The sequence below is a fragment of the Amycolatopsis sp. NPDC114478 genome (assembly GCF_055633805.1).
This window is the reverse complement of sequence record NZ_JBVKDO010000020.1, coordinates 1,771-207,999: the sequence shown is the minus strand read 5'-3', so window position 1 is coordinate 207,999 and position 206,229 is coordinate 1,771. Positions and strand designations below refer to the sequence as shown.

The window sequence follows — 206,229 nt, the reverse complement described above, 5'->3', positions numbered from 1 at the left end:
GTCCGGCATCGCGCACCTGCACAACATCCTCCTCGCCAACTGACCGGCAACACCAGCCCCACCAACCACAACACGAGTTACGAGACATCCCTTAGAGGACGACCGCAAGGTTGACACGCTAGCTATATAGGATGCTAGCATCCTGTCATGACGGACAAGGACGTCAAGCAGTTCAACGTGTACCTCCCCGTGGACCTGATCCGGGAGGTCAAGCACCACGCCGTCGACCACGGACAGTCCCTCTCGGCCCTCGTGACCGAAGCCCTGCGCCAGTACCTGGCCAACACCGAAGGAGACCCGCGATGACCATCGAAGCCGTGTACCTCGAGACCCACAACTGGGGCAAAGCCGCCAAGTTCTTCCAGGCCCTCGGGTTCGAGCTCGACTTCGCCACCGACCACAACTCGGGGCTCCTGCGCAACGGCGACGGGCCCTACGTCTTCGTCGCCGAGGTGCCCGAAAGCCGGCCGACCGGGATGAAGATCGTCGTCAAGAGCGAAGAAGTCACGCCCGACGTCGAAGTCGTCTCTCCCTTCGAGGACACCCACTTCGGGACCCGCGAGATGACCGTCCGCGACCCCGACGGGCGGGAGTGGATCCTGCAGGCCGGGAGCTGACGTGCGGCGCACGCTGGGGATGCTCGTCGTCATGACCGGCGTGCTGGTCGCCGCCGTCGACGGGACCGTCGTGGTGCTCGCCCTGCCCGCCATCCAAGCCGACCTCGGGGTCGGCCTGGACGCGCTCACCTGGGTGGTCGTCGGCTACCTGCTGGTCGTCACGGTGCTCGCGACGCAGCTGGGCCGGCTCGGCGACCTCTTCGGCCGGGTGCGGATGTACCGGGCCGGGTTCGCGGTGTTCGTCGCCGGCTCGGTGCTGTGCGCCCTCGCCTGGGACGCCGGGTCGATCATCGGGTTCCGCGTCGTGCAGGGGCTCGGCGCGGCACTGATCGCCGCCAACAGCGGTGCGATCATCTCCGAGCTGTACCCACCGGCCGAGCGCGGACGCGCCTACGGGTTCAACGCCCTCGGCTACTCGGTCGGCTCGGTCGTCGGCGTGCTGCTCGGCGGCGTCATCGTGACGTCGGTGTCGTGGCGGTGGATCTTCTGGATCAACCTGCCGATCGGCGCGGCGGCACTGGTGCTGGCCCTGCGCGTCCTGCACGACCGCGGCGAGCGGACCCGGCCGCGGCTCGACCCCGCCGGCATGGTCACCCTCGGCCTCGGCCTGTCCGGGGTGGCGTGGGCGATGACGTCGCTCGCCGCGCAACCGCCGCGGTGGACGCACTTCGCCTTCCTGGCCGGCGGTCTGGTGCTGCTCGCGGTTTTCGTGGTCATCGAACTGCGGCACCCGGCGCCCACCGTGGACCTGTCGCTGTTCCGGATCCCCGCCGTGGCGCCGTCCCTGCTGGCGGCCCTGCTCCAGGGGCTCGGCAGTTTCGCGGTGCTGTTCCTGGTGATCATGTACCTGCAGGGGCCGCGCGGGCTGAGCCCGATCGACGCGTCGCTCCTGCTGCTGCCGGGCTACGTGCTCGGCGCCGCGGCCGGCCCGTACGCGGGACGGCTCGTGGACCGCTTCGGGCCGGTGCTCCCCGCGACCGGCGGGCTCGCCCTCTCCGTCGTCGCGCTCGTGGTCTTCGCGCGGATGACGACGACCAGCGGCCTGTGGCTGCCGGCGCTCGGCAACGTCGTGCTCATGATCGGCGGTAGCTTCTTCTACCCCGCCAACAGCGCGGCGGTGATGAAGGCCTGCCCGCCCGAGCGGCTGGGGATCGCCTCGGGCGTGCTGCGCACGTTCGCGAGCATCGGCATGGTGCTGTCCTTCACCACGGCGATCCTCGTCGCGGCCCAGGCGGTTCCGCGTGGCACGGCGTTCGCGATCTTCGTCGGCACGGCCGGTTTGGACGGTCCACTCGCGACGGTGTTCACCGACGGACTGAGCACGGCGTTCGCCACCCTGACGACGGTCATGGCCGCCGCCGCACTGCTGTCCGCGGTCCGCGGCCGCCGGATCGAACCGACTTCCGGTTAAACCCGGGACTACCTGCGCGTGTGATTTCGCGCGATTCACACCGCCATCATTTCCGCGTCCGGCCTACGCCGTCTTCAGTGCCGCGGCGCGCGGGCCGCGATGCCGTCGAGCACGACGGCCAGGCCGAACGCGAAGACCTCCTCGGCAGTCCGGTCCTCCCCCTCGATCACCCGGCGCGAGAACTGCGGGTACTCGCCGCTTTCGATGACTTCGCGGATGTACGGGCCGACGCTCGCCTGCCACTGCTCCCTCGTCAGCCCCGACCGGCGCTGGGCCTGCAGCTCGGCCAACTCCTGCGTCACCGTGCCGAAGACGTACGCGAGCACCACGTCCACCGCCCCCGCCGCGAACGTGATGTCGCCGGTCAGCGGCGCCGCCGCGAGGAGAGCGGCTTCGTGCCGGCGCAGCGAGTTCGTCCCCAGCGCCGGACGGCCGGGGATCTCGCCGCTCAGCCACGGGTGCCGCAGCAGCGTCGCGCGGACCTGGTGGGCGACGCTCTCGAGGTCGGCGCGCCAGTCGCCGGTCAGCTCGGTGTGTTCGGCGCCCTTGACCTCGTCGATCATCAGGTCGAGCAGCTCGTCGCGGCTCGCGACGTAGCGGTAGAGCGACGCCGTCCCCGAGCCGAGGTCCGCCGCGACCCGGCGCATCGACAGCGCGGGCAGGCCTTCGGCGTCGGCGATCGCGATCGCCGTCCGCACGATCTGCTCGACGCTCGGGGCCTGGCGCCGCGGGCTCCGCCGTTCCTTGGCCCAGACCAGCGCCGGCTCGTCGGCCATGTCGTCCTCCCGTTCCTCCGTTGCGAACAGCGTACCTGAATGGCTACGGTGTAGCCGTAGTGAGAACACTGTAGCCACAACACTGGGGGTCACCATGTCTCGCGTCCTCGTCGCCGGCGGCGGCACCGTCGGCCTGTCCACCGCGCTCTTCCTGGCCTGCCACGGCGTCGACGCGCTCGTCGTCGAACGCGCCGACGGCCCGTCCGCGCACCCCCGCGCCACCGGTCTCGGCTTCCGGACCTTGGAGCTCTTCCGCCAGGCGGGCATCGCCGACGCCGTCGAAGCGGTCGCCGTCCGGCGCACCGCCAGTCTCGGCAAGATCTACGCGCCCACGCTCGCCACCGCCGCCCTGCCCGACACGCCACCCGCCGCGCCGAACAGCCCGAACGTCGCCGCGTCCCGGCACAGCCCGAGCGTGCTGCGCGGCACCTGCCCGCAGGACCGGCTCGACAAGGTGCTCCTCGCCGCGGCCCGTGAACGCGGCGCGACGGTCGAGTACTCGACGACGCTCGTCTCCTTCGAGCAGGACGACACCGGCGTCACCGCCGTCCTCGACACCCCCGAAGGGCGGCGGACCGAGCGCGCCGGCTACCTGGTCGCGGCCGACGGGGGCCGCAGCGACGTCCGGACGTCGCTCGGCATCGGCACGACGGGCCCCGGCGCGCTCGGGCAGCCGCTGCTGAACATCCTGTTCCGCGCCGATCTGACGCCGTACACGAAGGGCCACCACTTCGCGAACTGCACGATCACGACGCCCGAGGCGCCCGGGATGCTGGTGACCGTCGACGCCGAAAAGGACTGGATCTTCCACACCGACCTCGGCGACGAGCCGGTCGAGGCCTTCCCGCCGGAACGCTGCGCCGCGCTGATCCGGGCCGCGGTCGGCGTCCCGGACCTCGCCGTGGAGGTGCTGAGCGTGCTGCCGTGGCGGGTGCGCGGGCTGCTGGCGGACCTGTTCCGCGCCGGCCGGGTGTTCCTCGCCGGCGACGCGGCGCACGCGGTGCCGCCGCTCGGGGCGTTCGGCGCGAACACCGGCATCGCCGACGCGCACAATCTGGCGTGGAAGCTGGCCGCGGTCCTCGACGGCACCGCGGGCCCGGCGCTGCTGGACACCTACGAAGCCGAACGCCGTCCGGTGGCGGCGCTCGCGCTCGATCAGGCGCTGCGGCGGCTGAAGGATCCGCGGCTGCACTGGGAGCCGGGTCCGGCCGCCGCCGCGGCCCGCGCGGCCGCGGGCGTGGTCAACGCGCCGGTCGTCCACCTCGGTTACCGCTACGACTCCGCGGCGGTGCTCGGCGCGCGGCCCGGACTGCCGTCCACAGAGGACGTCGTGCTCGACGGGACGCCCGGGTCCCGGCTCCCCCACGCCTGGCTCGCCGCCGGCTTGTCCACTTTGGACCTGGTCGGCCGGCGGCTCACCCTGGTCACCGGGCCCGGCCGCGACTGGCCACGGGCGGGTGACTTCGACGTCCGCGTCGTCGAGGACGAAGACTGGCTGCGCGCCACGGGCATCGCGGACGGGGGCGCGGTGCTGGTGCGGCCGGACCACTTCATCGCCTGGCGCGGGCAGCCGGCGGACCTCGCGGAGGCGGTGGCGCGCGTCCTGGCCCGCTGAGCGACGCCGTTGTCCGGCGGCCGTCGCGGGAGGAAGCTGAACGCATGACGACCGCCGACGACTTCCGGGCCCTGCACGAACGGCCCGAGCCCCTCCTGCTGCCGAACCCGTGGGACGCCGGGACGGCCCGGCTGCTCGCCGGGCTCGGTTTCGACGCGCTGGCCACGACGAGCCTCGGCGTGGCCAACGTGGTGGGCCGGACCCGCGCGACCCGCGCGGAGATCCTGGCCAACGTCCGGGAGATCGCCGACGCGACGCCGTTGCCGGTGAACGCGGACCTCGAGAACGGGTTCGCCGACGACCCGGCCGAGGCGGCGAAGATGATCGACGCGGCCGCCGACGCCGGCGCGGTGGGCGCGTCGATCGAGGACCAGTCGAGCGACCCGGACAGCCCGATCTACGACTTCGGCTTGGCGGTCGACCGGGTCCGCGCCGCGGTGGAGACGGCACGGGCTCGCTCGGTGGTGCTCACGGCCCGCACCGAAAACCAGCTGTGGGGCGCGAACGACTTCGCAGACACGATCAAGCGCCTGCAGGCGTTCGGGGAAGCGGGCGCGGACGTGCTGTACGCGCCGGGCCTGCGGACGCTCGACGAGATCCGCGCGGTGGTGTCGTCGGTGGGCAAGCCGGTCAACGTGGTGATGGGCTTCGCGGACCCGTCGATCACGCTGGAGCAGCTGGCGGAGGCGGGAGTGCGCCGGATCAGCATCGGCGCGGCGTTGTCCCGGCTGGCGTTGAAGTCCTTCATGGACGGTGCCCGGGAGATGAAGGCGGGCCGGTTCGGGTTCGTGGCCGACCTGCCGCCGATTTCGGAACTGCAGCGGGCGTTCCGCTGACCCGGGTGGCACCCACCCGGGTCAGCGGAGACCGTCAGCTACAGCCGGACGTCGCGCCGCAGCCTTCGCACGCGTAGCACGAGCCTGCCGGGCGCATCTTCGTTCCGCACGTCATGCACAGCGGGGCGTCCGCCGCCTTGCCGAGGCGCAGCTCCATCAGCTCCGTCGTCGTCTGGGCCTCGCGGTGCGGGTGCTCCGGCTCCTCCGCGTGCGGCTCCGGCGAGGAGTCCACTGTGGTGCTCAGCGCCTCGAGGTCGACGTTCGACCCGCCGCCGTAGGTCGCTTCGACCTCCGCCGACCGCTCGTCCGCCGACAGGATGCCCAGCTGCGAACGCTTCTCGTACGGCAGGTAGTCCAGCGCCAAGCGGCGGAACAGGTAGTCCATCACGCTCGTCGCGATCCGGATGTCCGGGTCGTCGGTCATGCCCGCCGGCTCGAAGCGCAGGTTCGAGAACTTCGAGACGTAGAACTCGAGCGGGATGCCGTGCTGCAGACCGACCGAGATGGACATCGAGAACGCGTCCATCACGCCGGCCAGCGTCGAGCCCTGCTTGCCGAGCTTGACGAAGATCTCGCCGAGGCCGTCGTCCGGGTACGAACCCGCCGTCAGGTAGCCCTCCGCGCCGCCGACGGTGAACGACACCGTCTGGCTCGGGCGCTTCTTCGGCAGGCGCTTGCGGACCGGGCGGTACTCGACGACCTTCTCCGGTTCGGCGACCGCCTTTTCCTTCTTGGCCGTGGACAGCGGCTGGCCGACCTTGCAGTTGTCGCGGTAGATCGCGAGCGCCTTGAGGCCGAGCTTCCAGCCCTGGAAGTAGATCTCCTCGACCTCTTCGACCGTCGCCGACTCCGGCATGTTGACCGTCTTCGAGATCGCGCCGGAGAGGAACGGCTGCACCGCCGCCATCATCCGCACGTGGCCCATCGGCGCGATCGAGCGCTCGCCGACCGCGCAGTCGAACACCTCGTAGTGCTCCGGGCGCAGCCCCGGCGCGTCGACGACGTGGCCGTGCTGCGCCACGTACTCGACGATCGCCTCGACCTGCTCGGCCGGGTAGCCCAGCGCCTCGAGCGCGCGCGGCACCGTCTGGTTGACGATCTGCATCGAGCCGCCGCCGACGAGCTTCTTGAACTTGACCAGCGAGAAGTCCGGCTCGATGCCGGTCGTGTCGCAGTCCATCATGAAGCCGATGGTGCCGGTCGGCGCGAGCACCGACGCCTGCGCGTTGCGCCAGCCGTGCTTCGTGCCGATGTCGATGCCCTTCTTCCACTCCTCCGTCGCCAGTGCGCGGACCGCGGCGTCGTTCGAGTGGTAGGTGCGGACGAGCTCGTTGGCCGCCGCGTGCTTGCGCATCACGCGCTGGTGCGACTCGGCGTTGCGGGCGTAGCCCTCGTACGCGCCGACGACCTGGGCCATCTCGGCCGAGCGGCGGTACGAGACACCGGTCATCAGCGACGTGATCGCCGCCGCGAGCGCGCGGCCGCCTTCGGAGTCGTACGCGTGACCCAGCGCCATCAGCAGCGCGCCGAGGTTCGCGTACCCGATGCCGAGCTGGCGGAACTTGCGCGTGGTGTCGGCGATCGGCTCGGTCGGGAAGTCCGCGAAGCAGATCGAGACGTCCATCGCCGTGATGACGAATTCGACGGCGCGCGCGAACAGCGGCGCGTCGAAGGTGCCTTCGGGCGTGACGAACTTGAGCAGGTTCAGCGACGCGAGGTTGCAGCTCGAGTTGTCGAGGTGCATGTACTCGCTGCACGGGTTCGACGCGGTGATCCGGCCCGACTCGGGGCAGGTGTGCCAGTCGTTGATCGTGCCGTCGTACTGGATGCCCGGGTCGGCGCACTCCCACGCGGCCTGGGCGACGCTGCGGAACAGCTTCTTCGCGTCGGTCCGTTCGATGACCTCGCCGGTGAGCCGGGCGCGCAGGCCGAACTCGGTGCCGTTCTCGACCGCCTGCATGAACTCGTCCGACACGCGGACCGAGTTGTTCGCGTTCTGGTACTGCACGGAGGAGATGTCCGCGCCGGAGAGGTCCATGTCGAACCCGGCGTCGCGGAGGACCTTGATCTTCTCCTCTTCGCGCGCCTTCGTCTGGACGAACTCCTCGATGTCCGGGTGGTCAATGTCGAGCACGACCATCTTCGCCGCGCGCCGGGTGGCGCCGCCGGACTTGATGGTGCCCGCGGACGCGTCGGCGCCGCGCATGAATGAGACCGGGCCGGACGCGGTGCCGCCGGAGGTCAGCAGCTCCTTGGAGGAGCGGATGCGGGAGAGGTTGAGGCCGGCGCCGGAGCCGCCCTTGAAGATCAGGCCCTCCTCGCGGTACCAGTTGAGGATCGACTCCATGGTGTCGTCGACCGCGAGGATGAAGCAGGCGCTGACCTGCTGCTTCGACGCCGTGCCGACGTTGAACCAGACCGGGGAGTTGAAGCTGAAGACCTGGTGCAGCAGCATCCAGGTGAGCTCGTGCTCGAAGATCTCGAGGTCCTGCGGCGAGGCGAAGTAGCCGTGGTCGCGCGCGGCCTTGACGTAGGTCTTCACGACCCGGTCGATGAGCTGCTTGAGGCTGCGCTCGCGCTGCGGGCTGCCGACGGCGCCGCGGAAGTACTTGCTGGTGACGATGTTGGTGGCGTTGACCGACCAGAAGTCGGGGAACTCCACGCCGCGCTGCTCGAAGTTGACCGAGCCGTCGCGCCAGTTCGTCATCACGACGTCGCGCTGTTCCCAGGTCACCTGGTCGTAGGGGTGCTTCCCCTCGGTGGTGAAGACGCGCTTCACGCTCAGCCCGCCGGCCGGCTTGCTCTTCTTGCCGGCGGCCGTGCCGGCCCCGGTTCCCACGGTTTCGGTCATCGGTCGAACCCTCACTCCCGCAGCGGGACGGTCAATCGCCGTCTTCGCGCTGATCGCTCTCCTCCGGCGCAGCAGAACCCGCCATGGCCTCACGAAGATCGGCTATCTCCTTCTCGAAGTCCTCGACCGAGGAGAAGGAGCGGTAGACGCTGGCGAACCGGAGGTAGGCGACCCCGTCGAGCTCACGCAGCGGGCCCAGGATGGCCAGGCCGACCTCGTGACTCGGGATCTCCGCCAGACCGGCGGAGCGGATCGACTCCTCCACGCGCTGCGCGAGCTGCTGCAACGCGTCGTCGTCGACCGGCCTGCCCTGGCAGGCGCGGCGGACGCCGCTCACCACCTTGTCCCGGCTGAACTGTTCGGTGACCCCGGACCGCTTGACGACGGCGAGCACCATCGTCTCCGAAGTCGTGAACCGCCGCCCGCACGACGCACACGAGCGCCGCCGGCGGATCGCCTGGCCTTCATCCACCTCTCGGGAGTCGACGACCCGGGAGTCCGCATGCCGGCAGAACGGGCACCTCATCCGCCGATCACCTTCCCCTCCTCGCCGGCCGCCCCGGTCGACGCCCTCCGGCCACCATGCACCCCTGCACCTGGTGATCGTTTTGTGGACATCCGGTGGGTAAACGCCGACCAGCTGTGGACAACTGCTGCCCAGTCTACCCCAACCTGTGGACCAACTACAGCGGTGTAACTACTACATATAGCGGGCGAGCGTAGAACTCGGCGGGGGTGTGCGCAAGCGACGCGGCCGGTGCCGGACCCGCCCGGGTGAGGGTGGGGTGGCGCTCCCGACGGGAGTGGAGCGGTCGCCGGGAGAGGGTTGAGAGGCAGTCGCCCTGGTGGAGGCGGGGTTGCTCTGTTCGGGTGGCGCGACGGGGCGCTTCGGCGGGTGGTCCGGATCGAGCGCGAGGGCGCTTTCGAGGGTCGGCGGTTTCACCGGGCCGGGTGATTTCGGGACGGGCGCCTCAGCGCTCGGCGCGGGTCGGCCGGGTCAGGCGCGGCGGGCGCTCGGAGACACCGCCCGTCGCCGGCGGCGGCGCGGACGCGAGGCTCGATCGGCCCACGAGGGCCGGCGCGACCGCAGCTCCCGAGCGAAGCGCGGCTCGGACAGGAGGCTCGACCGGCACACAACGGCCAACGCGACCGCAGCTCAGCGCGGCTCGGACGCGAGGCTCGATTCCGCACACGAGGGCCGGCGCGATCCGCGGCCGTACCGCCAGCGCGAAGCGCGGCCTGCACACGAACCTCGGCACGCTCGTCACCGGCAGCGGCCCAGCGCTCGAGCGCCACGGGAACCGGCGCCCTGCCCCAGTCCAGCCTCGACCGCACCCGCTCGTCCCGGCCGCGCGGCCGGCGAGCGATCACGGCGCGGGAACGTCGGCGACCGGGACCGTCAGCGGCAAGCCCGGAACCAACACGGCGCCGTCCAGCCGGTTCAGCTGCTTGATCCGGGCCACGACCGCGCCCGTGTCGCTGTCCGGCGCGAACCTCGCCGCGATCGACGAAAGCGTGTCGCCCTGGCCCACCGATACCGTCGCCGTCTGCGCCGGGACCGGGGCTTGCGCCGCGGCTCCGCCGAACAAGCCCAGGCCCGTGACCACCAGGCAGCTCGCCACCGCCAGCGCCGCCAGCCACGGCCAGCGCACCGGGACCCGGCGGGGCGCCGCGCACGGCGCGCCGGCCGGACGGCGGCCCGCCACGACCCTCGCGCGTGTCGGCGGGCGCTGGACCTCGCCGCGGCGGCCGCGCAGGACGCGGACGGGACGGGGCTGTGCCGGGACCGGGGTCGCCGGGCGGGCGTGCCCGCGTTCGGCCAGAATGGACATCCGAACCTCCTCGAAACCCTGTGTCCGCCCGTTTCCGGGGCCGGTGCCGGCCCGTGGATCAAGGTCGAACAGGCGTTCTATCGAACGCCCGTGCGAAGGTCTACCACCTACCACCGACAAAATCGAGCGGACACGGCGTGTCGATCGAACAGATGTTTGAAATCGTCGTGCCCGGGGGCTAACGTCGGTGACCAGGGCATCTGCCGGGCAGATGCCGCCGGCGAGGCTGCCCGCACCCGGCGGGCGGCGGCCGGCGCGCGATACGTGCAGCGAACGTCTGGGAGGCGACGCAGTGGCGAAGGAGAACAAGGCGGGCAGGACCAGTGGGTCCCCCGGGGGCAGTGTGCACTCCATGCCCGAGGTGTACGACGTGGACGAGACCCTCACCGTCCGCCAGCAGCAGGTCCTCGACGTGATCCGCTCGTGGGTGAGCCGGTTCGGCTACCCGCCGAGCGTCCGCGAGATCGGCGAGGCGGTGGGCCTGACGTCGACTTCGTCGGTCTCGCACCAGCTGCGTGCGCTGCAGCGAAAGGGGTACCTGCGCCGGGACGCGAACCGTCCCCGAGCGGTCGGCGTGCTTTCGGCGACCGACGACAACCCCATGGGCATCGAGATGGACCAGCAGCCGGTCATGCCGAAGGCGGCGTACGTGCCGCTGGTCGGCCGGATCGCCGCCGGTGGCCCGGTGCTGGCCGAGCAGGCCATCGAGGACGTCTTCCCGCTGCCGCGGGAGATCGTCGGCGAGGGCGAGCTGTTCCTGCTGAAGGTCACCGGTGACTCGATGATCGACGCGGCCATCACCGACGGCGACTGGGTCGTGGTCCGCCAGCAGCCGGACGCGGACAACGGCGAGATCGTCGCGGCGATGATCGACGGCGAGGCCACGGTCAAGACGTTCAAGCGCAAGGGCGGCCACATCTGGCTGATGCCGCACAACGAGGCGTACGAACCGATCCCCGGCGACGACGCCACGGTGCTCGGCAAGGTCGTGGCGGTCCTCCGGCGGCTCTAGAAGAGGTATCCCGGGCTTTCGCACGGCCCGGGAGGTTCACCGGATCGGATGATCTTCGGCCGTGGGGAGCCGAGATCCGGGAGCAAGCCCGGCCGCGGTGCGGCGGGTGGACGGGAAGCCCGGCCCTGTCCGCCGCTGCACCGGTCGAGGTTTCCTTCGTGCGGTGCGCAGGACTGCGCGGCCCGAGCGGCCGCGCCCCGCACCGCACGAAGGGCGATCCTTTGTGGACGGCAACAGGGCGCCGGCGGACCGCTCACGCCACGCAGGCGGAACGGCGGCGCCACGCGGACGGAACGCTCACGGCACGCGGGCGACCGTCAGCCGCCCCTTCTGGTTGTCGCCCGTGTCCGACAGCCACAGCGTTCCGTCCGGGGTCCGGGCCAGGTCCTCGACGTCGAACGGGTCCGTGCGATCCGTCAGGACCTTCTGGACCTTGCAGTCCCGCCCGAGCACGAACACCTGGACCTTGGTGCCGCCGTCGTTGATCGCGTACATCCGCGAACCGTCGGACACGAGGTCGGACAGCTCGCCGATCCGCGAGTCCTTCACCGTGCACAACGGCTCCGGAGCGGCCGGAGCCGCCGAAGCCGGGACAGGGCCGCCGAGCACGCCCGAAGAAACTGCCGCAAGAGCGACCACCCAGCGCACCCACCCACCTCCGTAGTGTGCTTTCCCCTCGGAAAGCACACTACGGAGACGTGTCAGGCCCGGGTCGAGTTGGTCTCGTAGTCGCGCAAGGCCGCCGCGAGGTCCGGGCGGACCCGCACCAGCAGGCGCGTGCCGTCCGCGACGTGCTCCTCTTCGAGCACCTCGCCGTCCGCGTGCGCCCGCGCGACCAGCTCGCCGCGCGTGTACGGCACCAGGACGTCGACCGTGACCTCCGGCCGCGGCAGGCGGTCGGCGATCACCTCGACGAGCTCCGCGATGCCCGCCCCGGTCCGCGCCGACACCGGCACCGAGCCGGCCAGCGCATGCCGCAGCCGGGCGAGACTGACCTCGTCGGACGCGTCGATCTTGTTGATCACCAGCAGCTCCGGCGGGAGCGGCTCCTTGCGCTTGCGGGTGATCTCGCCGAGCACCTCGCGCACGGCGCTGACCTGCTCTTCGGGCGCCGGGTCGGACCCGTCCACCACGTGCAGCAGCAGGTCCGCGTCCGCGGCCTCCTCCAGCGTCGAGCGGAACGCGTCGACCAGCTGGTGCGGCAGGTGCCGCACGAACCCGACGGTGTCGGTCAGCGTGTAGCCGCGCCCGTCCGCGGTCTGCGCGCGCCGCGTGGTCGGGTCGAGGGTGGCGAACAGCGCGTCCTCCACCAGCACCCCGGCCCCGGTCAGCGCGTTGAGCAGGCTCGACTTGCCGGCGTTGGTGTAGCCGACGATCGCCACGCTGGGCACCTCGTTGGCCAGCCGCCGCCCGCGCTTGGTCTCGCGGATGGTGTCCATGGCCGCGATCTCGCGACGCAGCTTCGCCACGCGCTTGTTGATCCGCCGCCGGTCGGTCTCGAGCTTGGTTTCACCGGGACCACGCAGGCCCACGCCGCCGTTCGCGCCGCCGGCGCGCCCACCGGCCTGCCGGGACAGCGACGCACCCCACCCGCGCAGCCGCGGGATCAGGTACTGCAGCTGGGCCAGCTCGACCTGCGCCTTGCCCTCCTTGGACCGGGCGTGCTGGGCGAAGATGTCCAGGATCAGCGCGGTCCGGTCGATGACCTTGACCTTCACCTTCTCCTCGAGCTGCCGCAGCTGGCCCGGCGAGAGCTCGCCGTCGCAGATCACCGTGTCGGCGCCGGTGGAGGAGACGATGTCCCGCAGCTCCTTCACCTTGCCCGAACCGATGTAGGTGGCCGGGTCCGGCTTGGGCCGCCGCTGGATGAGGCCTTCGAGGACCTCCGAGCCCGCCGTCTCGGCCAGGCGCGCCAGCTCGGCCAGCGACGCCTCGGACTGCAGGGCCGTGCCCTCGGTCCACACGCCGACCAGCACGACGCGTTCCAGCCGCAGTTGCCGGTACTCGACCTCGGTGACGTCCTCGAGCTCCGTGGACAGTCCCCTGACCCGGCGCAGCGACGCCCGGTCCTCGAGCTCCATCTCACCCGTCGACGGGTCGCCGTCGTACAGGTCGTCGTCGTGGTCTTCGGTGTGTGTCAGTTCTGTCATCGTGCCTCCATGTTCCCACGTTTCGCCGCGGGAACCGAACTTTTACGTGCTGGGATAGGTGGCGAGGTAGATCGCGGTGCGCTCGGCGCCGGGACGGCGGGGGCGCGCGCGGAACTCCTCGAGCAGGGCGTTGAGCCGCGTCTGCAGCTCGGCCCGCTCCTCGGGGGCCACCTGGACGACCAGGCGCGACTGGTGCACGCCGTCGAATCCGGTCTCGGCGATCTCGGCCAGATAGGCCTCGAGAACCGCCTGTTCCACGCCCTTGTCACCGCATGAGTCGAGTGTCCACGAAAGCCCCGTCGAAAGATACGGGATTTCCTTGGCCCCCCGGGTCCCGCGGCGCGGTGGCTGCGCGGCCAGGAAGCCGGTCTCGACGAGCCGGCGGACGTGGTGCAGCGTCGTCGCCGGATCCCGGCCCAGCCGCTGCGCGAGCTCCTTGTTCGTCAACGCCTCCGAGAAGGTCAACCGGATGATGCGCAGCCGTATTCCGGAGGCCAGCGCGGCGGCCTCAGCTTCGGTCGCGGCACGTCGTTTCGCGGGGAGCACGCGGGACAGCTTAGAGCGAACAGTGATTGACACTTTCCAATCGCTCGGGCCAGACTCGGGAACCATGCACCGGGGGTCACTCTTCCGTCACGCCGACTTCAGGCGGCTCTTCGCCGGCGACACGGCCAGCCAGCTCGGCGTGTTCGTCGGGAACACCGCCGTCCCGCTGCTCGCGGCGGTCACGCTCGCGGCGACGCCGTTCCAGATGGGCCTGCTCACCGCGGCCGAGACGCTCGCCTTCCTGCTCATCGGGCTGCCCGCGGGCGTCTGGGTCGACCGAATGCGCCGCCGCCGGGTCATGCTCACCGCCGACTTCACGCGGGCGGCGCTGCTGCTGAGCGTGCCGGTCGCCTGGTGGGCGGGGGTGCTGACGCTCGCCCAGCTGCTGGTCGTCGTGTTGTTCGTCGGCATCGCGACGGTGTTCTTCGACATCGCGTACCAGTCGTACCTGCCCTCCCTCGTCGGGCGGGAGCACCTCATGGAAGGCAACGCGAAGCTGCAGGCCGTCCAGTCGACCGCGCAGATCGCCGGGCCGAGCGCGGCCGGTGTGCTGGTCCAGCTGGTGACCGCGGCGAACACCGTGCTGGTCACCGGCCTCGGCTTCTTCACCTCGGCGCTATGCCTGCTGCGGATCCGCGCGGAGGAACCCGCGCCGCAGCGCGACGGCCACGCCCGGCTGCTCCCGCAGATCGCCGAGGGCCTGCGGTTCGTCTTCTCCGACAAGCCGTTGCGGGCGATCGTGGGCACCACGGCGACGGCGAACTTCTTCAACGGCGCGTTCATGGCCGTGTACGTGCTGTTCCTGACCCGGACCGTCGGGCTGCCGCCGGCCGCGGTGGGCGCGCTCATGGCGGTCGGCGGCGCCGGCGGCATCCTCGGCGCGGTCTGCTCGGGCGCGGTCACCCGCCGGGTCGGCCAGTCCCGCGCGATCTGGCTGGTCCCGCTGGTCACCGCGCCCGGCTACCTGCTGGTCCCGCTCGCCGCGCCGGACTGGCGGCTCGGGCTCTCCGGGTTAGGGCTCGTCGTCAGCGGGTTCGGGATCATCATCTACAACATCGCGCAGGTTTCGTACCGGCAGGCGATCTGCCCGGACCGGCTGCTCGGCCGGATGAACGCGAGCGTGCGGTTCGTCGTCTGGGGCACCATCCCGCTCGGCGGCCTGCTCGGTGGCGCGCTCGGCGAAGGCCTCGGGCTGCGCGGCGCGATGTGGGTCGCCGTCACCGGCGAGGCCGCCGCGGTCCTGTGGGTCGTGTGCTCGCCCTTGCGGCACCTGCGCGACCTGCCGACCGAGGCGAAAAGCGATTCCGCGGCCGCCTAGAGTTGCTTCATGAGTACCCCGTACGAGCGCCCGAGAGTCCCGGACAAGGTCGGTGTCGACGGTCTGGAGGCCAAGTGGGTACCCGTATGGGAATCCACCGGCGCCTACCGCTTCGACCGCACCAAGACGCGTGAAGAGATCTACTCGATCGACACTCCCCCGCCGACGGTCAGCGGGTCGCTGCACATCGGGCACGTCTTCTCCTACACCCACACCGACGTCCTCGCGCGGTTCAAGCGGATGCGCGGGCTCGAGGTGTTCTACCCGATGGGGTGGGACGACAACGGCCTGCCGACCGAACGCCGCGTGCAGAACCACTTCGGCGTCCGCTGCGATCCCTCGCTGCCCTACGACCCGGACTTCCGCGCCCCGGAGAAGCCGGGCAAGAACGTGGTCTCGATCTCGCGCCGCAACTTCGTCGAGCTGTGCGAAACCCTGACCGAGACCGACGAAAAGGTCTTCGAGGAGCTGTGGCGGCGGCTCGGGCTGTCGGTCGACTGGACGATGACCTACCAGACGATCGGGCACGACTCGCGGCTGATCTCGCAGCGCGCGTTCCTGCGCAACCTCGAGCGCGGCGAGGCGTACCAGGCCGAAGCGCCGACGCTGTGGGATGTGTCGTTCCGGACCGCCGTCGCCCAGGCCGAACTCGAGGACCGCGAACGCCCGGGCGCCTTCCACGACCTGGCGTTCACCGGCCCCGACGGCGCCGACGTCGTGATCGCGACGACCCGGCCGGAACTGCTGCCCGCGTGCGTCGCGCTGGTCGCGCACCCCGACGACGAGCGGTTCAAGCCGCTGTTCGGGAAGACCGTGCGGACGCCGGTGTTCGGCGTCGAGGTGCCCGTGGTGGCGCACCACCTGGCGGATCCGGAGAAGGGCCGCGGGATCGCGATGGTGTGCACCTTCGGCGACACCACCGACGTCACGTGGTGGCGGGAGCTGCGCCTGGCGACGCGGGTGGTGCTGGGCCGCGACGGCCGGTTCCTGCCCGACGCGCCCCACGACGTGCCCGCGGAGGCGTACGCGCCGCTGGTGGGCAAGACCGTCCACACGGGACGCGAGATCATGGTGCGCCTGCTGCGCGAAGCCGGTGCGCTGCACGGTGAACCACGGCCGATCACGCATTCGGTGAAGTTCTACGAAAAGGGCGACAAGCCCTTGGAGATCGTCGCCAGCCGGCAGTGGTACCTGCGAAACGGCGGCAACGACGAGGAGTTCCGCGCGCGCATGCTGGCCCGCGGCGAGGAACTGAACTGGGTGCCGAAGCACATGAAGGTGCGCTACTCGTCGTGGGTGGAGAACCTGGCCGGCGACTGGCTGGTCAGCCGCCAGCGGTTCTTCGGCGTGCCGATCCCGTTGTGGTACCGCCTCGACGCGCACGGCGAGCCGGACTACGACGCCCGCCTGCTGCCGGACACGCTGCCGGTCGACCCGAGCAGCGACGTCCCGCCGGGCTTCACCGAGGACCAGCGCGGCGTCCCGGGCGGGTTCGCCGCCGAAGCCGACGTGATGGACACGTGGGCGACGTCGTCGCTGACGCCGCAGATCGTCGGCCGGTGGAGCCTCGACGACGACCTGTTCGCGCGCGTGTTCCCGATGGACCTGCGGCCCCAGGCGCACGAGATCATCCGCACCTGGCTGTTCTCGACGGCGGTGCGCGCGGAGCTCGAGCACGGCGTGCTGCCGTGGCGGGCGGCGTCGATCGCGGGCTGGGTGCTCGACCCGGACCGCAAGAAGATGTCGAAGTCGATCGGCAACGTGATAACCCCGGTGGACCTGCTGGAGCGCTTCGGCTCGGACGCGGTGCGGTACTGGGCGGCGAGCGCGCGCCCGGGCGTCGACACGGCGGTGGACGAAGGCCAGATGAAGGTCGGCCGGCGCCTGGCGACGAAGCTGCTCAACGCGAGCCGGTTCGTGCTGGGTCTGGGCGTGCCTTCTCCTTCCGCGGTGGCGGTGGAGCCGCTGGACCGGGCGCTGCTGGCGTCGCTTTCGGCCGTCGTTTCCTCGGCGACGACGGCGTTGGAGGCGTTGGACTACGCGCGGGCGTTGCAGGTGACGGAGACGTTCTTCTGGACGTTCTGCGACGACTACGTGGAGCTGGTGAAGGGCCGCGCGTACGGCGACAGCGGTCCCGAGGGAGCTTCGTCGGCCCAGGCGGCGCTGGTGACGGCGTTGTCGGCGGTGCTGCGGCTGTTCGCGCCGTTCCTGCCGTTCGCGACCGAGGAGGTCTGGTCGTGGTGGCAGGAGGGCTCGGTGCACCGGGCCGATTGGCCTTCGGTGGCTCCTGTCGAGGGTGACCCGGAGCTGCTCGCGCTGGCGGGTCAGGTGATCGCGGCGGTGCGCCGGGCGAAGACGGACGCGAAGGTGTCGATGCGCACGGCGGTGGAGACGCTGACGGTGACCGGACCGGCCGAGGTGCTGGTTCGGTTCGCGGCGATCGAGCCGGACATCCGTACCGCGGGCGCGATCGGGAACGTGGAGACGCGCGAAGGCGACTTCGGGGTCGAAGCGAAGATCTGACGCGGGCGGTCCCGGCGGAATTCCTGCCGCGGAAACGGGAATTCCGCCGGGGCGGACCGTTAATCTCTCGCCATGAGTACGGATGCGCCGGGCGGGGAGCGTCCCGCGGCGAGCGGAGACGAGTTCGTGTTCGCCGCCGCTGACCTGCTACGACCGTTCCGGCCCTTGGTCCAGCCGGCTGCGGCCGAGCTGTCCCCCGAGCCCACGCAGCAGCTGGCGGACTCCATCGGACGCGCGATCGACGGGTTCTGGCCCTGGGTCGAACGAACGGCCAGGGCCTCGGGCAAGAGGGTCGACGAGCTCCATCGGCGGGCCGCGCCGCCGAACTGGGTCTCCGATGGCAAGGCGGACGTCGACTACTTCGCGGCCGTCCGGCTCTCGTTGGCGCACGGCGTTCCCCTGGCCTGGGTGCCCGACCCGGAAACCGTCAAGCTGCTCCTGGCCGCCGACGACGACGAAACGGTCTCGGTCCACGCCGTTCTCGACGACCGCCGCGAGCCGATCCTCGACCACTGCGACAGCCGCCTGGACGAGGTGGGCCGGGCCCCCGCGGCGGCACCGTCGGTCCGCGTCGCCCGGGAAGCGGTCCAGGCACTTCGTCTCGATCTTCCGGCACCGGCTCAGTCGGCGGCCGCGAACCTCATCGACGAGCTTGCCCGCACCGCGTTCACGATCGTCTACGGCGATCGGCACAGCCACGCCCCGACGCCGAGCCGCGTCCAGACGTTGTCGGAACGCGCCCGCAGCGCGGGGTTGTCCTTCTTCGCTTCGCTCGGCATCTTGCGCGAACTGGCCACCGTGATGCCCTTGCTGAACGCCATGACACCGTGGTCGCCGGGCAGCGGCGCGCCCGCCCCGACGAGTTTCAGCCGGCAGGTGACCACCCACCACATCACCGCGCCGGGCCAGGTCACGCGCACCAACGCGCTCGTGGCGGTGCTGACGGCCGTTTCCTTGCTCTGCCAGGAGCACGACTCGCACTGGCACACCTGGAAGATCCTGAACGCCCTCGAAACCGGCTGACGCCGTCAGGAGCCGGCGGCGGCCCACCAGGCTTCGTCGATCTCGCCGCGCGCCACGATCTCCGCGGGGCCCGACAGCGTCGACGCGCCGCGGGACACCGTCACCGACACCCGGCCGCCCGGGATGTCCACTGTGGACGCTCCCGTGTCCGTGCCCGCCAAGTGGAACGCCGCCGCGACCGCGGCGACCGTGCCCGTTCCGCACGCCCGGGTCTCCCCCACCCCGCGCTCGTGGACGCGCATCCGCAGCGCGCCCTCGCCGAGGCGGTTGACGAACTCGAGGTTGACCCCGTGCGGGAAGACGTCGTGGTCGAAGTCGGGCTGGTCGCGCAGGTCCAGGTCGGCCACGTCCTCGTCGATCAGCGACACCAGGTGCGGGTTGCCGACGTTCACCGCGACGCCCGAGAACGGCCGGCCGGCCACCACGGTCACCGACGTGCCGGTGATCGTCGCCGGCCCCATCTGGACGGTCACCGAGCGGTCCGGGTGCACCACCAGCGGGCGGTCGCCCGCGCGGGTGCCGATGACGAACTCGCCCTCGCGCTCCAGCCCGGAGTCGACGAGGTAGCGCGCGAAGACGCGGGTGCCGTTGCCGCACATCTCGGCGATCGACCCGTCGGCGTTGCGGTAGTCCATGAACCACTCGCCCGCGGAGGGCTCGTCGATCGCCGCGGCGCGGACGACGCGCAGCACGCCGTCGGCGCCGAGACCGCGGTGGCGGTCGCACAGCGCGGCGACCCGGGCTTCGGTCAGCTCGAGCCGGCCCGCCGGGTCGGGGAGCAGCACGAAGTCGTTCTGTGTGCCGTGCCCCTTGAGGAACTCGATTCCGCCCATAGGGGCAAGATTACCGGGCCAGGGTATCCAGGACGCGCGCGGCCAGCCCCGGATCGGCGCCGTCGAACCAGTGGATCCGCTGGTCGCGCCGGAACCAGGAGCGTTGCTTCCGGACGAAGCGCCGCGTCGCCTGCGCCGTCGCCGCGGCGGCCGCCTCGAAGTCGCCGTCGCCGTCCAGCTCGGCGAGCACCTGCTGGTAGCCGAGCGCCCGCGACGCCGTCTTCCCGTCGCGCAGGCCGCGCTTCTCGAGCTCGCGCACCTCGTCGACCAGACCGGCCTCGAACATCCGCCGGACGCGTTCGTTCACGCGCTCGTCGAGCTCCTCGGGCGCCCGGTCGACGCCGATCACGACCGTGCCGTAGCGGGCCGGCCCCGGCTTGGGCAGGTTCGCCGAGAACGGCTCGCCGGTGATCTCGATGACCTCGAGGGCGCGCACGATCCGGCGCGTGTTGGTCGGCAGGATCGCCGCCGCGGCTGCGGGATCGCGTTCACCCAGCCGGGTGTACAACGCGGGGGTGCCGAGCTGCTCGGCCTCCGCGTCGAGCCGGGCCCGGATCGCCGGGTCGGTGCCGGGGAACCGCAGGTCGTCGAGCACCGCCTGGACGTAGAGGCCGGACCCGCCGGCCAGCACCGGCACCTTGCCCCCGGCCAGGAGCCGCTCGATCTCGGCCCGCGCGTGCCGCTGGTAGGCCGCGACGGACGCCGTCTCGGTGACGTCCAGGACGTCGAGCAGGTGGTGCGGGACGCCGCGGCGCTCGGCCTCGGTGGCCTTCGCGGTACCGATGTCCATGCCCCGGTAGAGCTGCAGGGCGTCGGCGTTGACGACTTCGCCGCCGAGTTCTAGGGCCAGCTCCACGGCGAGCGCGGTCTTGCCGGTGGCCGTCGGCCCGACCACGGCGATCGGGGCGACGAGGCTGTTCACGGCGGCTGACGATACCGGCGGGCCGACACGGAGCGTCCACCGGAAGTAGGATCACGTGCTTCTAGTGGCTCATCCGGTACCACGGTGCGCGCTGAGCTGCTTGAATGCCGCCTAGGGGCCGTAGCATCCGAGCACGGCCCGTGACGACCGCATTACCCGGCCCCGCTTCCGCGGCGGGGCGCCCGCGCGAGCGGGCGTACAGGCGATAAGGAGCCTGCGATGGCCCAGGAGAACACTTCCACCGGTACCCCGGCCCCGCACCCGGTGCCACACGCGCTGCACACCGGGCACGCCGCCCCGCCCGTGCCGCCCGCCGAACCCACCCCGTCGACCTGGGGCCGGATCGACGACGAGGGCACCGTCTACGTCATCACCGCCGAGGGTGAACGCACCGTCGGCGTCTGGCAGGCAGGCAGCCCCGACGAGGGCCTCGTGCACTACGCCCGCCGCTTCGACGACGTGCGCACCGAGGTCGAGCTGCTGGAGACGCGGCTGGTCTCCGGCGCCGGTGACCCGAAGCACGCGCTCTCGAGCGCCACCCAGATCCGGGACAGCCTCGCCGAGGCCGCCCTGGTCGGCGACCTGGCCGCGCTCGCCGCCCGGCTGGAGTACGTCATCGGGCACGCCGAGAAGGCGCTGGCCAGCGCGAAGGCGGAGCGCGAGGAGGCCCGCGCGGCCGCCGTCGCCCGCAAGCAGGAGCTGGCCGAAGAGGCCGAGAAGATCGCCGCCGAGTCCACCCAGTGGAAGGCGGCGGGCGACCGGCTGCGCGCGATCCTCGACGAGTGGAAGACGGTCAAGGGCGTCGACCGCAAGACCGACGACGAGCTGTGGAAGCGGTTCTCCAAGGCCCGCGAGGCGTTCAACCGCCGCCGCGGGTCGCACTTCGCCGAGCTGGACAAGCAGCGCGCGTCGGCCAAGCAGCGCAAGGAAGAGCTCATCGCCGAGGCCGAGGCCATCAGCGAGTCCGAGGACTGGGGCGAGACGGCGGGTCGCTACAAGGACCTGATGACCGAGTGGAAGGCCGCCGGCCGCGCGCCGAAGGACAGCGACGAGGCGCTGTGGCAGCGGTTCCGCGCGGCGCAGGACAAGTTCTTCGCCCGCCGTTCGGCGGTGTTCTCCGAGCGCGACGCGGAGTTCGCGACGAACGCCTCGCGCAAGGAAGAGCTGCTGATCGAGGCGGAGAAGATCGACGCGTCGGCGAACCTGGAGGCGGCGAAGGGCGCGCTGCGGCGCATCCAGGAGCAGTGGGACGAGATCGGCAAGGTCCCCCGCGAGCGCATCCGCGAGCTGGACGGCCGGCTGAAGGCGGTCCAGGACGCGGTGAAGTCGGCGGAGGACTCCCGCTGGCGGAAGACGGACCCGGAGGCCCAGGCGCGGGCGGCACAGTTCCGCGAGCGGGTGGAGCAGTTCGAGTCGCAGGCGGCGAAGGCGCGGGCGGCCGGGGATGAGCGGCGGGCCAAGAAGGCCGAGGAGCAGGCTGCTCAGTGGCGTGAGTGGCTGCAGGCTGCGGAGGCGGCGGTTGCGGACCGCTGAGGTTTGGGGCCGGCTGGCCCTTTCGGGCCGCTGAGGTCTCGTGGCACTGAGGTCTCGGACCGGCTTGTCCACATCACGGCGTCGCTGTGGACAAGCCGGCCGCCCGGCCTGCTTTTCCGGTGTTTCGTCGGCGGGCGCCGATACGCTGGACAAGGGCACGCCCCAGGGAAGGCGGGGGTGTTGTGACGGCCCTCCGGCAAGCGGACGGTTAACGCGTCACCCGAACCGGTCCCACACCCTCCCCGGCCGGGGGTTTCCGGGCGCTTTCCCACCCCACCGGTGCTCCACTTCGATCATGAGCAAGACATCGAACCTCGTGTCCGCACTGGTCGTCGCCTGCACCGTCGCGCTCGCCGCTCCGGCCGTTGCGCTGGCGGCCACGGGGCCGGCTCCGGCCGCCGTTCAAGGGCACAAGCACAAAGCCAAGCTCGAAGCCAAGGCCGACAAGTCGCGCGTCAAGGTCGGCGAAGAAACGAAGATCAAGGGCTCGTTCGCCGACCTCGGGGGGCAGGAGAGCGTCGCCGGTGGGGAACCCGTGATCGTGCAGCAGCTGCAGGCCGGCGTCTGGGTCAACCTCAGCACCGGCACCTGCCGGCCGAACGGGAACTTCGTGTTCAGCCTCAGCTTCAGCCTGCGCACCACCCTGACCCTGCGCGTCTACCACCCGGAGACCGACCTCTACGTCAGCGCCGTCTCCAGCGTCTTCGGCGTCGTGGTGATCTAGGAACGCGAGAACGCGGTCCGCATCCACGACGCCGCGAGGCAGATCATCGCGATCCACGCGATGATCAGGCCGAACCCGGGTCCGCCGCCCGCGGCTCCGCTGGCGTGCGACGACTGCTGCGACCAGATCGCCAGCAGCCCGTCCACCGAGGCGAACCAGCCGCCGGCGGCGCACACCCAGGCCAGCCACCACCGGCGCGTCACCAGCGCCAGCGCCGACGCGAAGATGCCGACGCCGGTCGACGTCGCCGCGAACAGCTGCGGGATGCCGCCACCCTCGCCGGCCAGCACCTGCCAGCCCGCCTTGTCACCGACCCACGGCAGGATCAGGCAGATCAGCAGCACGAACGTGAACACCGCGATGGTGAACCCGCGCCGGCCCAGCTCCACCGTGCGCGACGCGTGGTCGCCGACCTCGTCGATCTCGGCGGCCAGCTCGGCCAGCTCGCCGTTGCCCTTGGACTCCGTCACAGCGCACACCCGCTCACCGGCTCCGGCTGGGCGGCCGGGGCACCGAAGCCCGGCAGTCCCAGCGTGACGCCGCTCGTCTTCGGCTTCCGCCCGGCCTCCGCGTTGTCGCCGGCCCGTGTCCGCCGGTGGGACAGCAGGTCGCCGTCGGCCACCAGGTGGTGCGGCGCGCCGTAGGTGACGACCGTCTCGACGACGTCGCCCGGGCGCACCGAGCCGTCGACCGCCGCGCCGGTCGGCGTGAAGTGCACGAGGCGGCCGTCGCGAGCGCGGCCGCTCATCCGGTTCGTCTCGGCGTCCTTGCGGCCCTCGCCCTCGGCGACGAGCAGCTCGACCCGCCGGCCGACGATCTTCTTGTTCTCTTCCCAGGAGATGGCGTTCTGCAGCTCGACCAGGCGCTCGTAGCGCTCCTGCACGACGGCCTTGGGCAGCTGGTCCGGCATCGTCGCGGCCGGCGTGCCGGGGCGGATCGAGTACTGGAACGTGAAGGCGCTGGAGAACCGCGCCTGCTCGACGACGTCCAGCGTGGCCTGGAAGTCTTCCTCGGTCTCGCCGGGGAAGCCGACGATGATGTCGGTGGTGATGGCCGCGTCCGGCATCGCCGCGCGCACCTCGTCGAGGATCTTCAGGAAGCGCGCGGAGCGGTACGACCGCTTCATCTCGCGCAGCACCCGGTCGGACCCGGACTGCAGCGGCATGTGCAGCTGGTGGCAGACGTTCGGCGTCTCCGCCATCGCCTCGATGACGTCGGTGGTGAAGGACGCCGGGTGCGGCGAGGTGAAGCGGACGCGCTCCAGGCCGTCGATGGCGCCGGTCGCGCGCAGCAGCTTGCCGAAGGCGAGCCGGTCGCCGAACTCGACGCCGTAGGAGTTCACGTTCTGGCCGAGCAGCGTGACTTCGAGCACGCCCTCGGCGACGAGCGCCTCGACCTCGGCGAGGATCTCGCCGGGCCGCCGGTCGCGCTCCTTGCCGCGCAGGGCCGGGACGATGCAGAAGGTGCAGGTGTTGTTGCACCCGACCGAAACGGACACCCAGCTCGCGTAGGACGACTCGCGCTTCGCGGGCAGCGTCGAGGGGAAGGTCTCGAGCGACTCGAGGATCTCGACCTCGGCCTCGGCGTTGTGCCGCGCGCGTTCGAGCAGCGTCGGCAGCGACCCGATGTTGTGCGTCCCGAAGACGACGTCGACCCAGGGAGCGCGCTTGACGATCTCCCCGCGGTCCTTCTGCGCGAGACACCCGCCGACGGCGATCTGCAGGCCGGGGTTGGCGACCTTGTCCGGGCGCAGGTGGCCCAGGGTGCCGTAGAGCTTGTTGTCGGCGTTCTCCCGCACGGCGCAGGTGTTGAACACGATGAGGTCGGGCTTGCCCCCGTGGTCGACGGGGACGTACCCGGCGTCCTCGAGCTGCCCGGCGAGGCGCTCGGAGTCGTGCACGTTCATCTGGCAGCCGAAGGTGCGGATCTGGTACGCCCTGGGTGCCTGTGTCTCGGTCATCGTCTCCCAGGGTAGACCCGCCCCCACCTGCGCCTCGGCGTCCCCTCCCGGGGGCTGTCCGTGGCAGAGTGATCGGGTGGACTGGGGACCTTGGCTGCGCCGGTGGAGCGCGGAATGGATCAGCACCGCGGAGCCCGGCGAACTCGATCCCGCCGTCGCGCGCGACGGGTGGCTCGGGTTCGCCGCGGCGACCGAGGCCGAAGTCGCCGGCGCCGAGGGGCGGCTCGGGGTGCGGCTGCCGCCGTCCTACCGGCAGTTCCTCCTCTGCACCAACGGCTGGCGGGACGCGGGCGGCTTCGTCTACCGGATGCGCGACACCACGACGGTCGGCTGGCTGCGCGACCTCGAGCCGTTCTGGGAGGAGTGGGACGACCTCGACGAGCAGGAGACCGACGGCAACCGCTTCACGCGTGGCCTCCTGCTGTCCGAGGAGACCGACTCCGGCATCCTGTTCCTCGACCCCGCCGACGTCGACGAGTCCGGCGAGTGGGCCGCCTACAGCCTCTTCTCCTGGCGCGCCGCGCCACCCACCCGGTTCGCTTCCTTCGCCGCGCTGATGGAGGACCTCTACGCCGAGTTCCACCAGATGCGCAAACCCGCCGGCGAGACGCGTGATTCGTGGGACGCCGAGGTCGAACGGGCCCGGCTGGCCGCGCTCGCCGGGGACGTCGATGCCGCCGCCGGGGTGCTCGCGCGAGCCGAAGACTTCGGCCGTGAACGGGCCACCGTGCTGCGTGCGCAGATCCTGCTGCTGTCCGGCCAGTCGTACGAGGCCGGAATGCTGCTCGGCCGGCTGCTGCACCCGTCCTTCCTGCCCGAGGGGTTCCTCACCGACCCGCTGTTCACCGAGGAACTGCTGCCGTACCTCTTCGACGACCACCTCCGCCGCGCGCGGCCGGGGCGGCAATCCGTGCTCCGAAGCGCGATGATCGGCGAGCGGCCGGCGATCATGGCCGTGGTCGCCGAGCACGAACCCCGGTTCGCGCGGCCCGGCGAAGGCTTCGGTTACGGCAACCCGGAGTTCGACCAGCCGGTGCGCCAGGCCCGGGCCGCGCACGCGGACGACCCCGACGCCCTGTGGACCGCCATCCGGGCCGCGATGCCGCATTGGCGGCCGCGCACGCCGGACCACATCGCCCCGGTCGCCCTGCTCGCCGACCCCGTCCTGGCCACGGCGATCACGCCCGAGCGCGGCCGCGAACTCCTCACGACGCCCCGGCTCCCGTGAACATCGCCACCATGCTGTGGGGCGCCTCGGCGCCGAGCATGACCTCGTAGATGTCCTCCTCCCCCGCTTCGGCGGCCACGCGGGGGAACATCTGCTCCTCGTACTCCGCCAGCGCCCGCTCCGGGTCCTCCGGGTGCGAGGCGATCGCCTGTGCCAGGGCGGCGCCGTCCTGCATGGCCAGGTTGGCTCCCTCGCCGTTCGGCGGCATCAGGTGGGCCGCGTCGCCGATCAACGTCACCCCCGACACCCGGTCCCAGCGGTGGCCCGCCGGCAGGGTGAACAGGCGGCGCAGCACCGGCGGCACGTCGCTGTCGGTGAGCAACGCCGTCAGCTCCGGGGCCCAGCCGTCGAACTCCTCGGCGACGTCGCCGAGGAGCCAGTCCTCGGGCTTCCGCAGCTGGGCGTAGGTGTGCAGCGTGCCGCCGCTTTCGCGGTGCGCCAGGATTCCCTTGCCCGGCGCCAGCGCGAACATCGAGCCCGCGCCGACCGCCTTCGCGGCGCCGGGGTGACGCGTGTCGGCGTCGAGCAGGAACGTCTCGACCACCGAAACGCCGACGTACGAAGGAACTGCGTCCGACAGCAGCGGCCGCACCCGCGACCACGCGCCGTCCGCGCCCACCAGCAGGCTCGAAACCACGGTGGCGCCGTCGGCGAAGCTCACCTCGTGACGGCCTTCACCGAGGGCGCGGACATCGGTGACCTTCCGTCCCCAGTGGACGGCCCCGGGCGGCAGGGAGTCGAGCAGCAGCTGCCGCAGTTCGCCGCGCTGGACCTCCGGGCGCTCGCCCGTTCCGTCGTCGGGGCGGTCCAGCAGCACCGTCCCGTGCCGGTCGAGGACGCGGTAGGACTCGCGGCCGGCCAGGACCAGTTCGCGGAACTCCGCCGTCAGGCCCGCCGCTTCGAGCGCCGGCTGGCCGTTCCACGGGTGGATGTCGAGCATTCCGCCCTGGCGGCGGGCGGCCGGCGACGCCTCCGCTTCGTAGACCGTCGCCGGGACGCCGTGGACGTGCAGGACGCGGGCCAGGACCAGGCCGCCGAGGCCGCCACCGATGATCGTCACAGGGTTTTGGATCGTCATTCCAACGACGCTACCACGACTTTGGATCGGCGATCCAAACATGGCATGATGGGCGCATGGCGAAACGACGCACGGACGGGCTGTCCCAGGAGGTCATCGTCCGGGCGGCGACCGAGCTCCTCGACGACGGCGGCGAGGCCGCGCTGACCTTCCGCGCGCTCACGACGCGCCTGAGCACCGGCTACGGCGCGATCTACCACCACGTGGCGAACAAGAGCGACCTCTTGGCGGCCGCCACAGACGACGTCATCGCGGGCGTCCTGACCGGCGTGGTCCTCGACGCGGACCCGCGGGAAGCCTTGCGCACGGTCGCGCTGGGCCTGTTCGACACGATCGACGCCCACCCTTGGGTCGGCGCCCAGCTCTCGCGAGAGCCGTGGCGCCCCGCGCTCCTGGAGATCTACGAGAGCACCGGCCGGCTGCTCGACGCGCTCGGCGTCCCGGAGCACGCGCTGTTCGACGCCGCGGGCGCGCTCGTCAACTACGTCCTCGGCGTCGCCGGGCAAAACGCCGCGAACGCCCGGGTCCTCGCCTTCGGCGAAGCGGACCGGACGGCTCTCCTGGCCAAGGTCGCCGCGCAGTGGGCGGAGCTCGACCCGGAGAGGTACCCGTTCGTGCACCGGGTTTCCGCGCAGCTGCGCGAGCACGACGACCGCGAACAGTTCCTCGCGGGCGTCGACATCTTCCTGGCCGGGATCGCCGCCCTGCACTGAGCGACGACGTACTGCCAGCGGCACCGCAAGGCATGACCGACTCCCGGGAATGGGCCCCTGGGCGGGTGGCGGCGCCACGCAGAGGTTCGAGGTGGAACCGGTTCCGAGGATCGCTCCGCGGCGCCGAACTGTCAAGGCTTGACAGGCCGGGGCCGGTGGTATGAACCTTTTTACCGATCGTTCCCCGCCGGCCCTCGAGGGCATCCGCCCGGCACTCAGGGGACGAGCCGGGCCGCGCCGTCCCCTGACCGGCGGCGGGTCCGCCCCACTTCCCCGGCCAGGGAGGAACCATGCCCTCGAACGTCCTGCCGCGGCGCCGTCGCCGCGGCCCCGGTACCCGCTTGGCGACGCTGGCGGCGGCCCTCGCCGTCGCCGTCCTCGGCTTCGCCGCACCGTCCGCGACCGCCGCGGACACCTTGATCTCCCAAGGCAAACCCGCCACGGCCTCGTCGGTGGAGAACGCCGGCACCCCGGCGAGCGCCGCGGTGGACGGCAACACGGCCACCCGCTGGTCGTCGCAGTTCAGCGATCCACAGTGGATCCAGGTCGACCTCGGCGGCGCGGCGACGGTCAGCCAGGTCGTCCTCCGCTGGGAAGCCGCTTACGCAACCGCGTACCAGATCCAGCTGTCCGACAACGGTTCCACGTGGTCCACTGTGTACCAGACGACCACCGGCACCGGCGGCACGCAGACGCTGAACGTGTCCGGCTCCGGCCGTTACGTCCGGCTCGCCACGACCGCGCGCGCCACCCCGTACGGCGTCTCGCTGTGGGAGTTCCAGGTGTTCGGCACCGGCGGCGGGACCACGCCGCCCGGCGCGGGCACGCCGCCGGACTCGTTCTGGGGTGACACCGCGAGCATCCCGGCCGCGCGCAACGTGCTCACCGTGAAGGTGCTCAACCGCACCAACGGCAAGTACCCGGACAGCCAGGTGTACTGGAACTTCGGCGGTCAGACGCACTCGATCGCCGAGCAGCCCTACCTCGACATGCCGGCCAACTCCGCCGGGCGGATGTACTTCTACCTGGGCACCCCGAACGGCCAGTACGCCGACTTCATCGAGTTCACCGTCGGACCGGACGTGTTCAACGGCAACACGACCCGGGTCGACGCGTTCGCGCTGAAGCTCGCCATGCGGCTGCACGCGCACGACGGCTACGACGTCCAGGTCGGCGACGACTACCCGACGTTCCAGGAGGACCGGTCGGCCACCTTCGCCAAGTTCCAGTCCGAGGTGCCGGCGGAGTTCAAGGGCCTGGCGACGGTGAACGCGCCGTACCGCATCCCGGCACCGGGCAGCGCGCCGGACTTCCGCGCCGGCGGCAAGTACGCGAACTACTTCACCGCCTACGCGCAGTCGGTGGGCGTCAACGAGCCGACGTCGAACATCACCGGGTGCGCCGGTTCGCTGGCCGGCAACCCGGACATGTGCGCGGCGCTGAACCGCCACACCGCGCACCTGCCGCAGTCGCAGTGGCAGGACCCGGCGCGGTACTACCAGGCGGCTCCTGCGAACTACTACGCGAAGTTCTGGCACGACCACGGGATCAACCACCTCGCGTACGGCTTCCCGTACGACGACGTGGCGGCCCAGTCGTCGTTCGTCTCCCACGGCAACCCGCAGTGGCTGGTGGTCGCCGTCGGCTGGTGACCCGATCCCCGGTGCGGCGGCTTCCGGGCCGCCGCACCGGGCCGCGGTCAGGCCGCGCGCTCGTCCGGTTCCGCGGGCTTCGCGGGCGGGACGACGACCGGCGGCGCCGGAACGCGGTCGCGGCCGAGGCGCTGGGCCAGCGCGTTGGCCGGCCGCTCGACCAGCACGTAGCTGATCGTCGCCGCCACGATGCTGCCGCCCAGCACGAAGGCCAGCAGGGGCCAGAAACCCGCCTGGCCGCGCAGGCCGAGCAGCGGGTCGGGGGCCTTGCCGAACACGCTGCCGTTGCGGAACCAGAGGTAGATCATCAGCAGGTGCCAGAGGTAGATCCCGTACGAGATCCGGCCGAGGAACCGGACCGGCCGGTTGGTGAGCACGCCGTCCATCAGCCGGGACCGCACGCCCGGCACCGTGAGCGGCGCGACGATCAGCACCGCGAACACCGTGATGAAGACCAGCGCCAGCATCTCCTGGGCGAGGGCGCCGTAGTCGCCCATGCCCGGGTGCCCGAAGAACTCCGGCAGGTTGACCACGTACACCCCGAGCGCCAGCAGCCAGCACAGGTTGGGGTGGCGGACGATCAGCCGGTACACCGCCGGCGGCCGGTCGACGGCCTGCGAGTACGCCGACAGCGTGCCGAGGAACATCCCGGCGGCGAACAGCGAGAAGTACCCGAACGGCCAGAACGACAGGTAGAACACGTCCGTACCGAGGGCCGGCAGGTACGCCATCGCCGTCCAGGCGAAGCCGATCAGGGTGAAGACCGCCAGCGGCAGCACCAGCCGGCGGGCGCGGGCGCCCGGCGTCGACGCCTTGCGCGCGTGCCGGGCGCCGATCCAGGCCACGACCGGGATCAGCAGGTAGAACGTCATCTCGGCGGGCACCGTCCACGTCGGCTCCATGCCGGCCATGGAGATGCCGTCGGGCCAGAAGAAGTGGAAGAGCAGGAACGGGCGCAGCACGTACCAGACGCCGTCGATGCTGCGCAGGTTCAGCAGCAGCAGATCGGCGACCACGAGCAGGAAGTAGGCGGGCAGGATCCGCAGCGCCCGCCGGGTCAGGAACGAGCCGACGGCCGGCTTGGGCGCGCCCGTGATGACCGACCGGGCGAAGCCGCGGAAGAGCAACATTCCGGAAAGGACGAACAACGGTCCCAGGCAGACGGCGAGGCCGTTGCTGACCAGGCCCCAGATCCCGGCGCCGGGTTGCCCCATCCACGCGCTCACGCCGCTGATGAAGGCGACGTGGTAGACGAGCACGCCGACCGCGGCGAGGCCGCGGACGCCGTCGAGCGTCGGGACGCGGACTTTCGTCCCTGGTGCCGGTAGTGCCCCGGCGGGCTTGACTGCGTTCCCCATGATGAACCCCTTCGAAGTCCAGAGAAGCCCATCGTTTACTTCCGACGCCGGGCCGCTCATCTTCATTGGTGCGGTCCACATGGGAAAACCACAGCTCAGAACCTTATCCACTGACCACAGAGGACGGTGGATAATTTCCGGCGCCGTCCTTTCCGGACAAAAGACGTCCCCGGTGCGAGCGCACCGGGGACGTCAGGGGGAAATGGGTGGTCAGCCGGCGAAGAACTCGGCGAGCACCGGCGCCAGCACGTCCGGCGCCACGTCGTGGCCCTGTCCTTCGAGGGTCCGCTCGCGGGCGTCGGCCAGCACGCCGGCCAGCGCCTTGGCCGCGTTGTGCATGACCGGGCCGCTGGCCCCGCCGTCGGCGACGAGCACCGGGACGCGCACCGCGGCCCAGCGGTCGGCGGACACCGAGCCGTCGCCCATCAGCGCCGAGTCGTACACCAGCGTGTGCGCCACCGACTCGAAGCCCGGCCACATCGGCGCGCCGCGCATCTGCGAGACGAACTCCGGCGGCACGGCCGCGCCGTGCACGAGGAAGTGCTCGACGGCGTCGCCCGGGCGGCCCGCCTCGACCAGTTCGACCAGCTTCTCGTGGTAGCCCTCGGGAAGCGGCGGGCGCAGGTTGTCGACGATGAAGGGCGCTTCGTAGACCGCGACCTTGGACACCGGCAGCTTCGCCGCCGCGTCGAGCGCGAGCACCGCGCCCGAAGACATGCCGAACACCGACGCGGTCCCGCCGACGGCGTCGATCAGCGCCGCGATGTCCTCGATCTCGCGGTCGATCGCGTACGGCTTGGTGTCGCCGCTCTCACCGCGGCCGCGGCGGTCGTAGTGGACCGCGCCGAACCGCTCGCCGAGCAGCTGGGCCAGCTGCGCGGTGCTCGGGTCGAAGGCGCGGTACTGGAAGGCGCCGCCGACCAGGATCACCGGGGGCCCGTCGCCGTAGCGGTCGTAGGCGATCTTGGTCCCATCCCGGGACGTTACCTCACTCATGGAACTTCCTCTCGTTGCTACAGGACACTGAGCACCCCGCCGTCGACGCGCAGTGCCACACCGTTCACATAGGACGCTTCGGCCGACACCAGGTAGCCGACCGCGTGCGCGATGTCCGCCGGCGTGCCGAGCCGCCGGGCGGGGATCCGCTTCACCATGGCCGCTTCCAGCACCGCCGGGTCGCGGCCGAGCGCCCGGCCGCGGTCCGCGGCGACGGTCCGGTACATCGTGGAGTCGACCGGCCCGGCGAGGATTTCGTTGGCGGTGACGCCGGACCCGGCGTAGTCGGCGACGACGCTCTGGCACAGGCCGCGCAGCGCGCTCTTCGTCAAGTTGTAGGGCGCGTTCCCGGGTGCGGCCACCTGCCCGAAGATCGAGCTGAGGTAGACGATCCGGCCGTAACCCGCCGCCGTCATCCCGGGCAGGCAGGCCTGCGTCAGCCGGACGGCGCTCAGCACGTTGACGGCGAGCGTGCGGCGCAGGGTGTCGGCCGGCACGTCCGCGAGCTTCTCGCGGCCGAGGTTCACCCCGGCGCAGCAGACGAGGACGTCGAACCCGCCCGGGGGCAGCACTTCGGCGTCGGTCAGCTTGTCGATGCGGGTGTAGTCCGCGTGGAACGGCTTCGCGCCGGTCTCGTCCGCGAGCGCCGTCGCCGCTTCGGCGCCCGAGCGGTACTGGAACCAGACCTCGTGGCCCGAGCCGGCCAGGGTGCGCACGACCTGGGCCCCGAGATCTCCTGTGCCGCCGGACACGAAAGCCCGGAATCCACGCTCTGCCACGGCGTACCACGCTGCCAGCGGACCGGCGGCCGCCGCATCTCCGAACGTGCTGCGCGGGCGGTTCTCCTCGATTGCGGGACGCCGGAACGGCAGCCGGGAATGCCGCGATCGCGCCTACTCTGGCGGAAACGGCTTTCGCACGAACTGGGGAAAGATCGGCCATGCTCGAAAATGATTTCGCACCCGCGCCACCGAACTATTCGACGTACCTCGTCCTGGACGAAATGCTCGCCACCCAGCGCCCGGTTTCCGGGGAGCACGACGAGCTGCTGTTCATCGTCGTGCACCAGGTCTACGAGCTGTGGTTCAAGCAGCTGCTGCACGAGCTCGCGAAGCTGCAGTCCGATCTGGCCGGTGGCCGCGCCGCGCAGGCGCTGCACACCCTGCACCGCTGCCTGACCGTGCTGCGGCTGGCGGTGTCGCAAGTGGACGTCGTGGAGACCATGACGGCCCGGGACTTCGCCCGCTTCCGCGACGAGCTCGGCACCGGCAGCGGCCTGCAGTCGGCCCAGTTCCGCGAGCTGGAGGCCGTGCTGGGCCGCCGTGACGGCCGGATCACCGACGGTCACCCCGCCGGGAGCGCGGACCGGTCGCGCATCGAAGCCGCCCTCGCCCGACCGTCCCTTTTCGACTCCTTCGTCGAGTTCCTCGGCACCCAGGGCTACCCCGTGCCGGTGCGCCGCGACCCGGCGGCGCCCGCCGAGCCGTCGGCCGCGGTGCAGCGGGTGCTGCTGCGCGTCTACGACGACGACGGCGTTCCGGCGCAGCTCTGCGAACGCCTCACCGACTTCGACCGCACCTGGCAGGAATGGCGGTACCGGCACGTGCGGCTCGTCGAGCGGATGATCGGCGCCCTGCCCGGCACCGGCGGCTCGAGTGGGGCGTCCTATCTGTACACAACATTGTTCAAGCCGGTTTTTCCCGATCTGTGGATTATCCGCGGTAATTTCTGACCACGCCCGGAGCGCACGCGCGAAGATGCCCGCCGCCCCGCGCCCCTCGCATACTCGAATTCGATCACCGCGGCTTCCGCGTGCGCGGGTGAGCTCCTGGAGGACGTTCGTGCAGCCCGACATTCCCGGTGTCCCGGTCCCGCCCGGGATGGCCGCGCTCGCCGCGACCGTGCGCACGGCGGAAGAAGAGCTTTCGCGGAGTCGCGCGGCCCGGCCGCCGGCCCGGCACGAGGCCGACTTCGCCGCGCTGATCGCCGCCGACCTGAAGATCGAGCCCCGGGACTGGATGCCGGCGGGCTACCGCGCGGCGCTGGTCCGCCAGCTCGCGCAGCACGCGCACTCCGAGGTCGTCGGGATGCAGCCCGAGGCCAACTGGATCACCCGCGCGCCGGACCTGGCGCGCAAGGCCATCCTGATCGCGAAGGTCCAGGACGAGGCCGGGCACGGGCTCTACCTCTACTCCGCCGCGGAGACGCTGGGCGTGTCCCGCGCGGAGCTGCTCGACGCGCTCCACAACGGACAGCAGAAGTACCTGTCGTTCATCAACTACCCGACGCTCACCTGGGCCGACACCGGCGCCCTCGCCTGGCTCACCGACGGCGCGGCCGTCGTCAACCAGGTCACCCTCTGCCGGACGTCCTACGGCCCGTACGCGCGGGCGATGGTCCGCGTCTGCCGCGAGGAGTCGTTCCACCACCGGCAGGGCTTCGACTCGCTGCGCGCGCTCACCCACGGCACGCCGGCCCAGCGGAAGCTGGCCCAGGACGCCGTGAACCGCTGGTGGTACCCGGCGCTGGCGATGTTCGGCCCGCCCGACGAGCACTCGACGCACTCGGCGCGGTCGATGGCCTGGCGGATCAAGCGCTGCGGCAACGACGAGCTGCGGCAGCGGTTCGTCGACCTCTGCGTGCCGCAGGCGGCCGCGCTCGGCGTCGAGCTGCCCGACCCCGCCCTGCGCTGGGACGCCGAAACCGGCCACCACGTCTTCACCCCACCCGACTTCGCCGAGCTCAAGCGGGTCGTCGCCGGGCACGGGCCGTGCAACCGGCAGCGGCTGCGGCACCGGCTGGCCGCCCACGAGGACGGCGCGTGGGTCCGGGCGGCCGCGACGGCCTACGCCGCGAAGCGCCGGGACGCCGTGGCGGTGGCGGCATGACCGGCGCGACGGGCGACTGGCCGCTGTGGGAGGTCTTCGTCCGGGCCCGGCGCGGGGTCACCCACGCCCACGTCGGCAGCCTGCACGCGGCCGACGCGACGCTGGCCCTGCAGCACGCCCGCGACCTCTACACCCGCCGCGGCGAAGGCGTCTCGATCTGGGTGGTGCCGACGGAGGCGATCACCGCGAGCAGCCCGGACGAGAAGGACGCCTACTTCGACCCCGCCGCCGACAAGGCCTACCGCCACCCGTCGTTCTTCACCCTGCCGGCGGGGGTGGAGAACCTGTGACCGGGATCGTGCTCGAGCTGGCCGACGACGCGCTGATCGCCGCCCAGCGGCTTTCGCAGTGGTGCGCGCGGGCACCCCAGCTGGAGGAGGACGTCGCGCTCGCCAACATCACGCTGGACCTGCTCGGCCAGGCCCGGGCGCTGCTTTCGCACGCCGGGGACCTCGAAGGCGCGGGCCGCGGCGAAACCGAGCTGGCCTTCCTGCGTGAGCCCGAGGAGTTCCGCAACGCGCAGCTGGTGGAGCTGCCCGACGACGACTTCGCGACGGCCATCGCGAAGCTCCTCTTCTTCGCGGTCTTCCAGTCGCTGCGCTACACCGCGCTGCGCGGCGCGGACGATCCGGTGCTGGCCGCGATCGCCGGCAAGGCCGCCGTCGAGACGCGCTACCACGTCGAGCACGCGCACGCCTGGACCGTCCGGCTCGGCGACGGCACGCCTGAGTCGAAGCGCCGGATGCAGGCCGCGGTCGACGACGTCTGGCCGTTCACGCACGGGCTCTTCGAACCGGGCGCGCCGGGCTTCGACCCGGAGTCGCTGCGGGCGGCGTGGACCGGCCGCGTCGAGAGCGTGCTGCGCGAGGCGACGCTGGAGCGCCCGGCCGACGGCTGGACGCCGACCGGCGGCCGGCGCGGCGAGCACACCGAAGCGTTTTCCTACCTCGTCCAGGAGATGCAGGGCCTGCACCGCGCGCACCCGGGGGCCCGGTGGTGACCGCGGCGGTGCGGGCCGCCATCGCCGCCGTCGCCGATCCCGAGCTGCCCGTGCTCACCATCGAGGAGCTGGGCATCCTGCGGGACGTCACCGCCGAGGCGGACGGCCGCCTGGTCGTCACGGTCACCCCGACCTACCTCGGCTGCCCGGCCCTCGACACGATCCGCGCGGACATCCGGGCCGCCGCCCGCGCCGCCGGCTGGCCACGGGTCGACGTCGTGACCGCGTGGGACCCGCCGTGGACCACCGACCGGATCACCGAGTCCGCCCGCGTCAAGCTCGCCGCCGCCGGGATCGCCCCGCCGCGCCCGCTGCTCACGCTGCACGTCGAGGCGCCGCCGTGCCCGCGGTGCGCCGCTCCGGGGTCGGAAGAGATCGCCCGGTCCGGCGCCACGGCCTGCACGGCGATCCGCCGGTGCACCGCCTGCCTCGAGCCGTTCGACCACCTGAAGGAGCTGCCATGACCGCCGTCGCGGACGCACGCGCGCACTCGGAAGCCGACGGGACCGCGGTCGAAGCGTTCCTGCGCCGGCTCGGTGTCGACCACCCGGGCCGCCCCACCCTGGCCGCCCTGCGCCGGATCCACGAGCGGCACGTGCTCACCGTGCCCTTCGAGAACCTCGACTTCCTGCTGCGCAAGCCGATCGCCCTCGGCGCCGCGGCCCTGCCGAAGATCGTGGAGCAACGCCGTGGCGGCGGCTGCTACGAGCTCAACGGCTGCCTGGCCGAAGTGCTGCGCGCGCTCGGCTACGACGTGACCGTGTACGGCGCCCGCGTCTACATCGACGACGTCCCCGGTCCCCTGCTCGGCCACCTCGTGCTGCGGGTCCTCGCCGAGGACTCCGCCGAGCCGTGGCTGGTCGACGTCGGGTACGGCCGCAGCTTCCGGTTCCCGCTGCGGCTCGACGACCGCGAGCCGCAGCCGGACCCGCAGGGCGTCTACCGGATCGCCGAAGCCGCCGACGGCGACCTCGACGTCCTGCGCGGCGACGTGCCGCAGTACCGGCTCGAGCCGCACCCGCGCACGATCGCGGACTTCGAGCCGACGCTCTACTGGTTCCAGACGGCGCCCGAGTCGCCGTTCCTCACCGGCCTGTTCTGCTCGCTGCACACCGAAACCGGGAAGATCACGATCAGCGGCGACACGCTGGTGCGGCTGCACGAGGGGCAGCGCACCAAGACCGTGCTCGGCAGCGAAGCCGCCCGCCGGGACGCCTACCGCACCTGGTTCGGCTTCGACCTCGCCGCAGTGCCGGAGCCACCGCGATGACCCGGACCCGGTTCCACCGCCTGGCCGTCCTCGGCGCCGACCGCGTCGCGGCCGACGGCAGCGCGGTCGCGCTCACCTGCGCCGTGCCGCCGTCGCTGCGGGAGGCGTTCGCCTTCCGGCCGGGGCAGCACGTCACCGTGCGCGCCACCGGCGACGACGGCGGCGAGCTGCGCCGGTCCTATTCGGTCTGTTCCACTCCCGCGGACCTGGCCGGGCGCGGGCACCTGCGCCTGGGGGTCCGGATCGTGCCCGGCGGCGCCGTGTCCGGCAGCCTGGCCGACGCGGACGCGCTGGACGTCCTCCCGCCCGTGGGCGCGTTCGGCACGACACCCGACCCCGACCGCCGTCGCCGCTACGGCGCCGTCGCGGCCGGCTCGGGGATCACGCCGATCCTGTCCATTGTGGACTCGGTGCTGCGGACCGAGCCGTTCAGCACGTTCACCGTCTACTACGCCAACCGCACCACCGACTCGGCGATGTTCACCGAGGAGCTGGCCGACCTCAAGAACGCCCACGCCCGGCGGCTGCACCTGGTGCACGTGTTCTCCCGCGAGGAGCGGCCGGCCGGCCTGGCTCCCGGCCGGCTGGACGCGGCCACGTTGCCCCGGCTGCTGGCCGGCCTCGGCACGCCGGCCCCCGGCCGCGAGTGGTTCGTGTGCGGCCCCGACGGTCTCGCGACGGCGGCCCGGCGGACCCTGCTCGACCTGGGCGTCCCCGCCCGCGCGGTCCACACGGAGCTCTTCGGGCTTGCCGTCCGGCCGGTGCCGCCGGCCGCGGACGGCGGGCGCGTCCGGATCGTGCACGACAGCCGTACGTCCACTGTGGACATGACCGCCGCCGGGTCCATCCTGGACGCCGCGCTCGCCGTCCGGCCGGAGCTGCCCTACTCGTGCCGGACCGGGGTGTGCGGCACGTGCCGGGCGCGGGTGCTGAGCGGCACGGTCCGGATGAGCGGCGGCTTCGCCCTCGGCGCCGACGAGGAAGCCGCGGGGTTCGTGCTGACCTGCCGGGCGCAGCCGGTCGGCGACGACGTCACCGTCGAGTTCGACGCGGCGTGAGGAGACGGGGATGACCGGGCACCAGTGGCCGCCGTACCGGCTGGAGGGCGAGCTCGCCGAGCGCGTCGAAAGCGTGCGGGCGGTGCTCGCGGAGACCGAAGCCGACGCGGAACAGCGGCGCATGCTGCCCGAGGAGGCGTTCGGCACGCTCGCCGACGCGGGCCTGTTCCGGCTGGCGCTGCCCACCGAGCTCGGCGGCCTGGAAGTGCTGCCGCTGGTGGAGATGGAGGTCTACGAAGCGGTCAGCCGGGTGAGCACGGCGGCGTGCTGGAACCTCTCGGCCGGCTGCCTCTACTCGTCGTGGGCCGCCGCGTACCTCTCCGACGACGCCGTCCGCGAGATCTTCGGCTCCGGCGGCCCCGCCGTGGTCGCCGGGCAGGGACCGCCCCGCGGGACGGCCGTCGCCGCCGAGGGCGGGGTCCGGGTGACCGGCCGCTACGGCTTCGGCAGCGGGATGAGCCACGCGACCTGGGTGCTCGGCGGGTTCACCGCCCCGCCGCCGGACGACGAGTGGCGGGCGTTCGTCGTCCCGAAGGAGCGCGTCGACGTCCTGGACAACTGGCACGCCGTCGGGCTCGCCGGCTCCGGCAGCGTCGACTACGCGGTCCGGGACCTCTTCGTCCCCGACGGGTACTGGTTCCCCCTCGGCCGGCCGCGGCCCCTGCGGGGTGGGCCGCGGTTCGCCGCGCCGATCGCGGCCCAGGTGGCCGCGGCGCACTGCGGGGTGGCGCTCGGCGCGGGCGAACGCGCCCTCGACGCCGTCGTGTCCGCCGCCCGGTCCGCGGGCTCGCCGCTGGCCGCGCGCGGCGCGTTCCACCGCGACCTCGGCGAAGCCCACACCCGGCTGAGCGCCGCCCGCGACCACGCCGCGCGGCTGCTCGGCGCGCTCGGCGACCGGCTGCGCCACGGCCCGCGCCCGGACCGCCTGTTCGTGCAGCAGCTGGTCGCCGCCGAAACGTACGTGACCGAGGTGGCCACCGACGTCACGACGATGGCCTACCGGTACGCCGGCACCGCGGCGATCCGGCTGGACCACCCGCTGCAGCGGATCCTGCGCGACCTGCTCGTCGCGCTGCAGCACAAGTTCATCGCCGACACCAGCTACGACGTGCTCGGCACGACGCTGCTCGACGACGTCCGGCGCACCGCCTGACGCACCGAAAGGAAAGGGAGATCATGGGCAAGCCCCAGAACACCGACGAGTACCTGGCGAGCCTGGCCGAGCCGTTGCGGGAGATCGCGAACCGGCTGGCCAAGGTGATCGACGCGAACCTGCCCGACGCCCACGGGCTGCTCTACTACGGCCACCCGTGGTGGGGCCACAGCGAGACCCCGGGCAAGCAGCTCGTCACCTACCTGAAGGCGTACAAGGCGTACGTCACCTTCGGGTTCTGGCGCGGGCAGGCGATTTCGGACTCCTCCGGTCGCCTCGAAGCCGGCTCGGGCGGCATGGGCCAGGTCAAGATCCGCTCGGTGGACGAGATCGACGAAGAGCTCTTCGGCGACTGGCTGCGCCAGGCGGCCGCGCTGGAGCGGGCCGGGAAGTAAGACACCCGGGCCGATGGGGATCGGCCCGCTGGGGGAAGGACAACGAGATGGCACACCTGCGCGCCGCCGACGTGCCGGCCGAGTTCAACCTCGCCGCGCACTTCCTCGACCGCAACGAAGACGGGCGGACCGCGCTGCACACCGCGGCCGGCCCGGTCACCTACGGCGAGGTGAAGGCGCTGGCCAACCGGACCGGCCACGCGCTGCGGGCGCTCGGCGTCCGGCGGGGCGACCGCGTCCTGCTGGCGCTGGGCGACGGCACCGAGTTCGTCGCGACCTGGTTCGGGGTGCAGAAGATCGGCGCCGTGACGGCCGAGGTGTACACGTTCCTCAAGCCGGCCGACTACCGCTACTACCTGGACTACAGCCGGCCGGCGGTGGTCGTCGCGGACACGACGACGCTGGGTCCGCTGCGCGCGGCCGGCGCCCGCAACCTGCTGGTGGTCGGCGCGGACCCGGAGTCGCTGCGCCCGGGCGAGCACGACTACGCGGCGGTCACGGCGGAGCAGCCGACGGCACTGGAGGCCGCGCCGACGCGCAGCGACGACATCGCGCTGTGGCGGTTCACCACCGGCAGCACCGGCTCCCCCAAGGCGTGCCTGATCCACGCGCGCAGCCCGCTGCTCAGCTTCGAGTGGTACGCCCGCGCCGTCATGGACATCCGGCCGGACGACGTCGTGCTGCCGGTGCCGAAGCTGTTCTTCGGCTACGCCAACAACATGGCGGTGACGTTCCCGTTCGGCATCGGCGCGGCCGGGGTCGTGTTCCCGGAACGCAGCACGGTGGACCGGATGTTCGCGCTGATCGCCCGGCACCGCCCGACCGTGCTGGTCAACGTCCCGACGATGATGAACGCGATGCTGGAGCACCCGGCCGCGGCCGAGCAGGACTTCGGCTCGCTGCGCCTGTGCGTCTCCGGCGGCGAGCTGCTGCCGCCGGACCTGCACCGCCGGTTCGCGGACACGTTCGGCGTGGACACGATCGACGGGATCGGCGCGTCCGAGTCCTACCACGGCTACATCTCCAACTCCCCCGGCCGCTCCCGGCCCGGCACCCTCGGCCGCGTGATCCCCGGCTACCGCGTCCGGGTGGTGGACGACGAAGGCACCGAAGTCCCGCGCGGGGCGACGGGCCGCTTGGAGGTGACCGGCGGGACCGTGGCGGCGGGCTACTGGCAGGCCCCGGACAAGACCGCCGAAGCGTTCCCGGCCCCGGGCACGGTCCGCACGAGTGACCTGGTGTCCCAGGACGCGGACGGCTTCTTCCGCTACGAAGGCCGCGCCGACGATCTGCTGAAGGTGGGCGGCCTGTGGGTCTCCCCGACCGAGATCGAGAAGTGCCTGGCGACGCACCCCGCGGTCGCGGAGTGCGCGGTGGTCGGGTTCCAGCGGGACGGCCTGACCCGCACGCGGGCGTTCGTCGTCGCGCGGGACGACGTGTCCGGCGAAGCGTTGCAGCAGTACGTGAAGGCGCGGTTGTCGCCGCACAAGTACCCGAGGGAGGTGTGGTTCGTGCCCCGGCTGCCCCGGACCGCCTCGGGGAAGGTGGACCGGATCGCCTTGCGGGCCGAGGAGCTCCCGGAAGCGGCGTGAGTCAGGCCACGAGGTCGGCCAGCGCCGCGGCGGCCGCCCGCTGGCCGGACACGAGCGCGCCCTGCACCGACGGCGTGTCCCGGTGGTCTCCGCAGACGTACCGGCCCGGGCCGATCCGCACCGGGCGGCGCAGCGGAGCACCGGGACCGAACACCGGCAACGCGTTCGGGATCGCGTACGTCTCGAGCAGGTCCCACCCGCGCGTGTCCGTGTCGTAGATCCGGGCCAGCCGCTGCCGGACCCGCGGTTCCAGGCCCGGGTCGGCGCGGTCGGGCACCGACGCCGCGATCAGCGCCGAGCCGGCCGGGGCGTAGGCCGGGGAGACCTCGCTGAGCACCGCCGTGTTCAGCAGCAGGTCGTCGAGGCCGTCGACCAGCAGCGTGGGCGAGCGCAGCGGGGAGGCGTCCGCGCGGTAGTAGAACGTCGTGACCGCGTGCCAGCCCGGCGCTTCGACCCCCGGCAGCAGCCGCGCCGCCGTGTCCCCGTCGGTCGCCACCACCACCGCACGCGCGCGGATGTCTTCGCCGTCCCGCGTGCGGACGCCGTCCTCGGTGACCGCGTCGACTTCGACGCCGGTGCGGACCGTCAGCCCGGTCGCCAGCTGCCGCGGCAGGGCTTGCATCCCCTCGGCGGGCAACGCGCCCCCACCGCGCAGGAAGCTCCGCCAGAGCAGGTGGAACAGGCGGCTCGACGTCGCCAGGGCCGGGTCGAGGAACACCCCGGCCAGGAACGGCCGCAGCACCTCCTCGACCGTGGCCCGGGTCAGCCCCCAGCGGCGCAGCTCCTCGGCGGTGCTGCGCCCGGTGTCCGTCCGATCGGCCGCCAGCACGTCCTTGGCCGCCAGCGCCGCCATCCGCGCGCCGTCGAGGGGCCGGCTCGCCGCGAACGCCGCGGCCCCGCGCACCGCGGGCAGGCCGTGCCACGGCCCGGCGAGCCACCGGCGTCCGGAGCCGGTCATCGCGATCGTGCCGCGCGTGAACGGCCGCGGCCGCAACGCCGGCACGTCGGTCAGCCGCCGCAGCGCCGGGTACGCGGGCAGCAGCACCTGGAACCCGCGGTCGAGCCGGAACCCGCCGACGACGTCGGTGCGCACCCGGCCGCCGATGTCGTCCCCCGCCTCCAGCACCGTGACCTCGGCGCCGGCCCGGCGCAGCCGCCGCGCCGCGCTCAGCCCCGCCAGCCCGCCACCCACGACGACGACGTCCATGCCGCACTCCCTCCGTCTGCACCGAGGGTGCCCTGATCGCCGGGGGCCAACCACTCGGGCGCCGGATCTGGCACGATCGGGCCGTGGCCACGACGCGGCGGAGGCAGGCGCTCGCGATGGCGGCCGCCCTGGTCCTGGTGCTCTCGGCGTGTAGCTCCGGGTTCGGCGACCTCAAGCTGCGGATCGCCGCGGGCAACCCGGGCGGCGTCTACGACAAGCTCGCGCAGACCCTCGCCACGGCCTGGGCCGCGGGCCTGGACATCGACCGGCCCACCGTGCTGCAGACCCAGGGCTCACCCGACAACATCGACAAGGTGCTCGCCGGGACCGCCGACGTCGCGTTCGTCGCCGCCGACGTCGCCGCCGACCGGTACAAGACCGACCCGCGGCTGACCACCCTCGCCCGGATCCACGACGACTACCTGCACATCGTCGTCCGCACCGACTCCGACATCCAGAACGTCCGGCAGCTGCGCGGCCACCGGATCGCGACGGGCGCGCCGTCCTCGGGCGTCGAGTACATCGCCCGCCGGCTGCTGCAGGCGACCGACCTCACCGGGGCGGTCACCACCAGCGCCCGCGGGCTCGACGACTCCGTCAAGGCCCTGCTCAACGGCGACATCGACGCCTTCTTCTGGTCCGGCGGCCTGCCGACCCCGGTGCTGGCCGGCTACAACGGCAAGCAGTCGCTGCGCCTGCTCGACATCGCCGACGTGATGCCGAAGATGCAGGAGATCAACCAGGTCTACGGCACCGCGTCCATCCCGGCGAGCACCTACAACCAGCCGGGCCCGGTGACGACGCTGCTGGTGCCGAACTTCCTGATCGTCCCGAAGTCGATGAGCGACGACGTCGCCGAGGCGCTGGTCCGCGGCCTGTTCGACGCGCGCCAGCAGCTGGCGCTGGCGAACCCGGCGGCGCTGTCGATCGACGTCCACCCGGGCATCGAGACCCAGCCGATCCCGCTGCACCCCGGCGCGCTGCGGTACTACCGCGACAAGAAGACCTAGGCGGCCGGGAACGTCATCGTGATCCGCAGGCCGCCGCCGTCGGGCAGGTCGAGCGCCAGCTCGCCGTCGGAGTGCGCGGTCAGCTCGCTGACGATCGCCAGGCCCAGCCCCGATCCCGGCACGTTCTGGTGCGCCGGGCTGCGCCAGAACCGGTCCAGCGCGCGGTCGAGCTCCTCGGGCGGCAGGCCGGGGCCGTGGTCGCGGACGGACAGGCGCACCCGGTCGCCGTCGCGTTCGACGGCGACCCGGATCTCGGTGCCGGAGGCGGTGAACTTCAGCGCGTTGTCGAGCAGCGCGTCCAGGATCGTCTCGGCGCCGCGCGGCGGCATCCGGACGCGGGCGCCGTCGCCCGCAGCGTCGACGACCAGCCGCACGTCCCGGGCCTCGCCGACCACCGACCAGTCGGCGACGCGCTCGGCGACGGCTTCGTCGAGCACCACCGGGTCCAGCTCGCCGCCGGAGGCTTCGGCGCGGGCCATCGAGAGGAGGCCGTCGAGGATCTGGTGCAGCCGTCCGGCGTCGACCCGCGCGGCCTCCAGGTCGGCGGCGGACTGGTCGTCGACGACGTGGCCGTCGAGGTTCCCGAGCCGGATCTTCAGCGCGGTCAGCGGGTTGCGCAGCTGGTGGGAGGCGTCCGCGACGAACGCGCGCTGCGCGGCCAGGGCGCCCGACACGCTCTCGGCCATCCGGTCGAAGGAGCGGCCGAGCTGCCGCAGCTCCGGCGGTCCGCCGCCCTCCCCCACCGGTTCGGCTTCGCGTCCGCTGACCACGGACGCCACCAGCGCGCCGGTCGCGTCGTCGAGCCGCTTGACCGGCTTGAGGATCCACCGCACGACCGGGATCGCCACGGCCAGCGCCAGCACGAAGGCGAGGATGCCGCCCGCGGCGAGCAGCAGCCACCACCACAGCACGGCGGCGCGTTCGGAGTCGGTGGTGGACACGGTGAGCACCGCCCCGCGCACCTCGCCGTCGGCGAGCACCGGCTCGGCGAGCACCAGCGGCGTCGAGTCCCACGGCATCAGCACGCCGGCGGGCTGCGACCGGCGCCCGGCCAGCGCCTCGTGGACCGGGTCGCTGATCCGCTCGTCCTTGAGGTCGATCCGCGCGGCGGCCGGGCCGAGCGCCGAGACGACCGGGCGGCCGTCCTGGTCGACGACCACCACCTGGACGCCGTACACCTCGGCGTAGCGGCGCACGTCGGGCTCGATCAGGTACGGCTTGTTGTCCAGCAGCGGCCGCTGCGCCAGCGACGCGAAGCGGGCGGTGTCGGTGAGCCGGTCGAGGAAGAGGTCCTGCTGCGCGCCCGCGGCGATCGAGATGGCCAGCGGGATGCCGAGGCCGAACACCAGCAGCGCCACCAGCGTCAGCACGATGCCCTGCAGCCGGACGCGCACGCCCCTCAGCTCCGGGCGGCCGCGCCGCCGAGCCGGTAGCCGACCCCGCGGACCGTTTCGATCAGCGCGGGGCGGCCCAGCTTCGTCCGCAGCGTCGCGACGTGGACGTCCAGTGACCGGCTCTCCGCGGCACCCCGGTGACCCCACACCTCGGTGAGCACGTGCTCGCGCGAGCACACCGCGCCGCGCGCGCCGGCGACCAGGGCGAGCACCTGGAACTCCTTGCGGGACAACGCGATCGCGCGTCCGTCGACCAGCACCTCGTGCCGGGCGAGGTCGACGCTTACGTCGCCCACCTCGATGACCACCGGCTCGGTGACCGTGTGCTCCGGACGGCGGCGGCGCACCGCTTCGACGCGGGCGAGCAGCTCCTCGACGTCGTAGGGCTTGACTAGATAGTCGTCGGCGCCCGCGCGCAGGCCCCGGATCCGGTCGTCGACCTCGCCGCGGGCCGACACGACGATGATCGCGACGTCGCTGACCGCGCGGATCTGGGTGCACAGGGTGACGCCGTCGATGTCCGGCAGGCCCAGGTCGAGCAGGATGACGTCGACCTCGTGGACGCGTTCGAGCACGCCGGCGCCGGTCGCCAGCCGGGCGATCGCCAGGCCGCGGCGGGTCAGCGCCGGGATGAGCGCGCCCGCGACCCGGTCGTCGTCCTCCACCAGCAGCACCCGCACCCGTCCGCCTCCCATGGTGACCCCGCTCCACCGGCCGGTAGCGCCGAACTCTAGGACGTCCCGGCTCACCGCGCACGGGCCACCCGGACGGTGACTGTGGGTTACGCTGATGCCGATACCCCCAAAAGGGACATCGATACGCAGTTGAAACCCTAAGTATTGCTCAACTCGGCTTGCCAGCCGGGGAAGCAACGGTAGGTTCTCGCCATCGCGTGGTGACCCACGCCGCATTCGAACGACCCTGGAGGCCAGATGACCGCGGAGGTGGCGGCGCCGATGATCAAGGCGTCCGCCGTGAACAAGTACTTCGGCGACCTGCACGTACTCAGGGAAATCACGCTCGAGGTGCCTCGCGGCCAGGTCGTCGTGGTGCTGGGTCCGTCGGGGTCGGGCAAGTCGACCCTGTGCCGGGCGATCAACCGGCTCGAGCCGATCAACTCGGGCGAGATCGCCGTGGACGGTGTCCCCCTGCCCGCCGAAGGCAAGGCCCTCGCGGCCCTGCGCGCCGACGTCGGCATGGTGTTCCAGTCGTTCAACCTGTTCGCGCACAAGACCATCCTCGAAAACGTGATGCTGGCGCCGACGAAGGTCCGCAAGGCCTCGAAGGACGAAGCGCGCAAGACGGCGATGGAGCTGCTGGAGCGCGTCGGCATCGCCAACCAGGCCGACAAGTACCCGGCGCAGCTGTCCGGCGGCCAGCAGCAGCGCGTGGCGATCGCGCGGGCGCTGGCGATGCGGCCCAAGGTCATGCTGTTCGACGAGCCGACCTCGGCGCTGGACCCGGAGATGGTCCAGGAGGTCCTCGACGTCATGACCGGCCTGGCCAAGGACGGCATGACGATGCTGGTCGTCACCCACGAGATGGGCTTCGCCCGCCGGGCAGCCGATCGGGTGATCTTCATGGCCGACGGCGAGATCGTCGAGGACACGACGCCGGAAGCGTTCTTCACCGCGCCCAAGAGCGAGCGCGCGAAGGACTTCCTCGGCAAGATCCTGACCCACTGAGCATTTTCCCCGGCCCGAGGCCGGACGAGATTCGGAAGGAACACCTGAAACGATGCGGTTGAACCGAGTTCTGCAGGTCGGCGCGGTCGTGATGGCCGCCGGGCTGGCCCTGACGGCCTGCGGCGGCGGGTCCGGCAGCGGTGCGAGCGGCGACAAGAACCTGGTCCAGCGGGCCAAGGACAGCAAGAAGCTGACCATCGGCATCAAGTTCGACCAGCCGGGCCTCGGCCTGAAGAAGCCGGACGGCACCTACGCCGGCTTCGACGTCGACGTCGCGAAGTACATCGCGAAGCAGCTCGGTGTCGAAGAGTCGGGGATCACCTGGAAGGAAGCGCAGTCGGCGCAGCGCGAGGACCTGATCAAGAAGGGTGAGGTCGACTTCATCGTCGCCACCTACTCGATCACCGACAAGCGCAAGAACGACGTCTCCTTCGGCGGCCCGTACTTCGTCGCGCACCAGGACCTGCTGGTGCGGTCGGACACCACCGACATCACCGGCCCCGAGTCGCTGACCGGCAACAAGAAGCTGTGCTCGGTCAAGGGCTCGACCCCGGCGCAGAACGTGAAGTCGAAGTACGCCAAGGACGTGCAGCTGCAGGAGGTCGGCAAGTACACCGACTGCGTGACCGCGCTCCTGAACGGCACCGTCGACGCGATGACCACCGACGACGTCATCCTGGCCGGCTACGCCGCGCAGCAGCCCGGCAAGCTGAAGCTGGTCGGCAAGGGCTTCTCCGACGAGAACTACGGCGTCGGCCTGAAGAAGGACGACGCGGACGGCAAGGCCGCGATCAACAAGGCGATCCAGGCCATGGAGCAGGACGGCTCCTGGGAGAAGGCGCTGCAGACCAACGTCGGCCCGTCGGGCTACAAGATCCCGGCCGCCCCGGCGATCGCGCCCTGATATCCGGTTTGTGAAGACGAACGGTGCGCCGTGAAAGCGGCGCACCGTTCCCATACCGAGGCCAGGTTGGACAACCGTGTTCGATTTCCTCAAAAACCCTGACTACGACCTCGTCGGCGCGTTCTGGACGACGCTCCAGCTGACGTTCTTCTCGGCGATCGGGGCGCTCGTCTGGGGCACGATCCTCGTCGCGATGCGGGTCAGTCCGGTGCCGATCATGCGCGGCTTCGCGACGGCGTACGTGAACATCTTCCGGAACACCCCGCTGACCGTGATCATCATCTTCACGTCGCTGGGTCTTTCGTCCACGCTGGGCATCAACCTGGCCGCCGCGAACTCGCCGACGTCGCTGGCCGACAACGCGTTCCGGCTGGCCGTGCTGGGCTTCGTCGTCTACACGGCGACGTTCGTGTGCGAGTCGCTGCGGTCGGGCATCAACACCGTCCCGGTCGGGCAGGCGGAGGCGGCGCGGGCCCTCGGGCTCAGCTTCGTGCAGGTGCTGGGCCTGATCGTCCTGCCGCAGGCGTTCCGCTCGGTGATCGCGCCGCTGGCGAACGTCCTGATCGCGCTGCTCAAGAACACCACGGTCGCCTCGGTGATCGGCGTCGCGGAGGCGTCGCTGCTGATGTCGACGATGGTCGAGAACGAGTCCGACTCGCTGTTCCTGGTCTTCATCCTCTTCGCCCTGGTGTTCGTCGCGCTGGTGCTGCCGCTCGGCCTGCTGCTCGGCTGGGTCGCCAAGAAAGCCGAGGTCAAGCGATGAGCACGCAGTCCGTCCTCTACGACGTCCCGGGCCCGAAGGCTCGCGCGCGCAACTGGCTCTACACGGTCCTGTTCGTGCTGGTGCTGCTCCTGGTGGCCTGGTTCGTCTACACCGGCTTCGACGAGAAGGGCCAATGGGCGGGCGCGCTCTGGAAGCCGTTCATCGAGGGCTCGACCTGGACGCAGTTCCTGCTGCCCGGCCTGCTGAAGACGCTCGAAGCGGCCGCGCTGTCCATCGTGATCGCGCTGCCGATCGGTGCCCTGCTCGGCATCGGCCGGCTGTCCCAGCACAAGTGGGTCCGGATCCCGGTCGGCGCGGTGGTCGAGTTCTTCCGCGCCATCCCGGTGCTGCTGCTGATGGTGTTCGGCGCGGCGCTGTACGCGTACTACACCCCGATCGCGGCGGACACCCGTCCGCTGTTCGCCGCCGTGACGGGCCTGGTGCTCTACAACGGCTCGGTGCTGGCCGAGGTGTTCCGCGCGGGCATCCTGTCGCTCCCGAAGGGACAGACCGAAGCGGCCTCGGCGCTGGGCCTGCGCAAGACACAGCTGATGACCAACGTGCTGCTCCCCCAGGCCATCACGCTGATGCTGCCGGCCCTGGTGAGCCAGCTGGTGGTCATCCTGAAGGACACGGCGCTCGCCGGTCAGCTGACCATCGGCTACGACGAGCTGATCCGCGGGTCCGGGCCGATCACCGGCAACTTCAACAACACGATCCCGACGCTGATCGTCATCGCGATCATCTTCATCACGCTCAACCTGCTCCTGTCGTGGTTCGCCTCCTGGCTGGAGCGCAAGCTCTCGCGGCGGAAGAAGGCACCGCGGGGCGCGAAGCCGATGGAAGCCGCCCCGGCGGCGGTGACCGCGTCGACCGATTTCGCCACCGGGAACAGCTCGGGCGGACTCTGAGCTCCACCGGAAGCGGGTGGGTGCGCGCGTCGCACTCACCCGCTTTTTCTTTGCCCTGGGTTGTCGTACTCGGGGGTCTCCCCTAGCGTCGGGCGCATGGGTGTCGCACTGGTGACCGGCAGCTCCCGCGGACTCGGCCGGGTGATCGCGCGCAGACTGGCGCGCGACGGGCTCGCCGTCGCGGTCAACGGCCACCACGACGACGCCGACCTCAAGACGGCGGCGGAGGGCATCCTCGCGGAGGGTGGCAAGGCGGCGGCGTTCGCCGCGGACGTGACGGACCGCCGTCAGGTCGGCGAGCTCGTCGACGGCGTCACGGCGCTGCTGGGCCCGATCACGGTGCTGGTGCTGAACGCGACCGGCCCCCAGCCGGAGGCCCCGGTGTCCCAAGTGGACTGGCCGGAGCACCTGGCGCAGCTGGACTTCTTCGTGCGGTCCCCGGTGCTGCTGGGCCACGCGGCGCTGCCGGGCATGCGCGCCCGCGGCTTCGGGCGCATCGTGCACATCGACTCGGAGGTGGCGGACCGCCCCCCACCCGGCCGTTCGGCGTACGCGACGGCGAAGAGCGCCCAGATCGGCCTGACCCGCGCGTGGGCGCGCGAGCTGGCCCCGGACGGCATCACGGTGAACACGGTGGCCCCGGGTTTCGTCCCGGTGGAGCGCCACGCAGAGGTCGACGAGGAGGAGCGCGAGGCATACCGCGCGACGGTCCCGGCGGGCCGCCTCGGAACCCCGGAGGACGTGGCGGCGGCGGTGAGCTTCTTCGCGTCGGAGGAGGCGGGGTTCATCACGGGCCAGCGCCTACTGGTGGACGGCGGCCGAGCCCTCGGCTGAACTGCAGCACCGCCAGCACGCCGAGGATCAGCACCAGGGCCAGCGTCAGCGCCGTCCACATGGCGACGTGCAGCTGCAACAACCCCCCGGCCAGCGCACCCACCAGCATCGCCCCCACGGCCGCCACCTTCCGCAGCGGGTGCGACCCCGGTCCCCCAGCCGCCTTCGAATCGGCCGCGAAACCCGTCAACGTCATGGTCAACACCGTCGTCGTCAGGTCGGGCGCGCCGATGCGGCGGACCGCCGCGTTCTGCAGGCCCATCGCCACGCCCAGCACGACGATCAGCAGCTCGCTGCCCACCCGCGTCCCGCTGCCGAGCGTTGCCGACAGCACCACGGCCACCGCCACCAGCGCCGCTTGGACCGCGGTCGCCTGCCGGAGGGCGTCGTAGTCGTCGTCACGGCGGGCCAGCCGGCCGCCGGCGAGCGCGCCCGCCAGGAACGCCAGCACCGCGGTCAGCGACGCGAGCACCGACAGCGTCGCCTCGCCCGCCGCCGCGAAGCCGAGGAACACCACGTTGCCGGTCATGTTGGCCACGAACACCCGGCCCAGCCCGAGGAAGCTGACCGCGTCGACGACCCCGGTCACGACGGTCAGCGTCAGCAGCAGCGCGGCCAGGTCGCGCGGTTTCGGTTCAGCCATGCGCGCAGTCAACCACCGCGCGGGTCAGCTCGCGGTGCCCGAGCGCGTCGGTGCTGTCGACGAACTGGTCGATCGCCCCGATCACCGGCGTGTCACCGACCAGGGCCCGGACGAACCGTTCGGCGTGGATCACCTGGAACGGGCGGTCGAAGAAGCAGCTCACACGCGGCTCGACGGGGTCGGTGAGGCCGAGGGCGTTGTGCTGCCCGGCGACGTTTTCGCAGGCCGCGACGAAGTGTCGTTCGCGCTCCCGCCAGTCCGTCGCGGCGAGGGCGCCGGTGAGGTGCGGGGTCAACGCCTTGGCCGCGGGCAGCCGCGCGAAGGCGCTCCCGAGGTCGTCGTGCACAGCCCCGCCGGTGAACTCGGCGAAGACCTGGGTCGGGGTGGCGAGCCAGTCGCGGCGGCCGGCGTGCCGCGGGTCGAAGCCGAGGAAACCGCGCACCCATTCGTCGAGCGTCGCGACTTCGAGTTTCGTCGGGTGCCCCAGGAAAGGTCGAGCGCGGTGTCGACGCCGAGGACCTCCGAGCCGGGCCCGACGAGCGCGGCGGTGTGCGGCCCGCCGACGACCGGCGCGACGGCTTCAGCGTAGAACCGGCGGCTCAGGTCGATTCCGGAAAGCGACGTCATGAATGCCAGTGTGGCTTACTAACGGGCGAAGCGCGCTTCATTATGCGAAGCTGCTTCGCAGGCGCTTCGCGGGCGGAATCCGTTGTCGCACAGGCAGAACAGCAACATCCGTTCCGGTGAACCCCTGCGCGGCAGGGGCCGTTTTGTCGGTGGTTGCCTTTAGCGTGCGGGCATGACCGAAAAGAGCACGGTGCGCACGCGGGAGATGGGCGTCGAGTTGAAGGCCCAGCGCGAGGCGAAACAGATGTCCCTGCGCGAGGTGGCCCGGCGCGCCCACTGGTCGGCGTCGAAGGTGTCCGGCTGGGAGAACGGCAGGCGCATCTCCCCGATCGACCTGGCGATCTACCTCGCGCACTGCGGCACCGAGGCACCCGAGCGCGAGCGGCTGCTGCACCTGACCCGGCCACCGAGTGAGCTGTACTGGGTGCGGCCGTACTTCGACGAGCTCGTCGACCCGATGAAATCCCTGATCATCCAGGAAAACCTGGCGACGGCGGTGATCTCGAACAGCCCGGCGGCCCTGCCGGGCATGCTCCAGACCGAGGACTACGTGCGCAGCGTCTACGAGCTGTCCGGCCGCTACACGACGGACCGCCTGAAGACGCTGGTCCGCGCGAGGATCGACCGGCAACGGCTGCTGCAGCGCCGAAACCCGCCCCACTGCGTCTACTTCCTGTACGAGCACACGCTGCGTTCGATCCTGCGCGACCCGGCGTTGATGCACGAACAGCTGCAGTCGTTGGTACTGGCCACGAACCTCCCCCACTGCACGATCCGAGTCGTGCCAGCATCCGCACCGCCGTACCACCTGGTCGGCAGCCGGTTCACCATCTTGGAGTTCGCGGAGCACCCACCGGTGGCGTACGAGGAGACGTTCGCCGCGGGGCTGTTCGTCGACGACCGCGTGGCGGTCGAGGCGTTCTACGTCCTGCGCACGCGCCTGGAACAGGCGGCGTTGTCCGAACGCGAGTCGCGGGAGTTCCTGGTCCGCCTGACGGAGGAGTTCGACCTCATGGCGAAGTGAGCAACACCCCGGCTCACGCGACCACGGTCACCGGCGAGCAGCACCCCCGAGCCCCGCCACAGACACCACGCTCAGCTGACCCGTTCCCCGTCGTGCCAGACCGCGCGGACCCGGCCCGGCAGGTCCGTCACGTCCAAGTCCGTGCCGTCGAGGAGCACCACGTCCGCCCGCAGCCCCGCCTCGACGCGCCCCCTGTCGTCCTCCAGCCTGAGCAGACGCGCCGCCTCGGACGTGGCCGCCCTCAACGCCGCCGCGTCTCCCAAAACCTTGGCTAACAACCTCAACTCGGTCGTCAAGTCGACATGGGGACGCGGCGCCAGGTCCGAGCCCGCGGCGATCCGGACGCCCGCCTCCACCGCGAGGCGCAGCGAACGCCGGTGCGTCTCGGCGAACTCCGTCTCGCTCATCGGCGACAACGTCGGCACGTACCAAGCGTCCGCCAGCGCCGCGACGGCGGAATCGTCGAGGAACGTGCCGTGCTCGATGCTGCGCGCCCCCGCGCGGGCCGCCGACACCACTGCCGCCGCGGTGTGCGCGTGTGCCAGGACGTCGCGGCCGCAGCGGACGGCCTCGTCGACCACCGCGGCGAGCTCCTCGTCGGTCGGGCGGACGTCCACGCCCGCGCGGACCGCCCGCATCGAGCCACTCGCGCCGACCTTGATCCAGTCGGCGCCCGCGCGCATCATCCGGCGGACGGCCGCGCGGGCGGCGTCCGGCCCGTCGAACAACGGGTCCGGCAGCGACGGGTCACCGTAGTTGTCGACAGCGCCCGCGGCCGGGTCCCACGCGTCGCCGAGCCCGCCGGTCGGCCCCAGCTGACGCAGGCTGACCAGCAGGTCCGGCCCGGAAATCCACCCCTGGGCCAGCGCGTGCTTGAACCCGGCGTCGGCGCCCCACGCGTCCCGCACGGTCGTGATCCCGCGCGCCAGCAACCGCCGCAACACCGGCACCGCCTCGAGAATCCGGGCGCTGCGCGGCAACGGCTCGGGCCGCCGGAACGCGACGTGCACGTGGCAGTCGATGAGCCCCGGGATCAGCAGCCCACCGGAACAGTCGACGGGCGAGCCGTCGAGACCGAGCCCGACTTCGGCGATCCGCGCGCCGTCGAGCCGGACGTCGGCGCGGGTCGTCTCGCCGGTCTCGGGGTCGAACACGCGCGCCCCGGCGAGCACCGTCACGCGAAAGCCTTGCGGTAGACGAGGAAATCGCACGGCGTGGCCAGCGACGGCGCCAGGTGCGGGTAGTCCACGGCGAGGTCGGCGCGGTGCGTGACGCGGTAGCCGAGCCGGTCGTACCACTCGGCGAGGAACTGCTTGGCCGGGTGCGTCCACTCGCGCGGCACCAGCAGTTCGAGCTGCATCTCGCGGCAGCCCGCGTCCCGGCTCACCCGCTCGGCGAACGCCACCAGCTCACGCCCGATACCGAGGCCGCGCCGCGCGGGGTCGGCCGCGAGCATGCCGAACTCGCCGGTCGCCTCGTCGAGCCGCTGGACGCGCACCGACCCGGCGAGGTCACCGTCCACGAAGGCGACGGCGATCTCGCCGGCCCGCACGAGCCCGGCCACCTCGTCGGCGGACGTCCGGTCGGCGTTCCCCTGCCAAAGGCCCTTCTCGGACTCGGCGTAGACCTGGTTCACCAAGGCAGCGATCCGGGCGATCAAGGCGAGGTCGGCGGACGGCGGCAGCAGTTCGATCTCCAGCACCCCACCATCCTGCCGGGATCACGGCTTCAGCGCTCGCACGCAGTGCAGGAACCCGCCAGCCCGGCTTTCCGACTCCACCTCGAAGCCGGCCTCCGCGAGCATCGGCGAAATCCGTTCGACCGGGTTGTCCCGCATCCCCGGCCCGGCGATCGCGCCCACGAGGTGCCGGCCCAGGCGTCCGCGGGGCGGGCGGAAGTCCGCCAGCAGGATCCGGCCGGCGGGACGCGGACCCGGAACATCTCGCGGAACGCCCTGCCCCGCACCGGTTCCGGGATGTGGTGCACGGCGAGGCTGGACACCACGACGTCGAACGAGCCGTCCGGCTCCTCGGCCCGGCCCACTGCGAACGCCAAGGCGTGCTGGATCGCTCCTGTGCGCCTGCGCGTCCGGCTGTCCGTGCAGCAGCTGGCCGGCTGAGGCCGTGACCGAGTCAGCCCGCAAGGTCCGGATGAGCGCCCCGGACCGCCGCGAATCGATCCTCGCCGCCGCCATCGAGGTCTGCGCCGAGGTCGGCTACCTGCGGGGCGAGACCTCCGCCGTGGCGCGCCGGGTCGGCGTCAGCGAGCCCGCCGTGGTCGACCGCGCCGCGGACCACGTCTGCCGGCTGATCGACCGCACGACCGACAGCGCGGCGCCGGTCGCCGGACTGCTCGAGACGATGCTGGACCCCGGCCGCGGTCGAAGCCAAGCTCGCCGCCGGCACGCTCGGCTTCCTGCTGGCGCCGCGGAAAATGAAGACGCTCGCGAACCGGCTTGGTCGCACGGTTCGCGAGCGTCGGGAGGGAAGCGTTACTTGTCGCGGCGGAAGAGCTTGTTGCCCAGCCACACGATCGGGTCGTACTTGCGGTCGGCGACGCGCTCCTTCATCGGGATGAGCGCGTTGTCGGTGATGTGGATGCCTTCCGGGCAGACCTCGCTGCAGCACTTGGTGATGTTGCAGTAGCCGAGGCCGTGCTCCTCCTGAGCCGCGTCACGCCGGTCCGCGACGTCGAGCGGGTGCATCTCCAGCTCGGCGATGCGCATCAGGTACCGCGGGCCGGCGAAGGCTTCCTTGTTCTCCTCGTGGTCGCGCACCACGTGGCAGGTGTTCTGGCACAGGAAGCACTCGATGCACTTCCGGAACTCCTGCGAACGCTCGACGTCGACCTGGTGCATCCGGTACTCACCGGGCTTGAGGTCCGCGGGCGGGGTGAACGACGGGATCTCCCGGGCCTTCGTGTAGTTGAACGACACGTCGGTGACGAGGTCGCGGATCACCGGGAACGTCCGCATCGGCGTCACCGTGATCACCTCCTCCTCGGTGAACGTCGACATCCGCGTCATGCACAGCAGGCGCGGCTTGCCGTTGATCTCCGCCGAGCACGAGCCGCACTTGCCCGCCTTACAGTTCCAGCGCACCGCGAGGTCCGACGCCTGGGTGGCCTGCAGCCGGTGGATGATGTCGAGGACGACCTCGCCCTCGTTCACCTCCACCGTGAAGTCCTGCAGCTCGCCGCCCGTGTCGTCGCCGCGCCAGACCCGGAAACTTCCCTTGTAGCTCATGCCTTGCTCCCGGGGTGCGCTTCGAGCTCGTCGTCGGTGTAGTACTTCCCGAGTTCGCCGAATTCGAACAGCTCCAGCAGGTCCTGCCGCAGCGGCACCTGCTCCTTCACCTCGACGTCGATGTCCGGGACGACCGGGTTCTCCCCGTCCGAAGCCGAGCACACCAGCAGCTTGTGCCGCCACTCGGCGTCCATGCCCGGGAAGTCGTCGCGCGTGTGCCCGCCACGGCTCTCCGTACGCGTCAACGCGGCCTTCGCGACGCACTCGCTGACCATCAGCATGTTGCGCAGGTCGATCGCGAGGTGCCAGCCCGGGTTGAACTGCCGGTGCCCTTCCACCGTGACGCGCTTGATCCGCTGCCGCAGTTCGGCGAGCTTCGTCAGCGCCTGCTCGATCTCGCCGGCCTTGCGGATGATGCCGACCAGGTCGTTCATCGACTGCTGCAGCTCGGTGTGCAGGGTGTAGGGGTTCTCGGCCGTGGTGCCCTCGGCCGGGTCGAACGGCGCGAGCGCCATCGTCGCCGCGGCGTCCACATCGGACTGCTCGACCGCGGGCCGCTCGGTCAGGCCGAGCACGTACTCGGCCGCGCCGAGGCCCGCGCGGCGACCGAACACCAGCAGGTCGGACAGCGAGTTGCCGCCGAGCCGGTTGGACCCGTGCATGCCGCCCGAGCACTCGCCGGCGGCGAACAGGCCGGGCACGCTCGCCGCGGCCGTGTCCGGGTCGACCTCGATGCCGCCCATGACGTAGTGGCAGGTCGGGCCGACCTCCATCGGCTCCGCCGTGATGTCGACGTCCGCCAGCTCCTTGAACTGGTGGTACATCGACGGCAGCCGCTTCTTGATCTCCTCGGCCGGCAGCCGGCTGGCGATGTCGAGGAAGACGCCGCCGTGCGGGGAGCCGCGGCCCTCCTTGACCTCGGAGTTGATCGCGCGGGCCACCTCGTCGCGGGGCAGCAGGTCCGGCGTGCGCCGGTTGTTGTCCGCGTCGGCGTACCAGCGGTCGGCTTCCTCTTCGCTTTCGGCGTACTGGCCCTTGAACACGTCGGGCACGTACTCGAACATGAACCGCTTGCCGTCGGAGTTCTTGAGCACGCCGCCGTCGCCGCGCACGCCCTCGGTGACGAGGATGCCCTTGACGCTGGGCGGCCAGACCATCCCGGTCGGGTGGAACTGGACGAACTCCATGTTGATGAGCTTCGCGCCCGCCCGCAGGGCCAGCGCGTGGCCGTCGCCGGTGTACTCCCAGGAGTTCGACGTCACCTTGAACGACTTGCCGATACCGCCGGTGGCGAGCACGACCGCGGGCGCCTCGAAGAGGATGAACCGGCCGCTCTCGCGCCAGTAGCCGAACGCGCCGGCGATCTTCCCGTCGGTGGTGAGCAGCTCGGTGACCGTGCACTCGGCGAAGACCTTGATCTTCGCTTCGTAGTCACCGGTCTCGGCGAAGTCCTCCTGCTGCAGCGAAACGATCTTCTGCTGCATCGTGCGGATCAGCTCGAGGCCGGTGCGGTCACCGACGTGCGCCAGCCGCGGGTAGGTGTGCCCGCCGAAGTTGCGCTGGCTGATCCGGCCGTCGGCGGTGCGGTCGAAGAGCGCGCCGTAGGTCTCGAGCTCCCAGACGCGGTCCGGCGCCTCCTTGGCGTGCAGCTCGGCCATCCGCCAGTTGTTGAGGAACTTCCCGCCGCGCATGGTGTCGCGGAAGTGGACCTGCCAGTTGTCGTTCGAGTTCGCGTTGCCCATCGACGCCGCGCACCCGCCCTCGGCCATCACCGTGTGCGCCTTGCCGAACAGGGACTTGCAGACGACGGCGACGCGGAAACCGCGTTCGCGCGCCTCGATCACAGCTCGGAGACCGGCGCCACCGGCACCGATCACCACCACGTCGTAGCTGTGCCGTTCGACCTCGGTCATAGAAGAATTCCACCTCGGAACTGGGGACGTCGTTGTCGGGAGGGGCAGGGCGTCAGTTCACGAATCTCAGGTCCGTGATCGCCCCGCTGGCCACGAGCATGACGTAGAAGTCGGTCAGCACCAGCGTGCCGAGCGTCGTCCAGGCCAGCGCCATGTGGCGGGTGTTGAGCTTCGAGACCTTGGTCCAGATCCAGTAGCGCACCGGATGCTTGGAGAAGTGCTTCAGCCTGCCACCGGTCACGTGCCGGCACGAGTGGCAGGAAAGCGTGTACGCCCACAGCAGGACCACGTTGCCGAGCAGGACGATATTGCCCAGCCCGAACCCGAAACCGCCGGTCTTCCCGTGGAACGCCGTGATCGCGTCGTAGGTGTTGATCAGCGAGACGATCAGCGCGACGTAGAAGAAGTAGCGGTGGACGTTCTGGATGATGAGCGGCAGCCGCGTCTCGCCGGTGTACTTCGCGTGCGGTTCCGCGACGGCGCAGGCGGGCGGGGAGAACCACACGGCCCGGTAGTAGGCCTTGCGGTAGTAGTAGCACGTCAGGCGGAACCCGAGCAGGAACGGCAGCACGACGAACCCGAGCGGGATGAACCCGGGCAGGTCGCCGAACCAGTGGCCGAAGTGGCTCGAGCCCTCGACGCAGGAAGTGGACAGGCAGGGCGAGTAGAACGGCGTCAGGTAGTGGTAGTCGGGCACCCAGTACGCGGTGCGCACGAACGACCGGACCGTCGCGTAGATGATGAACGCCGACAGTCCGAGCACGGTCAGCAGCGGCTGGAGCCACCACCGGTCCGTGCGGAGGGTGCGCTCGGCGATCCGGGCCCGCTTGGGGGCCCGGACGCCGGTGCCGACGCCGTTGTCAGCGGGAGCGCTCACCGCTGGTCGCGCTGGTAGCCGCCGACGCCTTCGTCATCGGCGCCGTGCCACAGCGACGGGTCGTACGGCGTGTCGGGTACGGGGACGCGTTCGGCCGCCTTCGCCTGGGCGGGCACCGCGAGCGGCGTGCCGTCGAGGTCCGCGGTGTCGATGTCGAGGCGCTCCACGTCGTTCGCGAGCCGGCGGACCGCCGACGCGTCGCCGTAACGAGAGCGCAGTGCGCCGACGCACTGCCGGAGCTGGCCGATGGTTCGCCGCAGCTCGGCGATCTCGGAGGTGGACATCAATCCTCCCGGTGTGGTGGGGCCGGCGAAGCCGGGCGATCACTCGCCCTACGGCTTTACCGCGCGTCGTGCAGTGTGACAACTAGCACACTAACGGTTCCGGGGGTGATCGGGGTCACGCGGGTCGATCTTCTGAATCGATTTTGATTCGGCGTTTTCGCGAGGTACTGTGGCCAGTGTCACGACCCAGAGGCGCCAGCGCTGCCGTCCCGCGGACCACCCCACACCAGTGATCCGGAGCCGGACATGAGCCCCACCCCCGCCACGAAGCTGCACCGAGTCGTCGCCGACGTCACCGAGCGCATCGCCGCGCGCAGTGCCGCGACCCGCGCCGCCTACCTCGGCCGCACGGCCGCCGCGTACGAAGAAGGCCCGGTCCGCCGCGGTCTCGCGTGCAGCAACCTCGCCCACGGCTTCGCCGCCATGGACGGCGTCGACAAGGAAGCCCTGCGGGCCGCGCGCGCCCCGGGCGTCGCGATCGTCTCGTCCTACAACGACATGCTGTCGGCGCACCAGCCGATGCAGGAGTACCCGGCCTGGCTGAAGAAGTCCGTCCGTTCCGCGGGCGGGGTCGCCCAGTTCGCCGGCGGCGTGCCCGCGATGTGCGACGGCATCACCCAGGGCCGCGCCGGCATGGAGCTGTCCCTGTTCAGCCGCGAGGTCATCGCGATGTCGACGGCCATCGCGCTCTCCCACGACATGTTCGACGCGGCGCTGCTGCTGGGCGTCTGCGACAAGATCGTGCCCGGCCTGCTGATCGGCGCCCTGTCGTTCGGGCACCTGCCCGCTCTGCTGGTCCCGGCCGGCCCGATGAACTCCGGGCTGCCGAACAAGGAGAAGGCGCGCGTCCGGCAGCTGTACGCCGAAGGCCTCGCGACGCGCGAAGACCTCCTGGACGCCGAAGCGGCGTCGTACCACTCGGCCGGCACCTGCACGTTCTACGGCACGGCCAACTCCAACCAGATGGTCGTCGAGGTGATGGGCCTGCACCTGCCCGGCGCCAGTTTCGTCCAGCCCGGCTCGGCGCTGCGTCAGGCGCTCACCGAAGAAGCCGGACGCCGGATCGTCGCCATCTCGCGCGGCGAGGAGTACACGCCGGTCTCGCGGATCCTCGACGAGAAGGCGTTCGTCAACGGTGTCATCGCGCTGCTCGCCACCGGCGGCTCGACCAACCACACGATGCACCTGGTCGCGATCGCCGCGGCCGCGGGCATCCAGCTGACCTGGGACGACTTCTCCGACCTCTCGGCCGTCGTGCCGCTGCTGGCGCGGGTCTACCCGAACGGCAGCGCCGACATCAACCACTTCCACGCCGCCGGCGGCATCCAGTTCCTGGTCGGCACGCTGCTCGACGCCGGGCTGCTGCACGAGGACGTGCACACGGTCGCCGGGTTCGGGCTGCACCGCTACCGCGCCGAGCCGATCCTGTCCGACGGCGAGCTGGTCTGGCGCGACGTGCCGACCCGCAGCCTCGACGAGGACGTGCTGCGCCCGGCGTGGCGCCCGTTCGCCGCGGACGGCGGGCTGCGGATGGTCGAGGGCAACCTCGGCCGCGGGGTGGTCAAGGTGTCGGCGGTCGCGCCCGAGCACCGGGTCGTCCAGGCGCCGGCGCGGGTGTTCACCACCCAGGAGGCGTTCAAGACCGCGTTCGAGGCCGGCGAGCTGGACCGCGACGTCGTCGTGGTGCTCCGGCAGCAGGGGCCGCGGGCCAACGGCATGCCGGAGCTGCACGGCCTCACGCCGGCGCTCGGCGTGCTGATGGACCGCGGGCACGCCGTGGCGTTGCTCACCGACGGCCGCATGTCGGGCGCGTCGGGCAAGATCCCGGCCGCCATCCAGGTGACGCCGGAAGCCGCGGCGGGCGGCCCGATCGCGCGCATCGCCGACGGCGACGTCGTGCGGCTCGACGCGGCCACGGGCAGCCTCGACGTGCTCGTCGGTGACGAAGAACTCGCCCGCCGTGAGCTTGTGGACTCGCCGCCGTCCGAAGCATCCTGGACCGGCACCGGCCGAGAGCTGTTCGCCGCGTTGCGCCGTGCCGTCGGCCCCGCTGACCAGGGCGCTTCGGTGTTCGGCGGCTTGATGCCGGAGCACTTCGGAACGCCCGCTTTCACAACCCAGGAGGTCGGTCAGTGACCACCGGTCAGGACCTGCTCGAGCTGTCCCCCGTGATGCCCGTCGTGGTGATCGACGACGCCGACGACGCGGTGCCGACGGCCCGGGCCCTGCTCGCCGGCGGGATCGGGGTCATCGAGCTGACCCTGCGCACCCCGGCGGCGTTGCCGGCGATCGAGCGCGTCGCCACCGAGGTACCGGAGATCGTCATCGGCGCCGGCACCGTCACGGCGGCTGACCACGCGAAGCAGGCGGCGGACGCGGGGGCGAAGTTCCTCGTGACGCCGGGTTGCACCGACGCGGTCGTCGACGCGTGCTTCGAGACCGGGCTGCCGTTCCTGCCCGGCGCGAGCACCGTGTCCGAGGCGATGCGGCTGGCCGAGCGCGGGCTCACGGCGTTGAAGTTCTTCCCGGCCGAGGCGTCCGGCGGGGTTGCGTACCTGAAGTCGATCGCGGGCCCGTTGCCGTCGTTGAAGTTCTGCCCGACCGGCGGGATCACGGTCGCGTCGGCGCCTTCGTACCTGGCGTTGCCGAACGTCGGCTGCATCGGCGGTTCATGGCTGACGGCCTCGCTCGACCCTGCCACGATCGAGAAGCTGGCCGCGGAAGCCGCGCAGCTGTAGCGGAGATCACCCCGTGTCGTAGCGACGCCCCGAACGGCGGAATACGCGTCCGCATCGCGGGAGCACCGTTCCAGTTCCCTGGAACGGTGCTCCGAGCGGGTGTGGCGGCAGTCATGAATCCCGCTGAATATCGACCGCGAAAACGCGGTGATCCACTTCCTGAACGACGCCCGCCATTCCTTTCACGCAATCTATAGCGGAGAAGAGATCCTCGGCGTCCCCGAAGAACGGGTGCGCGCGGAGATCGACTCCTACAACCAGGACTTCTGCCACGCATCGGACCGCCGGTTCCTGTTCGGCATTCTCGCCCGCCACCCGCAGCTGCTTTCCCTGGAGAAGGTCGAAGTCGACACGATGCCGGCCGCGCTGATCCGCGAGTTCCACACGTGCGTCGCGCGGTACGTCGACCCGGCGCTGCCGCTGGTGTTCAAGCCGGCCAACCAGCTGCAGGAGCGGATCGTCCGGGAGATCCCGCCGAGCGAGCTGCCGCGGGTGTTCGCGCACGAGCTGTTCTCGACGGCACCGTTCGTCCCGCTGAACCCCGGCACGGCCACGGGCCGGCTGCGCGCGTTCCGCACGGAAGCCGAGTACCGCGCCGCGACGCTGGACTGGTCGGACATCATCGTGATGGACCGCGTCCCCGACGACATCCCCCGGCTGTCGGGCATCGTCAACGCCGCCACACGACACCGTTGTCGCACACCAACGTCCTTGCCACCGGCTGGCAGATCCCGAACGCCGTCCAGGTCGGCGCCCTGGCCGTCGCGGTGGCTGATGCTGTTGATGGTGCAGGGCATCGCAATGTTCACGCTGGTCCGGATCTGCCAGGTGAACCTGTTCCAGCCGATCCTGGAGTCGAAGTCGCTCTCGGTGAACTGGTACGGCGCGGTACTGGCCGCCATGACGGTCTTCGAAGCCTTGGGCGCGGCTCGTCCGCACCGCCTCCGCCGCGCGATCGGCCCGGTGGGCTCGGTGTTCGCGCTGACGATCGTGATGGCGTTGTGTCTCGGTGTGGTCGTGTTCGCGGGTTCCTTGCGACGGTGGTCCTGTTGTGCGTCTTCGCAGTGGCGACGGGGGATTTCGTTCCCGGTGCGGAAGCAGCTGCTGAACGACTCGATCCCGGACCCCCGCTACCGCGCGACGCTCCTGTCGATGGAGTCCATTGTGGACCGAGCGGTGTGCGCCCTGGTGGCGGTGGCGCTGGGCGCGTACCTGGCGGCCGGGCAGCTCGACGAGTTCCTGGTGCTCTCGGCGGTGGTGACGTGCGCGGTGATGGGGTTGCTGGCGGTGTTGCTGCTGGCGGTCCGCAAGCACCGCTCGGACCGGCGGCGGCCGGCCCGGCGGGAGACGGTGTCCGCCACCTCCCCATGAGGGAGGCACCGCCGGCCGTCAGTCGATGACGGCGTCGTCCAGGAGGGTGGACTCCGCGCCGTACTCGCGGAGCTCCTCCCTGATCACCGTGTACGCCAGCCCCTGCGGGTAGCCCTTGCGGGCGAGGAAGCCGAGCAGCCGGCGCAGCGCCGTCTGCTCGTCGACGTTGCCCAGGGACCCGAGGCGCTTGCGGACCAGTTCCCTGGCCATCTGCTCCTCGGACTCGCGGTCGACCTCGCCCGCCGCCTGCGCGGCGACCTCACCGTCGACGCCCTTGCGCCGCAGCTCGGCCACCAGCGCGGTGCGGGACAGCCCCTGGTTCGCGTGGCGGGACTTCACCCACAGCTGGGCGAACTCCTCGTCGTTGACCAGCCCCGCCTGATCGAGCTTGCCGAGCAGGGTTTGGCTGGTTTCCTCGTCGAATCCCTTGCGGTGCAACGCCTGCCGGAGCTCTTCCTGAGTCCGCGGCCGCGCGGCCAGGAGATCGAAGCAGATCTCCTTGGCCTTCTTGTACCGCTCCTCGGGAGGAAGCTCGGCGGGCGGCACCTTGGGCGCCCTCGCCACCTGAGTCACTCCTTCGTCACGCCCCACCGCGAACCACGGCCACGGCGGGGCTCATCCGCACCGGACCTCAGAAGTCGACCGGCGCCGGAACAGCTTCGACGGCTTCCGCGTCGAGCTGCGGGCCGATGCCGAGCTTCTCCTTGATCCGCTTCTCGATCTCGTTGGCGATGTCCGGGTTGTCGCGCAGGAACCGGCGCGCGTTCTCCTTGCCCTGGCCGAGCTGGTCGCCTTCGTAGGTGTACCAGGCGCCGGACTTGCGCACGATGGACTGGTCGACACCCATGTCGATCAGCGAGCCCTCGCGGGAGATGCCCTGGCCGTACAGGATGTCGAACTCGGCCTGCTTGAAGGGCGGGGCCACCTTGTTCTTGACGACCTTGACGCGGGTCCGGTTGCCGACCGCCTCGCCGCCGTCCTTCATCGTCTCGATGCGGCGCACGTCCAGGCGGACCGACGCGTAGAACTTCAGCGCCTTACCACCGGTGGTCGTCTCCGGGGAGCCGAACATGACGCCGACCTTCTCGCGGAGCTGGTTGATGAAGATCGCCGTGGTGCCCGAGTTGGACAGCGCACCGGTGATCTTCCGCAGCGCCTGGCTCATCAGGCGGGCCTGGAGACCGACGTGCGAGTCACCCATCTCGCCCTCGATCTCGGCGCGCGGCACGAGCGCGGCCACGGAGTCGATGACCAGGATGTCGAGCGCGCCGGAGCGGATCAGCATGTCCGCGATCTCCAGCGCCTGCTCACCGGTGTCCGGCTGGGAGACGAGCAGCGCGTCGGTGTCGACGCCGAGGGCCTTGGCGTACTCCGGGTCGAGCGCGTGCTCCGCGTCGATGAACGCCGCGATGCCGCCGGCGCGCTGCGCGTTCGCCACCGCGTGCAGGGCGACCGTCGTCTTACCGGAGGACTCCGGGCCGTAGATCTCGACGACCCGGCCGCGGGGCAGCCCGCCGATGCCGAGCGCGACGTCGAGGGCGATCGAGCCGGTGGGAATCACGGCGATGGGCGGCCGGGTGTCCTCGCCGAGGCGCATCACCGAGCCCTTGCCGTACTGCTTGTCGATCTGCGCGAGCGCGAGCTCGAGCGCCTTGTCCTTGTCGGGTGCTGCAGGCATGGAAGTCCACCTCGCTGGTCGAAGCCCCGGCTCTCCGGGGGCTCTGTGTCGGTTCTTCAGCTGTCCGGTCCGACGCTAGCGGCGGGGACCGACAATTCCAGGCGCGGCGCCCAATCTGTGGATCGCTGGACCCGATGTGGACAACACCATAGACGAACACCTGTTCGAGGTCCGCAGCGACACACCCTTGCGCTAGGATTTTCGCCCACCCGGGTCGCGTGCCCGGGGATCCGCCCAGGTCAGCGCCGTTCGCGGGGGACGTCGAAGGCGTCGCAGACCTCTCGCCAGACCTCTTTGGCCGGGATTCCCGCGGTCAGCGCCTGGTCGACGGTGCGGCCGCCGAGCCCGCTGAGCACGTGGTCCCGGGCCAGCACCTGGGCCCGTCCGGGGCCGAACTCCTCGGCCATCAGCCGCCGGAAAACCGTGATCCGCATCGGACCCACTCTAACCGGCGGGCGCGAACGGTCCGTTCGCGCCGTCTACTCCCCCGGCTGGACGCTCGCCTCGAAGTAGTCGGCCAGCGTGCCCGGCGTGGTCGCCACGGCCTGGTCGGCCGAATTCAGCTGGTAGATGAACCCGGCGAGCGGCCGGTCCGACACCGTGAACACGAGCACCGCCGACGTCCGGCCCGCGGCCGACGAGTAGTGCCCCTTGAGCCCGTTGCCACCCCAGTCGGCCTCGGTGCGGTCGCCGCCCGCGGAGGCGAGCAGGCCGTCGGTGTACTGCTTGAGCGTGTCGGCGTTGTCGCCCTGGACGTAGGTCACCTGCGTGCCCGCCCGGCCCGGCGCGGAGCAGGTCGAGGACACGCCGAGGCTCGCCGCCGGCGCCGCCGGGCCGTTGCCCATGCCCGGCTTGCAGTCGCCGGTGTCGGCGATCTTCCCGGCGAGCTGGCGCAGGCAGCCGGTGAGGCCCTTGGCGTCGGCCTGTCCCGGCGTCTTGCACTGGTCGGCGGTGTAGGTCGTCGCCGAGGACGACGCCGTCAGGAAGTACGTCAGCCCCGCAGCGAGCACCACGACGACCGCAGCCGCGATCCCGATGAGCAGCTTCTTCTTCCCGCCGGACTTCGGTTCTGCCTTCTCCGGGGGTGAGTACGCGGGGAAGTTCGACGGCACCGGCTGCGGCCCGCTCGGCGGGAAGTTCGACGGCGCGTACCCGGGGTACTGCGGCGGCGGAGGCGCGTACTGCGGGCGGTGCGGAACGGCACCGGCGGCCACGGCTCCTTCGACGTTCTGCGTCCGCGCGCCCAAGCCGTCGCGGGCGACGTGCTGGGCACCGAGCGCGACGGCGGTTTCCGGCTGGTCGAGGCTGCCCGGCACGACGCCGAGCTTCTCCGCGATCATCGCGGCGACCAGCGGCAGCCGGCTCGATCCGCCGACGAGGTAGATGCCGGCCAGCCGGTCCGGGGTCAGCCCGGACGAGCGCAGCGTCCGCGACAGCAGTTCGACGCTGCGCAGCATCGCCGGCCGGACCAGGCCTTCCAGCTCACCGCGCGTGACGAGGACGTCCTTGAACGGCTCGGGCATCGGTACCTCGGTCTGCGGGTGCCGCGACAGCGCCTCCTTGGCCGCCTTGACGTCTTCCTGCAGCGCGCGCCGGGTGCGGCGGTCGCCGGTGGACTCGGGACGCAGGAGCCGCTGCCAGCGCTGCGGGTCCGAGTGCGAGACCTCGCGCCCGACGTGCACCATCAGCGCCTGGTCGACGTCGAGGCCGCCGAGGTCGGGCAGGCCGTCCTCGGCGAGCACCGTGAAGCCGTTCTGCGTGGCGCCGACGACGGCGACGTCGAAGGTGCCCGCTCCGAGGTCGTAGACGGCGAGCGCCTGGCCGGGCGCCAGCGACTTGCCGGGGAACGACGCGAAGTGCGCGGCCGCGGCGACGGGTTCGGGCACCAGCAGGACGTTCTGGCCCATCCCGGCGAGCCGGGCGGCGGACATCAGGACGTTGCGGCGGGTCTGGCCCCACTGCGCGGGGTGGGTCAGCCGGACCTCGTCGGGCTGCTCGCCACCGAGCTGGCGGGAGGTTTCTTCGAGGACGCGGCGCAGGATGGCGGCCAGCGCGTCGGTCACCGGGACGACATCGGTGCCCAGCAGCAGGGTCTGCTCGTCGATGCGGCGCTTGGGGTTCGGCTCGAAGCGCGTCGGGTCGAGGCGGGCGCGGCGCTCGGCGTCGCGGCCGACCATGATCGTGCCCTCTTCGGTGGCGAACACCGCCGACGGCATGTTGGCCGAGCCGTCGACCTCGACGACCCGGGGCGGCATGCCGTGCGCCGAAAGGACGGCGACGGTGTTGGACGTCCCGAGGTCCACCGACAGGATCCGCACAGCACTCCCCTTCGCGAAACACGCCGTACACGGCGTTCGCGGTGATGCTGCCATGCGCGCGGTCACCGTGCGTGCGGACCCGGGAAAGTCGCCGGCGCTTGACGGAGAGGTGGATCACGGTGCACGATAGTTGCGCAGTTCGGTCAGCCGAGTTGCACGAACCGCGCAAAGGAGCGGGTGATGCCGAAACTGCTCGTCCTCGGGGACGACCTGACCGGCAGCAACGCGACCGGAGCGCTGTACGCCCGCTTCGGGCTGCGCGCGGTTTCCGTCAACGCGCCGCTCGAACCGGACGCACCCTGCTTCCGCGCGGGAAGCGGGATCGACGCACTGGTGGTCAACCTGGGTACCCGGCACGCTCCGCCGTCACACGCCGCGCGGGCGGTGCGGGACGCGGTCGGGCTGGCCGGACCCGTCGAACTCACGGTGAAGCGCGTGGACACGACGCTGCGCGGCAACGTCGGCGTGGAGACCGAGGCCGTCCTGGCGTCGGCGCCGGAGGCCCGCGCCCTGGTGGTCCCCGCGTTCCCGGACGCCGGCCGGGTCACCCTCGGCGGCCTGCACCTGGTCGACGGCGTGCCGCTGGCCGAAAGCCCGGCCGCCCGCGATCCCCTCGCCCCGGTCAGGACTTCGCGGATCCGCACGCTCCTGCGGCCCACCGACCGGGAGATCGCCGAGCTGCCGCTGGACGTCGTCGAGGAGGGCGTGGACGCGGTCGAGGCCGCCTTGCGCGGCCCGGCGGGGATCGTCGTCTGCGACGCCACGACGAACCGGCACCTCACCACCGTCGCCAAGGCCGCCGCCCGGCTGGCGGCCGAAGGCACGCGCTGGATCTCCGTGGACTCCGGGCCGTTCGGGGTCCGGCTGGCGGCCGCGCTGGGCCTCGCGCCCGGCCACGGCACCGTCCCGCCGGTCCTCGCCGTGGTCGGCAGCATCACCGGGCAAACCCGCGACCAGGTACTGGAAACCGAGCTGGTGCTGGACGTGCGCTACGTCGACGTCGACGCGGAGCGGCCCGATCCCCCGGCGATCGCCGCCGCGGCCGGGAAGCTGCTCGGCTCCGGGCACCGCGTGGTCGGCATCCGGACCCGGGCCCCCACGCCGGGCGTCCCGATCGACCCGGACGTCGCGGCGCGGATCCCGCCCGCGCTCGGCGAAGCGACCCGGCTGGTGCTCGGCGCGCACCGGATCGGCGGGCTCTACGCCACCGGCGGCGACATCGCCGTCGAGGTCACGAAAGCGCTCGGCGCCGACGGCTTCGAGATCGACACCGAAGTGCTGCCCCTGGCGGTCGCCGGGCGGCTCTCCGGCGGCCCGCACAGCGGGCTGCCCTTCGCCACCAAGGGCGGGCTGATCGGCGGGCGCGATGCCGCCGTCGCCTGCCTGGAACACCTGAACCACGTGCTGGCCACCGGAAGGAACAACCCGTGAGCGACCTCCCCATCCTCGCCGTCACCCTCGGCGACCCCGTCGGCATCGGCCCCGAGATCACCCTCAAGACCCTCGCCGAGCCCGAGTCCCTGCAGATGGCCCGCGGGGTGGCGGTCGGCGACGCGATCGTGCTGGAACGCCTGGTCCGGCACCTCGGCCTGCACCTGGAGATCAACCCGATCGCCACGGTCGCCGACGCGCGCTTCACCACCGGCGTGATCGACATCCTCAACCTCGGCGTGGTCCGGGAAGACCTGCCGTGGGGCGAAGTCAACGCGACCGCGGGCGCCGCCGCCGTCGGCGCGATCGAAGTGGCCACCCGGCTCGCGCTGGCCGGCGAGGTCGACGCGGTCGTGACCGCGCCGATCAACAAGGAGGCGATCTGGGCCGCCGGTTCCCAGCACCTCGGGCACACCGAGATGCTCGGCGAGCTGACCGGCTCGACCCGGTACAACACGATGTTCTGGGTGTCCGGGCTGAAGATCTTCTTCGCCACCCGGCACCTTTCGCTGCGCGAAGCGATCGACCAGATCACGCGGGAGAACATCGAGCACGCGATCCGCGAGGCCTACACCGCGCTCGAAGTGTTCGGCACCGAGAAACCGAGACTCGCCGTGGCGGCGCTTAACCCGCACGGCGGCGAGAACGGCAAGTTCGGCAACGAGGAGATCGTCGCGATCGCGCCCGCGGTGGCCGCCGCGCGCGTCGCGGGACTCGACGTCGTCGGCCCCATCCCGGCGGATTCCGTGTTCCACCAAGGGATCCAGGGCCGGTTCGACGGCGTGCTCTCGCTCTACCACGACCAGGGGCACATCGCGTCGAAGACGTACGACTTCGACGGCACGGTGTCGGTGACCGTCGGCCTGCCGATCCTGCGCACGTCGGTCGACCACGGCACGGCGTTCGACATCGCCGGCACCGGCCGGGCCTCGCACGGCACGATGATCGCGGCGTTCAAGGCCGCGGCGACGCTGGCGCCGTACGCGCGGAAGCTGCCGTCGATCTACCCGCCGGGCGTCCGGTGATCCCCCGCAAGCGCTGGGCGTACGTCATCCCGGTCGCGGTGGTCATGTACATGCTGGCCTACCTCGACCGCACGAACGTCGCGGTGATCCTGCCCTACATCGGCGACGACTTCCCGCTGTCGGCCAGTGCGAAGGGCCTGGCGAGCGGCATCTTCTTCGTCGGCTACCTCGTGCTGCAGATCCCGGCCGCGGTGCTGGCGGTGAAGTGGAGCGCCCGCAAGACGGTGCTGATCCTGATGGTCGCGTGGGCATTCGCGGCGGTGCTCTGCGGGTTGGTGCAGAACGAAACCCAGCTGTACCTGGCGCGGCTGCTGCTCGGGCTGTTCGAAGGCGGGGTGTGGCCGGCGGTGCTGATCCTGCTGGCGTCCTGGTTCCCGCAGGCCGAACGTGCCCGCGCGAACGCGCTGTGGATGACGTGCCTGCCGATCTCCGCGATCGTCATGTCCCCACTGTCCGGGCTGATGCTCGACCACGTGTCGTGGCGCTGGGTGTTCGTCATCCAGGGCCTGCCGCCGCTGCTGTGGGCGGTCGTCTGGTGGTTCGCGGTGGCCGACCGCCCGGCGAAGGCCCGCTGGATCTCCGCGGAGGAACGCGAGTACCTCGAAACCACCTTGCGGGCCGAGGAAGAGGCGAAGCCGGCGTTCGTTAAGCAGGGCTACCGGCAGGCACTGGCGAACCGGCAGGTGCTGCTGCTGATCGGCGTCTACTTCTTCTGGATCACCGGCTTCTACGGCTTCAGCCTGTGGTTGCCGTCGGTCGTGAAGACGATGACCGGCGGCTCGGCCACCGCGGTCGGGTTCCTGTCGGCCGTGCCGTACGTCCTCGCGCTGGCCGGGATGGTCGCGTGCGCGCACTGGTCGGACCGCACCGGCAACCGGCGGCTCGCCGTCGCGGTGCCGCTGCTCGTGGCCATCGCCGGGCTGCTGCTCGGCAACCTCGTGCACTGGCCCGCGGCGGTGCAGCTGGTGCTGCTCTGCGTCGTCGCGACCGGTGTCTACATGCCGTACGGGCCGTTCTGGGCCATCCCCAGCCGGATCCTCGGGATCGAGGTCGTCGCCGTGGCGATGGGCCTGATCAACGCACTGGGCAACCTCGGCGGGTTCGCCGGGCCCTACCTGGTCGGCTGGCTCACCGACGTCACCGGCACCGCGACGACCGGGTTCGTCGTGCTGGCCGCGTTCCTCGCCGTGGCCGCCGGCCTGGCGTTCTTCGGGCTGAAATCCGCGACTGTGGAAGAGTCGGCGCATGTCCCAGCCGCGACCAGGCACCCGTGACCGGCGCGCGATGCTGCTCGAAGCCGTCCGCGACGGCTCGGGCGGCATCGCGGAGCTGGCCGAGGAGTTCGGCGTCTCGGAGTCGACGATCCGCCGCGACCTCGCCTCCCTCGCCGGAGCCGGGCACGTCGTCCGCACCTACGGCGGCGCGCTCGACACCGAACGCAGTCCCCGCGAGAAGGACCGCGAGAACGCGACGGCGAAGGAGGCCATCGCCCGGCAAGCGGCCGCGCTGGTGCGCGACGGCGAGGTCGTACTGCTCGACGCCGGCGCGACCACCGGCAGGCTCGCCCGCCACCTCGCCCACCGCGAGGGGCTGACCGTGGTCACGAACGGCGTCACCGCCATCCGCGAGCTGGCCGGCTTCGCCGGGATCGACCTGATCGTCCTTGGCGGCCGGCTGCGGCACCCCAACGAGGCCATCCTCGGCGAGAGCGTGCTCGCCCAGCTGAGGCACATCTCACCCGATCGGGTGTTCCTGGGCGCGGACGGCGTGGTGCCCGGCCGTGGGCTGTGCTGCCCGTCACTGGAGCAGTCCGTGGTCAAGCACGCGATGCTGCACGCGGGCGCCGAGGCCTACGTGCTGGCCGACCACTCCAAGCTGGACCAGGCCCCTTTTTCCTACTGGACGCCGCTCGACCGCGAGTACCGGCTGATCACCGACGAACCGACGATCGACGCCGTGTACCCGCCGTTCGCCGAGAGCGTGATCGTGGGCGACGAGCACGAAACTGTCGGTGGTGCCGCGCATCATGGACGACGTGGCAGTTGACGTGCTCGACCTCTTCTCCCCCGCGACCCGGGATTGGTTCGCGGGAGCCTTCGCCGCGCCCACCGCGGCCCAGGACGGCGCCTGGCGGGCGGCGCACGCGGGTGAGCACGCCCTCGTCGTCGCGCCGACCGGGTCCGGCAAGACCCTGTCCGCCTTCCTCTGGGCGCTGGACCGGCTTTCGGTGGAACCACCGCCGGCGGAGGCCACCAAGCGCTGCCGGATCCTCTACGTCTCCCCGCTGAAAGCCCTCGCGGTCGACGTCCAGCGGAACCTGCGCGCCCCGCTCGCCGGCATCTCGCAGGCCGCGCGGCGGCTCGGGCTCCCGGTACCGGAGATCGAAGTCGGCATGCGCACCGGCGACACCACCGCCGCCGAGCGCCGTTCGTTCGGCAAGACCCCGCCGGACGTGCTGGTGACCACGCCGGAGTCGCTGTTCCTGATCCTCACGTCGTCGGCGCGGGAGTCGCTGCGCGGCGTCGAGACCGTGATCGTCGACGAGGTGCACGCGGTTGCGGGCGGCAAGCGCGGCGCGCACCTCGCGCTGTCGCTGGAGCGGCTGGACTCGCTGCTCCCGAAGCCGGCGCAGCGGATCGGCCTGTCGGCGACGGTCCGCCCGGTCGACGAGGTGAGCGCGTTCCTGGCCGGCGGCCGCCCGGTGCGCGTGGTCCAGCCGAAACTGGCGAAGACCATCGAGGTGCGCGTCGAGGTCCCCGTCGAGGACATGAGCAACCTCGACGCACCGCGCAGCGGCCCGGCGCCGAGCCCGCTCGACGAGCTGGAGTCGCTGACCGACGCGTTCCCGCCCGGCGACATCGCGCCGGGCGGCCTGGGCACGCTGGAGGAGATCGCCGGCACCCCCGTGCAGCGGCCGTCGATCTGGCCGGCGGTCGAAGAGCGGGTACTGAGCCTGATCCAGGCCCACCGCTCGACCATCGTGTTCGCCAACTCGCGCCGGCTCACCGAGCGGATGACGGCCCGGCTCAACGAGCTGGCGGCGGAGCGGACGGAGCTGACGCCGGAGGACTCGTTCCCGGCCGAGGCGGTCGGGCAGTCCGGGGTGAGCACCGGCGCGCCGCCGGTGATCGCCCGGGCGCACCACGGTTCGATGTCCCGGGAGCAGCGCACGCGCGTCGAGGAGGACCTCAAGTCCGGGCGGCTGCCGTGCGTCGTGGCGACGTCGTCGCTGGAGCTGGGCATCGACATGGGCGCGGTCGACCTCGTGGTGCAGATCGAGGCGCCGCCGACGGTGGCGTCCGGCCTGCAGCGCGTCGGCCGCGCCGGGCACCAGGTCGGCGCGGTCTCCTCCGGCGTGATGTTCCCCAAGTTCCGCGGCGACCTCGTCTCCTGCGCGGTGGTCGCCGAGCGGATGGCGAGTGGCGCGATCGAGGCGGTCCGCTACCCGCGCAACCCGCTGGACGTGCTGGCGCAGCACATCGTCGCGATGGTGGCGCTGGAGCCGTGGACGGTGCCGGACCTCGCCTCGCTGGTGCGGCGAGCAGCGCCGTTCGCGTCGCTGCCGGACGACGCGCTGCACGCGGTGCTCGACATGCTCTCGGGGCGCTACCCCAGCGAGGAGTTCGGCGAGCTGCGGGCCCGGATCACGTGGGACCGCATCGGCGGCGAGCTGCGCGGACGGCCTGGCTCGCAGCGGCTGGCCGTGACCTCCGGCGGCACGATCCCGGACCGGGGCCTGTTCACCGTGATGACGCCGGGCGGGGACGACAAGCCCGGTTCGCGCGTCGGCGAGTTCGACGAGGAAATGGTGTACGAGTCGCGCGTCGGCGACACCATCCTGCTCGGCACGTCGTCGTGGCGGATCACCGACATCACGCACGACCGGGTCATCGTGGTGCCCGCGCCGGGCGAACCGGCGCGGATGCCGTTCTGGAAGGGCGACGCGCCGGGCCGTCCGCTGGAACTCGGCCGGGCGCTGGGGAAGTTCGTCCGCGAACTGTCCACATCGGACGAAGAGAAGGCTCGTGAGCGGGCCGCCGCGGCGGGGCTGGACGAGCGGGCGTGCGACAACCTGCTGAACTACCTGGCCGAGCAGAAGTCCGCCACCCGGCACGTCCCGAACGACCGGACGATCCTCCTCGAGCGCTACCGCGACGAGCTGGGCGACTGGCGGATCGTCGTGCACTCGCCGTTCGGCGCTCAGGTGAACGCGCCGTGGGCGCTCGCGATCGCCGCGCGGCTGCGGGAAAACCGCGGGGTCGACGCGCAGGTGGCGCACTCCGACGACGGCATCGTCCTGCGCCTGCCCGACGCGCTCGACGCCGACGGCGGTGACGTCACGATCGGCGCGGACGACGTCCTCCTCGACCCCGAAGAGGTGGAGCAGCTGATCGTCGCCGAGGTCGGCGGTTCGGCGGTGTTCGCGGCGCGGTTCCGGGAGTGCGCCGCGCGGTCGCTGCTGCTCCCGCGCCGGGACCCACGGCGGCGCACTCCCCTGTGGCAGCAACGGCAACGGGCGTCGCAGCTGCTGTCGGTCGCGTCGAAGTACGAACGGTTCCCGGTCGTGCTGGAGGCGATGCGCGAGGTCCTGCAGGACGTCTACGACGTGGGCGGCCTGCGGGAGCTGATGGCCGACGTCCGGGCCCGCAAGGTCCGGCTGGTGGAGGTCGAGACACCGGCCGCGTCGCCGTTCGCGCGCAGCCTGCTCTTCGGCTACGTCGGGATGTTCCTCTACGAGACCGACGCTCCGCTGGCCGAGCGGCGGGCGGCGGCGCTGTCACTGGATTCGGCGCTGCTGGCCGAGCTCCTGGGCACCGAGGCGATCCGCGAGCTGCTGGATCCCGAAGCGGTCGCCGAGGTGACCCGGTCGCTGCAGCGGCTCGACCCCGACCGGCACGCCCGCTCGGCGGAGGACGCCGCCGACCTGCTGCGCTTCCTAGGCGACCTGACCGTCGAGGAAGCCGCGGAGCGCGGGATCCAGGCGGAGTGGCTCACCCAGCTGGAGAGCGCGCGGCGGGCGATCCGGGTGCGAATCGGCGGCACCGAACGGTTCCTGGCGATCGAAGACTCCGGCAAGGTGCGGGACGCCCTCGGCACCGCGCTGCCGGTGGGGGTGCCCGAGGCGTTCACCGAACCGGTCGCGGACCCGCTCGGTGACCTGCTGTTCCGCTACGCCCGCAGCCGGGGGCCGTTCGCCGCGGCGGACGTGGCCAAGCGGTTCGGGCTCGGACTGGCCGTCGTCACCGGGGTCCTCGACCGGATGACCGGCGAAGGCCGCCTGGTCCGCGGCGAGCTGAGCCCGGTCGGACACCCGGACACGCACGGCGTGGGTGTCGAGTACTGCGATTCCGCGGTGCTGCGGCGGCTGCGGCGGGCGTCGCTGGCGAAGCTGCGGGCCGAGGTGGAGCCGGTCGAACCGGCGGCGCTGGGCCGGTTCCTGCCGTCGTGGCACGGGTTCGGCGGCCGCGTCCGGGCGGCGCCGACGGCGGACGACGTGCTGTCGGTGGTCGAGCAGCTGGCCGGGGCGCCGTTGCCGGCGAGCGCGGTGGAGTCGCTGATCCTGCCCGGACGGCTGCCGGGCTACTCCCCCGCGTTGCTGGACGAGCTGACGACCGCGGGCGAGGTCACGTGGGCCGGCTGCGGCGCGTTGTCCGGCGGGGACGGCTGGATCGCCCTCGCACCGACGGACGTCGCCGACCTGCTGCTGCCGGAAGTCGTCGAAGACATCCCGACCGGCCCGCTGCACGACGCTCTTCTGTCCACTTTGGAGGGTGGCGCGCTGTTCTTCCGCCAGCTGGTGGACCGCGCGACCGTCCTGGTGGACAAGGCGCCGAACGACGCCGAAGTCGTGGCCGCGCTGTGGGACCTGGTGTGGGCCGGGCTGGTCACCGGCGACACGCTGGGGCCACTGCGGGCCCAGGTGGCCGGGCACGGCGCGCACAAGCCACGGCGTCAGGCACCGCGCGGCCGCTACGCGCGGCTGCGGGCGGGGCGGCCGCAGATGCCGTCGCGGTCGGGTCCGCCGACGGTCGCCGGCCGCTGGGCGCTGACGCCGAACCGCGAGACCGACGCGACTCGGCGCGCCCACGCGCGGACGGAGGCGTTCCTGGAACGCCACGGCGTCCTGACCCGCGGGGCGCTCGACACTGAACGCGTCACCGGCGGGTTCTCCGGGATCTACAAGGTGCTGCGCGGCATGGAGGACACCGGCCAGGTGATCCGCGGCTACGTCGTGGAAGGGCTGGGCGCGGCCCAGTTCGCGGCGAAGGGCGCGGTGGACCGCCTGCGCGCGCTGTCAGGGCCGGGGCGCCCGGCGCCCGGCCGCGCGGTGGTGCTGGCGGCGGCGGACCCGGCCCAGCCGTACGGCGCGGCGCTCCCCTGGCCGGCCGCGACGGGCGACACGAAACACCGTCCGGCCCGCAAGGCCGGCGCGCTGGCGGTGCTGGTGGACGGCGTGCCGGCGCTGTACGTCGAGAGAGGAGGCCGGTCGCTGCTGAGCTTCACGGAGGAGCGGCAACCGTTGTCGGACGCGGCGCAGGCGCTGTCGGCGGCGGTCCGGGAGGGCTGGCTGGGTCAGCTGGCGGTCCAGCGCGCCGACGGCGAGCAGGCCTTGACGTCGGAGCTGGCGGAGGTGCTGAGGGAGGCGGGTTTCCGGGCCACACCGTCCGGTCTGCGGCTGCGGGCCTAAGCTGCCAGTTCGACACCGCACGAAGGATGTTCTGCTCATGGCGATGCGCGAACTGCGCTATTTCGGCGACCCGATCCTCAAGTCCGTCTGCGACCCGGTCACCGTGTTCGACGAAAAGCTAGAGGCGCTCGTGCGCGACCTGGTCGACTCGGTGAAGCCGGCGGGCCGCGCCGGGCTGGCGGCCCCGCAGATCGGCGTCGGGCTGCGCATCTTCAGCTACGACGTCGCCGGCCTCACGGGTTACGTCATCAACCCGGAGATCGCCGAGCTCTCCGAGGAGACGCACGAGATCAACGAGGGCTGCCTGTCGGTTCCGGAGCTGTGGTTCCCCACGAAGAGGGCAAAGCACGCGAAGGTCCGTGGCGTCGACATCCACAACGAGCCGATCGAGGTCGAGGGCGAAGACGTGCTGGCCCAGTGCCTCCAGCACGAAACCGACCACCTCGACGGAATCTTGTACCTGGACCGCCTCACGGCCGAACGCAAGAAGACGGCCCTACGCGAAGCGCGCGACAAGGACTGGTTCTGGAAGCGCTGACCAGCTGAGCAAGCCGCCCCCGCCGGACGCGAATCGCTCGGGCCGCCGCTCCCCCGCCGGCCGGCTAGCGCGGCCACCGCGAGGCAGCTCGGCCGGCTCACCACGCCTCCGGAGCCACACGGCTCACCCGGCCACCGCCAGGTTGCTCGACTGACCCACCGCGCCTCTGCAGCCACGCAGCTCACCCGGCCACCGCCGGGCGATTCGACTGACCCACCACACTTCCGCAGCCAACCCCGCTCATCCGGCCACCGCCGGGCGGCTCTACCGGCACACCGCGCCTCCGCAGCTAACCCAGCCACCGCGAGGCGGCTCGACCGGCCCACCCCCTCCGCAGCCACCCCAGGTCGCGGCCCGCCAACCCATGCGGCCGAGCCGGTCAGTCGCGCAGGAACATTCGCAGCTGGGTGCTCTCCTCCGCCGAGCGTTCCGCGCGCAGGCCCGCCCGGACCGCCGTGCGCGGGAGTACGTCGTCCCCGGACAGGCAGTCCGCTCGCAGCTCCGTGATCCCCTGCGCCTCCGCCAGCACCGCCACGCGGGACAGCAACGCCGTGCCGATGCCCTGGCGCTGCCAGTCGTCCTCCACCAGCAACGAGATCTCGGCGCCCCCCGAAGCCGACGGGATCAGCTGGGCCAGCCCGATCACCTCGCGGCCGAAGACCGCCAGCACGCTCGTCCCGCGCGGCGGCACCAGCAGCCGGTGCAGCCAGCGGCGCGGGACCGTGCGGACTCCCGTGTGGTAGCGGCGGAAGAGCGTCGCCGTCGAGCAGCGGCGGTGCAGTTCGGCCACCGCTTCGGCGTCCGCGGGGAGGCCCTTGCGCAGGACGATCGCCGCGCCGTCGGGGCGGTTCAGCACCACCGGGCCCGCGACGTTGCTGGCCGCCGCGCCCAGCAGCGTGACCAGCGCGTCGGCGCGGGTCAGCTCCAGCTGCACGAACGGCGCCCACTGGCGCCGCGCCACCAGCGCTTCCCCGCCGCCCAGCTCGAACACCGCGCGGTGCCCGCTCTCGGTGCGGCCCGGGTTCGCCTCGGCCGCGGGGACGCGCGTGACCACGTCCGCGGCCAGCACGTCCTTCAGCACCTCGGCGAGCCGGGCCGGGTCGTCGATCGCGCGACGGGCCGCGAGCAGCGTCGACGACGAAGGGTCGACCAGCTCGTGGACGTCGGCGTCGATGATCGCCGTGCACTCACAGCCCTCGGCGCGAATCGCGTCGACGAGGTGCCGCCGCGGCAAGCCGGTCGCCGGGCGCAGGACGATCTCGTCGAGGACGCCGCCGGGAACCGGCAGCACCGCCAAGCCGAGGATGTTGCACTCGAGATCGGCGAGCCGGATCGCGATGCGGGCCAGGGTGCCGGGGTGGTCGTGCATCCGGACCCGCACCCGCCACGCCGTCGGGGCGCCCGGCACGTCGACCGCGGCCGCCGGACCGAGCTGGGGCAACGCTCTGGAGGTCTTCATGCCCCCCACGGTCCCGCGCGGTTGTTGCCGCCCCGGGACGCGGGTGTTTCGCGCAGATCAGCGTTCGGGACGGCTCGGCAACCCGGCCGAAACGCTCAACGCGGGGTCAGCACGCAGAACTCGTTGCCTTCCGGGTCCATCAGCACGCGCCACGGCAGGTCCGGGCCGCCGAGGTCGGCCGGCGCCGCGCCCGCGGCCACCACCTCGGCCACCGACTCGCCGTGGTCGGCACCCGCGGGAGGCGCCACATCGAGGTGGACGCGGTTTTTAACGCTCTTCACGTCCTCGTTGCGGAGGAACTCCAGCCACGGCCCGCGGCCCGACGGCGCGCGCAGCCCGACCAGGACGTCCTCCTCGCGGGCGCTGATCGGCCAGCCGGTCAGCCGCGTCCAGAAGCCCGCCATGCGCTCCGGGTCGTGGGCGTCGACCAGGATCGATGCCACCGCGCCCGCCGCGGCGTACCGCTCGCGGGGCTCGAGGACGCAGAACTCGTTGCCCTCCGGGTCGGCCAGCACGACCCACGGCACGGCGCCCTGCCCGAGGTCGACGCGGCTGCCGCCCAGCTCCAGGGCGCGCGACACCAGCTCCTCCTGGTGCGCGGGCGTCGTGCTCGCCAGGTCCAGGTGGATCCGGTTCTTCACCTCCTTGGGCTCGGGCACCGGGACGAACACCAGGTCCAGGTCCCAGCCGTCGGTCTCCGGGGCGCGCACGTCGACCTCGTCCGGCTCGTCGACGGCGACGCGCCAGCCGAGCAGCGCGGCCCAGAAGTCCGCCAGGACCCTCGGCCGCGCCGCGTCGATCACCAGGTTCACCAGGCGCGTGTTCATGGGCCGCAGGCTAACCGCCACCCCCGACAGTTCCGGTTCGGCTTCCCCACCTACCGGAGTCATCGGGTCGCGAGCCGCAGCAGCGCCCAGAGCTGGGCCGCCTGGTCGTGCACCCCGCGCACGGTCACCGAGGTCAGGGACGACCGGCCCCACAACCAGAGGTAGATCCGCTCGGGCTCGGCTGCGGTGACGACGTCGTCCGCGGCCTCGGCTTCCTCGGCCGAACAGCGCCAGGCCTCCGTCACGTCGGGTCCGGCGCGCGCGATCCAGCTGTGCGCGCCGGCGCGCACGCCGACCGAGCCCGCCTTCGTGCCGGTCAGGCCCAGCATCGGCAGCTTGTGCCCGAACCAGAGGGTCAGGGCCTCGTCGATGCCGTCGATCGCCAGGTCTTCGTCGATGCCACGCGCCTCGGCGCCCGCGGCTTGTTCGACGTCGACGCGGTGGACGAGGGTCTCGTGCAGCATCCGCCGTCGCCAGAAGCCGTAGGTCGGGTCGGCCGGCCACCACGTGTCGGCGTGGTCCTCCGAGTCGTGGGCGGCGAGCTCGTCGAGCAGCTCGGTCAGGCCGGTTTCGAGGTACCCGGCCAGGCTCTGACCCGGTTCGGGGTCGCGCAGCCAGTCGTCGGGGCTGCGGCCTTCGACGAGCCGGCGCCGGACCATCCGGTAGAGGCTCCCGACGTGCCGGGCCACCTCGGCGAGCGACCAGCCGGGGCAGGCGGGCACCGGCGCCTCGAGCGGCGCTGCCTGGACGGCTTCGGCCAGCACACGGCCTTCGATCCCCAACGCCGTGAGCAGCCGCCCCTGGTCGACCGGGCCGTGCTCACGCGACATGGGCTTCCCCGGTGATCGGGAGGCCGTGCACCAGCCGGCGGACGAGCTCGAGGAACGACGTGGCGGCGCGCACCAGCTCCGCGGCCGACTCGGCGGTGACCTTCCCGGTGATCCCGGCCTGCGCGGCGGCGCGCGCGGCGGAGTTGCCGGCGAAGAAGGCGGACCATTCGCGCAGTTCGGGGGCGACGGAGTCGAGCAGCACCCAGGAGCTGGCCGGCCGGGCGCGCCCCCGGTGCGGACGACCCCGAGCGGCAAGCACGGCGGCGGCCCCGCGCAGGGCGGCGAGGTAGGCGCCGATGAACCGTTCGACGGGATCGGTCTCCCGCTCGGCCTCGGCGAGCCCGCGCCGAGCTTGGGCAAGCAGGCCGGCGGCCACGGGCGGAGCGGGCGGGCGAAGGGACATGGGCAGTTCAGGCTCGGCGGCGGCCCGGGACTCCGCACCGGCGGGCGGACGAAGAGACATCGGCAACGCAGGCTCGGCGACCGGCCTCTGCTCCGCGGCGTCGGCAACCGGCGGGCGCGATCCGCTCGGCCGAGGCCGCTCAGGCACCGAACCCGCCGCAGCGGGCACCTGCGGCCGGGACTCCGCACCGGCGGTGGGCGGGCGAAAGGACATGGGCAGTTCAGGCTCGGCGGCGGGCCGGGCTTCCGCACCGGCGGCGGCCGGGCGCAGGGCCATGGGCAGCTCAGGCTCGGCGACCGGCGGGCGCGATTCGGTCGGCTGAGGCCGCTCGGGCACCGAACCCGCTACCGCGGGCAGGTGCGGCCGGGGTTCCGCACCGGCGGCGGCCGGGCGCAGGGCCATGGGCAGGGCCATGGGCAGCTCAGGCTCGGCAACCGGCCGCTGCACCGCAGCGTCGGCAACCGGCGGGCGCGATCCGCTCGGCCGAGGCCGCTCAGGCACCGAACCCGCCACAGCGGGCAACTGCGGCCGGGACACCGCACCAGCGGCAGGCGGCTTCGGCAGCTCAGGTTCGGCAGCCGGACCCGGGGTCATCGGCAACTCAGGCTGGCCGGCGTCCACCGGGCGGCGCCGGGGCTTGCGGGGCTCCACGCAACCCGGGACCGGCGGGGCCGACGACACCGACGGGCGCAGCGGGGACCGCCCGGTGTGCGGGCGCAGCGACATGGGCAGCTGCGGCTGCCCGGACTCCGTGGGGGACACGACCTTGACGGACATGACGACCCTCCTCCTGCGCTGGATGAGCCCGATCATGTGCCCGGCGCCGAGACGCTTCCCCCGCCCCGGAGCCGGGCACCTGACCGGTGCGCGCTCACCGATGTCGAACGTCTGTTCGAACAAAATCCAGAGTAACCCTCCACCCGGCGTCCGCTCAACCCCAGGGGTGGATTCCCGCGGGACAGCAGGTCGGCGGCGTGATCTCATAGGCTCATGAGTTCGCTGGACCACCCCGCCGTCGCCAAGGTGGCGGCCGCGCTCGCCGAAGCCGGGCAGCACGCGGCCGCCGAGGGCATCCGCGTGCTGCCCGCCGAAGTCCGGACCGCCGCCCAAGCGGCCGACGCACTCGGCGTGCCCGTGGGTGCCATCGCCAACAGCCTCATCTTCCGCCTGGGGTCCGACAAAAAAGCGCTCCTCGCGCTGACCTCCGGCGCCCACCGGGCGGATCCGGCCACCCTCGAGCGCCTGGCCGGCGGCGAAATCGGCAAGGCCGACGCCGATTTCGTGCGGGCGCACACCGGGCAGCCGATCGGTGGCGTCGCGCCCACCGGGCACCCCACCGAGCTGCCGACGCTCGTCGACACCGCGCTGCGCGCCCACGACGTCGTGTGGGCCGCCGCCGGGCACCCGAAGACCGTCTACCCGACCACCTTCGCCGAGCTGGTGGCCTTGACCGGGGGCACCCCGGGCGCGCTCGACGGCGCGGAGGAAGATGGGCAGCCGTGACCGCGATGCCCGCCGGCTGCTCCCGCTACGTCCAGCTCTCGACGGACGAGTTCCGCGCGCGCCTGCCCGAAGCCCTGGACATCTACGTCCGGGCGATGCGGTACCCGACGGGCACCGCCGAGCAGCGCGCGCCGATGTGGCTCACCCACGCGCTGCGTGAGGGCTGGCGCTGCATGGCCGCCCTCGACGCCGACGACGTCCTGCTCGGGCTCGCCTACGGCTACCGCGGCCGGGCCGGCCAGTGGTGGCACGAGCAGGTCCGTCACGGCCTGAGCCGCCGGTTCGGACCCGAGGAGGCCGAGCGCTGGCTGTCGGACTACTTCGAGCTGACCGAGATCCACGTCAAGCCGGAGAACCAGGGCCACCAGATCGGCGAGGACCTGCTGCGCGGCCTGCTCGACGGCGTGCCGAGCGCGAACGTCCTGCTGTCGACGCCCGAGGGCACCAGCCGGGCGTGGAAGCTCTACCGCCGCACCGGGTTCGTCGACGTCCTGCGCGACTACCACTTCGCCGGCGACCCGCGGCCGTTCGCGATCCTCGGGCGGACGCTGCCCCTCGACGCGCGCTGAACCTCAGCGTCGTTCGGGCCGCCAGTAGCCGATCGCCAGCGCCACGACCAGTATGGCGGCGCCGCACCAGGCCGTGAGGCCCAGCCGTTCGCCGAACAGCAGAGCGGCCAGGATCGTCGCGGTCAACGGCTCGAGCACGGCCGACAGCGCGCCGAGGACGGGGTGCGCTGTCGCGAGGCCGCGCAGGTAAGCGGCATAGGCGAGCGCCGTCGGCACGGCGCCGAGGTAGCAGACGATCGCGAGGACGTCGGCGTGCAGCGGCAGTGCCATGCCGGTCCAGCCAGCCACGGGGGCGAGCAGGAGGCCGCCGATCAGGCAGCCGAACGCGGTCGTGGCCAGCGGGTCCATGACCGGTTTCGCCGTGAGCAGCGTCAGCGTCGCGAAGCCCGCGGCCGCGAGCAGCGCGAAGCCGAGGCCGCCGAGGAGGTGGGCGGGTTCCTCCGGCGACCAGCGGAGCAGGACGAGCCCGGCGAGGGTGCCGGCGACCGAGACGAGCGTCCAGCGGCCGGGTTTCCGCACCGCGGCGAGGGTGACGAAGACCGGGGCCGCGCCGATGGTGGTCATCGTGGCGACGCTGACCGAGCTGAGCGCGACGGCGGCGAAGTAGCTGGCTTGGAAGAGCGCGAACAGCCCGCCGACGGCGAGGAGCCGTTTGCCGGCTTCGGCCGTGCGCGGGAAGGTGCCGCCTTTGAGGAGAACCGCCAGGGTGGCGACCCCGCCGCCGACGAGCAGCCGGTAGGCGGCGACGGCGAGCGGATGGAGGCCGGCGCGCTGGGCGAGCAGCGAGCCGGCGAGGCCACCGGTGCCCCAGAGGACCCCGGCGAGAACGAGCGCAGCCGACGAACGGGCGCGCGTGGGCATGTCAACGGACATGGGAATGCTCCTGCGTCGAAGGAAAAGGGAGTTCGACGCGGGGCGGTTTGTGCACGACAGATCAGCCGCGGGCGCTGGAGGCCACGCGGCGGAGAACCACCCCGCTCAGACGCGGGGCGGTGGGGTGACGAAGAGAATTCGGCGCACGAAAGGGGAATCTAGCGGCGGGTCCGGCGCAGCGCGACGGGTTTTCCACAGGGCGGCGCGGTTGTGGACAGTCGAGCCGTGAGCTGGCTTTCCGGGCGGTTTTGTCGGGCCGGGCCGATAAACTGGACGTGGGACGCCCCCCAGGGAAGGGCGGGGGCCGCCCGTTGTCGGACGGCCCCGCACACCTCAGTCCAGCTGGGCCAGCTGCTCCCGCAGCGTGTCCAGCCCCATCCCGCCCATCTGCAAAGCCTGAGTGTGGAACCGCTTGATGTCGAACCCGGCACCCGCCCGGCCCTGCGCCTCGGCCCGCGCAGCCAGCCACAGCCGCTCGCCGATCTTGTACGCCGGCGCCTGCCCGGGCCAGCCCAGATACCGGTCGATCTCGTCCCGGACATGGGCCTGGTCCGTGATCGTTCGCGTCAGCATGAACTCCAGACCCAGCTCCGGCGTCCACCGCGAACCCTCGTGGAACCCCGTGCCCGACGGGATCACCAGCTCCAGGTGCATGCCCAGGTCCACCACGACCCGCGCCGCGCGGAACAGTTGCTCCGACAGCATCCCCAGCAAATCTCCGTCGTCCGCCAGGTAGCCCAGTTCCTCCATCAAGCGCTCCGCGTACAGCGCCCAGCCCTCCGCGTGGCCCGACGTGAACGCCATCAGGCGCTGGTACTTGTTCAGCCGCTCGGACTGGTCCACCGCCGTCGCGATCTGGAGGTGGTGGCCCGGCGCTCCCTCGTGGTACACCGTGCTCGTTTCGCGCCACGTCGAGAACTCGTCGCGGCCGGCCGGGAGGGACCACCACATGCGGCCCGGGCGGTCGAAGTCCTCGCTCGGCCCTGTGTAGTACGCGCCGACGCCGCCGCCCGGTGGGGCGATCTTGCACTCCAGCGCCATCACGCGGTCGGAGATGTCGAAGTGCTTGCCGCGCAACGACTTCAGTGCCTCGTCCGACAGGTGCTGCATCCACGCCTCGAACTCGGCGCGGCCGCGGACGCGGTAACGCGGGTCGGCGTCCAGGGCCGCCGCGGCCTCCGCCAGCGACGCGCCCGGCTTGATGCGGTTCGCGACCGCGCGCATCTCGGACTCGATGCGCGCGAACTCCGCCCAGCCCCACTCGTACGCCTCGCGCAGGTCCAGCGCCGCGCCGACGAAGTAGCGCGACCACAGGCGGTAGACGTCCTCGCCGACCGCGTCCTTCACCGGGGCCTTCGGGGCCAGCTCGGCGCGCAGGAACCCGGCGAACTCCGCGAACGCCTCGTCAGCCGCCCGCGCGCCGTGCGTGAGGTCCGCCGCCAGCGCCGGGGAAGGCGCGCCGCTGACCAGCTGGGTGAAGTAGCCCGTCTCCTCCTTCAGCCCCGCCCACGTCTCGCACTGCTCCGCGACCTTGGCGACCTGGCGCAGCGCCGCGACGTGCCCCGCGTCGGCCGCCGTGAGCAGGCCGTTGCGGACGTTCGCCAGCGCCCGCGGGACCTCGCCGAGGCGGGCCGAGACGACCGACCAGTCGTGCTCGGTCTCCAGCGGCATCAGGTCGAACGCCATCCGCAGCTCTTGAACGGGGCTGGAGATGACGTTCAGGCTCGCCACGTCGAGGCCGGCCTCGTGGATCTCCAGCTCCAGCCCGACGCGCTCGGTGAACACGGCCTTGGCGGCGCGCTCGGCGGCGTCGCGCGGCTCGGCGGCGGTGACGGCGGCGTGCGCCCGCGCGGCCAGCCCGGCGCGCTCGGCGAACCCGTCCGCCGAGTAGTCGGTCAGCCGGTCGTCGTGACCCTTGACGCCGTAGGCGGTCGCGGCGACCGGGTCCACGGCCGAGTAGTCGTCGACGTAGCGGTCACAGATGCCGTGCACGCCGTCGGAAGCAGTAGAAGCCATGCGCCGCACGCTACCGGGCCACCGGGACCCGGTGGTACGTACTTAAGCACGGGCCGGGACGAGCCCCAGCCGCGCGATCACCTCGCGCGTCGCCTTCGACCGGTTGAACGTGTAGAAGTGCAGGTTCGGCACGCCTTCGGCGATCAGCTTCTCGCACAGTTCCGTGGTCACGTCGATGCCCGCCGCGCGGAACGCCTTGGGGTCCTCGGCCAGCGGTTCGAGCCGGTCCAGGAGCTTCCGGGGCGCCGGCGCGCCGGACAGCTTGATCGTCGTCTGCAGCGTCCGCCACGTCGTCAGCGGCATCACGCCGGGCAGCACCGGCACGTCACAGCCGGTCGCGGCGACCCGGTCGCGCAGCCGCAAGAAGTCCTCGGCGCCGTGGAACAGCTGCGCGATCGCGAAGTCCGCGCCCGCCCGCAGCTTGCGGACCAGGTACTTCGTGTCCGTTTCGAGGTCGGGCGAGCGCGGGTGTCCGTAGGTGTAGGCCGACACGCCGACGCAGAAGTCGCCCAGCTCGCGGACCAGCTGGACCAGCTCTTCGGCGTAGGTCAGCCCCTCCGGGTGCGGGATCCAGTCGCCGTAGACGTCGCCCGGCGGGTCGCCGCGCAGCGCGAGGACGTTGCGCACGCCGACCGAGGCGTACCAGCCGATCACGTTCCGCAGCTCGGCGACGGAGTGGTTGACCGCGGTCAGGTGCGCCATCGGCACCAGCGTCGTCTCGGTCGCGACGCGGGCGATGCTGCGGATCGTGCCGTCGCGGCTGGAGCCGCCGGCGCCGTAGGTGATCGACATGTAGGCCGGGTCGTACGGCTCGAGCTCCCGGATCGCCTTCCACAGGACGCCCTCGTCCGCCGCGTCCCGGGGTGGGAAGAACTCGATGGAGAACTTCGGCCCGTCTCCTCGCAACCGCTCGATCACCGACGTCATGCCTCGAATGTTAAGGGGCCCGGCTCTAGACTCGATACAGGAGTGAGCGATGAGGGATGACGACGCCAGCTGGGACGAGGACGTGCGCCTCGCCGTGTACCACGCCTTCGCCGACCGCGGCCGCGCGCCGAGCGGGCCGGAGCTGGCCGACGCGGCGGGCGGATCCCTCGCCGTGGCCAAGCAGGCGCTGCACCGGCTCGCCGACGCCCACCACCTGGTGCTCGACGAGTGCGAGCACGTCGTGCTGGCCCACCCCTTCGCCGCGAAGTCCCTCGGCTTCTCCGTGATGGGCTCGCACACGCTCTGGTGGGGCGGCTGCGCCTGGGACTCGTTCGCCATCCCGCACCTGGTCGACGACGAGCCCGAGGTGCTCGTCGCGACCCGCTGCCCCGGCTGCACCCAGCCGCACGCCCTGGTCGTGGACCGGGCGAAACCGCCGGAGGGCGCGCAGGTGGCGCACTTCCTCGTGCCCGCCGCGCGGATGTGGGACGACGTGCTGCACACCTGCGGCAACCAGCGGCTGTTCTGCTGCGAGTCCTGTGTGGACGCGTGGCTCGCGGCGACCGGGCAGGCCAAGGGATACGTGATGGACCTCGTCACGCTCTGGCGGCTCGCCCGCGGCTGGTACGCGGGCCGGCTCGAGCGCGGCTACCGGCGGCGCGAGCCGGACAGCGCGGTCGCCTACTTCGCCGAAGCGGGCCTCACCGGGCCGTTCTGGGCACCGGCCACGGCCGGAGTCTGATTCGCCACATCCAGGTGCCCCGGCGGCCCGCGGCCCCGCCGGTTCCGCGAGGATGGCGGGATGAACGCGCCCGTCTCCGACGCCGACCTGCCCGCCCACGTCGAGCGCGCGCTGGCCGGGTTCCTCGAGCGGGCGGGCACCGCGATCCTGGACACCGAACCGACCGTGGCCGCCGGGATCGACGCGCTGCGCGGGTTCGTGCTGAACGGCGGCAAGCGGCTGCGCCCGACGTTCGCCTGGTGGGGCTGGCGCGGCGCGGGCGGCGACCCGGCGGGCCCGGACGCCGAGGGCGTGCTGCAGGCGGTGGCCAGCCTCGAGCTGATCCAGGCGTGCGCGCTGATCCACGACGACCTCATCGACTCCTCCGACTCCCGCCGCGGCTTCCCGACCGTGCACATCGCGGGCGCGAAGCTGCACGCCGACCGCGGCTGGCTCGGCTCCCCCGCGACGTTCGGCCTGGCCACCGCGGTGCTCGTCGGCGACCTGGCGCTGGCCTGGGCGGACGACATGTTCGCCGACGCGCCGCTGCCGGCTGAGACGCTCGCCGCGGCGCGCCCGGCTTGGCGCGCGATGCGCACCGAGGTCCTCGCCGGGCAGTACCTCGACGTCCGCACGCAGGCCACCGGCGACGCCTCCGTCGAGGCCGCGCTGAAGATCGACCGGCTGAAGACCGCCGCCTACACCGTGCAGCGGCCCCTGCACCTGGGCGCGGCGCTCGGCGGCGCCTCCCCCGAACTGATCGGCACGCTGCTGGAGTTCGGCGGCGAGGTCGGCGTCGCCTTCCAGCTGCGTGACGACCTGCTCGGCGTGTTCGGCGACCCGTCGGTCACCGGCAAACCCGCCGGCGACGACCTGCGCGAGGGCAAGCGCACGCTGCTCGTCGCGCTCGGCCTGCAGCTCGCAGCGGAGAAGGGCGAGACGGCCGCAGCCACGGTCATCGCCGACGCGATCGGCGACGCGGACCTCTCCGACGAGGGCGTGGAGACCGTCCGGATGGCGTTGCGGCAGGTCGGCGCGGTCGACGCCGTCGAGCGCCGGATCGACGAGCTGACGACGGCGGCGATGGCCGCGCTGGACCGCGCGCACCTGGCCGAGCCCGCGCCCGAGGCGCTGACCGGGCTGGTCGTCAAGGCCACCCAGCGGACGTACTGACGTGCGGACGATCGACGGTCCGGCCGACCACGTCGTCGTCATCGGGGCCGGGCTGGCCGGGCTTTCGGCGACCCTGCACCTGCTCGGCGCCGGACGGCGCGTCACGCTGCTCGAACAGGCCGCCACCCCGGGCGGCCGCGCCGGGCAGGAGAACTTCGACGGCAACGCCGTGGACACCGGCGCGAGCGTGCTGACCATGCCGGAGCTCCTCGAAGAGGCGTTCGCCGCGGTCGGCGAGCCGCTGGCCAAGAACCTGCGCCTGACCAGGCTGGACCCGGCGTACCGGGCGCGGTTCGCCGACGGCCGCTCTCTCGCGTTGCACACCGACGGCGACGCCATGGAGGCCGAGATCCGCGCCTTCGCCGGCGCCCGCGAGGCGGCCGGCTACCGGGCGCTGCGGCGCTGGCTCACCGAGCTGTACGCCGTGCAGAAGGACCGCTTCCTCGCGGCGAACTTCGACTCGCCGTTCGACCTCGCCCGTCCCGAGCTGGCGAAGCTCGCCGCGCTGGGCGGGTTCGGGCGGCTCGGCCCGCGCGTCGGCCGCTACCTGCTCGACGAGCGCGTCCGGCGGCTCTTCACGTTCCAGGCGCTCTACGCCGGTCTCGATCCGGCGAGCGCGATCGGCGCGTACGGCGTCATCGCCTACATGGACACCGTCGGCGGCGTCTACTACCCCGAAGGCGGGATGGGCGAGATCGGCCGGGCGATGACCGGCGCCGCCGCGCGAGCGGGCGCCGACGTCCGGTTCAGCACCGAAGCCGCCTGGCTCGAACGGGTGAACGCGCGGGTGCGCGCGGTCCGGACGCGCTCGGGCGAGCGGATCGCGTGCGACGCCGTCGTCCTCGCCACCGAGCTGACCGCCGCGTACCGGCTCATCGGCGCGCGGCCGCGGCGGCCGGTGCCGCTGCGCTACTCGCCGTCCGCCGTCGTCCTGCACGGGCGGACGAGCGCGAAGTGGGACCTCGGGCACCACACGATCTTCTTCGGCGACGCCTGGGAGCGGACGTTCGCGGAGATCATCCGCGAGGGGAAGCTGATGAGCGACCCGTCGCTGCTGGTGACGCGGCCGACGGCGACCGATCCGGGGCTGGCCGGCCGCGGCGGCGAGATCGTCTCGGTGCTCGCGCCCGCGCCGAACCTGCGGCGCGGGCCGATCGACTGGGACCGCGTCCGCGGGCCGTACCGCGAAGAGCTCCTCCGCACGCTCGAAGCGCGCGGGCTGACCGGGTTCGGCGACGAGTTCACCGTCGACGAGACGATCACCCCGGCCGACTGGGCAGCGCGTGGGCTCGCCGCCGGGACGCCGTTCTCGCTGGCGCACACGTTCGCGCAGACCGGCCCGTTCCGGCCGGCGAACCTGGTGCGCGCGGCGGGCAACGTCGTGCTGGCCGGCTGCGGTACCACGCCCGGCGTCGGCATCCCGCCCGTGCTCATCTCCGGACGACTGGCAGCGGAAAGGATCACCGGCCGGTGAACGAACTCGACGCCGCGGGCATCCTCTCGCCGGACCTGCGGGCCGCGTACACGGAGTGCCGCCGCATCAACGCCCACCACGGGCGCACGTTCTTCCTGGCCACCCGGTTGCTGCCGGCGCGGGCCCGGCCGGCCGCGCACACGCTGTACGGCTTCGCGCGGATGGCCGACGAACTGGTCGACAACCCGGAGCCGGGCAGCGATCCGGCGGCGTCCCTCGATCGTGTCGGCGACCTGGTCGACGTCGTCTACGACGGCGGCACCCCGGACGACCCGGTGCTCGTGGCGCTGGCCGACACCGTGCGGCGCTACGGCATCGCGCGGGACCTGTTCGACGCGTTCCTGAAGTCGATGCGGATGGACCTTTCGCCGGTCGAGTACCGGACGTTCGCCGAGCTGGGCGAGTACATGTACGGCTCGGCCGCGGTGATCGGGCTGCAGATGCTGCCGGTGTTCGGCACGGTCGGCCCGCTGGCCGACGCCGAGCCGGGGGCCATCGCGCTGGGTGAGGCGTTCCAGCTGACGAACTTCCTGCGCGACGTCGGCGAGGACCTCGCCCGCGGCCGGCTTTACCTGCCGTCGTCGGAATTGGCGGCGTTCGGTGTCACGCGCGCGTTGCTGGAGGAGAGGCGGCCGGACCCGCGGATCCGGGCGGCGCTGGCGTACTTCGTCGCGCGGACGCGGGCGGTGTACCGGCGGGCCGAAGCGGGGGTCGCGCAGCTGCGCCCGGAATCACGGCCCTGTGTGCAGACGGCGTTGACGTTGTACGAGGGGATCTTGGACGAGATCGTGGCGCTGGACTACGACATCCTCACGCGGCGCGCGGTGGTCCCGAAGTCGCGCCGGCTGGCGGTGGCGGGCTCCGCGCTGGCGCGCGAGAGGTTCCGGAGCGGTCGTAGGCTGCGATCATGACCGAACGACGCATCCGGATCGGCCTGCAGCTCCAGCCGCAGCACGCCGACTACGACAGCATCCGGCGCACCGCGTCGGCCGCCGAGGACCTCGGGGCCGACATCGTCTTCAACTGGGACCACTTCTACCCGCTGTACGGCGATCCCGAGGGCAAGCACTTCGAGTGCTGGACCATGCTCGGCGCGTGGGCGGAGTCGACGTCCCGGGTGGAGATCGGCGCCCTGGTGACCTGCAACAGCTACCGCAACCCCGAACTGCTGGCCGACATGGCGCGCACGGTGGACCACATCTCCGGCGGCCGGCTCATCCTCGGCATCGGCTCGGGCTGGTTCGAGAAGGACTACGACGAGTACGGCTACGAGTTCGGCACCGCGGGCGGGCGTCTCGACGACCTGGCGGAGTCGCTCCCCCGCATCGAGTCGCGCTTCGGCAAGCTGAACCCGCCGCCGACGCGCAAGATCCCGGTCCTCATCGGCGGCGGCGGCGAGAAGAAGACCCTCAAGCTGGTGGCCAAGCACGCCGACATCTGGCACGGCTTCGGCGACCCGGAGGTCGTCGAGCGCAAGGTGAAGATCCTCGACCAGCACTGCGTGGACGTCGGCCGCGACCCGGCCGAGATCGAGCGCTCGTGCGGCGTCCAGGGCGAGCCGGACGAGCTGGGCCCGAAGCTGCTGAACCTGGGCGTCACGACGTTCACGGTCGGGGTCGGCGGCCCGGACTACGACCTCGGCGCGCTCGGGAAGTGGATCGCCTGGCGAGACAAGACCAACAGCTGATCACGCTCGCGCCCGGTGCGCGGCGACTCGCTCCCGCGTCGCGCACCGGGTTGAGCAGAACCTCCGCGGGCTTCCTCCGCCCGTGTGGGCGAACGGCTTCCCGCACGACACCGACGCGCACAACCCTCCCGGCACGTCCTGGCGCTCTGCCAGCAGCGAAGCCAGCCCCAGCGCCGACGACGTCACCAGCCACGCTCCCCACGGCCCGTCGTCCGCCGCGTCCACGTGCAAGTGCCAGCCGTAGCCCTCTTCGTGGTCCGTCAAGCGCGGTGGACGCGCGTACGCCGCGAACAACGCGTTGAGCACCGAGGCCGCCGAAACCACGTCCGGCGCCGCGAACACCTCGCGCAGTTCAAACGCAGCCCTCTGCAGCTCCGAGACGTCCGCGGCCGACAGCCGGACGTCCGGTTCGCCGTGGGACCGCAAAACCTGCGCGACAGCCGGCGGCGAAGGGTCCGAAACCAGCAGCACGCCCAGCAGGTCGACCGCGCGCTGCACGGAATCCCGGTGCGGAAAGGCCATGCCCCACTGTAACGTCTTGCTGATGATAAGGCGTTACCTGACCGGGGCGACGCTCGCGCGGACCGGGGACGAGCTGTCCGGCCCCGCCCTGCTCCTGCTCGGCCTCCAGCACGGCGCGCACGCCGGCTCGGCGCTGCTCGCCGGGCTGACCGCGGCCGCCGCCGTGGGCGGCCCTGTCTTCGGCGCCCTCCTGGACCGCAGTCCGGCGCCCGGGCGGCTGCTCGCCACCGCCCTCGCCGGGTACGCCGGCGGCCTCGCGGTCATCGCCACGGCGTTCGGGCACCTGCCGCTGGTCAGCGTGGTCGCCATCGCGGTCGTGACCGGCCTGCTCAACCCGGCCATCGCCGGCGGCTGGACGGCCCAGCTGCCCGCCGTCGCCAAGCAAGAACTCCCCAAAGCCAGCCGCCTCGACGCCCTGACCTTCACCGCCGCCGCGCTGGCCGGGCCCGGCCTCGCCGGACTCCTCGGCGGCACGAGCGGCCTCGGACTGGCGGTGGTCCTGGTCGCGGCGGCCACGCCGATCGCCTGGCACCTCCCCACGAAACGCCCCCAGAAGAAGACCCGCCTCCGGGACGGCTTCACGGTCCTCGTGCGCAACGCCCCGCTGAGACGGGCGACCACGGCGTCGACGATCTCCTGCGCCGGCATCGGCATGATCACCGTCTGTTACCCGCTCCTGGGCGCGGCTCACCTACGCGGCCCAGAGGACGGCGCCCTCCTGCTGACCGTCCTCGCGGTCACGTCCCTCCTGGCCAACGCGGTCTTCACACGAAAGCCGCTGCCCTGGTCGCCGGACCGGACCGTCCGGCTGAGCACGCTGGTCCTGGCCGCGAGCGCCGCGCTGGCGGCTGTCGGCACGGACACCGTCTCGCTGGCGGCAGCCGCCGCGATCGCCGGGATCGCCGAAGGACCGCAGCTCACGGCCTTGTTCGCGATCCGCCACCGGGAAGCCCCGGAGCACGTACGGGCTCAGGTGCTCACGACGGCGGCGAGCGTGAAGATCACCGGCCTGGCGGCGGGAGCGGCCCTGGCCGGCCCCCTCGCGGCGTGGTCGCTCCCGGCGTGCCTGCTCACCGCCGCGGCCGTCCAGCTGGGCGCCGCGGCGGCCTGTTCACACAGGTCAGAACGCCATCGCCTGCGCGCGCCGCTTCACCTCGGTGCCGTGGCTGGTGCGCAGGGCGTTGATCGGCGTGTTGCCCGGCAGGCTCTCGTCGGTCTCGAAGAGCCAGCGCAGCATCTCGGTCCGCGAGAACCCGGAGTCGGCGAGCACCGTGATCGTGCCGGCCAGGCCCTTGACGATCCCGTCCTTGACGAAGAAGTCGCCGGGAACGCACAGGTCACCGCCGCGCTTGAAGGCGATCAGCTGCCCGTCGCGCAGCATCTGGCGGACCTTGTTGGCGGAGGTCCCGAGGACGTTCGCCACCTCCGCCAGCGGGAGAACCGCGATGGCGGTGTCGAGGACGTCGTCGGCGACAGGAATCCCACTCACGCGTGACACTCTGCCACATTCCGCACCCACTCCCGCTAGTACGCGCGGGTGACCCGCCAGGTCTCCTCCACGAACCGTGTGCGGTTCCGTACGATCCATACTCGTGACTCGCACCCACCCCAGCCTGGTCGGCACGCTCCTCGAGCGGCGCTACCGGGTGGACCGGCTGCTCGCGCACGGGGGGATGTCTTCCGTCTACCGGGGGACGGACACCCGGCTGGACCGTCCGGTCGCGATCAAGATCATGGACCCGCGGTTCGCCGACGACCGGTCGTTCGTGGACCGCTTCGTCCGGGAGGCGCAGTCGGCGGCGCAGCTGCACCACCCGCACGTGGTGGCGGTGCACGACCAGGGCTTCGACCTGCCCCAGGGCGCCGAGTCGGGCCTCGCCTTCCTGGTGATGGAGCTGGTGGACGGCGGAACCCTGCGGGACCTGCTGGACGAGAAGGGCCCGCTGGACGTCGCGCTGGCGCTGAGCGTGGCCGAGCCGGTGCTTTCGGCGCTGGCCGCCGCGCACCGGTCCGGGCTGGTGCACCGGGACGTCAAGCCGGAGAACGTGCTGATCGGCCGGACCGGGCCGCACACCGGCGGCGCGGTGAAGGTCGCCGACTTCGGCCTGGTGCGGGCCGTGGCGAGCGCGGGCACGACCAGCTCGAGCGTCATCCTCGGCACGGTCGCCTACCTGTCGCCGGAGCAGGTCGAGACCGGCGCGGCGACCGCGCGCGGCGACGTCTACTCGGCCGGCATCCTGCTCTACGAAATGCTGACCGGGCAGGTGCCCTACACCGGCGACACCGCGATCTCGGTGGCCTACCGGCACGTGAACGACGACGTCCCGCGGCCGAGCGCGCTGCGCCCGGACCTGCCGCCGGAGCTCGACGAGCTGATCACCCGCGCGACCCGGCGGGACCCCGGGCTGCGTCCCGCCGACGCCGGGGAGTTCCTGACCGAGCTGACCGCGGTGCGCGCGCAGCTGGGCCTGCTACCGGTGACCGTCCCGGTTCCGGTGTCGCACGGCCAGGGCGGCCTCGCCGACACCGAGCGCACGCTGCCGCGGATCCCGCAGGTGGCGCCGGACAGCGAGAAGACGATGCCGGTGCACCGCCCGAACGCGACGCGGGCGCTGAGCCACCCCGGCACCCCGCCCCCGGGCTTCACCCAGCAGATCCCGCCCGTGCGGCCGCCCGCCGGGCGGCGCCGGAGCGAGCCGGAGCCGGAGAAGCCGGCGGACAACCGGAAGCGGATCGCCATCATCGCCGGCGCGGTGCTGCTGTTCGGCGGGCTGATCACGGCGTTCGTCTTCATGCTCACCGACACCGGCGGCGAGAAGACCTCGACCGTGCCGCACCTCGCGGGGCTGAACCAGGCCGCGGCGGGTGACGCGCTGCGCGCGGTGAAGCTGACCCCGAAGTTCAGCCAGGAGTACGACAACACGGTCCCGTCGAACACCGTGCTGCGCGCCGAGCCCGCCGAGGGCACGACGCTGGCGCCGAACTCGACGGTCTCGGTCGTGCTGTCGAAGGGCCGCCCGGTCGTGCCGGACATCCGGCCCGGCACCGCGCTGCCCGACGCGGAGCAGGCGATCAAGACCGCGCAGCTGACCCCGACGCGCGGCACCGACGACTACGACGCCGAGGTCCCGCAGGGCGCGGTGATCCGCACCGAGCCGTCGTCGGGCAGCCAGCTGAACATCGGCGGCCAGGTCACGATCATCGTGTCGAAGGGCCCGCTCCCGCTGCCGCCGGTCCCGGACGTCACCGGGCGGAGCAAGGACGAGGCGTTCCAGCTGCTGCAGCAGGCCGGGTTCGAGCCGTTCCAGGCGGGTGAGGAGTTCAAGCAGGAGGTCCCGGGCGGCGCCGTCACCCGGACCGACCCGCCGGCGAACTCCCAGGCCAGGGACAAGCGGATCGGCGTGTTCGTCAACAACGCCGTCCAGGTGCCGGACGTCCGGTTCCGCTCGTTCGACGACGCCCAGAAGATCCTCGAGCAGGCCGGGCTGAAGGCCGACCGCGACGGCAAGGGCGGCGGCCGCGGCGGAGGCGGCGGCGGGTTCGACTTCGTCTTCCAGCAGGACCCGCAGCCGGGCACGTTCGTGCAGAAGGGCTCGAAGGTCAAGCTGAAGGGCTTCGGGGGATGATCGGCAGCCGAGGCCGCGTCACCGGCACGATCGGCCCCGGCCTCATCGGCGAAGTCCTGCTGAACGTCCGGGGCGGCACGGAGGCGTTCTACGCCTACCCGGCCGACCCGGACGCGACCTTCTCCTCCGGCACCCAGGTGCTCGTCGTGGACTTCGAACCCCCGCGCACGGTTTATGTCGAGCGGTGGCAACCGCTGGGCCGCTGACGGCGTCGTAGAGGCACCAACGCACCCACAACAGAAAAGAGCGAGGGGGTCGGTGCCATGAGTCTCGTGGAAATCCTGCTGCTTTCCGCCGGTGGACTCGTCGTCGTGCTGTTCGTGATCTTCGGGATCCTGCGGCTGCTGTACAAGGTCGCCGAGCCGAACGAAGCCCTGATCATCTCCGGGCTCGGGGTCCGGGTCGACCGCGCGGACACCGCGGACAGCCTGGGCTTCAAGATCATCACCGGCCGCGGCGTGAACGTCCTGCCCGGCTTCCAGACCGCGCGCCGGCTGTCGCTGGACACCCGCGGCGTCAACCTGCAGGTCTCCTGCGTCACCAAGCAGGGGCTGCCGGTCACCGTGCGGGCGGTCGTCATCTACAAGGTCGGCGACGACTTCGCGTCGATCGCCAACGCCGCCCGCCGGTTCCTGGACCAGCAGAAGGGCATGAACGACACGATCCACGAATTGTTCTCCGGGCACCTGCGCTCGATCGTGGGCGGGCTGACCATCGAGGAGATGATCCACAACCGGGACGCGCTGACCGGCGAGGTCCGCCAGTCCTCGGCCACGGAGATGATCAAGCTGGGGCTGATCGTCGACTCGCTGCAGATCCAGGAGATCGACGACGAGTCGGGCTACATCACCAACCTCGGCAAGCCGCACGCCGCCGCGATCGCCGCGTCGGCCCGCATCGCCGAGGCGCGCAGCGACCAGGAGGCCGCCGAGGTCGAGCAGGTCTCCGCGGCCAAGAAGGCCGCCGCGGTCCGCGAGAGCCAGATCCAGCAGGCCGGCTACCAGGCCGAGGTCGACCAGGCGCGGGCGAAGGCGTCGCAGTCCGGCCCGCTGGCCGAGGCGACCGCGCGCCAGGAGGTCGTCGTCCAGGAGACGCGGGCGGCCGAGCTGGAAGCGGCGCTGGCCGAGCAGCGGCTGCAGTCGCAGGTACGCAAGCCGGCCGACGCGAAGGCGTACGACACGCGCACGACGGCCGACGCGGCCCGTGACGCGTCGATCGCCAAGGCCCAGGCCGAGGCGAAGGAGACCGAGCTGCGCGCCGCGGCGGACGCGACCCGCGTGAAGACGGCGGCCGAGGCGGAAGCGCAGGCCATGAAGGCCCGCGCGGAGGCGTCGGCCGGGGCGACGCGGGCGACCGGTGAGGCCGAGGCGGCCGCGGCCAAGGCGCGCGGTCTCGCCGAGGCGGAGGCCGCGAAGGCGAAGGGGCTTGCCGAAGCCGAGTCGGCCCGGGCAAAGGGCCTGGCCGAAGCGGACGCGATCAAGGCACGTGCGGCGGCGCTGGCGGAGAACCAGGAAGCCGTCGTCGCGCAGCAGCTGGCCGAGCGCTGGCCGGAGATCGTCGAAGCGGGCGCGAGCGCGTTCGGCAACGTCGACCACATGGTCGTGCTCAACGGCGCCGACGGTATGTCCGACATGTTCGCCAAGGCGCTCTCGCTCGGCGGAACCGGTCTCGGCCTGGCCCGTCAGCTGATGGACGCCATGGGCAAGCCGCCCGAGAAGGAGCTGGACGAGCCCGCGCGGAAGAACGGCGAGCTCAAGCTGACCGACTAGCTGACCGACTAGCTGAGCGACCACCGCGTCACGCTGCGTACGGCCCTTGTGTCCCGGATCACGGGAGGCAGGGGCCGTACGCCCGTTCGGGGGCGGCAATTCCCGGGCCGTTGTCCTACCGTGGGCGCATGGTGCCGGACAGCGTGTCGCGGGCCGCCCGATGAGCAGCTTCTTCACCGGCGGTCCCCGCGAGCGTCCCCTGTTCCCCGTCCCGGAACAGGAGCTGTACGCGTTCAACGGCCGGCACTGGACCGATCCCCCGCGCGAGCACATCGTCCCGGCCGTGCTGCCGCTGGCGCAGCCGCTGGGCCGGTCCGAGCGCACCATCGTGGCGCTGCGCTCGGTCGAGGTGTGGCCGCAGGCGTTCACGCTGCGCATCACGGTCTACTCCCGGGACAGCCTGGTCGACGACCCCGCCGAGGGCCTGATCGACCACCGCCGCAAGCCTGACTACAACGGGCTGCTCATCGGCGTCCTCTACGCCGACGGCAGCCGGGCGAGCTCCGAGGCGGTCTCGGTGCCGTCGGCTTCCGAACCGGAGGAACCGGTCCTGCGGGCGCACCCCGTCGGCGGCACGCGCTTCGCCGTCGAGCACGAAGTGTTCCTGTGGCCGCTCCCGCCGGCCGGCCCGCTGAAGCTGGTCGTCCAGTGGACCGACCGCGAGATCCCCGAGACGCGCACGACGCTCGACGGCGGCGCGATCCGGGCCGCGGCGAAGGACGCCGCGGAGATCTGGCCGGGGCTCGGCAAGCGCCAGGTGAACGGGCTGCCCGTGCGCCGCGTCGGCAAGCAGGTGGCGCTCACCCCCGAATGGGGGACTTCGGTGGTCCGGGCGGAAGAAACCCCGCCTACGCCGGAAAGCTGAACGTTTTTCTTGATCTGTGACCCCGGGCACCGGCGGCCGGGGTATCTCGAATGGATGAACGGGGTGGGTAGTTAGCGTCGTGGAAACACTTCGACCACCCGGCCGTCACGTCGGGCTGGTGTTGTGGGTTCACCTCACCTTCCGACGCACGTGGCCGTGCACACCCGCGAACCCGGAAAGGTCGCCCATGGCAGGCTCGCCGCTCAGCGCACTCGACGTCGCTTTTCTGTGCCTGGAAAGCGAAAACTCCCCGATGCACATGGGCGCGGTGGTCACCTTCACCGCTCGCGGCCCGGTGGACCCCGCGGCGCTGACCGCGGTGCTGGCCGAGCGCGCCGCGCGACTGCCGAAGCTGCGCCAGCGCGCCCGCGCGGAGCTGTTCCCGCCCGGCTCGGCCAGCTGGGCCGACGACCCGGACTTCCGTGCCGCGGACCACATCCACCACGCGGAGCTCAGCTCACTGTACGAACCGGACCCCTTGGCCGCGTACGCGTCTCGGTGGATCGCCGAGCCGCTCGACACGTCCCGGCCGCTGTGGCACCTCACCCTCGTCACCGGGCTGCCGGACGGGAAGTTCGCGCTGCTGCTGAAGCTCCACCACGCGCTCACCGACGGCGCCGGCGCGTACGCGGTCGCGGCCGGCCTGCTCGACGGCGTCAAGCTGCCGGAGCGGATCTCTTCGCCGGCCCGGCCGATCCCGGCGCCGCGGTCCACTTTGGACACGGTGAAGGACGCGCTGGGCACGGTCTGGGGCCAGGCGAACGAGACGGCCGGGATCGCCTCGTCGCTCGTGCGGGCCGCGCGGCCGCCGCTGTCGCCGGTGTCGGCGCCGCAGTCGGCCGAGCGCCGGCTCGGGTTCGTCCGGCTGCCGCTGAGCGAGCTGCGCCGCGTGCGCAAGGCCCACGGCGGCACGACCAACGACGTCGTGCTCGCGGTGCTTTCCGGCGCACTGCGCGAATGGCTGGTGAACCGCGGCCACCGCGCCGACGGCCGCACGCTGCGCGCGCTGATCCCGGTGAGCGTGCGCGGCCGGACGGGCGACCAGCTCGGCGGCAACAAGCTGTCGGGGTACCTCTGCGACCTGCCGGTCGGCGAGGACGACCCGGTCGAGCGGCTGCGCGTGGTCCGCCGCGCGATGACCCGCAACAAGGCGGCGGGCCCGAGCCGCGGCGCGGGGGCGCTCCCGCTGCTGGCCGGCCGCGTCCCGCCGCTGCTGCACCGCCTGGGCACGCGCACCGCGGGCCTGGCCGCGCCGATGCTGTTCGACCTGGTGATCACGACGGTCCCGGTGCCCCCGGCCCGCCTGTCCCTCGGCGGCGCCCGGCTGGCGGAGATGTACCCGTTCGTCCCGCTGGCCCCGCGGCACGCGGTCGGCATCGCGGTGGCGACCTACCGCGACTCGGTCCACATCGGACTGCAGGTCAACGGCGAGGCGGTCCCGGACGTGGGTTCCCTGCGGGACGCGGTCCTGAAGTCCGCGGCCCGGCTGGTCGACGCCTCCTGACTCAGGGGGCCACGCCCACCACTTCCAGGAACGCGAGCGCCTCGGCGCCGCGGGAGCCGGGCGGTGCGGTGTAGAGCACCAGGTGCTGGTCGGAGTCGGGCAGGACGAGCGAGTCGCAGTCGACCGTCACCTCGCCCACCTCCGGGTGCCGGAAGGTCTTGGTGAGCACCGGCGTCGCCTGCACGTCGTGGCGCTCCCACAGCCGGGCGAAGTCGGCACTGCCCGCCCGCAGCTCCTCGACGAGCCCACGCACCGCCGGGTCGGCGGGGTAGCGGGCCAGGGTGGCGCGCAGCTCCATGACGACGGTGAGCCGGAACTCGGCGGCGTCGGAGATCCCGTACGGCGGCTCAGCCGGCCCGAGGAACGCCTTGCGGGCGAGGTTGCGCCGCTCGGGCGGCACGGCGGCGAAGTCCTCCATGAGCGCCGCCGCGAGGTCGTTCCAGGCCAGTACCTCGAACGTGGCGGAGATGACGATGGCGGCCGTCTGCGGCAGCCGCCGCAGCAGCGCGAGGATGCTGGGCCGCACGTCCCGGCGGTGCACGGCGTTCCGGATCGGCGCGGTGCCCGCCACGACGTGCAGGTGCTCGGTTTCGGCGTCGGTCAGCCGCAGCGCACCGGCGATCCCGGCCAGGACCTCGCCCGACGGCCGCGGCGCCCGGCCCTGCTCGAGGCGGACGTAGTACTCGGTGGAGATGTGCGCGAGCACCGCGACCTCCTCGCGGCGCAGGCCAGGGGTTCTCCGGCGCGGCCCGGCGGGCAGGCCGACGTCCTGCGGCCGCAGCCGCTCACGCCGGCTGCGGAGGAACGCCCCGAGCTCTTGCTTGTCCACGTCTCCAGTATGCGGACGCACCGGCGCCGGATCCTGGTACGGCTTGTGCCTGCCTCCGCGTCGCGGACCGGGGCACCGTCGGAACCATGACGAATTCCCCTTCGATCGGCCTGCTCACCGGCAAGGTCGTGCTCATCACCGGAGCCAGCCGCGGCATCGGCGCGGCCGCGGCCCGCCTCTTCGCCCGGGAGGGCGCCGCCGTCGTGCTGGCCTCGCGCGGCACCGAGGCCCTCGACCGCGTCGCCGGCGAGATCCGCGCGGCGGGCGGCACCGCCGACACCGTCGCGCTGGACCTGGCCGATCCCGCGAGCATCCGGGCCGCCGTCGACCGCGTGGAGCAGCTCCACGGCCGCCTCGACGGCGCGTTCAACAACGGCGCGGCCATCCAGCGGCCCGGTCCGCTCGAGACGACCGCTGAGGAGGACATCGACGAGCAGTTCGCGGTGAACTTCCGCGCGCACTGGACCGCCATGACCGCCGAGGCCGCGCTCATGCGCCGCAGTGGCGGCGGGGCGATCGTGAACACGTCGAGCATCGGCAGCCGCCGCGCCAACCCCGCCCTGCCCGCCTACGGCGCCATGAAGCGGGCGCTGAACAGCCTCACCGAGACCGCGGCCGTGACCTGGGGCCCGCAGGGCATCCGGGTCAACGGCCTCACCCCCGGCGGCACCGCCACGGACATGATCGACGCGTGGGAAGCGGCCTCACCCGGGGTCGTCGAGCAGATCACCGCGTCGGTCCCGCTCGGGCGCATGGCCGAACCCCGCGAGGTCGCCGAGGCGGCCGCGTGGCTGCTCAGCGACCGCGCGGCCATGGTGACCGGGGCGATCGTCCCGGTCGACGGCGGCGCCGGGGCCTAGCTAGCCGCGCAGCATCTCCGCGACCAGGAAGGCCAGCTCCAGCGACTGCTGCGTGTTCAGGCGCGGGTCGCAGGCGGTCTCGTAGCGGCCCGACAGGTCGATGTCCGAGATCTCCTGGGCCCCGCCCAGGCACTCCGTGACGTCCTCGCCGGTCAGCTCCACGTGGATGCCGCCCGGGTAGGTGCCCAGCTGGTTGTGGACCTCGAAGAAGCCCTGGACCTCGTCGACGATGCGGTCGAAGTGGCGGGTCTTGTACCCGGTGGACGACTCGTGCGTGTTGCCGTGCATCGGGTCGCACTGCCAGATGATCTTGTGGCCGGAGGCTTCGACCTTCTCGACGATCGCCGGCAGGACGTCGCGGACCTTGCCGTTGCCCATGCGGGAGATGAGCGTCAGGCGGCCCGGCTCGAAGCGCGGGTCGAGCCGCTCGACGTACTCCAGCGCCTGCTCGGGCGTGGTCGTCGGGCCGATCTTCAACCCGATCGGGTTGGCCAGCAGCTCGGCGAACGCGATGTGCGCGCCGTCCAGCTGGCGGGTCCGCTCGCCGATCCACAGGAAGTGCGACGAGAGGTTGTACAGCTTCGGGTTCGCCGCGTCGGCCTTGTCGAGCCGCAGCATCGACCGCTCGTAGTCGAGCAGCAGCGCCTCGTGGCTGGCGAAGATCTCGGTGGACTGCAGCGAGGTGTCCGTGACGCCGCAGGCCGACATGAACCGCAGGCCGCGGTCGATCTCGTTGGCCAGCGCCTCGAAGCGCTGCGCCGCCGGCGACGCCGAGACGAAGTCCTTGTTCCAGTCGTGCACCTGGTGCAGGTCGGCCATGCCGGCGCCGGTGAGGGCGCGGACCAGGTTCATCGCCGCGCCCGCGTTCGCGTAGGCGCGGATCATCCGGCCGGGGTCGGGCACGCGCAACTCGGGCTTCGCGACGAGGGAGTTGATGATGTCGCCGCGGTAGACCGGCAGGCCCAGCGCGTCCGTTCCCGCCGACCGCGGCTTCGCGTACTGGCCGGCGATGCGGCCGACCTTGACCACCGGCAGGCTCGCGCCGTAGGTCAGCACGACCGCCATCTGCAGCAGCGTGCGCAGGTTGGCGCGGATGTGCGGCTCGGTGTTGGACTCGAACGTCTCCGCGCAGTCACCACCCTGCAGCAGGAACGCCTCGCCGCGGGCGACCATCGCCAGCCGGTCCTTCAGGCGGTCGATCTCGGCCGGGACCGTGATCGGCGGCACGCTCTCCAGCACGCCGCGGACCCGCCGGGTCGCGTCCGGGTCGGGCCACTCCGGCTGTTGCGCCGCGGGCAGGGCCAGCGCCTTGTCGAGCCGCGCGCGCAGCTCCGGCGGCAGCGGCGGCAGTTCGGGCAGGGTGTCGACGGGGACGTCCACAGTCCAGTTCACGAACACCAGGATAGGGTTTCCGCCCTTCCGCGCTTCGCCCGGTTCGCCGTCCCCAGGTCGCGGGCGGGAAACCGGTTTCCCGGCCGCGACCTCCGGGGTCGGCCGCGCGGGACGAGCCGGACGACCGCGCCCGTGCCCTGCGACGTGCCGTTGGTGGTGACGAACACCTCCTCACCGCGCACGGCCGGGCCGGTCCGGGTGCCGTTCTTCTCCACCCGGGTCAGCACGCCGGGAGAGGGCGGCGCCGCGATCCCGTCACGAGCGAACGTCAAGGCCGGCAGTCGGACGCGAGGCCGGTCAGCGCCGTGAAGCCGTCGGCGTGGATCTTCGGCCGCTGCCCCGGCACCACGCGATGCTGTCCGAGCCGACGTCGGCGCGCTCTGCACCGGGATGCGCATCCCCGGCGGCAGGCCGAGCGCGGGCGGCGCGGTGACGAGCCGCGTCGGCGACCGCGAAGCCGTCGCGGTAGCGCGTCATCCCGAACGGGTTCGAGTCGATCACCGGCGTGGCCGGATCCGCTCCGGCGCCGCGGTCCGGGTTGTTCTTCGCCTCGAACGCGGCCGAGTCTGGCCGAACGGGCCGGCGCCGGTGGCCGAGTCGGCCCCATCGGGCAGCGGAGATTTTCCCACCCGCGGGTGCGCCGGTGGTTACGCGACTTGCGCGCGGTTGTACAGGTTCTGCGCGTCGGTGCCGAAGTACGGCCCGAACATGTACCCGGGCAGGAACGTGTAGCCGAAGCTGTTCACCGAGGCCTGGACGCCTCCCCCGGTGCTCTCGTTGAAGGACAGGAACCACGGGCCGCCGCTGGAGCCGCCGGTCATGTCGCACTTCATTCCGTGGTCCTGCGTCAGCAGGAAGTCGGTGAAGGTGCTGCCGCTGCAGTAGATCAGCTTCGTGCCGTCGTACGGCGAAGCGGCCGGGTAGCCGAAGGTGTACATGCCCTGGTTCTTCGGCTGGTTGAAGGCGATCCCCTGCGCGCCGACGACGTCGGTGAGCTTCTGCCCGTTCAGCGGGTTCACGACGGCCATGCCGACGTCGTAGTTCATGTCCTCACTGGCTTCCCACTGCGGTGTGGTCAGCGTGGTCTTCGCCGCCCACTGGCCGTACGGCGCGTTGCCGTTGTTGTAGCCCGGCACGAATACCCACTCGGTGTGCCAGGTGCCCTGGTACTTGACGCAGTGCCCGGCGGTGACGACGACGCTGCCGTTGGTGCTGGTCACGGCGTCACCGGAGCACGAGGCTTTCTGGCCGTTGAAGAGGAAGAACACGCGGCCGGCGGTCTGGGTGACCTTGCCGCCGCCGGTCCAGGCGCCCCCGCCGTTGGGGATGCTCCGGATGATCGCGCTTCGGCCGCGCGCCACGTCTTTCGGCGTGAAAGCCGGCGCTTTCACGAGGTTTTCCATGGGCACGGCCGCCCGCATCGCATCGGGCGTCCAGAAGGGTTTCGGCGCGGCCTGAACGGGCGGCCCGGCCAGGGCGAACGCGAGGGAGAGGACCGCGGTGACGACCGCTGCCCGGAAAGTCGTGTGCTTCAAGACGCCCCACCCTCCGCGGAAGTGAATTGTCGCAAAGCGGCATAGCTACTCGAAAGTAGTTGGCCGTGTACGGAGTGCGCAGCCGCCATCCGGAGTAATGGGTCGAAACGGTCGAAAGCCCCCTCGCCAGCGGCGAGGGGGCTTTCGCGAACCGAGAAATCAGACGACCGCGAGTGGCAACGCCGTCGGGTGGACCGGGGCCGGGAGGTCCGACGCCCCCGTCAGGAACGCGTCGACCGCGTTGGCCACCGAGCGGCCCTCCGCGATCGCCCACACCACCAGCGATGCGCCGCGGTGGGCATCGCCGCAGACGAAGACCCCGGGGGTCTCCGTCTGCCAGTCCGCGCCGCACGACAGCGTGCCGCGCTTCGTCAGCGACAGGCCCAGCCCGTCCAGCAGCGGCATCTCCTCGACGCCCTCGAAGCCGATCGCCAGCAGGACCAGGTCGGCCGGCAGCGTCTCGATCTCGTCGTTGACCGGGATGACCTCGCGGCGGCCCGTCGCGGGGTCCTTCTGGACGCGGACCTGCTGCAGCTCGACCGCCGTCACGCGACCGTCGGAGTCGCCGACGAACCGCTTGACCGCCACCGCGAACTTCCGCTCGCCCGCTTCCTCGTGCGCCGGGTAGGTGCGCAGGATGTACGGCCACGTCGGCCACGGCGACCGCTCGTCGTCCCTTGTGGACGGTGGCATCGGGTACTGGTCCAGCTGCGTCACCGAAAGCGCGCCCTGGCGGGTGGCCGTGCCGTAGGAGTCGGCGCCGGTGTCGCCGCCGCCGATGATCAGCACGTGCTTGCCGCGCGCGTCGACCGACGGCGGGCCGTCGCCCTCGACGAACTTGTTGGCCGGCACCAGGTGCTCCATCGCCAGGTGGACGCCGGCCAGCTCGCGGCCCGGCGTCGTCGTGTCGTCGCGGCCGCGCAGCGCGCCGACCGCGAGCACGACGGCGTCGTACTGCGCGCGCAGGTCCTCCACCGACAAGTCGACACCGACCTCGCAGCCGGTGACGAACCGGGTGCCTTCCTTGCGCAGCTGCGCGAGGCGGCGGTCGAGGACCTTCTTCTCCATCTTGAACTCGGGGATGCCGTAACGCAGCAGGCCGCCGAGGCGGTCGTCGCGCTCGAACACCGTGACCTCGTGCCCGGCGCGGGTCAGCTGCTGGGCGGCGGCGAGCCCGGCCGGGCCGGAGCCGACGACCGCGACGCGCTGCCCACTGGCCACTTCGGACACCTGCGGCTGGACGTAGCCCGCTTCCCACGACTGGTCGGCGATCGTCTGCTCGACGCGCTTGATCGCCACCGGCCCGCCCGACAGCGGCGAGATGGACAGGACGCAGCCCGCCTCGCACGGCGCCGGGCACAGCTTCCCGGTGAACTCGGGGAAGTTGTTGGTGGCGTGCAGCCGGTCGCTCGCCGCGGCCCAGTCGCCGCGGCGGACCAGGTCGTTCCACTCGGGAATCAGGTTGCCGAGCGGGCAGCCCGAACCGCCGGAGTGGCAGAACGGGATGCCGCAGTCCATGCAGCGGGACGCCTGCTTGCGCACCTTTTCGTTGCGCTCGCCCGGGTCGACGTCCGCGTAGACCTCACCCCACGATTCCAAGCGGTCCTTTTTGGACTTCTTGGGCGGCTCTTCACGGTCGTACTTCAGGAAACCGGTCGGGTCAGCCACGAGCGGCCTCCATGATCGCCTCGTCGACGTCGCGGCCGGCGGCCTTCGCCGCCTTCGCCGCGTCCAGAACCCGCTGGTAGTCGCGCGGCATCACCTTGGTGAACGCCACGGACCGGCGCGGCCAGTCGCCGAGCAGCGACGCCGCGACCGCGGAGCGGGTGAGATCGTGGTGCTGCTGCACCGTTTTCTTGAGCCAGGCCAGGTCGTCCGCGGTCGGCTTGAGGAGATCCACCATGTCCTGGTTGACCTTCTTGCGGTCGACGTCGAGCACGAACGCCATGCCGCCGGACATGCCGGCCGCCAGGTTCCGCCCGGTCGGGCCGAGCACCACCGCGCGGCCGCCGGTCATGTACTCGAAGGCGTGGTCGCCGACGCCCTCGGCGACGACCGTGGCGCCGGAGTTGCGGACGCAGAAGCGTTCGCCGACCTGGCCGCGCAGGAAGATCTCGCCGCCGGTGGCGCCGTAGGCGATCGTGTTGCCCGCGATCGTCTGCGCCTCGGCGGCGAAGGACGCTTCCGGGTCGGGGCGGACGACGATCCGGCCGCCCGAAAGCCCCTTGCCGACGTAGTCGTTCGCGTCGCCGACCATGTCGAGGGTGATGCCGCGCGGCAGGAACGCGCCGAGCGACTGGCCCGCCGAACCGGTGAGCGTGACGTTGATCGTGCCCTCGGGCAGGCCGTCCCCGCCGTAGCGGCGGGTGATCTCCGAGCCGAGCAGCGTGCCGACGGTCCGGTTGACATTGCGCACCGGCAGCTCGATGTTCACGTGGTGCGCGTCTTCCAGCGCCGCCTCGGCGAGCTGGATGAGCGTGCGGTCCAGCGCGTGCTCGAGGCCGTGGTCCTGGCCGCGGGTGCGTCGCTTGGCGCCGCCGTACGGGGTCTCCTGCGGCATCTCGAAGATCGGCGCCAGGTCCAAACCGGACGCCTTCCAGTGGTCGACGGCCTCGTCGGTGTTCAGCAGCTCGGCGTGGCCGATGGCCTCGTCGAGCGTCCGGAAGCCCAGCGCCGCCAGGGTTTCCCGGACTTCTTCGGCGACGAACTTGAAGAAGTTGACGACGTGCTCGACCTGGCCGGTGTAGCGCTTGCGCAGCTCGGGGCTCTGCGTGGCGACGCCGACCGGGCAGGTGTCGAGGTGGCAGACGCGCATCATGATGCAGCCCGCGACGACGAGGGGGGCCGTCGCGAAGCCGTACTCCTCGGCACCGAGCAGCGCCGCGATGACGACGTCGCGCCCGGTCTTCATGGCGCCGTCCACCTGCACGGTGATCCGGTCGCGCAAACCGTTGAGCAGCAACGTCTGCTGGGTCTCGGCGAGACCGATCTCCCACGGCGTGCCCGCGTGCTTGAGCGAGTTCATCGGGGACGCGCCGGTGCCGCCGTCGTGGCCGGAGATGAGCACCACGTCCGCGTGCGCCTTGGACACCCCCGCCGCGACCGTGCCGACACCGAGCGAGGACACCAGCTTCACGTGGATGCGGGCGTGCTCGTTGGCGTTCTTGAGGTCGTGGATCAGCTGGGCCAGGTCCTCGATGGAGTAGATGTCGTGGTGCGGCGGCGGGGAAATCAAGCCGACACCCGGCGTGGAGTGCCGGGTCCGCGCGATCCACGGGTACACCTTGTTCGGCGGCAGCTGGCCGCCCTCGCCGGGCTTCGCGCCCTGCGCCATCTTGATCTGGATGTCGTCGGCGTTGACGAGGTACTCGCTCGTGACGCCGAACCGGCCGGACGCGACCTGCTTGATCGCGCTGCGGCGCTCGGGGTCGTAGAGCCGTTCGGGGTCTTCGCCGCCCTCGCCGGTGTTGGAGCGGCCGCCGATCCGGTTCATCGCGATGGCCAGGGTTTCGTGCGCCTCGGCCGAAATCGAGCCGTACGACATCGCGCCGGTGTTGAAGCGCTTGAAGATCGCCTCGGCGGGCTCGACCTCGTCGAGCGGGATCGGCTCGCGGACGCCGTTCTTGAACGAGAACAGCCCGCGCAGCGTGCCGCCCTCGCGGTAGAGGCGGTGCACCTCGTCGGTGTACTTGCGGTATACCTCGTCGCGGCCGGTCTTGGACGCGTGCTGCAGCAGGAACACCGTCTCCGGCGTGAACAGGTGCAGCTCGCCCTCGCGGCGGTAGGCGTACTCGCCGCCGGTGTCGAGTCCACGGTGGACGCGCTCGGTCGGGTTGTCCGGGTACGCGCGGCGGTGCCGGACGGCGACTTCTTCGGCGAGCACCTCGAGCCCGACGCCGCCGAGCTTCGACGACGTCCCGGTGAAGTACTCGTCGAGCAGGTCCTGGCTCAGGCCGAGGGATTCGAAGGCCTGGGCGGCGGTGTACGCGCCGACCGTCGAGATGCCCATCTTGGACATGATCTTCAGGACGCCCTTGACGAGCGCCTGCACGTAGTTGCGGATCGCCTTGGCCGCCTCGATGCCGGTGACCGCGCCCTGCCCGATCATGTCCTCGATGGTCTCGAAGGCCAGGTACGGGTTGACCGCGGCGGCGCCGTAGCCGAGCAGCAGCGCGATGTGGTGGACCTCGCGCGCGTCCCCGGATTCGACGACCAGCGCGACGCGCAGGCGTTCCTTGGTGCGGACCAGGTGGTGGTGCACCGCGGAGACCAGCAGCAGCGACGGGATCGGCGCCATCCGGTGGTCGGAGTCGCGGTCGGACAGCACCAGCGTGCGCGCGCCGGCCGCGATGGCTTCGGACGCCTCACGCCGGACGCGCTCGATCGCGCCGGCCAGCGCCTCGGCGCCACCGTCCACTTCGTACAGTCCGGAAAGGACACTGCACGCGAAGCCGGGGAGGTCGCCGTCGTCGTTGATGTGGATGAGCTTGGCGAGCTCGTCGTTGTCGATCACCGGGTACGGCAGCTTCAGGTGGCGGCACGACGCCGGCCCGGGGGCCAGGAGGTTGCGCTCCGGGCCCATGATCCGCGCCATGCAGGTGACGAGCTCCTCGCGGATCGCGTCCAGCGGCGGGTTCGTCACCTGCGCGAAGTTCTGCTTGAAGTAGTCGTAGAGCAGGCGAGATCGCTGGGACAGCACCGCGGGCGGGGTGTCCGTGCCCATCGAGCCGATCGGCTCGGCGCCCTTCTCGGCCATCGGCGCGAGCAAGATCTTGAGCTCTTCTTCGGTGTAGCCGAAGGAAAGCTGGCGGCGCAGCACCGAGTCGTGGCTCTGCACGACGTGGTCGCGGTCGGGCAGCTCGGCGATCTTCAGCAGGCCCGCGTGCAGCCAGCCCTCGTACGGGAGCTTGCCGGCGAGCGCGGACTTGACCTCTTCGTCGTCCACGATCCGGCCGGCTTCGGTGTCCACCAGGAACATCCGGCCGGGCTTGAGCCGCCCCTTGGCCACGACGTCCTTCGGAGCGACGTCGAGAACCCCGGCCTCGCTGGCGAGGACGACGCGGTCGTCGGCCGTGCGCCACCAACGCGCCGGGCGCAAGCCGTTGCGGTCCAGGACCGCGCCGACGAGGGTGCCGTCGGTGAAGGTGACGCACGCCGGACCGTCCCACGGTTCCATGAGACTCGCGTGGAACTGGTAGAACGCGCGCCGCTCGGGCTTCATGGTGGCGTGGTTTTCCCACGCCTCCGGGATCATCATCAGCACGGCGTGCGGCAGTGACCGGCCACCGAGGTGCAGCAGCTCGAGAACCTCGTCGAAGGACGCGGAGTCCGACGCGTCCGGCGAGCAGATCGGGAACAGCCGGGACAGGTCGCCCGGGATGAGGTCGGATTCGAGCAGCGCCTCGCGGGCCCGCATGCGGTTGCGGTTGCCGCGGATGGTGTTGATCTCGCCGTTGTGCGCCACGAACCGAAAGGGGTGCGCCAGCGGCCACGACGGGAACGTGTTGGTGGAGAAGCGGGAGTGCACCAGCGCGATGGCGCTTTCCAGTCGCTCGTCGCGCAGGTCGGCGAAGAACGCGGGCAGCTGCTCCGGCGTCACCATGCCCTTGTAGACGATCGTCCGCGAGGACAGCGACGGGAAGTACGTGCCGCAGCCGGAGTTCGCGCTTTCGTGCTCGACGCGCTTGCGCAGGCAGAACGCGAGCCTGTCCAGCTCCAGGCCGGTTTTTCCGTCCGCCGTCACGAAAAGCATCGCGAAGTGCGGCATGACCGAGCGGGCGGTCGGGCCGATGTCGGCGCGGTCGGCGTCGACCGGGACCTCACGCCAGCCGAGGACCTCCAGGCCCTCTTCGACGGCGATGCGTTCGGCCAGCCCGACGGCCTTGCGGCGCTGCTCGGCGTCTTCGGGCAGGAACGCGATGCCGGCGGCGTAGGCGTGGTGGCCGCGGGAGTCCGGTTCGGGAAGCGCGAAGCCGGCTTCGGCGCGCAGCAGCGTGTCGGGCAGCTGCAGCAGGATGCCGGCGCCGTCGCCGCTGGTGGGTTCGGCGCCGGCGGCGCCGCGGTGGTCGAGGTTGGTCAACGCGGCCAGGCCGTCGGTGACGATTCCGTGGGAGCGGCGCCCGCGGATGTCGGCCACCATGGCCACACCGCAGGAGTCCTGTTCGGTCTCCGGGTCGTAAAGACCCTGCTTGCCGGGCATGGCGGAGAAGATCATGAAGGGACCTCCTTCGTCGTCTGTTCGTGCGGGGCCGGGCTACCGGCCGGGGAGCGCACGGGACGACGATGGCCCGCTTGTTAGCGCGACTTTAACACCTGGGAAACATGCCAGCACCTGTTCAGAGCGCCCCGAGCGACGTCGGACGGTAACGATCTGGCTGCGCGGAACGACGTAGTTCCTGATGGGTTCCCGGTAGTTCGCTGTGCTAAGTATACGGCCCGGAAACTCCCGTCAAGCCTAACGTGACGGGCCCGACCCGGCAGCCCGGAATTGTGTTGCCGGTCACTAGAACGTGTTACATTTCGCCGCATGATCCTCGATCGGTTCAAGCTCACCGACCAGGTCGCGGTGGTCACCGGCGCCGGACGCGGAATCGGCGCGGCCACGGCCGTGGCGCTCGCCGAAGCGGGTGCCGACGTGGTCATCGCGTCCCGCACTTCCGCTCAGCTCGACGAGATCGCCGCGCGCGTCTCGGCGGCCGGCCGGCGGGCGGTGGCGGTGCCGGTGGACCTCTCCTCCCCGGACGCGGCGGCGGCGCTGGCGTCGACCGCGGTGTCGGAGTTCGGCCGGCTCGACCTGGTGGTCAACAACGTCGGCGGCACGTACCCGCGGCCCCTGCTGGAGTCTTCGGTGGACTTCATGGAGGAAGCGTTCCGCTTCAACGTGGCGACGGCGCACGCGTTGACGGTGGCGGCGGCACCGTCGCTGGTGGAGACGGGCGGCTCGATCGTCAACATTTCGTCGGTGATGGGCCGGGTGTCCGGCCGCGGCTTCGCGGCGTACGGAACGGCGAAGGCGGCCCTGGCGCACTACACGCGCCTGGCGGCGGCGGACTTGGCGCCCCGCGTGCGGGTGAACGCGATTTCGGTGGGCTCGGTGGCGACGTCGGCGCTGGAGATCGTGGTCGGCAACCCGGAGCTGAAGGAGAAGATGGAGTCGGCGACGCCGCTGGGCCGCATCGGCGAGGCGGAAGACATCGCGGCGACGGTCGTGTTCCTGGCGTCCCGGGCCGGCGGCTACATCACGGGCAAGATCCTCGAGGTCGACGGCGGGTTGCAGGCGCCGAACCTGGAGCTGGGCCTGCCCGACCTCGGCTGACACACCTCTCGCGGACCTCGTTTCTTGACTTCCAATCAAGAGAGTCTTAGCCTTCGCGTCGGTCAGTTCTTGATCGCAAGTCAAGAGCGGCGGGTGAGCTGAGCGGGGCAGGCGATGGAAACTTCGGCGGACAAGGACAGCCGCACCGCGCCGGTGCGGCGGGACGTGTGGTTCGAGTCCGGGGGCGTGCGGTGCGCGGCGTGGCTGTACGCGCCGGCAACGGAGGGCGGCCCTCGGCCGTTGGTGGTCATGGCGCACGGATTGGGCGCGGTGCGGGAGTGGCGCTTGGACGCGTTCGCGCAGCGGTTTGCCGCGCAGGGGTGGATGGTGCTGGTGTTCGACTACCGGTATCTGGGGGCCAGTGAGGGATCTCCTCGGCAGTTGCTCGACATCGGCGACCAGCTCGACGACTGGCGGGCGGCACTGGCCTACGGCCGCTCCCTGCCGGAGGTCGACCCGGACCGGATCGCGGTGTGGGGGACCTCGTTCGGCGGCGGGCACGTGCTGCGGGTCGCGAGCGAGGACCACGATCTGGCCGCGGTGGTGGCCCAGTGTCCGTTCACCGACGGCCCGGCGTCGTTGCTCTCCCGGTTCCGGGCCGGCCCGGTGAGCATGGTCGGGCTCATCATCGCCGCGCTGCTCGACGTCGCCGGGTCGGTGTTCGGGGCGAAGCCGGTGCTGGCTCCGGTGGTCGGGGTGTGGTGGATGCCCGCCTTCCTGGTGTCGCCGACCGCGATCGCCGCGGCGTCCCAGCTGATCCCGGCGGGGTCTCGGCTCTCGCCTCGCACCGCCGGAGTCCTTGCCCGAATTCCTGCCGTGGGCAAGGGGTTGTCCGCGACCGTCGAGACGGGCGGGCAGCCGTTCCGCCCTGGCGACACCGCTGTCGGCCGCGACACGATCTGGGGTGTCATGAGTGGCCCGGACGCTGGCGGCGACAGCGCCAACGCGATCGCGGCCCGGCTCGCGTTGCGGTTACCGCTGTACCGGCCCGGCAAGGACCTGCGCAAGATCGCCGCGGCGACCCTGGTGTGCGTGTGCGACGACGACCGCGCCGCCCCCGCGCGCACCACGGCCCGCCTCGCGGCCGGGCAGGACCACGTCCAGGTCAACCACTACGACGGTGACCACTTCGACATCTACGTCGGTGACCTGTTCGAGCGGGCCGTCGCAGACCAGATCCGGTTCCTGGCGGACCGGTTCACGGCCGCGGCGATCCGGTAGCCGGCACGGCGGCGATGCCGCGGGCACTGCGGACCAGCGTCTCGACGACGGCGCGATCGCCTGCGGCGTCGGCCGCGTGGGTCAGCATCCCTTCGACGACGAACACCCCGATCCGGGTCATCGCGTCCTGCTCGGTCTCCGGCACGCCCAACGCGGCCAGGTGCCACCGCAGGATCGCCTCCACCTGCGCGTGGAAACCGTCGTGCCAGACCCGCAGTGCCTCCGATGCCGCGACCCTGGCGTGCACCGTCGTGATCAGCCGGTCGACCCGCCGCAACTCGGTGACTGCCCACAGCAACTGCTCGACCGGCGGTTCGGCCGAGCGTTCCGCCACGCCGGCCAGGAACTGCGCGAACAGCGCGTCCAGGACAGCGACCAGTACCTCGTCCTTGTCCTTGAAGTACCAGTAGACGGTGTTGGAGGTGACCCCCGCCTCGCGCCCGATCCGCGTCACCGTCGTGGGGTCGTAGCCGTGGTCCACGAACAACCGGGTGGCCGCGGCGACGATCTCACCGCGCTTCTCTTCCCGGTCCTGCGGGCGTCGGTTACGCGGCATCCCCCACCTGGCCAGATCAGCTTTCGTCGGTCTTCTTCGGTTCCTCGGTCGAGGCGTCCTCCGAAGCGGGCTTTTCCGCCGCCGGAGCCTCGGCCGCCACCTTCGCGTGCTCGGGCTCTTCTTCCGAAGCCTCCTCGGCCGGAGACTCCGCAACCGGCGTCTCGTCCGGACCGGGCGCGTCCTTGCTCCGCAGCGTCTCCGGCAGCTCCCGCGGCCCGCGCTTGCCCGCGAGCACGAAGTACACCACCGCCGCCGCGAACAGCAGGATCGACGTCCACACGTTCACGCGCAGCCCGAGAATGTGGTTCGCGGTGTCGGTCCGCATCATCTCGATCCAGCCGCGGCCAACGGTGTAGCCCGCGACGTACAGCGCGAACGCCCGGCCGTGCCCGAGCTTGAAGCGCCGGTCCGCCCAGACCACCAGCAGCGCGACCAGCAGGTTCCAGATCAGCTCGTACAGGAACGTCGGGTGGACCGGGCTCTCCGGCAGCGGGATGTGCCCCGTCGCGACGCCGTTGAGGAGGTTTTCCGGGTCGTCAGGGTTGAAGCGCTGGTAGACCTCCAGGCCCCACGGCAGGTCCGTGTGCGCGCCGTAGAGCTCCTGGTTGAAGTAGTTGCCGATGCGGCCGATGGCCTGCGCGACGACGATGCCCGGGGCGATCGCGTCCGCCATCGCCGGCAGCGGAATGCCCTTGCGGCGGCACGCGATGAGCGCACCGACCGCGCCGAGGGCGATCGCGCCCCAGATGCCGAGGCCGCCGTCCCAGATCGCGAACGCCTTCCACGGGTTCTTGCCCTCGGTGAAGTACAGCTCGGGGTCGGTGATCACGTGGTACAGCCGGCCGCCGACCAGGCCGAACGGCACGGCGAACACGGCGACGTCGATCACCGTGCCCTTGGTGCCGCCGCGGGCGGCCCAGCGCCGCTCGCCCCACCAGATCGCCACGATGATGCCGGCGATGATGCACAGGGCGTACGCGCGGATCGGGATCGGCCCCAGGTGCCAGACCCCCTGGTCGGGGCTCGGGATCGTCGCGAGGTAGGCGCTCATCACGCGGCCACCGTAGCGCTAGCGGCTCCCGGCATCCACAGCGGCCAGGTAGCCCGCCACCAGCGCGTGCGCCACCTGGACGACGGCCTGGTCGCGCGGGAGGAACTGGTCGTCGTGGAGGCTGGGCACGCCCGCGGTGTCACCGAGGCCGACGAACAGCATCAGGCCGCGGGTCGCGCCGCCGCAGTAGTGGGCGAAGTCGTCCGCGCCGAACGACCGGAACTGGTCGTCGACGACGAAGCCGCCGTGGCTCAGCCAGCGCCGCGCCCCCGCCGCCAGCGCCGGGTCGTTGTCCAGGACCGGCTCGCACGGGCTGATCTCCAGCTCGGCGGTGCAGCCGTGCGCTCGCGCGGTGCCGTGCACGATGTCCGCGAGCGCTTCCAGCGCGTCCTCGCGGTCCTTCGCGCGCATCAGGCGCAGCGAGCCGAACGCGGTCGCGGTGTTCGGGACGACGTTGGCCGCCGTGCCACCCTGGATCCGGCCGATCGAGCAGACCGCGCCGAACACCGGGTCGATCCGGCGCGACGCGAGCTGCTGCAGGCTCACGACCAGCTGGGACAGCGCCAGGATCGGGTCGCGCAGCAGGTGCGGGTAGCCGGCGTGGCCGCCCTGGCCCTGCATCGTGACCTCGAACTCGTCGGTGGACGCGTTGACCGGGCCCGGCACCGCCGCGACGACGCCGTGCGCGATCCGCGGCTGGACGTGCGCGCCGATCACTGCGTCCACCCCGGCCTCGGCGAGCACCCCGGACTCGACGACGTCGAGCGCGCCGGGCGGCGACGTCTCCTCGCGCGGCTGCAGCAGCGCCAGGATCGGCCGCGGGACGCCGACGCGCCGCGCCGCCCGGCAGACGGCGACCAGCGCGGCGAGGTGGACGTCGTGGCCGCACGCGTGCATGAACTCGTTGCCCGACGCCCACGGCACGCCGGTGCCCTCCAGCACCGGGAGGGCGTCGAGCTCGGCTCGCAGCGCCACGGCCGGGCCCTCGCCGCCGGGCAGGGGGATCGCGCGGCCGGTCTTCGCGACGCGGACGCCGTCGCCGGCCCCGAGCGCGGCGACGACCAGCCGCGCGGTGTCCTCTTCGTCGCCGGAACCGCGCGGGTCGGCGTGCACCGCGTGCCGCAGCTCGATCGCGGCGGGCAGCTCCTCCTCGATCGCCCCGGTCCAGGCGTCCCACAGATCACTCACGCGCGCTCCCAGCGGTAGATCCTCTTCGCGTTCTCGTGTCCCACCAAAGCACACAGCCGGACGGCGTCCACTTCGGACATCGCACCGGCGTCGAGCCCGGCGCGCACGAAGTCCGAAAGTCCCTGCCGGAACAGGGCCGTGCCCAGGTGGTAGAGCTCGGCCAGGCCGAACGCGTCGGTGGAGAAGAGGACCTTCCCGAAGGGCGCGATCTCCAGCAGCTCGGCCAGGATCGCCGGCGCGCGGAACCCCGCGTTGTGGGTGGCGAGCCCGACGTCCACGAACACGTGCTCGAAAACCTGCGCCAGATACGCGGCGTTGCGGTGGAACGGGTAGTTGTGCAGCAGGAGGATCGGCACGCCGCGGTCGCGGGTGGCGCGCAGCAGCCCGGTCAGGTGCAGCGGGTCGCAGCGGTGCAGGTCGACGTCGGAGTCGCCGTACCCGACGTGGAACTGCACCGGCAAGCCGAGGTCGAGCCCGGCGAAGACGAGGAACCGGTGCAGCACCTCGTCGGCCAGCCGGCCGCCGCCCGCGGCGAGCCACCGTCCCGCGGCGGCTTCCACCTCGGCCGGCGAAGGCCGCTCCCCCGCCAGTTCCAGGCCGACGCGGTAGGCCGCGATCGACTTGAGCCCGACCGCGGTCTCGGCGCGTTTCCCCAGCTCATCGGTGAAGGCGGCGGCGAACCCTTGAGCCGTGCTGCCGCGGATGACGTGCTCGGCCACCTGTTCCAGCCGGACGATGTCGTGCGCACGGGTGCCCGCCAGCTGCGCGAACTCGCCGGTCGTGGTCAGCGCGTCCGGCAGGAAACCGCCGTCCAGCAGGAAGTCCGTCGTGCCGGTGGCGCGCAGGAAGCGCCGCGCCACCTCGGCCGCGCCCAGCTCGGCTCGGCGGTCGAGGTAGACGTCGGCGGGGGCGTGCGCCGGGAGGTCGAGCACGGGTGCGCAGCGTGCGCGCACCGCGAACCCGATCAGCGAGTCGAAGAGGCTGGTGCCGAGCGCCGACGTCGTGTCCGCCTCGGTCAGCATCGCCTCGAAGTCCGCGCGGGCCACGTCGTGGGTGATGACGCCGTGGCAGTGGTGGTCCACCAGCGGCAGGTCCGCGACGAACGGGAGCAGGTCGGTCATGCGCCTCCGTCCACGGTGGTCAGCCTCTCCCCCACCCTACGAGCGAACCCGGGCGCGGACAGCACCAAGATCACCGCCAGCACCAGCACGGCCCCGGCCACCACGGGGAACCACCGGGCCGGGCCTTCGGTCGGGTACGGCACGACGTTGACGTAGACGGTGTAGCCGAGCACGGCGAGCGCGCCGATCGGGAACACGAGGTGCCACGCCGGCACGCGCATCCGGCGCTTGACGAACAGCAGCAGGATCGCGCCGGCCGTCGTCAGCAGGTAGATCACCAGCAGGATCAACGTCCCGATCGAACCGCTCCACGCGAAGGTGTCCGACGCCGTGGCGCCGAAGAACAGCGCGCACACCAAGATGATCAGGACAGCGGCGCCCGTCACCGCGCTGACCGCCGCCACCGGCGTGCCGCGGGTGGACGTCCGGCCGATGCCGCGGCCGCCGACCGCGTCGCGGCCCAGGGCGTAGAGCAGCCGCGACCCGCCGACGACGCAGGCCAGGCAGCAGCCGAACGCGCTGATCGCGGCCCCGACGCTGATGACGTCACCGACCCACGGGCCCGCGTACCGGCTGCCGAGGTCGCCGAGCAGGGACGGCGAGTCGTGGAACGCCGTCGCGTCCGCGCCGAACGCCATCATCTCGACCGCGGTGACCACGACGAAGTAGACACCGCCGAAGACCGCCGTGCCGAGGATCGCGCGCGGGATGTTGCGCTTCGGGTCGTGGGTCTCCTCGCCGAGCGTCGCGGCGGCTTCGAACCCGGCGAAGGACAGGAAGCCGAAGACCGCGCCGAGGAACACCCCGGACAGCCCGGTTTCCGGGACGAACACGTCCATCGTGAAGCGCGCGCCACCCGGGGCGCCGCCGGCCAGCAGCCGGACCAGGATCACGACCGTGACCAGCAGGATCACCGCGATGGTCGCGCCTTCGACGGCGAGCAGCGTGCTCGTGCCGCGGCGCGCGGGCACCACCGACAGCAGCCAGGCGCCGATCAGCGCCACGGCCGTCAGCACGAACGGCCCCCAGGACGGCGGGTTCGGCCAGATGCCCACCTGCGTCAGGAAGGCCGTGCCGAGCGTGCCCGCGGCCGAGCTCGTGACGACGGCGTAGAACGTGTACGTGCCGAGGAGCCCGATGCCGGAGACGACGCCGGCGCGCGGGCCGAGCGTCGCGCCGACGAACGCGTACACCGATCCCGCGTGCTGGTAGTACTGGCAGAGCTTGACGAAGCCGTAAGCGACCAGCAGCACACCGACCGCGGAGAGCAGGAAGGCGAGTGGGACGGCGCGGCCGGCGGCGGCCGCGGTCTGCTGGGGGTTGATGTTGGCGGCCATGCTGGGCGCCATCAACGCCACCGACAGGCCGACGGCCTGCCAGACGGAGAGGGAGCGGCGCAGCCCTGGACGGGTTTCGACGGTGTCTGACACGATCTCCACCTCTTTCTTGAAGTACCAGTGAACATCGACGGGAGCACGATGAGCCAGCTCGACCGGGCGGAACTCGCACAACAGGGCGCACTGCGGGCAGACGCCCTGCGCGCGGCCGGCGTCGAGCTCGTCGCGCTGACCTTCGTCGACAACAGCGGCATCGCGCGCGTCAAGGCCGTCCCGGTGGACCGGCTGTGGTCGGCGGCGGCGTGGGGCGTCGGCGCGTCGAACTCGTTCGACTTCTTCCTGGCCACCGACGACATCACCGACGGGACGTACTCGCGTGGCCCGGTGGGAGATCTGCGGCTGCACCCGGACCTCGACGCGCTCGTGCCGCTGGCCGCGCAGCCGGGCTGGGCGTGGGCGCCGGTCCGCAAGTACGACACCGAGGGCGAACCGCACCCGCAGGACGCGCGGGCGCTGGCCGCGACCGCGACGGCGCAGGTGGCGGCGCTGGGCTACAACGTGCGGACGGCGTTCGAGATCGAGTGGGTGATCACGGCGGCGGACGCGCCGGACGACCCGCGCTCGGCCACGGCGGGCCCGGCCTACGGCTTCGCGCGGCTGTCCGCGCGGGCGTCGTACTTGCGTGTGCTGGTGTCCACTCTGTCCGCCCAAGGCGTGACGGTGGAGCAGATCCACCCCGAGTACGCGGCCGGGCAGTTCGAGCTGTCGGTGGCGCCGGACGACCCGGTGCGCGCGGCGGACATCGCCGTTCTGACCCGCGAGACGATCCGGATGGTGAGCGAGCAGCACGGGCTGCGGGCGTCCTTCACGCCGAAGTTCTCCCCGGACGGCGTCGGCAACGGCGGGCACGTCCACCTGAGCCTCTGGGACGGCGACCGGAACCTGTGCGCCGGCGGCGCCGGCCGGTTCGGCCTGACGCCGACGGCGGAAGCGTTCGGCGCGGGGATCTTTTCGCGGCTGCCGGCGTTGCTGGCGATCGGTGCGCCGTCGGTGGTCAGCTACCTGCGTCTCGAGCCGCACCACTGGGCCGGCGTGTTTTCGGTGTGGGGACTGGAAAACCGCGAGGCACCGCTGCGGCTGGTCCAAGGCCCGGCCGGCCAGCGCGACCGGGCGGCGAACTTCGAGGTCAAGTGCTTCGACCTGACAGCGAACCCGTACCTGGTGGTGGCGGCGCTGCTGTTCGCGGGCCTGGCCGGGATTTCGGAGTCGTCTTCGTTGCCGGAGCCGGTGGACGTCGACCCGGCGACGCTCCCCTCGGCGGTCCGGCTGCCGACGTCGCTGGCGGACGCGGTGACGGCGTTCGAGGCGGATGCGGTGTTGACGAAGGCGTTCGGCGCGGAGTTCGCGACGACGTTGATGGACGTGCGCCGGGGCGAGATCGCGCAGCTCGGCGAGCTGCCGCCCGACGAGCTGTGCGCCGTGATGCGCTACCTCCATTGAGATCTTTTCACCGGAAACCGTTCGCGCCGAATGTCGCATTCATGCCCGGAAATCATTCTGTGATCGGGCCGTTATCTGTGCTAGCGTCCCGCTCCGGGTGAGGTGAGGAGGCCGAAAGAAGGCACAGTCCATGCCAGACGCTCGTCCCCGCCACCGGCAGAAGCCTTGGAAGCTCAAGGTGGCCGTCGTGGTGGCAGCGGCGTCGCTGGGCGCGGTCGGGATCGCGGTGGCCGCACCGCGCACCCCGGCGCCGCCGCCCGCGACCCCGAACCCCGGCTGCACCCTCAAGGTGCCCGACGACCCGTTGTCCGCCCGTGGCCTCGCCACGCCGTACCAGCTCAGCGCGACCGATCCGCGCCTGGGCGCGTGCCACGAACCGGTGGACGCGCAGGGCGCGTTCGCCGAGGCGACGATCCTCGATCCCGCCACCGGCAAGCTGTCGGTGTACCGCCCGCTCGTCGTCGACGCCGGCCGCGGACCCGCCGCGCCCCCGGTCGTCCCGGCCCTGCCCCGCGGCGCCGTCGTCGGACTGTGGTTCGGCTTCAACGGCGACACGTTGACCCTCGGCGGCAGCCCGGCGGCGCTGCGCGCGGGCCAGTGCGTCAACGGCCTGGGCCGCTCGTTGTTCGGCCAGGTCGCCTTCTGCGGCGCGCAGGCGTTCTTCGACGCAGCCAACCAGGCCGTGCGAGCGGGCAAGCTGCGGATCCCGCCGCTCGGCCGGGCGAAGGACGGCCGGCCGTGCCCGTCGGTGCGCGACTTCTCGCTGGTGGACCAGGACCAGAGCGACAACGTCACCACGACCTACCTCGCGACGCCCGACGGCCGGACGGCCCAGGCCACCACGGCCAACGCCCGCGCGCTCGGGAGGCCCGCGACGCTCGCCAACGGCAGCGACAACCGGCTGCTCGACGTGTTCGTGGACCCGGCGCTGGGCTGCACGCCGTTCACGGCACCGGACCTCACCGACGGCGGCCGGCAAACGACGTCGCTCGCCCTCAACGAGCTGCAGGCCGCGGCCGCGCAGCGGGCACCGGTCGCGCTGGTGCCCCAGGGTGACCCGATGACGCTCATCGACGGGAAACCCAGCCAGGCCAAGGCGAACCTGTACCGCGCGGGGGTCGACCAGCCCGCGCTGGACCGGCGGTCCGCCAGCACCCGGTCCTACTGCCGCAACCTGCGGAACTCCGGGCTGGACCGGCTCACCGCCGACCGGCGGCTGCTGCGGGCGGCGCCGTCCCCGGACGCCGGCGTCGGCCTGCTGAAGTTCCTGACCGACCGGCTCCAGGGTTCGCTGCAGCAGCTGGGCTGCACCCGCCCGGCGGCGTCGGCCCACCCGGACGCGGCCGCCGAACCGGACCCGGCCGATCAGGCGGCGGCGACCGACGCCGTGCGGACGCTGGACACGCTCAAGGACGGCTGAGCGTTCACCCCAGTGCCCCGGCGACCTCCTCGCGCAGCTGTGGCAGCTTGGCGTAGAGGCGGTCGCCGGGGCACTCGGTGTTGTAGAAGTCGCGGTGGCCCTTGATCTCGGCGGCGGAAATGCCGTACTGGCGGCAGATGAAGGCGCAGAAGGTCACGAGGGACGCCCACTGCGCCTCGGGCGGCTCGACGCTGGTGTAGGTGCCTTCGTTCTCGATGCCGATGGCGTTGGTGTTCTGCCCGGGGCAGTGCGCGCCCTGGATCATGGTGGTGCCGCCGAGCAGGGCGTCGAGGCTGCCGTGCCGCCCTTCGAGCCGGTACCCGCCGCGGCTGACGGTGAAGTGCTGCCCGGTGTCGGACCAGCCGTTGTTGTCGATGTGGTCGTGCTGATCGTCCCGGGCGACCTGGAAGGCGTGGGCCAGGGAGTAGTCGGTGCTGTTGGGGCAGGCGATGTGGTGGATCAGGACGCGGTTGGCCGGGTGGTCGAGGGTCGTGAGCGCGTCGGCCGGCGGCCGCGCTCCCCACTCGGCGCATGAGTAGATCCGCGGGGGCGTTGCGGCCCGCGCGGCTTGCGGGAGGAGAAGCCCGGCGGCCCCGGCCGCGACCAGACCGGCGGCGCCGCGGAGGAAGGTGCGCCGCGGGAGGTGTGCGATGTCCATGGGGTCGACCTTCTCGCGGCGCTGTACAGCTTTCGTACAAAGCCGTTCAGAGCTTGAGGATGGCTGTCGTCACTCTTGGCGATGGGCTCGTAGTCGCCGCCTTCCGGTCCTGCACCTCGGTCGACGGCGACACGATCTCCGCGCACCTCGGTGCCATCCGGCAAAAGCAGCATCCCGTCGACGAGTTCGACTCGGTGCAGCAAGGTTTGTTCTTCGGGCAGCGCGAGAACGTCGTCGGCCGTCCAGCCGTCCGGGTCACGCCGGTGTGACAGCCAGCTCTCCCGCGCTGCTGTACAGCTGGATCTTGAACTGGATGTGCTCCCGGTGTTCCTGCAGCCGCGCGATCTGGGACGCCACCCGGGCCTCGTGCTCCCGGAGCACGTCCACCCGCTCCTCGCGCGTTGCCTCACCGGACCGCAGCAGCTCGACGAACCGCAGCATCTCCGCCACCGGCATGCCCGTGTACCGCAAGCACCGCAGCAGCTGCAGGAACTCCACGTCCTGCTCGGTGAAGAACCGGCGCCCGCCGGCCGTTCGGCCCACTTCGTGGAGCAGGCCGATGCGCTCGTAGTACCGCAGCGTGTCGATCGTGAAACCGGTCTTTTCGGTCACCTGGGCCGGGGTGTAAGACGTCACCAACCCAGGGTGGCACCTGGAGTGCACTCCAGGTCAAGCGGTGGCGACCGCCCGGCGCACGCCCTCGGCCAGCTCCGACGACAGCGCCCGGACTCCGGACGCGCCCTCCGCCGCCGCCGTGACCAGGGCCGAACCCACGATCACCGCGTCCGCGAACGACGCCACCTCGGCCGCCTGGTCGCCCGAGCGGACGCCCAGACCCACGCCGATCGGGAGGTCCGTGTGGGCCCGCGTGCGGCGGACCAGCGTCTCCGCTCCCGCGCCGACCTGGTCGCGCGCGCCCGTCACGCCCATCACCGCGGTCGCGTAGATGAACCCCGACGACGCCCCCGCCGTCAAGGCCAGCCGCTCCTCCGACGACGAAGGCGCCACGAGGAAGATCCGGTCCAGACCATGCTCGTCGGAAGCCGTCATCCACGCGCCGGCCTCGTCCGGGATCAGGTCCGGCGTGATCAAGCCGAGCCCGCCCGCCGAAGCGAGGTCACGCGCGAAGCGGTCCACGCCGTAGCGGTTCACCGGGTTCCAGTACGTCATGACGACCGCGCGGCCGCCGCGGGCCGAGATCGACTCGACGACCTCGAACACGTGCTTGAGGCGGAACCCGTTGTCCAGCGCGGTCACCGACGCGGCCTGGATCGTCGGGCCGTCCATCACCGGGTCCGAGTACGGGACGCCGACCTCGATCAGGTCCGCGCCGCCGTCGACGCACGCCGCGATCAGGTCCTTCGAGCCGTCCACCGTGGGAAACCCGGCCGGGAGGTAGCCGACCAGCGCGGCGCGGCCCTCCGCGCGCGTCGTCGCGAAGAGGTCGTCCAGCCCGCTCATCCGTTCACCAGCCCGAACCACTTCGCCGCCGTGTCCATGTCTTTGTCGCCGCGGCCCGACAGGTTGACCACGATCAACCCGGAAGGGCCCAGCTCGCGGCCCAGCACCAGCGCGCCGGCCAGCGCGTGCGCCGACTCGATCGCCGGGATGATGCCCTCGGTGCGGGACAGCAGCTTGAACGCGTCCATCGCCTCGGCGTCGGTGACCGGCCGGTACTCGGCGCGGCCGGTGTCCTTGAGCCACGCGTGCTCCGGGCCGACGCCCGGGTAGTCCAGCCCGGCCGAGATCGAGTGCGACTCGACCGTCTGGCCGTCCTCGTCCTGCAGCAGGTACGTCATCGCGCCGTGCAGGTTGCCCGGGGTGCCCTTGGTGAGCGTCGCGCCGTGGCGGTTGCCCTCGATGCCCTCGCCGCCAGGCTCCAGGCCGACCAGCCGCACGGACGGGTCGTCGTAGAAGCCGGAGAAGATGCCGATCGCGTTCGAGCCGCCGCCGACGCACGCCGCGACGACGTCGGGCAGGCGCCCGGCCTGCTCCAGGATCTGCTCGCGGGCCTCGGTGCCGATGACGTGGTGGAAGTTGCGGACCATCGCCGGGAACGGCGCCGGGCCGGCGGCCGTGCCGAACAGGTAGTGCGTGGTATCGGCGTTGGTCACCCAGTCGCGCAGCGCCTCGTTGATCGCGTCCTTCAGCGTCCGCGACCCGGTCTTGACCGGGATCACCTCGGCGCCGAGCAGCCGCATGCGGGCCACGTTCAGCGCCTGGCGCTCGGTGTCGACCTCGCCCATGTAGACGACGCAGTCGAGGTCGAGCAGCGCGCACGCGGTGGCCGTCGCGACGCCGTGCTGGCCCGCGCCGGTCTCGGCGATCACGCGCTTCTTGCCCATCCGCTTGGTGAGCAGCGCCTGGCCCAGCACGTTGTTGATCTTGTGCGAGCCGGTGTGGTTCAGGTCTTCGCGCTTGAGGAAGACCCGCGCGCCGCCGGCGTGCTCGCCGAAGCGCTTGGCCTCGGTGAGCAGCGACGGACGGCCCGCGTAGTCGCGAAGCAGGCGGTTGAACTCGTTCAGGAACTCCGGGTCGTGGCGGGCCTTGTCGTACTCGGCGGCGACCTCGTCGACGACGCCGATCAGCGCCTCCGGCATGAACCGCCCGCCGTACGGGCCGTAGTAGCCGCGCTCGTCCGGGTCGTGCTTGTCGTGCTCTTCGGTCACCGCGAGGGCCTCGGGCAGGCGGGGTGGGAGCCGGCGGTGACCAGCTTGACCAGGGCGCCCTTCGGATCGCCGGACGCGACGAGCCCTTCGCCGACCAGCACCGCGTCGGCGCCGTGACCGGCGTAGGACATCAGGTCGCCCGGCCCGCGGACGCCCGACTCGGCGACCTTGTAGACGTCCATCGGCAGGCCGGGGGCCAGCCGCGAGAAGACGTCGCGGTCCACCTCGAGGGTGTGCAGGTTGCGCGCGTTGACACCGATGACCTTGGCGCCCGCCTCGAGGGCCTTGTCGGCCTCCTCGGCGTTGTGGATCTCCACCAGCGCGGTCATGCCCAGGGACTCGACGCGGTCGAGCAGCGCGGCGAGCGCGTTCTGCTCCAGCGCGGCGACGATCAGCAGCACCATGTCGGCGCCGTGCAGGCGGGCCTCGTGCACCTGGTAGGGGCTGACGATGAAGTCCTTGCGCAGGATCGGGATGTCGACCGCCGCGCGGACCGCGTCGAGGTCGGCCAGCGAGCCGCCGAACCGGCGCTGCTCGGTGAGCACGCTGATGACGCGCGCGCCGCCGTCTTCGTAGTCCTTCGCCAGCGCGGCCGGGTCGGGGATGTCGGCCAGGTCGCCCTTGGAGGGGCTGCGCCGCTTGACCTCGGCGATGACGCCGATGCCGGACTCGCGCAGCGCGGACATCACGTCGCGGGGCGCCGGGGCGGCCGCCGCGCGGATCTTCAGCTCGTCGAACGGCAGCACGGCCTCGCGTGCCGCGAGGTCCTCGCGCACGCCGGCGACGATGTCTTCGAGCACGGTCACCGGACGCCCCCGCCCGGGTACGCGCTCACGGTTTCCTTCGCAAGGTCGCTCACAAAAACCTTCCCCTTCCCGCCGAAACGATGCTAACCCCCGCATCTGGAGCGCCCGGTTCCGGGTGCGCGCGTTACTCCGAATGCCTCCCCCGGACGTCGGTCGGATCCTCTCCTTCCGACAGCGCTTCCCACAGCTCGGCGTCCGGATCCCGAGCCTTCTTGCGCGTGGCCGGTGCCGCGTACTTGGTGCCCAGCCGCGCCGTCTTCGCCGCGCCCTTGACGGCTGCCAACCCGCCGGCCGCGACGAGAATTCCCCCGAGCACGGCCAGGCCGCGGCCCAGCAGCATCTGCGTGACGGGCAACCCGTCGGCCCAGCCGGAGAACCGCACGCCGGACACGCCGGACCAGACCGCGGCGACGCCCGCCAGCGCCAGCACGACGCCCAGCACGCGCCGCGCCCAGCCGCCGGTCGCGATCACCCCGGCCACGCCGGCCAGGGCCAGCAGGGCCAGCGGCACGAGCGCCGTCGCGCGCTGCTCGCCGGTCTCGCGGTGGAGGACCGTGCCGCGCACGCCGCCGTCGCGGAACTCGGCGAACCACGTCAGCCGTGACGCACCCCACAGCGCGAGCGCGCCCAGCAGGAGCGCGACCACGATCATCCACAGTGGACGCCGGGAGGGCGTGGTCTCCTCAGACATGCGCGGAGTCCGCGGCCGGGTCGAGCGAGCCCGCCGCCACCATCGTCTGCGCAGCGGCGACGGCCGAGAGCACGGTCTTGGCCTTGTTGAGCGACTCGGTGTCCTCGTAGTCCGGCACCGAGTCGGCGACCACCCCGCCGCCCGCCTGGACGTGCGCGATCCCGTCCTTGACCAGCGCGGTGCGGATCGCGATCGCCGTGTCGGCGTCGCCGGCGAAGTCGAGGTAGCCGACCACCCCGCCGTAGAGCGCGCGGCGGACCGGCTCCAGCTCCTCGATCAGCTGCATCGCGCGGACCTTCGGCGCGCCCGAGAGCGTCCCGGCCGGGAAGCACGCGGTGACCGCGTCGAACGCCGTCTTGCCCTCGGCCAGCTCGCCGGTGACGGTCGACACGATGTGCATGACGTGGCTGTAGCGCTCGATCTGGAAGAAGTCGACGACCCGCACGGTGCCCGGCTTGCAGACCTTGCCGAGGTCGTTGCGCCCGAGGTCGACGAGCATCAGGTGCTCGGCGCGCTCCTTCTCGTCGGCCAGGAGGTCCTTGGCCAGCTGGGCGTCCTCCTCCGGGTCGGCGCCGCGCCAGCGCGTGCCCGCGATCGGGTGCGTGGTCGCGCGGCCGTCCCGCACGGTGACGAGGGACTCCGGGCTGGAGCCGACGATGTCGAAGCCTTCGAGCCGCAGCAGGTACATGTACGGGCTCGGGTTGGACGTCCGCAGCACGCGGTAGATGTCGAGCGCGTCGGCCGCGGTCGGGATCTCGAACCGTTGCGACGGCACGATCTGGAACGCTTCGCCGGCCTTGATCGCCTCGACGGCCTTCTCGACGGCCGCGTGGAAGTCTTCCTTGGACCTCTTGCGGACGAACTCCGGCACGGGCCGCTCGAACGCCGCGACGGTGGCCGGCGCGGCCACCTGGAGCTGCTCGGTCATCGCGCTCAGCCGGGCGACGGCGTCGTCGTAGGCCGCGTCCACGCGCTCGGGCGAGTCGTCCCAGTTGACGGCGTTCGCGATGAGCGTGACCGTGCCCTCGTGGTGGTCGAACGCCGCGAGGTCGGTGGCCAGGAGCATGGTCAGCTCGGGGATGTCGAGGTCGCGCTCGGCCAGCTCGGGCAGCTTTTCCAGCCAGCGCACGGAGTCGTAGCCGATGTAGCCGACCATGCCGCCGGTGAGCGGCGGCAAGCCGGGCAGCGGCTCGGTGTGCAACGCTTCGATCGTTTCGCGCAGCACGGTCAGCGGGTTGCCCTCCGACGGCAGGCCGACCGGCGGCGTGCCGGTCCAGACCGCTTCGCCGGCGCGGACGGTCAGCGCGGCCGGGCTGCGGACGCCGATGAACGACCAGCGCGTCCAGGAGGCACCGTTCTCCGCGGACTCGAACAGGAACGTGCCCGGCCGGTCGGCGGCGAGCTTCCGGTAGACCCCGATCGGCGTCTCGCCGTCGGCGAGGACCCGGCGCACGACCGGGATCACCCGGCGGCTCTCGGCGAGGGCGCGGAAGTCTTCGCGGGAGGGACTGACCGAGCCGGGACCGGTGGATGCGCTGACCATGGCCCTCATTGTGCTGCACCCCCCGTTGGGGGTTCTCCTGGACCCTGAATTCAATGATTGTTGAATTCAGGGTGGTCGTGGGTCATGATGGGACCGTGAGCACCACCGACAGCACCGAGCCTACTTCGCGCCGCCGCGGCCGGCGGCCCGCCGGCCAGGACACCCGCACGGCGCTGATCGAGGCGGCCCGGACCGTGTTCGCCGAGAGCGGCTACGACGGCGCGACGGTGCGCGCGATCGCCACCCACGCGGGCGTCGACGCGGCGATGGTCAACCACTGGTTCGGCGGCAAGGAGGGCCTGTTCGCCCAGGCGGTGCTCAAGCTGCCGTTCGACCCCCTGGAACTGCTGGGCGTCCTGCGCGACGGCCCGGACGACGAGCTCGGCGAGCGCATCGTCCGCACTTTCCTCACGCGGTGGGACGCCGCCGGCGGCGGGGTGTTCATCGCGCTCATCCGCAGCGTCAGCGGCAACGAGCAGGCCGGCCACGTGCTGCGCGACTTCTTCCAGAAGTTCTTCACCGCGCTGATCTCGTCGATCGGCTCGGACGACGTGGCGCTGCGGATGACGCTCTGCGCGTCCCAGATGGTCGGCATGGGCATGATCCGGTACGTGGCGAAGTTCGAGCCGTTCGCCACCGCGGAGGTCGAGGCCCTGGTGCGCGCGGTGGCGCCGAACCTGCAGCGCTACCTCACCGGCGACATCGGCTGATCCCGCGGCCCGGCCGCGAGCACCGGGACGCACTGCGGCCCCGGCTTGTCCGGCCCGTACGGGAACAGGACCACCATCTGCCGTCCCCAGCCGGCGATCCAGGCTCGGCGGCGGGCCAGGTCGCCCGGGCGGTGCAGTGATGGGGCGCAGCGCAGCTCGATGCCGCTGCCGTCGCGGTAGCCGACCTCGATCCGAGGCCCGCGCCGGACGCGGGGCACGACCGTCACCGTCGCGATCCGCCACCCCGTCTCCGCGACCGCGCGGGCCCGGCGCCACCAGCCCCACGCCGCGCTCGCCGCCAGCGGGAGCACGAGGAAACCGGCCACCAGAGCCGTGACGGCGAACCCTTCGACGACCTGGCTTCCGTTCGCCTCGGCGGTCGTGCGGACGTGCGCCGGGTCGGCCGGGTCGTAGACCACGGTCACCGCCTCGCCCGCGTGGTACTCGCGCCCGGAACCGCGGACGATCTCCTCGGTCCAGGACGCACCCGGCGTGTGGTAACGCACCCAGAACGTCGGCGCGCCCCGGGCCTGCTCCTCGACCGACAGCACCGTGCCCTCGGTGTGGACGCCGGTGGCCAGGAGGTCCGCCGCCGCGCGGTCGGCGGCGATCACGGTGGCGAGGCCGCCCGTGAACAACACGGCCCAGGCGCCCGCGATCGCCGTGGCCGCCAGCGCGGTCCGGCGCAGGCGTGCGGTCTGGGCGCCGAGGTCGACGCGGCCTTCGCCGTGGGAACCGTCGCGCCCGGGCAGCCAGGCGCCGAAGTCCGGCACGCTGTCGCGCAGCCGCACGTCGGGTGCGCGCAGGCGATGGGCGCCGAACGCGGCGAGCGCCAGGGAACCGGTCAGGATGACGGCCTCACCGAGGAGTTCGCCGTCGGCGAAGGCGTAGTCCGGAGTCAGCAGCGAGTACGCCGTGCCCGCGCCGAAGAACAGGAAAACGAGCACCGCGGCGACGATCAGGGCAAGCCACCCCGCACGCCCCTTCACCGGTGACCCCCGCCTTCGGTGCGCCGGGTCGTCGCGAACGCGGGGACCGCGTACGGACCCGGGCGGCGGGGGCCGTTCGGGAACAGGACGACCATCCGCCGGCCCCAGCCGCCCACCCACGCGAGCCGGTCGGTGAAGTCCGCCAGCGCGTTGGCCCCGTGCGTCGAAGACACGGCCCGCAGCCGGATCCCGGTGCCCTCGCGGTAGCGGACGTGGATTTCCGGCGGCACCCGCCTCGGCGAGCGGCCGTGGTAGGAGATGACGCGCACGATGTCGACGGTCGCGTTCCGCCACCCGGTGGCCGCGACCGCTCGGGCCCGGCGCCACCAGCCCACCGCGGCCAGTGCGGCGACCGGCGTCCCGAGCGAGCCGGCCACGATCGAGACGATCCCGAGGTCGACGGCGAACTCGTTCTCGTTCTCCTCGGACGAGGTGCGCACCCGGTCCGGGTCGGCGCGGTCGGCGATCACGGTGACCTGCTCGCCGACGTGGTACGGGTGCTTCGAGTCGCGGACGACCGTCGCGGTCCGCGTGCCGTAGCGCACCCGGAACGTCATCCCGTCCCGGCTGTGGTTCTGCACGGACACGACTTCGCCGGGGATCCGGGCGCCGGTCGCGAGGAGCTCGTCGGCGGCCCGGTCGAGCAGGACCAAGCCGGCGCTCCCGCCTCCGACCAGCGCCACCCAGACGAGGACGAGCAAAGACGCGCGACGCGCGATCCGGCGCAGCCGCACGGTTTCGGCCGCGAAGTCGATCCGGCGGTCGTGGTCGTGCCCCGTCGGCGGCGGCAGCCAGCCCGCGAAACCGTCCTCGCCCGCGGCGGCGCGGTTGCGAGCCGACACCCGCCGGCGCCGGACACCCAGTACCACGCAGCCGGACACCGCGACGAACGCGACGACGAGGACCGGAACCATCTCGTGAGCCGCCACCACCTCCGCGGAAACGGAAAAGACGGCCACCACGGCCGCCGGGAGGGCGAACCACACCCACCGCCGCCGGACGAAACCGCCGAAGGGATCCATCAGCCGAGCTTAGGAGCTCGTGAGCCGCGGTGATGCTGCGAGAAAAGGCACAGGGGGCGAAGGCAACCGGACGGCCGCGTCGAACGTGCAAGTGAGCAGGCGATCGTCACCCGGATGCCGGACGGAATGGCGCTTTCTCGCATTTCGTGGACACCGTTCGCACATTCGGGGAATCGACGAGATTCGTATTATCGGCTCATGAAGCCAACGTCTTCGGGGCCTGCCGCGCGCACTCTCGCCGCTTCACTGCGTGAAGAACGCGAAGCACGCAACGTCGGTCTGCGCGCGCTCGCCGATGAGCTGGGGATCCTGCCGCAGCTGTTGTCGGCGTGGGAAAAGGGGCAACGCCTGCCGAGCGTCGAGGACGTGTCGGCGATTCTCGCGCTGCTCGGTATCCGCGGGGAGAAGCGCGACCGGATCCGGACTCTCGCCCGCCACGCCCGCGAACCCAACTGGCTGGCGTCCAGCATCGATCCACCCTTCGCGCTTACCACGCGATTAGAGCTCGAACGGACCGCCACCGCCATCACCATGTGGTCACCGTTGATCGTTCCTGGGCTGCTGCAGACCCCGGACTACATCCGGTCGATCATGGATAATTCCCTGGTACCGATCGAGCAAGCCGACGAGCGGCTGCGAGTCAGGTTGGCTCGGCAGAGGATTCTCACCCGCGCCGACCCGGTCCGATTCACCGCACTGCTCGGCGAACGTTCGCTTCAGGAGAACTTCGGCGATCCCGGGATCATGTCCGACCAGATCGATCACCTGGTGGCGATGTCCGCGCGCAGGAACATCAGCCTGCGCATCGTACCCGCCGGGATCGGCTACCACCCTGGCCTGATCGGGCCCTTCGACATCTACGAGTTTCCCGGCTCACCGCCAATCGCTTCGGTCGAACATGTCTACTCGACGGCTTTCCTCCACGAGGACACGCAGATCTCCGGACACCATCAGGTTGCTAAACTTCTTCGCAAGGTAGCTCTGAGCGAAGAGGCATCCCAGGCTTTGCTTCGGGAGGCCGCCCAGTGACCGGAGGCGATGGTGAGCTCGACCGTTTGGCGCAAATCTTCGTATAGCGGCCACGACGACAACTGTGTCGAGGTGGCGCTGGGGCCGGTCGTGGGCGTGCGGGACACCAAGGCCCGCCAAGCCGGTCAGCTGACCGTCTCCGCGCGAGCCTGGCGTTCCGTCCTCGACCGGTTGCGCTGACCTACCGCGCCAGCAGCAGCGCGACCAGGGCCAGCGCGGCCGGCAGCACCTGCACGAACAGGATCCGCTTGCTGGCCGTCGCGGCGCCGTAGAGGCCCGCGATGATCACGCAGACCAGGCCGTACAGCTGGAGCTGGAACTGGCCGGCGACCAGGCCCCAGACGAGGGCCAGCGCGAGGAAGCCGTTGTACAGCCCCTGGTTCGCGGCCAGCGTCTTGGACTCCTCGGCGAACTCCGGCGTCGTGCCGAAGGCCGCGCGGGCGCGCGGGGTCGTCCAGAGGAACATCTCGAGGACGACGATGTAGACGTGGATCAGGGCGACCAGCCCGATCAGGACGTCGGCGACGATGGTCACGCGTGCTCTTTCTCGTCGGCCAGGAGCAGGCGCTCCTCGGTGTCGAAACAGGTGTGCGTGCCGGTGTGACAGGCCGGGCCGGTCTGGTCGACGCGCAGCAGGACCGTATCGCCGTCGCAGTCGATCCGCACCTCGCGGACGTGCTGGTAGTGGCCGGACGTCTCGCCCTTGACCCACAGCTTCTGCCGGCTGCGGGACCAGTACGTGCCACGGCGGGTGGCCAGCGTCGCCGCGAGGGCGTCATCGTTCATCCAGGCCATCATCAGAACGTCCGAAGTGGCGTGCTCGACGACGACCGCGGCGATCAGGCCGTCGGCGTTGCGCTTGAGGCGCGCCGAAACGGCCGCGTCCAGGGTCATGCCCGTACTCCCAGGATGTGCCGCTTGAGCGGCATCGAGTTCAACAGGACGAAGGCGTAGCCGTACCCGGCGAAGGACAGGCCGGAGAACAGCTTGTTCCACCACAGCGCGGCGCCGAGCAGGAGGAACGCGTGCAGCAGCGCGAAGACGACGCTGACGACCAGGCCGCCGATGCGGGCGCTGCCCATCTTGAGCACGAGCCCGGTCGTCACGACGCCGCCGAGGATGAGCGCGAGCGCGGGCACCCGGTAGATCTCGAGGCCCGACCCGGCGCTCAGCACCGGGATCAGGTCGAGCAGCGCCCACGCGAGCGGCAGCCCGACCAGCAGCGCGGCGGTGACCTTCACCTCGACGGGTGCCTGCCAGGACTTCACCGGACCTCGACCCCGCCTTCGCGCAGCGCGTCCTTGACGTCGCCGATCTTCAACTGTCCGAAGTGGAACACGCTGGCCGCGAGCACCGCGTCGGCGCCCGTCTTCACCGCGGGCAGGAAGTGCTCGACCGCGCCCGCTCCCCCGCTGGCGATCACCGGGACGCGCACGGCCTTGCGGACGAGCTCGATGAGCTCGAGGTCGAAGCCGTTCTTGGTGCCGTCGGCGTCCATGGAGTTGAGCAGGATCTCGCCGACGCCGAGCTCCTCGCCGCGGGCGGCCCACTCGACGGCGTCGATGCCGGTGCCGCGGCGGCCGCCGTGGGTGGTGACCTCGAAGCCGGACGCGGTCGGCTCGCCGCCCTCGGGCACTCGGCGCGCGTCGACCGACAGGACGATGCACTGGGCGCCGAACCGTCTCGACGCTTCGCTGAGGAACTCCGGCCGGGCGATGGCGGCGGTGTTGATGCTCACCTTGTCGGCGCCGGTGCGCAGGAGCCGGTTGACGTCGTCGTTGCTGCGGACGCCGCCCCCGACGGTGAGCGGGATGAAGACCTGCTCGGCGGTGCGGCGGACGACGTCGTAGGTGGTCTCGCGGTCGCCGGAGGAGGCCGTGACGTCGAGGAACGTCAGCTCGTCGGCTCCCTCGGCGTCGTAGCGCCGGGCCAGCTCGACGGGGTCGCCGGCGTCGCGGAGGCCGGCGAAGTTGACGCCCTTCACGACCCGGCCCGCGTCGACGTCGAGACAGGGGATCACCCGCACCGCGACAGACATGCCCACCAGCGTAGTCAAGGGCGTTCTAAGCTCGGCCAATGGCACGGGCGGGACGGCGGCCGGGGCAGACGGAGACGCGCGAGAAGATCCTCGACGCGGCCCGGCACCGGTTCGCCGAGCTGGGGTACGACGGCGCGACGGTCCGCGGGATCGCCGCCGACGCGGGCGTGAACGCGGCCCTGCTGCACCACTTCTTCGGCAGCAAGCAGGCGCTGTTCGCGGCGGCGATGAACCTGCCGGTCAACCCGGCTTCGCTGGTCCCGGCCATCTTGGCGGGTCCGCGCGAGGGTGTCGGCGAACGCCTGGTGCGGGCGTTCCTGGCGGTCTGGGCCGCCCCCGAGGGACGCACGCCGTTCCTCGCGATGCTCCGCGCGGCGGCGACGAACGAGCAGGTGGCGCTGATGATGCGCCAGTTCATCGAGCGCACGGTCCTGGCCGAGGTGGCGCGCGCGCTCGACGTGCCGAAGATCTGCGTCACCGGGATCGCGGCGCAGATGATCGGGATGGCGCTGCTGCGGTACGTGATCAAGCTGCCCCCGCTGGCCGACGCGGACGACGAGGAGATCGTCGCGCTGCTCGCCCCGGTGGCTCAGTACTACCTCGACGGCCGCGAAACTGTCGGTACCCCGCCGTAGACTGGAGACCGGGGGCTGCGCCACAGCGCTCGTTCACGTTCCGGGCTCGTTCACGTCCCGGTCATCCGATTCGTCTACTTTGCCGCGCGTGCGCAGATTCCTTCCGGTGGCCGTCGCCGCCTTCTCGCTGCTGACCGCCGTCCCCGCCTCCGCCGCGCCCCGCGATCCCGCGCCGGTGCTCCAGACCCAGGCCTTCACCGAGCCCGCCGACGCCGACGACCCCGCCATCTGGGTCCACCCCCACGACTCCGCCCGCAGCGTCGTGCTCGGGACGCTCAAGGAGGGCGGCCTGGCGGCGTTCGACCTGGACGCGCGGACCCTGCAGCTCGTGCCGGCCGGGCCGGGCGGGCGGTTCAACAACGTCGACGTCGTCGGCGACCTCGCCGTCGTCAGCGACCGGGGCCGGGACCAGGTCCGCGTCTACCGGATCGACCCGCGCGGCGCCGCGGCCGGAGCGGACGTCCTGCGGGACGTCACCGGCCCCGCCGCCGCGCGGGTGTTCCCGGAGTCCGATGTGGACGAGCAGCGCACCGCCTACGGCCTGGCCGCGGGCCGCGACCCGGTCACCGGGATCCGCTGGGTGGCGGTCACCCGGCGCCACGAGACGCGGGTGGCGCTGCTGAAGCTCGTCGACCTGCCCGGGGGCGCCGTCGGCACCGCGAAGCTGGCCACCGTCGACCTGCCGTCCTCCTTCCGGCTGCCGGACGGCACGACGTGGTCGCCCTGCGAGGAGCCGGACGAGGGGCCGCAGCTGGAGGGGTCGGTGTTCGACGGCCGGGTGCTCTACACCGCGCAGGAGGACGTCGGGATCTGGCGGATCCCGGTCACGTCCCGCGGCTTCGGGCAGCCCCAGCTGGTCGACCGCGTGCGCTCGTACGGCGTCCCGCAGCGGTGGGACGCGGCCACCGAGGAGTGCGTGCCCGACGGTGCCGACCCCGGCTTCGGCGGCAGGTGGCTGACGGCCGACGCCGAAGGCCTCGCCGTCGCGCACGGGACGCTGTTCGCCTCCAGCCAGGGCGACTCGCGGTTCGTGGTCTACGGCCCGCGCACGCGTGACCTGCGGATCGTCGCGGGCCGCGGCACGGACTCGGTGGAGCACTCCGACGGCTCGGCGATCAGCACCGCTCCCCTCGGCAAGCGGTTCCCGCACGGCCTCCTGGTGGTCCACGACGGCGAGCGCCGCCCGGCCGCAGGCGACCTCGCGACCACGGGATTCGCGTTCGTCCGGCTCGACGACGTCCTCCCCCACTAGGGGGAATTATACCGACACACCATTGTCCGAATTACTCCTTCCCGCCGGTCACGGTGATTCTTTAACCGTGACCGGCGCTTTCAAAAACAGCCGCGATAGTCCACTGATGGCGGTATTCCCGGCATCGATCTCGCGTAGGTTCCACGGCATGTCGCGCCTCCATTCCGCGCTCGCCGTCGTGCTCGTCGCCGCATTCGTCTCCCCCGTTTTCCCGGCCGCCGCTCCCGCCGCGGCCGCCGGCACGGGGGCCGTTTGCGACCACCAGCCCGCCCTGAATCCCCAGGCACCGGCGGGGGCCGTGGTCGTCGACCCCGCCATCGAAGGTGACCTGTACGCGAAAACGCTGTCCGCGCCGCCGGGGACGACCTTCTGGCTGCCGCCGGGCACGCACCTGCTCGCCCCGGACCAGTTCGGCCAGGTCATCCCGAAGGACGGCGACGTCTACCTCGGCGCGCCCGGCGCCGTGCTCGACGGCCGCTCGGTGAACCGCGCCGCTTTCACCCAGCAGGCCAAGGACGTCGTCATCCGCGGCCTGACCATCCAGAACTTCGTCGCCCCGCAGGACCAGGGCGTGGTCAACCACGACTCCGGCGCGCACTGGGTGATCGAAAACAACACGATCCAGAACAACCGCGGTGCCGCGCTGATGGCCGGCGTCCGCCAGGAAGTGCGCGGCAACTGCCTGCGCGACAACGGGCAGTACGGCATGAACGCCTACCGCCCCGACAACGCGATCACCGGACTGGTCGTCGAGGGCAACGAAATCTCCGGCAACAACGTCGACGACTGGGAAAACCGCAACCCGGGCTGCGGCTGCAGCGGCGGAATCAAATTCTGGGCCGTCGACGGCGCCGACGTGCGCGGCAACTGGATCCACCACAACCACGGCGCCGGCCTGTGGGCCGACACCAACGACAACGATTTCCTGATCGAGGACAACGTCATCGAGGACAACGACGCCGAAGCGATCTTCTACGAGATCAGCTACAACGCCGTCATCCGCCACAACGCCATCCGCCGCAACAACGTGGTGGCCGGCAGCCGGCGCGCGGCGCGCGGCGACAACTTCCCGTCGGCGGCGGTGTACCTCTCGGAGTCCGGCGGCGAACCGCGCGTCCCGGCCCGCACCGACGTCCTGGACATCTACGGCAACACGTTCGAGGACAACTGGTCGGCCATCACGCTGTGGGAGAACGCCGACCGCTTCTGCAACAGCCCGGCCAACACGTCGACGGCGAGCTGCACCAAGCTGGTCACCGACCGGACGCTGTGCTCGGCGCCGGGCATCGACGACGCCCCGCTGTACGGCGACTGCCGCTGGAAGACCCAACGGGTCGAGATCCACTCGAACACGTTCCGCTTCGACCCGGCCCGGCCGGGCTGCAACGGCCTGTGCGGGCGGATGGCGGTGGTGTCCAACTACGGCACGTACCCGGCGTGGTCCCCCTACCACGGCACCCTCGTCCAGGACGCGATCACCCACGACCAGGACAACTACTGGTACAGCAACGACTACTTCGGTCCCTGGACGTTCGTGGCCGGCGACACCTCCCGCAGCCTGACCCCGGACCAGTGGCAGAACGAGCCCTGGAACCAGGACGACTGCGCCTCCTTCGACGGCGTGACGCCCAACTGTTGAGTGTGACCGCGGCCACTCCGGCCGCGTGCAGCAGTCCGGCCCTCTCAAGCGTCCCCAGGGGGTGGGTTTCGAAGAGTTCGTGGCGGAGCGGCTGGACGGGCTGCTGCGCTACGCCACCGTCCTGACGAACGACCCGCACCTCGCGCAGGACATCGTCCAGGACGTGCTGCTGCGCGCCCAGCAGCGCTGGGACGGCATCGCCTCGCCGCCGACCTACGTGCGGCGGATGGTCACCAACGAGTACCTCTCGTGGCGCCGGCGGGCGGTGCGGCGGATGGTGCCGAGCAGCCACGACGTCCTCGACGCGCTCGGCCCGCCGGCCGCCGACCCCTCGGCCGCCTACGACGAGCGCGACGCGATGCTCGGCCTGCTCGCCACGCTGCCCCGCAAGCAGCGCGCCGCGATCGTCCTGCGCTACTACGAGAGCTACTCCGACGCCGAGATCGCCGCCGTCCTGCGCTGCGGGACCTCCACCGTGCGCAGCCAGATCTCCCGCGCCCTCGCCACCCTGCGCCAGGCGCCGCACCCCGCGGCACTCACCACCGGAGCCGGAGAATGACCCACCGCGAGCACGACACCGAGACGCTGATCCGGGAGAGCCTCGACCGCCTCGCCACCCGCGCCCCGGACGGCCGGGCGGTGCGGGACGCGCTGGCCCGCGCCGGGCGGCCGCGGCGTCCGGCGACGAGGCTGGCCCTGGTCGCCGCGGCGGTGGTCGTGCTGGTCGCCGGCGTCTTCGTGGGCACGCGGGCGGTCACCACCACCCCGGACCTCGACCCGGCCGCGAGCCGCCCGGTGCTCGGCTACAGCCCGGGCTGGCTGCCGGACGGCTTCACCGAGCAGTACCGCGAGGGCGGTCCCGGGATCACCCCGCAGGTCCGGCGGTGGTTCGCCGGGCCCGCGGAGGTCACGCTGTCGGTCTACTCGACCGCCGACCCCGAGTGGTCGCAGACCGAGCTGCGGATCGCGTCGATCCACGACCAGGTCCTGGTGCGCGGCCGCGTCGCCATGATCACCGGCGACACCGGGTCGACCGCGCTGATCACCTGGCTCGCCGACGACGACCACGTCCTGACCGCGCGGGTCGGCGGGGTCCCGGACGCCCGCCTGGTGGCCCTGCGGATCGCTCAAGGGGTCACCCCCGAACCGGTCGGCGTCCGCGGTGAGCTGCGCTTCGGCGCGCTCCCGGCGGGGCTGACCGAGCGCTCGGCGGCGGTCAAGGGCACCGGCCCGGACGACGCGAGCACCGAGCTGACCGCGGCTGATCCGGCCCGGCCCGCGGAACCCGCGGTCCGCGTCACGGCCAGTGCGGGCTCCCCCGGCGTGGCCGGGGCCGCGCCGGTCACCGTCCGCGGCGGTCAGGGGTATTTCATGGCGGGCACGGTCGCCGTCCGGCTGCCGTCCGGGCGCTGGCTGACGGTGTCGGGCGCGCGGCCGGAGGGCGAGCTGATCGCCGTCGCGGACGGCGTCCGGCTCGACCCCGCGCCCGACTACCGGTGGCTCGGCCGGGCTACCAGCTGACCATCGGGAACCAGATGATCCCGAGCCTGCCGAGCACGCGGACGTCCCAGTAGAGCAGCGTGAACGTGCCGCCGACGAGCAGCGCGGCACCGGTCACGGTGGCGATCCGGGCCGGTTTAGCCGCGAACCAGCGCTGCAGGCGGCCGCGCGTGGCGTAGGTGAGGATCAGGAACAGCACCGCCATGACGACGATGTTGCCGAGCGACTGCAGGGCGAACGCGGCGGCGCCGTAGAAGATGTTGTGCTGCTCGGCGGCGCTGCGGAACATGATCCGGAACAGCGGGTACGGCCGCCCGATGAGGAACCCGCCGATGAGCGCGCCCATCAGGACGTGCGGCGCCGCGGGGTGCCGCCGGGTGAAGGCCGCGAAGGGGTTGCGGAGGATGCCGAGCGCGACCAGGCCCATCAGCAGGAAGACCAGGCCGACGACGCCGAAGGCGACCATGGACTGGATGCTGCGCGGGCTCAGCCCGCTCGTCTGCGCGGTGGAGAACTGCGGCATGCCCGTGCCGACGAGCGCGACGACCACGCCGTAGGCGATCGAGACCGTGAGCATGCCCGCGGCGATCCAGCCGAGCGGCTTGAACGGGCTGCGCTTCTCGGCGGCCTGCCCGCCCACCAGCGGCGCGACCGCCCCGAACGCGGCGATGTTGCAGGCGGTGAACGAGCCGGCGAGCCCGGAGACCCGAAGGTCGTGCCTGCCCGGGCACCGCTGGTCGAGGTAGCTTTCGCGTCGTAACCGAGGAGCCCCGTCGGCGACGCGGCCGCCGACCATGGAGTCCACGAACGGCGCCGGCCGCCGCGGTGAGCGCGACGCCGGCAGGTATCGCCCGCCTCGGGCCGGGGCCGACGTTCGGCGGCCCCGTCGACCAACGGCAGCCCCCGCCCTCTCCGGGGGTCCGGCCCCGCTTCCATTCTACCGGGGGTGCCCGACGAAACCCTTGGTCTGAGCGGGGTTGTCCACACCTCCGCCGAGTTGTGGACAACCGAGTGGAACCGCCCCTTGACTCCGGAAACTCATCGCGCGCAGAATTAAACACATGACTAATTCTGCGCTGGCGGTCACCGGCCTGCGGGTCCGGCGCGGTGGCCGGCCCGTGGTGCGCGACGTGAGCTTCGAAGTGCCGCGCGGGGCCGTCACCGGGCTGCTCGGCCCGAGCGGCTGCGGCAAGACGACCCTGATGCGGGCGATCGTCGGCGTCCAGATCGTCGAAGGCGGCACGGTCACCGTCCTCGGCCTGCCCGCCGGCAGCCCGCCGCTGCGGCGGCGGATCGGCTACGCGACGCAGAACCCCGCGATCTACGCCGACCTGACCGTGCGGGAAGCCCTGCGGTACTTCGCCGCGGTGCTGCGCGCGCCGGCGTCCGATGTGGACAGGGTGATCGCCGAGGTCGGCCTGGAAGACCACGCCGGGAAGCTCGTCGGCTCGCTGTCGGGCGGCCAGCACAACCGGGCGAACCTCGCCGTCGCGCTGCTCGGCACCCCGGAGCTGCTGGTGCTCGACGAGCCGACCGTCGGGCTCGACCCGCTGCTGCGCGACGAGCTCTGGGCCCTGTTCCGCCGGCTCGCCGACGGCGGCGCCACGCTGCTCGTGTCCAGCCACGTCATGGACGAAGCCGCGCGCTGCGACCGTCTCCTGCTCATGCGCGAAGGCACCCTGCTGGCCGACGACGCGCCTGCGGTGTTGCGTGAGCGCACCGGCGCCGCCGACCTCGAACAGGCCTTCCTGCACCTCGTGCGGGCCGCGTCGTGAACCCCGCGCTGACGCTCGCGACCACGCGGCGCATCCTCACCCAGCTGCGGCACGACCCGCGCACCGTCGTGATGCTGGTCCTGGTGCCGACGCTGCTGATGATCCTGCTGCGGTACGTCTTCAACTCGACCCTGGTGTTCAGCCACGTCGCGCCCGCGTTGCTCGGCGTGTTCCCGTTCCTGATCATGTTCCTCATCGCGTCGATCACGACGTTGCGGGAGCGGACGACGGCCACCCTCGAACGCCTGATGACACTGCCGATCGGCCGGCTCGACCTGCTCTTCGGCTACGCGCTGGCGTTCGGCGCGATCGCCGTCGTGCAGGTTTCGCTGGCGGCCGGCGTCTCGCTGTGGTGGCTCGGGCTCGACCTCGCGGGGTCGGTCGGGATGCTGCTGGTGATCGCCGTCCTCGACGCGCTGCTGGGCATGGCGCTCGGGCTGTTCGTCAGCGCGTTCGCGCGCACCGAGTTCCAGGCCATCCAGTTCATGCCGGTGTTCGTGCTGCCGCAGATCCTGTTGTGCGGGCTGTTCGTGCCGCGCGACGACATGGGCTGGCTGCTGCGGTGGCTCTCGGACGTCATGCCGCTGTCGTACGCGGTCGAGGCGCTGACCCGCGTCACGGCGTCGTCGACGGTGGACGCGGTGATCCTGCGCAACCTCGTCGTCGTGGCGTGCTGCGCGCTGCTGGCGCTGGTGCTCGGCGCGGCGACGCTGCGGCGCCGGACGCCGTGACTACCGTGGTGCCATGGCCTCCGAAACGGACCGGCTCGCCGCCGAGCGCTACGTCCTGCTGACCACGTTCCGCCGTGACGGGCGCGCGGTGCCGACCCCGATCTGGCTGGCGGGCGACGCGGGCGAGCTCGTGTTCTGGTCGGAACGCAAGGCGGGGAAGGTCAAGCGCATCCGCAACAGCGGGCGCGTCGAGGTCCAGGCGTGCGACCTGCGCGGGCAGAAGACGCACGGCGCCGTCGCCACCGGGCAGGCCCGGCTGCTGGACCTCGCGGAGACCGAGCGGGTCCGTCAGGTGATCGGCCGCAAGTACGGCATCATCGGGCGCGTCACGATGTTCTTTTCGAAGCTGCGCGGCCCGGCCGACCGGACGGTCGGGATCGCGGTCAAGCTGGACGGCTGAAGCTGCGGAACCCCCGGCGCAGGTAGTTCGGCAGCGCGTTCGGGTGGTCGAGCGTCGAGGTGTGCAGCCAGACCCTTTTCGTGCCCGGGAGTGCCCACGCGTCGGCGACGACGAGGGTGAGCGCGTAGCCGCCGAGCCCCTTGCCGACGAACTCGGGCAGCAGGCCGAAGGTGGTGATCTCGACGTCGGATTCGTTCTGCGGCTCGAAGTCGGCGGCCCCCGCGATTTCGCCGCGGTATTCGACGAGCCGGTACCGGCGGCCCGGTTCGGCGAGCCAGCGTGCCCAGTCTTCGTCGCTCCGGGTCGCGCTCGGCCACTGGTAAGGCGTCCCGATCCGCACGTGCAGGTCCTGGATGAGCGGGCCGGGCTCGGTGGCTCTCAGCGTGACGCCGTCGACGACCGGCGCGGGGTTGAGCTGGTCGGCGGCGGTCATTTCGAGCTCGGTGACGATCTCTTCCACCCGCGGCAACCTACGGTTCCCGGAGCGTGCTGTCAGCCCCTTTTGGGCGGGTTAGGCCATCGCGCGCAAGGCGGCGCCGAGCGCGGCCGAGTCGTGGTCCGGCCCGCAGCCCTCGACGAGCACGAGATCGCCCGGGATGTGGTCGGCCCGCAGGGACAGGATTTCCCGGTAGGCGGCGGAGTCGTACCACCGGTGGGCGGCGTCGAGGTCCGGGAACTCGATGACGACCAGGGTGCCGGGCCATTCGCCTTCCATGACCTCGACGGGCGAGCCGTGCACGACGAACTTGCCGCCGTAGGGATCGAGCGTCGCCTGGATGCGTTCCAGGTACTGGAAGACCTCTTCGTGGAGCACGGCGGGCGGGCGCAGGTGGGCGAGTCCGTAGGCGTTCTTCGTCATGCCCTGAATCGTGGCGGGGAAGTTGTACGGCGTCGATTACGCCGGAGGTAATGCTCAGACCTTCGCGACCGCGGCAAGAGCCTCCGGCAACGTGAAGGCCCCCGCGTACAGCGCCTTACCCACGATCGACCCCTCGACCCCATCGGCAGCCAACCCCGCCAGCGCGACGAGGTCGTCCACACTGGACACCCCGCCCGAAGCGATCACCGGCGCGTCCGTGCGCGCGACGACGTCGCGCAGCAGGTCGAGGTTCGGGCCCTTCAACGTGCCGTCCTTGCTCACGTCCGTCACCACGTAGCGGGACGCGCCGTCTCGGTCCAGGCGCTCCAGGACCTCCCACAGGTCGCCGCCGTCCGACGTCCAGCCGCGGGCCGACAGGCGGTGGCCCGCCTCGGTGATCCGCACGTCCAAGCCGATCGCCACGCGGTCGCCGTACTCGCCGATCACGCGCGCGGTCCACTCCGGGTCCTCGAGCGCGGCCGTGCCGAGGTTGACGCGGCGGGCGCCGGTGGCCAGCGCGGCCTTCAGCGACGCGTCGTCGCGGATGCCGCCCGAGAGCTCCACCTGCACGTCGAGCCGGCCGACGACGTCGGCGAGCAGCTCGCGGTTGCTGCCCTTGCCGAACGCGGCGTCGAGGTCGACCAGGTGGATCCACTCGGCGCCGTCGCGCTCCCAGGCGAGCGCCGCTTCGAGCGGGCTGCCATAGGAGGTCTCGGTGCCGGCCTCGCCCTGGACGAGTCGCACGGCCTGGCCATCGGCCACATCAACGGCGGGAAGCAGCGTGAAAGTCACGCCGGTAACTCTAAAGCGGAGACCCGCGTCACCCGGTCAGAGGGTCGCGAGCCAGTTCTTCAGCAGCTTCGCGCCCGCGTCGCCGGACTTCTCGGGGTGGAACTGGGTGGCCCAGAGCGGCCCGTTCTCGACCGCCGCGACGAAGTCCTCGCCGTGGTTGGCCCAGGTCACCTTCGGCTCCTGGCCGATGCCCGATTCCAGCTCCCACTTGCGCGCCGCGTAGGAGTGCACGAAGTAGAACCGCTCCTCCGGGTCGAGCCCCGCGAACAGCTGCGAGTCCGCGGGCGCGCGCACGGTGTTCCAGCCCATGTGCGGCAGGACGTCGGCGTGGAGCCGGTCGACGACCCCCGGCCACTCCCCCGTGCCCTCGGTCTCCTCGCCGTGCTCGACGCCGCGGGAGAACAGGATCTGCATGCCGACGCAGATGCCGAGCACCGGACGGCCGCCGGCGAGGCGCTTGCCGATGATCCGGTGGCCCTTGACGTCCAGCAGCCCCGCCATGCACGCCGAGTAGGCGCCGACACCGGGCACGACCAGGCCGTCGGCCTCGATCGCGGCATGCGGGTCGGCGGTGACCTCGACTTCGGCCCCGGCGCGCGCCACAGCGCGTTCGGCTGAGCGGAGGTTGCCGGAACCGTAGTCGAGGATCACCACACGAGACACGCCACCCAGCGTAGCCGGAGGGCTCAGCGGCGCTCGAACGAATAGACGTCCGTCACGGTGTTGCACGGCGCCGGCGGCACGACCTCGACGCGCAGCACGCCGGCGTCGTAGTCGACACCCTCCGGCGTGAACGTGCCGGTGCAGGTGCTGACCAGCGGGACCTGGCTGATTTCACGCACCTTCGCGGTGACGTCGTGGCCGTTCAGGGGCCGCGGGAGGTCGATCTGCAGGAGCTGCAGGTTGGTCGGGAACAGGTCGTTGTACGGGTCGCTCGTCGCGCAGATCAGGCGCGTCGGGCTGACGAAGTCGCAGCCCTGGGCGCTGCGGATGTGGTGGTCGAGGTGGATGCGGGCGGCGACGGGCAGATCGCCGGCGGTCTTCGGGCCGCGGGGGTTGAGGAACGGCGTCGGGGAGATGTAGAGGCGGTCGATCTCGCCGAGCGGGCCGGAGACGAGCCACTGACCGTCGGGGGTGGCGGCGACCTGGGCGTTGGCGTTCGCGGCGGGCTCGTCGGGCAGCAGCGGGTGGACGAACTCCGTCGTCGTGCCGTCGGGCTGGGTGACCAGGTACATCTTCCTGGTCGGCGTCGGGGTGACGGTGTCCTGGTAGACGTCGAAGACGTAGCCGCGCAGCGAGTCCGGGTCGCCGACGTGGCCCCAGCCCTCGTCCTTGAGCGGCTGCGGGATGGTGGCGCCGTTGCGGTAGACGATCTCCGGCGCGTGGCCGGGCAGGCGCAGCGTGGTGAGGCCCTCGCCGCTGACCCGGTTCTCGGCGGTCGTGTGGCCGACCTGGCGCCAGGCGGACTCGTGCGCCGTGGCGACGCCGGTGGCGGTGAGCAGGGCGGCGGTGGTGAGGGCGAGCAGACTGGCCGCGCGCATGTGCGCTCCTCGGGAGTTGAGGCGGTGGCGGCGGCGACGCGATTCTGCCACGGAGGGCTCGCCCGCCGGAAGAATCTTGGAGAAGGACGTTTCACCGTCCCGCTCGCCGGGTATCAAGTCACCCGATCGTGTGGGCTGAGCCCGCGCGACCGGACGCCAGGGAGGCGAAGATGGCCGAGGACGATCTGCTGTCCCAGATGCTGCGCGCCTGGCGTGACGACATCGAGAGCGTGCCGTTTCCGCAGTTCGGCGAGCTGCTGATCCCGCGCCAGCAGGTCCGCCCGCGGTGCACGCCGTCCGCGTCTGCTGTCCGCGTGACGAACGCCACGCACAAGACAGACGCCTGACTGTGGTTTCCTGCGGGGGCCGCATCGACGCGTCCCCCGGGAGCCCTCATGAGCAGCCGCACCCCTGACCCGCACGACTTCCTCGACCTCGACGCCGGGCTCGCCGAAGAGGAGCGCGGCATCCGCGACGCCGTCCGCGCGTACGCGAAAGACAACCTGCTGGACCAGGTCGCGGACTGGTACGAGTCGGGCTCGCTGCCGGCGGCCGAGCTGGCCAAGGGCTTCGGCTCGCTGGGGTTGCTGGGCATGCACCTGGAGGGCTACGGCTGCGCCGGCACCAGCGCGGTCGCGTACGGCATCGCGTGCCGGGAGCTCGAAGCCGTCGACTCGGGGTTGCGGAGCTTCGTGTCGGTGCAGGGGTCGCTGGCGATGTACGCGATCCACAAGTGGGGCAGCGAGGAGCAGCGGCAGGAGTGGCTCCCGCGGATGGCCACGGGCGACGCGCTGGGCTGCTTCGGCCTGACCGAGCCGGACGCGGGCAGCGACCCGGGCTCGATGCGGACGCGCGCGGTGCGCGACGGGTCCGACTGGGTGCTGTCGGGCACGAAGATGTGGATCACCAACGGAACGGTCGCGGACGTCGCGGTGGTCTGGGCCCAGACCGACGACGGAATCCGCGGCTTCGTCGTCCCGACGTCGACCCCGGGGTTCACGGCCAACGAGGTCAAGCACAAGCTGTCGCTGCGGGCGTCCTTGACGGCGGAGCTGGTCCTGGACAGCGTCCGGGTGCCGTCCTCGGCGGCGTTCCCCGAGGTCCGGGGCTTGCGCGGGCCGCTGTCGTGCCTGAACGAAGCGCGTTACGGGATCTTGTTCGGCGTCGTCGGCGCGGCGCGCGCGTGTTACGAGGCGGCGCTGGAGTACACGCTGTCGCGGTCGCAGTTCGGCAAGCCGCTGGCGGGGTTCCAGCTGACGCAGCGCAAGCTGGCGGACCTGCTGGTGGAGGTCAACCGAGCCGGCCTGGTGGCGCTGCAGATCGGGCGGCTGAAGGACGCGGGGACGTTGCACCACAACCACGTGAGCTTCGGCAAGATGGCGAACGTGCGATCGGCTTTGGACGCGGCCCGCTCGGCCCGCTCGATGCTGGGTGCGAACGGGATTTCGCTGGAGTACCCGGTGATGCGCCACATGGCGAATCTGGAGACGGTCCTGACGTACGAGGGCACGGAGGAGATGCACGCGCTGTCGCTCGGCCAGGCGGTGACGGGGCTGGCGGCGTTCCGCTGATTTTTGTCGGTGGTGGTCTCTAGTGTGCGGGTCGTGGACTTTTCATCGTTCGAGACGGTGCTGGAGCTGCGCCGCTACACCCTGCACCCGGGGCGCCGGGATGAGCTGATCGCGCTGTTCGAGCGCGAGTTCGTCGAGCCGCAGGAGGCGGTCGGGGCGCATCTGTTCGGGTTGTTCCGGAGTTCGGCTTCGCCGGACGAGTTCGTGTGGCTGCGGGGGTTCTCTTCTCTTGCCGCCCGCGCTGAGGCCCTTTCCGCGTTCTACTTCGGGCCGGTGTGGCGTCGCTTCCGGGCCGAAGCCAACGCGACGATGGTGGACTCGGACAACGTGTTGTTGCTGCGTCCGGTCGTGCGGGGGTTGGCTTCGCCCCCACCGGGGTCGGGCGTACACGTCTCCTTGGAGGCATCGCCGTCGGCTTTCGCGGTGTTCGAGACGGAGCCCGGGCCGAACAACTTCCCGCAGCTGCCGGTGCGCACGGACGGGCCGTTCACGGTGTCGTTCAGCCGTTCGCCTTCTCCCGGCTCCGAGTTGCTTGAGCCGACGTCGAGGTCGTTACTCCGATGAGAGCAGTTCGGTGAGCCCGTTGGGGTAGAGGATCTTGCGGCCGTCTCGGAAGTCGGCCAGCGGCACCCAGATCGCGGTGGCGGGATCGTCGAGGATCTTCATCTCGTCTTTGGCGTACAGCTCGGGATCGACGAACTCGGCGGCGTAGACGAAGGCGATCTCGTGCCCAGGGTTGCCCCGCCAGGTGAAGACGTTCTCGAGGACGCCTCGGAGTTCGCCGACCTTGATGTCGGCATCGAGTTCCTCGCGAAACTCGCGCTTGAGGGCTTCATCGCTGCGTTCGCCGAACTCGACCCCACCCCCGAGGGGCCGGTAATAGGTCTCGCCTTTGACATCATCGCGCCCTTCGAAGACAAGGATGTGATCACGCCGCCGAACCAGACCGAGCGCGATCGGCCGAATGCTGGACCCCATACCCGCCACGCTATCGGCCCGCGGCTCGCGAAGCACCACCCAGCCGAGCCAGCCGATCCCAGCGGCGAGGAGGGCCCCGACGGCAACCCAGGCCCAGCCGGCCCCGAACACCCCGGCCACGGCGATCACGGCGATCCCCACAGCGGGCACCGCCCAGGGCGAGAAGCCCATCATCACCTCACCTCGGCCTGTCGACGGAGCTTGAATGCTGACCTACCATGGTCGGATCCTGGAGGGCGGGGTGAGGCGGATGCGACGACTTCGGCTCGTCCTCAGCCTGACGCGGCTGATAGCAGCCGCTGCCGGAAGGTTCCCGCCTATCAACCCGCCCGGCGAAGACAAGAGCCGCAGTAGCAAGATCTGCTCCCGGTGCGGAAAAGGTGTGCTCCAAAAGGAGGAGGACCTCGCGTTCTGCCCGGTTTGCAAGAAGTTCGTCGGTCCCTGGAACTAGCTCATGCCCGGACCTTCGATTCCCGATGCCGTGACTGGTCTCGGCAACCAGATCGGGCAGTACTTCAGCGTCGTCAGCATGGTTCCGTCGATCTTCCTGACCATGTGGACGACAATGCTGGTGTCCAGCGGGAGCTGGGGAGCCGGTGTTCCCGACCTTGCCAAGATGGTGCACGGCATCGCCGGGCTCACCCTCAGCGGAGCGGCGTGGCTGTTCTTAGCCGCCGTCGTATTCGCGCTCTTCCTGCACCCCTTGCAGGTCGGCCTGACCAGGCTGCTGGAGGGCTATTGGGGCAGTTCCCGGCTGTCGAGGCAGCTGCTGCGCCTGCGGATCGTCCGGCATCGGAAGCGTCGCGCCCGGCTCAGGGATCTGCAGAACGACCTCGAGCGACGGCGAGACATGTATCTGCTGAAACTGCTCCGCGAGGAGTACTACGTCGCCCTGCGCGAGAGGTCACCCCATGCGGAGGACCCCGACGGCTGGAATGAGACGGAGCGGCAGCTGAATCTCAAGGCCAGGTTCACGAGCGACGACGGGTTCGCGGTGAGTGGTTTGCACGCCGCGGCCGAGTCGATCCCGGCGGCGCTGGACGAGTACCCGAGTACGCCGAGGACGATGCCGACGAGGTTCGGTAATGTCCTGCGCCAGGCGGAGGACACCCTTGGCGGCCAGTACGGGCTCAAGGCCATCAAGACGACACCGCACCTCGCGCTCGTGGCGCCCGAACTGCATTTGAACTACCTGCAGGACACCCGCCAGCAAATGGACACGGCTGTACGCCTGTGCGCGACCGCGCTGGTCGCGACCGCGGAAAGCGCGCTCTTCCTCGTCACCGATGGCTGGTGGCTCCTCGTTGCCTTGGCCCCCTATGTCCTCGCGTACCTTTCTTATCGGGCATCGGTGGCAGCCGCGCGGGAATACACCGGCATGATCCGGACTCTGCTCGACCTGAACCGGTTCAGGCTCTACGAAAGCCTGCACCTCCGGCTCCCGGGGAGCACCGCCGGCGAGCGGCGGAACAACGCAAAGCTGATGGCGCTGCTGGGCGGAGACAGCAAAGTCAACTTCCGGTACCGACATCCCGCTGCCGACGCCCCCAGCACCGGCGCCGATCCTCCGCCTACTCCCCCAGGAAATCCCTGATCGACAGCCTCAACGATCCCGCGTCCAGTCCATGAGCCAAGTCGTGGTCCGGGATTTCTCCGTACGTTCGGACCTCCGCGTCACGCCGCACCCCCAACGACTTCAACCGGTGTGGCACGTCCGACAACGCCTCCGTAGCCCAGTAAGCCGAAGTCCCCGCCAAGTAAGGCTCAACGAGCACCACCGAAGGCGAAGCCGCAAGCACCGCCGACCGAAGGCCAGCCGAGTCGAAAGGTCGGATCGTCGACGCATAAAGCACCGTGACATCCAAGCCGGCACAAGCCCGAAGCACCCGGTCCAACACCGGGCCGACAGCGATCACAACGCCAGAAGAACCGAACCGCAGCCGGGTGAAACCGACCCCCAGATGCGGCGCAGCATTCGTCTGCGCCGACAACCGCAGATAAACACGGCCGTCTCCAGGGATCGACTCCAACAGCAACCGACGGACCTCGGAAGCATGCCCCGGCACGTGAACCGTCCACCCCGGCAACGAATCGATCAAAGCGACGTCCCCAGGTGACTGGTGCGTCCGCCCCGCGGCCGACATGTCGTACGAAGCCCCGTACGACACCAGCACCCCGCCCACCTCCTGGTGCGAGAAGTCCAGCTTGATCTGCTCGAACGCCCGCTCCACCAAGAACGACGGGAACGTGTGCACGATCGGCCGCAGCCCCGCCAGCGCCAACCCCGCCCCCGTGCTCACCAGCAACTGCTCGCGGATCCCGACATTGATCACTCGCTCAGGGTGACGCCGCGCCGCGGCCGCCAGCTGGGCTGCCGAAATGTCCGCCAGCACCACCGCCACGTCCGGGTCCGCGTCCAAGATCTCCTCCGTGACGCGGAGAAACGTCTCCCTCATCAAAGCTCCTTCGGCTCGACGACGGCGACCACAGCCAACGGCCGGCCGGGATGCGGCGAAGTGAACGCCGAGTACAGCGAAGAGTGGTCGCGGCCGGATACCGTGCGCGTCTCCCAGCCCTCCAGCTCGAAGCGGCGCCCTATTCCTCCTGGCCACCCTTGCGTCGACGACTGGTTGTCGATCACCACCGTCGTCAGGTTTTCCAAGCCGGAGCGGGCCGCGACGACCATCGCCTCGTGGTTGGATCCCTCGTCCAGCTCCGCGTCACCCACCAGCGTCACCACCTTCGACGCCAGGCCGCGGGCTCGCAGGCCCAGCGCCGTTCCCAAACCGAGAGGCAGGCCGTGGCCCAAGGAGCCGCTCGAGATCTCGACCCCGGGGACGCGGCGGCGGTCCGGGTGGCGGCCCAAGCGGGACAGCGCGTTCGACCACGTCGGCAGCTCCGCCGCCTCCAGGAAGCCCTTCACCGTCAGCACCGCGTAGTACGCCATCGGACCGTGTCCTTTGGACAGCAGGAAGCGGTCGCGGTCCGGTGACCGGAAATTGGCCGGCGTGATGTCGAGCACGCGGTCGTAGAGCACCCACAAAACGTCCACAGTGGACTCCGCGGCGGCCTGGTGCTTGTCGTCGCCGGTCATCAGGGAAATCAGGCGGGGCAGGTCCGCGTAGCCCGGTTCGGTCGCAGTGGTCATGTCTCCGACCATGCAACCTCGACTAAACTCGAAGTCAAGGATAGCCTGAGCAGGTGACGAGGCTCGCTGAACATCTCAGCATCGGACAGGTCGCCGACCGCAGCGGGGTGCCGCACACGGCACTGCGGTTCTACGAGGAAAAAGGGCTGATCAGCTCGGAGCGGTCGGCGGGCAACCAGCGCCGCTACCCGCGCTCGGTGCTGCGCCGGATCGCGTTCATCCGCGCCGCGCAACGCGTCGGGCTCTCCCTCGAAGACATCAGTTCCGCGCTGAAGACGCTGCCCGCCGACCACGCCCCGACGAAGGCCGACTGGGCACGCCTGTCCCGCGACTGGCAGCACGAGCTCGACGCCCGCATCGACGCCCTGCAACGCCTCCGCGACCGGCTCACCGGCTGCGTCGGCTGCGGGTGCCTGTCGCTGCGCAGCTGCGCGCTCTACAACAACGACGACGCGCTCGCCCGCTTCGGGCCGGGGGCGAGCAAGCTGCGTCCCGCGGTCGAAGGCGGCATCTAAATCGCTTGCCCGCCGCGGGATCCTGGGCAGGAAATGAACGAGAAAGAAACGACCCGCATCTCCAAGCGGCTGTCACTGCACCTGCGCCACGATCCCGCCGCCATCGGCCTCACGCTCAGCCCGGACGGCTGGGCCCCGGTCGACGCGCTCCTGCGCGCGCTCGCGATCACCCGCGAGCAGCTCGACGAAGTCGTCGAGACGAACAACAAGCGCCGCTTCGCCTTCGACGAGACCGGCACGCGCATCCGCGCCAGCCAGGGCCACAGCGTCGACGTCGACCTCGGGCTGGCGGACGCCGTCCCGCCGGACGTCCTCTACCACGGGACCGTCGCGAAGTTCCTCGACGCGATCCTGCGCGAGGGCCTGCGCCCGATGAAGCGCCATGCCGTCCACCTCTCGGCGACGGTTGACACCGCGCGCACCGTCGGCGCCCGGCGCGGAAAGCCGGTGATCCTGCGCGTCGACGCCGCGGGGATGACCGCCGCGGGACACGCGTTCCAGGTGAGTGCGAACGGCGTGTGGCTGACGGCGGCGGTGCCGCCGGAGTACCTGTACCGCGTCGGCTGAAGGCTAAGGCGTCACCGAAACGAGCCCGCGGCGGCGCGGCCGGCCCAGCAGGCGGCGGCCCACGTCCAGCAGCTCCGTGCGCAGCTCGTCGTCGCTCAGCCGGGCCAGGTCGGGGGAACCGCCGGCCATCGCGATGCCCGTCAGCGTGACCATCGCGTTGACCCGGGCCGCCGGCGTCGGGTCCGGGCCGGACAGGATGCCGAGCAGCGCCTGGCCGAAGCCCTCCATGCCGCCGTGCGCCGACTTCTCGATCGCGCGAGCGATCCCCGGGTCGCTCGAAAACAGCGCCACCAGCGCGCGGTGCCGGATCACCAGGTCGACGAACCCCTCCAGCAGCAGGTCCACCTGCGCGCCGCGGCGCTTCTGCGCGGCCGCGCGCAGCACCAGCTCGTCCAGGTCGCGGACGCCGGGCTCGGCCACCGCCTCGGTGATCTCCGCCTTCGTCTTGAAGTGGTAGTAGACCGCGGCCTTGGTGATCCCCAGCGCGTCGGCGATCATCTGCAGCGACGTGCCCTCGACGCCGTGTTCGGTGAACAGCCGCAGCGCGGTCTGCAGCAGTCGGGTCCGGGTGTCCCCGTCCGGGCCGGCGGTCATTCTTCCTCCTCAGCGAGCCGTCGGAGCGTACGTCACGCCCTGTCGATCGGCAAACCGACTACTAGCCGATCGGCTGGGATAAACCTTGCTGTTCGGCAAGTCACATACTTGCCGATCGGCTTGGAGGTCTCCTTGCCGATCGGCTAGCTTGGTCAGTAATCATTTGGAGTGAACCGACCCCGTTCGGGCGAAACGGAGCTGACTCGTGGCGACATTCCTGTACCGGCTCGGCCGGGCGTCCTTCCGACGGCGGGCGTTGGTCGCCGCCGTCTGGGCGGCCGTCCTCGTGGCGCTCGGGCTCGGCGCCCTCACGCTGTCCGGCCAGCTGTCGAACTCGGTGACGATCCCCGGCACCGAGTCGCAGCGGGCCGTCGACCAGCTGACCGCGAAGTTCCCGCAGGCCAACGCCGGTGGCGCCACCGCGCGCGTCGTAATCGAAGCCCCGGCTGGCACCGCGGTCACCGACGCCAAGGGCAAGGCCGCGGTCGAGGCCCTGGTCGGGCAGCTGAAGACGGCGCCGAAGGTCTCCGCCGTCGTCGACCCGTTCCAGGCGCAGTCCATCTCGCCCGACAAGCGCGTCGCGCTCGCCCAGGTCAGCTACGGCGCGAAGGCGTACGAACTCACCGAGAGTGACCGCGCCGCCCTCCAAAAACCCGCCGAAGATGCCCGCGCGGCCGGGTTCACCGTCGAGTTCGGCGGCGACGCCGTGCAGGGCGTCCCCGAAACCGGCGCGACCGAGGGCCTGGGCGTCGCAGTCGCCGCCGTCGTGCTGATCATCACCTTCGGCTCGCTGGTCGCCGCCGGGATCCCGCTGCTCACCGCGCTGATCGGCGTCGGCACCGGGATGGCGGGCATCTTCCTCGCGTCCGGGTTCCTGGAGCTGAACTCGAACACGCCGATCCTCGCGCTGATGATCGGGCTGGCCGTCGGCATCGACTACGCGCTGTTCATCGTCTCGCGCTACCGGCACGAGCTGAGCCTCGGCCGCGAGCCCGAGGAAGCCGCCGGCCGCGCGGTCGGCACGGCCGGTTCGGCCGTCGTGTTCGCCGGGCTGACCGTCATCATCGCGCTGGCCGGGCTGACCGTCGTCGGCATCCCGTTCCTCGGCCAGATGGGCGTCGCCGCGGCCGTGACCGTCGCGGTCGCCGTGCTCATCGCCCTGACGCTGCTGCCCGCCGTCCTCGGCTTCGCCGGCGCCCGGGTCGCCGACGGCCGCATCCGGCTGCGCCGCAAGCCGGTCGAAACGACGCACGGCGAGCGTTGGGCGCGGTTCGTGGCCCGCCACCGGATCCCCGTGCTGCTCGTCGCGCTGGCCGGGATGGCCGTCGTCGCGCTGCCCGCGCTCGGCATGCAGCTCGGCCTGCCCAACGACAGCACCGCCGCACCCGAGTCGACGCAGAAGAAGGCGTACGACATCGCCAGCCGCAGCTTCGGCGAAGGCTCCAACGGGCCGCTGCTGGTCGTCGTCGACACGGGCGCCAGCACCAACCGCCAGGCCGCGCTCGGCCAGGCCGCGGCCGACATCCAGAAGCTGCCCGACGTCGCCGCCGTGACCCCGGCGCGGGTCAACCAGACCGGTGACACGGCGTTGCTCACGGTGATCCCGAAGAGCGGGCCGAGCAGCACCCGGACCGAGGACCTGGTCGCCGCGATCCGCAGCGAATCCGGTGTGCTGGAGAACGCGACGGGCGCGAAGCTGGCCGTCACCGGGCAGACCGCGGCGAACATCGACGTCTCGGCGAAGCTGTCCGACGCGATGCTCCCCTACCTGGCGTTGATCGTCGGGCTGGCGTTCGTGCTGCTGATGCTGGTGTTCCGCTCGGTGGTGGTGCCGCTGAAGGCGACGATCGGCTTCCTCGGCTCGGTCGCGGCGACGTTCGGCGCGGTGGTCGCGGTGTTCCAGTGGGGCTGGCTGACGGACCTGCTGGGCGTCAAGTCGACCGGGCCGATCATGAGCATGCTGCCGATCCTGCTGATCGGTGTCCTCTTCGGACTGGCGATGGACTACCAGGTGTTCCTGGTGACGCGGATGCGCGAGGAGCACGTGCACGGCGCGGAGCCGCAGGAAGCGATGGTGACCGGCTTCCGCCACGGCGCGCGGGTGGTCGTCGCGGCGGCGCTGATCATGATCAGCGTGTTCGCCGGGTTCATCCTGGCCGAGTCGGCGCTGATCCAGTCGATCGGCTTCGCGCTGGCGTTCGGCGTGCTGGTGGACGCGTTCGTGGTCCGGATGACGCTGGTGCCGGCGGTGATGTCCCTGCTGGGCCGCGGCGCGTGGTGGCTGCCGAAGTGGCTGGACCGGATCCTGCCGGACGTGGACGTCGAGGGCGAGAAGCTCACGAAGCACCTGGACGCCGCACCCGATGACGACGAGCGCGAACTGGTCGGCGCGAGCCACTAGCCCGTGGTCGGTGCGGGAACGCCGTCGAGGAGGATCACCGGGAACACCCGGTCGGTGTTCTGCTCGTAGGCGGAAGCGCCCTCGGAAACCGTGCGGTAGAGGCGGTCGCGTTCTTCGCCGGTCGTCACGACGGCCCGGGCCTGGTAGGTGCCGGCGCCGAGCTCGACCGTCACCGCCGGGTTGGTGCGGAGGTTGTGGAACCAGGCCGGGTGCCGGGGAGCGCCCGCCTTGGAACCGACCACGAAGACGCGGCCCCGGTCGTCGACCGCGAAGCCGAGCGGCACCGTCGTCCGCCGTCCGGTGCGCGCCCCGGTCGTGGTCAGCGGCAGGATCGGGAACGGTGGCCGGGCGACCGTGCCGTGGTTGGCGCGGAACTCGCTGATGACGCTTTCGTTGTAGGCCCGGAACTCCTCGTCGGCCGGCACGGGGGTTCTCGTGGCGGGAAGGCCGAAGCCCGCGACCAGGGCCGGACCGCCGGGGAAGACGGTGATCCGGGCGATCCCGGCCGGGGTGGCCTCGAGCACGGCGACCCCGAGGGCCTCGTGGGTTCCGTCGGCGGTGCGGTGGTAGGTGGCCGCGGCGGGGTGGCCGTTCGCGCGGGTCGGGGTCATCAGCCAGTCGCCGGGCACGCCGAGCACGTGCGCCAGGTACCGCAGGCAGCGCACCTTGCCGGAGAACCAGGTCCGCGTGCCCACCAGCTCGATCGCGGCGTCGGTGCGCAGCGCTTTCTCGAGGGCGGCCAGATCGGCGTTTTCGAACCCCGCGATGTACTGGCGCAGCAGCTCCCGGGCGCGCGGGTCGGCCGGTTCGACGACGTCGTCGGGCGACGGCGAGATTTCGTCGAGCCGGGCGCGGGCGCGTTGCAGGGTGCTCTTGACCGCGGCGACCGAGACGTCGAGCATGGCCGCGACCTCGGCGGCGCTGAACCCCAGCACCTCCCGGAGCAGGAGGACGGCTCGCTGCCGGGCGGGCAGGTACTGCAGAGCGGCGACGAGCGCGAGCCGCACGCCGCCCCGCGCGGCGGGGTCGCTCACCAGGGCGTCCGGGACCGGCCCCAGCCAGGCCACCTCGAGCGCCGCCGGGATCGGGGCGTCCGGGTCGTCGGCCGGACCGCCCAGACCGGACGGCAACGCCCGCCTGCCGCTTCGGTCGAGCGCCGACAGGCAGGCGTTGGTCGCGATCCGGTGGAGCCAGGTGCGCAGCGACGAGCGGCCCTGGAAGGTGCCGTAGGACCGCCAGGCCCGCAGGTACGTCTCCTGCACCAGGTCCGCCGCGTCGTCGGCCGAGCCGACCATGCGGTAGCAGTGTGCGAGCAGCTCACGCCGGAACGGTTCGGCCCGCCGGGCGAACTCGTCCGGCCACTCCGTCGTCGTCATGCAGTGCAGACCGCCCGCGACGGCGAAAGGAACCGGTCAGCTCATGAACCAGAAGATGGCGCCGCCGATGGCGAGCAGGGCCGCGACGCCGAGCACCACGGCCATGAACTTGGCCGTCTTCCACGTCGAATAGACGCCGCCCACCAGGAAGCCACCCAGGGCGAGCAACAGGACGCCCACCACTCCGTTGTTCACAGAACGCCCTTCGTGGACGGGATGCCGCCCGCCCTCGGGTCCGGCTCCGTCGCCGCACGCAACGCGCGGGCCACCGCCTTGTACTCCGCCTCCGCGATGTGGTGCGGGTCGCGGCCGTGGATCACCCGCACGTGCAGGGCGATCTGCGCGTGGAACGACAGCGAGTCGAACACGTGCCGGGTCAGCACGAACGGGTAGTTGCCGCCGATCGTGAAGGTGTTGAACTGCTCCGGCTCGCCGGTGTGCACGCAGTACGGCCGACCCGAGACGTCGATCGCCGCGTGGGCCAGGGTTTCGTCCATCGGGATCCACGCGTCGCCGAAGCGGCGGATTCCGCTCTTGTCGCCCAGCGCCTGGCGGATCGCCTGGCCCAGCACGATCGCCGTGTCCTCGACCGTGTGGTGCGCGTCGATGTGGATGTCGCCCGTCGCCTCGACCTTCAGGTCCAGCGAGCCGTGGACGCCGAACGCCGTCAGCATGTGGTCGTAGAACGGCACGCCCGTGGAGATCTCCACCTCGCCCGTGCCGTCGAGGTCCAGCTGGACGACGATCGAGGACTCCTTGGTGGTCCGTTCGACCTTGCCGATGCGGGTCATCGCGAGACTTCCTTACTCGCCTCGAGGAAGGCGTCGTTCTCCTCCGGGGTGCCGATGCTCACGCGCAGGTGGCCCGGGATACCCGGGTCGCGGATCAGCACACCTTTGTCCAAATAGGACTGCCAAGCCGCGTGCGGGTCACTGAACCGTCCGAAGAGGACGAAGTTCGAGTCGCTCGGCACCGGGTCGTACCCCAGCCCCGCCAATGCTTCCACGACGCGGTCGCGTTCGGCCGCCAGCTTGTGCACACTGTCCAAAGTGGCGTCCGCGTGCCGCAGCGCCGCCCGTGCTGCCGCCTGCGTCAGCCGCGAAAGGTGGTACGGCAGCCGCACCAGCTGCAGCGCGTCGACCACCGCCGGGGCCGCCGCCAGGTAACCGAGGCGGCCGCCCGCGAACGCGAACGCCTTGCTCATCGTGCGCGACACGATGAGCCGCGCCGGGTAGTCGGCCAGCAGCTCGACCGCGCTCGGCTGGGACCCGAATTCCGCGTACGCCTCGTCGACCACGACGATGCCGGTGGCCGCGTCGAGGACCACGCGCAGCTCGTCGAGCGGGATCGAGCCGCCGGTCGGGTTGTTCGGGCTCGTGACGAACACGATGTCGGGCTGCTTCTCGCGGATGACCGACGCCGCAGCGGCCGTGTCCAGCGTGAAGTCGTCCCGGCGCGGCGCCGGGACCCACTCGGTGCGCGTGCCGGACGCGATGATCGGGTGCATCGAGTACGACGGCTCGAACCCGAGCGCGCTGCGCCCCGGCCCGCCGAACGCCTGCAGGATCTGCTGCAGGACCTCGTTGGACCCGTTGGCGGCCCAGACGTTCGCCTCCGACAGCACCACCCGCGTCGACACGCTCAGGTAGTCGGCCAGGTCCTGGCGCAGCGCCAGGGCGTCGCGGTCCGGGTAGCGGTGCAGCTCGGCGGCCTCCGCACGGACCGCTTCGGCCACGTCCGCGACCAGCTCGGGCGGCGGCGGGTACGGGTTTTCGTTGGTGTTGAGCCGGACCGGGACGTCCAGCTGCGGCGCCCCGTACGGCGTCTTGCCGCGCAGGTCCTCACGCAGCGGCAGCTGGTCCAGCGTGACCTCTTCGCCGATCGTCATCGGACCGAACCTCCGAAGCGCGCGGTGACGGCCTCGCCGTGCGCGGGCAGGTCCTCGGCGTTGGCCAGCGCGACGACGCGGCCGGCGACCTCGCGCAGCGCGTCCTCGGAGTAGTCCACGACGTGGATGCCCTTGAGGAAGCTCTGCACGGACAGGCCCGAGGAGTGGCGGGCGAACCCGCCGGTGGGCAGGACGTGGTTGGACCCGGCGCAGTAGTCGCCCAGCGACACCGGGGCGTACGCGCCGACGAAGATCGCGCCCGCGTTGCGGACCCGGGCGGCGACCGCGCGCGCGTCCGCCGTCTGGATCTCCAGGTGCTCGGCGGCGTAGGCGTCGACGACGCGCAGGCCGTCGTCCACTGTGGACACCAGGATGACGCCGGACTGCTTGCCCGCCAGCGCTTCGGCGACGCGCTCGGTGTGCTTCGTCGCGGCGACGCGGTTCACCAGCTCCTTGTCGACGGCGTCGGCCAGCTCAGCCGACGTCGTGACCAGCACGCTCGCCGCGAGGGGGTCGTGCTCGGCCTGGCTGATCAGGTCGGCGGCGACGTGCACCGGGTCGGCCGTCTCGTCGGCGAGGATCGCGATCTCGGTCGGCCCGGCCTCGGCGTCGATGCCGATCAGGCCGCGCAGGAGCCGCTTGGCCGCGGTGAGGTAGATGTTGCCGGGACCGGTGACGATGTCGACGGGGGCGAGCTCGGCGCCGTCGGTGTCCGTGCCGCCGTACGCGAGCAGCGCGACGGCCTGCGCGCCGCCGGCCGCCCACACCTCGTCGACGCCGAGCAGCTCGGCCGCGGCGAGGATGGTCGGGTGCGGCAGGCCGTCGAAGGCGGCCTGCGGCGGCGAGCAGACGACCAGGGAGCCGACGCCGGCGATCTGCGCCGGGACGACGTTCATCACCACCGTCGAGGGGTACACGGCCAGGCCGCCCGGGGCGTACAGCCCGACGCGCTCGACCGGGACCCACTTCTCGGTGACCGTGCCGCCGTCGACGACCGTGGTCGTGACGTCGGTGCGGCGCTGCTCGGCGTGCACCTTCCGGGCGCGGGCGATCGACTCCTCCAGCGCGGCGCGCACGGCCGGGTCCAGCTCCGCCAGCGCCTTCGTCAGCGAAGCACGCGGCACCCGCACGGACGCGGGCCGCACCTTGTCGAACTTCTCGGTGTATTCGAGGACGGCTTCGACACCGCGGTCACGGACCGCCTCGACCACCGGGCGCACGTGGTGCAGCGCCGCGTCCACGTCGTATTCGGCGCGTGGGAGCGTGGTGCGCAGTTCGGCGGCGGTCGGGACCTGCCCGCGCAGGTCGGTGCGGTTCAACATGCCCCCAGGGTACGAGGTCACGCCCAGCGGCTTTTCAGCGATACTCCCCGGTGACGGCCGATCCCAGCATGCAGGAGGCAGCGGTGGCGCGAATCGCGTTGTGCCAGGTCAACTCGGGTGACGATCCGGAGGCGAACCTGAAGCTGATTCGCTCCGGCGTCGAGGCCGCGGTGGCCGACGGCGCGCGGATCGTCGTGTTCCCGGAGGCGACGATGGCGCGGTTCGGCCGTCCCCTGGCGCCGGTCGCGGAGGAGCTCGACGGGCCGTGGGCGTCGGCGGTGGCCGCGGTGGCGGCCGAGCACGACGTCGTGGTCGTCGCCGGCATGTTCACCCCGGCCGACGAGGGCCGGGTGCGCAACACGCTGCTGGTCACCGGCCGCGGGCAGCACCGCGGCTACGACAAGATCCACCTCTACGACGCGTTCGGCTTCGCGGAGTCGGACACGGTCGCGCCCGGTGCTTCGGTGACCACCTTCGAGCTGGACGGCGTCGTCTACGGCGTCGCGACCTGCTACGACGTGCGCTTCCCGGAGCTGTTCCGCGCGCTGGCCGACGACGGCGCCGACGTCGTGCTGCTGCCGGCGTCCTGGGGCGCCGGCGAGGGCAAGCGCGAGCAGTGGGAGGTGCTGGTGCGGGCGCGGGCGCTCGACTCGGGCTGCTGGGTGCTCGCGTGCGGCCAGGCCGACCCGGCGGCGACGGGGCTCTCGGTGAACCCGAAGGCGCCGACCGGGATCGGGTATTCGCTGGTCGCGGACGGCTTCGGCCGGGTGCGGGCCGCCGCGGGCGCGGGCCCGGAGACGCTGGTGGTGGACGTGGACCCGGCCGTGTCGGCCAAGGCCCGCACGGCGACGGGAGCCCTGGCCAACCGCCGGCTCTAGCGGAGCAGGCCTTCGCGGATCGCGACCCGGACGAACCCCGCGCGCCGGCGTTCGCCCGTCTTGTCGCGGATGCGGTCCAGGTAGGACCGGACCGTCCGGACGCTGATGTTCAGGATCTCCGCCACGTCGACGTCGCGCTCGCCGGCCGCCACCAGCCGGAGGACCTGCTTCTCGCGCTCCGACAGCACGATCTTCGGGCCCGCGTGGCGCTCTTCGCTGTCCTGGATGATCATCCCGGCGAGCGTCGGTGACACGTACGCGTTGTCGTCGGCGATCGTGCGGATCGCGCGCAGGAGCTCGTCGCCGTCGACGTCCTTCGACAAGAACCCCTTCGCGCCCGCCTGCATCGCGCCCAGGACCTCCGGCTGTTCCGCGTGCGCGGACACCACCAGCACCTTGTGCCCCATCTGCCCCACTTCCAGGACCGCGGCCGCGTCCTGGACGCCCCTTAGCTTGAGGTCGAGGACCACGACGCTGCCCGCCGGCTGGTCCTGCACCGCGAACCGGGCCACCGAGTCGGCGACCGCGCCGAGCTCGATGTCCGGCGCTTCGGTGAGCACGCGCGTGAGCGCGTACCGGTAGAGCGGGTGGTCCTCGATGACCCCGACGGCGATGCGGCGCGGCGCCGGGGCCGGGGCGTCGCCGGCCGGTTCGCTCATTTGCGGCCGCCGCGCCGGGGCCCGGAGCCGCCGATCAGGCCGCGCCGGATGGCCTCCTTGACCAGGCCCGGCCGCCGCCGTTCGCCGGTCTTGTCGCGGATGCGGTCCAGGTAGCCCCGCACGGTCCGGACGCCGATGCCGAGGATCAGCGCGATATCGACGTCCCGCTCCCCCGCCGCCACCAGCCGCAGCACCTGTTCCTCGCGCGGCGACAGCTCGACGTCCGCCGAGACGGCCGGCCGGTCCGCGTTGTCCTTCATGATCATCCCGGCGACCACGGCGGAGACGTACGCGCCGCCGTCGGCCACCGTCTTGATCGCGATCAGCAGTTCGTCCGCGTCGACGTCCTTGGAGAGGAACCCCCGCGCTCCCGCGGCGATCGCCCCCAGCACGACCTCGGGTTCGGCCTGCGCGGAGACCACGAGCACGTGGTGCCCGAGCTCGCAGACCTCCAGCACCGCCGCCGCCCCCGCGACGCCGGGCAGGCCCAGATCCAGCAGCACCACGCTGCCGGGCGGCTGCCGGTGGACGTGGAACCGAGCGACCGAGTCCACCACCGCCCCCAGCTCGATGAACTCCGCTTCGGCCAGCACCCGCTCCACGGAGACGCGGTACAGCGGGTGGTCTTCGATCACCGCGACCCGGACCCGGCCGGAGTCCAGGTCGTCCTCGGCCGAGCGCTCTTGTGTCATGTGCACGACTTTCACCCCGTTCCACCCGACGGAGCCGGCCGCCCGGCCGTGGCCGGGTCCAGCGCGGGGCCCGTCGGCACCAATGCCAGCAAACTACCTGCGACCGGTGACTTCGCCACGCTTCCGTAGCCGAGCGAGGCCAGAGCCTGCGCGTTCACCACCGGGTACTTCCGGCCCGTATCGGTCACCAGGTACGTGGTGGCCGAGCCGGATTCGACGACGACGGCTCCCCCCGACGGAGGTACGAACACCTCGTCCGCCACCCGTGCTTCGGTCCTCGTGGCGACCTGGATTGCCTTGGCACCAGGGGAAAGCGGGAATTCGGCCGAAACGAGCAACCGGCTGCCCTGAACGCACAACGCGACCGAGCCGCCGGTGATCGGCGCCTTGCCGGGGATGCGGTCGGGGAAGGCCGCGGGGTCGGCGCCCCCGGCGCGGGGCGCGGCGACCTTCGGCACGGCGGCGACGTCGGCCGCGCGGACCTCGACCGGCTTCGGCGTCCCTTCGTAGGCGGCCGCGTTGGCCTCGGTGGTGACCAGGAGGCTCGCCTCGGTCTGCCCGACCGGCTCGAGCCCGTCCCGGCGGACGAGGTAGTACGACGTCGCGGAGCCGGGCGCGGCCATCGCGTCCACGACGGCGAGGACCTGGCCGACGCGGGTGTCGCGCCCGCCCACCGTGGGGCCGCGGTCACCGGCGCCGTCGACGGGCAGCGCGGTCAGGTCCCGGCCGGCCGGGACGGTGTCGATCCAGCGCGCGGAGACCGCGATCGTCGGGTAGCTGTCGAACTGCAGCGCGGTGGCGGCCTCGTCGGAGAGCTTGTAGCGGCGGCCGCCGGCGAGCAGGAACCGGTCGCCCTGCGGCAGCCGGACGATCACGCCCTGGTCGCGCGGCAGTTCGACGCCGGACGCGGGCGCGGCGAGCAGCACGGCGGTCCGCGGTTCGGCCGACGCGGGCGCGTCCTGGGTGGTGCGGCTGCAGCTCGTCCACGGCGTCGTGACGAGCGCGCTCGCGGCGGGCAGCGAGTCGGGCGCGCCCGGGATGCCGATCTGCGTGCCGCGGCCGGCCTTGCCGAGGTTCTCCGAGGAGACGGAGACGGTGGCGTCACCGGCGCCGCCGGCCAGCAGCCGCGCGGAGGCGTAGTTGAGGACGGGGTGCAGGACGCCGTCGGCGCCGAGCACGAACCGGGCGCCGGTGCCCTCCTCGACGATCACCTTGCCGCCGGCCAGCCAGTCCTTGCCGCCGGAGGGGTTGAGCAGGCCGATGATGCCGAAGACGGCGGTGACCAGCAGGGCGGCGACGAGCCCCAGCACGGTGGCGAGGACGAGCCGGCGGCTGGGCGAGACGGGGTGGTTGGCGTCGGCGGCGACGAGTGCGGAAACGAGCCTGCGCCGGAGGAACTGGTACGCCTGGATCTGGTCCCGCTGCGTCCACACGCTGACTGGCCCCCGCCTGTGCGTCGTCCTCCCGAGTGCCCGACGCTAGGCACCCGGACGGCGGATGGGGAGGGTAATTTTTACGCCCACGCGGCATCTGGGGAGGCAGTAGCGTCGGGGACCCGGGGAAAGGGGAGCCCGTGTCCGTCGAAACCGCCGGCGCCGTGCGCCCGGCACCGCCGCGGCCCGCGTCGACGCCGCTGCCCTGGCTGCTGCCGATCCGGCCGCTGCAGGCCGCGCTGTGGGAGATCGCCGGGATCGCCGTCCTGCTCGCGTGGCTGGTCGACGGCGTCACGCAGCCCGTCCGGATCGGCGTCAGCGTGGCGGCCGGCCTGCTCGTGCTGCTGACGTCGGTGCGGTTCGCCGGGCGGCACCTGGCGGGCTGGGCGCTGACGTGGACGGCGTACCGGCTGCGGCGCCACGACACGCGCCGCGACAGCCCCGATCCGCTGCTGCGGGTCGCCGGGCCGGTGAAGGTCCGCCAGCACGTCGACCGCGCGGGCAACCGCTTCGGCGTCGCCGAGGTCGACGGCGGCTGGAGCGCCCTGGTCCGGCTGACGCAGGGACCGGGCGCGCCGGGCCCGCTGGTGGAGGCGTTGCGTTCGGCTTATGCGCGCACGGACGTGCCGTTGGCGTCGGCCCAGCTGCTGACGTGGGCCATCCCCCGCGGCGACCAGGTGCTGCGCGTGCGCTGGCTGGCGGTGCGCTACCGCCCGGACCTGGCCCCGATCGCGGCGTTGGCTCGCGGGGGCGGCGACCTCGGGGCGTTGCGGAGCACGGCATCGGCGGCGCTGAGCCTGATGGGCGCGCTGGCCGAGGCGGGATACCAGAGCACCGTGCTGGAGGCCGGTGAGCTGGCGAAGGAGCTTCGGGTGGCGTTGGGAGTCCAGGGGGCACCGGACGGCGAACCCGACCGGTGGCGGTCGTGGACGTGGGGCGGCGCGGCGCAGGTGTGCTTCCGGCCGAGGTCGTCCCGGGTGCTGGACTTTTCGGTGCCAGGAGCGGCTTTCACGGCGACGTCGTACACGTTGACGCGGACGCCGGGCGGGCGCGAGAAGGCCGAAGTGACGGTGCGGGTGGGGGGTCGGCCTGGTGCTGCGGTGCCGGCGCCGGGGATCCCGGTGGTCCCGTTGCACGGGCGGCACAGTGCCGCGGTGCGTCAGACGCTTCCGCTGGCGCTGGATTCCTGAAAACCACTGTGCATCGCGTGAGAAACCCCTAGCGCTGGCCGTCCGGTTGGACAGCCGACTCGAGCGATTTCCTTTCACGCTCGAGTCGGCTGAGGCTCAGCCGCGGACGGCCTCGTACACCCCAGCGATCATGCCCACGAAAGGCACCAGCGACAGCAACACCAGGAACTCCGACACGTCCAAAAGCCGTGACCAGTAAGGCGAACGCAGCCCACGGGCCACCCGCGTCGCGTACACCAAGCACACCACCGCCGCCAGGATCACCGTGCCGCCTGCCGCGAACACCACCGTGCGGTTGCCCGACACCACCAGCCACACGCCCGCGCAGACCAAAGCAAGAATGCCGAAACCCACCAGCACCAAGCGCTGGACGCGGCCCGCGTACGAACGGGACCTCAGGATCCACGCCACGCCCAGCAACCCCGCCAAACCCACGTCCCACGGCCCGCCCGATGACAGCACCACCGACGATGCCAGCACCACCAAGCCGAGGCCGACCAGCAACCCCGTCAACAGCGCCTGCGCGCGGGACGTTCGGCCGATCATCTCCGTGCCCAGGGACGGCTGCTCGTCCGCGCGGAACGCCTCCATGTCGTCCGGGACGCGCGGGAGCGGCAATCGGGCCAGGCGCAGCGCCAACATCGGGGCCACCGCCGCCAGAGCTGTGGCCAGCACCGCCACCACCGCGGCCGCCGACAGAGGCGCGACCCCCGCCAGCAGCACAACGCCCGTCGTGATCGCGCCGAAGCCCGCCGCGCTCGTGATCGCCACGAACCACGGCAACCGGTCGGCCACCGAGACCGCCGCCAGGACGCCGTACACCGTCACCGCCGCCAGCCCCGCGGCCAGCGGGCCCGCCGACAGCGAGAACAGCGGGTGCGGTGGCAGCACGGACATCCCCGCCAGCAAGGCGACGCCGACCCCCGCCGAAGAACCGGCCGCGCCCGCTTCGGCGTCGCCGTACGCGCGGCTCAGCGCGCCGCCGCCGAGGAGCAGCACCAGGGCCAGCAGCCCGGTCCCGATCGGGGCCAGCACGCTGCCGGACGCCGCCGCCTGCACCAGGAGTCCGCCGGCCAGCAGCAGCACGACCGCCGCGACCAGCCCGGACCGCCGCGCGACGGCCGGGCTCCAGCCCCCGGAAGAGTCGGCGACGCTGGCGATCGAGTCGATGACGTCGTCGAACAGCAGCGGACCCCGCGGGCGCTCCCGCGGGGTCAGGTGGAGCACTTCGCCGTCGCGGATCTGGGCGGCCGCGACGCTCAAGCCCAGGGCGAGAGGCGCGCCGCCGAGCCGGGACAGCACCCAGCCCGGGTGTTCGGCCGACGCCTGCCCGGCGGCCCCGGCCAGCCGCACGAGCTGCGGCACCAGCTCGGCGAACGTCGACTGCTGCGGCAGGGCGACGTCGACGCGGGCCCGCGGTGTCACCACCGTGACCCGGCGCGTCGTCCCGGTCAGAGAAGCGGTCATCAGACGTTCTTGGCGGCCGAGATGACCGGGGCGAACTTCGCGTTCGACGCCTCGGCGAGCTTCTGCAGCCCGGCGTTCACCGCTTCGAGCACGATCTCCGACAGGTTGCGGGCGTCGTACTCGCGGATCGCGCGGGGGTCGATGTCGATCGAGGTGAAGCGCCCGTCGCCGCGGAGGGTGACGGTGACCTCGTTCTGCCGCGAGTGCGCCTTGACCTCCATCGCCTCGACCGTGCGCTGGATCCGCTGGACCTCTTCGGTCTGCTTGCGCACCTGAGCGAGCAGCTCGTCCATGTCCGGCACCGCGTACGGATCGGTCACTGTTGCGTCCCTTCGTGCTGGCGGACGCGGACACTGCCCACGAACCGCTGGAAACCGGGTGAGAGCCGCCGCGCGGTCGCGGGCGCGGCCGTGCAGGCGAGCTCGAGCACCAGCCGCTCCTCCGGCGTGGCGCCGGGGACGGTCAGGTGCACCTGGGTCTGGATCAGCTCCTCGCCTTCGCCGGTGCGCAGGCGCAGCAGCTGCATGACGCCGGGCGCGGCCGGTTCGCCGACGTCGCGGCGGCTCACCACCTCGAGCCCGGCCGAGACCAGCGAAAGCCGTTCGACGGCTTCCTCCGCGATGGCGTCGATCGACGCGTCGTCCGGCCGCTGCTGGACGCTCACCGTGATGTTCGGGACGAACTCGCCCGGTGCGGCGTCGTGCACGGCGACGAACACCGCGCCGGAGCCGCCCGGGTCGACGGCGGTCCAGCCGTCCGGGATGACGAAGTCGAGGGGAAGCGTCATCGCAGCCCCACGTACGAAACGGCGTCGTCCCAAGCGGATCCGACGGCGTCGGCCGCATCGGTTGCCGCGTGGCCGACCGCGTCGACGGCCGCGCCGCCGTACTCGCCGATGGTGTGGCCGAGCTTCGGCAAGTCGATGTCGATCTTCGCGCCGACGCCGAGGCCGAGGCCCAATGCCGCGCCCGCCTTGAAGTTGACCTTGACGTGCCCGGCGTCGTAAACGGCTTGGGCGTCGAGCTGCGCGCCGAGGCCGTACTGCAGCGTGCCGTTCGCGCCGACGCCGACGCCGGCGACGTCCGCGGCGACCTCGCCCTCGACCTTCCCGCCCACGAAAGCGTTCGCGTGCGCGCCGACGCCGTGCGCGCCGATCGTGCCGGACCCGCTGACCTCGCCGCCGGCGAACACCGTGCCCTTGGCGTGGGCTTCGGCGACGCCCCACTCCTTCTTGAGCTCGGCCTCGCCGTGCACGGCCGCGAGTTCCGCGTGCCCGGACGCGCCAGCGTCCCAGCCCTTCGACGTGATCTTCCCGTCGTACTCCGGGGTGAGCCCGTCCTGCTCGTGCTGGAACTTGTAGTACGTGATCTCGGTGTTGCGGCCGATCTTGTCCTTGAGGCCCTCGGCTTCCGGCTGCCCGAACGGCGTGTCCGCCTTCTTCGGCGCGCGCGTGCCTTCGAGGCCGTCCCAGGTGAGCTTCTTCCAGCCGGAGTTGCCGAACCACGACGGCACGGTCCGCGGCCGCTTCCGGCCGTCCAGCGGTTCGCCGTTGAGCCAGTGCAGCGGGCCGCGCGCCCACTTGCCCAGCTCGTGCTCGAGCCGGCCGACGCCCTCGGGCGGGAACAGCTCGGCGAGCGCGTCGGAGAACTCGTCGACGACCTGGCGGGCGGCCTGCACGCTCTGCTCCCCGAGCTGGCGCGCGGCCTGGATGAACGCGCCGACCGAGCCGGAGTTCACCGCGCGGGCCTGGGCGGTCAGCTGCTGGGCGTACTGGTCGAACTGGGCGATGATCGAGTCGACGGCGGCCTTCGCCGACTGCACGAGCTGCGACGCCGTCGAGAGCCGTTTCGCCTGGTCGTCGAGCTTGGTGGCCGCCTCGGTGAGCTCGTCGCCGAGCTTCCCGGCGGCCGTCGCGAACGCGGTGTAGGCGTCGCCGTCCCAGTCCGCGTGCAGGGTCTTCGCGGACTCGTCGATCTCCTTCGCCTTGCCCGAAACCGTCGTGGCCTGGGTGGCGACCCGCTGCGACGCGGCACTGAGCGCACCGGAGTCACCGGTGACGCGTCTTTGGCACTCGACCAGGACGCGCCGGTAGCCGGACAGTACGGAGCTGACCACGCCCGACGCGTCGACGACCCCCGAGGACCACATGGCTAGTTCCCGGCGGCGTCGTAGCCGACGTGCTGGCTGAAGTGCTTGCCGTTGTAGTCCATCGCGATGTCGATGTCGAAGTCCTGGCCGCCCGGAGCCTCCACAGTGGACTCACCGGTGGTGAGGTTGGTGTGGATGACCACCTCGTCGGCGCCGTGCACCGGCGCCGGCTGCGTGACGGGGGCGGGCTGGGTGACCGGCGCCGGCTGGGTCGGCACGGTCGCGCCGTGCTGCGCCGGGTCCACGGCGATCCAGCTGTTCGCCGGGTTCAGCGCGGTGCCGTTGCCGGACACCGCCGTGCCGGTGCCGGTGCTGGAACCGCCGCCGGTGGCGAGCGCGGGCGGGGTGTAGTCGGTGAACGAAGGCTGCTGCGGGATCCCCCCGCCGCTCCCGCCCGCCACCGCCTGCTGCCCCGACGGGCTCGCCACCGGCGACGGGGCCTGGGGCGCCGTGACCGGGGTGTTCCCGATCGACGGCGTCGTCGCACCCGCGCTGCCGGAGTCGTGGTGGAAGAGCTTCTCGATCTGCCCGATGACCTGCGCGAGCTGGGTGATCTGCTGGGCGAGGTCGACCGCGCCGAGCGCCTTGAGCAGCGCGCCGATCGCCGTGATGAACGCCCGCAGCGACGCGCTGGTCGCGGTCGACAAAGCGACCGCCGCGCCGTAGGTCCACCAGTTCGACATCAGCGCGGCGACCGTCGGGTTCACCGCCGAGACCACCGCGCGGTAGGCCTCCTGCGCGGTCTTGATCAGCGTGCCGGAGACGCCGAGCAGCTCGGCGCCCTTCTGCACCACGCCGATGATTTTCGTGAGCTGGTCGAGGGAGTCGGAGATCTTCTTCAGCGCCGACTCGCTCGCCGCGCCGGACCAGATCTTGCCGAGCTGGTCGGCGGCCTTCGTCAGCTCGTTGTACATGCTGAGGAACTGCTCGGCCTTGCGGACCAGGTCCGCCACGTGCTTCGCGATCTGCTCGGGCTGGCCGGTGACGATCTGCGGCAGGATGGTGATCGGCCCGCCCGAGGACGCGGTCGCGTCCATCGCGCTGGAGTTCGGGAAAGTCAGCATCGGACCTCACAGAGATTCAAGGACGGACGATCAGGCGACGACGGACGCGGGCCGGTACACGCTGACCTTGGCCAGCCCGCTGATGCGGGCGTCGAGGAGCCCGTGGTTGTAGAGGCGGCCGCCGTCGCCGGCGACGCCGATGACCGGCTGGCGGTCGGAGAACAGCAGCGGCTCGACGACCACGACATCCCCGCTGTGCACGCCGCCGGGAACGTCGGAGAAGGTGCGCGCGGTGCCGGCGTAGACCTCGATCAGCCCGATGCGAGCCTGGTTGTCGGCGTCGCCGGCCAGCCAGTCGTTGAAGTCGGCGACGCCGTGGAAGCGCGCGTCGGTGATCGGGTGGTCGCCGAGCCTGCCGAGCCGCGCGTCCCCCAGGTAGCGCAGCACGTTCCCGACCGACGACGGCTCGCCGTGGGCACCCGCGCTGTCGTTGATCGCCAGCGTGGCGAGCTCCGAGGCGTGCGGGCTCCCCCAGATCGACGACGTGGGCGCCGCGGACCCGTCGTGGCCCCCGCCGTAGCCGGCCGCGGTGGCCTGGTCGGCCGCCTGGTAGGCGTCGGCGCTGGCCTTGACCAGGCCGTTGATCTGCTGCAGCAGCTGCAGGAGCGTGCGGACGGCGGTGACCTGGCTGGAGTGCAGCGCGGCGTTCGCGGCGGCGACGGCGCTGCCCAGCCCCGCGAACGACAACGGCTGCACGACCAGGCGCTCGAGGTCGGACACCGCGTTGATGCCGTGGGCGATGATGCCTCCGACGTTGCCGACGGAAGAGCGCATCGCCTCGGGCTCAGCCCGGTACTCGCCGGCCATGGCTCTCCTTCCGCGGGTGGCTGCTCGGCAGAGCGTAGGTTCGGCCCCGGAAGCGGGCGGACGGCAAAAGTACCCACCGCGCCGTGTCGGCAAGTGGCCAAAATACCGGTCAGCGCCCTTCCGATCTGCTGGAGCCTTGACGCATGAGCCTCACGCCCGAGCGACCTTCCGAGATCGTGCTGCAGTCGCCGCCGATGCTCCCGAAGAGCTCGTCCGGCGGCATGGTGCAGCTGATGATGTTCCTGCCGATGATGCTCGGCATGGGCGCGATGTCGTTCGTCTACATCGGACGCGACGGCGGCGTGATGACCTACATCTTCGGCGCCCTGTTCATCTGCGCGATGGGCGGCATGGTCGTGATGTCGCTGGGCCGCGGCGGGATGGCGAAGAAGGCGCAGATCAACGACGAGCGCCGCGACTACCAGCGGTACCTGTCGGGGCTGCGGACCCAGGTCCGGGACATCGCCGACGGCCAGCGCGCGGCGATGGTCGCCGTCCAGCCCGACCCCGCCGACCTCTGGGCCTACGTCGAGTCCGGGAAGCTGTGGGACCGGCGGCGCGCCGACGGGCAGTTCGCGCAGGTCCGCGCGGGCACCGGCCCGCAGCGGCTCGCGACGCCGTTGAAGGCGCCGCAGACCGTGCCGCTGGAGGACCTGGACCCGGTGTCCTCCAGCAGCCTCAAGCACTTCATCCGCACCTACTCCACGGTCGACGGGCTGCCGGTGGCGCTGTCGCTGCGCTCGTTCGCCGCGGTCACCGTCGCCGGGCGGCGCCCGGACGTGCTCGGCCTGACGCGGGCGCTGCTGTGCCAGCTCGTCACCTTCCACTCGCCGTCCGACCTGCGGGTCGCGCTGTGCGTCCCGGCGGACCGGCAGCACGACTGGGAATGGGCGAAGTGGCTGCCGCACGCGACGGCGGCCGGCGCGACCGACGCCGTGGGGTCCCGCCGGCTGGCGGCCGACTCGGCGGCCGGGCTGGCCGAACTGCTCGGCGCCGACCTCGGCGAACGCCCCGCGTTCAGCCGCCGCGCCGCGGCCGAGCTCGACCTGCCGCACCTGATCGTCGTCGTCGACGGCGGCAACGCCCACGGCGAGCCCCGGCTGATCGGCGAGGACGGCCGGCTCGGCGTCACCGTCATCGAGGTCGGGCAGGAGCACCCGCGGACGTTCTCGACCGAGCGGCTGCTGAGCCTGCACACCGCGCCCGACTCGCTCGGCATGGTCGTCGGCGACGCCACCGAGCAGCGGCTCGGGTTCCTCGGCCGCCCGGACGTCCTCGACCGCGGTGCCGCCGAAGCCCTGGCCCGGATGCTGACGCCGTTGCACACCCCCGCCGCCGTCGTCGGCGAGAAGCCGATGTCGTCGACGTTCGGGCTCGCCGGGCTGCTCGGCATCGGCGACCCGCGCGACACCGACACGACCGTGACGTGGGCGCCGCGCGCAGCCCGCGACCGGCTGCGGATCCCGCTGGGCGTCAACCCCGAGGGCCGGCCGGTGGACCTGGACCTCAAGGAGTCGGCCGAGGGCGGGATGGGCCCGCACGGCCTGGTCATCGGCGCGACCGGCTCGGGCAAGAGCGAGCTGCTGCGGACGCTGGTGACCGCGCTGGCCGTGATGCACTCGTCGGAGACTCTGAACCTGGCGCTCATCGACTTCAAGGGCGGCGCGACCTTCGCGGGGATGACCGGCCTGCCGCACACCTGCGCCGTCATCACGAACCTGTCCGACGACCTCGCGCTGGTCGACCGCATGGCCGACGCGCTCAACGGCGAACTGCTGCGGCGCCAGGAACTCCTGCACGCGGCGGGGAACTACGCGTCGGTGCGCGACTACGAGAAAGCGCGCGCGGACGGCACGCCGCTCGAGCCACTCCCGTCGTTGCTGGTCATCATCGACGAGTTCAGCGAGCTGCTGTCCGCGCGGCCGGAGTTCATCGACCTGTTCGTCGCGATCGGCCGGCTCGGGCGGTCGCTGGGCATCCACCTGCTGCTGGCGTCCCAGCGGCTGGAGGAGGGCCGGCTGCGCGGGCTCGATTCCCACCTGTCGTACCGGATCGGCCTGCGGACGTTCTCCGCCGCCGAAAGCCGGGCGGTGCTGGGTGTCGCCGACGCCTACCACCTGCCGCCGGTGCCCGGGTCGGCGTACCTGAAGGCCGACACCGACTCGCTGATCCGGCTCAAGGCCGCGTACGTCTCCGGGGAGCTGCCGCCGCGCAGCACGGTCGTGCGCGAGGACGGGCAGGAGCTCGGCGTGCTGCCGTTCTCCCTGGCGCCGGTGGAAATCCCGGTGACGACGGAAATCGAAGACGCGCCGAAGGCCGACGGCACCGGCGAGACGATCATCCACGCGATGCTCTCGCGCCTGGAGGGCCGCGGGCCGGCCGCGCACCAGATCTGGCTGCCGCCGCTGAACGAGCCGCCGACGCTGGAGCAGCTGCTGCCGCCGCTGGGCGAGGACGCCGCACGCGGCCTGTGCCCGCTGGGCTGGGGCGGCAACGGCAAGCTGACGATCCCGGTCGCGCTGGTGGACAAGCCGTTCGAGCAGCGCCGGGACATGCTGTGGGCCGACTTCTCCGGCGCGGGCGGGCACGCGCTGATCGTCGGCGCGCCGCAGAGCGGGAAGTCGACGCTGATGAAGGACATCGCGGGCATGCTCGCGCTGACCCACACCCCGGCCGAGGTGCAGCTGTTCATCCTCGACATGGGCGGCGGCGCGCTCGCGCCGATCGCCGGGCTGCCGCACACGTCCGGCTACGCCACCCGCCGGGACGCGCAGCGCTGCCGCCGGGTCGTCGCCGAGCTGACGACGTTGCTGGAACAACGCGAGGAGTTCTTCTCCGCGCACGGGATCGAGTCGATCACGACGTTCCGCCAGCGGCGGGCGGAGTTCACCGAGAGCACCGACGGCCGCGAGTTCGGCGACGTGTTCCTGTTCGTGGACAACTGGACCACGATCCGCCAGGAGTACGAGCAGCTGGAGGAGCAGATCACCGGGCTGGCCGCGCGCGGGCTCGGGTTCGGCATCCACGTGATCGTCTCGCTCAACCAGTGGATCGGCGTGCGCGCGCAGCTGCGCGACGCGATCGGTACGCGCTTCGAGCTGCGCCTCGGCGACCCGATGGACTCCTCGATCGACCGCAAGGTCGCGGTCAACGTCCCCGCCGACCGGCCCGGCCGCGGCATCACGGCGGAGAAGCTGCACTTCCTGGCGGCGCTGCCCCGCATCGACGGCGACCAGCGCCCGGAGACGGTCGGCGCGGGCGGCGTCGACCTCGTGCGCCGGATTTCCGACGCGTGGAAAGGCCCGCGCGCGCCGCAGGTCCGGCTGCTGCCGCCCGAGGTTCCCCTGGACACGCTGCCGGCGGCCCCCTCGCGCCAAGTCACCCTGGGCATCGCGGAATCGACGTTGCGCCCGGTGTACCTGGACTTCGCGGCGGACCCGCACTTCGTCGCCTTCGGCGACGTCGAGTCGGGCAAGAGTTCGCTGCTGCGCGCGATCGCCCACGGGATCACGTCGGCGTACAGCCCGGAGGAGGCGGCGATCATCGTCGCGGACTACCGCCGTGGCCTGCTGGGCGCGGTGTCCGAGCCGCACCTGCTGGGGTACGCGGGCGCGGAGGGCAAGCTGACGGACCTGATCGCGGAGTGCGCCACCGCGATGCGCAACCGCCTGCCCGGGCCGTCGGTGACGCCGGAGCAGCTGCGCAACCGCTCGTGGTGGCGCGGGCCGGAGCTGTTCGTGCTCGTGGACGACTACGAGCTGGTGGCGACGGTCGGGCGGAACCCGTTGCAGCCGTTGCTCGAGTTCTTGCCGCAGGCGCGGGACATCGGGCTGCACGTGATCATCGTGCGCGGTTCGGGCGGCGCCGGGCGGGCCTTGTTCGAGCCGGTCCTGCAGCGGCTGCGGGAGCTGGGTTCCCCGGGGCTCATCATGTCGGGCACGAAGGACGAGGGCGCGCTGCTGGCGGACGTCAAGCCGTCGCCCCAGCCGCCGGGCCGGGGAACGCTGGTGTCGCGCCGGCACGGGACGGGCCTGGTCCAGGTGGCGTGGACCAAGCCGGCGGAGTCCTAGGGGCCCGCGAGGTCCCTCAGCTCGGCGACGAACCGGCGCACGGAGTCCCCGTCCGGTCCGGGGAACCGCGCCTCCACGGCCGGCAGCAGCGGACCCCGCAGCAGCGCCAGCACTTCCTCGCGCGCGGCCGGCGGGAGGTCGCCCAGGTCGATGGTGCGGAAGCCGTGCTCCGAGGCCAGCCGGAACTGCTCCGCGACCGCCGGATCGGTGACGGCGCCCGCGAGGTGGTCGACGACCCAGTAGTAGACGCCGCTGGAGGCGGTCCAGCACCGCCCGTCCGGCAGCACGAGGTTTCCCGACACCGCGTCCTCCCGTGGCTCAGCGCGCGGGCGCGGTCATGTCGGCGTCGAAGCGGTAGTAGCAGACCGCGCGGTGCTTGCCGTGGGCCCAGGTGTCCGACGTCGGCGTCATGACCTGGACGCGGGCGCCGGGCAGCTGCTTCGCGTCGGCCTCGCACCGGGCCAGCGACCGGTGGTAGACGTCGACGATGTCGGGCATCGGGCCGTCCTCCAGCGCGACGACTTCGAACGCCTCGCCGGTGTGCGCCTCGGTGCACGACCGCTGCACGACGTCGGTGTTGCCCGAAGCCGGTGGCGACCAGAAGCAGTCGCCGGCGGCGAGGTCGAGCCCGTGCGCCACGCCCTCGGGCAGCCGTTCCCCGGACGCCACCGCGGCCCGCTGCTGCCACCACGTCGTCCCGGTGGCGAGCTGGTACCCGAGGAACCCCATCCACCCGGCGAAGGCGACCAGGCCGCAGATCACCAGGACCAGGCCGCGCTGGTGCTGCTTGCGGATCCGGACGATCGCGACGACGGCGAACACCGGCGCGAGCCACCCGCCGAGCAGGCCCGAAACGAGCGTCGCGATGGCGTAGCGGCTGACCGGCTGGTTGCGCAGTTCCTCCCGCATCAGCTCGTCGAAGAGCTCAGGATCGTGCGATGGCGCGGACATGGTTCCCCCTCGTGCGGCTGCCCGGGGAACTCTAGCCCGCGCCTTCCGGCGGGGTGGAACGGTTTTCACCGTCAGCGACTTACCGACTTCGGTAGGTTCCGGAAAATTCCCGCGCAACTTACGTTGGGCGGGTCGTCCCGTTCGGGACTGATCATCCGGATCACCTGGCCGAAGGGCATTTTCATGCGAATGTCGAGGGCTGTTGCCGCGGTGGGTGCCGCCGCCGCGGCGCTGAGCTTGGTCTCAGCGGGGGTTGCGGACGCCCAGCAGGACATCATCGGCGGGAGCACCGTCTCCTCCGCGCCGTGGGGCGCCCAGATCTACTGGAACAACGTCACCACCTACGGCGGGTTCGAGTGCTCGGGGACGATCATCGCCCCGCAGTGGGTGCTCACCGCGCAGCACTGCCTGAACTCGCCGGGCATGCACGTCAAGGTCGGCAACGTTACGCTCCAGCAGGGCACGAACGCCAACGTCGACCAGCAGAAGGCCTCGCCCAACGGCGACATCGCCCTGCTGCACCTGACGACCGCGGTGAACACGACCTTCATGAAGCTCGGCACCGGGAACCCGCCGACCGGCTCGACCAACCAGATCTACGGCTGGGGCCGCACCCAGGGCACCAGCCCGCCGTCGAGCACCCTCAAGACCGCCAACGTGCGCGTGACCGGCACCAGCACGGACGCGTTCGGCGGCACGGCCATCGCCAGCCAGGGCGTCAACGGCTCGGCGTGGCACGGCGACTCGGGCGGGCCGGAGCTCTCCAACGGCGTCCAGGTCGGGGTGTGCTCGACGGGCAACAACTCCGGGTCGAACCCGCAGGGCACGCAGAACTACGCGAGCATCGCGTCGAGCCGCAGCTGGATCCGCACCACGGCCGGCGTCTGACCCACCCGTGCCGGCCTCCCCGCCCGGGAGGCCGGCACGCGGCATACTCGCCGCCATGGAGTTCCGCACGCAGGTCCTGCCCGGCGGCAAGACGGCGACCGGGCTGCCGGTGCCCGACGCCGTCGTCGAGGCGCTCGGCGCCGGCCAGAAGCCCGCGGTCACCGTGACGCTCGGCGGGCACAGCTACCGCACGACCGCGGGCGACGAGGTCGACGTCGAGCTCGCGCCGGACCACCGCCCCGCGCGAGCTGGAGATCCCCGCGGACCTGAGGAAAGCGCTTGCCGCCGACGACACCGCGCGCGCCCGGTTCGAAAGCCTGTCCTACAGCGCGAAGCAGTCGGCCGAGACCCGGCAGCGGCGCGTCGCCAAGGTGATCACCGACCTGCGCGCCGGCACGTGACGGACGCGGCCACGGTCCTGCGCGTCCTCGACGCCGTGCGCCCGGCCGGGGTGTGGCTGGCGGGCGGCTGGGGCATCGACGCGCTCCTCGGCCACCGGACGCGCGACCACCGCGACCTCGACCTGCTCCACCGCTCGGACCACGAAGACGCCGTCCTGGAAGCACTGGCCGCCCTCGGCTACCGCGAGACGCTCGACCTGCGCCCGGTCCGGTTCGTCCTCTCCGACGGCGCGGGCGAACTCGACCTCCACCCGCTGGTCTTCGCCGAAGACGGTTCCGCGGTCCAAGCCGCCGACGACCACGGCGGGACCTTCCGCTACCCCGCGGACTGCTTCGTCACCGGGCGCGTCCTCGGCGTCCCGGTGCCGTGCATTTCGGTGGCCCAGCAGGTCCTCTTCCACCAGGGCTACGAGCCGCGGCCGCACGACCTCGCGGACATGCGCCACCTCCGCGAGGCCTTCGGCGTCGAAACCCACTTCTAGTCCACAATGGACCTTCGCAACGCGGCTTTGTCCGGTTTCCCCGACGGGGCGACGGGAACCGCGCCCACGAAGCTGAACCGCGCCGGCACCGCCGCCTCCCCCAGCTCCGCCGCCACTGCCTTGCCGACCGCGTCGAGGTCCGGCTCGCGGCCGGGGACCGGCACCACGAACGCGTGCGCCGCCTCGCCCGTCACCGGGTCCGGCACCGCCACGACGTACGCCTGGTCGACGTCCGGGTGCGCGGCGATCGCCCGCTCGATCGGGCCGGTGTAGTGGATGACCGCGTTCACGATCACGACGTCACGGGCGCGCCCGGACAGGTGCAGGTACCCGGCTTCGTCCACGAACCCGAGGTCCTGGGTGCGCACCCAGCCGTCGCGCAGCACCTCCGCCGTCGTCGCGGGATCGCGCCAGTACCCGGCGAACGCCGAGGGCGTGCGCACCCAGATCTCGCCGTCGCGGCTCTCGACCTCCACCGTGTCGCAGGCCTTGCCGACCGACCCGAGGCCCTCGCCGGCCGGGCAGATCGTCAGCATCCCGGTCTCGGTCTGGCCGTACGCGTGGTGCATCGCGGGCCCGATCCGATCGGCCGCTTCGGCGAGCTGGTGCGGCGGCACCGGCGACCCCGCCACGACCAGCACCCGCAGCGAGCTCAGGTCGACGTCCTCTTCGCGCAGCACCTCGAGCACCTGGTGCAGGCGCGGCACGGTCATCAGCGCCGCGGTGATCCGCAGCCGCGGCAGCACCCACGGGAAGTCCGGCAGCTCCTCCGGCACCACCGCCGTCCCGCCGGCGAGCAGGCACACCCCCAGCTGTTCGAGCATCACCGCGCTGCTGAGCGTGCCGAACAGCAGGTACCGGCCGAACCCGGCGCCGAGCCGTTCGTGGGCCGAGCCGGGCACCGGCGGCCGCCACACCCGGCCCTCGGTCAGCGCGCGGTAGTCGTAGGCGACGCCCTTCGGCACGCCGGTGCTGCCGCTGGTGAACACGACCGTCGCGACGTCTTCCGGGCGCCCCTGCGGCACCGGTTCTTCGTACGCGGCGAGCAGTTCGGGCCCGACGCGCAGGATCGGCACGCCGGCGACGGTGCCCAGCAGCTCCGGCGACTCGGACGCGGCGTCCACGACCAGCGCGTCGACGTCGCCGACGACGTGCCGCAGCTGCGGCACCGGCAGGCCGGGCCGGACCCCGACGACCCGGCAGCCCAGCACGTGCGCGGCGACGATCGCGGCGAACCCCTCCGGCGTGACGGCGGTGGCGATGCCGACGCCGTCCCCCGGCCCGAGCCCGGCCGCCCGCAGGCCCGCGGCGAACCGGCCGACCAGCTCCCGCAGCTCGCCGCGCGACGTGACGCGCGAGCCGTGTTCGAACGCGGGAACGTCCGGGGCGCGCCCCAGCTCGTCCAGCAGTGCCTGCGGGTGGACCATCTCGACCGCCTTTCGCCCGGGGCGTCCCGGTCTACCGGGCGGATCTCAGAATTTCGGCAGAAGGCCGCAGGACCACGGCCGCGGCGCACGTACGTCAGCAGCCAGGCCGGCGTCAGCGCGCAGGCGCCGACCGAAATCGAGAACTCGAGCGGCTTGGGCCGGACCGGGACGTTGACGAGCGTGCGATCATCGACGAACAGCCCCAGCGGCGAATCCGAGCACCACCAGCGGATTTCCCTTGTCTGCCATGGCATACAGCCTGTGCGGGACCACCCCTGCGGGCACTGGAGCACGCCCCCGTCCGGGGGTGCGGCGATCCCCACCGGCCCCCTGTGGGTAATAGTGCCGTCACCGCGACCGGCAGTTGTGCCGTTTGACCACACAGGCCTCTTTTCTAGCGTGACTTTCACACCGCGCGGACCACCGCGCCAGGGGAATTCGCTTCAGGAAGGAGGTGGCCCGTCGATGTCCAGTCCGGGATTCCAGGCAGATTCCGCTGCCATGACGCGCGCCGTCCAGGGTTTCGAGGAAACCGCGACGAACGCCAAGTCCACGATGGCCAGCTTGGAGTCCGAGCTGACCGAGGCCCTGCGCAACTACAAGGGTGACCAGGCCGTGGCGTTCTGGGACCTCCAGCGCCGGCTCCAGGAGAAGATGACCGTGGCGGTGAAGGAGCTCGACACCATGTCGCAGCTCGTCCACACCAGCCACCAGAACTACGGCCGCGGCGACGCCGACGTCCACCAGAGCTTCCAGGGGGTCGGCAACTCCCTCGAGGGCTCGGGCGTGATCCCCCGCCTCAACCCCTGACCCGAGAGGACGCCCACCATGGCCGACGTCGTCGAAATCAACTTCGCCGCGCTGCAGCACAGCTCGGCATCCCTGGCCGCCAAGGCCAAGGCGCTCACGTCGCAGCTGGAGCAGCTGCACCAGAACCTGCAGCCGATCACCGCGACTTGGTACGCCTCCGGCAGCTCCGCCGGTGACGCGGCCCGCCAGTCGGAGACCCGGCTGCGCCAGGCCACCGCGGACATCGTCGCCATCATCGCCCAGTTCGGCGGCAAGGTCGGCGAGGCCCACGACCTCCAGCAGTCGCTGGAGAACCGCAACCAGGGACTGTTCGCGGGCTGATCCGCGCCCAGACGTCGGTCGGCCGGTGCGGGAAACCCCCCGCTCGCACCGGTCGACCGGCTTTCCCCATGTCCGCCGCGCGCCCAGAGAGCCGGGACCGATGCCAGACCAGTCGTACTACGTCCACCTGGAATCGCTGAAGGACTTCGTGCGGGAGCTGGAGACCCAGATCCACGCGATGTCGAAACCGAACGACTTCCTGCTCACCCTCGGCCAGGAGCCGCTGCTGTTCGGCGAGTTCGGCGAGGCCGGGTCACTGGCCGACGCCCACCGCGCCGCGGTGTCGGAGATGCAGGGCCTGCTCGACCAGGTCCGCAGCGCGATCGGGTTCGCCCAGGACGTCACCACCACGGTCGCCGACGGCTACCAGAACGCCGACCAGGCGGTGGCCGGGGACCTCCACCACTCGGGCGCGGTCACGAACCTGCTCGACCCCGTGCTGGGCCTGCTGGGCCTCGGTGACTCGGACGGGAGCCGCAAGGGATGACGAAGCACAACACCGCGCACACGAACTTCGCCGCGTACAGCCACCAGCAGCTCTACGCGATGCTCCAGGCCGGCGACCCGAACAGCGCGCGGCACGCCGCCGACAAGTGGAAGTCCGCCGCGCTGCACCTGCACGAGCAGGCCCACAACCTCAACTCGGAGCTCACCGAGTTCAAGGACCAGTGGACCGGCGGCGCGGCCGACCAGTACCAGCACATGATCGTCGACCTCGCGAACGGCATCTCCAAGGTGGCGCAGACCGCCGAGGCGATGAACGTGATGCTCGACGACGCCGCCGACGCGCTGGTGAAGGCCAAGAAGGAGATGCCGCCGCCCGTGCCGGTGCCGGACGTCTCCCCCGCCGACGTCGCGCTCGCGGTCAACCCGCCACTGCTGCCGCCGGACTCCTCCCCCGCCGTCGTCCAGGCCGCGGCGCAGCAGCGCCAGCAGGCCATCGCGAACGTCGAGGCGCAGCAGTCCGCCGCCGGCGCCGCGGGCAACGCGCACGGCAAGGCGATCGCCGTGATGACCGAACTGGCCGGTGAGTACACCGTGGCCGAGGACTCGATCCCGGCGTCGCCGAACGCCGTGCAGACGCCCACCGCGCCGCCCGCCGGCGGTGGCGCGGGCGGGGCGGGTGCGCCCGGCCTGGTCGGCAACGGCGTCACCGATCCGGGCGTCGTCGTCACCCCGACCGGCGGGCACCCGCTGCCCTCGACCGGCACGCCGCAGCAGCCGGGGACGACGACCGTGCCGACGTCGAACCCGCTGTTCGGCGACATGTTCACCGCCGGGCTCGCCGCGGCCTCGGCCGCCGCGTTCGGCCGGTTCGGCTCGATCATGCCGAAGGTGCCGTCGTGGGCGTCGGGCAAGGACCCCAAGGACAACAAGGAAGAAGCGCCCGGCACGAAGCTCGGCGGCGGCGGTGCGGGCGTCGAGGGCGGCGCCGGCGGCGGCATCCCGATCGGCGGCGGTGACGCGCCTTCGCTGGGTGGCGCCGGCGGCATCCCCGGCGGCGCCGCCATCGGCGGCGGTGGCGACGGCCCGGCGGCGCACTCCGGCCTGGCCGGCGACGGCGGCGCGGGCAACGCGCTCAGCGGCCTCGCGGGCGGCGCGGCCGGAGCCGTGGGCGCGGCGGCGGCCAAGAGCGCGATGCCGATGATGCCCATGATGCCGATGGGCATGGGCGGGGGCGGCGACATGGGCTCCGGTCGCCGGATCCCGGCGTGGCTGGTGGAGACGGAGAACGTCTGGGGCCAGTCGGCCCCGGTCGCGCCGCCGGTCATCGGCGAAGAGCCCGAAGCGTACTGATCACCCGACGAAACGGAGGCGGGCCGTGACGGCTGCCGGCTATCGCGTCGCCCCGGCCCGCCTCGACACCGTGGCCGGCGAGTTCGGTTCCCGCGCCGATTCCCTGGCTACGGCGCAACGGGCGGTCGCGGGCGAGAAGGTGCCCGCGACCGCGTTCGGCCAGGTCAGCGAGTCCGCGGCCGCGGCCAAGACGTTCGAGAAGACCATGACGGAGCTGGGTTCCGAGCTCGAGTCGAGCGTGTCCCGGCTCCGGACGCTCCAAAATGGACTGACCGCGTCTGCGGCGGGCTACCGCCGCACCGACGCGCAGATCGCCGCGATGTACCGGGCGCTCCTGCCCGAAGACCCCCTCCCGAAGGCCGGGAACCCCGCGGGCATCGGCGGTTCGGCCGACACCGGCGCGTGGGCGCAGGCGATCGAGCAGAACCGCGCGAAGGTCGCCGACGCGCTGACCGCCGAACGTTCCCGGCTCGCGTCGCTCACCGACGCCGATGAGATCAAGCGGTCGCAGGCGCGGATTTCGCTGTACGAAGACATCCTCGCGAACAACCGGCAGATCCTGAAGTTCGACCCGGCGGGCAACGGCCGGATCGCCGAGCTGGTCGGGCACATCGAGCCGGGGACGCGGAACGTCGGGTTGTTCGTCCCGGGCGTCAACACGCAGATGTCCAACTTCGACGCCTACGCCGGCCTCGGGCGCAGCCTGGTGGCCGCGGACCCGACCGGCCGCACGGCGATGGTCGTCTGGGCCGACGGCGTGTTCCCGCAGAACCCGGTGGTCCAGGGCCCGGACGCGAGCTACGCGCAGGCGATGGCGCCGGACCTCAAGCACTTCACCGACGACCTGCGCGGCGAGATCGCGAGCCACGCGGGCTCCGACGTCACGCTGACGGCGATCGGGCACAGCTACGGCGGCGCGACGGTCGGGCTGGCCGAGACGCAGGGCTTGGACGTCGACCGCGTGCTGCACGTCGAGTCGGCGGGCATGGGCCACGGCGTGTGGTCGCCGGCGGACCTGCCGGCGAGCCAGGCGGGCGTCCAGCGGTACTCGATGACGGCGCCGCTCGACCCGATCGAGGTCGCTCAGGGCAACGCGTGGGGCCTGGAGTGGACCGGCATCGGCCACGGCGCGGACCCGGACACGTTCCCGGGCGTCACGGAGCTGGAGACCGGGCGGTCCGCCGACGGTTCGCAGTTGTGGGGCTTGTCTTCGCACAGCGACGTGCTGAAGCCGGGTTCGGAGTCGTGGACGAACATCTACCGGGTGATCACGGCCGGGCCGGTGTCCCCGGACGGGACGTTCCAGCCGGATGGCATCCTCGAGCACGGCGTGGAGTTCTTGAACGACGGAGGTGTGCTGCGATGAGACCTCCGGAACTGGACCGCTTGGCGGGCGAGCTGACGGACGTGATCGACAGCGTCGCGGAGGCGTTCGGCACTTCGGCGGACCGAACGGTGAACGGCGAGCTGGACTGCGACCCGACCCAGCCGGGCAACCTCCTGTGCTGGCAGTACGGCGTGCGCCTGGAGCACGCGGGCGAGCCGGAAAGGCGGCTGGCGGAGGTGGTCCTGCCGACCCTGGAGCAGCGCGGGTGGCAGGCGCATGACCGGAGCACACCGCGAGAGCTGATCGCGCGGTTCAGCCGGGACGGGGCGGATTTCACGGTGCACGTGGCTCGGGCGAGCCACGCGGTGGCGATCATCGGTTCGACCCGCCCGGTCCCGGCAGCCTGACGCGACTCCCGGGGCCGCCGGCTCCCTTGCACAAGCTCGCTACGGCCCTGACAGCCGCAAGATCCGGCCTGTCGCACCGCCACCGCAGCCAGCCCCGCGGCCGCCGCCAAAGCGACTCCGCCACCGCCGCCCGCCCCGCGGCCGCCGCCAGCGCGCTACGGCGTGAACCGCGACGCGCGCCAGTTCCGCTTCCGGCCCCGCCGGACCGCCGCCACCGTCACCCCGGCCGCCGCGGCCAAAGCCACTCCCGCCAGCGCGATCGTCCCCGCCGGCACGTCCGCGCGGTGCTCGGCCGGGGCCGCCGCCGGGATCACCGCCGGCTCCGCGGCCGCCGGCACCACCGAGCCCGGGGCCGCGATGTCCGCCGGCAGCGTCGAAGACACCGCCGCGTACGCGTCCAGCACTCCCCAGCCCAGCCTGGGATCGTGGCCGCCGGAGGCCGGGCGGTGGGCCGTCAGCTCGAGCCGCGTCACGACCTGGTCGCCGGTCAGCTTCGGGTGGTACGCCCGGACCAGCGCCGCGACGCCGGCGACGTACGCCGCCGCCAGGCCCGGGTCGGTCACCGGCCAGCGGTGCGCCACCGCGCCGCCCGCCCCGGCCGACGTGCTCACCAGCTCCGCCCCCGGCGCGGCGACGCCGACGTAGTCACCCGCCTCCGTCTGCACCGGCTCGCCCGCGGGGTTCACCGAGCCGACCGACAGCACGCCGGACGTCGCCGTCGGGTACGACCGCGCGCCCTGCTGCGTCGCCGACGCCGCCGAAACCACCACGGCGCCGGAAGAACGCGCCCGCGCGACGGCGCCGGACAACGCCGGGCTGTCGAACGCCGCGGGCACCGCGACCAGGATGACGCCCGCGTGCCTGTCCAGCGCCGTGTCGATCGCGCCGGCCAGCGCTCCCGGGTCGCCGCCGTCGCGCGAAGCACCGTCGGTGTAGCGGATCGGCAGCAGGTGCGCGCCGGGGGCGACGCCGGCGAACGTCGTCGACGAGTCCGGCTGCGCGCCGACGATCCCGGCCGCGATCGTCCCGCGGCCGTCGCAGTCCGTGCGCTCGGTGCCGTTGCCGCCTTCGAGCTGGCCGGGCGCGAACTGCGAGTTCTGCCCGTCGACACCGGTGCCCACGACGGCCACCAGCTGCCCCTCGCCCCGCGTCAACGGCCAGAGCCGCGCCGGGTCGACCAGCCGCTGCCCCCACGGGACGTCGCCGGTGTAGGTGCCGGACGGGTTCGCGCACTGCGCTCCGGGCGCCGCGACGGCGAACGCGGGCGAGCCGAGCGTCACCAGGCCCGCGACCGCCAGAACCGCCGGTATCCGCACCCGATCCCCCCGCAACGAAAGACGGTGGCGGAAAAGAACTTCCGCCACCGCCAGCTTACCCGGGAAGCGCCCGTCAGCGAAGGTCCATGCCCAGATCCAACGCGGGTGAGGAGTGGGTCAACCCGCCCACCGACAGATAGTCCACACCGGACTCGGCGTAGGCCCTACCACGGTCGAGGGTGAGCCCACCAGAGGATTCCAGCCGCGTCTTCGGCGAAACCTCGTCGCGGCGCGCCACCGCACGCCGGCACTCTTCCGGCGTGAAGTTGTCCAGCAGCACCTCGTCCGCCCCGGCGGCCAACGCCTCCTCCAGCTGCGCAAGCGTGTCGACCTCCACCTCGCACGCCAGTTCCGGCGCGTGCGCGCGTGCCGCTTCCAGCGCCGCGGTCACCGAACCCGCGGCGACGACGTGGTTGTCCTTGATCAGCACCGCGTCGCCCAGCCCGAGCCGGTGGTTCACCCCGCCGCCGCACCGGACGGCGTACTTCTGCAGCAGCCGCAGCCCCGGCAAGGTCTTGCGGGAGTCGCGGATCGCGCAGCCGGTACCGTCCACTTCGGACACCCACGCGGCGGTCGCGGTGGCGACGCCGGAGAGGTGGCACAGGAGGTTCAACGCCGTGCGCTCGGCCGTCAGCAGTCCGCGCACCGGGCCGCGCAGCACCAGCGCGGGCTCGCCCGCGACCAGCCGCTCGCCGTCCTCGCGCCCGGCCAAGACCTCATAACCGTCGCCCAGCACCATGTCGAACACCGCCAGCGCCACCGGCAGCCCGGCGACGACGCCGTTCACGCGCGGGGTCAACTCGGCCACCGCGACCGCGGAGGCGGACACCGTGGACTCCGTGGTCGCGTCGGGCCCGTACCGCAGGTCCTCGCCGAGGGCCGTGGAAACCACCCGCGTCACGTCGTCGACGTCGAGGCCGGACGCGGCGATCAGCTTGCGGGCCGGTTCGGAGATCGGGAACGTCATGCCACGCCCTCCAAGGGGATCGGGTCGGCCAGCACGGGCTGGCCGGACGGGCTGAGCCGGATGAGCTGGCTGCGGCGCCAGTGCTCGTCGAGCGCCGGGAAGTCGGACCGCACGTGGCAGCCGCGCGACTCGGTGCGCCGGACGGCCGCGGCGAGCAACGCCTGCGCCACCACCGTCAACGCCGCGTCTTCGACCGCCGCGTGCGTCCACAACGGACTGTCCTGGGCCGACAGGTCGAGCACGGAACCCGCCGCGGCGAGCCCGTCGGCGTCGCGGCCGATCGCCGCGTACCGGCTCATCACGCGCTGCAGCGAATCACGCGACGCGGCCGGCGCGGTGGTCCACGACGGCAGCCGCCCGCGCGCCGGGTCGGCCAGCAGCCCGGCGGCGAGGTCCGCCGCGACGGCCTCCGCGACGCGCTGCCCGACGACCAGGCCTTCGAGCAAGCTGTTGGAGGCCAACCGGTTCGCGCCGTGCAGCCCGGTCCGCGCGACCTCGCCCGCGGCGTACAGCCCCGGCACCGACGAGCGGCCGTCCACAGTGGTCACGACGCCGCCGCACGAGAAGTGCGCCGCCGGGGTCACCGGGATCGGGTCCGACGCGGGGTCGAGGCCCAGCTTCGCGCATGCCGCCGACACCGTCGGGAACCGCGCCGCGAACCCCGGGACGCCGGTCGCGTCGAGGAAGACGTGGTCGTCGACGCCGCCCGGCGCGGTCGCCATCCGGCGCGTGATCGCCGCGGCGACGACGTCGCGGGGCGCCAGGTCGCCGAGCGGGTGCACGCCCGCCATGACCGGCACGCCGGCGGCGTCGACCAGCGTCGCGCCCTCGCCGCGCACGGCCTCGGTGACCAACGGGCAGCGTCCCCGCGCGCCCGGGGTGTAGAGGACGGTCGGGTGGAACTGGACGAACTCGATGTCCGCGACGGCCGCCCCGGCCCGCAGCGCGAGCGCGAGGCCGTCGCCGGTGGCGATCTCCGGGTTCGACGTCGCCTGGTAGAGCTGCCCGATGCCGCCGCTCGCCAGCAGCACAGCGGACGCGCGGACCACACCGGGCACGCCGTTGCGGTCGAGCACCGTGACCCCGGCGACGCGGCCGCCCGGCGTGCGTAGCGCGTCGACGGCGATGTGGTGCTCCAGCACCGGCACCCGCGCCTGCCCGGCCTGCGCGACCAGGGCGCGTTCGACCTCGGCGCCGGTGGCGTCGCCGCCCGCGTGGATGACGCGGAACGCGCTGTGCCCGCCTTCGCGGGTCCGCGCGAGCAGGCCACCCCCCGCCGAGTCGAACTTCGCGCCGTCCGCCCGCAGCCGGGCGACGGCCGCCGGGCCGCCGTCGAGGATCGACCGGGCGGCCACCTCGTCGACCAGCCCGGCGCCCGCGGTGAAGGTGTCCTCCGCGTGCTTCGCGACCGAGTCGTCGAGGTCGTGCTCGTCTTCCAGGACGACGGCGACGCCGCCCTGGGCCCAGCGCGTGTTGCCGTCCTCGACCGCCGCCTTGGTGATCACCAGGACGTGCAGCCCGAGCGTCTGCGCCCGCAGCGCCGCGGTCAGCCCCGCGACGCCGCTGCCGACCACTACGAGGTCCGCGCGGGCTTCCCAGACCGGGGTTTTCGCCTGTGAATCATTAACCGGCGGGGTCATTCTCCGCCGCCAGGCTGCCCGATCTCGATCATCCGCTGCACCGACGCACGCGCTTTCGAAGCCGTTTCGAGGTCGACGTGGACCTCGTCGAGGCCGTCGCGCAGGCAGCGCAGCAGGGCCGCCGGGGTGATCATCTTCATGTACCGGCAGGACGCCCGGTCGTTCACGGCGCGGAAGTCGATGCCCGGCGCGGCCTTGCGGAGCTGGTGGATCATGCCGATCTCGGTGGCCACCAGGACCGACTTGGCCTTCGTGTCGCGGGCCTCGTGGACCATGTCGCCGGTCGAGAGGATCTTGACCCGCTCCGGCGCCACGGCACCCTCGCCGGCCAGGTAGAGCGCCGACGTCGCGCAGCCGCACTCGGGGTGGATGAACAGGTCGGCGTCCGGGTTCTCGGCCGCGCGTTCGGCCAGCTCGGCGCCGTTGATGCCGGCGTGGACGTGGCACTCCCCCGCCCAGATGTGCATGTTCTCCCGGCCGGTCACGCGCTTGACGTGCGCGCCGAGGAACTGGTCCGGCAGGAAGAGGACTTCCTGGTCAGCGGGGATGGAAGCGACGACGTCGACCGCGTTCGAGGACGTGCAGCAGATGTCGGTTTCGGCCTTCACCTCGGCCGTGGTGTTGACGTAGGAGACGACCACCGCGCCCGGGTGCTCGGCCTTCCAGGCGCGCAGCTCGGCGCCGGAAATGGAGTCGGCGAGCGAGCAGCCGGCCCGCGCGTCCGGGATCAGGACGGTCTTCTCCGGGGAGAGGATCTTCGCGGTCTCGGCCATGAAGTGCACGCCGCAGAAGACGATGGTGGACGCGTCACTGCTCGCCGCGATGCGGCTGAGCGCGAGGGAGTCGCCGGTGTGGTCGGCGATGTCCTGGATCTCCGGGACCTGGTAGTTGTGCGCGAGCAGCACCGCGTCGCGCTGTTTCGCCAGGCGCCGCACCTCCTCGGCCCAGGCCGCGTTCGCCTCCACGCCGCCGTAGGGGGTGAGGTCTTGTTCGAGCGTCGAAGTCATGCTGGCCCTCCTGGACCCTTCTCCGGTTTTCGCCTTATAATCGAAAACCGTGCGAAGTCATCTTAACACCCAGGCCCCCCTGGCCCACGAGGTTTTGGGAGCGGTCCTCCAAGTGCGCTCGGACACACTGCGGGTGCTGCTGTGGCGCCGCGCGCTCGACCCGCACCTCGGCCGCTGGTCGCTGCCGGGTGGCCGGCTGCGGCCCGACGAGGACGTCGAGACGTCGGTCCGGCGCCAGCTCAAGGAGAAGGTCGACGTCCGGCAGCTGAAGCACGTCGAGCAGCTCGCGGTGTTCAGCGACCCGCACCGGGTGCCCGGCCCGCGCGTGGTGGCGACGGCGTTCCTGGCCTTGGTGCCGTCCGACGTCGACCCGGAGGTGCCCGAGGACACCGAGTGGCACGACGTCGCGAAGCTGCCGCGCACGGCGTTCGACCACGAGGCGATCGTGCTGCGCGCCCGCGACCGGCTGCGCTCGAAGCTCTCCTACACCAACCTCGGGTTCGCGCTGGCGCCCGACCAGTTCACGATTTCGGCGTTGCGCGGGCTGTATTCGGCAGCGCTGGGCTACCGCGTCTCGGCGACGAACCTGCAGCGCGTGCTCTCCCGGCGCGGCTTGCTCGTTCCCACTGGTCACACGGCGCCACCGGGCCGCGCGGGCGGGCGTCCCGCGGCCCTGTTCTCCTTCGCAGGCAAAGGCATGCAGATCACGGATCCGTTCGCGGTGTTCAAGCCGCCGAACCGGTGACCATCCTGCGGCGGAGGCGTTCTCCCCTTACCGTGGAGCCGTGACCGAGCCGGAATCGGAAAGCGACGCGACGACGACCTTGCTGCCGTTGTTCCCGTTGCAGACCGTTCTGCTCCCGGGGACCAAGCTGCCGCTGCACATCTTCGAGCCGCGGTACCGCCAGCTGACGGCGGACCTCGTCAGCGGCACGGTGCCGGGGCGCGAGTTCGGCGTGGTGGCCCTGCGGTCGTCGCTGACCCGCGAGGTACGTGGTCTGGACCAGCTGTTCGAGATCGGCTGCAGCACGGTGCTGCGCGAGGCTAAACGCCTGCCGGACGGCCGGTTCGACGTCGTGACGCAGGCCCAGCGCCGCTTCCGCCTGACCGACCTCGACTGCGTGTCGGCGCCCTACCTGATCGCCTCGGTGGAGTGGGTCGACGACGACCCGGTGTCCCCGTCCGGCGACATGGCCGAACGCCTGGCGGTGGTCGCCCGCACGGCGCACCGGCGGTACTGCGAAACGGCGTGGCGCAGCGACGACTGGCACACCCCGGACGCGGACACGGAGCTGGCCGAGCTGGCCTACCAGCTGGCGGCGGACTGCCTGCTGCCCCTGGAGGACCGCCAGCGGCTGCTGGAGGAACGCCACCCCCTGCGCCGGCTGCGCATCGCGTGCCGCCTGCTGACGCGGGAGGCGGGGTTCCTGGACACCCTCGGCGCGGTGCCGCTGCCGCCGGGCGAGCTCACCGATCTCAGCCGCCCGGCCAGCCTGAACTGACTCAGTCCGCGGACCCGTTGCCGTTGCCGTTGCCGAACTTGGTCCACACCTTGCCCGCGGCGTCCGAAACCGCCTCGCCGACGTCGCTGAACGCCTTGGTCAGCGGGTCCGTGGACGAGTTCCACGACTCCTTGTACGACTTGGCGGCCGACTTCAGGTCGTCCTTCCAGTCGGACGTCGGCGTGTCGTCGTCGCGGCGCGGGTAGTCGCCCGCCAGGATCGCGCGGTACTCCTCCGACGCCGCCCACTTCTGCAGCTGGGCCGCGCGGACCACCGCAAAGGGGTGCGACTCCGTCTCGACGAACTTGAGCTTGAGGAAGCTGTCGCGGACGTCCTCGACCGACTCGTACTCGGTCGCCTGCTGCAGGAACGACGGGATGTCGATGCGGGCCGGGTCGATGCCGCCCGCGATCTGGATCTGGGCGCGCAGCGCCGCCGTCGGGTCCTGGCCGCAGAGCAGGCCGGCGCGGTCGCACGACAGCTCGGCCTTGCGGAACCACTCGCGCAGCGCCGCGATGACCGCCCGGATGCCGAGCGCGCTCACCGGCGTCCACGACAGCGACATCTGCAGCATGATCAGGCGCACCATGATCGTGCGGTAGACCGCGTGGCCGGACAGCACGTGGCCCATCTCGTGCCCGAGCACGAACCGCAGCGACTCGTGGCTCATCAGCTCGACGAGCCCGGTGCTGACCCGGATGAACGGCTCGTCCATGCCGACCGCCTCCGCGGTGACGCGCGGGTCCTGGTGGACGAACACGTTCGGCACCGACGGCAGGTCGAGCGTCTCGGCGCACTCGTGGCGCAGGCGGTCGAGCTCCGGGTACTGCTTCGGCCCGACGCGGATCGACGAGGCCAGCGCCATCAGCCGCTCGCCGCGCTCGTTGTAGAAGCCCGAAATGGCCTTGACGACCTGCGCGAACCCGGGCACGGCGCGCAGCGTGGCGAGCGCGCCGCGGTCCACGGGGTGCTCGTAGGCGCGCGGGCTGATGCCCGGGAAGCGGACGGCGTGGTGGCGCGAAACTTCGATGTCTTCGGTCACTGCTGGAATCCCCCTGTGGTCGAGGGGGCACAGCTTAGGGGAAAACGCTCACCTGGTGGGAAGCATTCAGCCGAGGCGGCGGCCGAGGTCGTCGCGGCCGTTCCAGGTGACGAGCAGGCCGTAGGCGATGGTCACCCCGAGCGGGCCGGTGAGCAGCACCCACCACGATTCGAGGCGGGGCGCGAGCTCGATCACCGAGCCGAGCGCGGGCGCGCTGGCGATGGCGTAGTGGCTGTTCGCCCAGCCGACGCCGAGCAGCATGGCCAGCGCGCTCGCGAGGGCGACCCCGAGCACGGCGGCGAGGAAGACGACCGGCCCGCGGCGTTCGCGCAGCAGCCAGACGACGACGCCGACGACGATCCCCAGCCCGAGCGTCATGAGCCCGAAGACGGCGAGGTCGTCGAAGCGGTGCCAACTCTCCAGTTCGAGGGCGGCCTGGGTGCCGTCGGCGGAGACGATGCGGACGCGCTCCGGCGGCGCGAGGCGGGACCAGGCGAAGGCGAGCGGGAAGCTCAGCAGGCTGAGGGTGCCGAGCACGCTCACGGCGGGCAGCAGGTCGGCTTTGACGACGACGCGCGGCCGCCGCTCGCGGACCAGCACGGGCACCGACCACGGACCGGCCACGGCCGACGGCCGGTGCGCGGGCCCCGACGACTCACTCACCCGGACTCCCTCCTGCTGCGTGCGACTGAGGGTAACCGGTCGGTGCTCGGACGCGGTGAGCCGCCGGTCGTGTCGCCCGGGCCGGGAGCCGGCGAGCGCCGCCCGCGGGTCAGCCGCTCGCCGTCTCGCCGTGGCGGCTGCAGCGGGCCGTCCAGCCGAGCGGGCTCACCTGGACCACCAGCCGCCGGGCGCAGACCGTGCAGTACCGCGGCGGCTCGAGCGCCGTCCGGGGGTTGTGGCACGCCGGGTGGTCCGCCCCGCCCGGCGACTCCTGTCCACAATGGACACAGAAGGCAGCGTCAGAGGCTGTCACTGAGCGCCTTGATGGGCATCTTGAGCTCGTCCAGCATCTCCAGGTCCGCACTGGCCGGGCGGCCCAGGTTCGTCAGGTAGTTGCCGACGATGATCGCGTTGATGCCGCCGAGCATGCCCTGCTCCGCGCCGAGGTCGCCGAGCGTCAGCTCACGGCCGCCGGCGAAGCGCAGCATCGTGCGCGGCATCGCGAGGCGGAACGCCGCGACCGTCCGCAGCGCGTCCTTGCCCTCGACGATTTCGTAGTGCTCGTACGGCGTTCCCGGCTGCGGGATGAGGAAGTTCATCGGCACCTCGTGCGGGTTGAGCTCGGCCAGCTGCACCGCGAACTCCGCGCGCTGCTCGACCGTCTCCCCCATGCCGATGATGCCGCCGCAGCAGACCTCCATGCCCGCCTCGGCGACCATCCGCAGCGTGTCCCAGCGCTCTTCCCACGTGTGCGTCGTGACGACCGACGGGAAGTGCGAGCGCGCCGTCTCGAGGTTGTGGTTGTAGCGGTGCACGCCCATCTCGACGAGCTCGTCGACCTGCTCCTGGGTGAGCATGCCGAGCGAGCAGGCGATCTGGATGTCGTTGCCGTCCTCGCGGATGGCCTTCACGCCTTCGCGGACCTGCGAGAGCAGCCGCTGGTCCGGACCGCGGACGGCGGCGACGATGCAGAACTCCGTCGCGCCGGTCTCGGCGGTCTGCCGGGCGGCCTTGACCAGGTTCGGGATGTCGAGCCACGCCGAGCGCACCGGCGTCGGGAAGCGGCCGGACTGCGAGCAGAAGTGGCAGTCCTCCGGGCAGCCGCCGGTCTTCAGGCTGATGATGCCCTCGACCTCGACCTCGGGCCCGCACCAGCGCATCCGGACGTCGTGCGCGAGCGCGAGCAGGTCGGGCAGCCGGTCGTCGGGCAGCCGCAGCACCTCGAGGACTTCGGCTTCGCCCAGGCCGACGCCGTTTTCGAGGACTTGCTCGCGCGCGTAGGCGAGAACATCGGTGTCCGGGACTGCGGTCACGGCGGCTCCTTGGTCGTGGTGGAAGCGTCCCTCATCGTGCACGAAGGCACGCCGGGACGACAGCGACGCAGGTCACTTCCCGGCGGAAGCGCATCCTGCGAACAGCTCGGGGTCGAACTCGCCGCCGAACCACGGCGAGAGCCCGGCTCGCGCGGCGGACAGGAACTCCTCGGGCGAGGCGTCCCCGAGCCCGGCGGGCAGCGCGCCGAGCAGGGGCGCCCCGGCGGCGACGGGCAGGTCTTCGAGGTTCGACAGCGCGGCGAGGTCCGGTTCGGCGGGCCACGACCCGATGATGACGCCGGCGACGGTCAGGCCCCGCTTGGTGGCGACCTCGGCGGTGAGCGCGGTGGCGTTGAGCGTGCCGAGCCCTGCCTCGGCGACGATGATCACGAGCGACCCGAGCGACCAGGCGACGTCGGCGAGGCTGGAGCCGGCCTTGTCGAAACGCACCAGCAGGCCACCAGCCCCTTCGATGAGGGTGAGGTCGTGCTCGGTGTCGAGGTCGGACGCGGCCCGCGCGATCTCCCCGGGATCGAGGGAGGGAAGGCCACTGCGCCGCGCGGCGGCTTCGGGCGAGAGGGGGTCGGGGTAGCGCCGCAGCTCCCGGGTGGTGACGTCCCGGCCCGCGAGCCGCCGGACATCGGCGAGATCCCCGGGCTCATCGGGCCCGACACCGGTCTGCGCGGGTTTCAGGACGGCGACGCGCTGCCCACCGGCCACCGCCAGGGCGGCGATGGCCGCCGTGGTGATCGTCTTGCCGACCCCGGTCCCGGTCCCCGTCATCACCAGCATGGTCACGGACCATCAACTTAGTGACCCGGGAGGGGAGTGCGCACCGCGGGCACCGGATGCCCAGGTCGAAGCGGGGTTCGGAGATGCAGGTGGTGCTCGGCTCCGCGGTGCGAGGACGGGTGACGAATCTCCGACCGGGAGCTGCGGGCCGGGCCACCCGGGCCCGGCCCGCCCACCTCAAGCCCCCGGCACCACCGCCGCCGCGCCGGCTGGCCGGAACGTCCGCTCCGCCGCGTCGAACAAGTACACCTGCGCCGTCCCGACCGCGAAGTACATCCCCGTCAGCTGGACCTTCCCCGCCGCCTCGGCGGCCGCCACCGATGGGTACTCCCGCAGGTGCTCCAGCTGCTGCAGCACGTTGTGCAACGCCAGCCGATCGCCCTCGCGCTCCGGGACCCCGCCGTCCAGCGTGGCCGAGCCCGTCCGGTGCGCGCTCGGCTCCGCGTGGCGCAACCACACCGACAACGGGCCTGGTGGCGGACCCTCGGCCAGCGCCGCCATCGCGCCGCAGCCCGAATGGCCGCACACCACGATCTCCTCGACCCCCAGCACCCCGACCGCGTACTCGATCGACGCGTTCATCGACGGGTCCGCCTGCCCCGGCGGCACCAGGTTGCCGATGTTGCGGATCGTGAACAGGTCGCCCGGGCCGCTGGTCGTGATCAGGTTCGGCACGATCCGGGAGTCGCCGCAGGTGATGAACAGCGTGCGGGGGCGCTGGCCGTCCGCGAGGCCGGACAGCGTGTCGCGCAGCAGCGGGGCCGCGCGGCGGTGGAACTCCGTCGCGCCGCGGCGGGTCTGCTGGGCCGGGATCCCTTCCACCGCTTGCCATTCCGACCACGGCGCGAGCCAGCGCGGCACCGCCCGGCTCGCGGCCAGCCGGGACCGCGTCGGCCGCCCGGCCTTGCCCTCGCCGAACCACGGGTGGCCGACCTCGTCGACGTCGACCGTGCCGCCGGCCCGCTCGTGCGCCTGCTGCCAGGTGTGCAGGCTCTCGAACGCGGCGTGGTCGAGGTAGTCGACGACCAGCTCCAGCCGCACCGGCACCCCGGCCGGGATGCCGCCGAGGATTTTCGACAACCGTGGGACCGACAGGAAAGTCAGGACGCCTTCGACGACCACGCGCCGGGCGTCCCCCTCGTGCTCGACGTGGATGCCCGACCACAACGTCCGGCGCAGCATCAGCACCAGCGAGAGCCCGATCCCGGCGAGCACGCCGGTGAGCAGGTCGAACACCACAACGCCGCCGAGGGTGAGCAGGTAGACGGGCAGGTCGCCGTGGGCGAGGACGGTCCGCAGGTGCCCGGGGTTGACCAGCTTCGCGCCGACGTGCACGAGCAATCCGGCCAGCGCGGCCAACGGAATGCTCTGGATCAGCCCGGCGAGCAGGACGACGAACAGCAGCACCCAGACGCCGTGCAGCACCGCCGACACCCGGCTCGTCGCGCCGGCCGCCACGTTGGTGGAGCTGCGGACGATGACGCCGGTGACCGGCAGCCCGCCCAGCGCGCCGGAGACCATGTTGGCCGCGCCCTGGCCGACGAGCTCGCGGTCCAGGTTGGTGCGCGGGCCGGTGTGCAGGCGGTCGACCGCGACCGCCGAGAGCAGGCTTTCCACGCTGGCGATCAGGGCGATGGTGACGACGGCGAGGGCGAACCCGCCCCAGCCGCCGTCCGGCAGCTGCGGGACGAGGTGGACGTTCAGCAGGTCACCGGGCAGTTCGACGCGCGGCAGCGTCATCCCGGTGACGATGGACAGGACAGTCGCGACGGCGATCGCCGTCAAGGGGCCGGGGACGCGTTGGACGGCCTTCGGCAGCCGCGGCCAGACGAGCAGGATCGCGATGGTGAGCAGGCCGACCAGCGCGGCCGAGTCGTGGTGGGCGATGATCTGGCCGGGCAGCTCGGCGATGTTTTCGAGCGCGGAGCTCTGGGCCTTTCCGCCGAGGATGACGTGCAGCTGGCCGAGCACGATCGTGACGCCGATGCCGGCCAGCATGCCGTGCACGATGGCCGGCGAGATGGCCAGCGCGGCGCGCGCGATGCGGCTCAGCCCCAACAGGATCTGGAGCGCCCCGGCGGCGACCGTGATCGCGCAGGTGACGACCCAGCCGAACGTCTGGATGGTTTCGGCCATGACGACGGTCAGACCGGCGGCTGGGCCGCTCACCTGGAGCGCGGAGCCGCCGAGCGCGCCGGCGACGATGCCGCCGACGACGGCGGCGACGAGCCCGGCGGCGACCGGCGCGCCCGAAGCGAGGGCGATGCCGAGGGACAGGGGTACTGCGACGAGGAAGACGACCAGTGAGGCCGGCAGGTCGTGGCGGAGCACGGCGAGGGGTCTCATGATCACCATGCAACCGGAAATCGTGTGAAATGTCCGCTATGTGCCACTCGATCGGGTGAATAACTGGCCACATTTAGCCTGAACGTCACAAATCGGGCAGATCGTTAACCCACACGTCACGCACGACTCGTCCAGACCACTGGACGAGTCGTGCACGACCTCAGTGCTCCAAGGCACCCGCCGGGACGAACCCGCGGGCCGCATCGTCCAAAAGGGACACTTGCGCGGCGCCGACGTCGAAGTACATCCCGGTCAGCCGCAGCCCGCCGCGCGCCAGCGCCGCGGCCACCACCGGGTAGCCGCGCAGCGTTTCCAGCTGCTGCACCACGTTCTGCAGCGCGAGCTGGTCGGCCTCGGCGGCCGGGCGTTCGCCGCCGAGCAGCAGAGGGGCTTCGCGCGAACGCCGCCGCACCGTCGCCTCGCCGTGCCGCAGCCAGCTGCCGAGCTGCACCAGGCCGTCCGGCGCCTGCCCGAGCAGCGCCTTCATCGCGCCGCAGCCGGAATGCCCGCACACCACGATCTCCGCGACGCCGAGCACGCCCACGGCGTACTCGATCGCCGCGCCCACCGACGAGTCGTCGCCGTCGGCCGGCGGGACGAGGTTGCCGATGTTCCGCACCGTGAACAGGTCACCCGGCCCGCTCGTGGTGATGAGGTTGGGCACGATCCGCGCGTCGCCGCAGGTGATGAACAGCGTGTGCGGCTCCTGGCCGTTCGCCAGCCCGCTCCACGTCTCCCGCAGCAACGGCGCCGTCCGGCGCTGGAACTCCGAAGCACCGCGGCACAGCAGCGAACTCGCCGTGCGCTGGGCGGGCAGCACGACGTGCTCGGCCTGCCACTGCGACCACGGCGCCAGCCACCGCGGCACGACGCGCGCGGCGACGCTGCGGCGCACGGTCGGCGCGCCCGAGGTGCCGCGTTCGAACCACGGGTGCCCGATCTCGTCGACCGTCACCGGCCCGGCGTGCGCCCGCTGCCAGCCGCGCAGGCAGTCGAACGCGGCGTGGTCGAGGTAGTCGACGAGCAGTTCCAACCGCACTTCGGCGTGCGGCGGCACTTCGGCGAGCACCCGGGTCAGCCGCGGCACGGACAGGAACGTCAGCGCGCCTTCGATGACGACGCGGTGGCGGTCGCCGTCCTTCTCGACGTGAATCCCGGAAAAGATCATCCGGCGCAGCATCAGCGCGAGCGCCAGCAGGATCCCGGCGGCGACGCCGGTGAGCAGGTTGACGGCGACCGCGCCGGCCAGCGTGACGGCGTACACCGGCAGGTCGCCGTGGCGCCGGACTTCCTTGAGCCCCTGGAGGTTCACCAGCTTCGTCCCGACGTACACCAGCAGCGCGGCGAGCGCCGCCAGGGGGATCAGCCGCAGCACGCCGGTCAGCAGCAGGCAGGCGGCGAGGATCCAGGCGCAGTGCAGGATCGCCGACGCGCGCGTGCGCGCCCCCGCCTCGTAGTTGGTCATGCTGCGCACGATGACGCCGGTGACCGGGAACCCGCCGAGCGCGCCGGCGGCGACGTTCGCCGCGCCCTGCCCGATCAGCTCGCGGTCGAGGTCGGTGCGCGGGCCGCCGCGCAGCTTGTCCACCGACACCGCGGACAGCAGGCTCTCCAGGCCGGCGATCAGCGCGATGGTGAGGGCGGCGAGCGCGAAGCCGGCCCAGCCGCCGTCGGGCAGCCGCGGCACGACGTCGAGCGCGGGCAGCCCGGCCGGGAGGTCGACGCGCGGCAGGGACATGCCGGTCACGACGGACAGTCCGGTGGCCAGGGCGACCGCGGCCAGCGGCGCCGGCACCCGGCGGACCGCCTTCGGCAGCCGCGGCCACGCCAGCAGCACCGTGAGGGTGACGACACCGATCAGCACGGCCTGGTCGTGGTGCGCGGCGATCCGCCCGGGCAGCGCGAGGACGTTGGCGAGCGCGGAGCCCTGGGCCGTGCCGCCGAGCACGACGTGCAGCTGGCCGAGCACGAGCGTGACGCCGATGCCGGCGAGCAGCCCGTGGACGATGGCCGGTGAGACGGCGAGCGCGGCGCGGGCTAGGCGCGTCAGGCCGAAGAGGATCTGCAGCAGGCCCGCGGCGACGGTGATCGCGCAGGTGACGGGCCAGCCGTGGGTGGCGATCGTGTCGGCCAGCACCACGGTGAGGGCGGCGGACGGGCCGCTGACCTGCAGCGGCGATCCGCCGAAGAGGCTCGCGACCAGCCCGCCGGCGACGGCGGAGATCAGGCCCGAGAGCAGCGGCGCCCCGGCGGCGAAGGCCACGCCGAGGGACAGGGGGACGGCGACGAGGAAGACGACTATCGAAGCGAGGAAATCGTGCTTGAGGTTCTCCGGGAACCGCGGGGTCTTCGGGGGGCCGGTGTCGTGTTCTCCGCGAACGATCTCGATCATGGGGGCAGGATCGCCGAAACCGCGCGAAAAGTCCGCTACGCAAGCATTTCTCGCGTTTGTCCCGGTACGGATCGGTTCGCTTCGGCGACCTTTCAGGCGAAAACCACCGCGGCAACCTCCGCCGATCGCGTGGTGTGGATCTTGCCGCGGCACTCAGCGCGACGATGAGGGACCTTCGGGTCTGGTTGTGCCCGTGGTCACACCCGATGTGCTGAATTCACGCCTTTTCCGCGACCGCGAGCATCGCGCGGGTGATCACGGCGAGGTCGTCGTCAGTCGAAACGTACGGCGGCATCGCGTAGACGAGGTCCCGGAACGGCCGCAGCCAGGCGCCGTGCTCGAGTGCGACGTCGGTGGCCACGGCCATGTCGACGGCGTGGTCGAGCTGCAGCACGCCGATCCCGCCGAGCACCCGGACGTCGGCCACCGAGCCGAGGTCGCGCGCCGGCGCGAGGCCGTCGAGCAGGCCCTTCTCGAGCCGGGTGACGTCCTGGCGCCACGCGCCGTCCGCCAGCAGGCCGAGCGAGGCGTTCGCGACCGCCGAGGCCAGCGGGTTGCCCATGAACGTCGGGCCGTGCGCCAGGACCGGCAGCGCGCCGCGGGAGATGCCCGCCGCGACCTCCGGCGTGCACAGCGCGGCCGCCATGCTGAGGTAGCCGCCGGTCAGCGCCTTGCCGACGCAGAGCACGTCCGGCGTCACGCCCGCGTGTTCGGCGGCGAACAACGCGCCGGTGCGGCCGAAGCCGGTCGCGATCTCGTCGAAGATCAGCAGGACGTCGTGCGCCTCGGTCAGCTCCCGCAACGCGCGCAGGTACGCCGGGCTGTGGAACCGCATCCCACCCGCGCCCTGCACGACCGGTTCGACGATCACCGCGGCCAGTTCCCCGGCGTGCGCGCCGATCGCGTCGGCCAAGGCGTCCACATAGGACGGATCCGGCGGCGTGTCGAAGCCGGCCGGCGGGGCGGGCACGAAGACCTGCTCGGGCAGGACGCCGCGCCACAGCGAGTGCATGCCGCCGTCGGGGTCGCAGACGCTCATCGGCGTGAAGGTGTCGCCGTGGTAGCCGCCGCGCCAGGTCAGCAGCTTGCGCTTGTCGGGCAGCCCGCGCGAACGCTGGTACTGCAGGCACATCTTCGCGGCGACCTCGACCGACACCGAACCGGAGTCGCAGAGGAAGACGTGCTCGAGCCCGTCGGGCGTGAGGTCGACGAGGGTCTTGGCGAGGGTGATCGCGGGCTCGTGGGTCAGGCCGCCGAACATGACGTGGCTCATCCGCCCGGCCTGGGCGGCGAGCGCGGCGTCGAGCACCGGGTGCCGGTAGCCGTGGACGGCCGACCACCACGACGACATCCCGTCGACGAGCTCCCGGCCGTCGGCGAGCGTCAGCCGCACCCCGCTCGCCTCGGTGACCAGCAGCGAGGGCACCTTCGCCGGCATCGGCGCGTAAGGGTGCCAGACGTGCTGGGCGTCGAGGGCGAGCAGGTCGGCGGAGTCCATCCGCCGACCCTACGACGTCAGCGCAGCCGGACGGGCAGCGCCTCCAACTCGTGCACCAGGGAGCTGGGCCGGTAGGCCAGGTCGCCCGGCTTGGCGTCCAGCGCGAGGTCCGGGAACCGCGCCAGCAGGCCGGCCAGCGCGATCTCGGCCTCCAGCCGGGCCAGCGGCGCACCGACGCAGTAGTGGATGCCGTGGCCGAACGCGAGGTGCCCGCCCGCCGCGCGCGTGACGTCGAGCCGGTCCGGCTCCGGGAACCGCTCGCCGTCGCGGTTCGCGCCCAGCAGCGAGATCAGCACGAACTCGCCCTCCGGGATGGTCACTTCGCCCGCTTCGACCGGCTCCGCGGTGAACCGGAGCGTGGCCAGGTGGATCGGGCCGTCGAAGCGGAGGAGCTCCTCGACCGCGCCCGGCATCAGCGACGGGTCGGCGCGCAGCAGCGCCAGCTGCTCCGGCTCGCGCAGCAGCGCCAGGACGCTGTTGGCGATCAGGTTCACCGTGGTCTCGTGCCCGGCGACCAGCAGCAGGAACGCCATCGAGATGAGCTCGTCCCCGGACAGCGAGTCGCCGTCGTCGCTCGCGTGCACCAGGTCCGACAGCAGGTCCTCGGCCGGCTCGGCGCGCTTCTGCTCGACCAGGCCGGTGAGGTAGGTGAGCATGCTCTGCGCCGCGTGCTGCGCGGCCTCCGGCGCCGACGCGCTCAGCAGCGTCTTCGACCAGGCCGAGAACTCGGTGCGGTCCTCCGGGGCGACGCCCAGCAGCTCGCAGATCACGGTGATCGGCAGCGGGGCGGCGAACGCCGGCAGCAGGTCGACCCGCTCCTGACCGGCCAGAGCGTCCAGCAGCTCGGCGGTGATCTCTTCGATCCGCGGGCGCAGCCGGGCGACCGTGCGGCCGGTGAACGCCTTGTTCACCAGCTTGCGCAGCCGCGAGTGGTCCGGCGGGTCGGTGTTGAGCATGTGCCGCCCGAGCGCTTCGCCGAAGCCGCCCTGGTTGGTCGCCCCGGCCGGGAGCTTCGCCTCGAACAGCTCGTACGCGCGCCGGTTGTCCTTGTGCAGCCGCGGATCCGCGAGCAACGCCCGCGCCTGCGCGAAGTCCGTGACGACGTAGCAGTCCAGGCCACGCGGCATCCGCACGCGGCGCACCGGGCCGCCGGCCCGCAGCAGTTCCGCGAACAGGTGCGCGTCCTGCGCGAAGTCCTCGGCCACTTCCATCGTCGTCATACCGCCCCCCATGAGTCCGCCTCAGCGCTCGGCGAGTGCCGCCACCACGCGCTCGGTCACGTCCTGCCAGTATGCCCGCTGTTCCTCGCGTTCCTCCGCGTCCGAAAGCCATTCCTGGTGGAACCGCAGCGTGGTCTTGCCGCCGGCACCGCTCAGCCGCACCTGGACCGTCGAGTCGTGGTCCCAGTCGCTCGGCCGCCAGGTCAGCCGCACGCGGTCGCCCTCGACGAAGCTGCGGATCTCGCCGACCGTGCCGGTCACCGTCTCGTACTCCGCGCCCGGCTCCCGCGGCAGCTCGACGCCCGGCCCCAGCCAGATCGCGACGCCGTCCCGGCTGACCAGGAAGTCCCACACCGTTTCCGCCGTGTACGGCAAGGTGCGCGAGACCCCGATGTTCCACCCCACATCGGCCGTCTTCCCCACTGAAGAAGTCATGGAGCCATCCTCCCACCGGGGTACGACAAAACCCGTCCCCGGCCCGGGTGCAGGATCGTCAACCGTGCGCTACCGCCCCATTTCCCCCCCCCCCCCCCCCCGTCCTGGCCGAAGAACTGACCGACCGCATCGACGCGCTCACCGGGCGGCGACGGATCGCGGTCGCCGTCGACGGCGCGGCGGGTGCGACGGAAACCACAGAACTCGCCGACGCCCTGGTCGACCCGCTGCGGCTGCGCGGCCGAGCGACCCTTCGCGTGTCCGCGCGCGACTTCCTGCGGCCCGCGTCCCTGCGCTTCGAACACGGCCGCACCGATCCCGACGCCCGCTACACCGACTGGCTCGACGTCGGCGCCCTGCGCCGCGAAGTGCTCGACCCGCTCGGGGAGAACGGCTCGGGCGAGGTCCTGCCGTCGCTGTGGGACGCCGAGCGCGACCGCGCGACCCGCGCCGAGCGCGTGCCGGTGCCCGACGGCGGCGTCGTGCTGGTCGACGGCGAGCTGCTGCTGGGCGCCGGCCTGGCCTTCGACCTGGCCGTGCACCTGTGGCTCTCCCCCGCGGCCCTGCGCCGCCGCGTGCCGGACGCCTGGGCGGTCCCGGCCTACGAGCGGTACGAGGAAGAGGTGGACCCGAGCGCGCTGGCCGACGTCGTCGTGCGCGTCGACGACCCGCGGCACCCGGCGCTCTACACGCCTTAGCGGACGACGGCCACCGGGTCGCCGTCCAGCAGGCCCGCCAGCCGCCCGGCCATCGTGTCCCAGCGCCAGTTCTCCGTCACCCAGGCCCGCCCGGCCTCGCCCATCCGGCGCGCGCGCACCGGGTCGGCCAGCAGGCTGGCCACGGTCTCGGCGAGCTGGCCGGTGTCCGGGCCCTCGACGACGTGCCCGGTGACCTCGTCGAGCACCGCTTCGGGCGCGCCGCCGGAGTTGCCCGCGACCACCGGCAGGCCGGTCGCGGAGGCCTCCAGGTAGACGATGCCGAGCCCTTCGACGTCGAGGCCCTTGCCGCGCGTGCGGGCCGGCATGGCGAAGACGTCGCCGGCCGCGTAGTGCGCCGGCAGCTCCGCCCACGGCACCGATCCGGTGAGCACGACGTCGCGCTCCAGGCCGAGCTCGGTGACCAACCCGGTCAGTGCCTTGCGGTACGGGCCGCCGCCGACGATCAACAGAGCCGCGTCCGGGACTCGCTCGCGGATCTTCGGCAGCGCGCGGATCAGCTGGTCCTGGCCCTTGCGCGGGACGAGCCGCGACACGCACACGACGGTCGGGCGGTCGGAAAGGCCGTGCCGCGCCCGGATTTCCGCGCGCCCGGCCGGGTCCGGTTTGTACAGCCCGGTGTCCACTCCGGACGGCAGCAGCTCCAGCCCGGCCATCGGGCCGAACGCGGCGGCGAACCGGCCGCGGGTGTAGCGGCTGACGTAGGTGACGACGTCCACGGTGTCGCCGATGCGCCGCAACGCCTGGCGCGAGCCGGGAAGCATGGACCAGCCGACCTCGTGGCCGTGCGTGGACGCCACGATCCGCCGCGCACCGGCCTGGCGCAGGGAATGCCCCAGCAGCGCGAGCGGCGCGGCCGCGCCGAACCAGACGGCTTCGCAGTCCCTCGCACGCATGATCTGCTTCGCGCGGCGAAGGACGTCCGGCGTCGGCAGCATCAGCGACGTCGGGTGCCGGACGACCTCGAACGGCGCCTCGGCGTCGAACTCCTCGTGCGACCCGGTCCGCGACTCCCACGACGGCGCGTAGACGACCAGGTCGTCCGCCGGCAGCCGGGTGGCGAGGGAGTTCAGGTAGTTCTGGATCCCCCCGGGCCGCGGCGGGAAGTCGTTGGTCACCAGCAGGGTCTTGAGCACGCCTCAGAGGCTAGCGGCCGTCCCGTACGGCGAAGGGGCGGCACCGCGTGTGCGGTGCCGCCCCTTCGTGGTGCTCGGGTCAGGACGTCGGGCGCCGGGCGCCCGCGTACTGGCTCTGCAGCGGCGAGATCTTCACGACGTCACCCGTGTCGGGCGCGTGGACCATCTTGCCGTCACCGATGTACATGCCGACGTGCGAAACGGGCGAGTAGTAGAACACGAGGTCGCCCGGCTGGAGCTGGTCCCGCGGCACCGCGGCACCGAAGGTGGACTGCTCGCGGCTCGACCGGGGCAGCGTGATGCCCGCCTGCTTGTAGGCCCACAGCATCAGGCCCGAGCAGTCGAACGTGCTCGGCCCGGTGGCGCCCCAGACGTACGCGCTGCCGAGCTTGCTCAGCGCCGCGTCCAGCGCGGTCTGGGCGGCCGCGGTGGGGGCCTTGAGACCGGTGGGCGAGCCGCCGGTGTCCCTCTGCTGGGCCTTGTCGAGCGCGCTCAGGTTCTTGTTGGCCGCCTTGAGCTGATCGATCTGGTCGTTCAGCGACTTCTGCTTGGCCTTGATGTCGTCGGTCAGCTTGGCCGCGGCGTCACGGGCGTCCTGCGCGCGCTTCGCGGCGTCGGAAGCCTTGTTCGTGGCGTCGGTGGCCTGCTGGACGGCACCGGTGAGGTTGCCCATCGCGCCGTTCTTCTCGGTCGCGATGACCTCGAGAGCCGAGGAGCGGTCCAGGAAGTCCTGAGTGGACGTGCCGGCCAGCAGCGCGGACAGCTTGTTCAGCTGGACACCGCTGGTGAACGACGCACCGGCGAACTTGTCGACCTCGGTCTGGTACTTCTTCTGGTTCTCGGCTGCTACGGCGGCCTGGTCCTTGGCCGCGTTGACGTCGCCGGTGGCCTTGTCGAGCTCGGCCTGCTTGGCCTTCAGGTCGTCCTGGGCCTTGAGCAGGTCTTCGTTGAGCTTTTCGGCCTGGGCCGCGAGGTCGCGGTACTGGGCGAGGGCGTCCGAACCGGTGGGCGGGGCCTGGAGGACGGGGACTGGGGCGGCGGTGGCCGTCGGCTGGGCGAAGGTGACGAGGGTGATCACCGAAGCCGCCGCGAGGGCACCTGAAACCACGCGCCTAACTGGATGCGACTGCACGGTCGCGCGGGTCTCCTTTGCGTCTCGGCCGCCGTGGGGACCGGGGCGCGAAGAGGTCGGGGGTTCCTCTTCGCCGCTGTCCCTGTCACCGCGCGCGAGCCGTCTTCTTCCGCAACAGCTGCAGCGCGGTGGTGGTTCCGGTTCCCAGCTTCCCGACAAAGCTGCGTCCGGCGGCGATCCCGTGTCGCCGCCCTTATCGACGGCCGGGGCCACGAGATCTCGGACAGGTTACGAAAAGACCGCCTGCGCGTCCACCACCTCCCCGGCAAAAACTCTCCGTAGCGCCGCTAAACCCGATCGGACCTGCGGTGGAAAAAACATGTGATGGGCGTTACACGCTGGGGTTTCTCCGGAGGCCTTTTCGGTCACCGACCGTTCATCGGATCCGATCGACCACTCGGCGCGCCGACACGAAACGGGCGCGTCAGGCGGTCCGCCGTTCCTCGACCAGGCGCAGCCGCGGCACCATCCCGGCCTCGGCGAGCGCGTCCACGGCCCGCCGTTCGTCGGCGTCCCAGACGACCGCAGGTGGCGCGCCGAGCAGGACGCTCACGACGCAGTCGTGGCAGGAGATTCCGCGCACCACGCAACGGTCGCAGTCGACCACGACGTTCTCGATGTCCGCAACCGAAATGTGCGAGACGTCCACTTCGGACAGCTCGGGGGTGTCGTGCATGAGGTCCTCCTCACGTCGGAACTGACTTGACGAGGACGGTAGGCGCTACCACCGACAGTTTCGGTCGGTCACACCCGCGAGAGGCGGCTGACCAGCACGGCTGAGGGCGTCGGATGCGCTCCGCGACCGCGTACGGAGTCGGCGACCGCCCGGTCGGACGTCGCCACCACCATCGGCCGGCCCGCGGGCTCGGCCGCCACGATGTTGCGGATCACGTCGTCGGCGAGGACCCCGCGGTCGGAGAACAGCACCCGGACCCCGCGCGGCACCGAAGCCGGGACCGACAGCACGCCGGCGCCGTCGAACACCACCGTCACCTCGGCCGACGTGCGCGCCGCCAGCGCGGACAGCTGGTGGATCAGCCGGTCGCGCTGGTCGGCCAGGGCCAGCTCGGGGTAGCCGGTCTTCGTGACGTTGTAGCCGTCGACGATCAGGTGCACGTTGGGCAGCGCCAGGTAGCGGTCCAACGTGGACACGTCGGCGATCTTGCCGCCCTGGCCGGTGCCGGTGCTGGCACCGCGGACCATGTCGGCGGGCCGGGCGCCGCGCGAGCTCAGGGAGAGCTCGCGGCGCAACCCCGTGACCGCGCCGTCGATCGTGTCGATGAGCAGCGCGAGCCGCACTTCGTCGGCTTCGCGGGCTTCACGCGCGGATTGGCGGGCGATGTCGGCGTCCGCGTCCGCGCGTTCGGCGCGGGCGCGTTCGTTGGCGACGCGCTGGCGTTCCCGGTCGAGCTGGGCGTTCAGGGTGGCGATTTCTTCCGCTCGCGCGCCGGCTCCGCGTTCGGCGTCTGCCGAAACCGCTTCGGCCGCGTCTTTGGCCTGGCGAAGCTGGACGCCTTGCTCGCGAAGGCGCTTCAACAGCTTCTCGACTTCGCCCTCACGCTCGCCTCGCGCGTTCTCGGCGGCGTTCTTGGCCTCGGCGAGCTCGACGCGCAGCTGCGCGAGTTCGGCTTCGAGGCGCTGGTTGCGGGCCAGCGCGGCGTCGCGCTCGGCGCGCAGGGCGTTTTCCTCGGCGTTCTTGGCGACGAGCCGGACGCGCCCGGCCGCGCCGGACTCCCCGAGCAGGACGGCGGCCGCCGCCGCGGCGACCGAGTCGGCCGCGTTCGGGTCGAGCGCGTCGGTGCGGTGCTCGCGCAGCCACTCGATGACGGCGGTGCGGAACTGGGCCGACTCGCCGAGCGCGGTGAGCAGCGCGGCGCCGCCCAGCTTGGCCCGCTTGGCCGGGGCGAACTTCGCGACCGGCCGCAGCTGGCGGGGCACGTCGGTGGCGGGCAGCTTGGCGACGGCGGCGGCCGAGAGCTCGGCGATCCGGTCGCGGACCGGCTCCGGCAGCGCGGGCCAGGTGGCCGGTTCGGGCCGCTCGGCCTCCTCCTCAGCCTGCTCCGGGCGCGCCGCGACACCCGACGGACCGGCGGGGTCCTCGGGCGGCTCCGGCACGAGCGGCTGCGGGTGCATTGGTCCAGGGTAGGCCCCGCCCCCGCATCGCGCGCCGCGCGGCACACGGACCGGCCGCGACCGGAAACCGTCAGCGCCCATCCGCGGCCCCGCCCCGGCCGGGGGCCCCGCCACCCGCACCCCCGAAAAACTGTCGGTGGTCACCTCTACTCTCCCGCACATGCGTTCGATCCAGGCTCAGCTCGCGTTCGACGAGCTCGGAACTCCCTTGCGGGACACGACTTTCGTGGTGTTCGACCTCGAGACGACCGGGGCGGCGCCCGGTCCGTCCGGCATCACGGAGATCGGTGCGGTGAAGGTGCGCGGGGGCGAGGTGCTGGGCGAGTTCGGGACGCTGGTCAACCCGGGGATGGTGATCCCGCCGCAGATCGTCTCGCTGACGGGCATCACCCAGGCGATGGTCTACGACGCGCCGCCGATCGAGGAGGTGCTGCCGGCGTTCCTCGAGTTCATCGGCGGTTCGGTGCTGGTGGCGCACAACTCGGGGTTCGACACGTCCCACATGCGGGCCGCGTGCGAAGGACACGGTTATGTGTGGCCGAAGCTGACGGTCGTCTGCACGGTCCGGCTGGCGCGACGCGTGGTCCCGCGTGACGAGGTCGGCCGCTACAACCTGACGGCGCTGGCGCTGCTGTTCGGCGCGCGGACGCGGCCGACGCACCGGGCGCTCGACGACGCCCGCGCCACGGTCGACGTGCTGCACGGGCTGCTGGAGCGCGTCGGCAACCTGGGCGTCCATTCGCTCGAAGAGCTGATGGGCTACCTGCCCGAGGTCACGGTCGCGCAGCGGGCCAAGCGGCACCTGGCGGCGGACCTGCCGTCGGCGCCGGGCGTCTACCTCTTCAAGGGGCCGAAGGACGAGGTTCTGTACGTCGGCACGGCGAAGGACCTCCGGCGGCGCGTGCGGACGTACTTCACCGGTTCGGAGGGGCGCAGCCGGATCCGCGAGATGGTCGGGCTGGCCGAGCGCGTCGACCACGTCGTGTGCGCGCACGCGCTGGAGGCGGAGGTACGGGAGCTGCGGCTGATCGCGGCGCACAAGCCCGCGTACAACCGGCGGTCGAAGAACCGGCACCAGGGCTGGTGGATCGGGCTGACGGAGGAGGCGTTCCCCCGGCTGTCGGTGGTCCGCCTGCCGCGGCCGGGGGTGCTCGGCCCGTTCCGCAACCAGGCGGACGCGCGCGCGACGGCGGACACGCTGGCCGGGGCGTCCGGGCTGCGGACGTGCACCCAGCGGATTTCGCCCCGGACGGCGAACGGGACCCCGTGCGTGCTGGCGGAGCTGGGGCGGTGCGGGGCGCCGTGCGCGGGCCGCCAGAGCGTGGAGGCGTACGTCCCGTCGGTCGAGTCGGCGTCGGGCCTGATCGCGGGGCTGGACGGCGGCCCGCTGCACGTGGCGGCGGCCCAGGTGGAGCGCCTGGCGGAGGGGCAGCACTTCGAGCAGGCGGCCCGCCACCGCGACGAGCTGGCGGCCCTGATCCGCGCGTTGGGAAGGGCGCACCGCCAGTCGGCGCTGGCGTCGATCGCGGAGCTGATCGCGGCGGCCCCGGACGGAGCGGGGGGCTGGGAGCTGTCGGTGATCCGCTACGGCCGCTTGGCCTCGGCGGGCGTGGCGCGGCGAGGGGTGCCGCCGATGCCGGTGGTGGAGGCGCTGGTCGCCTCGGCGGAGACGGTGCTGCCGGACCCGGGGCCGTTGAACGGGGCCCCGCCGGAGGAGGTCGGAGTGCTGTTGCGCTGGCTGGCCCGGCCGGGGGTGAGGCTGGTGCGGACGACGAGGCCCTGGGCGGAACCGGCCGCCGTGGCGGGCTGGCGGGGATGGCTGGACCTGGTTTCGAGCGCGCACTCCCTGGAGCACGTGGGGTGAGCTCTGGCTGGGCTGGGCTGGGCTGGGCTGGGCTGGGCTGGAAAGAAGCTAATCCGGCAGCCGAAAGCCGCAAGGGAGGGCCAACGAGACCAGACCTCCCCGCAACCCCGATCCAAAGCCCGAACACGGCCGGCGGTGGGGGGGGGGGGGGAGAGCTTTCCCCTTTCCCCCGCCACCCCCAACCTCGCACCCCCCCCGCCCTCGGGTGTGTGGA

At 72.1% G+C, this 206,229-nt stretch carries 199 protein-coding genes and 4 pseudogenes; 92 read left to right on the top strand and 111 right to left on the bottom strand.

What is annotated here, in order from left to right; translation table 11 throughout:
* Positions 1-147 precede the first annotated feature (147 nt).
* Genes ACZ7OH_RS40640 through ACZ7OH_RS40630 form a run of 3 tightly spaced genes read left to right on the top strand, consistent with a single transcriptional unit; the run spans position 148 to position 2,028 of the window.
* Complete coding sequence (locus ACZ7OH_RS40640; RefSeq protein ID WP_470285762.1) at positions 148-306, top strand: ribbon-helix-helix domain-containing protein; 159 nt, start codon at positions 148-150, stop codon at positions 304-306.
* Positions 303-617, top strand: a complete 315-nt coding sequence (locus ACZ7OH_RS40635; RefSeq protein WP_400889306.1) for a VOC family protein — start codon at positions 303-305, stop codon at positions 615-617. Before ACZ7OH_RS40640 ends, ACZ7OH_RS40635 begins: the two co-directional genes overlap by 4 nt.
* Position 618: 1 nt before the next feature.
* Positions 619-2,028 carry an MFS transporter gene (locus ACZ7OH_RS40630; RefSeq protein ID WP_470285761.1) on the top strand — a complete coding sequence of 470 codons (1,410 nt, stop codon included), beginning with the start codon at positions 619-621 and terminating at the stop codon, positions 2,026-2,028.
* A 74-nt stretch (positions 2,029-2,102) separates the two neighbouring features.
* Here ACZ7OH_RS40630 and ACZ7OH_RS40625 read toward each other — a convergent pair whose 3' ends face one another.
* A complete protein-coding gene (locus ACZ7OH_RS40625; RefSeq protein ID WP_470285760.1) occupies positions 2,103-2,804 on the bottom strand; it encodes a TetR/AcrR family transcriptional regulator in 702 nt (233 codons plus the stop codon).
* 94 nt (positions 2,805-2,898) lie between these two features.
* Between ACZ7OH_RS40625 and ACZ7OH_RS40620 the strand changes: the two genes are divergently transcribed.
* Together ACZ7OH_RS40620 and ACZ7OH_RS40615 are read left to right on the top strand one after the other, a co-directional pair.
* Complete coding sequence (locus ACZ7OH_RS40620) at positions 2,899-4,419, top strand: FAD-dependent monooxygenase (protein WP_470285759.1); 1,521 nt, start codon at positions 2,899-2,901, stop codon at positions 4,417-4,419.
* Positions 4,420-4,463: 44 nt separating this feature from the next.
* Complete coding sequence (locus tag ACZ7OH_RS40615) at positions 4,464-5,255, top strand: isocitrate lyase/PEP mutase family protein (RefSeq protein ID WP_470285758.1); 792 nt, start codon at positions 4,464-4,466, stop codon at positions 5,253-5,255.
* Between the two features lie 34 nt (positions 5,256-5,289).
* Here ACZ7OH_RS40615 and ACZ7OH_RS40610 read toward each other — a convergent pair whose 3' ends face one another.
* The 3 genes from ACZ7OH_RS40610 to ACZ7OH_RS40600 form a co-directional block, all read right to left on the bottom strand.
* Entirely contained in the window at positions 5,290-8,106 is a 2,817-nt protein-coding gene (locus ACZ7OH_RS40610; protein WP_470285757.1) for a vitamin B12-dependent ribonucleotide reductase, read from the bottom strand.
* Positions 8,107-8,137: 31 nt separating this feature from the next.
* Positions 8,138-8,632, bottom strand: a complete 495-nt coding sequence (gene nrdR / locus ACZ7OH_RS40605) for a transcriptional regulator NrdR (protein ID WP_086676168.1) — start codon at positions 8,630-8,632, stop codon at positions 8,138-8,140.
* 841 nt (positions 8,633-9,473) lie between these two features.
* Positions 9,474-9,938 (bottom strand): LysM peptidoglycan-binding domain-containing protein, encoded by a 465-nt coding sequence (locus tag ACZ7OH_RS40600; protein WP_470285756.1) that lies wholly within the window; start codon positions 9,936-9,938, stop codon positions 9,474-9,476.
* Between the two features lie 352 nt (positions 9,939-10,290).
* Here ACZ7OH_RS40600 and lexA point away from each other — a divergent pair, with 352 nt between their 5' ends.
* Complete coding sequence (gene lexA / locus ACZ7OH_RS40595; RefSeq protein WP_049878229.1) at positions 10,291-10,950, top strand: transcriptional repressor LexA; 660 nt, start codon at positions 10,291-10,293, stop codon at positions 10,948-10,950.
* Positions 10,951-11,259: 309 nt separating this feature from the next.
* Here lexA and ACZ7OH_RS40590 read toward each other — a convergent pair.
* The 3 genes and pseudogenes from ACZ7OH_RS40590 to ACZ7OH_RS40580 all read right to left on the bottom strand — a co-directional run.
* Positions 11,260-11,598: pseudogene (locus ACZ7OH_RS40590) on the bottom strand (hypothetical protein); the annotation flags it as partial.
* A gap of 53 nt (positions 11,599-11,651) precedes the next feature.
* The gene (gene hflX, locus ACZ7OH_RS40585; protein ID WP_470285755.1) at positions 11,652-13,100 is read right to left on the bottom strand and encodes a GTPase HflX; all 1,449 of its coding nucleotides are present in this window, start codon (positions 13,098-13,100) and stop codon (positions 11,652-11,654) included.
* Positions 13,101-13,142: 42 nt separating this feature from the next.
* The gene (locus ACZ7OH_RS40580; protein WP_470285754.1) at positions 13,143-13,646 is read right to left on the bottom strand and encodes an ArsR/SmtB family transcription factor; all 504 of its coding nucleotides are present in this window, start codon (positions 13,644-13,646) and stop codon (positions 13,143-13,145) included.
* A gap of 64 nt (positions 13,647-13,710) precedes the next feature.
* Here ACZ7OH_RS40580 and ACZ7OH_RS40575 point away from each other — a divergent pair, with 64 nt between their 5' ends.
* From ACZ7OH_RS40575 to ACZ7OH_RS40565, 3 genes are all read left to right on the top strand, one after another.
* Complete coding sequence (locus ACZ7OH_RS40575) at positions 13,711-14,964, top strand: MFS transporter (RefSeq protein ID WP_470285753.1); 1,254 nt, start codon at positions 13,711-13,713, stop codon at positions 14,962-14,964.
* Positions 14,965-14,973: 9 nt separating this feature from the next.
* Complete coding sequence (gene valS, locus ACZ7OH_RS40570; RefSeq protein ID WP_470285752.1) at positions 14,974-17,487, top strand: valine--tRNA ligase; 2,514 nt, start codon at positions 14,974-14,976, stop codon at positions 17,485-17,487.
* A 72-nt stretch (positions 17,488-17,559) separates the two neighbouring features.
* Positions 17,560-18,510 (top strand): hypothetical protein, encoded by a 951-nt coding sequence (locus ACZ7OH_RS40565; protein WP_470285751.1) that lies wholly within the window; start codon positions 17,560-17,562, stop codon positions 18,508-18,510.
* A gap of 5 nt (positions 18,511-18,515) precedes the next feature.
* Here the strand turns inward: ACZ7OH_RS40565 and dapF are convergent, their stop codons facing one another.
* Complete coding sequence (dapF, locus tag ACZ7OH_RS40560) at positions 18,516-19,343, bottom strand: diaminopimelate epimerase (protein WP_436388403.1); 828 nt, start codon at positions 19,341-19,343, stop codon at positions 18,516-18,518.
* Between the two features lie 10 nt (positions 19,344-19,353).
* Positions 19,354-20,265 carry a tRNA (adenosine(37)-N6)-dimethylallyltransferase MiaA gene (gene miaA, locus ACZ7OH_RS40555; RefSeq protein WP_470285750.1) on the bottom strand — a complete coding sequence of 304 codons (912 nt, stop codon included), beginning with the start codon at positions 20,263-20,265 and terminating at the stop codon, positions 19,354-19,356.
* Positions 20,266-20,484: 219 nt separating this feature from the next.
* On the opposite strand from miaA, the gene ACZ7OH_RS40550 reads away from it, so the two are divergent.
* Positions 20,485-21,798, top strand: coding sequence for a DUF349 domain-containing protein (locus ACZ7OH_RS40550; protein WP_470285749.1), 1,314 nt, complete (start codon positions 20,485-20,487; stop codon positions 21,796-21,798).
* 295 nt (positions 21,799-22,093) lie between these two features.
* Complete coding sequence (locus tag ACZ7OH_RS40545; RefSeq protein ID WP_470285748.1) at positions 22,094-22,522, top strand: hypothetical protein; 429 nt, start codon at positions 22,094-22,096, stop codon at positions 22,520-22,522.
* On the opposite strand, the gene ACZ7OH_RS40540 is transcribed toward ACZ7OH_RS40545, so the two are convergent.
* Entirely contained in the window at positions 22,519-22,992 is a 474-nt protein-coding gene (locus ACZ7OH_RS40540) for an Rv2732c family membrane protein (protein WP_470285747.1), read from the bottom strand. The two genes, ACZ7OH_RS40545 and ACZ7OH_RS40540, sit on opposite strands and share 4 nt — an antisense overlap.
* Positions 22,989-24,482 (bottom strand): tRNA (N6-isopentenyl adenosine(37)-C2)-methylthiotransferase MiaB, encoded by a 1,494-nt coding sequence (gene miaB / locus ACZ7OH_RS40535; RefSeq protein ID WP_470285746.1) that lies wholly within the window; start codon positions 24,480-24,482, stop codon positions 22,989-22,991. Before miaB ends, ACZ7OH_RS40540 begins: the two co-directional genes overlap by 4 nt.
* Positions 24,483-24,558: 76 nt before the next feature.
* On the opposite strand from miaB, the gene ACZ7OH_RS40530 reads away from it, so the two are divergent.
* The gene (locus tag ACZ7OH_RS40530; RefSeq protein WP_470285745.1) at positions 24,559-25,710 is read left to right on the top strand and encodes an SMI1/KNR4 family protein; all 1,152 of its coding nucleotides are present in this window, start codon (positions 24,559-24,561) and stop codon (positions 25,708-25,710) included.
* Here ACZ7OH_RS40530 and ACZ7OH_RS40525 read toward each other — a convergent pair.
* Positions 25,688-26,788: an FAD-dependent oxidoreductase gene (locus ACZ7OH_RS40525; protein WP_470285744.1), complete on the bottom strand. Its 1,101-nt coding sequence runs from the start codon at positions 26,786-26,788 to the stop codon at positions 25,688-25,690. The genes ACZ7OH_RS40530 and ACZ7OH_RS40525 overlap by 23 nt on opposite strands.
* Positions 26,789-26,844: 56 nt before the next feature.
* On the opposite strand from ACZ7OH_RS40525, the gene ACZ7OH_RS40520 reads away from it, so the two are divergent.
* Positions 26,845-27,501: a TetR/AcrR family transcriptional regulator gene (locus tag ACZ7OH_RS40520; RefSeq protein ID WP_470285743.1), complete on the top strand. Its 657-nt coding sequence runs from the start codon at positions 26,845-26,847 to the stop codon at positions 27,499-27,501.
* A 290-nt stretch (positions 27,502-27,791) separates the two neighbouring features.
* Positions 27,792-29,153 (top strand): beta-1,3-glucanase family protein, encoded by a 1,362-nt coding sequence (locus tag ACZ7OH_RS40515; RefSeq protein WP_470285742.1) that lies wholly within the window; start codon positions 27,792-27,794, stop codon positions 29,151-29,153.
* 47 nt (positions 29,154-29,200) lie between these two features.
* On the opposite strand, the gene ACZ7OH_RS40510 is transcribed toward ACZ7OH_RS40515, so the two are convergent.
* The 3 genes from ACZ7OH_RS40510 to ACZ7OH_RS40500 form a co-directional block, all read right to left on the bottom strand.
* Positions 29,201-30,511: an acyltransferase family protein gene (locus ACZ7OH_RS40510; RefSeq protein ID WP_470285741.1), complete on the bottom strand. Its 1,311-nt coding sequence runs from the start codon at positions 30,509-30,511 to the stop codon at positions 29,201-29,203.
* A gap of 210 nt (positions 30,512-30,721) precedes the next feature.
* Positions 30,722-31,507, bottom strand: a complete 786-nt coding sequence (locus ACZ7OH_RS40505) for an alpha/beta fold hydrolase (protein WP_470285740.1) — start codon at positions 31,505-31,507, stop codon at positions 30,722-30,724.
* A 17-nt stretch (positions 31,508-31,524) separates the two neighbouring features.
* Positions 31,525-32,286 carry an SDR family NAD(P)-dependent oxidoreductase gene (locus tag ACZ7OH_RS40500; protein WP_400889235.1) on the bottom strand — a complete coding sequence of 254 codons (762 nt, stop codon included), beginning with the start codon at positions 32,284-32,286 and terminating at the stop codon, positions 31,525-31,527.
* A gap of 161 nt (positions 32,287-32,447) precedes the next feature.
* Here ACZ7OH_RS40500 and ACZ7OH_RS40495 point away from each other — a divergent pair, with 161 nt between their 5' ends.
* The 10 genes from ACZ7OH_RS40495 to ACZ7OH_RS40450 all read left to right on the top strand — a co-directional run bounded on the left by ACZ7OH_RS40495 (position 32,448) and on the right by ACZ7OH_RS40450 (position 40,863).
* Positions 32,448-33,239 carry a tryptophan 2,3-dioxygenase gene (locus ACZ7OH_RS40495; protein ID WP_470285739.1) on the top strand — a complete coding sequence of 264 codons (792 nt, stop codon included), beginning with the start codon at positions 32,448-32,450 and terminating at the stop codon, positions 33,237-33,239.
* Between the two features lie 109 nt (positions 33,240-33,348).
* A complete protein-coding gene (gene paaA / locus ACZ7OH_RS40490; RefSeq protein WP_470285738.1) occupies positions 33,349-34,395 on the top strand; it encodes a 1,2-phenylacetyl-CoA epoxidase subunit PaaA in 1,047 nt (348 codons plus the stop codon).
* Positions 34,392-34,685 carry a 1,2-phenylacetyl-CoA epoxidase subunit PaaB gene (gene paaB, locus ACZ7OH_RS40485; RefSeq protein WP_400889226.1) on the top strand — a complete coding sequence of 98 codons (294 nt, stop codon included), beginning with the start codon at positions 34,392-34,394 and terminating at the stop codon, positions 34,683-34,685. Before paaA ends, paaB begins: the two co-directional genes overlap by 4 nt.
* Complete coding sequence (gene paaC / locus ACZ7OH_RS40480; protein ID WP_470285737.1) at positions 34,682-35,395, top strand: 1,2-phenylacetyl-CoA epoxidase subunit PaaC; 714 nt, start codon at positions 34,682-34,684, stop codon at positions 35,393-35,395. The genes paaB and paaC overlap by 4 nt, the downstream gene beginning before the upstream one ends.
* Positions 35,389-35,859: a 1,2-phenylacetyl-CoA epoxidase subunit PaaD gene (paaD, locus tag ACZ7OH_RS40475; RefSeq protein WP_400889220.1), complete on the top strand. Its 471-nt coding sequence runs from the start codon at positions 35,389-35,391 to the stop codon at positions 35,857-35,859. Before paaC ends, paaD begins: the two co-directional genes overlap by 7 nt.
* A complete protein-coding gene (locus ACZ7OH_RS40470; protein ID WP_470285736.1) occupies positions 35,856-36,665 on the top strand; it encodes an arylamine N-acetyltransferase family protein in 810 nt (269 codons plus the stop codon). The genes paaD and ACZ7OH_RS40470 overlap by 4 nt, the downstream gene beginning before the upstream one ends.
* Positions 36,662-37,723, top strand: a complete 1,062-nt coding sequence (locus ACZ7OH_RS40465; RefSeq protein WP_470285735.1) for a 2Fe-2S iron-sulfur cluster-binding protein — start codon at positions 36,662-36,664, stop codon at positions 37,721-37,723. The genes ACZ7OH_RS40470 and ACZ7OH_RS40465 overlap by 4 nt, the downstream gene beginning before the upstream one ends.
* Positions 37,724-37,733: 10 nt before the next feature.
* Positions 37,734-38,876, top strand: a complete 1,143-nt coding sequence (locus ACZ7OH_RS40460; protein ID WP_470285734.1) for an acyl-CoA dehydrogenase family protein — start codon at positions 37,734-37,736, stop codon at positions 38,874-38,876.
* A 23-nt stretch (positions 38,877-38,899) separates the two neighbouring features.
* Positions 38,900-39,271 (top strand): DUF1801 domain-containing protein, encoded by a 372-nt coding sequence (locus ACZ7OH_RS40455; protein ID WP_470285733.1) that lies wholly within the window; start codon positions 38,900-38,902, stop codon positions 39,269-39,271.
* Positions 39,272-39,318: 47 nt separating this feature from the next.
* Positions 39,319-40,863 carry a benzoate-CoA ligase family protein gene (locus tag ACZ7OH_RS40450; RefSeq protein ID WP_470285732.1) on the top strand — a complete coding sequence of 515 codons (1,545 nt, stop codon included), beginning with the start codon at positions 39,319-39,321 and terminating at the stop codon, positions 40,861-40,863.
* Between the two features lies 1 nt (position 40,864).
* Here the strand turns inward: ACZ7OH_RS40450 and ACZ7OH_RS40445 are convergent, their stop codons facing one another.
* Positions 40,865-42,070, bottom strand: a complete 1,206-nt coding sequence (locus tag ACZ7OH_RS40445) for an FAD-dependent oxidoreductase (protein WP_470285731.1) — start codon at positions 42,068-42,070, stop codon at positions 40,865-40,867.
* An 83-nt stretch (positions 42,071-42,153) separates the two neighbouring features.
* On the opposite strand from ACZ7OH_RS40445, the gene ACZ7OH_RS40440 reads away from it, so the two are divergent.
* Complete coding sequence (locus ACZ7OH_RS40440; RefSeq protein ID WP_470285730.1) at positions 42,154-43,080, top strand: TAXI family TRAP transporter solute-binding subunit; 927 nt, start codon at positions 42,154-42,156, stop codon at positions 43,078-43,080.
* On the opposite strand, the gene ACZ7OH_RS40435 is transcribed toward ACZ7OH_RS40440, so the two are convergent.
* Together ACZ7OH_RS40435 and ACZ7OH_RS40430 are read right to left on the bottom strand one after the other, a co-directional pair.
* Positions 43,077-44,474: a sensor histidine kinase gene (locus ACZ7OH_RS40435; protein WP_470285729.1), complete on the bottom strand. Its 1,398-nt coding sequence runs from the start codon at positions 44,472-44,474 to the stop codon at positions 43,077-43,079. The genes ACZ7OH_RS40440 and ACZ7OH_RS40435 overlap by 4 nt on opposite strands.
* Before the next feature lie 5 nt (positions 44,475-44,479).
* Positions 44,480-45,154 (bottom strand): response regulator transcription factor, encoded by a 675-nt coding sequence (locus tag ACZ7OH_RS40430; protein ID WP_400893328.1) that lies wholly within the window; start codon positions 45,152-45,154, stop codon positions 44,480-44,482.
* 276 nt (positions 45,155-45,430) lie between these two features.
* On the opposite strand from ACZ7OH_RS40430, the gene ACZ7OH_RS40425 reads away from it, so the two are divergent.
* The 5 genes from ACZ7OH_RS40425 to ACZ7OH_RS40405 all read left to right on the top strand — a co-directional run bounded on the left by ACZ7OH_RS40425 (position 45,431) and on the right by ACZ7OH_RS40405 (position 49,571).
* Positions 45,431-46,159: an amino acid ABC transporter ATP-binding protein gene (locus ACZ7OH_RS40425; protein ID WP_400893326.1), complete on the top strand. Its 729-nt coding sequence runs from the start codon at positions 45,431-45,433 to the stop codon at positions 46,157-46,159.
* Positions 46,160-46,211: 52 nt separating this feature from the next.
* On the top strand, positions 46,212-47,063 hold the full coding sequence (locus ACZ7OH_RS40420) for a glutamate ABC transporter substrate-binding protein (protein WP_470285728.1): 852 nt from the start codon (positions 46,212-46,214) through the stop codon (positions 47,061-47,063).
* Between the two features lie 76 nt (positions 47,064-47,139).
* The gene (locus tag ACZ7OH_RS40415; protein ID WP_400889192.1) at positions 47,140-47,826 is read left to right on the top strand and encodes an amino acid ABC transporter permease; all 687 of its coding nucleotides are present in this window, start codon (positions 47,140-47,142) and stop codon (positions 47,824-47,826) included.
* A complete protein-coding gene (locus ACZ7OH_RS40410; RefSeq protein ID WP_470285727.1) occupies positions 47,823-48,737 on the top strand; it encodes an amino acid ABC transporter permease in 915 nt (304 codons plus the stop codon). Before ACZ7OH_RS40415 ends, ACZ7OH_RS40410 begins: the two co-directional genes overlap by 4 nt.
* A 96-nt stretch (positions 48,738-48,833) precedes the next feature.
* Positions 48,834-49,571 carry an SDR family NAD(P)-dependent oxidoreductase gene (locus tag ACZ7OH_RS40405; protein WP_470285726.1) on the top strand — a complete coding sequence of 246 codons (738 nt, stop codon included), beginning with the start codon at positions 48,834-48,836 and terminating at the stop codon, positions 49,569-49,571.
* Here the strand turns inward: ACZ7OH_RS40405 and ACZ7OH_RS40400 are convergent.
* Entirely contained in the window at positions 49,525-50,214 is a 690-nt protein-coding gene (locus ACZ7OH_RS40400; protein ID WP_470285725.1) for a YoaK family protein, read from the bottom strand. The two genes, ACZ7OH_RS40405 and ACZ7OH_RS40400, sit on opposite strands and share 47 nt — an antisense overlap.
* The gene (locus ACZ7OH_RS40395) at positions 50,207-50,656 is read right to left on the bottom strand and encodes a hypothetical protein (protein ID WP_470285724.1); all 450 of its coding nucleotides are present in this window, start codon (positions 50,654-50,656) and stop codon (positions 50,207-50,209) included. The genes ACZ7OH_RS40400 and ACZ7OH_RS40395 overlap by 8 nt, the downstream gene beginning before the upstream one ends.
* Before the next feature lie 357 nt (positions 50,657-51,013).
* On the opposite strand from ACZ7OH_RS40395, the gene ACZ7OH_RS40390 reads away from it, so the two are divergent.
* Positions 51,014-51,865, top strand: coding sequence for a helix-turn-helix domain-containing protein (locus ACZ7OH_RS40390; protein ID WP_470285723.1), 852 nt, complete (start codon positions 51,014-51,016; stop codon positions 51,863-51,865).
* A gap of 71 nt (positions 51,866-51,936) precedes the next feature.
* Here the strand turns inward: ACZ7OH_RS40390 and ACZ7OH_RS40385 are convergent, their stop codons facing one another.
* From ACZ7OH_RS40385 to ACZ7OH_RS40345, 9 genes and pseudogenes are all read right to left on the bottom strand, one after another.
* A complete protein-coding gene (locus ACZ7OH_RS40385; RefSeq protein ID WP_470285722.1) occupies positions 51,937-53,043 on the bottom strand; it encodes an amidohydrolase family protein in 1,107 nt (368 codons plus the stop codon).
* Positions 53,040-53,567 carry a GNAT family N-acetyltransferase gene (locus ACZ7OH_RS40380; RefSeq protein WP_470285721.1) on the bottom strand — a complete coding sequence of 176 codons (528 nt, stop codon included), beginning with the start codon at positions 53,565-53,567 and terminating at the stop codon, positions 53,040-53,042. Before ACZ7OH_RS40380 ends, ACZ7OH_RS40385 begins: the two co-directional genes overlap by 4 nt.
* Before the next feature lie 18 nt (positions 53,568-53,585).
* A complete protein-coding gene (locus ACZ7OH_RS40375; RefSeq protein WP_470285766.1) occupies positions 53,586-53,726 on the bottom strand; it encodes a hypothetical protein in 141 nt (46 codons plus the stop codon).
* A gap of 128 nt (positions 53,727-53,854) precedes the next feature.
* Positions 53,855-53,908: pseudogene (locus ACZ7OH_RS40370) on the bottom strand (hypothetical protein); the annotation flags it as partial.
* An 89-nt stretch (positions 53,909-53,997) separates the two neighbouring features.
* A complete protein-coding gene (locus ACZ7OH_RS40365) occupies positions 53,998-54,330 on the bottom strand; it encodes a hypothetical protein (RefSeq protein ID WP_470285720.1) in 333 nt (110 codons plus the stop codon).
* Positions 54,331-54,356: 26 nt separating this feature from the next.
* Positions 54,357-55,109, bottom strand: a complete 753-nt coding sequence (locus ACZ7OH_RS40360; protein WP_470285719.1) for a succinate dehydrogenase/fumarate reductase iron-sulfur subunit — start codon at positions 55,107-55,109, stop codon at positions 54,357-54,359.
* Positions 55,106-57,022, bottom strand: coding sequence for a fumarate reductase/succinate dehydrogenase flavoprotein subunit (locus ACZ7OH_RS40355; protein ID WP_470285718.1), 1,917 nt, complete (start codon positions 57,020-57,022; stop codon positions 55,106-55,108). Before ACZ7OH_RS40355 ends, ACZ7OH_RS40360 begins: the two co-directional genes overlap by 4 nt.
* A 52-nt stretch (positions 57,023-57,074) precedes the next feature.
* A complete protein-coding gene (locus tag ACZ7OH_RS40350; protein ID WP_400889160.1) occupies positions 57,075-57,899 on the bottom strand; it encodes a hypothetical protein in 825 nt (274 codons plus the stop codon).
* On the bottom strand, positions 57,896-58,183 hold the full coding sequence (locus ACZ7OH_RS40345; protein ID WP_436392654.1) for a hypothetical protein: 288 nt from the start codon (positions 58,181-58,183) through the stop codon (positions 57,896-57,898). Before ACZ7OH_RS40345 ends, ACZ7OH_RS40350 begins: the two co-directional genes overlap by 4 nt.
* A gap of 246 nt (positions 58,184-58,429) precedes the next feature.
* Here ACZ7OH_RS40345 and edd point away from each other — a divergent pair, with 246 nt between their 5' ends.
* From edd to ACZ7OH_RS40330, 3 genes are all read left to right on the top strand, one after another.
* Entirely contained in the window at positions 58,430-60,319 is a 1,890-nt protein-coding gene (gene edd, locus ACZ7OH_RS40340; protein WP_470285717.1) for a phosphogluconate dehydratase, read from the top strand.
* The gene (gene eda / locus ACZ7OH_RS40335; RefSeq protein WP_470285716.1) at positions 60,316-60,921 is read left to right on the top strand and encodes a bifunctional 4-hydroxy-2-oxoglutarate aldolase/2-dehydro-3-deoxy-phosphogluconate aldolase; all 606 of its coding nucleotides are present in this window, start codon (positions 60,316-60,318) and stop codon (positions 60,919-60,921) included. Before edd ends, eda begins: the two co-directional genes overlap by 4 nt.
* A gap of 147 nt (positions 60,922-61,068) precedes the next feature.
* Positions 61,069-62,292 carry a hypothetical protein gene (locus ACZ7OH_RS40330; protein ID WP_470285715.1) on the top strand — a complete coding sequence of 408 codons (1,224 nt, stop codon included), beginning with the start codon at positions 61,069-61,071 and terminating at the stop codon, positions 62,290-62,292.
* 18 nt (positions 62,293-62,310) lie between these two features.
* Here the strand turns inward: ACZ7OH_RS40330 and ACZ7OH_RS40325 are convergent, their stop codons facing one another.
* The 4 genes from ACZ7OH_RS40325 to ACZ7OH_RS40310 form a co-directional block, all read right to left on the bottom strand.
* Positions 62,311-62,838, bottom strand: coding sequence for a regulatory protein RecX (locus ACZ7OH_RS40325; RefSeq protein WP_400893323.1), 528 nt, complete (start codon positions 62,836-62,838; stop codon positions 62,311-62,313).
* An 85-nt stretch (positions 62,839-62,923) separates the two neighbouring features.
* On the bottom strand, positions 62,924-63,970 hold the full coding sequence (gene recA / locus ACZ7OH_RS40320) for a recombinase RecA (RefSeq protein WP_400889145.1): 1,047 nt from the start codon (positions 63,968-63,970) through the stop codon (positions 62,924-62,926).
* A gap of 239 nt (positions 63,971-64,209) precedes the next feature.
* Positions 64,210-64,404, bottom strand: a complete 195-nt coding sequence (locus ACZ7OH_RS40315) for a DUF3046 domain-containing protein (RefSeq protein ID WP_400889142.1) — start codon at positions 64,402-64,404, stop codon at positions 64,210-64,212.
* A gap of 45 nt (positions 64,405-64,449) precedes the next feature.
* Positions 64,450-66,288 carry an Hsp70 family protein gene (locus ACZ7OH_RS40310; RefSeq protein WP_470285714.1) on the bottom strand — a complete coding sequence of 613 codons (1,839 nt, stop codon included), beginning with the start codon at positions 66,286-66,288 and terminating at the stop codon, positions 64,450-64,452.
* Between the two features lie 180 nt (positions 66,289-66,468).
* On the opposite strand from ACZ7OH_RS40310, the gene ACZ7OH_RS40305 reads away from it, so the two are divergent.
* The 6 genes from ACZ7OH_RS40305 to def are packed head-to-tail and all read left to right on the top strand — an operon-like array spanning position 66,469 to position 75,970.
* Positions 66,469-67,719, top strand: coding sequence for a four-carbon acid sugar kinase family protein (locus ACZ7OH_RS40305; RefSeq protein WP_470285713.1), 1,251 nt, complete (start codon positions 66,469-66,471; stop codon positions 67,717-67,719).
* Positions 67,716-68,744 carry a 4-hydroxythreonine-4-phosphate dehydrogenase PdxA gene (gene pdxA, locus ACZ7OH_RS40300; RefSeq protein ID WP_470285712.1) on the top strand — a complete coding sequence of 343 codons (1,029 nt, stop codon included), beginning with the start codon at positions 67,716-67,718 and terminating at the stop codon, positions 68,742-68,744. Before ACZ7OH_RS40305 ends, pdxA begins: the two co-directional genes overlap by 4 nt.
* Complete coding sequence (locus tag ACZ7OH_RS40295; protein ID WP_470285711.1) at positions 68,741-70,018, top strand: MFS transporter; 1,278 nt, start codon at positions 68,741-68,743, stop codon at positions 70,016-70,018. Before pdxA ends, ACZ7OH_RS40295 begins: the two co-directional genes overlap by 4 nt.
* On the top strand, positions 69,990-70,790 hold the full coding sequence (locus ACZ7OH_RS40290; RefSeq protein ID WP_470285710.1) for a DeoR/GlpR family DNA-binding transcription regulator: 801 nt from the start codon (positions 69,990-69,992) through the stop codon (positions 70,788-70,790). The genes ACZ7OH_RS40295 and ACZ7OH_RS40290 overlap by 29 nt, the downstream gene beginning before the upstream one ends.
* Positions 70,771-75,432 carry a DEAD/DEAH box helicase gene (locus tag ACZ7OH_RS40285; protein ID WP_470285709.1) on the top strand — a complete coding sequence of 1,554 codons (4,662 nt, stop codon included), beginning with the start codon at positions 70,771-70,773 and terminating at the stop codon, positions 75,430-75,432. The genes ACZ7OH_RS40290 and ACZ7OH_RS40285 overlap by 20 nt, the downstream gene beginning before the upstream one ends.
* Before the next feature lie 37 nt (positions 75,433-75,469).
* Entirely contained in the window at positions 75,470-75,970 is a 501-nt protein-coding gene (gene def, locus ACZ7OH_RS40280) for a peptide deformylase (protein WP_400889121.1), read from the top strand.
* 379 nt (positions 75,971-76,349) lie between these two features.
* Here def and ACZ7OH_RS40275 read toward each other — a convergent pair whose 3' ends face one another.
* The 4 genes from ACZ7OH_RS40275 to ACZ7OH_RS40260 all read right to left on the bottom strand — a co-directional run bounded on the left by ACZ7OH_RS40275 (position 76,350) and on the right by ACZ7OH_RS40260 (position 79,489).
* The gene (locus ACZ7OH_RS40275) at positions 76,350-77,429 is read right to left on the bottom strand and encodes a GNAT family N-acetyltransferase (RefSeq protein WP_470285708.1); all 1,080 of its coding nucleotides are present in this window, start codon (positions 77,427-77,429) and stop codon (positions 76,350-76,352) included.
* Positions 77,430-77,524: 95 nt separating this feature from the next.
* Positions 77,525-78,256 (bottom strand): VOC family protein, encoded by a 732-nt coding sequence (locus tag ACZ7OH_RS40270; RefSeq protein WP_470285707.1) that lies wholly within the window; start codon positions 78,254-78,256, stop codon positions 77,525-77,527.
* Positions 78,257-78,315: 59 nt separating this feature from the next.
* The gene (locus ACZ7OH_RS40265) at positions 78,316-79,086 is read right to left on the bottom strand and encodes a maleylpyruvate isomerase family mycothiol-dependent enzyme (RefSeq protein ID WP_470285706.1); all 771 of its coding nucleotides are present in this window, start codon (positions 79,084-79,086) and stop codon (positions 78,316-78,318) included.
* A complete protein-coding gene (locus ACZ7OH_RS40260) occupies positions 79,076-79,489 on the bottom strand; it encodes an SAV_6107 family HEPN domain-containing protein (RefSeq protein ID WP_470285705.1) in 414 nt (137 codons plus the stop codon). Before ACZ7OH_RS40260 ends, ACZ7OH_RS40265 begins: the two co-directional genes overlap by 11 nt.
* 990 nt (positions 79,490-80,479) lie before the next feature.
* On the opposite strand from ACZ7OH_RS40260, the gene ACZ7OH_RS40255 reads away from it, so the two are divergent.
* Both ACZ7OH_RS40255 and ACZ7OH_RS40250 read left to right on the top strand, forming a co-directional pair.
* Positions 80,480-80,992, top strand: a complete 513-nt coding sequence (locus ACZ7OH_RS40255; protein ID WP_400889107.1) for a YbaK/EbsC family protein — start codon at positions 80,480-80,482, stop codon at positions 80,990-80,992.
* The gene (locus ACZ7OH_RS40250) at positions 80,989-81,561 is read left to right on the top strand and encodes a GNAT family N-acetyltransferase (protein WP_470285704.1); all 573 of its coding nucleotides are present in this window, start codon (positions 80,989-80,991) and stop codon (positions 81,559-81,561) included. The genes ACZ7OH_RS40255 and ACZ7OH_RS40250 overlap by 4 nt, the downstream gene beginning before the upstream one ends.
* Positions 81,562-81,564: 3 nt before the next feature.
* On the opposite strand, the gene ACZ7OH_RS40245 is transcribed toward ACZ7OH_RS40250, so the two are convergent.
* The 3 genes from ACZ7OH_RS40245 to ACZ7OH_RS40235 all read right to left on the bottom strand — a co-directional run bounded on the left by ACZ7OH_RS40245 (position 81,565) and on the right by ACZ7OH_RS40235 (position 85,377).
* Positions 81,565-82,434, bottom strand: coding sequence for a DMT family transporter (locus ACZ7OH_RS40245; protein WP_470285703.1), 870 nt, complete (start codon positions 82,432-82,434; stop codon positions 81,565-81,567).
* A gap of 333 nt (positions 82,435-82,767) precedes the next feature.
* Positions 82,768-84,450, bottom strand: a complete 1,683-nt coding sequence (locus tag ACZ7OH_RS40240) for a DUF885 domain-containing protein (protein ID WP_470285702.1) — start codon at positions 84,448-84,450, stop codon at positions 82,768-82,770.
* Positions 84,451-84,492: 42 nt separating this feature from the next.
* Positions 84,493-85,377 carry a methylenetetrahydrofolate reductase gene (locus tag ACZ7OH_RS40235; protein ID WP_470285701.1) on the bottom strand — a complete coding sequence of 295 codons (885 nt, stop codon included), beginning with the start codon at positions 85,375-85,377 and terminating at the stop codon, positions 84,493-84,495.
* A gap of 49 nt (positions 85,378-85,426) precedes the next feature.
* On the opposite strand from ACZ7OH_RS40235, the gene merB reads away from it, so the two are divergent.
* The 5 genes from merB to ACZ7OH_RS40210 are packed head-to-tail and all read left to right on the top strand — an operon-like array spanning position 85,427 to position 90,432.
* Positions 85,427-86,119, top strand: a complete 693-nt coding sequence (gene merB, locus ACZ7OH_RS40230) for an organomercurial lyase (protein ID WP_470285700.1) — start codon at positions 85,427-85,429, stop codon at positions 86,117-86,119.
* 60 nt (positions 86,120-86,179) lie between these two features.
* Entirely contained in the window at positions 86,180-87,271 is a 1,092-nt protein-coding gene (locus ACZ7OH_RS40225; protein ID WP_470285699.1) for a polyprenyl synthetase family protein, read from the top strand.
* Between the two features lies 1 nt (position 87,272).
* Entirely contained in the window at positions 87,273-88,745 is a 1,473-nt protein-coding gene (gene crtI / locus ACZ7OH_RS40220) for a phytoene desaturase family protein (protein ID WP_470285698.1), read from the top strand.
* Positions 88,742-89,656, top strand: coding sequence for a phytoene/squalene synthase family protein (locus tag ACZ7OH_RS40215; RefSeq protein WP_470285697.1), 915 nt, complete (start codon positions 88,742-88,744; stop codon positions 89,654-89,656). The genes crtI and ACZ7OH_RS40215 overlap by 4 nt, the downstream gene beginning before the upstream one ends.
* Entirely contained in the window at positions 89,653-90,432 is a 780-nt protein-coding gene (locus ACZ7OH_RS40210) for an LLM class F420-dependent oxidoreductase (RefSeq protein ID WP_470285696.1), read from the top strand. Before ACZ7OH_RS40215 ends, ACZ7OH_RS40210 begins: the two co-directional genes overlap by 4 nt.
* On the opposite strand, the gene ACZ7OH_RS40205 is transcribed toward ACZ7OH_RS40210, so the two are convergent.
* Positions 90,433-90,954: a CGNR zinc finger domain-containing protein gene (locus tag ACZ7OH_RS40205; RefSeq protein ID WP_470285695.1), complete on the bottom strand. Its 522-nt coding sequence runs from the start codon at positions 90,952-90,954 to the stop codon at positions 90,433-90,435.
* Between ACZ7OH_RS40205 and ACZ7OH_RS40200 the strand changes: the two are divergent.
* Positions 90,953-91,648, top strand: a pseudogene (locus ACZ7OH_RS40200) (MFS transporter); the annotation flags it as partial. The gene ACZ7OH_RS40205 and the pseudogene ACZ7OH_RS40200 overlap by 2 nt on opposite strands.
* A 426-nt stretch (positions 91,649-92,074) precedes the next feature.
* Here ACZ7OH_RS40200 and ACZ7OH_RS40195 read toward each other — a convergent pair.
* Positions 92,075-92,443, bottom strand: coding sequence for an Rv2175c family DNA-binding protein (locus tag ACZ7OH_RS40195; protein ID WP_400893318.1), 369 nt, complete (start codon positions 92,441-92,443; stop codon positions 92,075-92,077).
* 103 nt (positions 92,444-92,546) lie between these two features.
* Here ACZ7OH_RS40195 and pknB point away from each other — a divergent pair, with 103 nt between their 5' ends.
* The 5 genes from pknB to ACZ7OH_RS40170 all read left to right on the top strand — a co-directional run bounded on the left by pknB (position 92,547) and on the right by ACZ7OH_RS40170 (position 98,718).
* Complete coding sequence (gene pknB, locus ACZ7OH_RS40190) at positions 92,547-94,580, top strand: Stk1 family PASTA domain-containing Ser/Thr kinase (protein ID WP_470285694.1); 2,034 nt, start codon at positions 92,547-92,549, stop codon at positions 94,578-94,580.
* Positions 94,577-94,786 (top strand): hypothetical protein, encoded by a 210-nt coding sequence (locus ACZ7OH_RS40185; protein ID WP_284741042.1) that lies wholly within the window; start codon positions 94,577-94,579, stop codon positions 94,784-94,786. Before pknB ends, ACZ7OH_RS40185 begins: the two co-directional genes overlap by 4 nt.
* A gap of 57 nt (positions 94,787-94,843) precedes the next feature.
* Positions 94,844-96,349, top strand: coding sequence for a flotillin family protein (locus tag ACZ7OH_RS40180; protein WP_400889076.1), 1,506 nt, complete (start codon positions 94,844-94,846; stop codon positions 96,347-96,349).
* Between the two features lie 160 nt (positions 96,350-96,509).
* Complete coding sequence (locus tag ACZ7OH_RS40175; protein ID WP_470285693.1) at positions 96,510-97,214, top strand: hypothetical protein; 705 nt, start codon at positions 96,510-96,512, stop codon at positions 97,212-97,214.
* A 187-nt stretch (positions 97,215-97,401) separates the two neighbouring features.
* The gene (locus ACZ7OH_RS40170) at positions 97,402-98,718 is read left to right on the top strand and encodes a wax ester/triacylglycerol synthase family O-acyltransferase (protein WP_470285692.1); all 1,317 of its coding nucleotides are present in this window, start codon (positions 97,402-97,404) and stop codon (positions 98,716-98,718) included.
* Between the two features lies 1 nt (position 98,719).
* Here the strand turns inward: ACZ7OH_RS40170 and ACZ7OH_RS40165 are convergent, their stop codons facing one another.
* Positions 98,720-99,547, bottom strand: coding sequence for a helix-turn-helix transcriptional regulator (locus ACZ7OH_RS40165; RefSeq protein ID WP_470285691.1), 828 nt, complete (start codon positions 99,545-99,547; stop codon positions 98,720-98,722).
* 86 nt (positions 99,548-99,633) lie between these two features.
* Here ACZ7OH_RS40165 and ACZ7OH_RS40160 point away from each other — a divergent pair, with 86 nt between their 5' ends.
* Positions 99,634-100,407, top strand: coding sequence for an SDR family NAD(P)-dependent oxidoreductase (locus ACZ7OH_RS40160; RefSeq protein WP_470285690.1), 774 nt, complete (start codon positions 99,634-99,636; stop codon positions 100,405-100,407).
* On the opposite strand, the gene ACZ7OH_RS40155 is transcribed toward ACZ7OH_RS40160, so the two are convergent.
* The 5 genes from ACZ7OH_RS40155 to gltB all read right to left on the bottom strand — a co-directional run bounded on the left by ACZ7OH_RS40155 (position 100,408) and on the right by gltB (position 109,548).
* Positions 100,408-101,799: a class II 3-deoxy-7-phosphoheptulonate synthase gene (locus ACZ7OH_RS40155; protein ID WP_400889063.1), complete on the bottom strand. Its 1,392-nt coding sequence runs from the start codon at positions 101,797-101,799 to the stop codon at positions 100,408-100,410. It abuts the gene before it with no gap.
* Positions 101,796-102,071, bottom strand: coding sequence for a hypothetical protein (locus ACZ7OH_RS40150; RefSeq protein ID WP_470285689.1), 276 nt, complete (start codon positions 102,069-102,071; stop codon positions 101,796-101,798). Before ACZ7OH_RS40150 ends, ACZ7OH_RS40155 begins: the two co-directional genes overlap by 4 nt.
* 375 nt (positions 102,072-102,446) lie before the next feature.
* Positions 102,447-103,334: a peptidase gene (locus ACZ7OH_RS40145; RefSeq protein WP_470285688.1), complete on the bottom strand. Its 888-nt coding sequence runs from the start codon at positions 103,332-103,334 to the stop codon at positions 102,447-102,449.
* Between the two features lie 159 nt (positions 103,335-103,493).
* Entirely contained in the window at positions 103,494-105,002 is a 1,509-nt protein-coding gene (locus ACZ7OH_RS40140; protein ID WP_470285687.1) for a glutamate synthase subunit beta, read from the bottom strand.
* Positions 104,995-109,548 carry a glutamate synthase large subunit gene (gene gltB / locus ACZ7OH_RS40135; protein ID WP_470285686.1) on the bottom strand — a complete coding sequence of 1,518 codons (4,554 nt, stop codon included), beginning with the start codon at positions 109,546-109,548 and terminating at the stop codon, positions 104,995-104,997. Before gltB ends, ACZ7OH_RS40140 begins: the two co-directional genes overlap by 8 nt.
* A gap of 312 nt (positions 109,549-109,860) precedes the next feature.
* Between gltB and ACZ7OH_RS40130 the strand changes: the two genes are divergently transcribed.
* Both ACZ7OH_RS40130 and ACZ7OH_RS40125 read left to right on the top strand, forming a co-directional pair.
* The gene (locus ACZ7OH_RS40130) at positions 109,861-110,649 is read left to right on the top strand and encodes an SDR family oxidoreductase (protein WP_470285685.1); all 789 of its coding nucleotides are present in this window, start codon (positions 109,861-109,863) and stop codon (positions 110,647-110,649) included.
* A gap of 114 nt (positions 110,650-110,763) precedes the next feature.
* Entirely contained in the window at positions 110,764-111,870 is a 1,107-nt protein-coding gene (locus tag ACZ7OH_RS40125) for an alpha/beta hydrolase (RefSeq protein WP_470285684.1), read from the top strand.
* On the opposite strand, the gene ACZ7OH_RS40120 is transcribed toward ACZ7OH_RS40125, so the two are convergent.
* Genes ACZ7OH_RS40120 through ACZ7OH_RS40100 form a run of 5 tightly spaced genes read right to left on the bottom strand, consistent with a single transcriptional unit; the run spans position 111,848 to position 117,216 of the window.
* Positions 111,848-112,426, bottom strand: a complete 579-nt coding sequence (locus tag ACZ7OH_RS40120; protein ID WP_470285683.1) for a TetR/AcrR family transcriptional regulator — start codon at positions 112,424-112,426, stop codon at positions 111,848-111,850. The genes ACZ7OH_RS40125 and ACZ7OH_RS40120 overlap by 23 nt on opposite strands.
* A gap of 16 nt (positions 112,427-112,442) precedes the next feature.
* Positions 112,443-113,477 (bottom strand): prolipoprotein diacylglyceryl transferase, encoded by a 1,035-nt coding sequence (lgt, locus tag ACZ7OH_RS40115; protein WP_470285682.1) that lies wholly within the window; start codon positions 113,475-113,477, stop codon positions 112,443-112,445.
* Between the two features lie 18 nt (positions 113,478-113,495).
* Complete coding sequence (locus ACZ7OH_RS40110) at positions 113,496-114,665, bottom strand: M20 metallopeptidase family protein (RefSeq protein ID WP_470285681.1); 1,170 nt, start codon at positions 114,663-114,665, stop codon at positions 113,496-113,498.
* Positions 114,662-115,786, bottom strand: a complete 1,125-nt coding sequence (locus ACZ7OH_RS40105) for an amidohydrolase family protein (protein ID WP_470285680.1) — start codon at positions 115,784-115,786, stop codon at positions 114,662-114,664. The genes ACZ7OH_RS40110 and ACZ7OH_RS40105 overlap by 4 nt, the downstream gene beginning before the upstream one ends.
* Entirely contained in the window at positions 115,783-117,216 is a 1,434-nt protein-coding gene (locus tag ACZ7OH_RS40100) for an APC family permease (protein ID WP_470285679.1), read from the bottom strand. Before ACZ7OH_RS40100 ends, ACZ7OH_RS40105 begins: the two co-directional genes overlap by 4 nt.
* A 48-nt stretch (positions 117,217-117,264) precedes the next feature.
* Here ACZ7OH_RS40100 and ACZ7OH_RS40095 point away from each other — a divergent pair, with 48 nt between their 5' ends.
* Positions 117,265-118,623 carry a type I glutamate--ammonia ligase gene (locus ACZ7OH_RS40095; protein WP_470285678.1) on the top strand — a complete coding sequence of 453 codons (1,359 nt, stop codon included), beginning with the start codon at positions 117,265-117,267 and terminating at the stop codon, positions 118,621-118,623.
* Between the two features lie 130 nt (positions 118,624-118,753).
* A complete protein-coding gene (locus ACZ7OH_RS40090) occupies positions 118,754-120,043 on the top strand; it encodes a hypothetical protein (RefSeq protein WP_470285677.1) in 1,290 nt (429 codons plus the stop codon).
* Positions 120,044-120,047: 4 nt separating this feature from the next.
* Here ACZ7OH_RS40090 and ACZ7OH_RS40085 read toward each other — a convergent pair whose 3' ends face one another.
* Positions 120,048-120,701, bottom strand: a complete 654-nt coding sequence (locus tag ACZ7OH_RS40085; RefSeq protein WP_470285676.1) for a peptidoglycan recognition protein family protein — start codon at positions 120,699-120,701, stop codon at positions 120,048-120,050.
* A 59-nt stretch (positions 120,702-120,760) separates the two neighbouring features.
* Here ACZ7OH_RS40085 and ACZ7OH_RS40080 point away from each other — a divergent pair, with 59 nt between their 5' ends.
* Positions 120,761-120,970: a hypothetical protein gene (locus ACZ7OH_RS40080; RefSeq protein ID WP_470285675.1), complete on the top strand. Its 210-nt coding sequence runs from the start codon at positions 120,761-120,763 to the stop codon at positions 120,968-120,970.
* On the opposite strand, the gene ACZ7OH_RS40075 is transcribed toward ACZ7OH_RS40080, so the two are convergent.
* The 6 genes from ACZ7OH_RS40075 to ACZ7OH_RS40050 all read right to left on the bottom strand — a co-directional run bounded on the left by ACZ7OH_RS40075 (position 120,957) and on the right by ACZ7OH_RS40050 (position 126,410).
* The gene (locus tag ACZ7OH_RS40075) at positions 120,957-121,337 is read right to left on the bottom strand and encodes a MerR family transcriptional regulator (protein WP_470285674.1); all 381 of its coding nucleotides are present in this window, start codon (positions 121,335-121,337) and stop codon (positions 120,957-120,959) included. The genes ACZ7OH_RS40080 and ACZ7OH_RS40075 overlap by 14 nt on opposite strands.
* Before the next feature lie 33 nt (positions 121,338-121,370).
* Positions 121,371-122,162: a tryptophan synthase subunit alpha gene (gene trpA / locus ACZ7OH_RS40070; protein ID WP_470285673.1), complete on the bottom strand. Its 792-nt coding sequence runs from the start codon at positions 122,160-122,162 to the stop codon at positions 121,371-121,373.
* Positions 122,159-123,370, bottom strand: a complete 1,212-nt coding sequence (trpB, locus tag ACZ7OH_RS40065; protein WP_470285672.1) for a tryptophan synthase subunit beta — start codon at positions 123,368-123,370, stop codon at positions 122,159-122,161. The genes trpA and trpB overlap by 4 nt, the downstream gene beginning before the upstream one ends.
* Positions 123,367-124,176 carry an indole-3-glycerol phosphate synthase TrpC gene (trpC, locus tag ACZ7OH_RS40060; RefSeq protein ID WP_400889019.1) on the bottom strand — a complete coding sequence of 270 codons (810 nt, stop codon included), beginning with the start codon at positions 124,174-124,176 and terminating at the stop codon, positions 123,367-123,369. Before trpC ends, trpB begins: the two co-directional genes overlap by 4 nt.
* Before the next feature lie 124 nt (positions 124,177-124,300).
* Positions 124,301-124,828, bottom strand: a complete 528-nt coding sequence (locus tag ACZ7OH_RS40055; protein WP_470285765.1) for a Trp biosynthesis-associated membrane protein — start codon at positions 124,826-124,828, stop codon at positions 124,301-124,303.
* A gap of 31 nt (positions 124,829-124,859) precedes the next feature.
* Positions 124,860-126,410 carry an anthranilate synthase component I gene (locus ACZ7OH_RS40050; protein WP_470285671.1) on the bottom strand — a complete coding sequence of 517 codons (1,551 nt, stop codon included), beginning with the start codon at positions 126,408-126,410 and terminating at the stop codon, positions 124,860-124,862.
* A gap of 95 nt (positions 126,411-126,505) precedes the next feature.
* Here ACZ7OH_RS40050 and ACZ7OH_RS40045 point away from each other — a divergent pair, with 95 nt between their 5' ends.
* Complete coding sequence (locus ACZ7OH_RS40045; RefSeq protein ID WP_470285670.1) at positions 126,506-127,120, top strand: TetR/AcrR family transcriptional regulator; 615 nt, start codon at positions 126,506-126,508, stop codon at positions 127,118-127,120.
* Here the strand turns inward: ACZ7OH_RS40045 and ACZ7OH_RS40040 are convergent.
* Positions 127,096-128,109 (bottom strand): DUF3592 domain-containing protein, encoded by a 1,014-nt coding sequence (locus ACZ7OH_RS40040; protein ID WP_470285669.1) that lies wholly within the window; start codon positions 128,107-128,109, stop codon positions 127,096-127,098. The genes ACZ7OH_RS40045 and ACZ7OH_RS40040 overlap by 25 nt on opposite strands.
* Positions 128,106-129,131, bottom strand: coding sequence for a DUF3592 domain-containing protein (locus ACZ7OH_RS40035; protein ID WP_470285668.1), 1,026 nt, complete (start codon positions 129,129-129,131; stop codon positions 128,106-128,108). The genes ACZ7OH_RS40040 and ACZ7OH_RS40035 overlap by 4 nt, the downstream gene beginning before the upstream one ends.
* A 198-nt stretch (positions 129,132-129,329) precedes the next feature.
* Here ACZ7OH_RS40035 and ACZ7OH_RS40030 point away from each other — a divergent pair, with 198 nt between their 5' ends.
* Both ACZ7OH_RS40030 and ACZ7OH_RS40025 read left to right on the top strand, forming a co-directional pair.
* Positions 129,330-130,160 carry a helix-turn-helix domain-containing protein gene (locus ACZ7OH_RS40030; RefSeq protein ID WP_470285667.1) on the top strand — a complete coding sequence of 277 codons (831 nt, stop codon included), beginning with the start codon at positions 129,330-129,332 and terminating at the stop codon, positions 130,158-130,160.
* Between the two features lie 9 nt (positions 130,161-130,169).
* Complete coding sequence (locus ACZ7OH_RS40025) at positions 130,170-130,340, top strand: DUF397 domain-containing protein (RefSeq protein ID WP_470285666.1); 171 nt, start codon at positions 130,170-130,172, stop codon at positions 130,338-130,340.
* A gap of 1 nt (position 130,341) precedes the next feature.
* Here ACZ7OH_RS40025 and ACZ7OH_RS40020 read toward each other — a convergent pair whose 3' ends face one another.
* From ACZ7OH_RS40020 to hisF, 4 genes are read right to left on the bottom strand one after another with little or no spacing between them, the layout of a single operon-like run.
* Positions 130,342-130,695 carry a DUF1304 domain-containing protein gene (locus ACZ7OH_RS40020; protein WP_470285665.1) on the bottom strand — a complete coding sequence of 118 codons (354 nt, stop codon included), beginning with the start codon at positions 130,693-130,695 and terminating at the stop codon, positions 130,342-130,344.
* The gene (hisI, locus tag ACZ7OH_RS40015) at positions 130,692-131,054 is read right to left on the bottom strand and encodes a phosphoribosyl-AMP cyclohydrolase (protein WP_086841627.1); all 363 of its coding nucleotides are present in this window, start codon (positions 131,052-131,054) and stop codon (positions 130,692-130,694) included. The genes ACZ7OH_RS40020 and hisI overlap by 4 nt, the downstream gene beginning before the upstream one ends.
* Positions 131,051-131,428 (bottom strand): hypothetical protein, encoded by a 378-nt coding sequence (locus ACZ7OH_RS40010; protein ID WP_470285664.1) that lies wholly within the window; start codon positions 131,426-131,428, stop codon positions 131,051-131,053. Before ACZ7OH_RS40010 ends, hisI begins: the two co-directional genes overlap by 4 nt.
* The gene (gene hisF, locus ACZ7OH_RS40005; protein ID WP_372668787.1) at positions 131,425-132,198 is read right to left on the bottom strand and encodes an imidazole glycerol phosphate synthase subunit HisF; all 774 of its coding nucleotides are present in this window, start codon (positions 132,196-132,198) and stop codon (positions 131,425-131,427) included. The genes ACZ7OH_RS40010 and hisF overlap by 4 nt, the downstream gene beginning before the upstream one ends.
* A gap of 38 nt (positions 132,199-132,236) precedes the next feature.
* Between hisF and ACZ7OH_RS40000 the strand changes: the two genes are divergently transcribed.
* The 5 genes from ACZ7OH_RS40000 (at position 132,237) to ACZ7OH_RS39980 (ending at position 137,245) form a co-directional block, all read left to right on the top strand.
* A complete protein-coding gene (locus tag ACZ7OH_RS40000) occupies positions 132,237-132,833 on the top strand; it encodes a TetR/AcrR family transcriptional regulator (protein WP_470285663.1) in 597 nt (198 codons plus the stop codon).
* Positions 132,834-132,939: 106 nt separating this feature from the next.
* Positions 132,940-134,085 (top strand): phytase, encoded by a 1,146-nt coding sequence (locus ACZ7OH_RS39995; protein ID WP_470285764.1) that lies wholly within the window; start codon positions 132,940-132,942, stop codon positions 134,083-134,085.
* 148 nt (positions 134,086-134,233) lie between these two features.
* The gene (locus ACZ7OH_RS39990; RefSeq protein WP_470285662.1) at positions 134,234-135,724 is read left to right on the top strand and encodes a right-handed parallel beta-helix repeat-containing protein; all 1,491 of its coding nucleotides are present in this window, start codon (positions 134,234-134,236) and stop codon (positions 135,722-135,724) included.
* Between the two features lie 61 nt (positions 135,725-135,785).
* Complete coding sequence (locus tag ACZ7OH_RS39985; RefSeq protein ID WP_470285661.1) at positions 135,786-136,283, top strand: RNA polymerase sigma factor; 498 nt, start codon at positions 135,786-135,788, stop codon at positions 136,281-136,283.
* Positions 136,280-137,245, top strand: coding sequence for a hypothetical protein (locus ACZ7OH_RS39980; protein ID WP_470285660.1), 966 nt, complete (start codon positions 136,280-136,282; stop codon positions 137,243-137,245). Before ACZ7OH_RS39985 ends, ACZ7OH_RS39980 begins: the two co-directional genes overlap by 4 nt.
* Here the strand turns inward: ACZ7OH_RS39980 and ACZ7OH_RS39975 are convergent.
* Positions 137,235-138,072: pseudogene (locus ACZ7OH_RS39975) on the bottom strand (hypothetical protein). The gene ACZ7OH_RS39980 and the pseudogene ACZ7OH_RS39975 overlap by 11 nt on opposite strands.
* 213 nt (positions 138,073-138,285) lie before the next feature.
* Between ACZ7OH_RS39975 and ACZ7OH_RS39970 the strand changes: the two are divergent.
* Genes ACZ7OH_RS39970 through ACZ7OH_RS39960 form a run of 3 tightly spaced genes read left to right on the top strand, consistent with a single transcriptional unit; the run spans position 138,286 to position 140,130 of the window.
* The gene (locus tag ACZ7OH_RS39970; protein WP_470285659.1) at positions 138,286-138,999 is read left to right on the top strand and encodes an ABC transporter ATP-binding protein; all 714 of its coding nucleotides are present in this window, start codon (positions 138,286-138,288) and stop codon (positions 138,997-138,999) included.
* The gene (locus tag ACZ7OH_RS39965) at positions 138,996-139,730 is read left to right on the top strand and encodes an ABC transporter permease (RefSeq protein WP_470285658.1); all 735 of its coding nucleotides are present in this window, start codon (positions 138,996-138,998) and stop codon (positions 139,728-139,730) included. The genes ACZ7OH_RS39970 and ACZ7OH_RS39965 overlap by 4 nt, the downstream gene beginning before the upstream one ends.
* 13 nt (positions 139,731-139,743) lie before the next feature.
* On the top strand, positions 139,744-140,130 hold the full coding sequence (locus ACZ7OH_RS39960; protein WP_400888977.1) for a PPOX class F420-dependent oxidoreductase: 387 nt from the start codon (positions 139,744-139,746) through the stop codon (positions 140,128-140,130).
* Here the strand turns inward: ACZ7OH_RS39960 and ACZ7OH_RS39955 are convergent.
* Genes ACZ7OH_RS39955 through ACZ7OH_RS39935 form a run of 5 tightly spaced genes read right to left on the bottom strand, consistent with a single transcriptional unit; the run spans position 140,114 to position 143,322 of the window.
* The gene (locus ACZ7OH_RS39955; RefSeq protein ID WP_470285657.1) at positions 140,114-140,590 is read right to left on the bottom strand and encodes a GNAT family N-acetyltransferase; all 477 of its coding nucleotides are present in this window, start codon (positions 140,588-140,590) and stop codon (positions 140,114-140,116) included. The two genes, ACZ7OH_RS39960 and ACZ7OH_RS39955, sit on opposite strands and share 17 nt — an antisense overlap.
* 51 nt (positions 140,591-140,641) lie before the next feature.
* Positions 140,642-140,989: a DUF1330 domain-containing protein gene (locus ACZ7OH_RS39950; RefSeq protein WP_470285656.1), complete on the bottom strand. Its 348-nt coding sequence runs from the start codon at positions 140,987-140,989 to the stop codon at positions 140,642-140,644.
* 54 nt (positions 140,990-141,043) lie between these two features.
* Positions 141,044-141,781 carry a bifunctional 1-(5-phosphoribosyl)-5-((5-phosphoribosylamino)methylideneamino)imidazole-4-carboxamide isomerase/phosphoribosylanthranilate isomerase PriA gene (priA, locus tag ACZ7OH_RS39945; RefSeq protein ID WP_470285655.1) on the bottom strand — a complete coding sequence of 246 codons (738 nt, stop codon included), beginning with the start codon at positions 141,779-141,781 and terminating at the stop codon, positions 141,044-141,046.
* Between the two features lie 36 nt (positions 141,782-141,817).
* Positions 141,818-142,435 (bottom strand): imidazole glycerol phosphate synthase subunit HisH, encoded by a 618-nt coding sequence (gene hisH / locus ACZ7OH_RS39940; protein ID WP_470285763.1) that lies wholly within the window; start codon positions 142,433-142,435, stop codon positions 141,818-141,820.
* A 32-nt stretch (positions 142,436-142,467) separates the two neighbouring features.
* Complete coding sequence (locus tag ACZ7OH_RS39935) at positions 142,468-143,322, bottom strand: hypothetical protein (protein WP_470285654.1); 855 nt, start codon at positions 143,320-143,322, stop codon at positions 142,468-142,470.
* 170 nt (positions 143,323-143,492) lie between these two features.
* Here ACZ7OH_RS39935 and ACZ7OH_RS39930 point away from each other — a divergent pair, with 170 nt between their 5' ends.
* Genes ACZ7OH_RS39930 through ACZ7OH_RS39920 form a run of 3 tightly spaced genes read left to right on the top strand, consistent with a single transcriptional unit; the run spans position 143,493 to position 145,457 of the window.
* Positions 143,493-143,669 carry a hypothetical protein gene (locus ACZ7OH_RS39930; RefSeq protein ID WP_470285653.1) on the top strand — a complete coding sequence of 59 codons (177 nt, stop codon included), beginning with the start codon at positions 143,493-143,495 and terminating at the stop codon, positions 143,667-143,669.
* Positions 143,670-143,717: 48 nt separating this feature from the next.
* Positions 143,718-144,893, top strand: coding sequence for an acyl-CoA dehydrogenase family protein (locus ACZ7OH_RS39925; protein WP_470285652.1), 1,176 nt, complete (start codon positions 143,718-143,720; stop codon positions 144,891-144,893).
* 33 nt (positions 144,894-144,926) lie between these two features.
* Positions 144,927-145,457: an NIPSNAP family protein gene (locus tag ACZ7OH_RS39920; RefSeq protein ID WP_470285651.1), complete on the top strand. Its 531-nt coding sequence runs from the start codon at positions 144,927-144,929 to the stop codon at positions 145,455-145,457.
* Here ACZ7OH_RS39920 and ACZ7OH_RS39915 read toward each other — a convergent pair.
* Positions 145,446-146,045: an NUDIX hydrolase gene (locus ACZ7OH_RS39915; protein ID WP_470285650.1), complete on the bottom strand. Its 600-nt coding sequence runs from the start codon at positions 146,043-146,045 to the stop codon at positions 145,446-145,448. The two genes, ACZ7OH_RS39920 and ACZ7OH_RS39915, sit on opposite strands and share 12 nt — an antisense overlap.
* A gap of 280 nt (positions 146,046-146,325) precedes the next feature.
* Here ACZ7OH_RS39915 and ACZ7OH_RS39910 point away from each other — a divergent pair, with 280 nt between their 5' ends.
* A complete protein-coding gene (locus ACZ7OH_RS39910) occupies positions 146,326-147,465 on the top strand; it encodes a hypothetical protein (protein ID WP_470285649.1) in 1,140 nt (379 codons plus the stop codon).
* Here the strand turns inward: ACZ7OH_RS39910 and ACZ7OH_RS39905 are convergent.
* Both ACZ7OH_RS39905 and ACZ7OH_RS39900 read right to left on the bottom strand, forming a co-directional pair.
* A complete protein-coding gene (locus ACZ7OH_RS39905) occupies positions 147,443-148,327 on the bottom strand; it encodes a transketolase family protein (RefSeq protein ID WP_470285648.1) in 885 nt (294 codons plus the stop codon). The two genes, ACZ7OH_RS39910 and ACZ7OH_RS39905, sit on opposite strands and share 23 nt — an antisense overlap.
* Complete coding sequence (locus tag ACZ7OH_RS39900; protein ID WP_470285647.1) at positions 148,327-149,019, bottom strand: thiamine pyrophosphate-dependent enzyme; 693 nt, start codon at positions 149,017-149,019, stop codon at positions 148,327-148,329. The genes ACZ7OH_RS39905 and ACZ7OH_RS39900 overlap by 1 nt, the downstream gene beginning before the upstream one ends.
* A 53-nt stretch (positions 149,020-149,072) precedes the next feature.
* Here ACZ7OH_RS39900 and soxR point away from each other — a divergent pair, with 53 nt between their 5' ends.
* Both soxR and ACZ7OH_RS39890 read left to right on the top strand, forming a co-directional pair.
* On the top strand, positions 149,073-149,534 hold the full coding sequence (gene soxR / locus ACZ7OH_RS39895) for a redox-sensitive transcriptional activator SoxR (protein ID WP_400881227.1): 462 nt from the start codon (positions 149,073-149,075) through the stop codon (positions 149,532-149,534).
* A 33-nt stretch (positions 149,535-149,567) separates the two neighbouring features.
* A complete protein-coding gene (locus ACZ7OH_RS39890; protein WP_470285646.1) occupies positions 149,568-150,101 on the top strand; it encodes an RNA 2'-phosphotransferase in 534 nt (177 codons plus the stop codon).
* A 3-nt stretch (positions 150,102-150,104) separates the two neighbouring features.
* On the opposite strand, the gene ACZ7OH_RS39885 is transcribed toward ACZ7OH_RS39890, so the two are convergent.
* Positions 150,105-150,695, bottom strand: coding sequence for a TetR/AcrR family transcriptional regulator (locus ACZ7OH_RS39885; protein WP_470285645.1), 591 nt, complete (start codon positions 150,693-150,695; stop codon positions 150,105-150,107).
* A 205-nt stretch (positions 150,696-150,900) separates the two neighbouring features.
* Between ACZ7OH_RS39885 and ACZ7OH_RS39880 the strand changes: the two genes are divergently transcribed.
* A complete protein-coding gene (locus ACZ7OH_RS39880; protein ID WP_470285644.1) occupies positions 150,901-153,096 on the top strand; it encodes an MMPL family transporter in 2,196 nt (731 codons plus the stop codon).
* Here ACZ7OH_RS39880 and ACZ7OH_RS39875 read toward each other — a convergent pair.
* From ACZ7OH_RS39875 to hisD, 5 genes are read right to left on the bottom strand one after another with little or no spacing between them, the layout of a single operon-like run.
* The gene (locus ACZ7OH_RS39875) at positions 153,093-154,472 is read right to left on the bottom strand and encodes an RNA polymerase subunit sigma-70 (RefSeq protein WP_470285643.1); all 1,380 of its coding nucleotides are present in this window, start codon (positions 154,470-154,472) and stop codon (positions 153,093-153,095) included. The two genes, ACZ7OH_RS39880 and ACZ7OH_RS39875, sit on opposite strands and share 4 nt — an antisense overlap.
* 36 nt (positions 154,473-154,508) lie before the next feature.
* A complete protein-coding gene (locus ACZ7OH_RS39870; protein WP_400888932.1) occupies positions 154,509-154,667 on the bottom strand; it encodes a hypothetical protein in 159 nt (52 codons plus the stop codon).
* Complete coding sequence (gene hisB, locus ACZ7OH_RS39865) at positions 154,664-155,263, bottom strand: imidazoleglycerol-phosphate dehydratase HisB (RefSeq protein ID WP_470285642.1); 600 nt, start codon at positions 155,261-155,263, stop codon at positions 154,664-154,666. Before hisB ends, ACZ7OH_RS39870 begins: the two co-directional genes overlap by 4 nt.
* Complete coding sequence (locus ACZ7OH_RS39860; protein WP_470285641.1) at positions 155,260-156,360, bottom strand: histidinol-phosphate transaminase; 1,101 nt, start codon at positions 156,358-156,360, stop codon at positions 155,260-155,262. Before ACZ7OH_RS39860 ends, hisB begins: the two co-directional genes overlap by 4 nt.
* The gene (gene hisD / locus ACZ7OH_RS39855; protein ID WP_470285640.1) at positions 156,357-157,682 is read right to left on the bottom strand and encodes a histidinol dehydrogenase; all 1,326 of its coding nucleotides are present in this window, start codon (positions 157,680-157,682) and stop codon (positions 156,357-156,359) included. The genes ACZ7OH_RS39860 and hisD overlap by 4 nt, the downstream gene beginning before the upstream one ends.
* A gap of 83 nt (positions 157,683-157,765) precedes the next feature.
* Between hisD and ACZ7OH_RS39850 the strand changes: the two genes are divergently transcribed.
* A complete protein-coding gene (locus tag ACZ7OH_RS39850) occupies positions 157,766-158,560 on the top strand; it encodes a carbon-nitrogen hydrolase family protein (RefSeq protein ID WP_400888921.1) in 795 nt (264 codons plus the stop codon).
* Here ACZ7OH_RS39850 and ACZ7OH_RS39845 read toward each other — a convergent pair.
* Genes ACZ7OH_RS39845 through eccB form a run of 3 tightly spaced genes read right to left on the bottom strand, consistent with a single transcriptional unit; the run spans position 158,557 to position 161,344 of the window.
* The gene (locus tag ACZ7OH_RS39845) at positions 158,557-159,219 is read right to left on the bottom strand and encodes a response regulator (RefSeq protein WP_400888915.1); all 663 of its coding nucleotides are present in this window, start codon (positions 159,217-159,219) and stop codon (positions 158,557-158,559) included. The two genes, ACZ7OH_RS39850 and ACZ7OH_RS39845, sit on opposite strands and share 4 nt — an antisense overlap.
* Positions 159,216-159,911: a response regulator gene (locus ACZ7OH_RS39840; RefSeq protein ID WP_400888912.1), complete on the bottom strand. Its 696-nt coding sequence runs from the start codon at positions 159,909-159,911 to the stop codon at positions 159,216-159,218. Before ACZ7OH_RS39840 ends, ACZ7OH_RS39845 begins: the two co-directional genes overlap by 4 nt.
* A gap of 11 nt (positions 159,912-159,922) precedes the next feature.
* Positions 159,923-161,344, bottom strand: a complete 1,422-nt coding sequence (gene eccB / locus ACZ7OH_RS39835) for a type VII secretion protein EccB (protein WP_470285639.1) — start codon at positions 161,342-161,344, stop codon at positions 159,923-159,925.
* 140 nt (positions 161,345-161,484) lie between these two features.
* Here eccB and ACZ7OH_RS39830 point away from each other — a divergent pair, with 140 nt between their 5' ends.
* Complete coding sequence (locus ACZ7OH_RS39830) at positions 161,485-162,534, top strand: type VII secretion protein EccE (RefSeq protein ID WP_470285638.1); 1,050 nt, start codon at positions 161,485-161,487, stop codon at positions 162,532-162,534.
* 96 nt (positions 162,535-162,630) lie between these two features.
* On the opposite strand, the gene eccD is transcribed toward ACZ7OH_RS39830, so the two are convergent.
* The 6 genes from eccD to ACZ7OH_RS39800 are packed head-to-tail and all read right to left on the bottom strand — an operon-like array spanning position 162,631 to position 168,020.
* Positions 162,631-164,001: a type VII secretion integral membrane protein EccD gene (gene eccD, locus ACZ7OH_RS39825; RefSeq protein WP_470285637.1), complete on the bottom strand. Its 1,371-nt coding sequence runs from the start codon at positions 163,999-164,001 to the stop codon at positions 162,631-162,633.
* Entirely contained in the window at positions 164,001-164,321 is a 321-nt protein-coding gene (locus tag ACZ7OH_RS39820) for a YbaB/EbfC family nucleoid-associated protein (protein WP_086674669.1), read from the bottom strand. The genes eccD and ACZ7OH_RS39820 overlap by 1 nt, the downstream gene beginning before the upstream one ends.
* The gene (locus ACZ7OH_RS39815) at positions 164,318-164,788 is read right to left on the bottom strand and encodes a hypothetical protein (RefSeq protein WP_400888900.1); all 471 of its coding nucleotides are present in this window, start codon (positions 164,786-164,788) and stop codon (positions 164,318-164,320) included. Before ACZ7OH_RS39815 ends, ACZ7OH_RS39820 begins: the two co-directional genes overlap by 4 nt.
* Positions 164,785-166,149 (bottom strand): WXG100 family type VII secretion target, encoded by a 1,365-nt coding sequence (locus ACZ7OH_RS39810; RefSeq protein ID WP_470285636.1) that lies wholly within the window; start codon positions 166,147-166,149, stop codon positions 164,785-164,787. Before ACZ7OH_RS39810 ends, ACZ7OH_RS39815 begins: the two co-directional genes overlap by 4 nt.
* Before the next feature lie 2 nt (positions 166,150-166,151).
* Positions 166,152-167,213, bottom strand: a complete 1,062-nt coding sequence (locus tag ACZ7OH_RS39805; protein ID WP_470285635.1) for a WXG100 family type VII secretion target — start codon at positions 167,211-167,213, stop codon at positions 166,152-166,154.
* A 30-nt stretch (positions 167,214-167,243) separates the two neighbouring features.
* The gene (locus ACZ7OH_RS39800; RefSeq protein ID WP_470285634.1) at positions 167,244-168,020 is read right to left on the bottom strand and encodes a WXG100 family type VII secretion target; all 777 of its coding nucleotides are present in this window, start codon (positions 168,018-168,020) and stop codon (positions 167,244-167,246) included.
* A 143-nt stretch (positions 168,021-168,163) separates the two neighbouring features.
* Here ACZ7OH_RS39800 and eccCa point away from each other — a divergent pair, with 143 nt between their 5' ends.
* Positions 168,164-172,090, top strand: coding sequence for a type VII secretion protein EccCa (eccCa, locus tag ACZ7OH_RS39795; RefSeq protein ID WP_470285633.1), 3,927 nt, complete (start codon positions 168,164-168,166; stop codon positions 172,088-172,090).
* On the opposite strand, the gene ACZ7OH_RS39790 is transcribed toward eccCa, so the two are convergent.
* The gene (locus ACZ7OH_RS39790) at positions 172,087-172,392 is read right to left on the bottom strand and encodes a hypothetical protein (RefSeq protein ID WP_470285632.1); all 306 of its coding nucleotides are present in this window, start codon (positions 172,390-172,392) and stop codon (positions 172,087-172,089) included. The genes eccCa and ACZ7OH_RS39790 overlap by 4 nt on opposite strands.
* A 16-nt stretch (positions 172,393-172,408) precedes the next feature.
* Positions 172,409-173,041, bottom strand: a complete 633-nt coding sequence (locus tag ACZ7OH_RS39785; RefSeq protein WP_470285631.1) for a DUF4190 domain-containing protein — start codon at positions 173,039-173,041, stop codon at positions 172,409-172,411.
* Between the two features lie 183 nt (positions 173,042-173,224).
* On the opposite strand from ACZ7OH_RS39785, the gene ACZ7OH_RS39780 reads away from it, so the two are divergent.
* Together ACZ7OH_RS39780 and ACZ7OH_RS39775 are read left to right on the top strand one after the other, a co-directional pair.
* Positions 173,225-173,929 carry a S1 family peptidase gene (locus ACZ7OH_RS39780; protein ID WP_470285630.1) on the top strand — a complete coding sequence of 235 codons (705 nt, stop codon included), beginning with the start codon at positions 173,225-173,227 and terminating at the stop codon, positions 173,927-173,929.
* A gap of 55 nt (positions 173,930-173,984) precedes the next feature.
* A complete protein-coding gene (locus ACZ7OH_RS39775) occupies positions 173,985-174,812 on the top strand; it encodes a nucleotidyltransferase domain-containing protein (RefSeq protein ID WP_470285629.1) in 828 nt (275 codons plus the stop codon).
* Here ACZ7OH_RS39775 and ACZ7OH_RS39770 read toward each other — a convergent pair.
* On the bottom strand, positions 174,809-176,239 hold the full coding sequence (locus ACZ7OH_RS39770) for a class I adenylate-forming enzyme family protein (protein ID WP_470285628.1): 1,431 nt from the start codon (positions 176,237-176,239) through the stop codon (positions 174,809-174,811). The two genes, ACZ7OH_RS39775 and ACZ7OH_RS39770, sit on opposite strands and share 4 nt — an antisense overlap.
* A 465-nt stretch (positions 176,240-176,704) precedes the next feature.
* Between ACZ7OH_RS39770 and ACZ7OH_RS39765 the strand changes: the two genes are divergently transcribed.
* From ACZ7OH_RS39765 to ACZ7OH_RS39740, 6 genes are all read left to right on the top strand, one after another.
* Positions 176,705-177,049 (top strand): WXG100 family type VII secretion target, encoded by a 345-nt coding sequence (locus ACZ7OH_RS39765; RefSeq protein ID WP_086856673.1) that lies wholly within the window; start codon positions 176,705-176,707, stop codon positions 177,047-177,049.
* A gap of 18 nt (positions 177,050-177,067) precedes the next feature.
* Complete coding sequence (locus ACZ7OH_RS39760; protein WP_020644701.1) at positions 177,068-177,370, top strand: hypothetical protein; 303 nt, start codon at positions 177,068-177,070, stop codon at positions 177,368-177,370.
* 100 nt (positions 177,371-177,470) lie between these two features.
* Positions 177,471-177,857, top strand: a complete 387-nt coding sequence (locus ACZ7OH_RS39755; RefSeq protein WP_086678248.1) for a hypothetical protein — start codon at positions 177,471-177,473, stop codon at positions 177,855-177,857.
* Positions 177,854-179,167 carry a WXG100 family type VII secretion target gene (locus ACZ7OH_RS39750; RefSeq protein ID WP_470285627.1) on the top strand — a complete coding sequence of 438 codons (1,314 nt, stop codon included), beginning with the start codon at positions 177,854-177,856 and terminating at the stop codon, positions 179,165-179,167. Before ACZ7OH_RS39755 ends, ACZ7OH_RS39750 begins: the two co-directional genes overlap by 4 nt.
* A 25-nt stretch (positions 179,168-179,192) precedes the next feature.
* Positions 179,193-180,533, top strand: a complete 1,341-nt coding sequence (locus ACZ7OH_RS39745) for an alpha/beta hydrolase (RefSeq protein WP_470285626.1) — start codon at positions 179,193-179,195, stop codon at positions 180,531-180,533.
* Complete coding sequence (locus ACZ7OH_RS39740) at positions 180,530-180,901, top strand: hypothetical protein (protein WP_470285625.1); 372 nt, start codon at positions 180,530-180,532, stop codon at positions 180,899-180,901. The genes ACZ7OH_RS39745 and ACZ7OH_RS39740 overlap by 4 nt, the downstream gene beginning before the upstream one ends.
* Before the next feature lie 155 nt (positions 180,902-181,056).
* Here the strand turns inward: ACZ7OH_RS39740 and ACZ7OH_RS39735 are convergent, their stop codons facing one another.
* From ACZ7OH_RS39735 to nadA, 4 genes are all read right to left on the bottom strand, one after another.
* Positions 181,057-182,217, bottom strand: a complete 1,161-nt coding sequence (locus ACZ7OH_RS39735) for a S8 family serine peptidase (RefSeq protein ID WP_470285624.1) — start codon at positions 182,215-182,217, stop codon at positions 181,057-181,059.
* A gap of 73 nt (positions 182,218-182,290) precedes the next feature.
* Positions 182,291-183,184, bottom strand: coding sequence for a carboxylating nicotinate-nucleotide diphosphorylase (nadC, locus tag ACZ7OH_RS39730; protein WP_470285623.1), 894 nt, complete (start codon positions 183,182-183,184; stop codon positions 182,291-182,293).
* Positions 183,181-184,824, bottom strand: a complete 1,644-nt coding sequence (locus ACZ7OH_RS39725) for an L-aspartate oxidase (protein ID WP_470285622.1) — start codon at positions 184,822-184,824, stop codon at positions 183,181-183,183. Before ACZ7OH_RS39725 ends, nadC begins: the two co-directional genes overlap by 4 nt.
* A complete protein-coding gene (gene nadA / locus ACZ7OH_RS39720) occupies positions 184,821-185,831 on the bottom strand; it encodes a quinolinate synthase NadA (RefSeq protein ID WP_400888850.1) in 1,011 nt (336 codons plus the stop codon). Before nadA ends, ACZ7OH_RS39725 begins: the two co-directional genes overlap by 4 nt.
* 112 nt (positions 185,832-185,943) lie before the next feature.
* Here nadA and ACZ7OH_RS39715 point away from each other — a divergent pair, with 112 nt between their 5' ends.
* Both ACZ7OH_RS39715 and ACZ7OH_RS39710 read left to right on the top strand, forming a co-directional pair.
* The gene (locus ACZ7OH_RS39715; protein WP_372668903.1) at positions 185,944-186,576 is read left to right on the top strand and encodes an NUDIX hydrolase; all 633 of its coding nucleotides are present in this window, start codon (positions 185,944-185,946) and stop codon (positions 186,574-186,576) included.
* Positions 186,577-186,616: 40 nt separating this feature from the next.
* The gene (locus tag ACZ7OH_RS39710) at positions 186,617-187,333 is read left to right on the top strand and encodes an LON peptidase substrate-binding domain-containing protein (protein WP_470285621.1); all 717 of its coding nucleotides are present in this window, start codon (positions 186,617-186,619) and stop codon (positions 187,331-187,333) included.
* A 1-nt stretch (position 187,334) separates the two neighbouring features.
* On the opposite strand, the gene ACZ7OH_RS39705 is transcribed toward ACZ7OH_RS39710, so the two are convergent.
* The 10 genes from ACZ7OH_RS39705 to ACZ7OH_RS39660 form a co-directional block, all read right to left on the bottom strand.
* Positions 187,335-188,375, bottom strand: a complete 1,041-nt coding sequence (locus tag ACZ7OH_RS39705; RefSeq protein WP_470285620.1) for a M48 family metallopeptidase — start codon at positions 188,373-188,375, stop codon at positions 187,335-187,337.
* A gap of 66 nt (positions 188,376-188,441) precedes the next feature.
* Complete coding sequence (locus ACZ7OH_RS39700; RefSeq protein ID WP_470285619.1) at positions 188,442-189,038, bottom strand: DUF2567 domain-containing protein; 597 nt, start codon at positions 189,036-189,038, stop codon at positions 188,442-188,444.
* Positions 189,039-189,147: 109 nt separating this feature from the next.
* On the bottom strand, positions 189,148-189,351 hold the full coding sequence (bsaP, locus tag ACZ7OH_RS39695; RefSeq protein ID WP_400888839.1) for a biotin synthase auxiliary protein BsaP: 204 nt from the start codon (positions 189,349-189,351) through the stop codon (positions 189,148-189,150).
* Positions 189,338-190,351, bottom strand: coding sequence for a biotin synthase BioB (bioB, locus tag ACZ7OH_RS39690; RefSeq protein WP_470285618.1), 1,014 nt, complete (start codon positions 190,349-190,351; stop codon positions 189,338-189,340). The genes bsaP and bioB overlap by 14 nt, the downstream gene beginning before the upstream one ends.
* Before the next feature lie 72 nt (positions 190,352-190,423).
* Positions 190,424-191,149, bottom strand: coding sequence for a dethiobiotin synthase (gene bioD / locus ACZ7OH_RS39685; protein ID WP_470285617.1), 726 nt, complete (start codon positions 191,147-191,149; stop codon positions 190,424-190,426).
* A gap of 171 nt (positions 191,150-191,320) precedes the next feature.
* The gene (locus ACZ7OH_RS39680; RefSeq protein ID WP_470285616.1) at positions 191,321-193,498 is read right to left on the bottom strand and encodes a SulP family inorganic anion transporter; all 2,178 of its coding nucleotides are present in this window, start codon (positions 193,496-193,498) and stop codon (positions 191,321-191,323) included.
* Positions 193,499-193,649: 151 nt separating this feature from the next.
* Positions 193,650-195,881, bottom strand: a complete 2,232-nt coding sequence (locus tag ACZ7OH_RS39675; RefSeq protein ID WP_470285615.1) for a bifunctional SulP family inorganic anion transporter/carbonic anhydrase — start codon at positions 195,879-195,881, stop codon at positions 193,650-193,652.
* 217 nt (positions 195,882-196,098) lie between these two features.
* Positions 196,099-197,379, bottom strand: coding sequence for an adenosylmethionine--8-amino-7-oxononanoate transaminase (locus ACZ7OH_RS39670; protein WP_470285614.1), 1,281 nt, complete (start codon positions 197,377-197,379; stop codon positions 196,099-196,101).
* Between the two features lie 17 nt (positions 197,380-197,396).
* Entirely contained in the window at positions 197,397-198,599 is a 1,203-nt protein-coding gene (locus ACZ7OH_RS39665) for a cytochrome P450 family protein (protein WP_470285613.1), read from the bottom strand.
* 21 nt (positions 198,600-198,620) lie between these two features.
* A complete protein-coding gene (locus ACZ7OH_RS39660) occupies positions 198,621-199,034 on the bottom strand; it encodes an SRPBCC family protein (protein ID WP_470285612.1) in 414 nt (137 codons plus the stop codon).
* A gap of 47 nt (positions 199,035-199,081) precedes the next feature.
* Here ACZ7OH_RS39660 and ACZ7OH_RS39655 point away from each other — a divergent pair, with 47 nt between their 5' ends.
* Positions 199,082-199,732, top strand: a complete 651-nt coding sequence (locus ACZ7OH_RS39655) for a nucleoside/nucleotide kinase family protein (protein ID WP_470285611.1) — start codon at positions 199,082-199,084, stop codon at positions 199,730-199,732.
* On the opposite strand, the gene ACZ7OH_RS39650 is transcribed toward ACZ7OH_RS39655, so the two are convergent.
* The 4 genes from ACZ7OH_RS39650 to ACZ7OH_RS39635 all read right to left on the bottom strand — a co-directional run bounded on the left by ACZ7OH_RS39650 (position 199,729) and on the right by ACZ7OH_RS39635 (position 204,151).
* Positions 199,729-200,886 (bottom strand): glycosyltransferase family 4 protein, encoded by a 1,158-nt coding sequence (locus ACZ7OH_RS39650; protein WP_470285610.1) that lies wholly within the window; start codon positions 200,884-200,886, stop codon positions 199,729-199,731. The genes ACZ7OH_RS39655 and ACZ7OH_RS39650 overlap by 4 nt on opposite strands.
* 79 nt (positions 200,887-200,965) lie before the next feature.
* Complete coding sequence (locus tag ACZ7OH_RS39645; protein WP_470285609.1) at positions 200,966-202,018, bottom strand: C40 family peptidase; 1,053 nt, start codon at positions 202,016-202,018, stop codon at positions 200,966-200,968.
* Between the two features lie 424 nt (positions 202,019-202,442).
* Complete coding sequence (locus tag ACZ7OH_RS39640) at positions 202,443-202,694, bottom strand: hypothetical protein (protein ID WP_470285608.1); 252 nt, start codon at positions 202,692-202,694, stop codon at positions 202,443-202,445.
* 68 nt (positions 202,695-202,762) lie between these two features.
* Positions 202,763-204,151 (bottom strand): NYN domain-containing protein, encoded by a 1,389-nt coding sequence (locus ACZ7OH_RS39635; RefSeq protein ID WP_470285607.1) that lies wholly within the window; start codon positions 204,149-204,151, stop codon positions 202,763-202,765.
* 160 nt (positions 204,152-204,311) lie between these two features.
* Between ACZ7OH_RS39635 and ACZ7OH_RS39630 the strand changes: the two genes are divergently transcribed.
* On the top strand, positions 204,312-206,015 hold the full coding sequence (locus ACZ7OH_RS39630; RefSeq protein ID WP_470285606.1) for a DEDD exonuclease domain-containing protein: 1,704 nt from the start codon (positions 204,312-204,314) through the stop codon (positions 206,013-206,015).
* Positions 206,016-206,229 lie beyond the last annotated feature (214 nt).

Coding starts and splice junctions, on each gene's coding strand:
- ACZ7OH_RS40640 (WP_470285762.1), top strand. CDS start 148: ATGACGGACAAGGACGTCAAGCAGTTCAACGTGTACCTCCCCGTGGAC.
- ACZ7OH_RS40635 (WP_400889306.1), top strand. CDS start 303: ATGACCATCGAAGCCGTGTACCTCGAGACCCACAACTGGGGCAAAGCC.
- ACZ7OH_RS40625 (WP_470285760.1), bottom strand. CDS start 2,804: ATGGCCGACGAGCCGGCGCTGGTCTGGGCCAAGGAACGGCGGAGCCCG.
- ACZ7OH_RS40620 (WP_470285759.1), top strand. CDS start 2,899: ATGTCTCGCGTCCTCGTCGCCGGCGGCGGCACCGTCGGCCTGTCCACC.
- ACZ7OH_RS40615 (WP_470285758.1), top strand. CDS start 4,464: ATGACGACCGCCGACGACTTCCGGGCCCTGCACGAACGGCCCGAGCCC.
- ACZ7OH_RS40610 (WP_470285757.1), bottom strand. CDS start 8,106: ATGACCGAAACCGTGGGAACCGGGGCCGGCACGGCCGCCGGCAAGAAG.
- nrdR (WP_086676168.1), bottom strand. CDS start 8,632: ATGAGGTGCCCGTTCTGCCGGCATGCGGACTCCCGGGTCGTCGACTCC.
- ACZ7OH_RS40600 (WP_470285756.1), bottom strand. CDS start 9,938: ATGTCCATTCTGGCCGAACGCGGGCACGCCCGCCCGGCGACCCCGGTC.
- lexA (WP_049878229.1), top strand. CDS start 10,291: ATGCCCGAGGTGTACGACGTGGACGAGACCCTCACCGTCCGCCAGCAG.
- hflX (WP_470285755.1), bottom strand. CDS start 13,100: ATGACAGAACTGACACACACCGAAGACCACGACGACGACCTGTACGAC.
- ACZ7OH_RS40575 (WP_470285753.1), top strand. CDS start 13,711: ATGCACCGGGGGTCACTCTTCCGTCACGCCGACTTCAGGCGGCTCTTC.
- valS (WP_470285752.1), top strand. CDS start 14,974: ATGAGTACCCCGTACGAGCGCCCGAGAGTCCCGGACAAGGTCGGTGTC.
- ACZ7OH_RS40565 (WP_470285751.1), top strand. CDS start 17,560: ATGAGTACGGATGCGCCGGGCGGGGAGCGTCCCGCGGCGAGCGGAGAC.
- dapF (WP_436388403.1), bottom strand. CDS start 19,343: ATGGGCGGAATCGAGTTCCTCAAGGGGCACGGCACACAGAACGACTTC.
- ACZ7OH_RS40550 (WP_470285749.1), top strand. CDS start 20,485: ATGGCCCAGGAGAACACTTCCACCGGTACCCCGGCCCCGCACCCGGTG.
- ACZ7OH_RS40545 (WP_470285748.1), top strand. CDS start 22,094: ATGAGCAAGACATCGAACCTCGTGTCCGCACTGGTCGTCGCCTGCACC.
- miaB (WP_470285746.1), bottom strand. CDS start 24,482: ATGACCGAGACACAGGCACCCAGGGCGTACCAGATCCGCACCTTCGGC.
- ACZ7OH_RS40525 (WP_470285744.1), bottom strand. CDS start 26,788: ATGACGATCCAAAACCCTGTGACGATCATCGGTGGCGGCCTCGGCGGC.
- ACZ7OH_RS40520 (WP_470285743.1), top strand. CDS start 26,845: ATGGCGAAACGACGCACGGACGGGCTGTCCCAGGAGGTCATCGTCCGG.
- ACZ7OH_RS40515 (WP_470285742.1), top strand. CDS start 27,792: ATGCCCTCGAACGTCCTGCCGCGGCGCCGTCGCCGCGGCCCCGGTACC.
- ACZ7OH_RS40510 (WP_470285741.1), bottom strand. CDS start 30,511: ATGGGGAACGCAGTCAAGCCCGCCGGGGCACTACCGGCACCAGGGACG.
- ACZ7OH_RS40505 (WP_470285740.1), bottom strand. CDS start 31,507: ATGAGTGAGGTAACGTCCCGGGATGGGACCAAGATCGCCTACGACCGC.
- ACZ7OH_RS40495 (WP_470285739.1), top strand. CDS start 32,448: ATGCTCGAAAATGATTTCGCACCCGCGCCACCGAACTATTCGACGTAC.
- paaB (WP_400889226.1), top strand. CDS start 34,392: ATGACCGGCGCGACGGGCGACTGGCCGCTGTGGGAGGTCTTCGTCCGG.
- ACZ7OH_RS40470 (WP_470285736.1), top strand. CDS start 35,856: ATGACCGCCGTCGCGGACGCACGCGCGCACTCGGAAGCCGACGGGACC.
- ACZ7OH_RS40465 (WP_470285735.1), top strand. CDS start 36,662: ATGACCCGGACCCGGTTCCACCGCCTGGCCGTCCTCGGCGCCGACCGC.
- ACZ7OH_RS40460 (WP_470285734.1), top strand. CDS start 37,734: ATGACCGGGCACCAGTGGCCGCCGTACCGGCTGGAGGGCGAGCTCGCC.
- ACZ7OH_RS40455 (WP_470285733.1), top strand. CDS start 38,900: ATGGGCAAGCCCCAGAACACCGACGAGTACCTGGCGAGCCTGGCCGAG.
- ACZ7OH_RS40450 (WP_470285732.1), top strand. CDS start 39,319: ATGGCACACCTGCGCGCCGCCGACGTGCCGGCCGAGTTCAACCTCGCC.
- ACZ7OH_RS40445 (WP_470285731.1), bottom strand. CDS start 42,070: ATGGACGTCGTCGTCGTGGGTGGCGGGCTGGCGGGGCTGAGCGCGGCG.
- ACZ7OH_RS40425 (WP_400893326.1), top strand. CDS start 45,431: ATGATCAAGGCGTCCGCCGTGAACAAGTACTTCGGCGACCTGCACGTA.
- ACZ7OH_RS40420 (WP_470285728.1), top strand. CDS start 46,212: ATGCGGTTGAACCGAGTTCTGCAGGTCGGCGCGGTCGTGATGGCCGCC.
- ACZ7OH_RS40410 (WP_470285727.1), top strand. CDS start 47,823: ATGAGCACGCAGTCCGTCCTCTACGACGTCCCGGGCCCGAAGGCTCGC.
- ACZ7OH_RS40405 (WP_470285726.1), top strand. CDS start 48,834: ATGGGTGTCGCACTGGTGACCGGCAGCTCCCGCGGACTCGGCCGGGTG.
- ACZ7OH_RS40400 (WP_470285725.1), bottom strand. CDS start 50,214: ATGGCTGAACCGAAACCGCGCGACCTGGCCGCGCTGCTGCTGACGCTG.
- ACZ7OH_RS40390 (WP_470285723.1), top strand. CDS start 51,014: ATGACCGAAAAGAGCACGGTGCGCACGCGGGAGATGGGCGTCGAGTTG.
- ACZ7OH_RS40360 (WP_470285719.1), bottom strand. CDS start 55,109: ATGAGCTACAAGGGAAGTTTCCGGGTCTGGCGCGGCGACGACACGGGC.
- ACZ7OH_RS40355 (WP_470285718.1), bottom strand. CDS start 57,022: ATGACCGAGGTCGAACGGCACAGCTACGACGTGGTGGTGATCGGTGCC.
- ACZ7OH_RS40345 (WP_436392654.1), bottom strand. CDS start 58,183: ATGTCCACCTCCGAGATCGCCGAGCTGCGGCGAACCATCGGCCAGCTC.
- edd (WP_470285717.1), top strand. CDS start 58,430: ATGAGCCCCACCCCCGCCACGAAGCTGCACCGAGTCGTCGCCGACGTC.
- recA (WP_400889145.1), bottom strand. CDS start 63,970: ATGCCTGCAGCACCCGACAAGGACAAGGCGCTCGAGCTCGCGCTCGCG.
- ACZ7OH_RS40315 (WP_400889142.1), bottom strand. CDS start 64,404: ATGCGGATCACGGTTTTCCGGCGGCTGATGGCCGAGGAGTTCGGCCCC.
- ACZ7OH_RS40305 (WP_470285713.1), top strand. CDS start 66,469: ATGCCGAAACTGCTCGTCCTCGGGGACGACCTGACCGGCAGCAACGCG.
- ACZ7OH_RS40290 (WP_470285710.1), top strand. CDS start 69,990: ATGTCCCAGCCGCGACCAGGCACCCGTGACCGGCGCGCGATGCTGCTC.
- ACZ7OH_RS40285 (WP_470285709.1), top strand. CDS start 70,771: ATGGACGACGTGGCAGTTGACGTGCTCGACCTCTTCTCCCCCGCGACC.
- def (WP_400889121.1), top strand. CDS start 75,470: ATGGCGATGCGCGAACTGCGCTATTTCGGCGACCCGATCCTCAAGTCC.
- ACZ7OH_RS40275 (WP_470285708.1), bottom strand. CDS start 77,429: ATGAAGACCTCCAGAGCGTTGCCCCAGCTCGGTCCGGCGGCCGCGGTC.
- ACZ7OH_RS40270 (WP_470285707.1), bottom strand. CDS start 78,256: ATGAACACGCGCCTGGTGAACCTGGTGATCGACGCGGCGCGGCCGAGG.
- ACZ7OH_RS40265 (WP_470285706.1), bottom strand. CDS start 79,086: ATGTCGCGTGAGCACGGCCCGGTCGACCAGGGGCGGCTGCTCACGGCG.
- ACZ7OH_RS40260 (WP_470285705.1), bottom strand. CDS start 79,489: ATGTCCCTTCGCCCGCCCGCTCCGCCCGTGGCCGCCGGCCTGCTTGCC.
- ACZ7OH_RS40255 (WP_400889107.1), top strand. CDS start 80,480: ATGAGTTCGCTGGACCACCCCGCCGTCGCCAAGGTGGCGGCCGCGCTC.
- ACZ7OH_RS40245 (WP_470285703.1), bottom strand. CDS start 82,434: ATGTCCGTTGACATGCCCACGCGCGCCCGTTCGTCGGCTGCGCTCGTT.
- ACZ7OH_RS40240 (WP_470285702.1), bottom strand. CDS start 84,450: ATGGCTTCTACTGCTTCCGACGGCGTGCACGGCATCTGTGACCGCTAC.
- ACZ7OH_RS40235 (WP_470285701.1), bottom strand. CDS start 85,377: ATGACGTCGGTGATCGAGCGGTTGCGAGGAGACGGGCCGAAGTTCTCC.
- merB (WP_470285700.1), top strand. CDS start 85,427: ATGAGGGATGACGACGCCAGCTGGGACGAGGACGTGCGCCTCGCCGTG.
- ACZ7OH_RS40225 (WP_470285699.1), top strand. CDS start 86,180: ATGAACGCGCCCGTCTCCGACGCCGACCTGCCCGCCCACGTCGAGCGC.
- ACZ7OH_RS40210 (WP_470285696.1), top strand. CDS start 89,653: ATGACCGAACGACGCATCCGGATCGGCCTGCAGCTCCAGCCGCAGCAC.
- ACZ7OH_RS40205 (WP_470285695.1), bottom strand. CDS start 90,954: ATGGCCTTTCCGCACCGGGATTCCGTGCAGCGCGCGGTCGACCTGCTG.
- ACZ7OH_RS40185 (WP_284741042.1), top strand. CDS start 94,577: ATGATCGGCAGCCGAGGCCGCGTCACCGGCACGATCGGCCCCGGCCTC.
- ACZ7OH_RS40180 (WP_400889076.1), top strand. CDS start 94,844: ATGAGTCTCGTGGAAATCCTGCTGCTTTCCGCCGGTGGACTCGTCGTC.
- ACZ7OH_RS40175 (WP_470285693.1), top strand. CDS start 96,510: ATGAGCAGCTTCTTCACCGGCGGTCCCCGCGAGCGTCCCCTGTTCCCC.
- ACZ7OH_RS40170 (WP_470285692.1), top strand. CDS start 97,402: ATGGCAGGCTCGCCGCTCAGCGCACTCGACGTCGCTTTTCTGTGCCTG.
- ACZ7OH_RS40160 (WP_470285690.1), top strand. CDS start 99,634: ATGACGAATTCCCCTTCGATCGGCCTGCTCACCGGCAAGGTCGTGCTC.
- gltB (WP_470285686.1), bottom strand. CDS start 109,548: ATGATCTTCTCCGCCATGCCCGGCAAGCAGGGTCTTTACGACCCGGAG.
- ACZ7OH_RS40130 (WP_470285685.1), top strand. CDS start 109,861: ATGATCCTCGATCGGTTCAAGCTCACCGACCAGGTCGCGGTGGTCACC.
- ACZ7OH_RS40125 (WP_470285684.1), top strand. CDS start 110,764: ATGGAAACTTCGGCGGACAAGGACAGCCGCACCGCGCCGGTGCGGCGG.
- ACZ7OH_RS40120 (WP_470285683.1), bottom strand. CDS start 112,426: ATGCCGCGTAACCGACGCCCGCAGGACCGGGAAGAGAAGCGCGGTGAG.
- lgt (WP_470285682.1), bottom strand. CDS start 113,477: ATGAGCGCCTACCTCGCGACGATCCCGAGCCCCGACCAGGGGGTCTGG.
- ACZ7OH_RS40105 (WP_470285680.1), bottom strand. CDS start 115,786: ATGACCGACCTGCTCCCGTTCGTCGCGGACCTGCCGCTGGTGGACCAC.
- ACZ7OH_RS40095 (WP_470285678.1), top strand. CDS start 117,265: ATGAGCCAGCTCGACCGGGCGGAACTCGCACAACAGGGCGCACTGCGG.
- ACZ7OH_RS40090 (WP_470285677.1), top strand. CDS start 118,754: ATGCCAGACGCTCGTCCCCGCCACCGGCAGAAGCCTTGGAAGCTCAAG.
- ACZ7OH_RS40085 (WP_470285676.1), bottom strand. CDS start 120,701: ATGGACATCGCACACCTCCCGCGGCGCACCTTCCTCCGCGGCGCCGCC.
- ACZ7OH_RS40080 (WP_470285675.1), top strand. CDS start 120,761: ATGGCTGTCGTCACTCTTGGCGATGGGCTCGTAGTCGCCGCCTTCCGG.
- trpA (WP_470285673.1), bottom strand. CDS start 122,162: ATGAGCGGGCTGGACGACCTCTTCGCGACGACGCGCGCGGAGGGCCGC.
- ACZ7OH_RS40055 (WP_470285765.1), bottom strand. CDS start 124,828: ATGATCGTGGTCGCGCTCCTGCTGGGCGCGCTCGCGCTGTGGGGTGCG.
- ACZ7OH_RS40050 (WP_470285671.1), bottom strand. CDS start 126,410: ATGGTCAGCGCATCCACCGGTCCCGGCTCGGTCAGTCCCTCCCGCGAA.
- ACZ7OH_RS40035 (WP_470285668.1), bottom strand. CDS start 129,131: ATGGATCCCTTCGGCGGTTTCGTCCGGCGGCGGTGGGTGTGGTTCGCC.
- ACZ7OH_RS40030 (WP_470285667.1), top strand. CDS start 129,330: ATGAAGCCAACGTCTTCGGGGCCTGCCGCGCGCACTCTCGCCGCTTCA.
- ACZ7OH_RS40025 (WP_470285666.1), top strand. CDS start 130,170: ATGGTGAGCTCGACCGTTTGGCGCAAATCTTCGTATAGCGGCCACGAC.
- hisI (WP_086841627.1), bottom strand. CDS start 131,054: ATGACCCTGGACGCGGCCGTTTCGGCGCGCCTCAAGCGCAACGCCGAC.
- hisF (WP_372668787.1), bottom strand. CDS start 132,198: ATGTCTGTCGCGGTGCGGGTGATCCCCTGTCTCGACGTCGACGCGGGC.
- ACZ7OH_RS40000 (WP_470285663.1), top strand. CDS start 132,237: ATGGCACGGGCGGGACGGCGGCCGGGGCAGACGGAGACGCGCGAGAAG.
- ACZ7OH_RS39990 (WP_470285662.1), top strand. CDS start 134,234: ATGTCGCGCCTCCATTCCGCGCTCGCCGTCGTGCTCGTCGCCGCATTC.
- ACZ7OH_RS39980 (WP_470285660.1), top strand. CDS start 136,280: ATGACCCACCGCGAGCACGACACCGAGACGCTGATCCGGGAGAGCCTC.
- ACZ7OH_RS39970 (WP_470285659.1), top strand. CDS start 138,286: ATGACTAATTCTGCGCTGGCGGTCACCGGCCTGCGGGTCCGGCGCGGT.
- ACZ7OH_RS39960 (WP_400888977.1), top strand. CDS start 139,744: ATGGCCTCCGAAACGGACCGGCTCGCCGCCGAGCGCTACGTCCTGCTG.
- ACZ7OH_RS39950 (WP_470285656.1), bottom strand. CDS start 140,989: ATGACGAAGAACGCCTACGGACTCGCCCACCTGCGCCCGCCCGCCGTG.
- ACZ7OH_RS39935 (WP_470285654.1), bottom strand. CDS start 143,322: ATGCGCGCGGCCAGTCTGCTCGCCCTCACCACCGCCGCCCTGCTCACC.
- ACZ7OH_RS39930 (WP_470285653.1), top strand. CDS start 143,493: ATGGCCGAGGACGATCTGCTGTCCCAGATGCTGCGCGCCTGGCGTGAC.
- ACZ7OH_RS39925 (WP_470285652.1), top strand. CDS start 143,718: ATGAGCAGCCGCACCCCTGACCCGCACGACTTCCTCGACCTCGACGCC.
- ACZ7OH_RS39915 (WP_470285650.1), bottom strand. CDS start 146,045: ATGATGGGCTTCTCGCCCTGGGCGGTGCCCGCTGTGGGGATCGCCGTG.
- ACZ7OH_RS39910 (WP_470285649.1), top strand. CDS start 146,326: ATGCCCGGACCTTCGATTCCCGATGCCGTGACTGGTCTCGGCAACCAG.
- ACZ7OH_RS39905 (WP_470285648.1), bottom strand. CDS start 148,327: ATGAGGGAGACGTTTCTCCGCGTCACGGAGGAGATCTTGGACGCGGAC.
- ACZ7OH_RS39900 (WP_470285647.1), bottom strand. CDS start 149,019: ATGACCACTGCGACCGAACCGGGCTACGCGGACCTGCCCCGCCTGATT.
- ACZ7OH_RS39890 (WP_470285646.1), top strand. CDS start 149,568: ATGAACGAGAAAGAAACGACCCGCATCTCCAAGCGGCTGTCACTGCAC.
- ACZ7OH_RS39885 (WP_470285645.1), bottom strand. CDS start 150,695: ATGACCGCCGGCCCGGACGGGGACACCCGGACCCGACTGCTGCAGACC.
- ACZ7OH_RS39875 (WP_470285643.1), bottom strand. CDS start 154,472: ATGACGACGACGGAGTGGCCGGACGAGTTCGCCCGGCGGGCCGAACCG.
- hisB (WP_470285642.1), bottom strand. CDS start 155,263: ATGACCCGCATCGGCAAGGTCGAACGGACCACCAAGGAGTCCTCGATC.
- ACZ7OH_RS39860 (WP_470285641.1), bottom strand. CDS start 156,360: ATGACGATCGGCGAAGAGGTCACGCTGGACCAGCTGCCGCTGCGTGAG.
- hisD (WP_470285640.1), bottom strand. CDS start 157,682: ATGTTGAACCGCACCGACCTGCGCGGGCAGGTCCCGACCGCCGCCGAA.
- ACZ7OH_RS39845 (WP_400888915.1), bottom strand. CDS start 159,219: ATGAGCGAACCGGCCGGCGACGCCCCGGCCCCGGCGCCGCGCCGCATC.
- ACZ7OH_RS39840 (WP_400888912.1), bottom strand. CDS start 159,911: ATGACACAAGAGCGCTCGGCCGAGGACGACCTGGACTCCGGCCGGGTC.
- eccD (WP_470285637.1), bottom strand. CDS start 164,001: ATGACCGCTTCTCTGACCGGGACGACGCGCCGGGTCACGGTGGTGACA.
- ACZ7OH_RS39815 (WP_400888900.1), bottom strand. CDS start 164,788: ATGACGCTTCCCCTCGACTTCGTCATCCCGGACGGCTGGACCGCCGTC.
- ACZ7OH_RS39810 (WP_470285636.1), bottom strand. CDS start 166,149: ATGTGGTCCTCGGGGGTCGTCGACGCGTCGGGCGTGGTCAGCTCCGTA.
- ACZ7OH_RS39805 (WP_470285635.1), bottom strand. CDS start 167,213: ATGCTGACTTTCCCGAACTCCAGCGCGATGGACGCGACCGCGTCCTCG.
- ACZ7OH_RS39800 (WP_470285634.1), bottom strand. CDS start 168,020: ATGGCCGGCGAGTACCGGGCTGAGCCCGAGGCGATGCGCTCTTCCGTC.
- eccCa (WP_470285633.1), top strand. CDS start 168,164: ATGAGCCTCACGCCCGAGCGACCTTCCGAGATCGTGCTGCAGTCGCCG.
- ACZ7OH_RS39785 (WP_470285631.1), bottom strand. CDS start 173,041: ATGTCCGCGCCATCGCACGATCCTGAGCTCTTCGACGAGCTGATGCGG.
- ACZ7OH_RS39780 (WP_470285630.1), top strand. CDS start 173,225: ATGCGAATGTCGAGGGCTGTTGCCGCGGTGGGTGCCGCCGCCGCGGCG.
- ACZ7OH_RS39775 (WP_470285629.1), top strand. CDS start 173,985: ATGGAGTTCCGCACGCAGGTCCTGCCCGGCGGCAAGACGGCGACCGGG.
- ACZ7OH_RS39770 (WP_470285628.1), bottom strand. CDS start 176,239: ATGGTCCACCCGCAGGCACTGCTGGACGAGCTGGGGCGCGCCCCGGAC.
- ACZ7OH_RS39765 (WP_086856673.1), top strand. CDS start 176,705: ATGTCCAGTCCGGGATTCCAGGCAGATTCCGCTGCCATGACGCGCGCC.
- ACZ7OH_RS39760 (WP_020644701.1), top strand. CDS start 177,068: ATGGCCGACGTCGTCGAAATCAACTTCGCCGCGCTGCAGCACAGCTCG.
- ACZ7OH_RS39755 (WP_086678248.1), top strand. CDS start 177,471: ATGCCAGACCAGTCGTACTACGTCCACCTGGAATCGCTGAAGGACTTC.
- ACZ7OH_RS39750 (WP_470285627.1), top strand. CDS start 177,854: ATGACGAAGCACAACACCGCGCACACGAACTTCGCCGCGTACAGCCAC.
- ACZ7OH_RS39740 (WP_470285625.1), top strand. CDS start 180,530: ATGAGACCTCCGGAACTGGACCGCTTGGCGGGCGAGCTGACGGACGTG.
- nadC (WP_470285623.1), bottom strand. CDS start 183,184: ATGACGTTCCCGATCTCCGAACCGGCCCGCAAGCTGATCGCCGCGTCC.
- ACZ7OH_RS39725 (WP_470285622.1), bottom strand. CDS start 184,824: ATGACCCCGCCGGTTAATGATTCACAGGCGAAAACCCCGGTCTGGGAA.
- nadA (WP_400888850.1), bottom strand. CDS start 185,831: ATGACTTCGACGCTCGAACAAGACCTCACCCCCTACGGCGGCGTGGAG.
- ACZ7OH_RS39680 (WP_470285616.1), bottom strand. CDS start 193,498: ATGGTGATCATGAGACCCCTCGCCGTGCTCCGCCACGACCTGCCGGCC.
- ACZ7OH_RS39675 (WP_470285615.1), bottom strand. CDS start 195,881: ATGATCGAGATCGTTCGCGGAGAACACGACACCGGCCCCCCGAAGACC.
- ACZ7OH_RS39670 (WP_470285614.1), bottom strand. CDS start 197,379: ATGGACTCCGCCGACCTGCTCGCCCTCGACGCCCAGCACGTCTGGCAC.
- ACZ7OH_RS39665 (WP_470285613.1), bottom strand. CDS start 198,599: ATGACGACGATGGAAGTGGCCGAGGACTTCGCGCAGGACGCGCACCTG.
- ACZ7OH_RS39660 (WP_470285612.1), bottom strand. CDS start 199,034: ATGACTTCTTCAGTGGGGAAGACGGCCGATGTGGGGTGGAACATCGGG.
- ACZ7OH_RS39640 (WP_470285608.1), bottom strand. CDS start 202,694: ATGCACGACACCCCCGAGCTGTCCGAAGTGGACGTCTCGCACATTTCG.
- ACZ7OH_RS39635 (WP_470285607.1), bottom strand. CDS start 204,151: ATGCACCCGCAGCCGCTCGTGCCGGAGCCGCCCGAGGACCCCGCCGGT.
- ACZ7OH_RS39630 (WP_470285606.1), top strand. CDS start 204,312: ATGCGTTCGATCCAGGCTCAGCTCGCGTTCGACGAGCTCGGAACTCCC.